This is a genomic window from Belliella buryatensis (genome assembly GCF_900188245.1).
GTDB lineage: Bacteria > Bacteroidota > Bacteroidia > Cytophagales > Cyclobacteriaceae > Belliella > Belliella buryatensis.
Genome location: NZ_FZOK01000002.1, coordinates 57672 through 288357 on the forward strand (window position 1 = coordinate 57672; position 230686 = coordinate 288357).

Annotated in this window: 208 protein-coding genes and 1 tRNA gene (2 of these 209 only partly in view); 141 read left to right on the plus strand and 68 right to left on the minus strand. The window is 39.3% G+C overall.

From position 1 onward, the window contains the following. The 4 genes from CHB66_RS02205 to CHB66_RS02220 form a co-directional block, all read left to right on the plus strand. Positions 1-1301, plus strand: the 3' portion of a protein-coding gene (locus CHB66_RS02205; protein ID WP_089237556.1) for a glycoside hydrolase family 3 N-terminal domain-containing protein. 1762 nt of this gene lie to the left of the window's left edge; the window shows 1301 of its 3063 coding nt (coding positions 1763-3063); the start codon falls outside the window, past its left edge; its stop codon occupies positions 1299-1301. 174 nt (positions 1302-1475) lie between these two features. After that, a complete protein-coding gene (gene bshA / locus CHB66_RS02210; protein ID WP_089237558.1) occupies positions 1476-2621 on the plus strand; it encodes an N-acetyl-alpha-D-glucosaminyl L-malate synthase BshA in 1146 nt (381 codons plus the stop codon). A 135-nt stretch (positions 2622-2756) separates the two neighbouring features. Then, on the plus strand, positions 2757-3398 hold the full coding sequence (locus tag CHB66_RS02215; protein ID WP_089237560.1) for a sterol desaturase family protein: 642 nt from the start codon (positions 2757-2759) through the stop codon (positions 3396-3398). A 47-nt stretch (positions 3399-3445) separates the two neighbouring features. Next, positions 3446-4261 (plus strand): NAD(P)-binding domain-containing protein, encoded by an 816-nt coding sequence (locus CHB66_RS02220; RefSeq protein ID WP_089237562.1) that lies wholly within the window; start codon positions 3446-3448, stop codon positions 4259-4261. Positions 4262-4431: 170 nt separating this feature from the next. Here CHB66_RS02220 and CHB66_RS02225 read toward each other — a convergent pair whose 3' ends face one another. After that, positions 4432-5589 carry a PQQ-dependent sugar dehydrogenase gene (locus CHB66_RS02225; protein WP_089238047.1) on the minus strand — a complete coding sequence of 386 codons (1158 nt, stop codon included), beginning with the start codon at positions 5587-5589 and terminating at the stop codon, positions 4432-4434. 145 nt (positions 5590-5734) lie between these two features. On the opposite strand from CHB66_RS02225, the gene CHB66_RS02230 reads away from it, so the two are divergent. Next, a complete protein-coding gene (locus tag CHB66_RS02230) occupies positions 5735-6859 on the plus strand; it encodes a sugar phosphate isomerase/epimerase family protein (RefSeq protein ID WP_089237564.1) in 1125 nt (374 codons plus the stop codon). A gap of 192 nt (positions 6860-7051) precedes the next feature. On the opposite strand, the gene CHB66_RS02235 is transcribed toward CHB66_RS02230, so the two are convergent. Together CHB66_RS02235 and CHB66_RS02240 are read right to left on the minus strand one after the other, a co-directional pair. Beyond that, positions 7052-9478: a M56 family metallopeptidase gene (locus CHB66_RS02235; protein WP_170932411.1), complete on the minus strand. Its 2427-nt coding sequence runs from the start codon at positions 9476-9478 to the stop codon at positions 7052-7054. Positions 9479-9486: 8 nt separating this feature from the next. Further along, on the minus strand, positions 9487-9861 hold the full coding sequence (locus CHB66_RS02240) for a BlaI/MecI/CopY family transcriptional regulator (protein ID WP_089237568.1): 375 nt from the start codon (positions 9859-9861) through the stop codon (positions 9487-9489). 205 nt (positions 9862-10066) lie between these two features. On the opposite strand from CHB66_RS02240, the gene CHB66_RS02245 reads away from it, so the two are divergent. From CHB66_RS02245 to CHB66_RS02255, 3 genes are all read left to right on the plus strand, one after another. Beyond that, the gene (locus CHB66_RS02245; protein WP_089237570.1) at positions 10067-11173 is read left to right on the plus strand and encodes an alkene reductase; all 1107 of its coding nucleotides are present in this window, start codon (positions 10067-10069) and stop codon (positions 11171-11173) included. 48 nt (positions 11174-11221) lie between these two features. Next, on the plus strand, positions 11222-11986 hold the full coding sequence (locus CHB66_RS02250; RefSeq protein WP_089237572.1) for an NRDE family protein: 765 nt from the start codon (positions 11222-11224) through the stop codon (positions 11984-11986). A 131-nt stretch (positions 11987-12117) separates the two neighbouring features. Next, complete coding sequence (locus CHB66_RS02255; RefSeq protein ID WP_170932412.1) at positions 12118-13086, plus strand: YpdA family putative bacillithiol disulfide reductase; 969 nt, start codon at positions 12118-12120, stop codon at positions 13084-13086. Positions 13087-13098: 12 nt separating this feature from the next. On the opposite strand, the gene CHB66_RS02260 is transcribed toward CHB66_RS02255, so the two are convergent. From CHB66_RS02260 to CHB66_RS02270, 3 genes are all read right to left on the minus strand, one after another. Further along, the gene (locus tag CHB66_RS02260) at positions 13099-14388 is read right to left on the minus strand and encodes an APC family permease (protein ID WP_245812652.1); all 1290 of its coding nucleotides are present in this window, start codon (positions 14386-14388) and stop codon (positions 13099-13101) included. Positions 14389-14476: 88 nt separating this feature from the next. After that, on the minus strand, positions 14477-15535 hold the full coding sequence (locus tag CHB66_RS02265) for an NAD(P)H-dependent glycerol-3-phosphate dehydrogenase (protein WP_089238049.1): 1059 nt from the start codon (positions 15533-15535) through the stop codon (positions 14477-14479). Then, positions 15513-17210 (minus strand): 1-acyl-sn-glycerol-3-phosphate acyltransferase, encoded by a 1698-nt coding sequence (locus CHB66_RS02270; protein ID WP_089237578.1) that lies wholly within the window; start codon positions 17208-17210, stop codon positions 15513-15515. Before CHB66_RS02270 ends, CHB66_RS02265 begins: the two co-directional genes overlap by 23 nt. 229 nt (positions 17211-17439) lie before the next feature. Here CHB66_RS02270 and CHB66_RS02275 point away from each other — a divergent pair, with 229 nt between their 5' ends. The 7 genes from CHB66_RS02275 to CHB66_RS02305 all read left to right on the plus strand — a co-directional run bounded on the left by CHB66_RS02275 (position 17440) and on the right by CHB66_RS02305 (position 23242). Then, a complete protein-coding gene (locus tag CHB66_RS02275; RefSeq protein WP_089237580.1) occupies positions 17440-18414 on the plus strand; it encodes a polyprenyl synthetase family protein in 975 nt (324 codons plus the stop codon). Between the two features lie 137 nt (positions 18415-18551). After that, positions 18552-19166 carry a hypothetical protein gene (locus tag CHB66_RS02280; RefSeq protein WP_089237582.1) on the plus strand — a complete coding sequence of 205 codons (615 nt, stop codon included), beginning with the start codon at positions 18552-18554 and terminating at the stop codon, positions 19164-19166. Position 19167: 1 nt separating this feature from the next. After that, on the plus strand, positions 19168-19461 hold the full coding sequence (locus CHB66_RS02285; protein WP_089237584.1) for a winged helix-turn-helix domain-containing protein: 294 nt from the start codon (positions 19168-19170) through the stop codon (positions 19459-19461). 211 nt (positions 19462-19672) lie between these two features. Then, positions 19673-19996, plus strand: a complete 324-nt coding sequence (locus CHB66_RS02290) for a hypothetical protein (RefSeq protein ID WP_089237586.1) — start codon at positions 19673-19675, stop codon at positions 19994-19996. 40 nt (positions 19997-20036) lie between these two features. Further along, the gene (locus CHB66_RS02295) at positions 20037-21275 is read left to right on the plus strand and encodes a hypothetical protein (RefSeq protein ID WP_317045570.1); all 1239 of its coding nucleotides are present in this window, start codon (positions 20037-20039) and stop codon (positions 21273-21275) included. Positions 21276-21772: 497 nt separating this feature from the next. Then, a complete protein-coding gene (locus CHB66_RS02300) occupies positions 21773-22069 on the plus strand; it encodes a hypothetical protein (RefSeq protein WP_089237590.1) in 297 nt (98 codons plus the stop codon). 12 nt (positions 22070-22081) lie between these two features. After that, complete coding sequence (locus CHB66_RS02305) at positions 22082-23242, plus strand: 6-bladed beta-propeller (RefSeq protein WP_089237592.1); 1161 nt, start codon at positions 22082-22084, stop codon at positions 23240-23242. A 227-nt stretch (positions 23243-23469) separates the two neighbouring features. On the opposite strand, the gene CHB66_RS02310 is transcribed toward CHB66_RS02305, so the two are convergent. The 3 genes from CHB66_RS02310 to aroQ are packed head-to-tail and all read right to left on the minus strand — an operon-like array spanning position 23470 to position 25540. Then, a complete protein-coding gene (locus CHB66_RS02310) occupies positions 23470-24057 on the minus strand; it encodes a MarC family protein (protein ID WP_076497355.1) in 588 nt (195 codons plus the stop codon). Continuing rightward, on the minus strand, positions 24057-25112 hold the full coding sequence (locus CHB66_RS02315; RefSeq protein WP_089237594.1) for an aminotransferase class V-fold PLP-dependent enzyme: 1056 nt from the start codon (positions 25110-25112) through the stop codon (positions 24057-24059). Before CHB66_RS02315 ends, CHB66_RS02310 begins: the two co-directional genes overlap by 1 nt. Then, on the minus strand, positions 25109-25540 hold the full coding sequence (gene aroQ, locus CHB66_RS02320) for a type II 3-dehydroquinate dehydratase (protein ID WP_089238051.1): 432 nt from the start codon (positions 25538-25540) through the stop codon (positions 25109-25111). Before aroQ ends, CHB66_RS02315 begins: the two co-directional genes overlap by 4 nt. Positions 25541-25872: 332 nt before the next feature. Between aroQ and CHB66_RS02330 the strand changes: the two genes are divergently transcribed. The 3 genes from CHB66_RS02330 (at position 25873) to xerD (ending at position 27550) form a co-directional block, all read left to right on the plus strand. After that, positions 25873-26112, plus strand: coding sequence for a hypothetical protein (locus CHB66_RS02330; RefSeq protein ID WP_089237598.1), 240 nt, complete (start codon positions 25873-25875; stop codon positions 26110-26112). A 3-nt stretch (positions 26113-26115) separates the two neighbouring features. Further along, a complete protein-coding gene (locus CHB66_RS02335; protein WP_089237600.1) occupies positions 26116-26520 on the plus strand; it encodes a PIN domain-containing protein in 405 nt (134 codons plus the stop codon). Positions 26521-26647: 127 nt separating this feature from the next. Then, the gene (gene xerD / locus CHB66_RS02340; RefSeq protein WP_089237602.1) at positions 26648-27550 is read left to right on the plus strand and encodes a site-specific tyrosine recombinase XerD; all 903 of its coding nucleotides are present in this window, start codon (positions 26648-26650) and stop codon (positions 27548-27550) included. Positions 27551-27628: 78 nt separating this feature from the next. Here the strand turns inward: xerD and CHB66_RS02345 are convergent, their stop codons facing one another. After that, positions 27629-28309, minus strand: a complete 681-nt coding sequence (locus tag CHB66_RS02345; protein ID WP_089237605.1) for a hypothetical protein — start codon at positions 28307-28309, stop codon at positions 27629-27631. Positions 28310-28467: 158 nt separating this feature from the next. On the opposite strand from CHB66_RS02345, the gene CHB66_RS02350 reads away from it, so the two are divergent. From CHB66_RS02350 to CHB66_RS02400, 11 genes are all read left to right on the plus strand, one after another. Beyond that, positions 28468-29511, plus strand: coding sequence for a quinone-dependent dihydroorotate dehydrogenase (locus CHB66_RS02350; RefSeq protein ID WP_089237607.1), 1044 nt, complete (start codon positions 28468-28470; stop codon positions 29509-29511). Between the two features lie 59 nt (positions 29512-29570). After that, positions 29571-32051: an FtsK/SpoIIIE family DNA translocase gene (locus CHB66_RS02355; RefSeq protein WP_089237609.1), complete on the plus strand. Its 2481-nt coding sequence runs from the start codon at positions 29571-29573 to the stop codon at positions 32049-32051. A 40-nt stretch (positions 32052-32091) separates the two neighbouring features. After that, positions 32092-32751 carry a LolA family protein gene (locus CHB66_RS02360; protein ID WP_089238053.1) on the plus strand — a complete coding sequence of 220 codons (660 nt, stop codon included), beginning with the start codon at positions 32092-32094 and terminating at the stop codon, positions 32749-32751. Between the two features lie 70 nt (positions 32752-32821). Next, complete coding sequence (pyrF, locus tag CHB66_RS02365) at positions 32822-33640, plus strand: orotidine-5'-phosphate decarboxylase (protein ID WP_089237611.1); 819 nt, start codon at positions 32822-32824, stop codon at positions 33638-33640. Between the two features lie 82 nt (positions 33641-33722). After that, on the plus strand, positions 33723-35018 hold the full coding sequence (locus CHB66_RS02370) for a DUF2851 family protein (protein ID WP_089237614.1): 1296 nt from the start codon (positions 33723-33725) through the stop codon (positions 35016-35018). A 56-nt stretch (positions 35019-35074) separates the two neighbouring features. After that, positions 35075-35713 (plus strand): acetyltransferase, encoded by a 639-nt coding sequence (locus CHB66_RS02375; protein WP_089237616.1) that lies wholly within the window; start codon positions 35075-35077, stop codon positions 35711-35713. Between the two features lie 86 nt (positions 35714-35799). Continuing rightward, entirely contained in the window at positions 35800-36795 is a 996-nt protein-coding gene (trhO, locus tag CHB66_RS02380; RefSeq protein WP_089237618.1) for an oxygen-dependent tRNA uridine(34) hydroxylase TrhO, read from the plus strand. Further along, a complete protein-coding gene (locus tag CHB66_RS02385) occupies positions 36776-37642 on the plus strand; it encodes a nucleoside phosphorylase (protein ID WP_089237620.1) in 867 nt (288 codons plus the stop codon). The genes trhO and CHB66_RS02385 overlap by 20 nt, the downstream gene beginning before the upstream one ends. A 376-nt stretch (positions 37643-38018) precedes the next feature. Further along, positions 38019-40454 carry an outer membrane beta-barrel family protein gene (locus CHB66_RS02390; RefSeq protein ID WP_089237622.1) on the plus strand — a complete coding sequence of 812 codons (2436 nt, stop codon included), beginning with the start codon at positions 38019-38021 and terminating at the stop codon, positions 40452-40454. An 84-nt stretch (positions 40455-40538) separates the two neighbouring features. Beyond that, on the plus strand, positions 40539-41012 hold the full coding sequence (gene rnhA, locus CHB66_RS02395; RefSeq protein ID WP_089237624.1) for a ribonuclease HI: 474 nt from the start codon (positions 40539-40541) through the stop codon (positions 41010-41012). Between the two features lie 8 nt (positions 41013-41020). Next, entirely contained in the window at positions 41021-41734 is a 714-nt protein-coding gene (locus CHB66_RS02400) for a tRNA1(Val) (adenine(37)-N6)-methyltransferase (RefSeq protein ID WP_089237626.1), read from the plus strand. On the opposite strand, the gene CHB66_RS02405 is transcribed toward CHB66_RS02400, so the two are convergent. Further along, positions 41724-43055, minus strand: a complete 1332-nt coding sequence (locus CHB66_RS02405) for a saccharopine dehydrogenase family protein (RefSeq protein WP_089237628.1) — start codon at positions 43053-43055, stop codon at positions 41724-41726. The two genes, CHB66_RS02400 and CHB66_RS02405, sit on opposite strands and share 11 nt — an antisense overlap. Positions 43056-43192: 137 nt before the next feature. Here CHB66_RS02405 and CHB66_RS02410 point away from each other — a divergent pair, with 137 nt between their 5' ends. The 3 genes from CHB66_RS02410 to CHB66_RS02420 all read left to right on the plus strand — a co-directional run bounded on the left by CHB66_RS02410 (position 43193) and on the right by CHB66_RS02420 (position 44834). Continuing rightward, on the plus strand, positions 43193-43675 hold the full coding sequence (locus CHB66_RS02410) for a cytidine deaminase (protein WP_089237630.1): 483 nt from the start codon (positions 43193-43195) through the stop codon (positions 43673-43675). Continuing rightward, the gene (locus tag CHB66_RS02415; RefSeq protein ID WP_089237632.1) at positions 43675-44313 is read left to right on the plus strand and encodes an alpha/beta hydrolase; all 639 of its coding nucleotides are present in this window, start codon (positions 43675-43677) and stop codon (positions 44311-44313) included. Before CHB66_RS02410 ends, CHB66_RS02415 begins: the two co-directional genes overlap by 1 nt. 83 nt (positions 44314-44396) lie before the next feature. Further along, positions 44397-44834 (plus strand): UPF0158 family protein, encoded by a 438-nt coding sequence (locus tag CHB66_RS02420; RefSeq protein WP_089237634.1) that lies wholly within the window; start codon positions 44397-44399, stop codon positions 44832-44834. Positions 44835-44906: 72 nt separating this feature from the next. On the opposite strand, the gene lipA is transcribed toward CHB66_RS02420, so the two are convergent. Both lipA and CHB66_RS02430 read right to left on the minus strand, forming a co-directional pair. Beyond that, on the minus strand, positions 44907-45785 hold the full coding sequence (gene lipA / locus CHB66_RS02425; RefSeq protein ID WP_089237636.1) for a lipoyl synthase: 879 nt from the start codon (positions 45783-45785) through the stop codon (positions 44907-44909). Between the two features lie 61 nt (positions 45786-45846). Next, complete coding sequence (locus CHB66_RS02430; RefSeq protein ID WP_170932413.1) at positions 45847-46578, minus strand: hypothetical protein; 732 nt, start codon at positions 46576-46578, stop codon at positions 45847-45849. 67 nt (positions 46579-46645) lie between these two features. On the opposite strand from CHB66_RS02430, the gene CHB66_RS02435 reads away from it, so the two are divergent. The 5 genes from CHB66_RS02435 (at position 46646) to sdaAA (ending at position 51031) form a co-directional block, all read left to right on the plus strand. Then, positions 46646-47050, plus strand: coding sequence for an OsmC family protein (locus CHB66_RS02435; protein ID WP_089237638.1), 405 nt, complete (start codon positions 46646-46648; stop codon positions 47048-47050). Positions 47051-47138: 88 nt separating this feature from the next. Continuing rightward, a complete protein-coding gene (locus CHB66_RS02440) occupies positions 47139-47687 on the plus strand; it encodes an RNA polymerase sigma factor (RefSeq protein ID WP_089237640.1) in 549 nt (182 codons plus the stop codon). After that, positions 47668-49059, plus strand: a complete 1392-nt coding sequence (locus CHB66_RS02445) for an outer membrane beta-barrel protein (RefSeq protein WP_089237642.1) — start codon at positions 47668-47670, stop codon at positions 49057-49059. Before CHB66_RS02440 ends, CHB66_RS02445 begins: the two co-directional genes overlap by 20 nt. 9 nt (positions 49060-49068) lie before the next feature. Next, entirely contained in the window at positions 49069-50019 is a 951-nt protein-coding gene (locus CHB66_RS02450) for an FKBP-type peptidyl-prolyl cis-trans isomerase (RefSeq protein ID WP_089237644.1), read from the plus strand. Between the two features lie 103 nt (positions 50020-50122). Next, complete coding sequence (sdaAA, locus tag CHB66_RS02455; RefSeq protein WP_089237646.1) at positions 50123-51031, plus strand: L-serine ammonia-lyase, iron-sulfur-dependent, subunit alpha; 909 nt, start codon at positions 50123-50125, stop codon at positions 51029-51031. Here sdaAA and CHB66_RS02460 read toward each other — a convergent pair. The 4 genes from CHB66_RS02460 to CHB66_RS02475 form a co-directional block, all read right to left on the minus strand. Beyond that, complete coding sequence (locus CHB66_RS02460) at positions 51020-51478, minus strand: hypothetical protein (protein ID WP_170932414.1); 459 nt, start codon at positions 51476-51478, stop codon at positions 51020-51022. The genes sdaAA and CHB66_RS02460 overlap by 12 nt on opposite strands. Further along, positions 51475-52398, minus strand: coding sequence for a calcium/sodium antiporter (locus CHB66_RS02465; protein ID WP_089237648.1), 924 nt, complete (start codon positions 52396-52398; stop codon positions 51475-51477). Before CHB66_RS02465 ends, CHB66_RS02460 begins: the two co-directional genes overlap by 4 nt. Before the next feature lie 3 nt (positions 52399-52401). Further along, positions 52402-53052 carry a uracil phosphoribosyltransferase gene (gene upp, locus CHB66_RS02470; RefSeq protein WP_089237650.1) on the minus strand — a complete coding sequence of 217 codons (651 nt, stop codon included), beginning with the start codon at positions 53050-53052 and terminating at the stop codon, positions 52402-52404. A 68-nt stretch (positions 53053-53120) separates the two neighbouring features. Further along, on the minus strand, positions 53121-54419 hold the full coding sequence (locus CHB66_RS02475; RefSeq protein ID WP_089238059.1) for an OmpA family protein: 1299 nt from the start codon (positions 54417-54419) through the stop codon (positions 53121-53123). A 173-nt stretch (positions 54420-54592) separates the two neighbouring features. Between CHB66_RS02475 and CHB66_RS02480 the strand changes: the two genes are divergently transcribed. The 7 genes from CHB66_RS02480 to CHB66_RS02510 all read left to right on the plus strand — a co-directional run bounded on the left by CHB66_RS02480 (position 54593) and on the right by CHB66_RS02510 (position 60640). Beyond that, entirely contained in the window at positions 54593-55501 is a 909-nt protein-coding gene (locus CHB66_RS02480) for an aminopeptidase (RefSeq protein WP_089238061.1), read from the plus strand. 88 nt (positions 55502-55589) lie between these two features. Further along, positions 55590-56117 (plus strand): hypoxanthine phosphoribosyltransferase, encoded by a 528-nt coding sequence (gene hpt, locus CHB66_RS02485; RefSeq protein WP_089237652.1) that lies wholly within the window; start codon positions 55590-55592, stop codon positions 56115-56117. Between the two features lie 65 nt (positions 56118-56182). Then, complete coding sequence (locus CHB66_RS02490) at positions 56183-56755, plus strand: adenylate kinase (protein WP_089237654.1); 573 nt, start codon at positions 56183-56185, stop codon at positions 56753-56755. Between the two features lie 85 nt (positions 56756-56840). After that, positions 56841-57833: a GTPase ObgE gene (gene obgE / locus CHB66_RS02495; protein ID WP_089237656.1), complete on the plus strand. Its 993-nt coding sequence runs from the start codon at positions 56841-56843 to the stop codon at positions 57831-57833. 71 nt (positions 57834-57904) lie between these two features. Beyond that, positions 57905-58501, plus strand: coding sequence for a nucleotide exchange factor GrpE (locus CHB66_RS02500; protein WP_245812658.1), 597 nt, complete (start codon positions 57905-57907; stop codon positions 58499-58501). A gap of 6 nt (positions 58502-58507) precedes the next feature. Then, the gene (gene dnaJ, locus CHB66_RS02505; protein WP_089237658.1) at positions 58508-59617 is read left to right on the plus strand and encodes a molecular chaperone DnaJ; all 1110 of its coding nucleotides are present in this window, start codon (positions 58508-58510) and stop codon (positions 59615-59617) included. A gap of 135 nt (positions 59618-59752) precedes the next feature. Then, positions 59753-60640 carry a hypothetical protein gene (locus CHB66_RS02510; protein ID WP_089237660.1) on the plus strand — a complete coding sequence of 296 codons (888 nt, stop codon included), beginning with the start codon at positions 59753-59755 and terminating at the stop codon, positions 60638-60640. Positions 60641-60699: 59 nt separating this feature from the next. Here the strand turns inward: CHB66_RS02510 and CHB66_RS02515 are convergent, their stop codons facing one another. Beyond that, entirely contained in the window at positions 60700-61170 is a 471-nt protein-coding gene (locus CHB66_RS02515) for a Dps family protein (RefSeq protein WP_089237662.1), read from the minus strand. 145 nt (positions 61171-61315) lie between these two features. Here CHB66_RS02515 and CHB66_RS02520 point away from each other — a divergent pair, with 145 nt between their 5' ends. Further along, positions 61316-62548 carry a sensor histidine kinase gene (locus CHB66_RS02520; protein ID WP_089237664.1) on the plus strand — a complete coding sequence of 411 codons (1233 nt, stop codon included), beginning with the start codon at positions 61316-61318 and terminating at the stop codon, positions 62546-62548. A 169-nt stretch (positions 62549-62717) separates the two neighbouring features. On the opposite strand, the gene CHB66_RS02525 is transcribed toward CHB66_RS02520, so the two are convergent. Continuing rightward, on the minus strand, positions 62718-65291 hold the full coding sequence (locus CHB66_RS02525; RefSeq protein WP_245812653.1) for a DUF5686 and carboxypeptidase regulatory-like domain-containing protein: 2574 nt from the start codon (positions 65289-65291) through the stop codon (positions 62718-62720). Positions 65292-66112: 821 nt separating this feature from the next. On the opposite strand from CHB66_RS02525, the gene CHB66_RS02530 reads away from it, so the two are divergent. The 8 genes from CHB66_RS02530 to rsmG all read left to right on the plus strand — a co-directional run bounded on the left by CHB66_RS02530 (position 66113) and on the right by rsmG (position 80398). Continuing rightward, complete coding sequence (locus tag CHB66_RS02530; protein ID WP_089237668.1) at positions 66113-69070, plus strand: SusC/RagA family TonB-linked outer membrane protein; 2958 nt, start codon at positions 66113-66115, stop codon at positions 69068-69070. A 23-nt stretch (positions 69071-69093) separates the two neighbouring features. Then, entirely contained in the window at positions 69094-70629 is a 1536-nt protein-coding gene (locus tag CHB66_RS02535) for a RagB/SusD family nutrient uptake outer membrane protein (RefSeq protein ID WP_170932415.1), read from the plus strand. 71 nt (positions 70630-70700) lie between these two features. After that, the gene (locus CHB66_RS02540; RefSeq protein ID WP_089237673.1) at positions 70701-73991 is read left to right on the plus strand and encodes a VCBS repeat-containing protein; all 3291 of its coding nucleotides are present in this window, start codon (positions 70701-70703) and stop codon (positions 73989-73991) included. Further along, positions 73972-77301 (plus strand): VCBS repeat-containing protein, encoded by a 3330-nt coding sequence (locus CHB66_RS02545; RefSeq protein WP_089237675.1) that lies wholly within the window; start codon positions 73972-73974, stop codon positions 77299-77301. Before CHB66_RS02540 ends, CHB66_RS02545 begins: the two co-directional genes overlap by 20 nt. A 46-nt stretch (positions 77302-77347) precedes the next feature. Next, entirely contained in the window at positions 77348-78685 is a 1338-nt protein-coding gene (locus CHB66_RS02550; protein WP_089238065.1) for a vanadium-dependent haloperoxidase, read from the plus strand. 189 nt (positions 78686-78874) lie between these two features. Next, entirely contained in the window at positions 78875-79090 is a 216-nt protein-coding gene (locus CHB66_RS02555) for a hypothetical protein (protein ID WP_009034614.1), read from the plus strand. After that, positions 79080-79487, plus strand: coding sequence for a putative toxin-antitoxin system toxin component, PIN family (locus tag CHB66_RS02560; protein WP_089237677.1), 408 nt, complete (start codon positions 79080-79082; stop codon positions 79485-79487). Before CHB66_RS02555 ends, CHB66_RS02560 begins: the two co-directional genes overlap by 11 nt. Before the next feature lie 278 nt (positions 79488-79765). Continuing rightward, positions 79766-80398 (plus strand): 16S rRNA (guanine(527)-N(7))-methyltransferase RsmG, encoded by a 633-nt coding sequence (gene rsmG, locus CHB66_RS02565; RefSeq protein ID WP_089237679.1) that lies wholly within the window; start codon positions 79766-79768, stop codon positions 80396-80398. An 81-nt stretch (positions 80399-80479) separates the two neighbouring features. Here rsmG and CHB66_RS02570 read toward each other — a convergent pair whose 3' ends face one another. Continuing rightward, positions 80480-81976: a M28 family peptidase gene (locus CHB66_RS02570; RefSeq protein ID WP_089237681.1), complete on the minus strand. Its 1497-nt coding sequence runs from the start codon at positions 81974-81976 to the stop codon at positions 80480-80482. A 360-nt stretch (positions 81977-82336) separates the two neighbouring features. Between CHB66_RS02570 and dnaE the strand changes: the two genes are divergently transcribed. Further along, the gene (gene dnaE, locus CHB66_RS02575; protein WP_089237683.1) at positions 82337-86626 is read left to right on the plus strand and encodes a DNA polymerase III subunit alpha; all 4290 of its coding nucleotides are present in this window, start codon (positions 82337-82339) and stop codon (positions 86624-86626) included. A 259-nt stretch (positions 86627-86885) separates the two neighbouring features. Further along, positions 86886-87224 carry a thioredoxin gene (trxA, locus tag CHB66_RS02580; protein ID WP_262484458.1) on the plus strand — a complete coding sequence of 113 codons (339 nt, stop codon included), beginning with the start codon at positions 86886-86888 and terminating at the stop codon, positions 87222-87224. A gap of 257 nt (positions 87225-87481) precedes the next feature. On the opposite strand, the gene CHB66_RS02585 is transcribed toward trxA, so the two are convergent. After that, positions 87482-88045 (minus strand): DUF502 domain-containing protein, encoded by a 564-nt coding sequence (locus tag CHB66_RS02585; protein ID WP_089237685.1) that lies wholly within the window; start codon positions 88043-88045, stop codon positions 87482-87484. Between the two features lie 164 nt (positions 88046-88209). Between CHB66_RS02585 and CHB66_RS02590 the strand changes: the two genes are divergently transcribed. Continuing rightward, entirely contained in the window at positions 88210-88416 is a 207-nt protein-coding gene (locus tag CHB66_RS02590; protein ID WP_089237687.1) for a hypothetical protein, read from the plus strand. A 62-nt stretch (positions 88417-88478) separates the two neighbouring features. Continuing rightward, positions 88479-89630 carry a DUF4221 family protein gene (locus tag CHB66_RS02595; RefSeq protein ID WP_089237689.1) on the plus strand — a complete coding sequence of 384 codons (1152 nt, stop codon included), beginning with the start codon at positions 88479-88481 and terminating at the stop codon, positions 89628-89630. A gap of 230 nt (positions 89631-89860) precedes the next feature. Here CHB66_RS02595 and CHB66_RS02600 read toward each other — a convergent pair whose 3' ends face one another. Then, on the minus strand, positions 89861-91096 hold the full coding sequence (locus CHB66_RS02600; RefSeq protein ID WP_089237691.1) for a TlpA disulfide reductase family protein: 1236 nt from the start codon (positions 91094-91096) through the stop codon (positions 89861-89863). Positions 91097-91479: 383 nt separating this feature from the next. Between CHB66_RS02600 and mraZ the strand changes: the two genes are divergently transcribed. The 13 genes from mraZ to ftsZ all read left to right on the plus strand — a co-directional run bounded on the left by mraZ (position 91480) and on the right by ftsZ (position 106882). Then, entirely contained in the window at positions 91480-91920 is a 441-nt protein-coding gene (gene mraZ, locus CHB66_RS02605; RefSeq protein ID WP_076500035.1) for a division/cell wall cluster transcriptional repressor MraZ, read from the plus strand. Positions 91921-91923: 3 nt separating this feature from the next. After that, a complete protein-coding gene (gene rsmH / locus CHB66_RS02610) occupies positions 91924-92829 on the plus strand; it encodes a 16S rRNA (cytosine(1402)-N(4))-methyltransferase RsmH (protein ID WP_089237693.1) in 906 nt (301 codons plus the stop codon). Between the two features lie 3 nt (positions 92830-92832). After that, positions 92833-93213 (plus strand): FtsL-like putative cell division protein, encoded by a 381-nt coding sequence (locus CHB66_RS02615; protein WP_076500039.1) that lies wholly within the window; start codon positions 92833-92835, stop codon positions 93211-93213. Beyond that, positions 93210-95321, plus strand: a complete 2112-nt coding sequence (locus CHB66_RS02620) for a penicillin-binding protein (RefSeq protein WP_089237695.1) — start codon at positions 93210-93212, stop codon at positions 95319-95321. The genes CHB66_RS02615 and CHB66_RS02620 overlap by 4 nt, the downstream gene beginning before the upstream one ends. Then, positions 95322-96785, plus strand: a complete 1464-nt coding sequence (locus CHB66_RS02625) for a UDP-N-acetylmuramoyl-L-alanyl-D-glutamate--2,6-diaminopimelate ligase (RefSeq protein WP_089237697.1) — start codon at positions 95322-95324, stop codon at positions 96783-96785. It abuts the gene before it with no gap. Between the two features lie 3 nt (positions 96786-96788). Further along, complete coding sequence (gene mraY / locus CHB66_RS02630) at positions 96789-98000, plus strand: phospho-N-acetylmuramoyl-pentapeptide-transferase (RefSeq protein WP_089237699.1); 1212 nt, start codon at positions 96789-96791, stop codon at positions 97998-98000. Between the two features lies 1 nt (position 98001). After that, the gene (gene murD / locus CHB66_RS02635) at positions 98002-99357 is read left to right on the plus strand and encodes a UDP-N-acetylmuramoyl-L-alanine--D-glutamate ligase (protein WP_089237701.1); all 1356 of its coding nucleotides are present in this window, start codon (positions 98002-98004) and stop codon (positions 99355-99357) included. Next, positions 99354-100526 carry an FtsW/RodA/SpoVE family cell cycle protein gene (locus CHB66_RS02640; RefSeq protein ID WP_089237703.1) on the plus strand — a complete coding sequence of 391 codons (1173 nt, stop codon included), beginning with the start codon at positions 99354-99356 and terminating at the stop codon, positions 100524-100526. Before murD ends, CHB66_RS02640 begins: the two co-directional genes overlap by 4 nt. Before the next feature lie 39 nt (positions 100527-100565). Then, on the plus strand, positions 100566-101648 hold the full coding sequence (murG, locus tag CHB66_RS02645) for an undecaprenyldiphospho-muramoylpentapeptide beta-N-acetylglucosaminyltransferase (protein WP_089237705.1): 1083 nt from the start codon (positions 100566-100568) through the stop codon (positions 101646-101648). After that, positions 101645-103039 (plus strand): UDP-N-acetylmuramate--L-alanine ligase, encoded by a 1395-nt coding sequence (gene murC / locus CHB66_RS02650; protein ID WP_089237707.1) that lies wholly within the window; start codon positions 101645-101647, stop codon positions 103037-103039. Before murG ends, murC begins: the two co-directional genes overlap by 4 nt. Then, positions 103029-103784 carry a cell division protein FtsQ/DivIB gene (locus CHB66_RS02655; RefSeq protein ID WP_089237709.1) on the plus strand — a complete coding sequence of 252 codons (756 nt, stop codon included), beginning with the start codon at positions 103029-103031 and terminating at the stop codon, positions 103782-103784. Before murC ends, CHB66_RS02655 begins: the two co-directional genes overlap by 11 nt. A gap of 10 nt (positions 103785-103794) precedes the next feature. Then, entirely contained in the window at positions 103795-105114 is a 1320-nt protein-coding gene (gene ftsA, locus CHB66_RS02660; RefSeq protein WP_089238067.1) for a cell division protein FtsA, read from the plus strand. A gap of 115 nt (positions 105115-105229) precedes the next feature. Next, a complete protein-coding gene (gene ftsZ, locus CHB66_RS02665; protein ID WP_089238069.1) occupies positions 105230-106882 on the plus strand; it encodes a cell division protein FtsZ in 1653 nt (550 codons plus the stop codon). A gap of 3 nt (positions 106883-106885) precedes the next feature. Here ftsZ and CHB66_RS02670 read toward each other — a convergent pair whose 3' ends face one another. After that, entirely contained in the window at positions 106886-107410 is a 525-nt protein-coding gene (locus tag CHB66_RS02670; protein ID WP_089237711.1) for an NADPH-dependent FMN reductase, read from the minus strand. 87 nt (positions 107411-107497) lie between these two features. On the opposite strand from CHB66_RS02670, the gene CHB66_RS02675 reads away from it, so the two are divergent. From CHB66_RS02675 to dnaN, 9 genes are all read left to right on the plus strand, one after another. Continuing rightward, positions 107498-108337, plus strand: coding sequence for a purine-nucleoside phosphorylase (locus tag CHB66_RS02675; protein ID WP_089237713.1), 840 nt, complete (start codon positions 107498-107500; stop codon positions 108335-108337). Positions 108338-108694: 357 nt separating this feature from the next. Beyond that, positions 108695-109519 (plus strand): purine-nucleoside phosphorylase, encoded by an 825-nt coding sequence (locus tag CHB66_RS02680; protein WP_089237715.1) that lies wholly within the window; start codon positions 108695-108697, stop codon positions 109517-109519. A gap of 166 nt (positions 109520-109685) precedes the next feature. Further along, on the plus strand, positions 109686-109904 hold the full coding sequence (locus CHB66_RS02685; RefSeq protein ID WP_089237717.1) for a hypothetical protein: 219 nt from the start codon (positions 109686-109688) through the stop codon (positions 109902-109904). A 70-nt stretch (positions 109905-109974) separates the two neighbouring features. Continuing rightward, complete coding sequence (locus CHB66_RS02690) at positions 109975-110685, plus strand: hypothetical protein (RefSeq protein ID WP_089237719.1); 711 nt, start codon at positions 109975-109977, stop codon at positions 110683-110685. Continuing rightward, positions 110678-111118 (plus strand): DUF4221 family protein, encoded by a 441-nt coding sequence (locus CHB66_RS02695; RefSeq protein WP_394335270.1) that lies wholly within the window; start codon positions 110678-110680, stop codon positions 111116-111118. The genes CHB66_RS02690 and CHB66_RS02695 overlap by 8 nt, the downstream gene beginning before the upstream one ends. Before the next feature lie 185 nt (positions 111119-111303). Next, positions 111304-112215: a gliding motility-associated ABC transporter ATP-binding subunit GldA gene (gldA, locus tag CHB66_RS02700; protein ID WP_089237722.1), complete on the plus strand. Its 912-nt coding sequence runs from the start codon at positions 111304-111306 to the stop codon at positions 112213-112215. Positions 112216-112219: 4 nt separating this feature from the next. After that, on the plus strand, positions 112220-112942 hold the full coding sequence (gene gldF / locus CHB66_RS02705) for a gliding motility-associated ABC transporter permease subunit GldF (RefSeq protein WP_089237725.1): 723 nt from the start codon (positions 112220-112222) through the stop codon (positions 112940-112942). Next, positions 112939-114612, plus strand: coding sequence for a gliding motility-associated ABC transporter substrate-binding protein GldG (gldG, locus tag CHB66_RS02710; RefSeq protein ID WP_089237727.1), 1674 nt, complete (start codon positions 112939-112941; stop codon positions 114610-114612). Before gldF ends, gldG begins: the two co-directional genes overlap by 4 nt. A gap of 756 nt (positions 114613-115368) precedes the next feature. Next, entirely contained in the window at positions 115369-116493 is a 1125-nt protein-coding gene (gene dnaN, locus CHB66_RS02715) for a DNA polymerase III subunit beta (protein ID WP_076500064.1), read from the plus strand. 82 nt (positions 116494-116575) lie between these two features. Here dnaN and CHB66_RS02720 read toward each other — a convergent pair whose 3' ends face one another. The 4 genes from CHB66_RS02720 to CHB66_RS02735 all read right to left on the minus strand — a co-directional run bounded on the left by CHB66_RS02720 (position 116576) and on the right by CHB66_RS02735 (position 122148). Continuing rightward, positions 116576-117772 (minus strand): ATP-binding protein, encoded by a 1197-nt coding sequence (locus CHB66_RS02720; RefSeq protein ID WP_089237729.1) that lies wholly within the window; start codon positions 117770-117772, stop codon positions 116576-116578. A 317-nt stretch (positions 117773-118089) separates the two neighbouring features. Continuing rightward, positions 118090-119973: an alpha-amylase family protein gene (locus tag CHB66_RS02725; RefSeq protein WP_089237731.1), complete on the minus strand. Its 1884-nt coding sequence runs from the start codon at positions 119971-119973 to the stop codon at positions 118090-118092. A gap of 118 nt (positions 119974-120091) precedes the next feature. Further along, on the minus strand, positions 120092-120688 hold the full coding sequence (locus CHB66_RS02730) for a hypothetical protein (protein WP_089237733.1): 597 nt from the start codon (positions 120686-120688) through the stop codon (positions 120092-120094). A gap of 170 nt (positions 120689-120858) precedes the next feature. Next, entirely contained in the window at positions 120859-122148 is a 1290-nt protein-coding gene (locus CHB66_RS02735; protein ID WP_089237735.1) for a M20/M25/M40 family metallo-hydrolase, read from the minus strand. A gap of 167 nt (positions 122149-122315) precedes the next feature. Between CHB66_RS02735 and CHB66_RS02740 the strand changes: the two genes are divergently transcribed. From CHB66_RS02740 to CHB66_RS02750, 3 genes are read left to right on the plus strand one after another with little or no spacing between them, the layout of a single operon-like run. Continuing rightward, on the plus strand, positions 122316-122816 hold the full coding sequence (locus tag CHB66_RS02740) for a hypothetical protein (RefSeq protein WP_089238071.1): 501 nt from the start codon (positions 122316-122318) through the stop codon (positions 122814-122816). 22 nt (positions 122817-122838) lie between these two features. Next, positions 122839-123282: a DUF2147 domain-containing protein gene (locus tag CHB66_RS02745; RefSeq protein WP_089237737.1), complete on the plus strand. Its 444-nt coding sequence runs from the start codon at positions 122839-122841 to the stop codon at positions 123280-123282. 12 nt (positions 123283-123294) lie between these two features. Beyond that, a complete protein-coding gene (locus tag CHB66_RS02750; protein WP_245812654.1) occupies positions 123295-124404 on the plus strand; it encodes a DUF6268 family outer membrane beta-barrel protein in 1110 nt (369 codons plus the stop codon). A gap of 253 nt (positions 124405-124657) precedes the next feature. On the opposite strand, the gene CHB66_RS02755 is transcribed toward CHB66_RS02750, so the two are convergent. The 4 genes from CHB66_RS02755 to CHB66_RS02770 all read right to left on the minus strand — a co-directional run bounded on the left by CHB66_RS02755 (position 124658) and on the right by CHB66_RS02770 (position 129748). Continuing rightward, positions 124658-125305 carry a hypothetical protein gene (locus tag CHB66_RS02755; protein ID WP_089237739.1) on the minus strand — a complete coding sequence of 216 codons (648 nt, stop codon included), beginning with the start codon at positions 125303-125305 and terminating at the stop codon, positions 124658-124660. A gap of 133 nt (positions 125306-125438) precedes the next feature. Continuing rightward, positions 125439-126746, minus strand: coding sequence for a UDP-N-acetylglucosamine 1-carboxyvinyltransferase (gene murA, locus CHB66_RS02760; RefSeq protein ID WP_089237741.1), 1308 nt, complete (start codon positions 126744-126746; stop codon positions 125439-125441). Next, the gene (locus CHB66_RS02765) at positions 126747-127412 is read right to left on the minus strand and encodes a DUF4290 domain-containing protein (RefSeq protein WP_089237743.1); all 666 of its coding nucleotides are present in this window, start codon (positions 127410-127412) and stop codon (positions 126747-126749) included. Positions 127413-127492: 80 nt separating this feature from the next. Then, positions 127493-129748 (minus strand): ATP-dependent helicase, encoded by a 2256-nt coding sequence (locus CHB66_RS02770; RefSeq protein ID WP_089238076.1) that lies wholly within the window; start codon positions 129746-129748, stop codon positions 127493-127495. 288 nt (positions 129749-130036) lie between these two features. Here CHB66_RS02770 and CHB66_RS02775 point away from each other — a divergent pair, with 288 nt between their 5' ends. Further along, on the plus strand, positions 130037-131158 hold the full coding sequence (locus CHB66_RS02775; protein ID WP_245812660.1) for a 6-bladed beta-propeller: 1122 nt from the start codon (positions 130037-130039) through the stop codon (positions 131156-131158). Positions 131159-131165: 7 nt separating this feature from the next. Next, the gene (locus tag CHB66_RS02780; RefSeq protein WP_089237747.1) at positions 131166-131708 is read left to right on the plus strand and encodes a hypothetical protein; all 543 of its coding nucleotides are present in this window, start codon (positions 131166-131168) and stop codon (positions 131706-131708) included. A gap of 35 nt (positions 131709-131743) precedes the next feature. Here CHB66_RS02780 and CHB66_RS02785 read toward each other — a convergent pair whose 3' ends face one another. After that, positions 131744-132586 (minus strand): lysophospholipid acyltransferase family protein, encoded by an 843-nt coding sequence (locus CHB66_RS02785; RefSeq protein WP_089237749.1) that lies wholly within the window; start codon positions 132584-132586, stop codon positions 131744-131746. A gap of 330 nt (positions 132587-132916) precedes the next feature. On the opposite strand from CHB66_RS02785, the gene CHB66_RS02790 reads away from it, so the two are divergent. From CHB66_RS02790 to nadD, 4 genes are read left to right on the plus strand one after another with little or no spacing between them, the layout of a single operon-like run. Then, positions 132917-133510: a sigma-70 family RNA polymerase sigma factor gene (locus CHB66_RS02790; RefSeq protein WP_076500088.1), complete on the plus strand. Its 594-nt coding sequence runs from the start codon at positions 132917-132919 to the stop codon at positions 133508-133510. Positions 133511-133559: 49 nt separating this feature from the next. Beyond that, positions 133560-133832, plus strand: a complete 273-nt coding sequence (locus CHB66_RS02795; RefSeq protein ID WP_089237751.1) for an anti-sigma factor — start codon at positions 133560-133562, stop codon at positions 133830-133832. Positions 133833-133837: 5 nt separating this feature from the next. Beyond that, positions 133838-134410: a guanylate kinase gene (gene gmk, locus CHB66_RS02800; RefSeq protein WP_089237753.1), complete on the plus strand. Its 573-nt coding sequence runs from the start codon at positions 133838-133840 to the stop codon at positions 134408-134410. Between the two features lie 2 nt (positions 134411-134412). Then, a complete protein-coding gene (nadD, locus tag CHB66_RS02805) occupies positions 134413-134979 on the plus strand; it encodes a nicotinate (nicotinamide) nucleotide adenylyltransferase (RefSeq protein ID WP_089237755.1) in 567 nt (188 codons plus the stop codon). 198 nt (positions 134980-135177) lie between these two features. Here nadD and CHB66_RS02810 read toward each other — a convergent pair whose 3' ends face one another. Together CHB66_RS02810 and CHB66_RS02815 are read right to left on the minus strand one after the other, a co-directional pair. Further along, positions 135178-135789: an RNA polymerase sigma factor gene (locus tag CHB66_RS02810; protein WP_089237757.1), complete on the minus strand. Its 612-nt coding sequence runs from the start codon at positions 135787-135789 to the stop codon at positions 135178-135180. Next, the gene (locus CHB66_RS02815) at positions 135780-136916 is read right to left on the minus strand and encodes a glycosyltransferase (protein ID WP_089237759.1); all 1137 of its coding nucleotides are present in this window, start codon (positions 136914-136916) and stop codon (positions 135780-135782) included. Before CHB66_RS02815 ends, CHB66_RS02810 begins: the two co-directional genes overlap by 10 nt. A gap of 134 nt (positions 136917-137050) precedes the next feature. On the opposite strand from CHB66_RS02815, the gene tgt reads away from it, so the two are divergent. Genes tgt through CHB66_RS02830 form a run of 3 tightly spaced genes read left to right on the plus strand, consistent with a single transcriptional unit; the run spans position 137051 to position 140178 of the window. Further along, on the plus strand, positions 137051-138181 hold the full coding sequence (tgt, locus tag CHB66_RS02820; RefSeq protein WP_089237761.1) for a tRNA guanosine(34) transglycosylase Tgt: 1131 nt from the start codon (positions 137051-137053) through the stop codon (positions 138179-138181). Beyond that, positions 138182-139255 (plus strand): LptF/LptG family permease, encoded by a 1074-nt coding sequence (locus tag CHB66_RS02825; RefSeq protein WP_089237763.1) that lies wholly within the window; start codon positions 138182-138184, stop codon positions 139253-139255. Positions 139256-139257: 2 nt separating this feature from the next. Further along, a complete protein-coding gene (locus CHB66_RS02830; RefSeq protein ID WP_089237766.1) occupies positions 139258-140178 on the plus strand; it encodes a DMT family transporter in 921 nt (306 codons plus the stop codon). 174 nt (positions 140179-140352) lie between these two features. On the opposite strand, the gene CHB66_RS02835 is transcribed toward CHB66_RS02830, so the two are convergent. From CHB66_RS02835 to ispE, 3 genes are all read right to left on the minus strand, one after another. Further along, a complete protein-coding gene (locus CHB66_RS02835) occupies positions 140353-140775 on the minus strand; it encodes a type II toxin-antitoxin system VapC family toxin (RefSeq protein ID WP_089237768.1) in 423 nt (140 codons plus the stop codon). Further along, a complete protein-coding gene (locus CHB66_RS02840) occupies positions 140756-141001 on the minus strand; it encodes a ribbon-helix-helix protein, CopG family (RefSeq protein WP_089237770.1) in 246 nt (81 codons plus the stop codon). Before CHB66_RS02840 ends, CHB66_RS02835 begins: the two co-directional genes overlap by 20 nt. 502 nt (positions 141002-141503) lie before the next feature. Then, positions 141504-142310: a 4-(cytidine 5'-diphospho)-2-C-methyl-D-erythritol kinase gene (gene ispE / locus CHB66_RS02850; protein WP_089237774.1), complete on the minus strand. Its 807-nt coding sequence runs from the start codon at positions 142308-142310 to the stop codon at positions 141504-141506. 570 nt (positions 142311-142880) lie between these two features. Between ispE and ilvD the strand changes: the two genes are divergently transcribed. From ilvD to truA, 13 genes are all read left to right on the plus strand, one after another. After that, positions 142881-144557, plus strand: a complete 1677-nt coding sequence (gene ilvD, locus CHB66_RS02855; RefSeq protein ID WP_089237776.1) for a dihydroxy-acid dehydratase — start codon at positions 142881-142883, stop codon at positions 144555-144557. Between the two features lie 14 nt (positions 144558-144571). Continuing rightward, positions 144572-146254, plus strand: coding sequence for a biosynthetic-type acetolactate synthase large subunit (gene ilvB, locus CHB66_RS02860; RefSeq protein ID WP_089237778.1), 1683 nt, complete (start codon positions 144572-144574; stop codon positions 146252-146254). Between the two features lie 11 nt (positions 146255-146265). Continuing rightward, positions 146266-146778, plus strand: coding sequence for an acetolactate synthase small subunit (gene ilvN, locus CHB66_RS02865; RefSeq protein ID WP_089237780.1), 513 nt, complete (start codon positions 146266-146268; stop codon positions 146776-146778). A gap of 11 nt (positions 146779-146789) precedes the next feature. After that, complete coding sequence (ilvC, locus tag CHB66_RS02870) at positions 146790-147833, plus strand: ketol-acid reductoisomerase (protein ID WP_089237782.1); 1044 nt, start codon at positions 146790-146792, stop codon at positions 147831-147833. A 4-nt stretch (positions 147834-147837) separates the two neighbouring features. Beyond that, positions 147838-149349: a 2-isopropylmalate synthase gene (locus CHB66_RS02875; protein ID WP_089237784.1), complete on the plus strand. Its 1512-nt coding sequence runs from the start codon at positions 147838-147840 to the stop codon at positions 149347-149349. Positions 149350-149351: 2 nt separating this feature from the next. Then, positions 149352-150752 carry a 3-isopropylmalate dehydratase large subunit gene (gene leuC, locus CHB66_RS02880; RefSeq protein ID WP_089237786.1) on the plus strand — a complete coding sequence of 467 codons (1401 nt, stop codon included), beginning with the start codon at positions 149352-149354 and terminating at the stop codon, positions 150750-150752. Between the two features lie 18 nt (positions 150753-150770). After that, positions 150771-151364, plus strand: a complete 594-nt coding sequence (leuD, locus tag CHB66_RS02885) for a 3-isopropylmalate dehydratase small subunit (RefSeq protein ID WP_089237788.1) — start codon at positions 150771-150773, stop codon at positions 151362-151364. Between the two features lie 366 nt (positions 151365-151730). Next, complete coding sequence (locus CHB66_RS02890; RefSeq protein WP_089237790.1) at positions 151731-153359, plus strand: alpha-isopropylmalate synthase regulatory domain-containing protein; 1629 nt, start codon at positions 151731-151733, stop codon at positions 153357-153359. Continuing rightward, positions 153328-154389 carry a 3-isopropylmalate dehydrogenase gene (gene leuB, locus CHB66_RS02895; RefSeq protein WP_089237792.1) on the plus strand — a complete coding sequence of 354 codons (1062 nt, stop codon included), beginning with the start codon at positions 153328-153330 and terminating at the stop codon, positions 154387-154389. Before CHB66_RS02890 ends, leuB begins: the two co-directional genes overlap by 32 nt. 328 nt (positions 154390-154717) lie before the next feature. Beyond that, the gene (locus CHB66_RS02900; RefSeq protein ID WP_089237794.1) at positions 154718-155887 is read left to right on the plus strand and encodes a hypothetical protein; all 1170 of its coding nucleotides are present in this window, start codon (positions 154718-154720) and stop codon (positions 155885-155887) included. Beyond that, positions 155884-157365, plus strand: coding sequence for a carboxypeptidase-like regulatory domain-containing protein (locus CHB66_RS02905; protein ID WP_089237796.1), 1482 nt, complete (start codon positions 155884-155886; stop codon positions 157363-157365). Before CHB66_RS02900 ends, CHB66_RS02905 begins: the two co-directional genes overlap by 4 nt. Positions 157366-157375: 10 nt before the next feature. After that, positions 157376-157732: a DUF1573 domain-containing protein gene (locus CHB66_RS02910; RefSeq protein ID WP_089237798.1), complete on the plus strand. Its 357-nt coding sequence runs from the start codon at positions 157376-157378 to the stop codon at positions 157730-157732. Between the two features lie 56 nt (positions 157733-157788). Beyond that, positions 157789-158571, plus strand: coding sequence for a tRNA pseudouridine(38-40) synthase TruA (truA, locus tag CHB66_RS02915; RefSeq protein WP_089237800.1), 783 nt, complete (start codon positions 157789-157791; stop codon positions 158569-158571). Here truA and CHB66_RS02920 read toward each other — a convergent pair. The 11 genes from CHB66_RS02920 to CHB66_RS02970 all read right to left on the minus strand — a co-directional run bounded on the left by CHB66_RS02920 (position 158568) and on the right by CHB66_RS02970 (position 169408). Beyond that, positions 158568-158852 carry a type II toxin-antitoxin system RelE/ParE family toxin gene (locus CHB66_RS02920; protein WP_089237802.1) on the minus strand — a complete coding sequence of 95 codons (285 nt, stop codon included), beginning with the start codon at positions 158850-158852 and terminating at the stop codon, positions 158568-158570. The genes truA and CHB66_RS02920 overlap by 4 nt on opposite strands. Further along, positions 158849-159040, minus strand: a complete 192-nt coding sequence (locus tag CHB66_RS02925; protein WP_141107357.1) for a hypothetical protein — start codon at positions 159038-159040, stop codon at positions 158849-158851. The genes CHB66_RS02920 and CHB66_RS02925 overlap by 4 nt, the downstream gene beginning before the upstream one ends. Positions 159041-159621: 581 nt before the next feature. Continuing rightward, complete coding sequence (locus CHB66_RS02930) at positions 159622-160263, minus strand: DUF2911 domain-containing protein (protein ID WP_089237806.1); 642 nt, start codon at positions 160261-160263, stop codon at positions 159622-159624. 523 nt (positions 160264-160786) lie between these two features. Further along, the gene (locus CHB66_RS02935; RefSeq protein WP_076500158.1) at positions 160787-161602 is read right to left on the minus strand and encodes an enoyl-ACP reductase FabI; all 816 of its coding nucleotides are present in this window, start codon (positions 161600-161602) and stop codon (positions 160787-160789) included. A gap of 107 nt (positions 161603-161709) precedes the next feature. Then, positions 161710-163362, minus strand: coding sequence for a DNA repair protein RecN (gene recN, locus CHB66_RS02940; RefSeq protein ID WP_089237808.1), 1653 nt, complete (start codon positions 163360-163362; stop codon positions 161710-161712). A 44-nt stretch (positions 163363-163406) separates the two neighbouring features. Then, the gene (gene porD / locus CHB66_RS02945; protein ID WP_076500162.1) at positions 163407-164309 is read right to left on the minus strand and encodes a type IX secretion system protein PorD; all 903 of its coding nucleotides are present in this window, start codon (positions 164307-164309) and stop codon (positions 163407-163409) included. A 36-nt stretch (positions 164310-164345) separates the two neighbouring features. Next, positions 164346-165554 (minus strand): bifunctional phosphopantothenoylcysteine decarboxylase/phosphopantothenate--cysteine ligase CoaBC, encoded by a 1209-nt coding sequence (gene coaBC / locus CHB66_RS02950; protein WP_089237810.1) that lies wholly within the window; start codon positions 165552-165554, stop codon positions 164346-164348. Continuing rightward, positions 165554-165868: a DNA-directed RNA polymerase subunit omega gene (locus tag CHB66_RS02955; protein ID WP_089237812.1), complete on the minus strand. Its 315-nt coding sequence runs from the start codon at positions 165866-165868 to the stop codon at positions 165554-165556. Before CHB66_RS02955 ends, coaBC begins: the two co-directional genes overlap by 1 nt. Positions 165869-165876: 8 nt before the next feature. Then, positions 165877-166818 (minus strand): outer membrane protein assembly factor BamD, encoded by a 942-nt coding sequence (locus tag CHB66_RS02960; RefSeq protein ID WP_089237814.1) that lies wholly within the window; start codon positions 166816-166818, stop codon positions 165877-165879. A gap of 72 nt (positions 166819-166890) precedes the next feature. Further along, a complete protein-coding gene (locus CHB66_RS02965; RefSeq protein ID WP_089237816.1) occupies positions 166891-167601 on the minus strand; it encodes a T9SS type A sorting domain-containing protein in 711 nt (236 codons plus the stop codon). Between the two features lie 175 nt (positions 167602-167776). Continuing rightward, on the minus strand, positions 167777-169408 hold the full coding sequence (locus tag CHB66_RS02970; RefSeq protein ID WP_089237818.1) for an OstA-like protein: 1632 nt from the start codon (positions 169406-169408) through the stop codon (positions 167777-167779). 50 nt (positions 169409-169458) lie between these two features. Here CHB66_RS02970 and tilS point away from each other — a divergent pair, with 50 nt between their 5' ends. From tilS to CHB66_RS02995, 5 genes are all read left to right on the plus strand, one after another. Next, the gene (tilS, locus tag CHB66_RS02975; RefSeq protein ID WP_089237820.1) at positions 169459-170775 is read left to right on the plus strand and encodes a tRNA lysidine(34) synthetase TilS; all 1317 of its coding nucleotides are present in this window, start codon (positions 169459-169461) and stop codon (positions 170773-170775) included. A 3-nt stretch (positions 170776-170778) separates the two neighbouring features. Beyond that, positions 170779-171303, plus strand: a complete 525-nt coding sequence (locus CHB66_RS02980; protein ID WP_089237822.1) for a Crp/Fnr family transcriptional regulator — start codon at positions 170779-170781, stop codon at positions 171301-171303. Positions 171304-171501: 198 nt separating this feature from the next. Then, positions 171502-172440 carry a malate dehydrogenase gene (gene mdh, locus CHB66_RS02985; RefSeq protein WP_089237824.1) on the plus strand — a complete coding sequence of 313 codons (939 nt, stop codon included), beginning with the start codon at positions 171502-171504 and terminating at the stop codon, positions 172438-172440. A gap of 140 nt (positions 172441-172580) precedes the next feature. After that, the gene (locus CHB66_RS02990; protein ID WP_089238078.1) at positions 172581-175304 is read left to right on the plus strand and encodes a hypothetical protein; all 2724 of its coding nucleotides are present in this window, start codon (positions 172581-172583) and stop codon (positions 175302-175304) included. Between the two features lie 42 nt (positions 175305-175346). Beyond that, positions 175347-177011, plus strand: a complete 1665-nt coding sequence (locus CHB66_RS02995) for a mechanosensitive ion channel family protein (protein WP_089237826.1) — start codon at positions 175347-175349, stop codon at positions 177009-177011. A gap of 1 nt (position 177012) precedes the next feature. On the opposite strand, the gene CHB66_RS03000 is transcribed toward CHB66_RS02995, so the two are convergent. From CHB66_RS03000 to CHB66_RS03020, 5 genes are all read right to left on the minus strand, one after another. Then, on the minus strand, positions 177013-178437 hold the full coding sequence (locus CHB66_RS03000; protein ID WP_089237828.1) for an SLC13 family permease: 1425 nt from the start codon (positions 178435-178437) through the stop codon (positions 177013-177015). Between the two features lie 49 nt (positions 178438-178486). Continuing rightward, positions 178487-179566 carry a PAS domain-containing sensor histidine kinase gene (locus CHB66_RS03005; protein WP_089237830.1) on the minus strand — a complete coding sequence of 360 codons (1080 nt, stop codon included), beginning with the start codon at positions 179564-179566 and terminating at the stop codon, positions 178487-178489. Positions 179567-179647: 81 nt separating this feature from the next. Next, entirely contained in the window at positions 179648-180196 is a 549-nt protein-coding gene (locus CHB66_RS03010) for a hypothetical protein (RefSeq protein ID WP_089237832.1), read from the minus strand. Positions 180197-180243: 47 nt separating this feature from the next. Then, entirely contained in the window at positions 180244-181668 is a 1425-nt protein-coding gene (locus CHB66_RS03015) for a site-specific DNA-methyltransferase (RefSeq protein ID WP_089237834.1), read from the minus strand. Positions 181669-181851: 183 nt separating this feature from the next. Beyond that, positions 181852-183039: an ATP-binding protein gene (locus CHB66_RS03020; protein WP_089238080.1), complete on the minus strand. Its 1188-nt coding sequence runs from the start codon at positions 183037-183039 to the stop codon at positions 181852-181854. Positions 183040-183218: 179 nt separating this feature from the next. Between CHB66_RS03020 and CHB66_RS17270 the strand changes: the two genes are divergently transcribed. The 12 genes from CHB66_RS17270 to CHB66_RS16795 all read left to right on the plus strand — a co-directional run bounded on the left by CHB66_RS17270 (position 183219) and on the right by CHB66_RS16795 (position 196927). Beyond that, entirely contained in the window at positions 183219-183446 is a 228-nt protein-coding gene (locus CHB66_RS17270) for an ORF6N domain-containing protein (RefSeq protein ID WP_089237836.1), read from the plus strand. Between the two features lie 9 nt (positions 183447-183455). Further along, on the plus strand, positions 183456-183647 hold the full coding sequence (locus CHB66_RS03030; protein ID WP_089237838.1) for a hypothetical protein: 192 nt from the start codon (positions 183456-183458) through the stop codon (positions 183645-183647). A 126-nt stretch (positions 183648-183773) separates the two neighbouring features. Then, complete coding sequence (locus CHB66_RS03035) at positions 183774-186224, plus strand: type I restriction-modification system subunit M (protein ID WP_089237840.1); 2451 nt, start codon at positions 183774-183776, stop codon at positions 186222-186224. Positions 186225-186386: 162 nt separating this feature from the next. After that, positions 186387-187280 carry an ORF6N domain-containing protein gene (locus tag CHB66_RS03040; RefSeq protein ID WP_089237842.1) on the plus strand — a complete coding sequence of 298 codons (894 nt, stop codon included), beginning with the start codon at positions 186387-186389 and terminating at the stop codon, positions 187278-187280. A gap of 314 nt (positions 187281-187594) precedes the next feature. Continuing rightward, the gene (locus CHB66_RS03045) at positions 187595-188572 is read left to right on the plus strand and encodes a restriction endonuclease subunit S (protein WP_089237844.1); all 978 of its coding nucleotides are present in this window, start codon (positions 187595-187597) and stop codon (positions 188570-188572) included. Further along, complete coding sequence (locus tag CHB66_RS03050; protein ID WP_089237846.1) at positions 188572-189231, plus strand: transposase; 660 nt, start codon at positions 188572-188574, stop codon at positions 189229-189231. Before CHB66_RS03045 ends, CHB66_RS03050 begins: the two co-directional genes overlap by 1 nt. Further along, the gene (locus CHB66_RS03055) at positions 189228-192257 is read left to right on the plus strand and encodes a type I restriction endonuclease subunit R (RefSeq protein WP_089237848.1); all 3030 of its coding nucleotides are present in this window, start codon (positions 189228-189230) and stop codon (positions 192255-192257) included. Before CHB66_RS03050 ends, CHB66_RS03055 begins: the two co-directional genes overlap by 4 nt. Further along, a complete protein-coding gene (locus CHB66_RS03060; RefSeq protein ID WP_089237850.1) occupies positions 192254-192961 on the plus strand; it encodes a M48 family metallopeptidase in 708 nt (235 codons plus the stop codon). The genes CHB66_RS03055 and CHB66_RS03060 overlap by 4 nt, the downstream gene beginning before the upstream one ends. A gap of 616 nt (positions 192962-193577) precedes the next feature. Continuing rightward, positions 193578-194966, plus strand: coding sequence for a reverse transcriptase domain-containing protein (locus CHB66_RS03065; protein WP_212668431.1), 1389 nt, complete (start codon positions 193578-193580; stop codon positions 194964-194966). A gap of 12 nt (positions 194967-194978) precedes the next feature. Further along, positions 194979-195275, plus strand: coding sequence for a hypothetical protein (locus tag CHB66_RS03070; RefSeq protein WP_089237852.1), 297 nt, complete (start codon positions 194979-194981; stop codon positions 195273-195275). 326 nt (positions 195276-195601) lie between these two features. Next, the gene (locus CHB66_RS03075) at positions 195602-196597 is read left to right on the plus strand and encodes a DnaJ domain-containing protein (protein WP_141107358.1); all 996 of its coding nucleotides are present in this window, start codon (positions 195602-195604) and stop codon (positions 196595-196597) included. 60 nt (positions 196598-196657) lie between these two features. Beyond that, positions 196658-196927 carry a hypothetical protein gene (locus tag CHB66_RS16795; protein WP_141107359.1) on the plus strand — a complete coding sequence of 90 codons (270 nt, stop codon included), beginning with the start codon at positions 196658-196660 and terminating at the stop codon, positions 196925-196927. Positions 196928-197272: 345 nt separating this feature from the next. Here the strand turns inward: CHB66_RS16795 and CHB66_RS03080 are convergent. From CHB66_RS03080 to CHB66_RS03090, 3 genes are all read right to left on the minus strand, one after another. Beyond that, positions 197273-197354 (minus strand) — tRNA-Leu (locus tag CHB66_RS03080). 69 nt (positions 197355-197423) lie between these two features. Next, the gene (locus CHB66_RS03085; protein ID WP_076500196.1) at positions 197424-197720 is read right to left on the minus strand and encodes a putative quinol monooxygenase; all 297 of its coding nucleotides are present in this window, start codon (positions 197718-197720) and stop codon (positions 197424-197426) included. Position 197721: 1 nt separating this feature from the next. Continuing rightward, complete coding sequence (locus CHB66_RS03090; RefSeq protein ID WP_089237856.1) at positions 197722-198498, minus strand: SAM hydrolase/SAM-dependent halogenase family protein; 777 nt, start codon at positions 198496-198498, stop codon at positions 197722-197724. A gap of 103 nt (positions 198499-198601) precedes the next feature. Between CHB66_RS03090 and CHB66_RS03095 the strand changes: the two genes are divergently transcribed. The 13 genes from CHB66_RS03095 (at position 198602) to CHB66_RS03155 (ending at position 210489) form a co-directional block, all read left to right on the plus strand. Beyond that, entirely contained in the window at positions 198602-199603 is a 1002-nt protein-coding gene (locus CHB66_RS03095) for a PhoH family protein (protein ID WP_089237858.1), read from the plus strand. Then, on the plus strand, positions 199560-199997 hold the full coding sequence (locus CHB66_RS03100) for a GNAT family N-acetyltransferase (protein ID WP_089237860.1): 438 nt from the start codon (positions 199560-199562) through the stop codon (positions 199995-199997). The genes CHB66_RS03095 and CHB66_RS03100 overlap by 44 nt, the downstream gene beginning before the upstream one ends. A gap of 39 nt (positions 199998-200036) precedes the next feature. Further along, positions 200037-200582: a DUF3575 domain-containing protein gene (locus CHB66_RS03105; protein WP_089237862.1), complete on the plus strand. Its 546-nt coding sequence runs from the start codon at positions 200037-200039 to the stop codon at positions 200580-200582. A gap of 92 nt (positions 200583-200674) precedes the next feature. Further along, a complete protein-coding gene (locus CHB66_RS03110; protein ID WP_170932417.1) occupies positions 200675-202624 on the plus strand; it encodes a ComEC/Rec2 family competence protein in 1950 nt (649 codons plus the stop codon). Positions 202625-202706: 82 nt separating this feature from the next. After that, on the plus strand, positions 202707-203483 hold the full coding sequence (locus CHB66_RS03115) for an enoyl-CoA hydratase/isomerase family protein (RefSeq protein ID WP_089237866.1): 777 nt from the start codon (positions 202707-202709) through the stop codon (positions 203481-203483). Next, positions 203484-205391, plus strand: a complete 1908-nt coding sequence (locus CHB66_RS03120; RefSeq protein ID WP_089237868.1) for a RecQ family ATP-dependent DNA helicase — start codon at positions 203484-203486, stop codon at positions 205389-205391. Then, positions 205391-205978, plus strand: coding sequence for a hypothetical protein (locus tag CHB66_RS03125; protein WP_089237870.1), 588 nt, complete (start codon positions 205391-205393; stop codon positions 205976-205978). The genes CHB66_RS03120 and CHB66_RS03125 overlap by 1 nt, the downstream gene beginning before the upstream one ends. Positions 205979-205984: 6 nt before the next feature. Further along, complete coding sequence (locus CHB66_RS03130) at positions 205985-206536, plus strand: NUDIX hydrolase (protein ID WP_089237872.1); 552 nt, start codon at positions 205985-205987, stop codon at positions 206534-206536. A gap of 5 nt (positions 206537-206541) precedes the next feature. Further along, positions 206542-206982: an acyl-CoA thioesterase gene (locus CHB66_RS03135; RefSeq protein ID WP_089237874.1), complete on the plus strand. Its 441-nt coding sequence runs from the start codon at positions 206542-206544 to the stop codon at positions 206980-206982. A 78-nt stretch (positions 206983-207060) separates the two neighbouring features. Further along, entirely contained in the window at positions 207061-207732 is a 672-nt protein-coding gene (locus CHB66_RS03140; protein ID WP_089237876.1) for a tetratricopeptide repeat protein, read from the plus strand. Continuing rightward, the gene (locus tag CHB66_RS03145; RefSeq protein ID WP_089237878.1) at positions 207732-208697 is read left to right on the plus strand and encodes an L-threonylcarbamoyladenylate synthase; all 966 of its coding nucleotides are present in this window, start codon (positions 207732-207734) and stop codon (positions 208695-208697) included. Before CHB66_RS03140 ends, CHB66_RS03145 begins: the two co-directional genes overlap by 1 nt. Before the next feature lie 37 nt (positions 208698-208734). Then, entirely contained in the window at positions 208735-209934 is a 1200-nt protein-coding gene (locus CHB66_RS03150; protein WP_089237880.1) for a phosphoglycerate kinase, read from the plus strand. 195 nt (positions 209935-210129) lie between these two features. After that, positions 210130-210489 (plus strand): membrane lipoprotein lipid attachment site-containing protein, encoded by a 360-nt coding sequence (locus CHB66_RS03155; protein ID WP_141107360.1) that lies wholly within the window; start codon positions 210130-210132, stop codon positions 210487-210489. A gap of 127 nt (positions 210490-210616) precedes the next feature. Here CHB66_RS03155 and CHB66_RS03160 read toward each other — a convergent pair whose 3' ends face one another. Continuing rightward, positions 210617-211660, minus strand: coding sequence for a proline iminopeptidase-family hydrolase (locus CHB66_RS03160; protein ID WP_089237884.1), 1044 nt, complete (start codon positions 211658-211660; stop codon positions 210617-210619). 67 nt (positions 211661-211727) lie between these two features. On the opposite strand from CHB66_RS03160, the gene CHB66_RS16865 reads away from it, so the two are divergent. Continuing rightward, the gene (locus CHB66_RS16865; RefSeq protein ID WP_170932410.1) at positions 211728-211865 is read left to right on the plus strand and encodes a hypothetical protein; all 138 of its coding nucleotides are present in this window, start codon (positions 211728-211730) and stop codon (positions 211863-211865) included. A gap of 88 nt (positions 211866-211953) precedes the next feature. Here the strand turns inward: CHB66_RS16865 and CHB66_RS03165 are convergent, their stop codons facing one another. The 3 genes from CHB66_RS03165 to pruA form a co-directional block, all read right to left on the minus strand. Next, the gene (locus CHB66_RS03165; RefSeq protein WP_089237886.1) at positions 211954-213066 is read right to left on the minus strand and encodes a DUF4221 family protein; all 1113 of its coding nucleotides are present in this window, start codon (positions 213064-213066) and stop codon (positions 211954-211956) included. Continuing rightward, positions 213063-214244 (minus strand): 6-bladed beta-propeller, encoded by a 1182-nt coding sequence (locus CHB66_RS03170; RefSeq protein ID WP_089237888.1) that lies wholly within the window; start codon positions 214242-214244, stop codon positions 213063-213065. The genes CHB66_RS03165 and CHB66_RS03170 overlap by 4 nt, the downstream gene beginning before the upstream one ends. Before the next feature lie 418 nt (positions 214245-214662). Continuing rightward, on the minus strand, positions 214663-216300 hold the full coding sequence (gene pruA, locus CHB66_RS03175; RefSeq protein WP_089237890.1) for an L-glutamate gamma-semialdehyde dehydrogenase: 1638 nt from the start codon (positions 216298-216300) through the stop codon (positions 214663-214665). Between the two features lie 200 nt (positions 216301-216500). On the opposite strand from pruA, the gene CHB66_RS03180 reads away from it, so the two are divergent. Continuing rightward, positions 216501-217001, plus strand: coding sequence for a hypothetical protein (locus tag CHB66_RS03180; protein ID WP_089237892.1), 501 nt, complete (start codon positions 216501-216503; stop codon positions 216999-217001). Here the strand turns inward: CHB66_RS03180 and CHB66_RS03185 are convergent. From CHB66_RS03185 to CHB66_RS03200, 4 genes are read right to left on the minus strand one after another with little or no spacing between them, the layout of a single operon-like run. Next, positions 216998-217606: a hypothetical protein gene (locus CHB66_RS03185; RefSeq protein ID WP_089237894.1), complete on the minus strand. Its 609-nt coding sequence runs from the start codon at positions 217604-217606 to the stop codon at positions 216998-217000. The genes CHB66_RS03180 and CHB66_RS03185 overlap by 4 nt on opposite strands. 12 nt (positions 217607-217618) lie before the next feature. Next, entirely contained in the window at positions 217619-218191 is a 573-nt protein-coding gene (locus CHB66_RS03190) for a hypothetical protein (protein WP_089237896.1), read from the minus strand. A gap of 44 nt (positions 218192-218235) precedes the next feature. After that, positions 218236-218931 (minus strand): YjjG family noncanonical pyrimidine nucleotidase, encoded by a 696-nt coding sequence (locus CHB66_RS03195; protein WP_089237898.1) that lies wholly within the window; start codon positions 218929-218931, stop codon positions 218236-218238. Positions 218932-218936: 5 nt separating this feature from the next. Then, positions 218937-219320 (minus strand): ArsR/SmtB family transcription factor, encoded by a 384-nt coding sequence (locus CHB66_RS03200; protein ID WP_089237900.1) that lies wholly within the window; start codon positions 219318-219320, stop codon positions 218937-218939. Between the two features lie 134 nt (positions 219321-219454). Here CHB66_RS03200 and CHB66_RS03205 point away from each other — a divergent pair, with 134 nt between their 5' ends. Then, a complete protein-coding gene (locus tag CHB66_RS03205; RefSeq protein ID WP_394335271.1) occupies positions 219455-220096 on the plus strand; it encodes a carboxypeptidase-like regulatory domain-containing protein in 642 nt (213 codons plus the stop codon). A gap of 218 nt (positions 220097-220314) precedes the next feature. On the opposite strand, the gene CHB66_RS03210 is transcribed toward CHB66_RS03205, so the two are convergent. Further along, positions 220315-221724 (minus strand): aminopeptidase P N-terminal domain-containing protein, encoded by a 1410-nt coding sequence (locus CHB66_RS03210; protein ID WP_089237905.1) that lies wholly within the window; start codon positions 221722-221724, stop codon positions 220315-220317. Between the two features lie 297 nt (positions 221725-222021). Here CHB66_RS03210 and pafA point away from each other — a divergent pair, with 297 nt between their 5' ends. Next, complete coding sequence (pafA, locus tag CHB66_RS03215) at positions 222022-223611, plus strand: alkaline phosphatase PafA (RefSeq protein ID WP_245812662.1); 1590 nt, start codon at positions 222022-222024, stop codon at positions 223609-223611. Positions 223612-224216: 605 nt separating this feature from the next. On the opposite strand, the gene CHB66_RS03220 is transcribed toward pafA, so the two are convergent. Together CHB66_RS03220 and CHB66_RS03225 are read right to left on the minus strand one after the other, a co-directional pair. Continuing rightward, a complete protein-coding gene (locus CHB66_RS03220) occupies positions 224217-225380 on the minus strand; it encodes a homogentisate 1,2-dioxygenase (RefSeq protein WP_089237909.1) in 1164 nt (387 codons plus the stop codon). Positions 225381-225590: 210 nt separating this feature from the next. Beyond that, complete coding sequence (locus CHB66_RS03225) at positions 225591-225818, minus strand: CsbD family protein (protein ID WP_089237911.1); 228 nt, start codon at positions 225816-225818, stop codon at positions 225591-225593. Positions 225819-225982: 164 nt separating this feature from the next. On the opposite strand from CHB66_RS03225, the gene recQ reads away from it, so the two are divergent. Continuing rightward, complete coding sequence (recQ, locus tag CHB66_RS03230) at positions 225983-228115, plus strand: DNA helicase RecQ (RefSeq protein ID WP_089237913.1); 2133 nt, start codon at positions 225983-225985, stop codon at positions 228113-228115. Between the two features lie 156 nt (positions 228116-228271). Then, entirely contained in the window at positions 228272-229129 is an 858-nt protein-coding gene (locus tag CHB66_RS03235; protein WP_089237915.1) for a geranylgeranylglycerol-phosphate geranylgeranyltransferase, read from the plus strand. Between the two features lie 124 nt (positions 229130-229253). Here the strand turns inward: CHB66_RS03235 and CHB66_RS03240 are convergent, their stop codons facing one another. Next, positions 229254-230030, minus strand: a complete 777-nt coding sequence (locus CHB66_RS03240) for a prohibitin family protein (RefSeq protein WP_089237917.1) — start codon at positions 230028-230030, stop codon at positions 229254-229256. Between the two features lie 129 nt (positions 230031-230159). Between CHB66_RS03240 and purN the strand changes: the two genes are divergently transcribed. Beyond that, a protein-coding gene (gene purN, locus CHB66_RS03245; protein WP_089237919.1) for a phosphoribosylglycinamide formyltransferase crosses the window boundary here: on the plus strand, positions 230160-230686 show its 5' portion. It continues 31 nt past the right edge of the window; only the first 527 of its 558 coding nucleotides appear in the window; it begins with the start codon at positions 230160-230162; the stop codon falls past the right edge of the window.

The following is a 230686-nucleotide window of genomic DNA, read 5'->3' on the forward strand; positions in this document are numbered from 1 at the left end:
TCAGTGAGGTAATCACTGTAGGAAGTGGAGGCTATCTGCCTGGATTAGGGAGATTGTCATATAGTATTCCAGAAAGTCAGGGCTTGGATAGCGAAGTCTTAAAGGAGATAGATAAAGTAATGGAAGCTAGTATTCGTAAAAAGGCAACCCCTGGAGGTGTTGTTTTGATTGCGAAAAGTGGGCAAGTCGTTTTTGAAAAAGCTTATGGTCATTATGATTACAGTAAGAAAAAGCCCGTGACGGCACAGACGGTTTATGATTTGGCCTCTATTACCAAAGTGTTATCCACTACGCAAGCTGTGATGTTTTTAGCAAGTAGGGATATTATTGATATGGATCAACCTATCTCTAGGTATCTTCCAGAACTGAAAAATACGAATAAGGGGAATCTAATCCTCAGCGATATCATGGCTCATGAAGCAGGATTGCCAGCATTCATTCCTTATTATGCTAGGACAGTTCAAGCAGGGGCTTGGAAACCGGAATTTTATAGTCATTCTCCTTCTAGTACTTATCCTGTAGCCGTGGCTAGCGAAATGTATGCTTCACAAAGCTTGAAGGACAGTATATGGCACTGGACCATTCACTCAGACCTTAGAAGGCAGGATGCAAGTAGAAAAAAGTATAGCTATGTTTATTCAGATTTGACGATGTATTTGATGCAAGCTCTAGTAGAACGTGTAGTCAATCAGCCTCTGGATGATTTTATGGAGCAAATGTTTTACACTCCTCTTGGCCTCAACACCCTGACCTTCAATCCTGTAAAAAAAATAGATTTGGATAGAATTGCCCCTACTGAGGATGATATTACTTTCAGAAAGAGATTGGTACATGGCTATGTGCATGATCCAGGTGCAGCCATGTATGGCGGGGTTGCTGGACATGCGGGATTGTTTGGGACAGCAAATGACCTTGCAGTCATGATGCAATTGATGCTCAATGGAGGACATTATGGTGATGTTCATCTTTTGGATGAAAAGACGATCAGGGAGTTTACCAAAAGGCAGTCAAGTCAAAGTCGGAGAGGCTGGGGCTGGGATAAGCCAGAGCCAGAAAGAGGTAAGGGAGGAAGTGCTGGCGCATTAGCTCCCAAAAGCACTTTCGGTCATACTGGCTTCACAGGTACTTGTGTTTGGGCTGATCCTGACAATGACTTGATTTATGTGTTTTTATCCAATAGAGTTCATCCTGATGCCAATAACAATACACTTTTGAAAGATGGTGTTCGTACTGAGATTCACGATATTATCTACAGGGCCTTTAGGAAATCAGATAAGTCCACAATCAAATGGGCAGAATAAAATTTATTTATTTGAACAATTAGCAGCAATTATGATGTTTATTGGCTATTGATTTCTATCCAAGATAATTTGTCATGAAATTGAGCAAAACTAAAGAATCAAATTATAGTCTATGCATAGATTTCATACCCTTTCTCGACCAGCCGAGAAAATCATTGAAAAAAATATAAACTGATGAAAATAGGTATTGTTTGTTACCCTACCTTTGGAGGTAGTGGAGTAGTTGCAACTGAGTTGGGAAAGGCCCTTGCAAAAGAAGGCCATCAAATCCATTTTATCACATACAGACAACCTACTCGTCTGGATTTTTTTAGTGAAAACCTCTTTTACCATGAAGTAGATATCAAAAGTTACCCTTTGTTTGAGCATGCTCCCTATGAACTTGCACTAGCCAGTAAAATGGTTAATGTAGTGAAATACGAGCAATTAGATCTCTTGCATGTCCACTATGCAATTCCTCACGCTTCTGCGGCATATATGGCTAAGCAGATTTTAAAGGAGCGCGGTATTTATATCCCTGTAGTGACCACATTGCACGGAACAGACATCACTTTAGTAGGTAAAGATCCTAGTTATGAGCCCGTGGTTACCTTCAGTATCAATCAATCAGATGGAGTGACTGCGGTATCCGAGGACCTCAGAAAGGCCACAATAGAGCATTTTGAAATCAAAAGAGACATTCGTGTAATCCCAAACTTTATAGATTTGGAGCGTTTCAAAAAACAGAAAAAAGAGCATTTCAAATTAGCCATTTGTCCACATGGTGAAAAATTAATTGTCCATACTTCTAATTTTAGAAAAGTAAAACGAGTAGAAGACGTAATTCGTGTTTTTTATGAGGTTAGAAAGCAAATACCAGTAAAGTTGCTTTTGGTAGGAGATGGTCCTGAGCGAGACAAAATGGAAAGACTGTGCAGAGACTTGGGGACTTGTGATGATATCAGGTTTCTTGGAAAGTTAGAAGCAGTAGAGGAAGTGCTTTCAGTAGCTGACTTGTTTATGATGCCTTCTGAAAAGGAAAGCTTTGGATTAGCAGCTTTAGAAGCTATGGCATGTGAAGTGCCGATTTTGACATCCAATGCTGGTGGAATTCCAGAATTGAACATAGATGGTCAAACAGGTTTTGTCTGCAATGTAGGTGATGTAACTACTATGACTGAGAAAGCTCTTGAAATTCTTAAGGATGAAAATTTGCCAGGATTCAAAGAGAGAGCTTTGAAAAGAGCTAAGGAATTTGATGTGGCAAACATTCTGCCATTATATGAGTCATATTACCTTGAAACAATAGAGTCGGCTAAGGTTTACTTTGAAAAAATCTAGTTTTATTTTTCCTAACAATTTTCGGATTCATTCGTAATTAAAACCATTCGGCTTAGATTTGCACCGAATTTGTAAACTATTGACTGTCTAGTCAAGTTATTATTTCTTCGTATATTGAGACTAAACCATATAGAAATGAGCGTTACTTTAAAAAAAATCGGAAGGTTGGACAGACCCGATAATAACGGCTCTGCCACGATGTTCAAGAATCCAGTTTTGGAAAGAATATCCAGAACGCATATCAGCATTCCTATCATTATGTTTTTGACAATAAGTTCGGTGTCATTTTATTATGCTTACACCACTACCGAAATTGGGATTGCGGTAGGTATTTCTGTACTTTTGCTCGGTTTTTTGGCATTTACTTTTGTGGAATATATGATGCATAAGCATTTTTTCCACATGGAGCCAGATACTCCAGCAAAGGATAAACTTCAGTACACTGTACATGGAGTCCACCATGACTATCCAAAAGATAAAGACAGGTTGGCAATGCCCCCATTTGTAAGTGCATTTTACGCATTGGTTTTCTACCTTGTGTTCACTTTAGTGATGGGTAGCTATGCGCTTTACTTCCTGCCTGGATTTTTGTTTGGATACGCGGCTTACTTAGGGGTTCATTACATTGTACATGCCTATCAGCCACCAAAAAATTTCTTAAAGGTATTATGGGTCAATCATGCAGTGCATCATTATAAAGATCCAGATGTGGCATTTGGGGTGAGCTCTCCATTGTGGGATTATATCCTAGGGACTATGCCAAAAAAAGATAAATAATACTTAAGCCCTCTTTGTGAGGGTTTTTGTTTTTAAAATTGAATTAGATGAAAATTTCAATCATTGGATTTGGGTGGCTTGGAAAGCCATTAGCAGAAAAGCTTCAAACAAAAGGGTATCGAGTAAGTGGGAGTGCTACTTCTGAAGAAAAAGTCGCCTTACTAAATAAAGAAGGGTTTGATACATCATTGTTTAAATTGATTCCACACCCCGAAGGTTTGGGTTTTCAATCTCTTTTTCACACCGATGTAATGATCATCAATGTGCCGCCCAGGACAAGGTCTGCTGCCCCCACGTATCATCCCGAGCAAATCAAATTTCTAAAAGAGTTAGCAAAACAAAACAATGTCCCAAGAATAATTTATGTCTCGGCTACATCTGTCTACCCTGATCAAAATCAGATAGCGAGAGAGTCTGATGAATTGACCAAAGAAAGCACTGGGAACGCTGCGCTATTTGAAGCAGAGCGAATTTTAGGTCAGGATAAAACTTATGATTTGACTATTGTAAGGTTTGGAGGCTTATTGGGAGTTGATCGTATACCTGGGAGATATTTTTCAGGCAAGGAACAAGTCGTAGGGGATTCACCTGTCAATTACATACACAGGGATGATGCTGTTGATCTTATGATCTGGATTATCGAAAAGAGACTTTGGAATGAGATATATAATGGCGTTGCTCCATTGCATCCAGAAAGGAAAGATGTGTATGAAAAGAATGCGTCAGATTTAGGTTTTGATCCTCCTGTTTCATACCAAGAGCTAGGTAGAAATCTATGGAAGGAGATCTCTGCTGATAAAATTTTAGCAACTGGTTTTAAGTTTACTATAGAGAATCCGCTCGATTTTTGGTATCAGAAGTGAAAAAAATCCCGCTTTTTCGAGCGGGATTTTTAAGTTTATTAATTTTCTTATCGGATCAAATGCTACTTTGCCACTAATACCAAGTCATCAGTAGCTACTAATCAATATTAATAATAAGCTAAATCAGTTGTTATATCATTTACTGGCAAAGTTCCGTATATCTAATTTTTTTAATTTCTTGGAATCAATTTCACCATCAGTCCAGTAGCTTCAGTGATGACATATATGAATCCATCAGGGCTTTGAGAGACTTGTCTCACTCTGCCGATACCATCTAGTAATTTCTCTTCCCCCACATAGGATGTCCCATCCAATTCAACTCTTGCTACTTGCTGACCTGCAAGACCTGCTACAAGAATATTTCCTTTCCAGGCTGGATATTTATCTGATGTGACCAAAGTCATTCCACAAGTCGCAATAGAAGGAACCCAGTAGGTTACGGGTTGTTCCATTCCTTCTTTTTCAGTATCCTCAGTGATGATTGATCCGTCATAGTCAATGCCATAGGTGATCTCTGGCCAACCATAATTTTTGCCTTTTTCTATAAGGTTTAGCTCATCACCGCCTTTTGGTCCATGTTCTACTGACCATAATCTATCATTTTCTGCATCATAGATGATTCCCTGTGGGTTTCTATTACCATAAGTCCAGATTGAAGTCACTGCACCTTCCACGTCTACAAAAGGATTGTCACTTGGGATGCTACCATCATCATGGATTCTATGGATTTTGCCATGTGCATTATCAAGTTCTTGTGCATTCTGTGGTCTACTTCCTTTGTCCCCATTAGAGTAGTAAAGGTAATTGTCTTTGTCAAAAACGATACGGGTTCCGAAGTGTCTTCCTCCTTTCCATTCAGGCATATTTACAATAAGTTCTTCCAAGTCTACCAAGGCATTGCCTTGAAGCTTTGCACGAGAAATTACCAAAACACCGCCTTCACGCATGTCTTTGGCATAAGCTAAATAAATCCATCCATTATTGGCATAATCAGGATGAATTGCAATATCCAAGAGACCTGCTTGATTGACTTCATGTACAGCTGGTACGCCTGTAAGCTTTTCGCCAGTGAATTTATCATCCTTGAAGACGAGAATTTCGCCTTTTCTCTCGGTGACAAGCATCCTTCCATCAGGAAGCCAAGTCATGCCCCAAGGATTTTCAAAATCCGTGAACAGTGTATCTACGGAGAAGGTCATTTTCTCTGATACTACTGCAAAAGGATCGTTTTCTTGGATAGCCCCGTTTTCATTAGGTTCTGAGCAAGATGCCAACCCAGATAGGATAAGAGCACCTAAAATAAAAGATAAGTTTTTACGAATTTTCATCATGTTTCAGTTGGTTTGAATACAAATTTAATCAATTCTTAGGTGAATTGTTTTTTGAATTCCGCAAATGGTATTCCATCAATCAAGTTTTCCTCAGAAAGCTTCTCTTTAAATACTACCTTAGGCTTTACTAAAATAATGACTTATGGATAATCAGATTTGGATCATGACCTCGGCATTTGATCAGCTTGGCTTGGAGGCTGTCATTGAGAAAGCGCATGAAATAGGCGTGCAAGGCTTGGATCTTTGTGTATTCAGGAAAGATGGAACCCGGGATGATTTTGTCGCTACCCATTTGGATTATGATCATTTTGGTCTGGAGGAATCAAAAAAGCTAATCGATCAATTCAATACCGCTAATCTTAGACTTTCTCTCGGTGCTTTTGATAATTTGATAGGTGGTGATGCTGCTCAGCGGAAGCTTAACCAAAATCATTTGCTCAAGCTGATTAGAATGGCCTATTTATTAGGGGGAGACGAAAATGATGTGATGGTAGGAACTTTTGTAGGTTATAATCATGAACTGGGCATTCAGGAAAATGGTTTTGAGAAAAACCTAGAGGAGTATCAAAGAGTCTTTACAACCATCATCAAGTATGCGGAAGATTTGGGTGTAACAGTACTCTATGAAAATTGCCCGATGGAAGGTTGGCGCTCTTCTGGATACACTTCTACTTTTAATAATCTTACAGGTGTTTTGGCGGCTAGAAAAATCATGTACGAGCTGATTCCAAGCCCTGCACATGGAGAAATCTACGACCCATCACATGATATTTGGCAAAATACCGATCCTGTTGAAGTCATCAAGCATACCGATTTATCAAGACTAAAAAGAATCCATGTCAAATCCACTAGGAATATTTCGGATCCATTTTGGGGGAATATGTATCCCATGCAAAAGGTAAAAGCTGAATGGGCTGAAAAGGCAGGTGTTCCATCTAGTACCAATGAATGGGACAGGCATCATTATGAAGCAACTTTACCCGGATTTGGATTAGGGGATTCGATGGATTGGAGAAGATTTGTTGTGGCATTGAGAGAAATGGGCTTTGATGGACCTTTCGAAATTGAAAACGAAGCCAAGCTGTCCAAGCAAACAGGTAATCTAGGAGCGATTGTGCAAGGCTGTAAGGCAGCAGTTCAGAACCTGGCGCCTTTACTTTGGACCTTGCAAGAAGATGGTTACACTTATCCACAGTCGGATGTCAAACCCTTGAAAAATTTGAAACGAAATGACATTCCGATCACGACGATGGATGACTTGTCTTAATTTTATTCACGGATGATGATAAAAATCGCTTAATTTGGCGCTAATGTTATTTATGATTTACAATAAATAGTCAAAAATGTTAAGTGTATTTAACAAATTTCCAAAACCGAGAATGCATTCCTTTTGAAGGATAACATTGAAATCGGTTTTGGAAATACTTTACCGCTATGGTAGTTTGGGTTTCTGTATTGATTAGTTTTTTGGTTTGGCTTCTAGCGCTTTCAATTTGATGGCATATTCCTTCTGTAATTCAGTCATTTTTTCTTGATATAGCTTGAATTTACCTTCATTTTCTTTCATCCATTCATTCATCTTTTGCTGATACTCTTCCATCATAGGTTTGGCTTCTTCCTGTAGTTTAGCCATTTTTTCTTGATATGCTTTCAAAAGTGGTTCTTGCTCCTTTTGCCAGGCATTGAGCTGAGTTTGGTATTCTTTCATAAATACCTCAAATTCTTTTCGGTACTTTTCAAACTCCTTTTTGTACGCTTCTTCTAGCTGTTTCTTTTCTTTTTGCTCGGCTTCTGTCAGTTTCCTTGATTCAGAATAATTTGGAGAAGTGGAATATACCGAACCAAGTAGCAAGCGATTGTAAGCTTCCGAACCGACTTCCATTGGAGGCTGAACCCTTCCTACATTGTATTCATCAAGGTAAACAGTGATTTCGGTAATTTTCTTGATCGCATCAGCCTTCTCTTCCTCTGAATTTGATTTTTGTAGTTTCTCTACTGCTAATCTCAATTGTTTGATCAAATCCGCAGAATCCTTCTGGACTCTTCCACTGACTTTAGCCAAATTATTTTGATTGACTCTAACTGATCTTGAATTAGCGGTAGCAAGATTGGTATTTTGCTTGGTGATCTCAGCATTCAATTTTGCTTCATTCATCCTCATCTCATTGTTGAGCTTTGCCTCGGCAATAGCCATTTCTTGTTTTAGCTTAGCTTCACTGACCATGATTTCCTGTTTGAGTTTAGCTTCAGCAATCATAGATTCTCTTTGAAGATTGACTGAGGCTAGGTTCATTTCTTGCTCAACCTTGGACTGTTGAAGTTCAGCTTCGCTTTGGTCTTTGGTGGCTGCAAATTGAATGGGCTGAAATTGATAAGCACTTACCCCTCTTGTGGACCTTACACCCATCCTAGCATTTGGTGCTACAGTAGATTGGCCTTCGTTAAATTTTAAAAGGAGATTTGGTGAGCCTAGAACCCTTCCTACTGTATTGATGCTCTTGGTGCTGTCTTGCCCCAATAAAGTATTTTCTTTTAATTTTTTGCTCACAGTTGTGTCGCTCAAAAAAATCTGACTTACCAGCTTGACTGAATCTTGTTTTTGAAATCCTTCATTTCCTTTCCGCAATCTTGGCATGGCAGCCAGAGAATTTTTCAAATGAACCAAAGCCTCTCCAACTGGAACTAGCATCTCTGCCATTTCCTTTTTTAAGGCTTCAGGTACTTGCTGCTCGTATTGCATTGCAAAATCTTCATTGATTTCGAAATTTTGCCAAAAATCATCAGAGAGTATGATTTCGCTTTGGACTTTGGTCAGCATTTTGGATGCGCCTAATTCAATCGGTTTGTCTGCATGCGCACCAAAAATCAAAGTGGCGCCTAATATTAATGTGATCATCATGGTATAGCTGGTTAAAGTTGATGTTTTATTAGAAGTGGGGTTGAGCCCCATGATCCTTCGGATGCGATTGAGTGTTGGGTTTTTGCCAGATGAAGCAGCGAGGGTGAGCTCGGGAGCTATTTCCATGCTGTAATTGGTACTGATGGCCAATGCATTGGCAAGGTCTTTAGGGTGTACCCCTAAGTCAATGGCGATGTCATCACAAGCATGTTCCCGTTCTGTTCTTATGACTCCATTGATCCACCAGAATGCAGGGTGAAAAAAGAAAATGACTTCTAAGGCAGATTGAATGAAATTCACCAAAAAATCTTGTCTTTTGATGTGAGCTAGCTCGTGGGTAATAATGGCCTCAAGCTGACTCGGGGTAAGCTGGAAAATCAATCCTACTGGGATCAAGACGACTGGCTTGATCAATCCAAATGTCAAAGGTGTGTTGATAAATCTGCTTTCAAATATGCCGATACTATATTTGATACCTAGTTTCTCAGAGCACCTGTTTAAAACCTTTTGCCATTCAGCAGCAATAGGATTTTTAGGGCTTTTATAGAGTTTGCCTAGATCGATTATTGAGCCTCCAAATTTGATCAGGAATAGAATGGCTCCTATCAACCAAAGATTGACCAAAATAGGAATTCTCTTTTCTATGGAGCTGTAAAATGAAGCCTGAGGCATACCAATTCCATCCTGCTCTACCGATTCAAGAAGTTCAACTGGAAGAGCCAAATCTTTTTGTGATGTTATATTTGATTCTATAATCTCCGAAGAGGGAGTATATTTCTCGAAAGATAGGACTGCTGTAGTTACACTCCCAGCTAATATTAAAAGCAGCGTAAATGTACCTAAGTGATATTTGAAAGCTGCTGAACGATTTTTAAAGAATTTTAGCAATAACCACAAAGTTAAACCTAGTCCAGCGATCTGCCATAGAGAATGCACAAGCATCCATCCTAATGCATATAGATAACCATCAGGTATCCATTGATTCATCCATTCCATTATTTTTCATTTTCTATTTGATCTAAAAAAGCGCGAATTTCATCCAACTCCTCTTTAGAAGGAGTCCCTTGGCCTAGGGCCTGCATTACTAAGTTTTTGGAAGAACCACCAAAGGCAGTGGCTACAAAGTTTTTCAATAAGCTGTTTTGGGTATCTTTTTCATCTATCCCTGCCGAATAGATATGAGTACGGCTGTCTTCATTTCTATTCAGGAGTCCTTTTGTATGCATGATTTGCATCTGCTTCAAGGTAGTGGTGTAGCCCGTATCCTTGCTGATGGATAGCGCTTCATGAACTTCTCTCACCGTAGCTTTTCCTTTTTGCCAAATGACCTGAAGGATTTCTAATTCTGACTCAGTCGGTTTTGCTTTCATATTGCTGATATACGATTATCTTCGTACAAAGTTATTAGAAGTAAATGCATAAGCAAGTTTTGATACGATTTTTTTCGTATTGAATTTAAAATTCACATAAATAAGTACTTAGATCTTGATTTCTATTTGAAAATCGGGCTCATGGAACGAAGCTTGCTCCATAATAGTTGTATAGACATTAAATCAAGCAAACCAACTATTGAGAATGAATAAGCAACCACTTTTAGAGAAATTACAATTAGGCCCAATCGAATTGAATAATCGTGTAGTCATGGCGCCTATGACCCGTAGTAGGGCAAATAATTCTGAAAAGGCTCCCTTTGATATCCATGAGGAGTATTATCGTCAAAGGGCTTCTGCAGGCTTGATTATTTCGGAGGGGTCACAGATATCCACAAAGGCAGTAGGATATATCAATACGCCAGGAATTCATACAGCGGCGCAAGTAGAAGGTTGGAAAAAGGTCACCCAAGCAGTTCATGAAGAAGGAGGGAAGATATTTATCCAGCTATGGCATGTAGGAAGAATGTCACATCCAGACTTTCATGGAGGTGAACTTCCGCACGCACCGTCAGCTATCAATCCACATTCGAAGTCATTTACGCCTCAAGGTTTTAAAGAGACAGTGACGCCTAAGGAAATGACAATTGAAGAGATCAAGCATACTATATTAGATTATCAAAACGCTGCAAAAAATGCTATGGAAGCGGGATTTGATGGTGTAGAAATCCATTCTTCAAACGGCTATCTCCTTCACCAATTCTTCAATAAGACGTCCAATATCAGAAAAAATGAGTATGGTGGGAGCATTGAGAATAGAGCTAAGATTTTATTTGAAGTGATCGATGCGATCAAGGAAGTCATGCCAGAGGATAGAATTGGAGTTAGGCTCAATCCATCCTTGCATGGGATATTTGGAATGATCATGGATGAAGAGACCATCCCGACATTTGATTATATTATCGAAAAGTTGAATGATTATAATTTAGCTTATCTCCACTTATCTGAGCCATTCAATGATGTGTCTGACATTCCGCATGCGGTTACTCAGATTGCACACAGGTATAGACCAGTTTACAAAGGTACAATGATCATCAATGCCAGTTTTGACCAAGAAAAAGGGAGTCAATATATCCTAGAGGGTTTGGCTGATGCGGTAGCCTATGGTAAACCATTTATTTCAAACCCTGATCTTGTTGAAAGGTTTGCTGAAAATGCCCCTTTGGCAGAGTGGGATACCAATACGTTTTATACCCCGGGAGAGAAAGGTTTTACTGATTACCCTAAATTATCAGTATCAAAATCAATATAATCTGTCACTAAAGGCCGGTATTACTGGCCTTTTTTTTATTTTGCGCTTATGTGTTTGATTGCATTTAGTTGGAAAAATCATCCAGCCTATAAACTCGTGTTGGTTGGAAACAGAGACGAATTCTTTGAGCGACCTTCTGCGCCCATCCAACAATGGGAGGCGGGCTTCTATGCTGGTAAAGATTTGAAAGCAGGGGGAACTTGGCTTGGCATTCATCCCAATGGGAGATTTGCTACCTTGACGAATTACCGAGACTTGAAAAATCCCAAGAAGGATCCGAAGACGAGGGGCGATTTAGTCAAAAATTTCCTCGAAGGAGACATACATCCTTATGAATACCTTCAAGCTATCAATAAAGAGAAAGACAGGTATGAAGGATTTAATCTGCTTGTCAGCGACGGAGATTCCATGTTTTACCTATCTAATTATAAGGAGGGAATTGAAGAGATTAGTCCTGGGGTTTATGGATTGAGTAATGCCCTTTTGGATACGCCATGGACAAAGCTGAATAGAGCCAAGGATAAGTTTTCGGAAATCATAGAAAATGGTGAATCGAGACTAGAGGCATATTTTGATGCCATTCACTCGAGGAAACAGGATCCAGAAGAGTTACTTCCAGACACAGGGGCTACTTTGTATCAGGAAAAGCACCTTTCAGCACAGTTTATAAGAATTGATGATTATTATGGTACTGTGAATTCTACTGTGTTGAGGTGGGAGTATTCAGGCAAAGTTGAAATTTTGGAACGATCTTTTGAGCAATTGAAAGATTTATACTTTGATACGCAAATAGACTTTCAAATTGAGAAATAAACAGTAAGTGAGTTGGGCTGTTTTATATTTGATAAAAAGTGAATGAGTAAGTTAATGTCTTGATGGTTAAGGTGTAATCAAGTCCATGGTTTTCAAAGGTATTCCATCTTATAGCAAAGAAAATTATTGTCATGAAAGTTATAGATGTATTCATTATTGGAGGAGGGCCTATAGGTTTGGCATGTGGAATTGAATGTGAAAAGTCCAATCTGAATTATGTCATTGTTGAAAAAGGTGTATTGACCAATTCACTATACAACTATCCTCTGAATATGACTTTTTTCTCCACTTCAGAGAAATTAGAAATGGGAGGTATCCCTTTTATGTCTGTATCCCACAAACCCACACGAACTGAGGCTTTAGAGTATTACAGGCGTGTTGCTGCCAAATGGCAACTCAAAGTCAACCTTTACGAACGCGTAGAGAGCATGAAAAAGGAGAAGGGTGTTTTTGAAATTAAGACATCTAAAGCTACATACCTTGCTCGCAATATCATTTTGGCAACAGGCTTTTATGATCTTCCCAACCTGATGAATGTGCCTGGAGAAGATCTTCCTAAGGTAAGTCATTATTACAAGGAGCCTTGGCCTTACATTGGTCAGAAAATCATCGTCGTCGGCGGTGGCAACTCAGCAGTAGATGTTGCGCTGGAGACTTGGAGAAAAGGAGCCGAAGTAACCATGGTACTCAAGGGAGAAGGTGTGGATCCCAATGTTAAATATTGGGTTAAGCCTGATATCGAAAACAGAATTAAAGAAGGCAGTATCAAGGCTTATACCAATTCGCTGGTCAAAAAAATCAAAGCGCATGAAGTGATCATACAGACGCCAGAGGGAGAAGAGAGGGTTGATAATGACTTTGTTTTGGCGATGACTGGTTACGTCCCCAATTTTGCCTTGCTGGATCAACTAGGTGTAGCACTAACCTTAGATGAAAAACGCCAACCTTGCTACGATCAGACCAATCAGGAATCAAATATTCCTGGTGTGTACTTGGCTGGAGTAGTTTGTGGAGGATTGAATACCAGAGAGTTTTTTATAGAGAATTCTATAGTCCATGCAGAGCAGATAGTTGGGCATATATTGGGAAAAGGTAGATAGTCAAGTTTGATATTAACCTAACTTATTTTTGGATATATGATGTAATCCAAAAATCAATAATCCACCACCAGTCCAGATTAGCGTATCTATAATTTCTTCTGACTGAGTTCCTGAAAGTAGCCATATCGTCAGTAGAATTCCAGCTATAGCAAAGTAATTGCCAAATGGAATTTTGAAGAAATTACTGTTTTTGGGCGCACTTTTTCTCAATTTGATCAAGGATGCACAGACCAACGCGTACAAAATCAAACGTGAAATCACCGAAACAGCCAATGAATTCATAAAGCCCCAAAATATCGCTACAAAAGCGACTAGACTTGCAAAGAAAAGTATAGAGACCCAAGGAGTGGAGAATTTTGGATGGATCTTACCGAAGAACCTTGGCAGTTGATTTTCTTCACTGAGTGCAAAGGGTAACCTTGAACCGCTTAAGATTTGAACATTCAAAGTTCCCATAATAGAAACTACCGCACCAATGGTGATGAACATACCTCCCCACCAACCCATGAATCCTGTTGCGGCATCAGCAAGGGGTTTATCAGAATTAGCCAAATCTGGCAAAGTACCAATTGAAACAAATTGTATCAAAATATAGAAGCCAGCAATTACCGCTGCGGCTGTCATCAAACCGAAAGGTAGATTCTTCTTTGGTTCTACAATCTCCCCACTATTAACCAGCCCCGCCTCAAATCCTCCAAATGCAAAAATCAATAACAGCGTAGAAGCGGAGAAGTCTTTTAGACTGGGTAATTCACCTGTTTGGAAATTATTGAAATCAATAAAAAATAAACCGACAAGAATAAAAACTGCCAAGGGAAATAGCTTTGCGATAGTGAGAAAATTACTTACCCTAGCTGTATTTTTTACCCCGATCCAATTGAAATAAGTAATCAAACCGGTGATAGATAAGATTATAAGAATGCGAATGACTGGCTCGTTAAATACTTCTGAGAAGAAGGAGAGGTACAGAACCATCAAGTTGATCAGTGTGGCATAGCTGAAGAGCCTTGTCAACATCAGAAGCCATCCAATAATAAAGGCTGGGAGTGGTCCAAATGCCTGATGTACATAAAGGTACGGACCTCCTGTTCGTTCAAACCTAGAGCTTACCTCTGCAAATACAAGGATTAAGACCATCATGACCAGTGCACAGACCAAAAATGCAGCAATGGAATACACGCCTGATAGGGCAAAAACTTTGGCTGGAAGTGCAAAGATGCCAGCGCCAATGACTGAGTTGATGATCAGGAAGACGAGGTCCCATCTCTGAATCCCTCTTTTGAGTGAGCGTTTATTTTCCAAAATGGGTTAAGCTAATTGGGTTTAACTTCCAATCAGCTTAAAAAATCTCCCATTTCCAAATCAAAATCCAATAATGGTTGATACGACATTATAAAAAGTCTACATCCACATTAAATGGATATTTCATCAAGTATTGTACTGCCTCTTCGATAGTCAAATCTTCGAAAAGTACCTTGTATAGGTTTTCTGTGATAGGTGCCCTATTTTTTGTGCTTTCCATAAAGTTCTTCATCAGTTTGACCGTATTGATTCCTTCCGCGACTTCTTCCATGGTTGCTTGAATTTGCTCTAGCGTTTCGCCTTTAGCAAGGCGATAGCCCACTGTGTAGTTTCTGGATAGGGTTGAGTTGCAGGTGGTCACTAAGTCTCCTATTCCGGCCAATCCAATAAAAGATTTCAAGCTCCCTCCAAGTGCATTGCCCATATAAATTAGTTCTACCATGCCTCTGGAGATTAGCAATCCTTTAGCATTTTCACCAAGTCCTAGACCTGCCAATGCACCAGCAGCAATGGCAATGATGTTTTTCAACACCCCACTTAACTCAACGCCAATAATGTCGGAATTGCCATAGACCTGAAACTTATCTGATCTAAGAAGATTTTGTCCTTGTAATATTACCTCATTGAACTTGCTAGCCACTACCGTGGCGGCTGGTAATCCTGCTGAAAGTTCTTTGGCGAGATTGGGGCCAGCGAGGCATCCCACTCTGACCACGACAGTTTCTTTGAGAATCACTTCAGACATGGTCAAGATATTTTCTCTTCTAATATCAGATAAGTCCTCTAATTTTTTACCTTTTGGAAGATTTAAGCACAAGCCCTTGGTTCCATGAATGATCATGTGATAAGGGTAGAGAAAGGGTGAAAACATTCTCGTCACATCCATAAAGGCGCTGGAAGGCACCATAAAAAAGATGACATCACAGGATTGACAAAGCAATTCAGGATCTTGTGTAGCGAGGATGTTTTCATTAATTAGATTCCCATCTACGCTATGCTTTTCGTTGATTTCAGTGACTAATTCGGCCCTTCTGGCATAAGCAATTACAGGGTTTTTGGCAGCAAGGATATTGGCTATGGCAGTTCCAAAGCTTCCCATGCCTACTACGCCTATCGATTTATTTTTAGAAGAGTTTTTCGAGGTCATATCCATCCAGTCTATTGTGGTAAAAATAAAGTAGGTTTAAGTCTTCTGTGATGATGTTCCCATCTTTGTCTTGCACTAGCGGTCTTTTTGCATGATACATACCTACATTATCGAGTCCATGGGCGATGATTTGGTCCATATCTTGGCGGAGGTGTGGAGCCACATGAACTTTTCCTTTTTCTCTAAGTTCAAAGATTTTATCAAGAACTCGCTGACAAGCTGATTTGAAGCTGTCATAAGGAATGACTATATCTTCTTCAGGAAGTCTCAGCAAATTGAACAAGTCCATTTTTTTATTTTCCCTCTTGATCAATTGAAATGCTGTAAACGCTACCAAGTGTGAACTAAAAACCCGGTTTATGATATGAAACTCCTGAACGATGCGTTCTCCAAGTCTATTGGTGTATTCTTCTTCCCTTTGAGTATCTATATTAATTTTCCCATCAGAAATAAAATAGTCCCTAGTATCAATGATTCTTCCATTTTTATCCAAACTGTTTCCTTCTTTGTCTACATAATGGCCGAGCACATCCATGGCTTTTCCTACTGAGACAGAAATATCGGATCCTTTCGTAAAGAATTTGACTAGAAATTTTGAGATTTTTAACGAAGTAGAGAATTCATCCGCTTCTTGATAATAGCGTTCTTGCCCTGTGATGCTCAGATGTTCTTTGATCAGGCTAGGTGCCTCCAATACAAAATGGTAATTGATCGTCACTGGGACGATAAAGACCTTGCCACCTATATCATTCATGCCTCTTTGATAATTTGCCCGCTGGGCTTCAATGGCTGTGCTGAGGAGGCCCAGCTTGAGTTTGGATTCAATTTTCCCGCTTCGAGACCTTGTTCCTCCTGGGAAAAACAAACTATGAACACCAAGTTGTATAGCTTCTGAACTGTATGTTTTGAGTGTTTCTATGTAGACAAGGTTCTTTTTTCTTCTATCTACTTTATAAGCACCCAGTGAATTCATAAAATAGGCAAAAATCTCAATATTGAAGAGGTTCAAACCTGCACCATAAATAAATGGTGGTAAGCCTAAGACTGAAATGATCCAACCAATCAGTATAGAGTCCAGATTAGAGAAGTGGGTAGGAACCATGATGATGGTACCTTTAGATGCTAAATCTCTCAATTGTTCTGTTTCACCGATAATCTGTATCTTGTCTTGAAGAGAGTATTGGTTGCTAAACAAACGCTTGAATCCCTTTACCCTAGCTGCATTCAAAAGTCTAGCAAAACCAGTGGTCACGATGGATCTGGTGAATTTGTAATGTGTATGTTTGAAATTACTAGCGATCTCTTCTGCATAGCGCATGGTGATGCTATCAAGAATTTCTATGTATTTTTTCTTTTTCTCTGTCCTGTTAAGAGTGCTGTCTGCACTAAGTTGCACCAGGGCTGATTTGACTTTGTTCCAAAACTCATAATCATCATCTGGGTCAACGGCCCATGGATTTTGCTTGATGCGGAGCTTTTCTCTGTAATGGGTGGTTTCTAGTTCTTCTTTCAAAACCTCCATTTTACCCCCAATTTGATCCAGAATTCTTTTTTTAGCAGCTTCCGCTACTTTTTTCACAAACTCCTTCCTGCTTTTGCTCAATTTTACCACAGGCCATTCATCCTTTTGCGGAAGGATGGGGTCGTATTTATGTTTGATATAGTCGTCAGTCAAGGGATTCGGGTTTAAGACAAAAACAAAGATAACAAAAATTGAAAGATTGAAGAGGCTAAGAAGAGATAGCCTTAGGAATGTTTTTTTATCTCTTGAAGTTGAACAAATTGATTTTAATAGACTTTATTAGGCAAACGTTTTTTCTCTAAACCTGTTTCAATAGGGAATTATTAGAACAACGGTTTTGTCTCAACTGGAATCCGTTGTATTATTGCACCTTCTAAGAGCCATGAAGCCCGACCTCAAGCAAATACAAGCACCTATAGCCACCGAAATGGTGGAGTTCGAGAAGAAATTCCGTGACTTTATGAAAAGTAAAGTCAAATTGCTCGATCATATCACCAATTACATTGTAAAGAGGAAAGGGAAGCAAATGCGTCCCATGTTTGTTTTTTTGACTGCTGGGGTTAGCGGACAGATTGAAGAGTCCACTTATAGAGGTGCTGCTTTGATCGAACTTTTGCATACTGCTACGCTTGTACATGATGATGTAGTAGATGATGCGAACTATCGCCGTGGATTTTTTTCTGTCAATGCGCTTTGGAAAAATAAAATCGCTGTTTTGGTAGGTGATTATCTTTTGTCTCGGGGTTTATTGCTTAGTGTGGATAATGGAGATTTTGAATTGCTCAGAATCGTCTCTCATGCAGTTAGAGAGATGTCCGAGGGGGAATTGCTACAAATCGCTAAAGCTAGGAAGCTTGATATCACGGAAGAAGTTTATTACACCATTATTCGTCAGAAAACTGCTAGTTTGATCGCTTCTTGTTGTGCTGTAGGTGCCGCTACCTCTGGTGCTGCTCCGGCTATGGTAGAGAAGATGCGAGACTTCGGAGAGAAAGTTGGGATGGCTTTCCAAATCAAAGATGACCTTTTTGATTATGGCGAAGATGAAATCGGCAAACCAGTAGGGATTGACATCAAAGAAAAGAAAATGACCCTGCCTCTTATCTATGCCCTGAACAATGCTTCTTGGCTGGACAAGAAAAGAATCATTTATATGATTCGAAATAAAAATGAAGACAAGAAGGCAGTGAATGAAGTGATTGATTTTGTGAAAAAATCTGGTGGCTTAGACTATGCCAATCAAGTCATGAACACTTATTTTGAAGAGGCTCTAGCATTGCTCAATGAATTCCCCGATTCAGAATACAAAACTTCGCTAGAAGGATTGGTGAGGTACACGATTGAGAGGAAGAAGTAGGTTATTTTGTCTAAGCGTAGATTGCATCTACGCTTTATTATCCATGGAATTTGAAATTCCAGAAAAAAAATAGCTAAAAAAAATCTTAATGTTTAAATTCTTTTCATTTACTTTGTATTTCAAAGTACTTTATATCTATGAGAAAACCAGAAAAAGAGTTAGCTGAAATCAAAGCTATGATGGAGCGAAGCAGTCGCTTTTTGTCATTGAGTGGCTTGTCGGGTGTATTGGCTGGAATCTATGCCTTGATCGGTGCTGGACTGGTATATTACTGGATTTATTTTCCATCATCCCCTTGGGGTGAAGGAGTGGAGTCATTAAAATCTAGCGTAATTTTTCAAAGACTCTTGATCGTAGCTTTTGTAGTATTGGTTTTGGCTATCGGAACAGCAGGTTTGTTAAGTCAAAAAAGAAGCTCCAAGACAGCTAATCAATTTTGGAGTCCTGCCAGCAAGCGCTTTATGAAAGCCTTATTTATTCCAGTGGTCAGTGGTGGATTATTTGCTTTTTCATTGATGCACGAAGGACAGTTTGAACTGATCGCTGCTGCAACTTTGGTGTTTTATGGATTAGGTTTGATCAATGCTTCGCATTTTACCTTAAACGATATCAAAAATCTTGGATTTGGTCAATTGATCTTGGGCTTAATTGCAGCTTTCTTTCCTGCTTATGGATTGCTTTGTTGGGCATTAGGTTTTGGAGTTCTTCATGTGATATATGGAGCGATGATGTATTACAAATACGAGCGATAAGGTGAAAGGAAACTACGACAAAGCTTTTGAGAATATCGTCAGACTGCGCGTGATGTCCGTCCTGATGGCCAATGAACAATATGATTTCAATGGCTTCAAGGAATTGATGGAAGTAACTGATGGCAATCTCTCTTCGCATCTGCGAACTTTGGAAAAACAAGGTTATGTGGAGGTCGAAAAGTCATTTGTCGGGCGAAAGCCTCAAAGTAACTACAGTGCGACAACAGCAGGAAAAGTAGCCTTTCAAAATCACCTTAATTATCTTGAAAATTTAATCAACCAAAATAAAATATGAGTATCCGCAATGCTTCAAGTCGATTTATTAAAGACCTTCTCGTGCTCGGATACTCGTCCACTGACAACAGCTATCAGTCCACAGAATCAAAAATTGTTGATCAAGTCATATACTGTTTGGTAGCGAGCAAGAAGATAATGGAGATCCGTTAATTAATAAAAAAATTTATTCACTCACTTTGAAAAACAAAGTACTTTAAATTAAGTAAAATATGGAAAATCAACAATTATCTAAAGGGATAAATCCCAAAAATCTTTTGCTATCAGGGCTATTGGGAGCTTTCTTACCATTCGCAGTTTTGGCAATTATCATTCTGACCAAAGAAGATGTATTTGAAACATGGATGCTATTTCCACTCACCATTATCCCCGCAGGTGGGGTTTTTGGTGGGCTGTTTTTCTACCTGATGGGTTTCCAATGGTTTTCTGAGGGCAATCGTAAACTGATTGCCGTTATTTTCAGTACGTTGTTCTATTTTATTGCCCTTTGGATCAGCTCAGTTTTGGCATTTTCGATTACAGGTCATTGGGATTAAGTAATATTAAATTGTAATTTAACAACAAGGCACAAAGCACATGATGAAGCAATCCATTATTTCACTTCAAGATCAGCCATCTGAATTGGAGAAATTGTACAGAAAAAATAAAGTTGCATTCCGACAAGAGTTCACAGCTAATTATGATCAAATCAAAGAGCAACCTTGGGCGGAATTTTGGCAAGAAAGATTGAGCTATGATGCGGAATCCATTACTTGGGGGAGTTTAAAAGAATGGAGATTTGTGGTTATCGCCGCATTGATCGCTGGCATTTATGCAAAATTCCCCGCCATCTTTGATTTGAAAGAAGACTATTTTTATCCGAGAAATATTGGCTTTCTGGTCTTTCCTTTTTTGACAGCCTACTTCGCTTGGAAAAATCAACTCAGTGAAAAAATCATAGCCACATTAGCTGTCATCTTGGGAATTTCGCTGCTGTATATCAATGTCCTTCCCGCGAATGAAACAAGTGATACATGGGTTTTGGTGTGTATGCATCTACCTATTTTATTGTGGGCTGTTTTGGGCTATGCCTTTGTAGGAAAATCGTCAATTTCGGGAAGGTTGGCCTTTTTGAGATGCAATGGAGACACGGTCATCATGGGTGGACTTCTGCTCTTGGGCGGAGGAATTTTGACAGGAGTAACTTTAGGGCTGTTTAGTTTGATAGGCTTGAATATTGGGGAGTTTTATATGAATTACATCGCTGTGTTTGGGTTGGCCGCAGCTCCGCTTGTCGCGACACAACTCACGCAAAGCAATCCACAGTTGATCAACAAAGTCTCCCCGGTAATCGCTAGAATTTTCAGTCCTTTGGTATTGGTGATGTTGGTGATTTACCTTGGTGCTATTGTCTTTTCTGGAAAAGACCCTTACAATGACAGAGAATTCCTCTTGTTATTCAACGTCTTGTTGATCGGAGTGATGGGTTTGATATTCTTCTCAGTAGCAGAAACTTCGGCAGGAGAAAAGAGTCGTTCAGCAATCTGGATTCTTACTTTGCTTTCATGGGTGACAGTCTTAGTCAATGTCGTGGCATTGTCAGCCATTGCATTTAGAATATCTACTTGGGGTTTCACGCCAAACAGAACTGCCGTGTTGGGAATCAATATCCTGATGCTGATTCATCTGCTTCGTGTTTCCAAGACCTTAATACAAGTGATTCGAGGTAAAGAACCCATATCCAAAATCGGTAAAAGTATTGTTGAATATTTACCTATCTATGTGATTTGGGTGATCTTGGTGGTGTTCACTTTCCCTTTGATCTTTGGATTCTGATAGGGAGATTTTTCCACGGATGAACACGGATAAACACAGTTTTTCTTTTACCACAGAAAAGCGTAAGAATAGGATTTAAATACAGCAAAATTAATTTCTATTAAAACGTTCCTCTGTGGTTTTCTTTTTTTCTCTAACCGCAAAGGAGCGCAAAGTGACGCAGGGAAAATTATTGTCTTTCAAATCCCCAAAAGTCCCTTCGGGACGGACGAAATAAATACCTAAATACTTCGATACCTGCCTTCATTCCAATTAAAAAATCACAAAACTTATAACTTTTCTTAAACTAAAGATATCTAGTATGAACAAATAGAATTGTGATTTAAACAGATTTAATGTGTAAATAACTGTAATTTTGTTATTTTTATAAACTTAAATTATTCAAAATATTTTAAACTAAAAATTTGCTTCTTTCTTTCTTTCTTGTAAACAGCTTTATTAGTAGTTAAACTTTTAGAGTCAATGAAAATCATATTTTAACCAAAACAATAAATGCTATGAGAAAAATTGCTTTCAAGTTTTCAATTATCCTTATTTGTTATTTAGGAGTTACACCATCATTTAATTCTGGGGATGGAATTGCTTTAAATGCCATTCCAGAAGCTGTTGCAGCCGCTTGCCCCGATCAAGAGATTTATTTTTTAGGTATTGAAACCAGAAGTAAATTAGTTGCAGCTGGTGGAAGTGGAGGAATGATTCCACATTTTAATAGAGTATATTATCAAGTATGTGTAGATAGAGATAATTCTTGCTGCCCAATGGATTTGCCTCACGATGATATCACTCCACAATAGAAAATCGTATCTATGCTTAAAGTAATATTTTATATTTCTTTGCTAGCAGTATTTGTTTCCTGTAAATCAGAAACTACTAGCAATGATCTTAATATCTTTAAAGTCGATTTCAATAAAGAAATTACCATCAAGTATTCCGAGCTTTTTGAATCTTTTGAAATCGTTCAGCTAAGGCCATTTACACCAATAGGAAGTCTGGACCAATTGATTTATAGTGAAGATCAAATTATTGTAGTCGATCAGACGGTCAACAAGATGATTCATATATTTTCTAAATCTGGAGATTTCATAGCTGAAATTAACAATAAAGGAAATGGTCCAAGTGAATTTATCAATCAAAGAGGAGTCAGGTTGTCTAAAAATAAAAAAGACTTGTACTTTTATTGCCCTATCAACAAGAAAATCCTTATTTATGGATTAGATGGTGTATTCAAAAAAGAGTTTTATCAAAAAGACTTTTTGTCAGTTGGAGATATGTTTGTGCTAGATGATGGGATTGTGCTTGTTGATTTTGTCCAAGATGATAAAGACAAGAAACTCATTTTTCTGGAAGATGATTTTGTCAATTATCATTACCTAAAATACCCAAAAGAAGGTGCTCGTGAATTTGAAATTGAGGGCGGAAAGTCAGATTATTTTTTCCAAGGAACTGAAGAGATTTATTATAAGGAGATGATGCAGAACAATGTTTTCCGTATTCTAAAAGATAAATCAATTGAGTGCATAAGCATTGACATTGGCGATAAGAGTTTAAAAATGGAAAAAAATCGAACATATTCATTCCAAGAGATTTTTCAGGAGCAGATATTTCAAGATGCTTTTATTATGGGTGATGGTTTGGTGGACCTAGGGGATTACATTTTGATGGGGTTGTGGCAAGCTGATAAAAATCAAATGATTATCTCTAATAAAGAAACTCAGAAAACAGTTTTGGTTCAAGCACTCGAAAATGATATGGATGGCATTTTGAAATGGGGACCTTTTACTAATTTTGATTCTCCTGGCTATTTTGTGTACCCCATTAATTATCATTTTTTGAATTCTATTTTTGATTTAGAGAATTTTTCTAATGATCATTATAAAAGTGAATTAGCCAAAGTAAAAGATGGGGATGCTGAAGATATTGTTCTAATGATTTATAAATTAAAGCCCAAAATTAGAATTGATTTTTAAGCCTAAAAGATACTCAGTCAAGATACTTTTAGAGGATTTTATTCTACGATCTGAATTGAGCTTGTTTTTTTTGTTGGATTTATGTCTTTACGAGATTAGGTTAGATTACTAATCAAAGCTTTAACCGCTACAACTTTAAAAGTAAATTCCCCGAAAATCATAGCTTTCTCGGGGAATTTAAGTTGTAGGTTTCGACTATTATGAATTTTCAAATGCCTTGGTACCTGTTACACCAGGTCTCCAGAAGTCAGTGCTGTCTTGAATATTTTTATCGCAATCGACAATAGGATAATTCCAAAGATCCTTCTGAGTACATCTAGGCCTGTTTTTCCTAATTTCCGCTCTAGCCATGTGGTACTTTTGAGCACTACATAGACGATGACAAGATTGATGATGATGCCTATCCCAATATTGATCTGATCAAACTCTGCCTTCAAAGTCAGGATCGTAGTCAAAGTACCGGCACCCGCGATCAGGGGAAAAGCTATCGGTACGATAGAAGCCCCACCACTTGCATCGGGATCTGGCTTGAAGAGTTCGATGCCTAATATCATCTCTGCACCCAAGGCAAATATGATCAATGCACCAGCTATGGCAAAATCCTCTACGCCAATTCCAAATAGGTTGAGAATAGATTTTCCCAAAAACAAGAAAAGAATCATCAATACGCCCGCAGCTAAGGTAGCTTTCTCAGACTCAATATGCCCTACTTTCTTCCTGAGGTTGATCACGATGGGGATTGATCCCAATATGTCTATCACAGAAAAGAGGATCAAGGTGACCGATAATACTTCTTTAAGATCGAATGTACCCATTAGTATTGTTTGATAAAGTTGATTAATTGTTGGAATTCTTCATCAGTGATGGCTGGAAAGTTGGCGATCCTAAAACTCGTAGCCTTCAATGGCCCATAGCCACCACCAAGCTGCAAACCTACTTGTTCGGCAGATTTCTTGATAGTTTTGATAAACTCCTCTTTCCCTGATACAGCCAAGACTGTTGAGCTCCTTGCAGCTTCATTGCTGATCAGCAGGCTCATCGGGGAAGTCATGGCCACAGCATACTCCAATTGCTGCATTCTAGTCCTGATCACCTCATCAATGTGCTGGATCTCTGGGATATCTTGCAGCACTCTATTGAGCAAGTAGATGCCAAATACATTTGGTGTATAATGTGTTTGGTAATTTTCAGCATTTTCGAGCATGAAGTTCAGACTATTGTATCGGCCTTTTTCATCCTTGTCTTTGGCTTTTTGGATGGCTTTTGGAGAGAGTATCAGCACACCTAGGCCTGCAGGAAGCCCAAAGCATTTCTGAACTGATGCATACCAAATATCTGCTACTGAAAAATCCAGCGCTATGCCCCCCATGGAGGAAGTCGTATCTACAGCGATCATTTTCTCGGGAAACTTCGAACCTATTGCCTTAATCGTGTCCATACTTACCTGAGTAGCATTGGAGGTTTCATTCTGCGTGATGGCGATCAGGTCACAGTGATTTGGCACTTGAAGGCTTTCTACGGAGATGGTATCGTTAGGATCTAGTTTTAGAAGGTCTGTTTTGGGCTCGATGTATTTGGCATATTCGTACCATTTCTTACCAAATGAGCCAGAGAAAATATGGAAACTGGCATCTTGTATGACAGACTGTGTGATGATTTCCCAGTTTTCTGTTGCAGAGGAGGTGAACAAGAGCTTGTAATCATCAGGCATGTGTAGCTTTTCCTTCATCAAGGTTTCAGTTTCCTTGTAAAGATTCATAAAAGCCGCGCTCCTATGGCTGGCGCTCAAAATACCAGCATCATAAGCATCCTGCAAATATCCCGGTAGGGTATCATAGACCTTGGAAGGTCCTGGAGAAAATGTAATCATAGGTTTGTAGAGGTTGTGAGAAAATATTGTAATCCAAGTTCGTATCCTTTGAGCCCTAAGCCCGAAATCATGCCTACGCACTCTTTGCTGATAATGCTTTTGTGTCTGAATTCTTCCCTTTTGTAAATATTCGAAATATGAACTTCCAGTACGGGAGTACTTACTCCTGCTATGGCATCAGAAATTGCGACAGAGGTATGCGTGTAGCCTCCTGCATTCAGTAGAATGGCATCACATTCAAAACCCACTTCGTGAATTTTATTGATAATTTCGCCTTCTACATTGCTTTGGAAGTATTCGAGTTGGATGGAGCTGTGTTTTTGCTTGAGTTGCTCAAAGTATTCTTCAAATGACTGGCTGCCATAGATTTCCGGCTCACGCTTGCCCAGTAAGTTGAGGTTGGGGCCATTGATGATGATGATTTTCAAAATGTCTTTGGTTAGTGGTTGTGTTTGAGCAAACAAAGTTATTCGATAAAAAAGAGATTACACAGAGAATGGTGGAATATTGCTGTTTGTTTGCCTACCAAGCCAAACTTGATTATTTCGATTTCTCTCTTATTCAATATATCAATTTTGTCATATTAGGAAATATCTTGGTGTTTAGACTAAAGAAGGAGTCTTTATGCCAAAATAAACTCAAATACCATTTCAAGTACCAAACTCCACTCTTGTTAATCAATTTGATGACAAAAAGAACCAAGTAATGTGGAAATCAGTTTTTATAGTGTATTTTCATATATCCATTAAGAAAAAAGATTATGTCACATGCAGAGCGCCATTTAGTTGAAACGTATTCCGATCTTTTTGAGAGTTTGAGTACTGTAAGCAAGTTAGAGTTGCTAGAAAGACTTGCGAAATCCTTAAGAAAAGAAAAAAAATCAAAGGAAAAGGATTTTTTTAATTCATTCGGAGGGTTTGTATCAGACAAGCCAATTGAAGAGATTATAAAGGAACTTAGGGAGGACAGGAAGTTTAGAGTAAAGGATTTAGACATTTAGGAGATGCAATATTTGCTTGATACGAGTATTTGTATTTTTTTTCTTCGAGGTAAGTTAGATCTTGATAAGATTATTAAGATGAAGGGACTTGAAAATTGTTTTATTTCAGAAGTAACAGTTTTTGAGTTAAAATATGGAGCTGAGAATAGTGATAATCCTCGAAAATCGCACAGAGCAGTAGACAACTTCGTAAAAGGACTTACGGTTATTCCGATTTTTGGTGTAGTTGACCAATATGCAATTTCTAAAGTTTTACTTCGAAAAAATGGCACTCCAATGCATGATGAATTTGATTTGATTATTGGGGTAACTGCACTTACAAACGAAATGATCCTAGTAACTGATAATATTAAAGATTTTCGTCATATCAAAAACCTTAAATTGGAAAACTGGCTTGAAATAAAATAAAGTAGCTTTTTTTTGAAAAAAAGAGTATTTGACTTGTCTGTTCCTTACCAACATTGCTTTTTGAACGGATATCCTTTTTTTATCACAGTAATTTTAATAATTACCTTCAAAAAATAATTAACGCGCTATGTCCACCTGGGTCTCCTATCAGAAGCAATTCCAACATTACCTCAAACTCGAAAGGTCTCTGAGCAAAAATTCCTTGTTGGCATACCAGCAGGATGTATCCAAGCTGAGTAATTATATGGAGAAGCAATTTCCGACAATATCTCCTTTGGAAGTTAAGCTTACACACTTGCGTGGATTTGTAAATGAGCTCGCTGACTTGGAGATTTCTGAATATACCCAAGCAAGGATCATCTCAGGGATCAAGGCATTTTATAGATTTCTAATGTACGAAGATTTGATTCAAGAAGACCCTGCTCAGCTACTGGAGTCGCCCAAGCTTGGCAGGAAGCTTCCTGATACCCTCAGCTATGAGGAGATTGCACAGATCTTGGAAAGCGTGCAACTAGGAGAGGCAGAAGGGCACAGAAATAGGGCGATGCTGGAGATGCTGTATAGTTCGGGCTTGCGGGTTTCAGAACTACTAGATTTGAAGCTGGGAAATGTCTATGCAGATATTGGTTTCCTCAGAGTGATTGGAAAAGGCAACAAAGAACGTTTGGTTCCTGTAGGCTCAGATGCATTGAAGTATCTCAAACTTTACCTTGATGAGGTTCGTGTCCACCAGACTATAGCCAAAGGCCATGAAGAGTTTGTTTTCTTGAATAGAAGAGGGAAAAAGCTCTCTAGAGTGATGGTTTTTTTGATTATAAAGAAGCAAGTGGAACTAGCGGGAATTCAGAAAAATGTAAGCCCGCATACTTTCAGGCATAGTTTTGCGACACACCTAATAGAGGGAGGGGCGGACCTCCGCGCCGTCCAAGAGATGCTCGGCCACGAAAGCATCACCACCACAGAGATCTATACACACCTAGATAGAGATTACCTAAGACAAGTGTTGAATGAATTTCATCCGAGGAAGTGAATAACCGCTATTGTAGGTTTATGTATGGATAATCGTCCACAGCCTCCGTAGTCCGTGGACAAGTTTTCAAAAAAAAAATCAAAACATAAACTTCACCCCAATACTTGGTTGGATCATTTGAAATGTGGCTGTTCTTGGGCTGAGTGTTACTTGACCTTGGTCATTGTAGCTAGCGTCTCTTTTATTTAGGAAATCCATTTCGCTAGTCTGGACATAATTTACCCTTAGCTCTAGGAAGGTCTCCTTACTTTTTTCCAAGGGAATCATCAAGCCTCCCCCCAGCTGATAGATCCATCCCCAATCATAGACTTCTGTGCCTGAGGAAAGCGGATCCGCTAATCTATTTTCCCTGACTTTGGATCTTGTATAGGTATGAATACCTCCAAACTGTCCTTCTACAAAGGGCCTAACCCAAAAGGGTGTCTCAGGCATGACCCTGACTACTCCTGTAAGGTTGATAGCATTATTATTCCTACGGATTCTGAACCTTTGGTCTGTACCATTGATGATGTCGCGACTTCTTGTCATAGCTGTACCATAGCGGCCATAACCCAACTCTCCTCCGACAAAAAATGGGGTTTTGGGCAATTGATAAAGTCCGCTAATACTAATGGAAGGAAATAAGATATTGCCTACTTCGGGTTGAAAGTCTCCAACGGGAATGCCTCCATTGAATTGAATCCCTCCTAAACCATCTTGAGCATTTGAAAAAAAAGAAAAAGCTAGAAAAAGAGACAGTACTGAAAGTAAATTTTTCATAAATAGGAAGTTTAAGAATGAAAGTCTGCTGATAGATACGAAGAACAAAGCTGTATGTTTAGTTTTTGAAATTGACTGAATCAAATAGATAAAGCATTATCTTCGCAAAAGACTTTTAATTCCTGTAATTTAGCACCCGAAAGAAAACCTCAAATTCTGTGTACAAGTCAATCATCAAACCCCTTCTTTTCAAAAAGAACCCAGAGTCTGCCCATCATTTTATATTTGCTTGGATCAAGAGAACTTTTAATCTCCCATTGGTCAAGGGCCTGATAGCGAACCAATTTAGCTTAGATGATCCGCGATTGGAAAGAGAAGTTTTTGGGTTGAAATTTAAAAACCCAGTGGGTTTGGCTGCGGGATTTGATAAGGATGCTAAGCTGATTGATGAGATGGCTTTATTGGGCTTTGGTTTTATAGAAATCGGAACGCTTACCCCAAAGCCACAAGAAGGCAATCCACTTCCTAGGCTTTTCAGACTACCAGAAGATGAAGCCTTGATCAATAGAATGGGCTTTAATAATGGGGGAGTAACAGCTGCAGTAGAAAGGCTAAAGAAAAGGAAATCGGATGTCATCATCGGTGGGAATATTGGCAAAAATAAGGTCACTCCAAATGAAAATGCGGTTGATGACTACTTGATTTGCTTAGAAGCATTGCATCCTTTTGTTGATTATTTTGTGGTAAATGTCAGTTCCCCCAACACACCAAATCTTAGAGATCTTCAGGAAAAAGAACCTTTGAAGAGACTCCTCTCAGCAGTCAAGACGGCGAATGATTCCAAGGAAAGCCCAAAACCAATATTGTTGAAAATAGCTCCAGATTTGACTGATGGGCAGTTAGATGATATTGTTGAAATCGTGCAAGAGACAAAGATCGACGGTGTCATCGCTACTAATACCACTATAGACAGGAGCCAACTGAAGACAGATTCCAATGAAGTGGAGGTAATCGGTGCTGGAGGAGTTAGCGGTAAGGTATTGGCTCAGCGTAGTACTGAGGTGATTCGATATTTGGCTGAGAAATCTAATCATTCATTTCCAATCATAGGTGTTGGTGGGATTTTCACAGCACAAGATGCAATAGAAAAACTGGAAGCTGGGGCTAGCTTGGTACAGGTCTACTCAGGCATGATTTATGAAGGTCCAGGGATGATCAAAGCAATCAAAAAAGGAGTTCTGTCACATTTCAAAAATCAATAAAATAGAAATCTGTATATTTCGATTAATTCGATTCTAATATTCAGTAGCAAAATATACATATGGCTTCAGAAGCACCCAGAACAAATACTTTTAGGAAGAAGAGCGAAACCAGAGCTAAGGCTGGAGAGAAGCGCAAGAAGAAGTTTTCTTTGACTTTTCTTCAGGATAAGAAGATCCCTATTACTATCGGGATAGTGCTGATTATTTTAGCGATTGTGATGTTTTTTGCCTTTGTCAGTTACCTATTTACTGGAGAGGCTGATCAGAGCACTTTGTCTGAATTAGAAAATAGCATCCGTGAAAATGCCTCACAGACCAAAAATTGGCAAGGATACTTTGGGGCTTATTTAGCAGAAGTTTTTATCAAAAGATGGTTTGGAATAGCAGCTTTTTTATTGCCACCTTTTTTGTTCTTACTAGGTGTCAAATTATCCTTTAAGGTTAGTCTTTTTTCCCTATCACGTTATAGCATCTTTGCGATTTTCTTCACCTTTTGGTTGGGTCTATTTACTGGCTACATCATTCAGTTGGTAGAGGGGTATTCAGCCTTTAATAACCTCAGTGGCGGATTTGGTTACGAATTAGGGCGATTAGCCAATGATTTCCTTGGATGGGGGACGTTTGTATTGATTGGTGGAGCTCTCTTGATATTTGTGGTTTTTTTCTTCAATATAGATCAACTTGATTGGCTTACTTCTACTCGCTCCGATCAAGATCAGCATGGTGTAAGTGAGGACGATTTAGACGATGATGCCAATGACTTATTCAAGAAAATGGTAGAAGAGCAGGAAGAAGATCTTGAAGATGAGGAATTTAGCGAGGAAGCTTTGGAGGATGATGGAAGTTCTTGGATGATCAACAAAGAAGAACAGCATAGCAAAACACCAGCACCAGACCCTGCCTTCAATATTGAAGGAATGGATGAGCTTCCAGATGAAGATGAATTAGTAGCATTGCCTACAGAGGAAGAAAAGAAATTTTCTGTCACTAATGTGGCAGTAGAGGAAAAAACAGCAGATCAGGTCAGTAACTTAGATCCATACGACCCTACCCTTGATCTTCCAAAATACCAGTATCCTACCCTTGATTTGCTCAATGAGTATGATGTCAAAAAGGTAACAGTGACAAGACAAGAGTTAGAAGAGAATAAAAACAAGATCGTAGAGACACTGGTCAATTTCAAGATAGGAATTCAAGAAATTAAGGCTACCATTGGGCCAACAGTGACACTTTATGAAATTGTACCCGACCCAGGAGTGAAGATTTCTAAGATCAAGAATCTGGAAGATGACATTGCCTTGAGTTTGGCAGCGCTAGGCATCAGGATCATTGCTCCGATTCCTGGTAAAGGAACCATAGGGATTGAAGTACCGAATAAAAATAGAGAGCTCGTGCCAGCAAGAGCAGTCTTGGGTACAGAGAAGTTTATGCATAGTGACAAGGACCTGCCTGTTGCCTTGGGGAAGACCATTTCCAACGAGGTATTCGTAATGGATCTAGCCAAAATGCCTCACTTGCTGATGGCTGGTGCCACTGGTCAAGGAAAATCAGTCGGCTTGAATATGATTTTGGCCTCTTTGGTTTACAAGAAGCACCCTTCTCAATTGAAGTTTGTCTTGGTCGATCCTAAGAAAGTGGAGTTGACACTTTTCAATAAGATAGAAAGACATTTTCTTGCCAAGCTGCCAGGAGCAGAAGAGGCGATTATCACTGATACTAAGAAGGTAATCTACACCTTGAACTCTCTCTGTATTGAGATGGACAATCGTTATGATTTGCTTAAAGATGCCGGCTGTAGAAATTTAAAAGAATACAACGCTAAGTTTGTAGCTAGAAAACTTAATCCTGAAAAAGGGCACAGGTTTATGCCTTACATTGTGTTGGTGATTGATGAATTGGCAGACTTGATGATGACAGCTGGTAAGGAGATCGAAGGCCCTATAGCCAGATTGGCTCAGCTGGCTAGAGCGATTGGTATACACTTGGTTGTGGCTACTCAGAGACCGTCTGTGAATGTTATTACAGGGATTATCAAGGCAAACTTCCCAGCTAGGTTGTCATTTAGAGTAACCTCTAAAATTGATAGTAGAACTATTCTAGATGCTGGAGGTGCTGATCAGTTGATAGGTATGGGGGATATGTTACTTTCTTCTGGATCAGAAATGACCCGATTGCAGTGTGCATTTTTGGATACTCCAGAAGTTGATGCCATTTGTGATTGGATTGGAGAGCAAAAAGGATATCCTGACGCCTATTTATTGCCAGAGTTTGAAGGAGAAGATGGGGATGGCAGTTCATTGGATGTGGACTTAGCAGATAGAGACCCACTTTTTGATGATGCGGCAAGACTAATAGTAATGCACCAACAGGGAAGTACATCCTTGATTCAACGGAAATTAAAATTGGGCTACAACAGAGCTGGTAGAATTGTAGATCAGTTGGAGGCAGCTGGAGTTGTGGGACCTTTTGAAGGAAGCAAAGCAAGAGAAGTATTGATTCAAGATGAGGCAACTTTGGAACGGTTGTTGAGTAGCCTCTGATACCCATAATATGGGGTATAATAATAGATTAGAAATGATCATGTATAAAAAATTTGCTTTTATAGTTTTATTAACTGCGGGGATAGCAGCAGGGGTTTTTGCTCAAAAAGATCCTAAAGCCAAAGAGGTATTGGATGCAGTTAGTCAAAAATATCAATCACTTTCTGGTATGAAGGCTACTTTTGAGTATGCTTACAGCATAGCTGGAGAATCTGCGCCCCAAGTACAGATAGGTGAGATTGCTATCAAAGGGGACAAGTATCATTTAGTCCTTCCAGAGCAAGGTCAAGAAATTTTCAATAATGGTAGGACAGTCTGGACTTTTATCAATTCAGGAACATACAAAGAAGTCACGATAAACAATGCTTCTGATATGGAGGATGAATTGAAACCTTCTTCTGTCTACACCATTTACAAAAAGGGTTATAATTACAAGTTGTTAGGTGAAAAGACAGTCAACGGGAACTTGATTCAAGAGATCGAATTGACGGCAGAGCGCTCTGGTGAACCATTCAAAAAAGTCATTCTAAAAGTAGATAAAAACAAGAAAGACTTATTGGGATGGGAAATCACAGATGACCAAGGAGGAGTATTAAAATATAGCTTCAAGTCTGTAGATACCAGTATTAAGTTAGCCGACGACTACTTTGTATTCAATCCACAGAAATACGGGAAAGTTGAAATTATAGACTTGCGTTGAGGAATCTCCTCAACGCTTTTTTATTTTTAAACTCAAAAAATCCCTACTTTTGCCCAAACCGAGCAAAAGCATGAACAAAGCAGCCCTATTTGAGCAGATTCAAAAGAAACAATCATTTTTATGTGTTGGATTAGACACTGATCTCAGTAAAATCCCAAGTCACCTATTAGTTTTAGATGATCCAATTTTTGAATTCAATAAGCAAATCATTGATGCTACAGCAGACCTTGCTGTTGCCTATAAGCCTAATATTGCCTTCTATGAAGCACTTGGAGCCAAGGGTTGGGAAAGCTTGAAGAAGACCTTGGACTACATTCCTCAAGAGATATTTACTATCGCAGATGCCAAAAGGGGGGATATAGGAAATACATCAGGCCTTTATGCTAAGGCGTTTTTTGAGCAAATGGACTTCGATTCTATTACAGTTGCGCCGTATATGGGCGTTGATAGTGTCAAGCCATTTCTAGCTTTTGAAGATAAGTGGGTGATACTATTAGCCTTGACTTCCAATGAGGGGAGTGCTGATTTTCAATTGATCGAATCCAAATATGGGAAGCCTTTATTCCAGGAAGTATTGGAGAAAAGTCTAGACTGGGGTAATACCGATAACATGATGTACGTAGTAGGAGCGACTCGAGGGGAAAAAATCGGAGAAGTCAGAGCGATAGTTCCTGATCATTTTTTCTTAGTCCCAGGTGTGGGAGCGCAAGGAGGAAGCTTAGAAGAAGTAGCCAAATATGGGATGAATGCAAGTTGTGGTTTGCTGGTGAATTCCTCACGAGGGATCATTTATGCTAGTAAAGGCCAAGATTTCGCAAGTGCAGCTCGCCAAGAGGCACAAAAACTACAAGAAGAAATGAAGGATTTGCTGACACGTTACTGTCACTAAGATTTCCTTCTTTAATTTTTTTAACTTAAATTTAACAAGGTTATCTATTGATAATGATTGTTTTACATAAATATTTTTCACTATGGATTTCAAAGAGGATTTTCTACAGTCTGTCTGGAAGTATCAATATTTTGACAAAAATGGACTGCATACCACAAATGGAGAGCCACTGATGATTAGAAAGATTGGGTTTCATAATTTTCATGAAGGCCCTGATTTTCTAGAGGCGCATGTTCAGCTGGGAGATGTGGCGTATTTTGGTCATGTGGAGGTACACAAAAAGTCCTCTGATTGGAAAAATCATGACCATGATGCTGACCCGCGATACAATAGTGTTATTCTTCACGTGGTGTATGAGGATGATAAAGCTATTTTGAGAAAAGATGGTACACCAATACCCACACTAGTCCTCAAAGGTAGAATTATCCTTGATGTAGTCAGGAATTATGAAAGGTTAATTGCTGGAAATGGAGATTTGCTTTGTGTCAATGGATTGCAAAACGTCCCTGATATTATTCGATTTTCTGCTTTGGAAAAAGCATTGGTTGAGCGTCTAGAAATTAAGTCTTCTAGGGTTTTGAAAATCTTAGAAGATACCAATACAGATTGGGAGGAAACTTGTTTTAGGTGGCTATTGATAGGTTTTGGGTTTAAGACCAATGCGGAGGCTATGGAGAGACTTGGGAAGTTACTTGACTTCAAGACACTCAAAAAACAAAGTGGAAACTCTCTCGTGATACAAGCAATCTTACTAGGGCAAGCTGGATTGATTCCAGAAAAGCCAAAAGATGAGTATGGGAAAATTTTGAAACGAGAGCATGATTTTTATCAGCAAAAGTATACTTGGCCGTTACCTATGCATGTGGCTGAATGGAAATTCATGGGTGTCAGACCTGCGAATTTTCCTACTGTTCGCTTGGTTCAATTGGCCGAGGTCATCAGCAAAAACCCCAATCTACTCGGAAGTTTGCTACATGATTCAGCAGATTTCAAAGAGCTGAAAAGGCTATTTTCAATTCAAGTTCCAGAATATTGGAGGCATCACTACCAAGTAGATAAAGTAGCAACTAGGCCCATGCCCTCCTCTTTAAGTTCGCTGACCTTCAATCTTTTATTGATCAATTTCGTAGTACCGATTTGGTTTGCATATGGCAAGTATATGCAAGATAGCTCTTGGCAAGAGCGCTGTTTTGACCTTTTGCAAGCAATGAACTCAGAAGAAAATTACATCATTAGAAAATTTAGAAACTCAAAATGGATGCCTCAAAATGCTTTTGATACACAAGGTATGCTGGGCTTGTATCATAATTATTGTCATCAGAAAAGATGCCTCGAATGCAAAGTAGGACAAAACCTCCTTAAGCCAGCTTTGAAATGATTTTTGTATAAAAGACCAATTAGCAGTACTTTTGCCATTCGAATAGAAAGAGAATCATGGAGAAACCTGTAATTATTTTAGGTGCAAAAGGAATCGCACATCCTGCATTAGAGATATTCAATAGCAATAATGTGGTTGTGTATGGATTTTTGGATGAAGACGAAAAGCTTCATGGCCAAGAGATCAATGTGGTGACTGTTCTTGGCAATCCCGAAGATGATGGCTTTTTGAAGCTGATTGGCAAAAAGTGTGAGGCCTTTATTGCAGTAGATGATAATAAATATCGTCAGTTTTTGGTCAAGATGCTCAATGAAAGAAGAAAAGTGCAGCCAATCAATGCAATCCATCAAACTGCATACATCTCTACTGATGCTATCATCGGTCATGGTAATTTTGTCAATGCCAATGTGACTATAGGTGCTGCGGCTACGGTTGGAAGCCATTGTATTTTCAACTCCGGCTCAATTGTAGATCACGGATCTAAAGTAGGTGACTTTGTTCAAATTGGAGCTGGCTCTATCGTCAACTCGAATGTGAACATAGAGGAGGGAGCATTTATAGGATCAGGAGTTGTGCTAGTATCGGGTATTACAATTGGGAAAAATGCCAGAGTGGGTGCAGGTTCGGTAGTGATATCAGATGTCAAAGCCAATGACACAGTCTTTGGAAATCCAGCTGCCCCAATTAAAAAATAAAAAAGTTAAAGCTATTAGAGCTTTATTAATAGTTGTCATATTTAAGTAAAAAACCAAAACACCTTGTCGGAAACAAGGCTTCAGTTATGGAAACACACACACACAGCATCCTGCTTTACTATTGCTATGCGGATATCGAGGATACCGAGGCATACAGAGAAGAGCATCACCTCTTTTGTATAGAGAACAACATCAGAGGTAGAATCATCATTTCATCGGAAGGGCTCAATGGCACAGTCTCAGGGTTGAAAGAAGACTGCGAGAAGTACATGGCCTACATCCACAGCGATCCTAGATTTGCCAAAACTGAATTCAAAGTAGAAGGGCATGATAAACATGCTTTTGCTAAGATTCACGTGCGAGTAAAACCTGAGATTGTTCACAGTAGTCTGAGGCATATCAACCCAAATATAAAAACGGGTAAACATCTTGAGCCAGAAGAGTTCAAAAAATTAAAAGACCAAGAAGATGTAGTAATCTTGGATGTAAGGTCCAATTACGAGCACGAGTTAGGTCATTTCAAAAATGCCATCACTTTAGATATTGATAACTTCAGAGATTTTCCTGAAAAGGTCAAAGAGTTGGAACACTTGAAAAACAAGAAAGTACTGACTTATTGCACAGGAGGAATCAAGTGTGAGAAGGCCTCTGCCTTCTTGCTTGAGCAGGGTTTTGAGGACGTCTATCAGCTTCATGGAGGTATCATTAAGTATGGTTTAGAAGCTGGAGGGGAAGATTTTGAGGGGAAATGCTATGTCTTTGACAATAGAATAGCGGTAGATGTCAATAAGGTAAATCCCAAAGTGATTTCAAAGTGCCATGTATGTGGCACTGCCTCAGATCGAATGGTCAATTGCGCTAATCCTACTTGCAATGAGCATTTGGCGATTTGTGAAAAATGCGGATGGGAATTAGAAGGCGCATGCTCTGATGAATGCAAAGAACATCCAGATAAGCGAATCTATGATGGGACTGGGTATTATCAAAAGCAAAGCAATGGCTACAATCCTTATAAGGGATTGCAGCGCAAGCCAAACAAGGAGAAAATTAAACAAGCTGTCCATGAGCAAGCGAATTCCTGAGTCTGAATTGATCATCAATTCAGATGGAAGTATATATCATCTCAACTTGAAGCCAGAACATCTGGCTTCAACTATTATTGCTGTCGGCGACCCAGATCGGGTGGAGAAAGTCTCTCAATATTTTGATACCATTGAGTTCAAGATGTCAAAAAGAGAATTCGTGACCCATACTGGTACCTACAAGGGTAAAAGAATCACCGCCATTAGTACTGGTATGGGAACTGATAATATAGAAATTTTTATGACTGAGCTAGATGCTTTGGTTAATATCGATCTGCACACAAGAATGCCTAAAGAAAACCATACCAGCTTGAATATCATCAGAGTAGGTACTTCAGGGAGTATGCAAGCGGACATTCCTGCAGGGTCTATGTTAGCATCTAAGTATGGTGTGGGTTTAGATACTTTGATGGCCTATTACACTACTGAATACTCAGATCTTGAAACCGATGTGGCTAAAGCTATTCAAAAAAAACTAGGGGTATCCTTTCTTCCGTATTGTATAGAAGGGTCAAAAGTATTACTAGAAAGACTTGGTAATGGACTTTTAATTGGAAATACCGCAACTTGTCCAGGCTTTTTTGCACCCCAAGGCAGAGAGGTGAGGTTGAAGCCTGCTATTCCAGATATCATAGAAAGACTGTCTTCAATCTCTGTGGGGGATTTCAAAATGACTAATTTTGAAATGGAAACCGCAGGATACTATGCAATGGGTAGACTACTCGGTCACGAGGTGCTGAGCCTCAATGCGATCGTAGCCAATAGGATCACCCATGAATTTGCAAAAGATTCATATGTGATTGTTGATCAATTGATTAAACATACCTTAGATAAGATAGCGGAATGAATTCCGCTATTTTTTTGCTTTTTTATGACTTGCTAGATTATTGAGATTGTTAGAGATTTTTTACGATTTCTATTGTCCCTTTATATAAGAATACTTCAGAACAGCATCGTATTTGACCATATATGTATATACATTGATTTTGAGAACAATGTCAGTTTCAGATCGTTTTCTATATTAGGATCATTTTACTTATTTCTTTATAAAGTAGTATAAAAAATATAGGAATGGTAATTGTACTGTTTACATAATCAAAATAAATAATTTTATTTTGATTAAAATTTTATTTGTATTAATTATTAGATTAATAAAATCATGAAAAACAAAATAAAATATTGATATAAGAAAATTTTAAGCCAACTATAAAAAATACCAAATCATGAGACTTATTTTACAATATTTATTAGTGCCATTGACTTTTTTGGGTTCAATCCAGCTTCAAGCACAAGAATTTGAAATAAAGGGAAAGGTGATAGAGGCCGAGAGTTCTGATCCTTTAGAGTTTGCCAATATAGCTTTATTGTCACCTACCGATTCTGCATTGGTCACAGGAGGAATGAGTGAGCTTGATGGTACTTTTTCCTTTGTTGCTCAGTCTGGTGAGTACCTACTTAGAGTTGGGTTTATAGGTTATGAAAGCAGATTTAGAGCAATTACCATAGGTGGTAAAGATGTTCTCAATGTCGGAAATGTAAGGCTAAGAAAAGATGCTCAGAATCTTGAAGAGGTAGTTGTAGAAGGAGTTACTTCAATGTTTGAAAGTGATATTGATAAGAGAAGATACAATGTTGAAAATAGCATTGTAGCAGAAGGTGCTACTGCTTCTGAATTACTTGGAACATTGCCTTCTATTCAAGTTGATGATGAAGGAGGAATTTCGATGCGAGGAAGTGGAAATATTCTGATCTACATCAATGGACGCCCATCTAACCTATCAGGTGATGATGCAGAAAGTGTGCTTTCTCAGTTTCCTGCTAATAGTATCAAATCCGTTGAACTGATTACTAATCCTTCTTCCAGATATGATGCTGCTGGGGTAGGCGGTATTATCAATATTGTCCTAAAGAAAAATGAAAGAACAGGTCTAAATGGACAAGTGAACGCCTCTGTAGGGACGAGAGATAAGTATAATGCGGGTATTAATATGAATTATGGTACAAAAAAAGCAAACTATTACTTGTCGTATAATTGGCAAGATAGAAGACTTTTTAGAGAAAGTGAAGGTTTTAGACAGAGCAATCTGACAGGAGTATCTCCAATTCTCGATCAGGATTCTTACCAATTGAATAGAGATATCAATCATTTGATCAGAGGCGGGGTGGATTGGAACTTGTCAGGAACAAAAGTCTTGGGAATATATGCTCAGGGTAACTTTAGAGATCGGACAGGTATGGAGACACTCAATCAAAGGAACCTTACCTTGACACAAGATTTGGATAGCTTATTTGTAAGAAATATCGAACAGGATCGTTCGAGTACCAACTTTGAGACGGGGATAAGTTATGCGGTGGATATAGATACTTTAGGACAACGGTTTTTCACCTCTGCTTCCTTTTCGAGAGACGAGCGCCTTCAAGATGAAATATTCAATCAATTGTTTTTTAATCAACAAAATCAAGAAGTGCCAAGCAATAGAATTCTTCAGCTGAATGAAAGACCACAAACGAGCAACCTTTATGTTTTGCAGGTTGATTATGAAAAACCTTTTCTGAATGGTGGAAAGATGGAAGCTGGTCTAAAAGGAACTTTTGGAGAATGGGATAGATCTCAGTTTTTTTCAGAAGGAAATGAAGACAATGGATTTATACCTCAATTGAATGATTTTTTCAGTGATTCATTTAATTTCAAAGAAGATGTGTACGCTAGTTACTTTAGCTATAGGAACAAACTTGGGAAGTTAGGCTATCAAGGAGGACTCAGAGCGGAGTACACAGAGACGATTTCGAGACTGGCCAGTACAGCAGATCCATTTGTGAATAATTACTTCAATCTTTTCCCAAGCGCTTATTTGAGCTATGAACTTGGTCAGGAAGAAGAGTTTACAGCCAATTATAGCAGAAGGATCAATAGACCTGGGATATGGTCTTTGGCACCAATCTACGGTGTGAGTGATTTATATAATTTGAGTATTGGTAATCCTGAACTTCAACCTGAATTCACAGATTCTTATGAATTAGGCTATATGAAAGGATGGGAGAAGTACTTGATGAATGCGACTGTCTATCACAGGTATTCTACTGATGTACAGACAAGAGTGGTGCGATTAAATGATGATAATGTAGCAATTCAATTGCGAGAAAATGCTAGCAGCAGAGCAAGCACTGGGTTTGAAGTAATCAATCAGTTCCAATTTACACAGTGGTTTGATGCTACTATTTCAGGTAATTTTTTCTACTCAGAGATTAGAGGAGATAATATAGAGGCTGGATTTAATAATTCTAACTTCTCTTGGACGGTAAATACCTTATTGAATATGGCTATACCTAAATTTGCGACCATTCAAATCCAAGGTGATTATAGAGGACCAATTGTTTTGCCACAGGGAGAGATAGAGCCGCTATGGGGTGTAAATTTGGGGATTAGAAAAGATGTCCTAGACAAAAAGGCAACTATAAGTCTCAATGTTAGCGATATCTTCAATACTAGAATATTCAGGATTCAGACGGCAGACCAGAGATTTACCCAAGAGCGTTGGTTCAACAGGGAAACAAGAATTGGGACTTTGGCTTTCACTTATAGATTTGGGGGATTCAAAGAGAAGAAGAATGGTAGAAATGGAGGAGGTAGAGATGATTTTGATGATGCTGATTTTTAATTTGAGTCATAAATCCGAAGGTTTAGCTTTCGGATTTTTTATTTAAAGGGCTGTTAATTGTCTCGAACTCCCTTTCTTTGTACCATGATTACTATCTACACTGATGGAGCTGCAAAAGGAAATCCTGGGCCAGGGGGATTTGGGACTGTTCTTTTGTATAAAGAACACAAAAAAGAACTTTCTGGAGGATATAGGCTTACTACAAATAACAGAATGGAACTCTTGGCAGTGATCAAAGGATTGGAAGAGCTCAAGGTAACTGGAATACCTGTTTCCATTTATTCTGATAGCAAATATGTGGTAGATGCTGTGGAGAAGGGCTGGGTTTGGTCTTGGCAGAAAAAAGGATTTAAAGACAAAAAGAATGTGGATCTCTGGAAAAGATATATTCCTCTTCACATGAAGTTCAAACCTAAATTCATTTGGGTCAAAGGGCATGCAGGAAATCCACTGAATGAAAGATGCGATCAACTGGCGGTAGCAGCTTCAGAGCAGTCAAAGCTGCAAATAGATGAGGCGTATGAAATAGAGAAGAAACAAAGTTCAGGACTTTTTTAAGTTGAAAAATGGGGAATACTGTTTTTAAATTCAAGCAGTTTGAAATGTATCAAGATCGCTGTGGGATGAAAATCAGTACTGATGCGGTGGTCTTAGGTGCCATAGCAGAAGAGACTTCAGTTAAATCTATACTAGATATTGGTGCTGGAACAGGAGTGATTAGTTTAATGCTTGCACAGCGTTTTACAGAGGCTTCGGTTCAAGCAGTGGAGTTGGATGAAGAAGCCTACCTTCAATCATTAGAAAATGTAAAAACTTCGCCTTTTTCCGATAGGGTCAAAGTCTATCATGCAAGCTTTCAGGATTTTGCTCTAGAAAAATCCGCGCAATATGACTTGATTGTGAGCAACCCACCTTATTTTCCAGATCATCTAAAGTCCCAGGATCTGCAAAGAAACCAAGCTCTACACAATGATAAACTTTCATTTGAAGATTTAGCTAAAGGAGTAGCAAGGTTATTAAATCAAAAAGGCTCTTTTTGGGTGATTTTGCCACCGAGACAAATGGAAGAGTTCAGCCATGTTTGCTCACAAAAAAAATTATTCCCTATATTCAATTTGAAGTTGAGAGATAAAGCAGCCTCTAAGGTTATCAGGGAGGTACAGGCTTTTTCTTTTGATCAAGTAGAAATAGAAAAAAGAGAGCTCTATATCAAAAATATTGATGGTAGTTTCGCTCTCAATTATAGGATCCTTTTGCAGGATTTCTTGACTATTTTCTAATTTCTTCTTCTTGAAAAATAATTCCTTCTTGTTCTAATGCATTGAGGATAGGCTGGTAGATTTCTGGATAGATAGGAATTTGTAGTCCTTTTGATTTGATCTTTCCCTCTAAGAATAAGTCGACTGCTATCGCCAAAGGAAGCCCAACAGTCTTAGCCATAGCAGTATACTTTTGATTTTCACCTTTACAGACTAAGCTTGATTTGATAGTTTTATACCCGTTTTCAGTTTTAATTTCAAATAAGTGCTGCATGACAATCATGTCTCTATCATTCGGTTTCAATTTCCACTTTTCCTCTAAGATCACTTGCAAAATTGCGGCAGGACTACCTTTAAGCATTGGTAATTCTTCATCGTCCAATAGACCTAGCCAGGCTATTTTCGAAATTATTTCATCTGTGACCCAAGGGAGAAGTTCTATGATTTTGATTTCGATTGATTTTTCATCATGGTAGGGTAGAAAAGAGTTGACAAACATCCGCTTTGTAAATCCATTTGGCAGATCCATTTCGAAGCTATCATCAGTCATTCCCAATTGTACAAAAACATCCCAACTTTGGCAGAATCCCACCCTTCGTAAAGTCCCTCTCAGCATCGTAGGAATGTCATCTAGTCCATAGATTTTTCTGTAGCTGAGCGAATCGCGATTAGGATATCCATCAAAATCCCCTACATCTTCAAAAGAGATAGTCTCCAGTCTTTTGAATAGCATATGGTAAGGCACATACTTATATTTCCCGTTTCTAATAAATCGTGATACACCTTGGCCTGCCAAGACAACATTCCTGGGGTTCCAGGTGAATTTATACTTCCAGGGGTTATCCTCACTTTCAGGCGCCAAAATTCCTCCAGTATATGATTTGAATCCAAGTATTTCATTGCCTTTGGCTTGTTCCTGATGGATAATTTTCATGGCGGACATGTGGTCCACTCCAGGATCTAATCCGCACTCATTGAGAAATAACAAATCTTTGTCATTGATTTGGCTTGATAGTTTTCTCAATTGATCTGATTCATAGGAGGCAGTAAAGAAATGTTTTCCCAACTCCAAACAATCATTGGCAATTACTGCGTGTAGAAATGCTGGCAGCATAGAGATTACTACGTTTGCCTTTTGGACTATTTTTTTTCTGTTCTCTTCATCATGTAAGTTTATTGCTACTGCCTGGACATGAGGGTTGTTTTTGGCCTTCTGAGCTGCAATTTCAGTATTTATATCGGCTAGGATGATGTATCGATTTTTCTTTAAAGCAGTATTTACCAAGTATTCAATCAAGTATGTGGAGGATTTTCCCGTACCTATGATCAATAAAGTGTGCATAGCAAAAAGGTGTTTGGCTTGTATATATCGAAGATGTGAAAAATGGGCGACTGTAAAAAATCCCAGCTAATATTTCCGCAAAAAATAACATTTGAGCATATTTTTTTGTTAATTCAATCCCTTTTTAGAAAATCAAAATGACAAAAAAAATAGAAATAAAAGTTTCTTTACAGGTTTTTCCAAAGCCTGAATGGACTAAGGAAGATGGAAATTTGATTGCTAGAGCCGAGCAAATTTTGGAAAATGCACATGCCCCTTATTCCAACTTCTTAGTAGGGGCTGCACTGCTTTTAGAGAATGGAGAAATTTTTGTAGCGAACAATCAAGAAAATGTGTCTTTTCCAGTGGGGGTTTGTGCGGAGCGAGCAGTATTGAGCTATGCTATGGGCAATAGGCCTCAGGTCCGACCAGTCAAATTAGCCATAGTAGCTAAGCGGCGTCAAGATGCAGAATTAGCCACAGTTACGCCTTGTGGTCTATGTAGGCAAACGATCAATGAATACGAGATGAAGTTTGGGCATCCAATAGAAATCCTTATGCTCAACCCTGCTCAAGAAATTCTGAAAGCTTCTGGTATAGATCAATTACTTCCTTTTAGATTCAATGACTTGAATAGCTAATGAAGCAGCAGATTTCGTATCAAGCTACAGCCTTTTATCACCTCTCTCAAGAGCCCACTGGAAAGGAGCAGGAGATTTGGATAGTTTTCCATGGTTATGGGCAATTAGCTGAATTTTTTCTTAGAAAATTCAAGGATTTTTTTGCTAAAGATCGCCTATTCATTGCTCCTGAAGGAACGAATTATTCTTATTTGCAAGGGTTCCAAGGTAGAGTTGGTGCCAATTGGATGACGAAGTATGAAAGAGAAACAGCCATTGAAAATAATCACAGGTATCTGAATGCATTGCTGAATGCCCATCTTAAAAACTACTTCTCTCTTCCCAAACTCAAAGTTTTGGGATTCTCCCAAGGTGCAGCCACAGCAAGCAGATGGGTAAGCCAGTTAGATTACCCTCTAGATTCTTTGATTTTATGGGGTGGAGGATTTGCACATGACTTGAAGTGGGATGGGTTTGAGGAGAAATTTCAAAAAACTAAAATACATGTTGTTCTTGGAAATCAAGATGACTTTATTACTCCAGAAAGTATTCAAAAACAAGAAGAACTGATTCGAGTTATCAACGTAGAAGTCGAGAAAGTTACCTATTCAGGAGGCCATGATTTGCATTTCCCTACTTTAGAAAAACTTATCAAATAGAAATTAATCAAAGGGTCATCTTAAATAGTTTGATTTTAAGCATCAGTTACTTAATTTTCTAAAAATTTTATATCCAACCCATAATGTTAACCCTGACCGGACAAGAAATTGAAAAAATTGCAGGCTTACTGCAAAAGGGCATGATCTGTTTTTACCAATTGAACAATAGAAAAATACATCATTTGCCCGATGATGAGGATTATTTCAATTATGACCTTACTCCAGAAGAGGAAGATGTCTTAGATGAAATAGACGATAATCCTGACAATTATGCTGAATTCACCAAGCTAGAACCAAATCAGGAGCATCAAATGATGGAAACTTTTGTTGATCGCGTAGTCAAAGAAAAAACCTTTCAAGACGAATTGGTCAATGCACTAAGCAAACCAAAAGCAGCTACAGCCTTCAAATTCTTGATAGACGATTCGAAGTATAAGGATAGATGGGCAGAATATAAGCTTGACAAGTATAAAGATTGGATCCTTGAGCAAGTTGATGCTTTCAACTATGCAGATGAATAAAAACAAAGGGCTGTGAAAATCACAGCCCTTTGTTCTTTATATTTTTTTCTCTCTTTTGAAATCGTGTGTTTATTAAACGTTTACATGTCTCTCAGCATGGTAAGAAGACCTTACCAATGGCCCTGACTCTACATACTTCAAGCCTCTCTTTAATCCTTCTTCTCTATACATAGAGAAAGTGTCTGGGTGAATGAATTCGGCAACTTCAATATGCATTTTAGTAGGTTGAAGATATTGGCCCAATGTAAGGATGTCACAGCCATGCGCCGCTAAATCATCCATCGCTTTGAATACTTCTTCTTGTTTTTCACCTAGTCCGAGCATGATGCCCGTTTTGGTTCTTTTGCCATACTCCTTGGTAAGTTTGATCTGTTCCAAAGATCTTACATATTTTGCTTGAGGCCTTACTCTTCTATAGAGGCTTTCTACGGTTTCCATATTATGAGATACCACTTCTTGTCCTCCACTGATCATCCTATACAATGCATCCCAATTGGATTTTACATCGGGAATTAAAGTTTCAATGGTAGTCTCAGGAGAAAGATTTTTTGTCTCCACCACTGTTTGATACCAGATTTCCGCACCTCTATCCTTTAGTTCATCTCTATTCACAGAAGTGATCACAGCATGCTTGACTCCCATCAGCTTGATCGCTTCTGCTACTCTCCTAGGTTCGTCTATATCATACTCAGGTGGACGACCTGTCGCTACTGCACAGAAAGAGCAAGAGCGGGTACAAACATTTCCCAAGATCATGAAAGTGGCAGTACCTGCGCCCCAGCATTCTCCCATATTGGGACAATTACCACTTTCACAGATGGTGTGTAATTTATGCTGATCTACAAGCTTTCTGACTTTGGCGTATTCTTTTCCTACAGGCAATTTCACCCTGAGCCAGTCAGGTTTTTTTCTTTTGGTTGCCTCTTCGGAAATTACTGGTAATTCGATCATCGCTTTTTCTTATTGATGGAGCAAAATTAAGGGTTAATGAAATAGAAACCCAATAGATTCCTTACTTCCTGTAGCCGTAGTATAAAGTGAAATAGGCAGATTGGAAAATCTGTCTATTCTCAGTTGTCGGCATCAGTTCGATTTCTTTGTTAAAACCCTCTAATTGGTAACCTAGTTCCAATCCAATGGCGCTAGATTTAAATGTACCGAACTCAAAGAAAAGAGCAGCCTTTGCATTGGCTCCAATAGCAAGCTCTGATTGACTCAGCCCTTCAAAAATTCTTCCTGGTCCCAGTATATTGAATCTACTCTGATGAACTTCTGGATTGTATTGTTCTCTGACAGTCTCAAGTCTGCTCACCGCATATTCTACATAATAGGGAGCAATCAAGCCTATCGAAGGCCCTACAGCGGCTAATGCAGATATTTGCACACCTTGTTGTGGTGCCTTTTTGAAAAACACAATCTCTCTTCCGTAATAGGGGCGTATGGAATATAGATAATTGGATTTTCCAAAAATATAGGAATTGCCTAAAACGGTATTGTACCGCACTTCTTTTGGGTTTTTGACATTGGCTAGGTCTAAACCAAAAAACTGATATTTATCTTCTTCAATTTGAAAACCTGCTTTGATTGAAAGCCCTCCGATCAATCCACCATTCGTGTTTTTATTGATGCCAAAAAATAACTCTCTTTCGTAGTCATAATTGCCAGCACCCTCTCTCTGGGCTAGACTGACAAGACTGATCATTGCCAAGATGCCTGTAAATAGATATTTTAATCCCTTTGTCATAGTTAGTCAGGAATTTAACGCTAATTTTGGTTCTAAGTTATTTAACCGATAATAAAAGTAAGAGTTTATGCCAACTATAAAAAGTTCATACTTAGGAAATCTCAGAACTGAAATGGAACATCTTCAGTCTACTACCAAAGTACTTACAGATGCCCCTGTAGATAATAATGGCAAAGGAGAGGCATTTTCCCCTACAGACCTCGTAGCGGCAGCCTTAGGGAGCTGTATGGTGACGATCATGGGTATCGTAGCAGAAAGAGAATCGGCTCCTTTGGATTCATTATCTTGGGAAGTCACTAAAGTAATGAGTGCTAATCCTAGAAAAATAGCTGAGATTATTGTTGATTTTTCGTGGGAAAGCCCTGTACAGGATGAGAAAATCCTTCAAAAATTGAAGAATGCTGCAAAAACGTGTCCAGTTGCCTTAAGCTTGGATCCTACGATTAAGCAGACGATTAATTTCAATTTCTGATTTTCTTTTCAGTATTTTTTTTCTCTTGTAGCACTTTGGCTGATTCTTGCGTCTCGTATTTGAAGCAGGAAATAATTAATTCTATTCCTTGGAACAGCACCTGATAGAAAAAGCAAAAAATGGCGATGAAAAGGCTATAGAAATGCTTTACAAGCAATTCTATGGCTATGCTATGAGTATTGCGCTCAGGTATTCTAACTCAAGAGATGAATCCTGTGAGATCGTCAATGATAGCTTTATGAAAATGTTTGACAAACTCCATCAATATAATGAGGAAAATTCCTTCAAGGGGTGGTTTAGAAGGATCTTAGTCAATACCTCAATTGATTATTATAGAAAAAATGTCAAGCACTTTGCCATAATGGATATAGATCAACTAGAAGTAGAAAGTTTAAACCCAGAAGTGATCGATCACCTTTCAAAAGAAGATATCCTATCCCTCCTTAGAGAACTGCCCGACATGCTCAGAATTGTATTCAATATGTACGAAATAGAAGGTTTTGCGCACAATGAAATCGGGGACCAACTAGGGATTCCCGCTAGCTCTTCGAGAGGCTACCTAGCTAGGGCTAAACAATGCTTAAGAGAAAAAATCAATGCTGTAAACCAAATCAACAATGAAGGAGCAGTTCGATAAAAAACTTTCAAATAAAATAAAAAGTACTTTTGAAGACCATCAAGAGCCTTTTGATCCGCAAGCTTGGAAAAGCTTCTCTGCTGCTTATTTCAAGACAGGTGCTTCTAGTGGTAGGTCCGTTTGGAAATGGTGGCTTTCAGGGATAGCTGCTTCGATTTCTTTGGCTTTCATAGTTTTTGCTTTGCTTCCTACTGGAGATTTTTTAGAAAATGGTCATCAAGTTAATGAAAATAAATTGCTTACTCAAGGTGATTTGACTGATACAATTAATGCGAAAAATGATGATATACCACAAGACAAAGAAATAAATAAGACAGTCCCTGCTGATAGTCCCAAGTTAGTGAACAAACAAAGATTGAGTGATTCAGATAAAAATATTGATCCTATTTCAAATAATTTAGCAAATGCATCAAGTAAAGCAGAACAACCTCATGGTTCGCTTATACAAAATAATAAAGATGACTTATTGGCGTCAAATCAAAAAATTGAAAAAGTCCCAGACTTTAAGTTTGTAAGCCCAGATGATTCATTGAAGCAAATTTCTTTGATAGGTTTAAAGTTAAATGCCTCAAACCCCGCAAAGCTAGACCTAATGAGCTCCAAATTGATGGCAGATGAAAGTCAGTTAGCTGAAAAAACTATTCAAAAATGGCTAGAAGAGGCAGCTAATGCCGATGACAGAATTGTTGATAATCAAAGTCAACAAAATTTCAGATTAGGACTTTTGTTGGCACCTCAATCCATTTCAAATGCCACCCAAAATTTAAATATTGGTGCAGGTCTTATGTCAGAGCTTTCTTTTTCCAATAGGTTGAAGCTCGATCTTGGACTATCTTATGCTCGACATAGCATGAATCCAGCTGTCAATTCTCAAGTTATTGCAGCAAATAGCGATTTTGTACAAGCTGCAGATAGTAGATTAGCAAACTTTAGCAATAATTTTGTCAATGCTTCCTATGAGCTTAGCTTTGGTCAACTTGAGCTCCCTATCAACTTGAAATACAAAATTATTGAAAGAGATAAAGCAGATATTTATTTGATTACAGGCGTATCCAATATGGTGTATTTGAATCAAAGAAATACAGGAACTTTTACGACGGCTAATTTCAGTGCTGTTGGGTTGATGACTGGAGATCAGACTATTCAGAGATTTACTGAGACAGCTACGCCTAGTGATGTAACGGATGGTACTGGATCCAGTGTGGGACAGCTGCTTAATTTGTCTTTTGGATATGAACACAATCTAAAAAATGGCACGTTTTTGTCATTAGAGCCTTTCTATAAAATGTCTTTAGGAGGACAGACTTTCATCAACCAACAATTCGGTATCGGAGGGCTTAATCTTAGAATGAATTTTCAATTTAAAAAGTAAGTATACTATATGAAAGTACTAAAACTGTCAGCCATGATATTGATGCTGGCGACAATGGTAGCCTGTTTGCCTGATAATGACTCCGATTACGAGAAGATTGTAGAAAGGGATAATCGACTTCTTAGGGATTATTTAGATAGAAATGGCATCAATGCTATTGAAAACCCATTAGGTTTTTTTTATCAAAAAGTAGAAACCAACGATATAGGGAATCAGATAGTAAACAATGATGTTATCGGGATTTATTATGAGATCAGAACTACTGACGGACAACTGATTGATTCCTATTTTGATGAAAATAAGAGGCCAAGGTTATATAAGCACAATGATGGTGGATTGGTCCCAAGAGTCATCAATTTTGCTTCGGGAATTGCAAAAGAAGGTGAGACTTTGATGATTTATTCCCCTTCATACTTAGCCTACCAGCAATATAGTTTTGAACAACTGATTGTCGAAAATTCAAATCTTGTCATCAAAGTGAAATACGCCCAAGTTTTTGATAATGATGAAGTCAAAGCCATGGAGCAAGAAGTCATTGAAGATTATTTGACAGATAATGAATTAGAAGACTTTGAAATCACAGACAACGGTATCTTTATCAAAATTATCGGTGAGGGAGATGGTGAAAAAACAGCTGCTTCTGGTGATATTGTGGCATTTGAATTTGAACTAAAACAACTTGGTGAGGATACAGCTATTTCCAAAACGAATAATAATTCGCCAATTACAGCCAGAGTAGGAGAGCAAGGAAACTTAGATTTTCTTAATCAGGTTTTGAAAGGGCTCAAGGCGGAGCAAGAAATTGAAGTTTATGTGCCTTCACACCTTGCTTTCGGAGGCTCCACACAAGTCTTTCCTTTTGCTATCAGAAGAGATTTGTTTCTTAGAGGAGCATTAGGAATTAGCGCAAGACCCTACGAACCAATTCATTTCAAAGCAAAGATTAAAGAAGTTAGATAAACTTTTAATCCCCTCGATTTGAGGGGATTTTTTTATTATTGACATCCTTTTTGTTTTATGCCTTACATTTTTGAATTTTGTTCCTATATAAACCCAAATGAATATGAGCTTTCTTTTTAATAGTTTCAAAGAGTGGAAACAATATTGTCTTGATCATGATATGAACTTGTACGAGGCTGTCATTGAATATGAAACAGCCCAAAGAGGAAAGGAGGAACAAGCGATATGGGATGGTCTTTTGTCAGCATATCAAGTAATGAAAGATGCTGTGGAGACGGGCTTGAGGGAGGAAATGACTTCTAGATCTGGTATGATCAATAATGGAGCGAAAAAAGTATACAAGCATCCGGTTGCAGTGCTGTCTCCAGAATTTCAAAAGTTAATTGCCAGAGCTTTAGCTGCAAAAGAAGTGAATTCTTGTATGGGAAGGGTAGTGGCAGCACCTACCGCTGGAGCTTCTGGAATTCTACCAGGTACTCTTTACACTTTGCAAGAAATCCATGAATTGCCAGATAGATCTATATTAGAAGGATTACTTATTGGAGCTGGAATAGCCTTGATTATCGAGGAGAAAGCCTCGCTAGCAGGAGCAGTAGGTGGTTGTCAAGCAGAAACAGGCTCAGCGGCAGCTATGGCGGCTGGGGCAATGGTTTACTGCTTAGGAGGAAATGTAGATCAGATCTTCAATGCTGTCGCGATTACAATTCAATGTATGCTTGGCTTGGTTTGTGACCCTGTAGCAGGCTTGGTAGAGGTTCCTTGTGTAGTGAGAAATGCCAGTGCGGCAGCCATTGCCAATAGTTCGGCCCAGATAGCCTTGGCAGATGTCAGTGCAGTAATTCCAGTAGATGAATGTGTAGATGCTATGGGTGAAATCGGTGCAAGCATGGAGAGCAAATACAAAGAAACTGCGATGGGAGGCCTTGCTGCCACCTTGACAGGTCAAAATATTTCGAAGCGGGTTTTGATCCAGGATATAGAAATGCTTCCCGATGAAGATCTACCTGAGTAAATCCCCAATCATAGGGATATTGAGAATTTGTCGAATGCTTGCCCCAAGTAAAGTTGCCCAAAATAGGCCGCTAATAAACATGTAAGTAAATACTTTTTTCTTCTCAACGCGAAAGGCTGTCATAACAATAGTACCACCTACTGGAGTGAGAAACATGGGAGTAATGGCTGCAATACCAATTGGACCAAATTTTTGCCAAATTTTAACGATTCTTCTTGAGCTTTTGGAGAATCGTTTTTTCTTTTTCTGAACATTGATTGTCCAGTTTTTATTGATCCACTCTCCTAAGTATGTTAGAGAAAACACAGTAGTCATCAAGCCTCCAACTGTGACTACAATAATTTCCCATAAGCTATAGCCTGCTGCAGAACCTAATATTGGCCCTGCTACAAACTTGAATAAACAAGAAATATAAATAACTAAAAATTTGATCAAATATTCTATCATAAAATTGTATAGATATAAACTAAATAAGCGAATAACAAGATTCCACCTTCTATCCTTGAAATATTAAGCTTCGTTTTGAGAATAGGGAAGAGTAGAAGCGTCAATCCAATCATCCAAAGAAAATCACTTTTTAAGAATAATTCGGAAACAGGGATAGGTTGCACTATTGCTGTGATACCAATAATACCTAATACATTCATAATATTGCTACCAAGAATATTACCGATAGCGATATCAGTTTTTTTATTGATTGCTGCAATGATAGAAGTTGTAAGCTCAGGTAAACTCGTTCCAATAGCAATGACAGTGATTCCTATGACCCTTTCACTCACACCAAACAGTCGTGAGATTTCTACTGCAGAATCTACAAATAAATCCGACCCAAAATATAGTCCTAAAATTCCAATAAGGATCAAGGAAATAGCTTTTATACTATTGCCTGCTATAGTGGTTTCTTCGAATGAATTTATAGTATTTGTTCCTTTAAGTTTTTTGTAGATGTAGAGGTTGACAGCAATCAATAGAACTGTAAGTATAACCCCTTCTAATCTAGAAATTTCTTGATTGAGAGCAATTAAATAAAATAAAATTGAGGAAGTGAGCGCAAAGAAATAGTCAAGTTTGATAACAGAAAGGTGTAGGACAATAGGATAAAGAATAGCACTTATTCCTAGGACTAAGGTGATATTAGCGATATTGGACCCTACGACATTCCCAATTGCGATGTCACTTGTCCCTTTAAGAGCGGCATTGACACTGACAAGCAACTCTGGAGCGGAAGTACCAAAGGCTACGACAGTCAGTCCAATCAAGCCTGCACTAAGCCCTAGCTTTACAGCTATTGCAGAAGCTCCATCTACCAAAAATTTACCTCCTAGTAAAAGGATAATTAGTCCTAAGATAAGAAATCCATATACCATCTCTTACAATTTTTGTCCGAAAGCCAAGTCTCCAGCATCTCCTAAGCCTGGTACAATGTAGGAATTGGGATTAAGCTTCTCATCTAAAGCACATGTCCATAATTTATAAGGAAGATTGATATTTTGTTTTAAAAAGTCCACACCTTCAGGAGCAGCGATTACTGAAGCAATATGGATCATTTTTGGAGTTCCATTTTTTTTGAGATTTTCAATGCTCTTTAAAAATGATTTGCCTGAAGCCAACATAGGGTCAATTAATATTACTTCTTTTCCCTCAATATTTGGAGCAGCTTGATATAGCAAACTGATTTCTATTTCCGCTCCGTCTTTGACCTCCTCTGTCCTATAAGCTCCGATAAAGCCAGAATCAGCTTGGTCATAAATATTTAAAAACCCTTGATAAAAAGGCATAGCTGCTCTCAGTACACTGATCAAAACAGGTTGATCAGAAATCAGATTTAAACTAGTTTCTTTCAAAGGGGTTGTAATTAATTCTTGTTTAAAGCTAAGGGATTTAGAGATTTCATAGGCTAATAATTCCCCGAGTCTTTCTAGATTCTTTCTAAATCGAAGTCTATCATTCTGCACTTTGATATTCCTAATCTCTGCCAAAAAGGTATTGGCTATACTGTTTTGCTGATTGAGTATAAACATAACTATGAAATTTGGGCATAAAAAAACCCGACCATAAAGATCGGGTTTTATATTGAAATATTAGAATCTTATTTTACTTCGAAGCTAGTTCTTCTTGCAAGTTGACGAGCATCAGCAGATCTCTTATCTACACTAGTGTCTTCGCCATATCCTTTGTAAGAAAGTCTAGAACCATCGATACCTGCAGCGATCAATAAATCATATACAGACTTAGCTCTTCTTTCAGACAACTTCATGTTGTAATCTTCTGGACCTAATTCATCAGCATATCCTTTGATTTCAAGGCTAACACCTGGATTTCTCTTCAAGAAGTTAGCTACATAGTTTACAGATGATGCAGAATAACCTAGCGGCTTAGCGCTATCAAAAGCAAAGTAAACGTTCACATATCCTTCGTTGATTGCTTTCTTGAAGTAATCAACTTCTTTAACTTCTTCGATTGGACAACCATCATTAGATGCAGGCCCTGGAGCGAATGGACACTTGTCTAAGTGATCAGGAATACCATCACCATCAGAATCCAAGGTTCTACCATGAGAATCAACTCTAGCACCAGCAGGAGTATTTGGTTCTTTATCTAGGTAATCTGGAACTCCATCACCATCAGAATCTTTCAACATATCCTTGATCTCACCAATCTGAGAAGCAAGTTCTTCTTTTGTTGCATACTTATCAGCTGCGATATACCAATCTGCATGAGTCCCTTTGCTTCCAAGATAGAAGCTAAGACCCAATGTACCTGTCCACCACTGAGCTCCCATTCCATAGAAACCATTGTTGGTTGATGGATTTACCATTGTAGCTCTTGTGATATTAGATGCTCCGTCGAATGCTGTAGTTTGTCTACCATTCAAGATTGTAGTGATGTCAGCATTCAAGGCAACTCTTTCAGATAATTTCACCTGACCAGTAAAACCAGCTATGAAATTGTAAACGTTGTCGTTGAAACCAGCATTTGCATTCTCCTGAGGATTAACTTGACCAATACCAGCACCAAAGTGGCCTAATAAGTTTACTCTTCTTGTGAATGATTCCCAACCCATAATTCTACCAAGGTTTGCAACACCTTGAAGGTTTGCTCTCCAATAGTTGGTTGAGAATGATGGGCTAGATGTATCTGAAGCCTCACTGAATGAACCGAAACCATAATCTAGTTTCGCACCGAATTTCTCGTTGAACATGTATCTAACCCCTAGGTCAGCATGTCCAATGTTTAACGTTGGAGACAAGAACCCTTGAGTCAAAGGAGCCATAGGCTTGTTAAATCCACCGTTTACTTCGAGAGACCACCTGTTGTAGTCAGTTTGGGCGTTTACTCCTAAAGTAAGCGCGCCTGCCATTAATGTAGATAGTAGTAATTTTTTCATGATAAAAAGTTTTTTTCCAAAATTTTGAGTGTTTAATTGATTTGATTGCAAATTTATAAACTTTTACTTTTACACAAATGTATATTTAATTTTTAATTCTTTAAACTTTATTCCAATTCTTTTAGAATTTTCACCCTAAATTCGCCGATAATTCTTCATAAACAATGCCAAAAATGAAATTTTTAAAAGATTTATTTGACATCAGAAGTGTATCAGGAGATGAATCTGAGGTGTCTCAATTCCTTCTCAATACCATCCTACAACGCAAAGACTCTTGGAAGGTTGCACCAATCATCTATTCTGGTGAAGAATTTCATGATTGCATTCTTTTGAAATTTGGTAGTCCTCGCACAGCCGTTTTTGCCCATATTGATACCATTGGATTTATGTCACGTTATGAAAATCAACTGGTTACAGTAGGCGGTCCCGAATTGGTTGATGGTATTTCCTTAGTAGGTGAAGACAATATGGGGCCCATTGCCTGCAAATTAAAAATTTACAACGGGGATCTCTTCCATGACTTTCCTCGCGCTATAGAGAGGGGTACTTACTTGTCATTTGAACAAAACCTTAAATTAGAGCAAGATTTTATCCAAGGAGCTTACCTTGACAATCGATTGGGTATATATAATGCTTTGGAATTATGTGAAGAATTAGAAAATGGGTGGGTGGTTTTTTCTACTTATGAAGAACATGGAGGAGGAAGTATGCCTTTTCTTTTGGATTTTATCATGAAAAATGATCCGATCAAGCAAGCTTTGATTTCAGACATTACCTGGGTCACAGAAGGTGTAGGACATGGAGGAGGTGTGGCTATTTCTATAAGGGACAAGTATATTCCAAGAAGAAAATTTCTAAATAAGCTCATAGCGCTTGCCATAGAGAGTGGCATAGATTATCAGCTTGAAGTGGAAGATGCAGGAGGTAGTGATGGAAGAGAAATACAATTTTCCAACTATGCTATAGATTGGTGTTTCATTGGTGCACCAGAAGATAATGTGCATTCTCCAAATGAAATAGTTGCCGTCCATGATTTACAATGCATGATCGCTATGTATAAATATTTAATGACTCATCTATAATGGATTAGCAATGTTATACATGATTCAGAATCATTTTTTTCTATATTTGTAATGCCCTTCCAATAAAGGGCATTTTTATTTAGTCAGAATGGTGAAAATTATAGACAAGGAATTCGTTCCATTTATAACAGCTGAAGCAATTGATTCAAGACTCCAAGAAATGGGGGAAATGATTTCTAAAGACTTCAAAGATGACAATCCAATCATTTTGGGTGTTTTAAATGGAGCCTTCATGTTTTTATCAGACTTAGCAAAATATATCAAAATTCCAGCTGAGATCTCTTTCATTAAAGTATCCTCCTACCAAGGGATCAGCTCTACTGGTGAAGTAAAAGATTTGATAGGTCTTGATGCTAAGCTACAGGGGAGAAAAGTAATAGTCGTGGAGGATATCATTGACACTGGTTTGAGCATGACTCATCTGCTCAAAAAACTAAAAATAAATCAGCCAAGTCAAATATCAGTAGTAACTTTGCTTTTCAAACCAGAGGCACTGAAACACCAACTGAAAATTGATTACATAGGATTTGAAATCCCAAATAAATTTGTTGTAGGTTATGGGCTTGATTATGATGGTTTTGGGAGGAATCTCCCAGCAATTTATCAACTGAAATAAAATATATTGTCAATTCAAAAAGGACAGTAAGTAACTATATTTACAAAATTCCAAAAGTATTCGTTATGCTTAACATCGTATTGTTCGGCCCTCCAGGTGCTGGTAAAGGAACCCAAAGTGAGAAGCTGATTGAAAAATATAACTTGACTCACCTGTCTACTGGTGATTTATTTAGGAAACATCTAGGAGAAGGTACGGACTTAGGAAAACTTGCTCAAAAGTTCATGAACGAAGGGCGCTTAGTGCCTGATGAAGTGGTCATTGGAATGGTTCAAGAAAAAATCAAAAGTACGCCTAATAGCAAAGGTTTTATTTTTGATGGTTTTCCAAGGACAGTAGCTCAAGCAGAGGCTTTGGATGTAATGTTAAAAGCTTTGGGGATGAAAATCTCTGGTATGATCGCTTTAGATGTGCCTGAAGAAGTGCTTAAAGAAAGAATTAGAGAGAGAGGGAAAACTTCTGGTAGGGTAGATGACCAAGATGAAGCAAAGATTGCAACCAGAATCAAAGTATATCTGGACGAAACTTTACCTGTAGCTGGATTCTACGAGAAACAAGGTAAACTGACCAAAGTATATGGTGTAGGTACAATCGATGAAATCTTTGAAAACATAGCTGAGGTAATTGATCAGTATTAATAATCAAATTATTGCTAACTTTGCAATCTCAATATTTTGGCTAAGCTTTCAGGCTTAGCCTTTTTTATTACCAATCAAGAAAAAAGTGGCAGATTCCAATTTTATAGATTATGTGAAGTTTTGCTCCCGTTCAGGAGCAGGAGGGGCAGGTTCTGTTCATTTCAGAAGGGAAAAGCACGTGCCCAAAGGTGGCCCTGATGGAGGGGACGGTGGTCGTGGCGGTCATATTATTTTGAGGGGTAGTTCTCAATTGTGGACATTGCTCCATTTGAAATATAAAAAGCACGTCATAGCAGAGGCGGGAAAGAATGGTGAAGGTGGTCGAAGAAAAGGAAGAGATGGACAAGATATCATTCTAGAGGTTCCATTGGGAACAGTCGCTAAAGATGCCGAAACAAGAGAGGTGCGATTTGAAATCACCGAGGACGGTCAAGAAGTCATCCTGACCTCTGGTGGAAGAGGTGGGCTAGGAAATGATCATTTCAAAACAGCAACGAATCAAGCTCCCCATTTTGCGCAGCCAGGAGAAGAGGGGATTGAAGAATGGATCATTCTTGAACTGAAATTATTAGCAGATATTGGATTAGTGGGTTTCCCGAATGCAGGAAAGTCAACCTTGCTTTCAAGTATCTCAGCTGCCAAGCCTGAGATTGGGGACTATCCATTTACAACTTTGGTTCCTAATCTTGGAGTGATTCCTTACAGAGATGATAAATCCTTTGTGATGGCTGATGTCCCCGGAATCATTGAAGGAGCAGCAGAAGGTAGAGGTCTAGGGATTCGTTTTCTAAGGCATATTGAAAGAAACTCCATACTCTTGTTCATGATACCTGCTGATGCAGACAGTATACAAGGGCAATATGATATCCTGCTTGGAGAACTCGAAAAGTATAATCCAGAATTGCTTGATAAAAAAAGGCTTTTGGCGATTACCAAGGCTGACATGCTAGACGAGGAGTTGATGGAGCAGATGCAAGCAGATGTACCTAAGGACATCCCATACATCTTCATATCTTCTGTGAGTCAGTACAATTTAGATAAATTGAAAGATATGCTTTGGCAAGCAATCAACGATTAAGCTGTGTCAGAATGTCAGTTTTCTCCTTATGGCAAGCATATTGATTCCTAGCGAAAGCGTATCATTGTATGATGATGGATCAAGTAGTAAAAAAAGAAAAGTATAGTATGGATAAGGAAAATATCACCTCTGAGGCTGAAGATTTAAAAAACTTGGAAGAAAATCAGCAGGAAGAAGTAGTAGAAGATAAAGTAGAGGATCAAGCTGATGAATTGTCAGTTGAAGAAAAATTGTCAGCAGAGGTTCAGGAATTGAAAGATAAATACCTGAGGCTTTATTCTGAATTTGATAATTTTAGAAGGAGGACTGCCAAAGAAAAATTGGAATTAATCAAAACAGCTTCAGAAGAAATGATGTCTGCGATTCTACCTGTGGTTGACGATTTTGAGCGGGCTTTCAAAGCAAACGAATCAGAAGAAGATGCAGCAAAGGTCAGAGAAGGCAATCAATTGGTCTTTAATAAATTCCAAAAGGTACTTGAAGGTAAAGGTCTGAAGGTAATGGAAGGTTTGATCGGCGAACCATTTGATGCAGATACACAGGAAGCAATCACTCAGATTCCTGCTCCATCTGAAGAGATGAAAGGAAAAGTGATAGATGTAGTAGAAAAAGGATACACACTTGGCGATAAAGTGATCAGATATGCCAAGGTGGTCATTGGAGCATAAGATACCATGGCAAAAAGAGATTATTATGAAATCCTTGGCATAGCCAAAAACGCTACCCAAGACGAAATCAAAAAAGCTTACAGAAAACTCGCGATACAATATCACCCAGATAAGAATCCCGACAATCCAGAAGCGGAAGAAAAATTCAAGGAAGCAGCGGAAGCTTATGAAGTCCTGAGCAATCAGGAAAAAAGGCAACGCTATGATCAGTTTGGTCACCAAGGCTTAGGTGGTAATGGCGGCTTTGGCGGTGGAGGGATGAATATGGATGACATTTTCTCCCAATTCGGTGATATCTTCGGTGGAGGAGGAGGCTTTGATTCTTTCTTTGGTGGAGGAAGTCGCGGAAGAAGAACCAAAAAAGGAACCAACCTGAGAGTCAAACTGAAACTCAATCTCAAAGAGGTTGCCAATGGCGTAGAGAAAAAAATCAAAGTAAAACGCCATGTTTTAGCAGATGGGGTGACTTTTACAACATGCTCTACTTGTCAAGGTACTGGTCAGATTAAGAAGGTAGTCAACACCATGCTTGGTCAGATGGTCTCGGCAAGTACTTGTCATGTATGTGGTGGAAATGGTCAGATTGTAGACAAAAAGCCAGCTGAAGCAGACGCTAGAGGCCTGATCCTCAAAGAAGAAGTAATTGCTATCAATATACCCGGAGGGGTTGCTGATGGCATGCAACTGAGTATGTCTGGCAAAGGGAACGAAACAGCTGGAGGAATTCCTGGTGATCTATTGATAGTCATTGAAGAAGTTGAAGATGATATCTTGCAAAGAGATGGCAATAATGTGGTCTATGACTTGTATGTGAACTTTGTAGATGCCGCTCTAGGAGCGCAAGTAGAGGTGCCAACCATAGATGGTAAAGTGAAGATCAAACTTGATCCAGGTACTCAAAGCGGTAAAATGCTTCGACTTAAAGGAAAAGGGATCAAGGATATCAATGGATATGGTAAAGGGGATCAATTGATCCATGTCAATGTTTGGACACCTAAGCAACTGAGCAAGGAGGAAAAACAAATATTAGAAGGTTTGAGAAATTCTGAAAATTTCAAACCAGACCCAGGAAACTCAGAGAAGAGTTTCTTTGATAAGATGAAAGAATTCTTTTAAGGAAATTGCATTCTGAAGATTGGTAGCGGGGTCTGCAATCTGTTTTTCAAATCAGAGATTTATAAAGCTGGAAAATTTTCCAGCTTTTTTTTGTCTTATATAAACCTTTTGCTTTCGAAAGCGTAATTTACCCGTATGTTGAGAGTATTGTGTTTATTGCTTTGCCTGTCATTCTGGAGCAAATCACCCTTAATTGCCCAGATAAGCAAAGAATTTGCAGTAGAAGAGCGCCATGGGTACAACCTTGTACATGTTGATTTCAATGTGTATAAAGGCATCACTGATGTCAAAAGAAAACATGGAGATAGACCCATATATATTCAATCCCATCTTTCCAAAGTAAATATTTTGCCATCTTTCTCTCACGAGATAAAAGATGGAGTGCTGAGGGCACAATTGCATCACAGAAATGTAGAGTCAGAAACACTAGGGAAAAGCCTATCCTACAAGCTCTTTTCCAGTGATAATGAGGATTTTGATCATAAATGGGATTTAGGACTCAGCTCTAACCATCTTTACGACCTAAACTTGTATTTTGGAGTCGGTAAAGCCAATTTAGATTTTTCCAATATCCCAGTATCCAACTGCACCATCAGGTCAGCAAGTGCTGATATCAAGCTTGATTATTCTAAGAGAATTGCTAATTCTGTCACCATGGATACCATGGTAGTAGCCATCAACATGGGCAACTTGGATGCTTATAATATCAATTATGCCAATGCAGAGAACATGTTTTTTGAAATCAACTATGGCACACTCAACTTGTCTTTTTCTGAGGGGGTGATTCACGATTTGAAAGTATCAGCTGTCATCGGTGCTGGCAAAGTCAACCTCACCCTTCCAGATCAAAATCAGCCTTATAGACTCAAAATTAAGTCTACACCTATGTGTAGAACAAGCCTTCCTGCTTATCTCAAAGACATCGGAGATAAAACATACGTGAGTAAAGCCTACAAAGCAGACGCCCCAGATTTGGTAGATATGGTGATTGATATTTCAGTGGGGTCTTTGGTTGTTAAATAAAAATTAAAAGGCGACCTCAAAAAGAGGTCGCCTTTCTTTATGGTATACTAACAGTTGGATTATTTCAAATAAGCGGAGAGCATCCACACTACTTTCTCTTTACCAGTAATGTATTCACTCATCATGGATACGGTACCCTCGTCATTTTGTTCAGCAGCGATTTCCAATACCTCTCTTTCTAGGCTTAATAGTGTATTGAGGTTGTCTCTGACGATTTCCACCATTTCCTTGGCTTCATGTATTTCCTTAGCCTCTTTGATTGCTGCATGGTTGATGTATTCTTCAAAAGAGGAAAGCGGCCTGATACCCAGTGTCAGAATCCTCTCTGCGACCTCATCTATCCCGAGATTAGCTGCATTGTACAATTCCTCAAATTTTGCATGAAGCTCAAAGAAGTTTGGTCCAGTTACATTCCAGTGGAAGTTCCTGAGGTTTTGATAGTAAATTTCATAATTAGCCAAAAGTTCGTTTAGTTTTTTGGCTAATACTTTACTGTCTTTTATTTCTAATCCTATATCGTTTGTGTTCATTTTATTATATTTTTGGTTTTAACATTTCCTATAGATCAAAATTGACGCCAAGTAACGCAAAAAGTATATTTTGTCTGTTTGATAATATCTATGGTCAAATTGAGTTCTCTATAGTGTTACGCCCAACCATCAGAATTGTTACAAAATGAAGTACACCCTTCAGGAAATTGCCACGCTGGATTTCTATCAAAATAAAAACAGGATCAAATGGCTGATCTTCATCTGTTCCGTTGTGATTAGCTTTGGCTCCATATACTATACCAATGATTTGGTGGAGGAGCTCAAAGACCGTGAAAAAAGACAAATTGAATTACTTGCCCGTGCTTTGGAGTATGCGGCCATTTATACTGACAACTTGACATTTATCAATCAGGAGATCATTCAGCAAAATAATTCTATTCCATTGATCATCATGGATGAATTTGGAAATCCAGGTGAGTTCAAGAATATCAATTTTGGTAAGAAAACATCTCAAGCTGATCAAGAGGAAATCCTAAGAGCCGAACTAATTAAGATGCGGGATCAATATGAGCCTATACAGATGGAAAACGGTTCTTTTATTTTTTATAGAAATTCTGAATTGCTAACCTCGCTCCGTTTTTATCCTTACGTGCAATTGGCTGTGATTTTGGTTTTTGGAATCTTAGCCTATGCTGTTTTTAATCAGTCCAAAATAGCTGAACAAAACCAGGTATGGGCAGGATTGACAAAGGAAACTGCGCATCAGCTAGGTACCCCTATTGCTTCATTGATGGCTTGGATAGATTACCTGAAGAATTCTCCCGTCTGGGATGAAAACAAAGAAGTCATCCAAGAGATGGATAAGGATGTAGTCAAGCTCAGGATGGTCACAGAAAGATTCAGCTCAATAGGGAGTAAGCCTGTGATCCAAACCGAGAATGTCTTTGGGGTGGTCGATGAGGCCATCGCTTACCTTCGTCCGAGGATAAGTAGTAAAGTAGAGATCAAAGTCAATGGCTATTCGAGAGATATTGAAGCCATGATCAATAAGCCACTATTTGAATGGGTAATAGAAAATATCTGTAAAAATGCGGTAGATGCTATGCGTGGTCAAGGCCAAATTTCAATTGAGATCATCAAGGAGAGTGAGCAATATGTGGTCGTAGATATTACCGATACAGGCAAGGGAATGGAGAAAAGCATGTATAAGAAGGTCTTTAATCCCGGTTTCTCTACTCGTAAAAGAGGCTGGGGGCTTGGACTAACGCTAGCCAAAAGGATCATAGAAGGCTATCACCAGGGGAAAGTATTTGTTAAAAATTCTGAAATAGGCAAAGGAACCACATTCCGAATCGTGCTCAATGGCGTTCCAGAACAAATGACGGAAGTCAAAAAAGATGATTTTTTCAAGTTCTAATAGATGATCTATAGTTACTTTGCTAGGCACTTTAGAAAAGACTAAAAAACAAAAAAGGCTTCAAAGAAGCCCAGATTAAAGATAAGACAGCCATGGGCCATCAAATCTTTCCAATTATTAAACCTTACTGCTACTAAGGTACTATTCTATACTGATTTATCAAAATCAATCAGTTAATGTTGATAAAACTTGCAATTCCAAATCGTACACCACCTCTTTTGTAACTGTCATTTTCAAAACCAGCACCCATTTCCAATCGGAAAATTCTAAATAAATTATCTAGTGAATACCCCACTTCCCAATAATGTGGAGAGTTGGCTGTCTTGAGATAGTTGAAGAATATATTTTCTCTTAATCCTGAGAACCTCAGCATAGGCAATTGCGTGAGTAGGAATTTTCTGAATTGATAATGAACAATTCCACTGAAATATTCACTTTGTGTGCTGTATTGGTAGTAGTCCAAGAATCGGTAATTAGAAGCCACACCCATATTGGCGAATATCGTTCTATTACCTCCAAAATGCATGAAGTCTTGGAAGTAGACCTGATTGCTGTTCAAAAAGCTTCCTGCTCTTACATTAAAATCTAGCTTGCCACTAACTCCAAAATTAAAGAAATGCTCCAAACCCAATTCAACTAAATCAAAATCCGGTTGATTACCTTCATAGCCATGCCTAATGCCCTTGGTATAGCCCAAGTTAATTACTGGAGCTGTTTCGTAGATGGGGATTTTTCGGCCATTACGAATTCTATATTTCAGCCCAGGCCTCCATCTGATGGTGTTGTTCCATATCATTGCTCTATGATTTTCAAAAGCGGGATCATCAGCCTCAAGATTATTTGGAATATTGGAGGTATAGGTTCTCTCTGGCCTATTGTAAAAGCTGAAATCGCTGTTGTTTTCCAAAGTTCTCCTGTCAGCATAAGTTAGATTGGATCGGTATGTGAAAGCATCACTCACTCGATGAGCAAAATACAAAGTGGCAAAATCTTGCTCGTAAAGCTTCATGTAATTTTGTCTGAAAAATAGAGAATACAAGGCATTCACCTGCTCATTAATTGGATTATCTCCATTGTATTGGAAGATGTAGGAGCCACCTCTCAATCCTAAAGTATAACCGGGTCTTCCTTTGTTGACAGATCTACGGATATCCATCACACTGTAAAGCTGATTGCTAGAGAATCCGTACCGCAATTCGGGCTCAAAATTCCATGATCTATTATAATAAGTGACTGAATCAGCCATTTTTTCAGATTTTTGAATTCTATAAAATCCACCAAGTCCAACTTTATAGCCTTCTACGGTGTTGAAAGAAAATTTGGTGAAATTTGTTTTGAACCCTGCGGACCTTCCTTTGCCGAAGAAATATCGACCTCCAGTGAGAATTTCTCCAGGTTTGAATTTTCTCTTTGCTCGCTGGGCGATGCTATCATCCTCACTCAATTTGGCCGCTTCTACTACCGCTAAGCTATCATCTCTTTGGTATCCTTTCAGCTCCGCGTCAGTAAGCTTCACGGGCCTGATGCTATCCCAATAACTCAAGTCTCTTTTCTTTGCCAAGGAATCTATTTTATAATTTCTCTCAGAGATTACTTCTACATTATCTCTTTCTTTGGTAGCTTCCTTTTCATAGGCGTTCACCAATTTCCTGAAATCTTTTCTGCTGAGTTCTTCTGACTGAGCCATCTGATCTAGAGCCGATAGATTTTTGTCTAAACTGATATTGATTTCTGGTGCTTCCTCTATTTTTTCGTCTATGATCTTGGTCTCTACGATCAAGTCGGGATTCAGCTTGACCTTGTGGTCACGTGCAGATGCGATGTACTTGTATTCTCCAGCAAACCCAAAGAATTTCCCTCCAAATACATAAGTATGCGTAGTGGGCATCCAGACATGCGTAGCTACTTCTGTGTACAATTGTCGCACTGCAATATCAAAACCCAACAAGGAAGTCTTTAAGTCTAGGCTGTGTATAGCCCAGTGATCCTCTATGATGAATATAAAACCCTCAAATACCCGCTCTCCTCTTGATCTTGGTGTGACACGGATTTTATTGATGGTGTAGCCGTTCTCTATAAATGATCCCTCAAACCTGAATCGATAATAAGCAAAAGCGGATGGGGCCAATGGAGAAATAGCTTCATTGATTTTTTCTTCATAAAAGCTGCTAACAATATAAGGAGCTGGGGAGGTTTGGTTATTGTCTCCGTTAGTTCGGATGCTGATGACTCGCTCCTCTACGGTATTGGGTTGCCTGAAGGTGATCTCAGAGACAGATTCAGTAGTGTAGGCTTCATTCAATTTGAGTCCTTCTTTTTCTAATTCTTTCTTGATAAAAAATGGTGCATTGGTCAGTTGTCCAGTGCCTTTTAGGTAGACCATCATTGAGTACTCATCTACTTGTAAGCGGTGATATTTGGCTTTTGAAATCGCTTTGCGCATCACTGTTAGTGCTGGGTCTTCAGCTTTGCTATTGATCGTCACTTCTTGCAAAGCGTATGTTTGTTGCTCCAGTACAAAATCCAAAGTCACCCAAGCATCTTTGATTTCTACTGTTTTGACCTGAGATGCATAACCCATAAATTGCACGACCACATCATATGCTCCGGGACTCAATTTGTATTCATATTCACCTTGCTGATTGGTAGGAATACCATCTCCTATATTTCTAATATAAACTGAGGCATAGGCCAACGCTTCTCCTGAGTCACCTTTGACAGTTCCCCTGATTCCTTGAGCCATTAGACTGAGTTGTGTAAGGCTAGATAATAGAGTGAGAAAAAAGATTGTTTTAGGAAAAAGCTGCTGCATAGAGATTTGTTAAGACAAATTGCTTGATTCTATTATTTAAACATAAAGCAATTCTACGGGAAATTGATGGAAGGGGCTGTTTTTTTAACAATAATTAGTTGTATTCTAAATTTAAGTTGAACGATTCCGAGTTGCTTTATTATTAGACTTCTTTTAGCAAAGCTAGTTACTATACCTAGTGCATAAGACTGCGTGGCTCCTTTTTCTTTGGTCTATAGGGTCTTCATTTATGATCTAAGAGGAACTCAAGTTCTTTCCTAGGATGAATTAAGATTTATTAAGATGAAGCTAATTATATTTTTTACTGATTCATAGAATCAAATTTAGTCATAGTGTCAATGTAAGTGATCATTATTCTATAAAATGAATCTGTTGATTTTTCAATCAAAAATTTCATAAAAAAGCATTCAATCAGATCATAAGTTTTGCTTATAGGCTATTGAACTTTGTTTTTGTTCTAAATGGTCTGAAAACTTCAGATTTGTGATTCAGGAATAAGCTATTTTTCACTTTTTTAATAAAACTCAAAAATTTTAACTATTCGAAAAGTTCAATCGTTTTCGGTTGCCGATATGTTAATATAATGACAAAATTTTAACAGATTAGGAAAAATACCTTTGTTCTATTAACACAACAATCCTCAAATGCCTTATAGTGACTTTGTTAAAAATTGCAAAATTCAATTTTATCAATCAACTTGGTTTAGAAATTAACTATTAAACCAAACCGTTTTTTTCAAAACAACAAACCCTATGAGAAATTATTTACAACAAGTAAAGGCGTTGTTGATGGTTACAATGTTGCTTTTTGCAACAGTACTATCAGCCAATGCACAAAGCAGGGAGGTGTCCGGTACAGTTCTGGACAAGACCATGGGCGAGCCCCTTCCTGGAGTAACAGTACTCGTCAAAGGTACAACCCGAGGCGTGACTACTGATCTAGATGGTAAATACACCATAAATCTTCAGTCTGGTGACCAGGTTCTAGTATTTTCTTTTGTAGGCTTTGCCGCTCAAGAAATCACTATAGGCAACCAAAGTACTATTAACATTGAACTTGACGAAGACATTCAGTCGCTTCAAGAAGCAGTGGTAATTGGATATGGTGAACAGAGAGCACAGGATGCTACTGGCGCAGTGGTAGCACTTGGAGAAAAAAAGTTCAACAAAGGTGTAATCAACTCTCCAGAGCAACTCCTACAAGGTAGAGCTGCGGGGGTACAGATTACCCCGAGTAGTGGTGAGCCTGGTGCAGCCATCAATATCAGGATTAGAGGTACTTCCTCTGTTAGATCCAATAACAACCCACTTTTTGTAGTTGATGGTGTTCCATTGGACGGAGGTGCTACTCAATCAGGTGGAGCTGATTATGGAGCAGGAGCTTCACAGCCTAGAAACCCTTTAAACTTTCTTAATCCAGATGACATAGAAAGCATCTCAGTATTGAAGGATGCCTCTGCTGCTGCTATCTATGGATCTAGAGGTTCTAATGGTGTAGTGCTTATCACAACCAAAAGAGGTAAAGCTGGTCAAGAGAGTTTGACGCTATCCGCAAGTACAAGTATCAGCACGAGAGCTAGAAAAATTGATCTATTAGACGCTTCAGATTATGTGGCACAGGCGCAGGCAGCAGGTGCAGATCCGAGTATTGTAGACTTTGGCTCGGCAACAGACTGGCAAGATGAGATTTTCCAGACAGCCTTAACACAAAATTACAACTTAGGATATGGTGGAGGAACTGAGAAAACCCAATACAGGGTATCTTTAAGTTACATGGATCAAAAAGGTATCATTAAAAATACTGGACTCGAAAGAATAACTGGAAGAGTAAATGCAACTCACAAGATGATCGATGACAAGCTTAAGTTTGATCTGCAACTTTCAGCTTCAAATATCAAAGATTCTTATGCTCCACTAGGTGAAGATGTAGGCTTTGAGGGTAATTTGATAGGAGCTGCTTTGCAAGCAAACCCAACTAGGCCTATCAGGAATGCAGATGGGACCTTTGCACAATCCCAAGATTTCAGGAATCCAGCTGCAATGTTAGCCTATATTGATGATCAGGGTGAGACTGTAAGGGTATTGGCAAATATGGGGCTAACCTGGAATATTACTAGCGACTTGTTCTATAAGTTTAACTATGGGTATGATTATTCTTCAGGAGTAAGAAGAACTAGTATTGATCAGAGGATATTGTTTCCTGGTATTCAGAATATAGGTAGAGGTATTATCAACAACAACTACTTGAATAGCCAGCTTATAGAACATACCTTGAATTACAATACAGAAATCAATGGCAACAGACTGTCTGCATTGTTGGGTTTCTCTTATCAGAATTTCGAAAATAGAGGTCACTTCCTTCAGTCTCAATTCTTCACACTACCAGGTGTGCCACCTGTAGACAATATGGGAGGGGTTGATAATGTTAATGCAAGAGCATTTTTAGGCGATTCTTTCAGAGGGAGAGATGAATTACAATCCTTTTTTGGAAGAGTAAACTACAATATTCAAGACAAATACTTATTCACTGGAACTGTGCGAGTAGATGGTTCTTCAAAGTTTGGGGCAGACAATAAGTACGGTGTATTTCCGTCCTTAGCAGCAGCATGGAGAATTTCAGAAGAAACATTTCTTAAAGGTAAGTTTTTCGATGATTTGAAAGTAAGAGCAGGTTTTGGGATTACTGGAAATCAGGAGTTTCCAAGAAATGCCGCCATTACAGTACAAAGGGCTGATAATCAAGGTGGTACATTCATTGCAAATGAATTCAATCCATTTTTGAGATGGGAGGAGACAATCCAGTACAACCTAGGATTTGATTTCTCCATATTGAGGTCAAAGTTAACGGGTCAAATCGATTACTTCAACAAGCAAACTCAAAACCTATTGATCTTGGTAGATGTGCCAGCACCAGCAAATGCTGTTTCAAGGTGGGAAAATTTGCCTGGAACTGTATATAACGAGGGTATAGAGATTACCTTAGATTATTTAGCGATGGAGAGAAATGACTTTAGTTGGAATGTTTTAGCTAATGCTACTTTTCTTAGAAATGATGTGCAAGGTGTAGGTACAACATTAAATACTGGTAATATCAACGGTCAAGGTTTGACAGGGGCTTATGCGCAAAGAATCACGGATGGTCAACCATTGTATTCTTTCTTTATGAGAGATTTTCAAGGATATACTGAGGATGGACTTGGAATTTATCGAAATAACGAAGAATTATTTTATTTAGGTTCACCATTTCCCACATTTACCTATGGTCTGACAAATAATTTTTCTTATGGCAAATGGGATGCTAGTATCTTCTTAAATGGTCAAAATGGAGGTTTAGTTTATAATAACACAGCAAACGCGATATTTTTAAGAGGAAACCTCGCTAATGGTAGAAATGTTACTAGAGAAATTGCTAACTCTGCTGAGAATCCATTGAATTTCGGAGAAGTCTCTTCAAGATTTTTGGAATCAAGCAATTTCCTTCGTTTGTCAAATCTTAACATTGGTTATAGCTTTGATGTAAATAATAGATATATAAAAACTCTTAGGATTGGATTCACTGGGCAAAATTTACTCTTGTTTACAAATTATACAGGTTATGATCCTGAGGTTAATACAAATAAAGCAAGAGATGGGGTGCCTTCTCTAGGTATTGATTATACCGCTTTTCCTATCCCAAGGGTATATACACTTAATTTGAACATAGGATTCTAATTGATTAAATTATGAAAAATATAATGAAACATTTATTCCTCTTTGTATCAGCTGTGACCTTTATGGTAGCTTGTACAGATTTGGTAGATGAGGCTTTAGATGCAGAGTCATTTGAAAGGCCAAGTGAAGCAGGTGAATCAGGCGATGTTGCGGGAGCATTGCAAGGTACCTATAATCAGCTTAATGCATTCTCGGATCAGGCAGGTGTCTACGCACTTCAAGAACACCCTTCTGACGAGATGATGGGGCCGACTAGAGGGACTGACTGGTCAGATTTTGGGATTTGGAGACAGCTACATTTGCACTCTTGGGATCCTTCACACGAGTTTGTATTTACAGCTTGGAACATACTGAACACTGGACAGCTTAGGGCTACTCAAGTAATAGAGTCATCTGGTGCTACGGAAGCACAACGTGCCGAAGCAAGTTTTCTAAGAGCATATTTTATTTACAACATTGTTGATCTCTATGGACAAGTTCCAATTAGGTTGGACATTGATGATTCAGAAGAAATACCTACGGTAATTTCAAGATCTGAAGCCACTGATAAAATTCTAAGTGATCTTGATTATGCGATAGAGCGCTTGCCAAGATTGGCAACATCTAATACAGGAAGAGCAACATATGAGGCAGCGCATTTCCTAAGAGCTAAGGTGTATCTGAATAAGGCGGTATTTACTGCTCAAAATCCAGAGGGACCATACACTTTTGAGAGCGCAGATATGCAAGAGGTCATCTCAAGTGTAAATGAAATCAGAAATAGTGCGCTAAGCTTATCAGAGAGCTACTGGGATAACTTTGTCCCTACCAATAGAACTGAGTCTCGAGAGATAATCTTTGCAAGAAGAAACGAGCCAGGAAATGCTGTTGCTTCTGTACAAAATAGATACAAGATGACTTTGCACTACAATCAAGTCCCTGGTAGTGGAGGTGGATGGAATGGCTTTACCACTGTGGCTGATTTCTATAATAAGTGGAATGATGATGCAGATGAAAGAAGAGGGAAAGCATTACCTGGGTTTACAGATAGACATGGCTTGAGGGTTGGGTTTTTGCAAGGCCAACAGTTCAATGCGCAAGGCCAGCCACTCACTGATCGAGGTGGTAATCCATTAATTTTCACAGCAGAAGCTAGTCTTTTATATTCTAATGAGCGAGCAGGTATTAGAGTCATCAAATACCCACCTGATCCAGACAATCTTAACGATGGTTTGATAGGTACTGATTATGTGTTTTTTAGATATGCAGATGCCTGGTTGATGCAAGCAGAAGCTTATTTTAGATCCAATAATGTCAGCGAGGCTCTAGGTATGGTCAATGGTCTTAGGGTAGCAAGGGGTGCTGCACCACTTACCACGTTGACAGAAGACTTGCTCTTAGATGAAAGAGGATTCGAATTATATTGGGAAGGATGGAGAAGAAATGACCAGATTAGATTTGGGAAGTTTCTAGAAGCTTGGCAGAATAAACCAGCCTCTTCTCCGCATGTTGTGCTGTTCCCTATTCCTCAAAGAGCAATGGATACTAACCCTAATTTTGTACAAAACGCAGGATATTAAAACTTAATTCTTGTGGGAAATAATTAAGAAGGCAAGTATATTACTTGCCTTCTTTAATTTGAAAAAATGATATGAGAATTAAACTAAGAGTCATCTTACCCTTACTATTCGTCTTATCTTGTGGACAGAAGAAAGTTCAGGAGCATTTTGATGGGGTTTTCCGAAAAGTACCCTCAAGCCATTCAGGTATAGATTTCAAAAATACCCTCGTCGAATCTGAAGATTTTGATGTGTTCAGGTATAGGAATTTTTATAATGGTGGGGGAGTTGCGATTGGGGATATAAACAATGATGGTCTTCCAGATATATACTTGACTTCTAATACTGGAGCAAATAAACTTTATTTAAACAAAGGAGGGTTTGAGTTTGAGGATATTACCGATTCTGCGGGGGTGGCTGGCTCTAAGCCATGGTCAACTGGAGTTTCCATGGCCGATCTCAATGGGGACGGACTTTTGGATATCTATGTCTGTAATTCAGGTGATGTCAACGGAAGGAATATGGAAAATGAACTTTTTATCAATAATGGTGATGGAACATTTACAGAGATGGCAAGCCAATTTGGGTTAGATGATCCAGGATATTCTACGCATGCCGTTTTTTTTGATTACGATAGTGATGGCGATTTGGACATGTACCTTTTGAACAATTCTTTTAGACCGATTTCTACACTTGGTTTTAGAAACCTAAGAAATCAAAGGGATGAAAAAGGAGGAGATAAATTATACAGAAATGATGGCGGTATTTTTATGGATGTCAGTGAGCAGGCAGGTATTTATGGAAGTGTGATTGGTTTTGGTTTAGGAATAAGTGTGGGGGATATTAATAACTCTGGGTATCCTGATATTTTTATTTCAAATGATTTTTACGAACGTGATTATCTTTACCTCAATCAAGGTGATGGTACTTTCAAAGAAGTCTTAGAAGATTACATGAACCACATCAGCATGTTCTCAATGGGAGCTGACATTGCAGATCTCAATAATGATGGGTTTCCTGAGATTTTTACCACTGATATGCTTCCCGAGTCTAATCAGAGATTGAAGAGGATGGCATCATTTGAGTCTTATGATGTGCATCAACTGAGACTGAATACAGGATACTTTTATCAGTATATGAGGAATACGCTTCAATTGAATAACGGGGGCAATAGCTTTAGCGAAATAGGATATTTGGCAGGGGTCGCAGCCACTGATTGGAGCTGGGGAGCCTTGATTGCTGATTTTAATAACAGTGGTAATAAGGAGATTTTTGTGTCAAATGGAATCTATAATGATCTCACTGATCAAGATTTTGTAGAGTATTTGAGTTCTAATGAAAACTTGAAGGCTGCAATTGAGGGAGAGAAGATTGATTTTAATGCTTTTATAGCTAAAATGACTTCTGAGAGGATTTCAAACTATCTCTTCGAACGTTCTTCAAATTTACAGTATAAAAATAGTGCAGTTTCTTGGGGACTTTCAGAACCTTCCTTTTCAAATGGTGCGGCGTATGGTGACTTGGACGGGGATGGTGATTTAGATTTGGTTGTCAATAACCTGAATCAAGAAGCTTTTATTTATGAGAATAGATCTGAGGAATTCTTTCCAGAACACAATTTTTTGAAGGTCAATTTTAAGGGTGAAGATTTGAATGTTTTTGGATTAGGGGCAAAGGTCTTTGTATACGTTGATAATCAGGTATTGTCTTTTGAGCATTTACCTATTAGAGGTTTTCAGTCTTCGATGGATTATGATATGGTCATTGGTTTAGGAAAAAATGAGCGCATTGATTCTTTGATTGTGAAATGGCCAAATCAAAAAGCAGAAAAAATCAAAGAAGTTAAATTAAACGCTACTTTAGAGCTGAGGCAAATTGATGCAAATCTCGCTTGGGAATTCAAGCAGCGAGGAGAAAGATGGCTGAGTGAATCAAGTGTAGAGATTGCCTATCATCATAAAGAAAATGAATACAGTGACTTTGATAAGGAGCGCTTGGTCTATGAAATGCTTTCTACAGAAGGCCCAGCATTTGCAAAGGCTGATTTGACTGCTAATGGCCTTGAGGACTTATACATCGGTGGTGCAAAAAATCAAGCTGGAAAGTTATTTTTTCAATTTGAAAAGGGAAAATTCAAGGAGGTTCTTGTCGAAGCATTTGTAAATGATCAAGCAAGTGAAGATGTAGATGCAGAATTTGTTGATGTTGATGGAGATGGTGTAAAGGACCTCGTCGTGATCTCAGGTGGAAGTGAATTTGTAGGGAATGCCGTGGAGCTTAAGGATAGGGTTTATTTGAATAAGAATGGGTCATTCATCAAGAAAGAAGATGCCTTGCCTGTAAGTTTTGAGATAGGATCTAAGGTCATCGCTTATGATTTTAATGGCGATGGTTTTGAAGATCTATTGATTTTTAACAGAAAAAACAAGAGTGGCTATGGCCTAATTCCAAAGCACCAAGTATTACTTAATGATCATAGGGGAAAATTTTCGGACCAGACCTCAGCGCTATTTGAGAAGTCTTCTCAATTGGGAATGGTCACTGACGCAGCGATATTTGACAACAAAGGCAAGACTTACCTGGTGATTGTTGGTGACTGGATGCCAATCACATTCTTTGAAATTCGAGATGGAAAAATGTTGGAGTCAGATTTAAAAATATCTGGGATATCCAAAACCAATGGTTGGTGGAGAAAAATCATGGTAGAAGATTTGAATAATGATGGAAAAGTAGATCTAATTATCGGGAACAGAGGACTTAATAGCAGGTTCAATGCATCAGCTGCCCATCCAGTCAAATTATATGTGGGGGATTTTGATAATAATGGTTCAACTGAGCAGGTGTACACTTTCCAAAAAGATGGGCTGGATATACCATATTCTACGAGGCATGAATTGGTTAAGCAATTACCATTTTTAAAAAAGAAATTCAATACTTATAGCTCCTATTCAAATGCCAGCATCACCGATTTGTTTGACCGAGAGGTCCTAGATAATTCCTTGGTCTTGGAATCCTATGTAGGAGAAACAATGATCCTGATCAATCAAGGTGAAGGATTCGAAAAAATAGACATTCCAATTGAAGCACAATTATCGTTTACCAAGGCCATTGAAGTGATAGACTTGAATGGAGATGGCCTACTTGATGTCATCCTAGGAGGAAATTTTGATGCCGTGAAGCCTGAATTGGGAAGGTATGATGCTTCTTATGGTACTATTCTACTTCAAGACCAAAATGGTAATTTCAATTTCATACCAAATACTATTGCTGGATATAGCGTTCGTGGGCAGATCAGGCATTTAGTTCATTTGGATCGTTCGAATTTATTGCTGTCAATAAGAAATAATGATAAAATAGTTATTCATGATGTTAACAAGAAATAAGGTAAGCAAAAAGAGAAGCGTCATCTTTTTGGTCGTAATGAGCCTTGCCTGTCAGCCTGTGCAAGAGAAAGAGACAATGTTTGAACTACTTTCAGGTACCAAAACGGGAGTCAATTTCAAAAATACCTTGGAAGAGACTGTAGACATGAATATTTTTAATTATATGTATTTTTACAATGGTGGTGGCGTAGCAGTAGGAGATATGAATGGGGATGGGCTGATGGATATTTTTTTTACTTCCAATCAAAATTCGAATAAACTGTATTTGAATCAAGGGGACTTTCAATTTAGAGATGTCACTACTATAGCTGAAGTTGAAGGATTCAATAGTTGGACCACAGGAGTGAGTATCGCAGATGTTAATGGAGATGGGTTGTTAGATATTTATGTCTGCTATTTAGGGGATTATTTGGGTGAAAGGAGTAGAAATCAGCTTTTGATCAATCAAGGAAATAATGAAAAGGGTATTCCTATTTTTAAAGATGAAGCACCAGAATATGGATTGGATTTTGTTGGATTCTCCACCCAAGCGGTTTTTTTTGACTATGATTTGGATGGAGATTTGGATCTTTTCTTATTGAATCATTCTGTTCATAATAATGGTACTTTTGGTCCTTCTTCTATGAGAAGTGAGCCTCACCCGACAAGTGGAGATAGGTTATTTAAAAATGAAAATGGATTTTTTATAGATGTGACATTCGAGGCAGGTATATTCTCAAGTGCTTTAGGTTATGGGCTTGGTGTTGCCATCAGCGATGTCAATTTGAATGGGTATCCAGATATATATGTAGGGAATGATTTTCATGAAAACGATTACTTATATATCAATAATGGGGACGGTACTTTTACCAACATGCTTGAATCAGCCATGCAACATACCAGTCATTTCACCATGGGAGTAGACTTTGGAGACATCAACAATGATGGTTTCCCAGAGTTGATCGCCCTAGACATGCTTCCTGCAAAGCCTGATATTCTGAAAGCTTCAGCTGCAGAAGATCCATATGATGTTTTTAATTTCAAATTGGACTTTGGGTACAGTCATCAATTTGCAAGAAACACCTTGCAGTTGAATAATAGAAATGAATCTTTTAGTGAAATAGGCTTGTTTTCTGGTATTTATGCCACAGATTGGAGCTGGTCTACATTCTTTGCTGATTTAGATTTGGATGGACAGAAGGACATCTTTATAGCCAATGGAATTTTGAGGAGATCCAATGACCTTGATTATATTAATTTCATTACAGATGAAAAAATTCAAAATGACATTCAAGGAGAGATTGGTCAGAAGGAATTGGAGCTTGTGAAGAAGATGCCAACTATAAAAATTCCTAATTATGTTTTCAGGAATAATGGCGATTTGACCTTTGAAGATGTATCACAGTTCTGGGGACTAGGATATGATTCATATTCCAATGGAGCTTCTTATGTTGACTTGAACAATGATGGAGCGCTAGATATTGTTGTGAATAATATCAATGATGAAGCTTTCATATTTCACAACAAAGTTTTGGAATCACAAGTGGGAAATTTTTTGAAAGTGAATCTGTCTGGCAAGCCTGGGAATAATTTTGGGATTGGTGCTAAGGTATTGGTTTATACAGGGAATCAAATGCAACTTCAGGAATGTATGCCAGTCAGAGGGTTTCAAAGTTCTTCCGACTATAGGTTAAATTTTGGTCTTGGAGAAAATGGTGCAGTAGATTCTTTGATTGTCATATGGCCAGATCGAACATTTCAAAAATTTAAAAAAGTCATTGGAAATCAGGTAATTATACTAAATCAAATAGAGGCAAAGGGAGAGTTTGATTATTCAATATTCCATCAAAAAGAAAGTCAGTTCATAACCAAAGAAGGAAAAGAAATAGGAATTAATTTCGTTCATAAAGAGAATAAATTTAATGAATTTAATAGAGAATTTCTCCTTCCAAAAATGCTATCCCAAGAGGGGCCTGCGGTGGCAGTTGGTGATATCAATGGTGATGGATTAGATGATATATTTTTTGGAGGTGCAAAGCATCAAGCCGCTGAGGTCTATGTACAAAATCAAAACGGTAAGTTTGATTTATTTAAGCAACCTCAAGTTTCACTAGATAGCTTAAGTGAAGATGTCCAAGCTTATTTTGGTGATTTTAATAATAACGGACACTTAGATCTCATCGTGACGAGTGGAGGCAACGAATTCTCTGGAAATCATCCCAATAATCAGCCTAGATTGTATTTGAATGATGGCAAAGGGAATTTTAAAAAGTCAATAGATGCGTTCAAAGGCATTTATCTTACCTCGGGATCACTGACGGTAGCAGATTATGATCTAGATGGAGACCTGGACGTCTTCATAGGTGGGAGGACGACACCATGGAAGTATGGTGAAATCCCGAGGAGTTATCTTTTGATCAATGACGGAGATGGAGTTTTTGAGGATAAAACCAAAGATTTAGCTCCAAATTTGGAATATGTAGGACTCGTTACTGATAGCAGGTGGGTTCATTTAACTGATACAAACTTACCTGACCTGATCATTGCTACAGAATGGGAGCCCATCAAAATTTTCAAAAATAATAAAGGAAGACTAGATCTGCTTGAAGACACGAAGTGGTCAAATATGAAAGGATGGTGGCAAGCTATTATACCTGGGGATATTGATGATAATGGGCTGCAAGATTTTATAGTAGGAAATTGGGGAGTCAATTCAAAATTGAAAGCTAGTACTGAGGAGCCTATCAGGATGTACTACAGTGATTTTGATGACAATGGGAATGCCGAACAAATATTAACTCACTATATGGATGGGGATGAATACCCATTTAACACTAAGGATGAATTGAGCAAGCAATTACCATCTTTAATAAGAAAATACGTGTCTTATAAGGAGTTTTCAAAACAAACCTTAGCCGACATCTTTGATATTCAAAAATTAAAGGCAGCTACCAAATTTGAAGTAAATCAGATGAATTCCTTGATTTTCAAAAATCAAGGGAACTATGATTTCAAAATAGACACTTTACCTAAGGAAGCTCAGTTTGCTCCCATCATCGCAGGTTCGGTTTTGGAAAGTGGCAAAGGAGTTCTTTTGGGGGGGAATTTTTTCCCTGTGAATGTTCAATTGGGGAGGTATGATGCATCTTATGGGGTATTATTGACGTACGATAAGGCAAGTGGAATGATGGAATATGCCACCCAAGATTATTCTGGACTGAAAATATTGGGACAAATCAAAAGCATTCATCCAATCAAGCTGAAAAATTCAAACGCCTTCTTGGTAGTTGGAAATAATATGAAACCTATAGTACTATTTTCTAATGAATAATTATTATTGTAGACTTATGGTATCAATAAACTGGAACGAAGCTCAAATGAAATTTAATCTTATTTTATCATATCTGTTTTTGGTTACTTTCCTATACTCCTGTCAGGAAAAAGACTATTCTCAGGTAATTAAGGATGGTCAATTCCAATTTGATGCTCAAAATAAGCTGACAGAGATTATCATTCATGATATTTTTTCTCCACCAGTGGCGAGTAGGATCTATGCTTATCCCTCGATAGCAGCCTACGAGGTAGCGGCCTTGTCAGGAGGAGATTACCAGTCGCTGATGGGACAGTTGAATGGTTTTGAAAAGAAAGACTTTCAAGCTTCTGATGATGTCTATTTCCCTTTAGCTGCTTTGGCTGCCTATTATAAGGTAGGGACGCTGCTTATTTTTTCAGAAGAAATGATGCAGGAACACAGAAATGAAGCTTTCAAGTCCATTAAAGCACAAGGTGTTCCTAGTCGCGTAATGGAGGCGTCGATTGCGTTTGGGGAAGAGGTCGCGGATCATGTGATTGCCTATTCCAAGCAAGACAATTACCACCAAAGTAGGTCATTTGAGAAATATACGATCAGCGCAGACCCAAACGCTTGGCAACCAACTCCACCGATGTACATGGAAGGCATAGAGCCACATTGGAACAAGATTAGACCATTTGTATTGGAGTCGGCAGATCAGTTCAAGTCTGTGCCACCTACGGCATTCAGTACAGAGGAAGACTCTGATTTTTATCGAGAAGCAGAGGAAGTTTTCAAAGTCACCAAGAATCTCACCAAGGAGCAAAGTGACATCGCTTACTTCTGGGATTGTAACCCTTATAAGGTCAATGTCAAAGGTCATGTGATGTTTGCAGAGAAGAAAATTACCCCAGGAGGGCACTGGATGGGTATAGCAGCGATATCCTCCAAGACTGCTCAGCAAGATTGGAGGGCAGCAGCAGAAACTTTGGCGATGACCAGTATAGCCCTATTTGATGGGTTTATCGCTTGCTGGGATGAGAAGTACCGCTCTGTGTTGATCAGACCTGAGACTTATATCAATAAGTATATCGACGAAGATTGGTTACCCTTATTGCAGACCCCGCCTTTCCCGGAGTACACTTCAGGGCATAGTGTGATCAGCAATGCGGCTGCTGAGACCCTTACCAAGCTTTTTGGAGATAATTTTCATTTTGTGGATTCTACAGAAGTAGCATATGGCCTTCCCGTCAGAGAATTCAAGTCATTCAGACTTGCAGCAGATGAGGCAGCGATCAGCAGACTCTATGGAGGGATTCACTATATGCCTGCCATTGTACATGGCTCCACCAAAGGTAAAAAGCTCGCAGACCATTTCCTCCAGACTGTTCAATCGAAAAGTGAAAACTTGGCTTCAAATTAAAAAGCAAGAGCTTGAGGTTAGAATTTTTTCAGTATTTTTAGTTGGTTGAAATAATGATATAAATGTTCGCTTATTTTCCAGCTAGTATGGTTGCTAAGCGAATGTTTGTAGCGCGTATATTGAAGTTGTGGTGCATGATAAAATGACCACCGATTTAAAAAATTCGTATCTTTAAGAAAGATTAAAAATATGGAAACTATTAGAGTTGATATATTGAATCCTAAGGCCAAAGCCCTTTTGAAAGATTTGGCAAATTTGGATTTGATAAGGATTAAGAAAGATAAATCTGAGAATGCTTTTTCTGAAGTATTGAAAAAATTCAGGAGTAAGTCAGATGAAGCCCCAAGTTTAGAAGAAATTACTAAAGAGGTTGAAGCAGTCCGCAAAGCCCGGTATGAAAAATAGAAGGGTAATTCTGGATACTAATCTGTGGATAAGTTTTTTGATCTCCAAAAGACAAAAGGAATTGGATATCCTTCTTGAATCTGGGGCAGTAACACTGATTTTTTCGCAAGAATTGCTTGAGGAGTTTTTAATGGTTTCAGAAAGGCCCAAATTCAAAAGATTTTTTAAAAAATCAGATATCAAAGCACTTCTGAACCAAATTGAAACTTTTGGAGAATTAATAAGGGTGGAATCAAAAATCAATGAATGTAGGGATCCAAAAGATAATTTCTTATTGAGTCTTTCGGTTGATGGTAAAGCAGATTTCTTAGTAACAGGAGATTCTGACTTATTAGTATTAGGGAAGATAGAGAAGACAAAAATAGTTTCTTGGGCTGAATTCATTTCTCAAGAATAAAAATCACAGCCTGTCCCGCTTAAGCGGGAATACCACAACATCACCTTGGATACAGCGGGCGGTTCAGAGTAAATAGAAAGTTAAGTATCTTAAAAAAGTTAGGAGTAGGCTGGAAGAGAACGGCTCCTCCATGCTGAATCACGTTGAAATCATAAATATATCCATTCTGAAACCTTTCAATAGCCAAATCTTTACAATCGAAAGACATTCATTTCTCCTCCAAGCAGGTATATTCTAATATTCACCCTATTTTTGTGAGAAATTAGATTTGAGCATACATGGACTTGATACTTCAATATTTCCCCAACCTGACTGAAAAGCAAATAGAGCAGTTTGCAAAACTTCAAACACTCTATGCCGAATGGAATGACAAAATCAATGTGATCAGCAGGAAGGATATGGATCATTTTTACGAGCGCCATGTCTTGCACTCTTTGGGTATAGCTAAGGTGATGCAGTTTCAGCCAGGTACCAAAGTATTGGATATCGGTACAGGTGGAGGTTTTCCAGGGATTCCATTGGCTATATTATTCCCTGATACACATTTTCACTTGGTAGATTCTATTGGCAAAAAAATCACTGTGGTCAAAGACGTGGCCAAGCAACTCAAGCTTTCAAATGTAGAAGCGCAGCAAGCAAGAGCAGAATCGCTCGTACGGAAGTATGATTTTGTGGTGAGTAGAGCAGTGACCAGATTTACCAACTTTTTTCCTTGGGTCAAAGGGAAGTTCAAAAAAGAAGATTTCAATGAATTTCAAAATGGCATGTTTTTGCTCAAAGGGGGAGATGTCGATGAAGAAATGGAAGAAAGAAATGTAGGGTATGTCAGTTATCACTTGGATGATTATTTCCAAGGAGAATTCTTCGAAACCAAGAAAGTGGTCTATGTTCCTTGGGAAGGGAAGAGATAAAAAATCAGTGGGTAACTTGCCCATTGAATAAATTCACGGATGATATTTTGATGTCCTATTCAAGTCAAACAACAAAGAATTCTATCTTTCTCCCCTATTATTGGAGCCATCTACTGGATTTCTTTCAGCTCTATTGACAAGATCCCAAGCCAAATGGAAGATCAATTTTGCCCTAGTGGTCATCAGAGGGAATTCAATTTTATCCACTGTGTCAGCAGGAGTATGATAGTCATTGTGTAGTCCTGAGAAGAAGAAGATTGATGGGATGTTGTACTTGGCAAAATTGTAGTGATCAGATCTGAAATAGAACCTATTTGGGTCATTAGGATCATCATACCTGTAGTCGAGATTGAGGTTGGTATATGTGATGTTGTTGTAATCCAAAATGATCTTCAAATGGCTAGACAACATCGCCGAACCAATCGCATAAAGGTAATCAGTATCTTCCTTGTCTTTATAGATATTATCAATTCTACCCAACATATCTATGTTCAGGTTGTTGACAGTGTTTTCCAAAGGGAAAATCGGATTCTCCACATAATATTGTGAACCTAATAAGCCTTTTTCTTCCGCAGTCAAAGCAACAAATAATACACTTCTGCTTGGACGAATACCGTCCTTAGCGGCCATACCGAAAGCTTCAGCAATTTCCATCAAAGCGACTGTTCCCGATCCGTTGTCATCCGCGCCATAGTTGACACTTCCATCTGCATTGGGAGCGACGTGGTCATAGTGCGCTGAAATCACCAATACTTCTTCTTTTTTGTCAGTTCCTTCCAAATAACCCAGGACGTTCTCGGTAGATACTATTCTTTTCTGCTTTTTTACTTGGAAGCTGGACGAAACGGGTTTCACTATGTTTGGATTAGATGTAGCAGCTTTCAAATCGTCAAGGCTTACGTTGAACATTTTTGCCATCTGCGTTGCACTCACCATGAAGGCGGGCTCTTGCTGTGTAGGTCTTTCGAAACCTAATCTTCCGCCTGACGAACCCATAGATGCATATCGACTTGCTAACCTATCAAATGCAGCCTGATCTTCCATGGTGGTGATGATAGCTCCTATAGCACCAGCTTCCATCACATCTCTGACCACATTTTGAGTCCTGCCGCCAATGGCCCAAACTGCTGCTAGTTTGCCTTTTACATTTACCTTTGCCAAGGATTCCTTTGAGCCATCGCCTACAAAGACTACATCTGCTTTTTGGCTTTTTTTCATATCTGCATCACCTACAAAAATAAAGTCTTTATTGGCCTGCAATTTTGATTTGTCTACTTGAAGTTGTACTTCTGGATAACTGTTGGAAACCAGTTCGAAAACTTGGTAATAATCTCCATTTACTGGGCCTTTAAGGCCATATTTTTGAAAATGCTCCTTGATGTAAGTAGCTGCCATTTTTTGACCTTCGGCTCCAGTATCTCTACCTTTGAGTTCCTCAGAAGCAATATACCTCAGATGAGTTTCTAGCTCTGAGGCGGTGATGGTAGAAGCGTACTTGATGGCTGTAGCATCCTGTGCCTGTGTGCCAGAGGCTAGCACAAAGGCCAATGCCCCAATTAACCAAAATCTTTTTTTCATTGCGATTAATATTTGAGTTTATAATTACTGATTCTAAACATAAGCATAAAAAAAACTACTTTAAAAAGAGTATATAGGTTTTATCGAAATAATTGCAATTTTGTTGCAAAAAAAAAAAGAAATCTATCTTCTAATCCCTAGAAAAGTCAGTCCTTCAATACATGTCAAGCTTAGAGAAAATACTCAGATTGAAATTCTATGCCTATATGAATATTCAATCTTCACTCTACCATTGCCAAGTTTTTTACGTGCAATAATCCCCACAATTTAAGTATAAGAAATACTGACAATTTCCGCCAATACATTGCCCACTTGCTAGGATGTTTGTTAATTTACAATGCCCAAATCGACAGCGTACATATGTATATAATTTTTGATACCGAGACCACTGGATTACCAAGGAGTTATGATGCGCCCATGGCAGCAGATGACAACTGGCCAAGATTAGTTCAACTTGCTTGGCAGCTTCATGATGCCAAAGGAAAGCTGATTTCGAATAATAATTTTATTGTAAAGCCAGAAGGGTTTACTATTCCTTACAATGCTGAGAAGGTACATGGTATATCTACAGATAGGGCATTGAAAGAAGGGCATGATCTGTCAGAGGTTTTGGAGATCTTTGATCAAGATGTAGCCAAAGCCCAATATTTGGTAGGTCATAATATCGGTTTTGATATCAATGTGGTTGGCTCGGAATTTTTGAGGAAGGCTGTGCCTATGCAGCTTCCTGAAAAAAAGGAGCTTGATACCAAAGATATCTCCACCGAATTCTGTGCTCTGCCGGGAGGAAGAGGGGGTAAATTCAAATGGCCTACGCTGACAGAACTGCATCAGAAGCTCTTTGGAGTTGGCTTTGAAGATGCGCACGATGCGGCCTACGATGTGGATGCGACAGCCAAGTGTTTCTTTGGCTTGATCACAGCTGGCGTACAGTCTACAGAAGGAGGTATCGCTGTCCAAGAAGTTATCTATGAAGCACCTAGGCTGGAAGAAGCTAATTTTGCAGCAGCTACCAAAGATGATAATAAGGAAGCTGCCAAAGATGTGCTTAGAGCTGCTGGAAGGGCTGATATTTCGGATTTGAAGGATGTTCCTTTTTCGCATTTGCATGTTCATACACAGTATTCTATACTTCAAGCTACCTCAGAGATCCCTGCGATGATCGCTCGTGCTAAGGAGTATAACATGCCAGCGATAGCCATGACAGACCACGGTAATATGATGGCAGCTTTTCACTTTGTTAGAGAGGCACTAGCCAAGGAGATCAAGCCCATAGTGGGTTGTGAATTTTATTTGGCTAGAGATAGGAGGAATAAAAGTCAAAAAGATGATGGTTTTCAGACTGTTTTGTTGGCAAAAAATAAAGCTGGTTACCACAATCTAGCCAAACTGGCTTCTTATGCCAATATCCAAGGATTCTATTATGTACCAAGGATAGACAAAGAGCTATTAGTCCAATATAAGTCTGATATCATTGCTACCACAGGTGGACTTTGGGGAGAGATTCCTTTTTTGATTTTGAATGTAGGGGAAACACAAGCTGAGGAGGCCTTTGTGTGGTGGAAAGAGCAATTTGGAGAGGACTTCTATGTAGAGCTCAATCGTCATGGAGTTCCTGAAGAAGAAAAAGTCAATGAAGTATTACTCCAATTTGCTCACAAGTATGGTGTCAAATACTTCGCAGCTAATAATACCTATTACAATACCAAAAATGATGCAAAGGCGCATGATATTTTGCTTTGTGTGAAGGATGGAGAACTTGTAGAGAAACCTAAGAAATACATAGGCAAGCGTGGGAGGGAATTTCGCTATGGATTCCCTAATGATGAGTTTTATATCAAGAGCCCAGAGGAGATGAAAAAGCTCTTCGCTGATCTTCCCGAAGCGATCTCCTGTACCAATGAAATTGTAGAAAAAATCGAGAGCTACAAGCTGGCTCGTGAAGTTTTACTACCGAAGTTTGATATTCCAGCTGAATTCATAGATCCACAAGATGAATTGGATGGAGGTAAAAGAGGGGAGAATGCTTACCTGAAGCACCTTACATACGAAGGGGCTAAAAGACGTTATCCTGTAATAACCGATGAAATCAAAGAGCGCTTGGACTTTGAGCTGAAGACCATTGAGATGACTGGGTATCCGGGTTACTTTTTGATTGTGCAGGATTTTATCGCCGCTGCGCGAAACCTGGGTGTTTCAGTGGGGCCGGGTAGGGGTTCAGCTGCAGGTTCAGCTGTAGCGTATTGCACAGGAATCACCAACGTAGACCCTATCGCTTATGATTTGCTATTTGAGAGGTTCCTCAATCCTGATAGGGTTTCACTTCCCGATATTGATATTGACTTTGATGATGAAGGTAGGCAGTTGGTGATTGATTATGTGATCAATAAATACGGCTCCAATCAAGTGGCGCAGATCATTACTTATGGCACTATGGCGGCTAAGTCAGCGATCAGAGATACTGCTAGGGTTTTGAATCTGCCACTATCTGATGCAGATCGATTGGCCAAGCTAGTACCTGACATCAAGCTCAAGGCGCTTTTTGACCTTTCCAAAGATAGGGCGAAGCTATCTGACAAGCTCAAGGGGAATAGTGAAGATATTGGCAAAGCCGATGAATTGATTCGCATTTCCAAAGGCAGTGATGAAAGCTCCAAAACCATCAATCAAGCGAAAGTATTGGAGGGCTCTGTAAGAAATACAGGTATTCACGCATGTGGTGTGATCATCACACCCGATGATATTACCAACTTTGTGCCTGTAGCCTTGGCCAAGGATTCTGATATGGTCTGCACACAGTTTGACAACTCAGTCGTGGAGAGTGCTGGATTGCTCAAAATGGACTTTTTGGGTCTGAAGACACTTACTCTGATCAAAGATGCAGTTAAGATTGTTAAGGAGCGTCATGGTATCACCTTGGATCCAGATACTTTTCCTATTGATGATGTCAAAACTTATGAGCTTTTCCAAAGAGGAGAAACTGTCGGGATATTCCAATATGAATCTCCCGGTATGCAGAAATACATGCGAGAGCTGAAGCCATCAGTTTTTGCAGATTTGATTGCCATGAATGCCCTTTATAGGCCAGGTCCTTTGGAATATATTCCTTCGTTTATCAAAAGGAAGCATGGTGTAGAACCGATCACTTATGATCTGGATGACATGCAGGAATACTTGGAGGAAACCTACGGTATCACCGTCTATCAAGAACAGGTTATGCTTTTGTCTCAGAAGCTAGCGGGTTTTACCAAGGGTGAGGCCGATGTCTTGAGGAAGGCCATGGGGAAAAAGCAACGGGATGTGTTGGATAAGATGAAGCCCAAGTTTGTCGAGCAGGCTTCTTCTAAAGGGCATGATGCTAAGAAATTAGAGAAAATATGGAAGGATTGGGAAGCATTTGCCTCCTATGCCTTCAATAAGTCCCATTCTACCTGCTATGCTTGGATTGCCTATCAGACAGCTTACCTCAAGGCACATTACCCAGCAGAATATATGGCATCCGTGTTGAGTAATAATATGAATGATATCACACAGGTGACATTCTTCATGGAAGAATGTAAACGAATGGGAATTCCTGTTTTGGGACCAGATGTGAATGAATCCAAGAATGGTTTTACAGTAAATCAAGAAGGGCAGATCCGATTTGGGATGGCTGCCATCAAGGGAGTAGGGAGTGCAGCAGTAGATGCCATCGTAGAAGAGCGAGAGAAGAGCGGGAAGTTCCCCAACATCTTTGAGTTTTGTAAAAGAGTCAGTGCAAAGGCACTCAATAAGAAAACGTTAGAATCTTTGGCCATGGCAGGGGGCTTTGACTGCTTCCCTCAGCATCATAGACGCCAATACCTAGAAGCAGCCGATGGGGATCATAATCTATTGGAAAAGGCAGTGAAATATGCTCAAAAAGTACAGCAGGAAGCTGATAGTTCGCAGGTAAGCCTCTTTGGTGGAAGTGGAGGAATGGAAGTGCCGCTCCCTACTATAGCACCCATCGAACCTTTCAGTCAGTTGCAGGCTCTGAATATTGAGAAGGATGTTGTAGGGCTTTATATATCAGGTCATCCATTGGATCAATTCAGGGTTGAGATGGAATCATTTACCAACACGCCCATGACTGATTTCAACAACATAGATGTGCTCAAGACCAAGGGCGATATCAAAGCGGCAGGAATGGTGACCTCCTTTGCACATAGAACCACAAAAACTGGAAAACCCTTTGGAACGCTGACCATAGAAGATTACCATGGTGGACATACTTTCTTCATCTTTGGCGAAGATTATATCAAATTCAAGGAATACTTCATGACAGGCTGGTTCCTTTACCTCACGGGCTCAGTGCATCCCAACAAGTGGAAGGAAGGAGAATCTGAATTCAAGATCAACAACATGTCCCTGCTCAGTGAAGTGAGAGGAAAAATGGTAAAAGGCTTGAGGGTCAACATTGACCTGGATGACCTTACATTGGACTTGATGGAGAAGTTGGAGAAAATTACAGAGCGGTACAAGGGCGATGCAAAGCTCTATATCAATATCATCGATAGAAAGGAAAATATCACCCTCGACCTGATGTCAAAAAAGTATCAAGTAGACCCATCCAATGAAATGATTCAGGAGCTGGGGCAATTGCCAGAGGTGGTGTATCAGATAGTTTAAGTGTTGATGTTTAGTTGATTAACAGATTAATCGATTAGGGAGAGCTAGCGTTTTGACATTGTAGTTCTATGAAGCGTCGCTAAGACTTCAAAGAAGCAAGAAGATCACAAAATAATCCAATAGTGCTCTTCGTGCCTCCTTAGTGTTCCTTGTGTTCCCAACCAAATAAACCCTAAACTTCAATAACCCCTAATTCTTCCCTTGAATGAACTTATTGGAGTAGAATTGAATTTAGTAGTATATTCGGCATTCGAAAAACATAAAACAGACATATAAAATGGCAAAAGCAATTGAAATTACTGATTCTAACTTTGAAGAAATCATGAAATCTGAGCAGCCTATCCTAGTGGATTTTTGGGCTGAGTGGTGTGGACCTTGTAAAATGATCGGCCCGGTAGTGGAAGAGCTAGCAGGTGATTACGAAGGTAAGGCTGTAGTTGGTAAAGTAGATGTAGACTCAAACCCCGCGGTAGCAGCTCAGTTTGGAATCAGAAGCATCCCAACCCTTTTGTTTTTCAAAGGTGGTCAGATTGTAGACAAGCAAGTAGGAGCAGTTCCAAAAGCTGTCCTGGCTCAAAAACTTGACGCGCAACTGTAATTCTAATTTACAAAAGCATAAAAAAACCGTTAGCTGGACGCTAGCGGTTTTTTTATGTGATTTGCTTTCTTAGAATCGGGCAATATTCTTGGTATCAATAATTAATCTATATGATTATCCACTTTCTTACCAGTGGAACATCAAGGTGTTATAAACCTCTGATTTCAAGCCAATATCAATGAGTATCCAATATCTATTAGTATCGGATTCATCTAGACTCTTATTTTTGGTTAGGAGAATAATTGCGGATATGCATATTAATCTACTTTGCTCAAGTTTGATACTCCGCCTGATACTATAAATTTCATCACGTCGGAGCTGCTTACATTTTTGAGTATGCGGACATTTTGCTTAGGTACCAAGTAGAGGTTGCCAGAGAAATTGTAGCTATGTGGGAAATAGATGGCCACAAGCTCGGTTTCCTCCAATACACTGAGGTCGTCTTGCGTGATGAAGCCCATTCTGGACATTCCTTCGGAGAGTTTGACGATTACAGGTGTATTGAATTTTTTCTTATCTCCCACAAAAGCCGACATCAAATCCTTGATACTCGTGTAGAGGATATTGACTAGAGGTATCTTGAATACCCAGCGCTCAAAAAGGTCAAATAGTGGCTTGGTGATGAATAAGCTGGCCAGATAGCCTACAAAAGTGATGAAGCCCAACATGATCAAAATCCCGAAACCAGGCACAGGGATTGGGATGATGCCATCCAAGAAATTCAAAATCAAAATGATCACATAGATGGTCAGCGCGATGGGAACCACAAAGAGTAAACCTCTTAGAAAAAAAGTAATAACCCGCTTGTATGTAAATGTCATGGTCTATAAGTTTTTGTTTTCACCCCAAATCTAGCTAAAGAATTTTTAAAATATTTTAAACTAAAAACTTGCTTCTTTCTTTCTTTCTTTCTTGTTACCAGCTTTATTAGTGGTCAAACTTTTAGAGTCATTTAAATCATATTTTAACCAAAACAAAAATTGTTATGAGAAAGAAATTGTTAAGTATTTGTTTGTCAGCACTCTTTGTAGTACCATTTATAGTAGTTGCAGAAGAGGAGCCATGTAAAATTATTCCAAAAGCAGGTAAGGTTTATGAAGCTGGATTTTGCATTGATACGGTAAATATGTGTTTAGAGCTCCCAGATGGTATATTGTATGGGGATTGTTTCAGAGAAGTAGTTATAGAGTAAGTTTAGAATAGTATGTTTACCCAGAGTTTTCCTAAACTCTGGGTTTATTAAAGATTTGAAATATGAAAAATGCTTTATGGTTAATTTTTGTTATAGTGATATTTTTTTCATGCAAACAAAGCCAAAATTCGGAATCTGGAGTAGTTAATGCCATTTCACTAGTTCCTGTCAAGGAAGTTTCAATAGACTTGGGGAGTACTTTTCCTAAACTTCATGGTAACCCAGTATTTCTAAATGATGGAGATCGTCCTTACTTTTTTATTCAAAGTATGAAAGGTATCGGGAAATTTGATCTTAGAAAAGGCGGGGAAGCTGTGGAAATATTGGAGTTAGGCAATATCAATGGTTATGTGACGCCTTATGAGTCTGGAAATACATTGATCACACCTTTAGAGAACAATAAGTATTTATCGTATCATAATAATCGAGCGGAACTCTATTTAATAGAGAATAACGAGATCAAATTCAACACTAAAATTTCTAAATATGACGCTGATGCATTTTTCTTGTCAGCAGGGTATTACAGGCAGATGGACTTTAGCGAGGAGGTGTTCTATGGGTTATTTCAACTTTCCTACATATATGGTAAACCACCATGGAAGTATGAAAGCTTGACTCAATTAGTGATGTCCTTGGATGTAAATCAGGAGAAAGTAGAAAAGCTATTTCAGTTACCCGAAGCTTACCTGATGAAAAATGTTAATGTTTTAGATATGTTAATTAGTTTTGTAAAGCGCCCTGATACTGGTGAATATCTAATTAATTTCCCAATTACTGATGAAATTTACATCACGAAAGATTTTAGAGAAGTTGAGCATTTTATCCTTTCACCAAAAAAAGACTTTGTCGACATGTCAAATAGAAAAGGCGAGAGACCAAATGAATGGAAGAAGGAGTATTACACAGGTAACGCTTTTCAAACCGTCTATTATGATCAATATAGAGAACTGATCATCAGACATTACAGAAAAGCCTTAACCGAAAATGAGTTTGATAGGATTAGCCAAGATTCCTTTAAAATGCTTGATGAAAAGCATGAGAACAGGCTTTTGTTTTCAGACATGAATGGAAATGTTCTAGCCGACGTTGATGTGTCCGCATTTAATTATTGGTACATTCATTTTGCCGAGGAAGGTATGTATATACTCAATGATACCGATATGATAGGAGAGGACAATATGACTTTTACACTTTTTGAGATTAACCTCAATTAATAAAATCAGACCTTTTCTCTGCGTTTCATTGCGCCCTCTGCGGTTTGACTAATATTTTGACTGAGTCGCCTAAGCGTAGATTGCATCTACGCTTTCATATCCATGGAATTTACTATTCCGCATTCAACAACGAGAGACCACCTAGTCTAGATATTTGAGGTGTAGTTATAAACTACACCCAGTAGTTTATTGGTTACAAACAACACCCAGTTGGTTTGTTGTGTGTTTTATCAGCCTTCCCCCAAAAGCCCATTCACCAAACTTTCATGTTCTTCAATCCATCGATCATATAATCCTCCTGTGCCAGGGCCATTGAAGCCGGTGTGGATGTGGCGGACTTTGCCTTTTTTGTCGATATAGATAAGAGTAGGGAAGGCTACTACGCTATTGAGGGCAGGGAGTGCTTCGGACGCTTTTTCTTTGTTGCTCACTCCAGCGATTAGGAAAGTATAATTTGCTCCTAGTCGCTCAGCAGCATTTTTTACCCGCTTACTTGCATAGTCAAAGTCAGGCTTGCTCTCAAAGGCCAAGCCGATGATTTCTATTCCTCGGTCTTTGTTTTGTTCATACCAAGGAGCAAGGTATTTGGTTTCATCCATACAGTTTGGACACCAAGTACCAAATAGTTGTACCAAAACCACTTTGTCTTTGAATTGCTCGTCTTTCATGCTCAACATTTTCCCATCGGTATCTGGAAAGGAAAATTCCAAAGTTTCATATCCCTCTTTCAAATAGGTCAAGCTTCCAGCATCTGGCAGCTCAAATTCCTCATCTCGGACAGCAATAAATGTCTCTTGATACCTTGGGCCACTTCTAAATCTACCCTGCATTGAACCATCTTCTAGCACATCTCCCTGGAAAAAGAATGCATGACTGCCATCAAAAGCACTCAAGTAAAAGGTGTCCCCACTGACATTGCCTTCCAGAAATCTGTAATCACCCAAAGCAGTGAGAAAAGTGCCCGTAATGCGATCGCCTGCTTGATCCAATACAGCAATGGCTTCATATGTTTTGCCTGAGTTGTCCTGAAAGATCGTCTTCCACCTCCCAGAGAAATCAGTACTTGGCGGTTCGCTGGTATTGAATCTTTTGCGTTCTGATGACTTGCTTGCAGAAAATGGCATAATATAGTCACTGGCATAATTCCTAATATAGCTTCCTTTTAGTTCACCAGTTTCGGTGATTACCGCCTTGATATCCGAATCAAAAATGCCCAGTGGTATCCAGACAGAATCCGAGCTCACTTGTATCCCTTCTATTTCTAGGCGTTCCTGAGCGTTGATCAATACTGCTCGCCACTTTTCCCCACTTTGGGTCAGCTCTAAGCCAAATGGCAGTACATCGGGAGACATGTCCAGCTCAGCATGCCAAATGCCAGCCAGGTCTGTGGTTGAATCGTTTTTTGAGGTATTGCATGCCGCTGTGATGATTATAGTGGCAAGGATCAGCAATCGTATATTTTTCATAAGGGTAATTTTCGCGGCACTAAATTAAGTCATTAATTACTTTATCCTACTAAGCCTATGGGAAAATTTAACGTCTAATGCTATGGGAAATTCCCCCACTTTTTTCCCAAATCAAATCATACTTTGCCTTAGATTCACTTACCTTTGAAAAAAATCCCTTTTAAATGCATTTTTAACCTTTTTTACGTGGATCAATTCACCGTCCTTGTTATTGTCAATACCTTGATCATCAAGCAAAAAAGTGATGAAATTTTCTCAAAAAAATTGTGATAATTCAAACTTTTAGATACTTTTAAGAAAAAGTGGTGAAAAGTGGGGAGAAGTGGTGGGATGTGTAAAAGCTTTTATTACTTTTGTATTTATAGAAAACTCAAGTGCAGCACATGGGAATGTTTAACAGTCGATACGAATGCAAGGTGGACGCCAAGGGTCGTCTGGCATTGCCTGCCAAAATCAAGGCGGCGATTCCAGAGTCCAATGGTAGCGAGCTGTATTTGCGTTTCGGTGATGACGGCTGTCTAGCATTATATCCAGAGCAGGAGTTTAAGAAGCTCTTCAATCAGATCAATGGGCTTTCTGATAGAGATCCGATCCACAGAAGGATCAAGAGAAGTTTTTTTGACAGCTTGGTCAATGTGGAGCTAGACAATGCGGGAAGATTTTTGATTCCCAAAAATTTCATGGCCTTTGCAGGGATCGATAAGGAAGCTTATGTGATCGGAGTGGGTTCCTATGTGGAAATATGGAGCCCAGAAAAATATGAAAAGAATATAGTATCAGATCAGACTGAGTTGTCCGAACTGATGGATAAATACCTCTCTTAAGGCATGACAGATCAAGTTTACCATATCCCCGTGATGCTACATGAGTGCATTGACGGATTGGCGATCAATCCGAATGGCATCTATGTAGACCTTACTTTCGGAGGTGGTGGTCATTCCAAGGAGATTCTCAAGCATCTGGACAAAGGTCATCTTTATGGCTTCGATCAAGATGCTGATGCGGAAGCAAATATTCCACAAAGCGACAAGTTCACTTTTGTGCCGGCAAATTTTAGAGATTTGAAGCGATATCTCAGGCTCTATGGGGTGACACAAGTGGATGGAATCTTGGCTGATTTGGGGATTTCTTCCCATCAGATAGATGAGCCCGGAAGAGGTTTTTCTACCAGATTTGACGGAGACTTGGATATGCGAATGAGTGATGCGATGAGCCTGACGGCAAAGGACGTGCTCAATACTTATGAAGAATCTAGACTTCACAAGATCTTTGGGATCTATGGGGAGATCAAAAATGCCAAGACTTTAGCGCAAGCAGTGGTGGCGCAGCGTGCTTTGACACCTTTCTCCACGATCGAGGGATTCAAGTTGGTATTGAAGAAGTTTGCGCCTAGAGGTAAGGAGTTCAAGTATTTCGCTCAAGTATTTCAGGCATTGCGAATTGAAGTCAATGACGAGATGAAGGCGCTAGAAGAGATGCTGCTTCAGACAGTCGAAGTACTGAAGCCTGAAGGCAGGCTCGTAGTCATGAGTTACCATTCCTTAGAAGATCGTTTGGTGAAGAATTTTATAGCCAAGGGGAAATTTCAAGGTGAGGTAGAGAAGGATTTCTATGGTAATTTGATCAGACCACTAGAGCCAGTGACCCGCAAGGCAGTGACAGCATCTGCGGAGGAGTTGGCTGCGAACAACAGGTCTCGAAGTGCCAAACTGAGAATAGCCAAAAAGATATAAGTCATGAGTCAAAATACATTCAAAAAGAAAATCAAGCAGGGTGCTGCTCCCAAAGGGAAGAGAAAGAATCTCTTTACCCTGATGGAAGAGAAGCTCGATGTGCGTGGGATTCTTGGTGAAGGTATTCCAGTGAAGTTTGGTCCTCCCTTTTTCTTCGCGGCATTTCTTGCCATGATTTATATCTGGTCCAATCACCGTGCAGACAACATGATCCGCAAGATCGAGCGCATGCAGCAAGAGGTGGAAGACCTCAGAGCAGACGTGACCACGCTCGAGGCTGAGTATATGCTCAGTAGCAAGCAATCTGAAGTAGCAAAAAAAATTCAGCCATTAGGCATATATGAAATAGACGAACCTCCTATAAAAATTAAATACAAAAAGTGAATATCAAACAATCCATAGTACTGAGAGTAAGAGTTGCCTTTATTGTGGTGACCTTATTTGCTGGGCTGATCTTTTACAGGGTCACCCATTTGCAGTTTGTGGAGGGGGAGAAGTGGCAAGCCAAATCCGAAAGCCTGAATTTCCAATACAGACAAGTCAGCGCTACTAGGGGCAATATCTATGCAGCAGATGGCAGCTTACTATCTACCAGTTTGCCTTTTTATAGAGTAGTTATTGATCCAGCAGTGGCCAAGCAAGAGGTGTTTGATAAAGGGATTGATTCTTTATCCTATTTACTTTCCTCTTTTTACAGAGACAAATCAGCAGATGCCTACAAGCGCAGCATCAAGGATGCGAGAGTCAGTGGCAAGCGTTATTTGATTTTGAATAGAAAGCAGATTGGTTACCAAGAAATGCAAGCGATGAGTAATTGGCCGATCTTCAGAAATGGCCGCTTGGGAGGTGGGGTGATTTTCGAAAAGGTAGAAAAGCGCTACCGTCCTTTCAATAACCTCGCTTCTCGTACTGTCGGTTTTCTTAATGAGGACAAATACGGTGTAGGCGTAGAGTATAGCTTCAATGAATACCTAGAAGGGAAAAATGGCAAGGCGCTTTTCCAAAGAATCGCTGGAGGTAGCTGGAAGCCAGTTTTCGATGCTGAAGATGTGAAGCCCGATGATGGATTTGATGTTTACACTACCTTGGATGTGAATATTCAAGATGTAGCTGAGTCTGCTCTTTTGCGTCAGCTGATGAATAAGGATGCAGAATATGGTGCTGTCATCGTCATGGAAGTAGCGACTGGCAAGATCAAAGCTATAGCCAATCTCCAGAAAAACAAGTCAGGATATGGCTATTCTGAAAACTACAATTTCGCAGTTGGAGACCAAGGGTTGACAGAACCGGGGTCTACGTTCAAGTTGCTTTCTATGCTAGCGCTACTTGAAGAAGGTAAGATCAATCTTAATGAAAAGATAGAGACAGGTGATGGTACATTCAGGTTTTTTGACCGCACCATGCGTGATGCTAAGCAGGGTGGTTACGGAGAAATCACCATCAAAGAAGCATTCGAAAAATCTTCCAATGTCGCAGTATCTAAACTGGTCAATGAGCATTTTGGTCATCAGCCGAAGAAATTCATGGGCTATGTTGAGAAAGCAGGTCTTAATCAACCCATCGGATTCCAGCTGAAAGGTGAAGGGGCTCCCTATTTCAAAAACCCTGACGAAAGGAATTGGTATGGCACTACGCTACCCTGGATGTCTATTGGTTACGAAACGAAACTGACCCCACTTCATACACTGATGCTCTATAATGCAGTAGCCAACGGGGGGAAAATGGTCAAGCCTATGATCGTAGAGGGTATTGCCAAGGGAAATAAAATCGAAAAAAGATTCGATACCGAAGTATTGAGAAAAAGCATTGCTTCTGCCAAGACTATCAAACAGTTGCAGGAGCTATTGGAGGGGGTAGTAGAGAGTGGTACTGCCAAAAACGTCTACAACAAGGATTATAAGATCGCTGGGAAGACAGGAACTGCACAGAAATTGGTAGATGGTCGCTATACACAGCGCTATTACACTTCTTTTGCCGGCTACTTTCCTGCTGATAAACCCAAGTATTCTGCCATTGTGGTCATAGACAGTCCAAAGGGCTTCAATGCATATGGAGGTGATATCTCAGCGCCAGTTTTCAAAGAGATAGCAGATAAGATTTATTCCCAAGATTTGGAGATCAATGTCAAATCTCAACCCAAGTTTCATTTTGCCGACTTGAAGACAGATGAGTTTCCTTTTATCCAAGCGGGTAAAGTTGACGAGTTACAGCTGCTTTGCAACAAATTTGGGATTTCTAACCACTACAATGACGGCGGAGAGACTTGGGTCAAATCCACCGTAGTCAATAAATCCATCCAATGGAAAGCTAATAAAGTCGAGGCTCCTACAGTGCCAGATGTCAGCGGATTATCCTTGAGAGATGCTTTGTATGTATTGGAAAATAAAGGATTGAGAGTGGTCTACCAAGGTAAAGGCAGGGTCAAAAACCAGTCAATTAACCCAGGTGCTACATTCAGTCAAAATAGCGTAATCAGTTTAGTATTAGGATAAATGAAGGATTTAAAGGACATATTATACAAAGTATCGCTGACTGCTACCATAGGAAATATGGATAGAAAAATCAGCAAGCTTGCTTTCGACAGCCGCAAGGTTAGCGAAAATGATGTGTTTGTAGCCATCTCTGGAACACAAGTAGATGGGCATTCCTTCATCCCGACAGCCATTGAAAAAGGTGCGCATGTAATCGTCTGCGAACACCTTCCAGAAGCCATTCAGGAAGGGATCACTTATGTGACTGTAGATCATTCCACCAAAGCACTCGGCATCATGGCTGCCAATTATTATGAAAATCCATCTGAAAAGTTGAAGATCGTGGCGGTGACGGGTACCAATGGTAAAACCACAACCGCCACTCTTCTCTATCAGCTGTATATAGAAATGGGCTATCAAGTAGGCTTGATCTCTACTGTAGAAAACAGAATTTCGGATCAAGTTGTACCAGCCACACACACGACTCCTGACGCATTGAGCCTTCAGGAGTTACTTAAAAAAATGGTTGCAGCAGGTTGTACCCATTGCTTTATGGAAGCTAGTTCTCATGCCATCGTGCAGGAGCGTTTGTCAGGGTTGAAGCTGATTGGGGCAGTGTTCACCAATATATCTCATGATCATTTGGATTACCATGGGACTTTTGATGAATACATCAAAGCTAAGAAGTTGCTTTTCGACAGATTGCCGAAGGATGCATTCGCATTGAGCAATGCTGACGATAAGCGTGGGATGGTGATGTTACAGAACACTCAAGCGGCCAAGCAAACTTTTGGATTGCGATTCCCAGCAGACTTCAAAGCTAAGATCATGACCAATTCCATAGAAGGCTTAGAACTGGACATTCAAGGCAAGCAAGTATGGTTTCGAATGATCGGAGAATTCAATGCCTACAATATCTTAGCAGTTTTTGGGGTGGCAGTTTTGCTGGGAGAAGAAGAAGAAGAGGTATTGATGCAGCTATCCAAAGTACCAGGTGCACAAGGGAGGTTTGATAAGATTACCATTGCGGGAGTGACAGCGATTGTGGATTATGCACATACGCCGGATGCTTTAGAAAATGTCCTCAAGACTATCCAAGGAGTAAGGACTGGTGGTGAGCAGGTCATCACAGTAGTTGGTTGTGGTGGAAATAGAGACAAAACTAAGCGCCCTGTCATGGCAAAAATTGCAACTAACCTCAGTGATAAGGTCATCTTGACCTCGGACAATCCACGTGATGAAGAACCTATGGCGATCCTTCGGGAGATGGAAGCGGGCGTAAATCCCGTGGACTTCAAAAAGACTTTGATTATAGAAGATCGCAGAGAGGCTATCAAGACTGCTTGTGTTATGTCTAATCCTGGTGATATCATTTTAGTTGCTGGCAAAGGGCATGAAACTTATCAGGAAATTAAAGGAGTGAAACATCCTTTTGATGACCGAGCTATAGTGAAAGATTTACTCAACTTATTGAACAAAAGCTAAAAGATGTTATACCCGATTTTTGAATATTTCGACAAAGTAATGGATATCCCTGGCACAGGGGTGTTTCGCTATATCTCTTTCAGAGCAGGGATGGCAGCACTCTTGTCATTGATCATCACCATTACTTTTGGGAAAAACATCATTGATTGGATTCGCAATAAGCAGATTGGCGAGACTGTTAGAGACTTAGGATTAGAAGGCCAAAATGAAAAGAAAGGCACGCCAACTATGGGCGGCTTGATGATCATGGCTGGTATCATTATTCCTACTTTACTTTTTGCCAATGTCAATAATGTGTACATCATCTTATTGCTGATCACTACTGTTTGGTTGGGAGGAATTGGCTTTTTGGATGACTATATCAAAGTATTCAGAAAAAATAAAGATGGACTTGCTGGAAGATTCAAGATTGTAGGTCAGATTGTCATTGGGATCGTTGTCGGGGCTACACTTTACTTCCATGATGGAGTAGTGGTAAGAGAGTTTACCAACCCTGTTTCTATTGAGGAGGGTGTGGTCGAGACACCTGCTTTCAAAGATGTCAAGACGATGAAAACTACCATCCCGTTTATGAAAAACAATGAGCTCAATTACGAGCGCATATTTGGATTCTTGGGTGAGGCTGCTACACCGATTTTCTACATCCTGATCGTGATCTTCATTGTGACAGCGGTATCCAATGGAGCCAATATCACGGATGGAATAGATGGACTCGCTGCGGGGACCTCAGCCATTATTGGATTGACGATCGCCATTTTCGCCTACATTTCTGGCAACGCCATTTTCTCCCAATACCTGAATGTTTTCTTCATTCCAAATTCTGGTGAGTTGGTGATTTTCTGTGCTGCTTTTGTCGGCGCTTGTGTGGGTTTCTTATGGTACAATTCCTATCCAGCACAGGTTTTTATGGGAGATACCGGAAGTTTGATGTTAGGTGGAGTGATTGCAGTTTTGTCTTTTGCTTTAAGAAAAGAACTGTTGATTCCAGTATTATGTGGGATTTTCGTAATTGAGAATGCCTCAGTGATCATTCAGGTGTCCTATTTCAAATACACCAAAAAGAAATATGGTGAAGGTAGAAGGGTCTTTTTGATGTCCCCACTTCATCATCATTATCAAAAGAAAAATATTCATGAAGCTAAGATTGTGACCAGATTTTGGATCATCGGGATCCTATTGGCCATCATCACCTTAGCAACTTTGAAATTGAGATAATATGAACAAGAAGATAGTCATATTAGGCGCAGGCGAAAGCGGATTGGGAGCAGCATTGCTCGCCAAGCAGCAGGGCTATGCCGTGTGGGTATCTGATATGGGTAGCATCTCTGAAGCTCGCAAAGTTCAGCTCCATGCTGCCAATATTTCCTTTGAAGAAGGAAAGCATACAGAAGAGGAAATCCTCAGCGCAGATGAAATCATCAAAAGTCCGGGAATTCCCAATAAAGCTCCTATCGTCAAACTGGCCTTAGAAAAAGAAATTCCGGTGATTGATGAGTTGGAGTTTGCTTTTAGATTTTCCAAGGGAAAAGTGATTGCCATCACCGGTACCAATGGAAAGACCACTACTACGCTCTTGACCTATCACCTGCTTCAGAAGGCAGGCATGGATGTAGGGCTTGCAGGAAATGTAGGGCAGAGCTGGGCAGGGCAATTGGTAAATGGAGACAAAGCTTGGTGGGTATTGGAGGTAAGCAGTTTCCAAATTGATGGATTTGTCACTTTCAAACCAAACGTGGCCATCTTGACCAATATTACGGCAGATCATTTGGATAGGTATGATTACCAATTGGACAAATACATTGCTTCCAAAGTATCGCTATTCAAAAATATGGATGCCAATGATTTGGCGATTGTGAATGGTGACGACTTAAATGTCCACAATGGATTACTCAAAGCACCAATAAAAGCTCAGTTGGCCAAATTTTCAATAGAGCAAGAGCCAAGTGTCGGAGCATTCTATGATGGAGACGTTATCGCTATTCATCATATGGACAGCTTCAATCTAGTCGTTGATCAAATTAATCTAAAGGGTGCCCACAACATGCAAAATACCATGTGCGCGACCTTAGCAGCTATAGCAGCGGGAGTTAATTCAAATGCGATCAAACAGGCTTTGGCTGATTTTCAAAATGCCCCACACCGCATGGAATGGGTAGCAGAGATCAATCAAGTGGCATTTGTAAATGATAGCAAAGGAACCAATGTAGATGCGACAATTTATGCATTGGAGAGCTTCGGAAGCAAATTGGTCTGGATCGCTGGTGGTGTTGACAAGGGCAATGATTACTCCGTGCTTTATCCATTAGTTGAAGAGAATGTAAAAGCTTTGATCTGTTTGGGTACGGACAATGAGAAATTGAAAGCAGCTTTTGCTGGAAGAATCCAAACGATAAGAGAAACTGAAGATATCGCACAAGCAGTTGCTTGGGGCTTGGAGCTTGGGGAAAGAGGATCAGTGGTTTTGCTTTCACCCGCATGTGCCAGTTTCGATCTTTTCAAAAATTATGAAGATCGTGGAGAGCAGTTCAAAGCGGCAGTGATTGCGCTAACAAAAGAAAAAGTCAAATCATGAATAAGGCCAAGGAATTTATAGATAGAAATCTCAAGGGTGACCCAATTATTTGGGCTATTGTGATCCTATTGTCTATCATCAGTATTCTGGTGGTCTATTCAGCGACAGGCACTTTGGCTTACAAATACAAGGGAGGTAATACCGAGACCTATATCGTCAAGCATGCCTTTTTGGTATTCTTGAGCTTGGGAGTGATGTGGGCTGTACATAAGATTCCATATAAGACCTTCGGTATTATTGGGAAGCTCTTGTTATTCATTTCTGTGCCATTATTGTTGTTCACTTATTTCTTCGGTTCCAATATCAACGATGCAAATAGATGGTTGACAATCCCTGTGATTGATCAGGCTTTTCAGCCTTCAGATCTTGCCAAACTTGCGCTGATCGCCACTTTGGCAAGTTTTCTTGCAGGAAAGCAACGCAATATTCGAGACTTCAAAAACACTTTCATTCCGGTAATGATCGCAGTTGGTGTCATCTGCGGATTAATTGGTATTGCCAATATGTCTACAGCAGTTTTGCTTTTGGTGACTTGTTTGCTCTTGATGTTTATTGGAAGAGTACCGATGCGATATACATTTCTAATTGTGATGGTTGGGATGTTGGCCTTGACTGCAGCAGTGTTCTTTGGCCAGCGTGGAGGTACATTTGTGTCCAGGATAGAGAATTTCATTTCTGGTGATGAGATTCCTTATCAAGCAGAACAATCATATATCGCTATTTCCACAGGAGGAATCACTGGGAAAGGTCCTGGGAATTCAGAACAGCGCAATTCATTGCCTCACCCATACTCTGATTTTATCTATGCGATCATTATTGAAGAATATGGATTAGTAGGCGGTGGTGGCGTATTGCTACTCTATCTAGCCTTGTTATACAGAGGCATGCGTATCGTCGCTTCCTCGACCAAGCCATTTGGCGGATTGTTATCTGCTGGATTGAGCTTCGCCCTCGTCTTGCAAGCCATGGTCAACATGGCAGTAGCGGTAGGACTGGGTCCAATCACAGGTTTACCACTTCCCTTACTCAGTATGGGAGGGACTTCCTTGATATTTACAGGTTTCTCCTTGGGGATTATCCTCAGCGTGAGCAGAGGTGATCATGAAGACGCAGAGGACCCTATTGTAGAAGGCAGTAACAAACCAAGAAGAGCATTTCAAACAGCATAAACCCGAAGCACTATCAAGAAGAAAAGCACATATAGAATCATGATCAGCGGTGGCGGAACCGGAGGGCATATTTACCCTGCGATTGCTATAGCCAATGCCTGGAAAGCCAAATATCCAGACAGTGATTTTTTATTTGTGGGTGCCGAAGGTAAAATGGAAATGCAGAAAGTGCCAGAGGCTGGCTACCGCATAGAGGGATTGAAAGTAGCTGGACTTCAAAGAAGTCTTAGTTTATCCAACTTGAGTTTTCCATTCAAACTGCTAAGAAGCCTAAGTAGGGCAAAGCAACTGCTCAAAGATTTTCAGCCTAATGTAGTCGTAGGCGTTGGAGGTTATGCAAGCGGACCCCTATTGTTTGTAGCACAGAACAAAGGAATACCAACTTTGATACAAGAGCAAAATTCCTATGCAGGCTTGACCAATAAGCTATTGTCCAAGCGTGCAAAGAAAATCTGTGTGGCTTATCCGAATATGGAGCAGTTTTTCCCAGCGGATAGATTGATCTACACTGGCAACCCTGTGAGAAAAGATATCATGGAGTTGGATGGGAAAAAGGAGCAGGCCTTGGCGTATTTTGGACTCAATGATGATAGAAAGACACTTTTGGTGCTAGGAGGAAGCCTTGGCGCTCGTACAATCAATCAAGCCATATTGGCTGAGATGGCAGCTTTTGAGCATGGTGACTATCAAGTTTTATGGCAATGTGGGAAATTTTATTTTGCTGAGATGACAGCTCAAGTAGCAGCTTCAGGGCTGAAGCATATCCAAGTTAGAGAATTCATCCGAGAGATGGATTTGGCTTATGCAACTGCAGATTTAGTGGTGTCCAGAGCTGGAGCTCTTTCAGTATCCGAGTTGAGCTTGGTAGGCAAGCCAGTGGTGTTTATTCCATCACCCAATGTAGCGGAAGACCATCAGACCAAGAATGCCATGGCTTATGTATCTCAGGATGCAGCCATCTTACTCAAAGATGCAGATGCAATCGGAAACTTGAAGGCCACCGTAGACAGCATCACCAATGATGAACAAAAAGCCAATGATTTGGCTCAAAACATAAAAAAATTAGCAAAACCAGACGCTGCCACGGCAATAGTGGAAGCCATAGCAGCATTGATCCCATGAAGCTGAGTCACCTACATAGCGTCCATTTTCTAGGAATCGGTGGCATAGGTATGAGTGCCCTAGCTAGGTATTTCAATCACATGGGGCTACCTGTTTCTGGCTATGACAAGACACCTTCACCGCTAACAGAAAAGTTAGCATCAGAAGGGATGCAAATCAGCTTTGTGGATAGCATAGCTGAAATTCCAGATCCAGTCAAAGTCAATAAGGAAAATGCACTGATTGTGTGGACTCCAGCCATGCCAAAGGATTCTGAACAGTTGAATTTCTTCAGAAATGAAGGCTATGCGCTGCATAAGCGTGCAGCAGTTCTTGGGATGATCACAGCTGATATGCCGACCATCGCAGTGGCTGGGACTCACGGTAAGACGACGACTTCGTCAATGGTGGCGCATTTGCTGAAATCTGGTGGCGAAAATATCGCAGCATTCCTAGGAGGGATCACACAAAACTATCAAAGTAACCTGATTCTCCATGACGAGCAGGTAGGAGACTCTACAGTAGTGGTAGAGGCGGATGAGTTTGATCGTTCTTTCCTTCATCTTCATCCCAATACAGCAGTACTGACTAGTGCAGATGCTGATCATTTGGATATTTATGGAGATGACCAAGTGATGATGGATGGATTTAGAGCTTTCTTAGACTTGATTGCTCCTGACGGGAAATTATACATTCAAATCAAGGCCTTCGAAAAATTAGGCAAGTCTGACTTTGGAACAATAAAGGTCACCCAGTACGGCGTCAAAGCTGGAGAAATACAAGCTGAGAACGTCAAGGCTTTGCCGGGGTATTTCAGTTTTGATTTTGTCAAAGGAACTAAAAGAATTAATAACCTAAAGCTGAGAATGCCAGGCTTTCACAATGTGGAGAATGCTTTGCCAGCGATAGCGATTGCTTTGGACTATGGCTTGACTGAGGAGAAAATTACAGCTGGCTTGCAGTCATTCAGAGGAGTGAAGCGCAGGTTTGAAATACATGTGCAAGAGGATAGCAAAGTCTATATTGATGACTATGCACATCACCCAGAGGAAATTTCAGCCTTTTTGGAATCGGTCAAGGCCATGTATCCTTCAAAGCGACTGACAGCCATCTTTCAACCGCACTTGTTCACGAGGACAAGGGACTTTGCAGCAGGATTTTCAGAAAGCTTGTCCTTAGCGGATGAAGTGATTCTCTTGGATATCTATCCTGCAAGGGAATTGCCAATCGCAGGAGTGACTTCAGAAATGCTGCTAACTGATATCAGTGCTGATAAGAAATCCTTGCAAAGTAAAGAAGCAATCTTGAATTACCTGAATGCCAATAGACCAGAAGTTTTGGTCACCATAGGCGCAGGAGATATTGACAGATTAGTAGAACCGATAGCTAAATGGATGAGAGATGAAAAATAGAACGAAAAAAACGATCGTTTTTAGCCTCTTGGTCATGGTGCTGGCAGGCTTTATCGGGTTTGTAGAGAAGCAAAGTGCAGACAAACGACTCAATCAGGTTCATGTCAAAGTGAATCCTATTGCAGATGTATACTTTGTAGATGAAAAGGATTTGCTTCAAAGATTGGAGACTGAGTTCCCGCTTCTGAAAACAGGAGTGTTGGTTAGTGAATTGAATCTCAACCAAATTGAAAAAAAGGTGAAGAGTCATCCATTTGTAAAAAATGCAGAAGTCTTTAGTGATTTGAAAGGCAATATATGGGTAGAGATCGATCAGCATAAACCCATGGCTAGGATTATCAGACCTATGGCAGCTGACGGTTACATTTCTACGGAAGGCGTCATATTACCTACTTCACCGAAGTATACGACGAGGGTATTGACTATAGAGGGAAGCTATGCTGAGCGATTGCTTCAAGAAGAAAAGCTTGGAGCTGAGTACCAAGGTTTGCTAGACTTGATCAAGTTTATCGAAAAGGATGACTTTTGGAAAGCTCAAATCACAGGTCTAGAACTCAATAGGAAAAATGATATCCGCATGTATCAGCAAGTAGGTAAGCAGGTGATAGAGTTCGGTGCAGCGGAGCAGATTGAAGAGAAATTCAAGAAGATAATACTCTTCTACGATGAGATTCTACCTGCCAAAGGTTGGAATACATACAGCAGAGTGAATGTAAAATATAAGGATCAAATCATTTGTGAATAATAGAATGGCTATGGAAAATGACAAATTAATCGTCGGTTTAGACATCGGGACCACCAAAATCTGCGCAATTATCGGGCGCAAGAACGAGTTTGGGAAATTAGAAGTGCTAGGTATGGGTAAAGCGGTCTCTGATGGAGTCATTAGGGGTATCGTGACCAATATCGACAAGACTGTCAATGCTATCCAAAAGGCAGTGCAAGATGCTTCTGATATGGCTGATGTAGATATCGCAGAGGTGATTGTCGGTATAGCAGGTCAACATATCAAAAGCACAGTACACCATGGTGTGACTTTTCGCAAAGCCAATGAAGATGAGATTACTGTTGAAGATGTCAGAAGACTATCCAATGACATGGAGAACATCGTCGTTCCTCCTGGTAATTCTATCATTCATGTGATGCCTCAGGACTATACTGTAGATTATGAAGATGGAATCAAAGATCCTGTAGGTATGTCTGGTTCTAGACTTGAAGCTGATTTCCATATCATCACAGCACAGACCACCGCGATTAACAACATCAATAGATGTGTAAAGAGAGCAAGTTTGATTTCCAAAGACCTGATCCTTGAACCTTTGGCAAGCTCACTTTCTGTATTGAGTGATATCGATAAGGAAGCTGGAGTATGCTTGGTAGATATCGGTGGTGGGACTACGGATATAGCCATTTTCTATGATAATATCATCAGACATACTGCTGTGATTCCTTTGGGAGGTAATATCATCACTACAGATATCAAAGAGGGATGTATGGTCCTGCATCACCAAGCAGAATTATTAAAGACAAAATTTGGAAAAGCCATAGCCGAAGAAGCCAACCCAAATGAAATTGTCTCTATTCCAGGCTTGAGGAATAGACCTCCAAAAGAGATCTCAATCAAAAACCTTGCAGCCATCATTCAAGCCAGAATGGAAGAAATTATAGAGTACGTGCAAAACGAGCTTGTAGCTAGTGGGCATTACAAAAAGCTGGCAGGAGGAATTGTCTTGACGGGTGGTGGTTCGCAGCTACAAGGTGTAGCTCAGCTCTTTGAATATATGACTGGACTAGATACCAGAATAGGTTATCCAAATGAGCACCTTGGTAAGTGTAAGATTGAAGAAGTAAAGAGTCCAATGTACGCTACTACGGTAGGATTGGTATTGGCTGGCTTCAAGTCTATCGATGATAGGGATACGCAATATAACGAAAGAACCAAGCAGGTAAAGGAGCATGAAATGAATGTCAGAACAACAAAAACCATGGCATCAGGAGATAACCTCTTTTCCAATATTCGTAACAGACTCAAAGATATGATCGGTAGTGATATCGATGAAGATAGTAATTACTAGGGCTTATCGAATTGTGGGGAGTTGAGCGGTCTTACTGCTCAATTCCCCCTTGATCAAGCGCTGAAACATATGAAAAACAAGTTCACCAACAAATAATTTCAAAATGTCAGATAACATGAAAGATTACAAGTTTGATCTTCCAAAAAATCACAAATCTATCATCAAGGTGATAGGTGTTGGAGGAGGTGGTTCCAATGCGGTGAACCACATGTACAATCAAGGTATCAAAGATGTGGAATTCGTAGTAGTCAATACGGATGCGCAGGCTTTGAAAAGTAGCCCAGTGCCCTTGCGCTTGCAGTTAGGTGCCAACCTAACCGAAGGTCTTGGAGCGGGTGCCAATCCAGAGAGAGGTAGGAATGCCGCTTTGGAAAGCAAAGAAGAGATCAGAGAGTTGCTGTCTGATAATACCAAGATGGTGTTTATCACCGCTGGTATGGGTGGTGGTACTGGGACTGGTGCTGCTCCAGTGATCGCCAAGATTGCCAAGGATTTGGATATCCTCACGGTAGGGATCGTGACGGCTCCGTTCATGTTTGAGGGAAGAAAGAAAATGTCTTCCGCACAAGCAGGGATTGAAGCTTTGAGAGAAAACTGTGATACCGTTCTCGTGATCCTCAATGACAAATTGAGAGAAGTCTACGGTAATTTGGCTATCCGTTCTGCTTTTGCTAAAGCTGATAATGTCCTTACCACGGCAGCCAAGTCAATTGCTGAAATCATCACTGTTCATCAAGACGTCAATGTGGATTTTGAAGATGTGAAGACAGTCATGAAGGATGCTGGGGCTGCGGTAATGGGTTCTGCGGTAGAAGAAGGCGAAGGCAGAGCGATCAAAGCTGCTGAGAAAGCAATCGCCTCTCCACTTTTGAACAATGTGGATATCAAGGGTGCTCAGAAAATATTGCTTTCCATCATGTCTGGTGAGGAAGAGGAATTGTCTATGGACGAATTGAGCGAAATCACGGAATACATCCAAGAGCGTGCAGGTGCTGATGCAGAGTTGATCTTCGGTCAAGGTATTGATCAAGATTTAGCTAAAGCCATCCGTGTAACTGTAATTGCTACAGGTTTTGAGATGGATAGCTTGACGACCCCTACAGCAGCTAAGGCTGTAGAAACTAAAGAGGAGAAAAAAGTAGAAGTATCAGAAGCTATTGAAGAAGAGAATGTCAAAAAAGTAATTCACCTCGAGTCTGGCAAAACGTCAAGCGTAGAGGAAAATGCTACAGCTCAGTCTGGACAGACGTTTACCTTCACTTTCCAAAAGCCTCTTTTTCCAACTCCTGCAGAGAATAATTTCAACCTAGAGCAACCAAAAGCTGTTGAATCAGCGCAATCTGTAACGCCTAAGCAAATAGAGGTGGAGCAAGAAGAGGAACCGGAATTTGAGTTTGTCAAAGCCAATGCAGCAGAGCCTGAGAAGAAGGTCTTTGCATTGGAAGAGGAAGAGCCAGAGCTACAAGCTTCACAAAAAGAAGAAACGCCAACTGAAAGCCCTGCTTACAGCAATGACTATTACGAGCAATTGAAGCAGAAGGCCATACAAAGAGCACATGAGCGTTTTGAGAAGTTGAAAAGCTTAAAAAACAATGCGCACAACCCAGAGGAATTCAAGGATAAGTTGGAAACTCCAGCTTATGTGAGAAGACAAGTGAAGCTGAATGATGTGCAGCACAGTTCTGAGAGAAGCATCTCAAGATTCAATCTGACTGATGACAATGAATTCTTGAAGAACAATAGATTTCTACATGACAATGTTGATTAAGTCTTAGTACTTAATCAACATTTCAGCCTGGGAACGAAGCAATTCCATGTACAGCCTGTTGGTGAGCAGGTTATCTGACATATTTTCCTCGATCTTCGCAAATTTGAGTTTGAGGGGAAGTACATGCATCCCTAGGTAATGGAAGATGTCGGTGAGGTGGCTCAATGCGATGCCACCCCCGCCTATTCCTGAAGATATCCCCATCAGGGCACATTTTTTATCTCTAAAAGTGTTGGGATATGTCATCCCATCAATAAAAGCTTTCAATATTCCTGGGAAGGAACCATTGTACTCTGGGACAATAAACACAAATTTTTCTCCTGTCCTGACTTGATCATGAAAAGCATTGTAGCCAGGATTTTTTCCATTGTTTTCGTAGAGTGCTGAAAAAATAAAATCCGCTGGCAGATCTCGCATATCTAAAATTTCCGATGCTACTTCCATGGAAGCTAAGGTTTCTTGATATATACCAGCGAGTTGTCGCGAAAGTGAATTCTTGCGGTTGGTGCCTACAATAATTTTGATCATAATTTTTTCTTTAGGAACAAATACAAAGTAAAGGCGGAATAGTTTAAACAAAAATGAATTCCTTATTTTAGACCAAAATTTAAAGTAATGCGACAGGAACCTCAAATAGACTATACAACCCAAGTACAACATGCCGTAGATCATATTCACCAAGTATTTGTAGATCCAATTTCCATTGGAATTATCTTGGGGACTGGCTTGGGGCAGTTGATACAACAGATCGAAATCGAGCATGAGATTCCGTATCAGGAAATTCCATTTTTTCCTGTTTCTACAGTGGAGAGTCATAGCGGGAAGTTGATCATTGGGAAGCTTTCGGGTAAGCGAGTATTGGCTATGCAAGGGAGATTTCACTATTATGAAGGCTACTCTATGAAAGAGGTGACTTTTCCAGTGCGCGTGATGAAGCGATTGGGTGTCAAGCAGCTGATTGTTTCCAATGCAGCAGGTGGTTTACATCCCGACTATCAGGTTGGTGGGCTGATGATACTCAATGACCATATTGATCTTTTTCCTGAAAATCCACTGAGGGGGAAGAATTTGGATGCATTCGGCGTGAGATTCCCAGATATGAGTGAGCCATATAGCAGGAAGCTGATCAACAGCGCTTTGGAGATTGCTCAGGAAAATAAATTGGAAATCAATCAGGGTATTTATGCTGGCGTACAGGGGCCTAACTTAGAAACCAAAGCGGAATATAAATATCTGAGGACCATCGGAGCAGATGCGGTAGGGATGAGTACGATTCCAGAGGTCATCGTGGCAAGGCACATGGATATGGAAGTCTTTGCAATATCAGCCATCACAGACTTGTGTTCTCCAGGGAATATCAAGAAAGTGAGCATCGCAGAGGTACTAGCTGCTGCCGCCATCGCCGAACCCAAAATGTCCTTGATCATTAAAGAGCTGGTAAAGCGGGAAGGGTAGTTTTATTGTACCAAGTACCAAGTAAGAGGTGTTGATGAGTGAATATGGTCGGTAGAGGTGAGAGAATTGAGATTTGAGAAGCAAGAGAAAAGAGTTTAGAGAAAGAAGTAAGAATAACGATACTAGATACAGATGATATGGGACTTGAGATATGAAATTTTTTGTCTTGCGCACTAGTGATGATTTTGATTGAAAAGGGAAACTATTTATCACATTCTCTGCTACTTTATTACAATTACACCAACCAGAAAAAATATAATAAAATCAAAAAATGCACAACCTCACCCCAATAACCCAATCAACTAATAATCAACAACCTTCAAACCTTCCAACTTTATAACCTTTCAACTATTCCCCATGACCTATTTCGAAAAAGCAAAATCAGCTGCTGCATACATCCAATCTCGAGTTGCTAAAGAAGCAGACACTTTGGTGATTTTGGGTTCTGGTTTGGGTGGGTTTGTGGAGGTTTTGGAAGAAGCTGTTTCCATTCCTTATGGCCAGATTCCATATTTCCCTGTCTCTACAGTTGCTGGTCACTCAGGTGAGTTGATGCTGGGTAAGGTTGGAGACAAATGGATCTGGGTAATGAATGGGCGGTTTCATTACTATGAAGGCTATGAATTGGGTGAGACAGTATTTCCTTTAAGAGTTTTGAGTTTGCTGGGAGTAAAGAACTTGGTCGTATCCAATGCTGCGGGTGGCTTAAATCCTGATTTCAAAGTGGGTGATTTGATGCTGATCACAGATCATATCGACAAGTTTCCATCTAATTCACTCAGAGGCAAAGATGCCACAGATTTTGGAGTAAGGTTTCCCGATATGAGTGAGCCTTATGATCTAGAGTGGAGAAACCTAGCTAAGGAAAAGGCAAAATCTTTACAAATCAACCTAAGAGAGGGAACATATACAGGAGTGACTGGTCCAAGTCTAGAAACAAAAGCAGAAATCCAGTATTACAGAACTCTGGGTGGTGATGCCGTAGGGATGAGTACTGTCCCAGAAGTGATCGCTGCCAATCAAATGGGGATGAAAGTTCTCGGCATCTCCGTGATTACCAATGAATGCAATCCAACTGACAACAAGCTCTTTGCACATGATGATGTAGTAGAAGTGGCCACCAAATCTGGTAAAGCTATGCAGGAATTGGTAAAATTAGTTTTGGAAACTAAAATTTTTTAAATTGACTATCAATAAGTTATGCTTTGTCTTGAATAATTTTCAACTAAATATTATTGGGGGGTAAAATTTACTAGTTTACCAAAGAATTAAATAGAGCGCTTGATTTTTAGTTCAACCCATCCAATGGTTGGTTTGGGTAATTGTTAAAATAATAAATTATTTAATTATGAAAAAAGTAATTTTATTTACTGTAGTGATGTTTTCCAGCTTTTTTTTAAGTCAAAACATTGCTCAAGACGCTAATATTGAGCCAATACTCGATGGCGGTGGCGAAAAAGTAAATTGGTATTATTTTGATTGCCCTTATAATAGTGGTAAAGAATGCAAGACAAATTCAAGCTCTCAGTTTTGTGCAAAATCAAAAACGAAACCTATCGGAGCTTGATAATATTTATTTGAGTAAGATTCTGTTCGGAGTTGACTTCGAACAGAATCTCAGTAATTAATTTTAAATTATGAAATTGATAAATTCTTTAGTAGTTGTTGCACTCTTACTTATTTCATGTAATCGATCTGATGATTCAACAATCGGACTGCAAGAGGTTGAATTTAGTGTCCGAGAGTATTTTATTAATACTGAGGATAAACTTTCTCAGTTCTATTATTTTAATCAAGTAAAAAACGATTCTTTGTTTGTTTTTAATGTTTTCAGTCATAGTTTAGAAATAATTGATATTAAAATGAAAGAAAGACTGAGTCCTATTAAATTTGAATTCAATGGTCTAAATGCAGTAAATGGAATAAGATCTTTTTATTACCATAATAAAGATTCGATATTTTTTTCAGAAGACAATCTGAGTATTGCTTTGTTGAGTTCAGAGGGGGAATTGATAGACAGATACTCGAATCTAGAAAATAGCCTTTCATTTTTAGATTCTGAAAAAGTTTATAGAAATATGCCCTCGATGGAATTCTCTTCTCAGTTATTATATAACTCAATAAATAAAGAGATCATTATCTATCATCAAACTTTTAATCAGAAGGATAAGAAAAGTATTTTTAGTAAATACTCTATAAAATCTCGAAAAAGTAAGATTCTACCCACTTACTACCCAGAAGAATATTTAAATCAGAGATTAGATCTAAATAAACTGTTTTTGACATCTGCCATTTTGAATCAGGGTTATTTAGTTTATATTTTTTTCAGGAAGTCCAAAAATTACTAGCTATGATTTTAATTCTGATAAAGTAACAATTAAAAGTCATTTACAATACGGGAATAATAAACTTGTTTCCGAAATGGTTCCTTTTGGAGAGGTTTCTCATGAAGAGAAACAAAGGTTTATGATGGATAATCCTTTTTATTTTAAGATTTATTTTGACGAAACTCGGAAATTGTATTTAACATTAAGTAGTCCTCCAAGACCAGGGTCAACAGAAGAAGATTTTCATTATGTGAATTACAATACCATTCATGTGACTATTTTTGATAAAGAATTAAACCAGTTAGCTAGAATCACATTACCAAAAAAGGATATTTACAATGTGGGATTTTCATTTGTTTTTTCAGAAGGACTGTGGATTTCCTATAATTCAAAAAATCAAGATGACGAATCATATATTAAGGGGGATTTGATAAGATTTAATGTTATTGATTGATGGGACGATAAGGTTTTGGTCTTGTCTTAATTATTATTATTCCGAACCAATTCCGGTATCCAAAAACTAATGAATTTGATATTTTCTCCCAATTCACATAGTCCTTTTTACCCAGACCAAAACATTTTTTTGCTACTTCCCTACATCTGCTTAACTTCGTCGGAGAATTTCCTTATCAATCGACTATGTCCCTGATCGTTCAGAATCTCACCAAAATCTATGCGCAGCAAAAGGCCCTTGACCAAGTTTCCTTTGAAGCTGAAAAAGGGCAGGTTTTGGGTTTTTTAGGACCTAATGGCGCGGGGAAATCTACCACCATGAAAATTGCCACAGGTTTCCTTCTCCCAGATGAAGGAGATGTGCTGATCAATGGCATTTCGGTTTTACAATCTCCCAAGGAAGTTTCTAAGCTGATTGGCTACCTTCCAGAGCACAATCCATTGTATTTGGAGATGTATGTAAAGGAGTTTTTGGGATTTATAGCAGGACTTTATGGAATAAAGGGGCAGCAAGCAAAAAAGCGAATCGATGAATTGATTCCGCTTTGTGGTTTGGAGGTAGAAGCACACAAAAAGATCCATCAACTTTCTAAAGGATACAGACAGCGTGTTGGTTTAGCCAAAGCACTGATCCATGATCCTGAAGTAATCATCTTGGATGAGCCGACCACAGGTCTAGACCCTAATCAATTGGTGGAAATACGTGCTTTGATTAAGAAAATCAGCAAGGAAAAAACCCTGATCCTCAGTACCCACATCATGCAGGAAGTGGAAGCCATCTGCGAGAAAGTAGTGATTATCAACAAAGGAAAGATCGTAGCCTCTGACCTTTTATCCAATCTAAAGTCTGAAGCGGGTAAAGTAGCGCTGACTTTAGAAACAGAAGAGTCTTTAGAATTGGATTGGTTTGAGGGGATTGGAAAAGTTGAATTTGTGCCTAACAAGCAATCTGCTGTTTCGATTCTCGTTGAAGATGGAAGTGTCGGAAGAAAAGCTTTACTTCAAATTGTACAAGAAAAAGAGTTGAATTTGATTAGTATTCAGCAAAAGGAAAAGAATTTGGAATCTATTTTTCAACAAATCACCCAAAGTAAATAATTTGATGCGCGCATTATATTGGAAAGAAATCAACACATTTTTTGGAAACCTATCTGGGTTTCTGATTTTGGCTGTTTTCTTGATTTCCATTGGTTTGATGGTCTGGGTTTTTCCTGACTCGTCAGTATTGGCTTATGGTTTCGCGGATTTGGAGCCACTTTTTGTCTATACACCTTATGTTTTCACTTTTCTGATTCCTGCGATCACGATGAAGATGATTGCGGAAGAAAGGAAATCAGGGACTTGGGAAATTTTGAGAACTTCACCACTAGGAGATTTGGCAATTATACTGGCAAAATTTCTAGCTGCTTTTACACTGGTTTTTATCGCCGTGTTACCCACTTTAGTCTATTATTACAGCATTGTGCAGCTAGGTGAACCTGTAGGGAATATTGATCATGCTGGATTCTTTGGATCTTGGATTGGACTTTTGCTGATTGGGGCGGTCTTCGCTTCCATTGGGATTTTTGCCAGCGCATTGACAAGCCATCAGATCATCGCGTTTATTTGGGGAGTTTTTATGATTTTCCTGCTTTACTTCGGATTGACGGCATTGGTTCAGCTGCAAGTGATGTCTTCCTTTGCACTTTTGCTGGAGGAGTTGAGTTTGAGTTACCACTATGAAAGTATGAGTAGGGGAGTGATCGAAGCGCAAAATGTAGCTTACTTTCTCTCCATCATGATATTGATGTTAGGTTTGACTGTTATTTTGATTCGAAGAAAATGAAAAATAAGAGCAGCAAGCAAATCCTCAAAATACTCGGTGTCATCCTCCTGACCATCGTTGTCATCAATGTGCTTTTCAGTCTGATTGATTTTAGAATTGACTTGACAGAAGAAAAAAGATATTCGCTACATCCTGCAACAATTGAGGTTTTGGAGAACTTGGAAGATCCTCTCGAAGTGGAAATTTTACTCTCAGGTAACCTGCCTGGAGGGATGCGAAGATTGCAAAGATCGATCGAGCAAACAGTTAGAACATTCAATGCTTACAGTTCTCAGAAAATCAGTTTTTACTATTTAGATCCTTTGACTTTGCCTCAGGAAGAACAAGAGGATTTTGTAGTGGCATTGACAGAATATGGAATACAACCCACCAATTTGTTTGTCACAGAAGATGGGGGTCAAAAGACAAAAATGATTTTTCCTGGCGTGCTTGTCAAGGATCCTGAGTACGAAGCTGGAGCGTTGATTCTGAAAGGTGAAAAAGGGATGTCGCCTGACGAGATATTAAATAACTCTGTCGAAAATCTTGAATTTGAATTGATCAATGCTATCCGTAAACTTGTCAGTAAGCAACAATATGCAGTCGGCATGTTGATGGGCAATGGTGAGTTGGAGGGGGATGATGGGTTTGGGATCGTAGAAGCATTGGTGGAGGATTTTGAAGTTTTCAAGATTCCATTGGAGCAAGCAAAAAAGGTAGAAGATTTGGATCCCTTCGATGTGCTGATCATAGCTGGTCCGAAGGAGACTTATTCAGAGAGAGAAATTTACATTGTCGATCAATACTTGATGAGAGGCGGGAATCTTGTCATTTTGCCCAATGCTTTGGCTTATGATATGGATGAAGCTGGTGGAGATGGAACAGTGGCTATGCCCTTCGATAATGGGCTGGATCAGCTGCTCTTTAGGTATGGTATTCGGGTCAACAAGGATTTTGTTCAAGACATGAATTTTGGATACCACCCTGTGATGGCAGGTAATTTTGGGGATCAGCAGCAGTTGGTTCCTTTGCCTTGGCCATTTTACATTGCCGCAGGGAGGATGGCAAAGCATCCTGTTTCCAAAGGCCTAGATCAGATCGTTTTTAGATTTACTTCAAGCTTAGATACAGTCAAAGCTGATGGTGTGAAGAAAACGCCCTTGATCTTTGGATCTGATTTTGGAAAGAAACTAGCAGCACCTGTTCGGGTTGCTTTTCAGGATATGGAGGATGGACCTGACTTGGAATCCTATGCCTTACAAAACCTCCCGCTACTTTATTTACTGGAGGGAGACTTCACATCTTTGTTCAAAAACAGATTTTTGCCTGATGGGATGCCAAAGGAAGGTTTTTTGGAATCAAGTAGGCAAGGAAAAGTATTTGTAGCAGGTACTGGAAGGCTATTTGAAAGTTCTTTTGATCCGAGGTCAGGCGAACCTTTGCCAATAGGCTTGGATCCTTACAGTGATATGCAGTATGGCAATCGGTTATTGCTTCAAAACATGATCAATTATTTGGTCGAGCCAGAAGGTATCATCGCCAGCAGGACCAAGCAATTCCAAATCCGTCCGCTCAACAAAGTAAAGGTCAGTCAAGAGAAAGTAAAATGGCAAGTGATCAATGTGGTGCTGCCAGTGGTATTGTTGGGTTTACTTTCATTGGTTTGGATGTTTGCTCGCAAAGGCAGATAAGGTGCAAAGGAATGTAATTGAAATGAATATGTTGATTTTCAGACTTTAAAAACTTGCCCGTCGAGGCGGATTTAAATATTGAGAAAACTGACAGACCCCCGTCGTTAGATACATCTATTTTTATGCGATTCACCGGCCACGAAGTGGTCAAACCTCTCAATAGCCTCGGGTGAAACCCGTGGGAAAAAATGACAAAGTCACTACCAACTTCCGACCCTAGAAGGGTCGAATTCTCATTCACAAAAAGGTTAATCATTTTAGAGCTATTGATCTCTCCTTCGTGTTACGTTCTGAAAATAGTTGATACTTTTTTCAATTAAAGGAGTTCAACCCCTTTCGGGGTTGTGGATTGTCGATAATTTTTTTTCCGTGGGTTTAAAACCCACGGCTATTGAAAAGTTTAACTACTTCGTAGTTTGTTCATTTAGGATTTGAATGGCTTTATATCAAAAACCTGATGAATTAATAAGCTTTTAAGCTGCAGGTTCATTGTTCTAAAATTTTTTTGTTTTACATTTTTGATATTGGGATGTTTTCTTTCGCATTTTAGTAGACTATTTTCTACCACTCCTAAAATTTCTCAGCATTTCTTTGCTCCTTTGAAATCTTTGCGAGAAGCTTTCCTCCATCATCCTTTTGAATTCCTCGTTTCCATCACTTTTTTTCAATCAAAATTCCCGTCATTGACTGTCTTTATGATTTTATTTATAAATTTACCCTGTTATAATATTTCGACATTAAATAAGCCTTATCGATATGAAATTCATTGTTTCTTCTTCTGCCTTATTAAAGCAGCTTTCAGCGATCAACGGGGTAGTGACTACCAATCCGGTTGTGCCTATTTTGGAAAACTTTCTTTTTGAAATCAAAGAAGGAAAATTGACCATTACAGCATCAGATCTGCAAACTTCCATGATGACAGAAATTGACGTGGAAGCGAAAGAAGATGGAAACATTGCTGTGCCTGCGAAGATTCTGATCGAAACACTCAAGAACCTTCCTGAACAGCCAGTGACTTTTAGCATTGATCATGATACTTACAGCATTGAGATCAGCTCTGATAATGGTCGCTACAAATTAGCAGGGGAGAATGCCACGGATTTCCCAAAAATTGCCGCAGTAACCAATGCTTCCTCTGTGGATATGTCTACTGAAGTTTTGAGTAGCGCAATTAGCAATACCATTTTTGCAACTAGCAACGATGAATTGAGACCTGCCATGACGGGGGTGTACATCAACTTGAGCAGCACCAATACTACTTTTGTTGCTACAGATGGACATAGATTGATCAGGTACAGAAGAGTGGATGTGGCTTCGCAGGATGCTGCCAGCATCATCATTCCAAGAAAAGCGCTTAACTTATTGAAGTCTACTTTGCCATCTGAGAATATCCCTGTGACTGTAGAATTCAATAGCTCTAATGCATATTTCAATTTTGGGAGCATCAAAATGATCTGTAGATTGATCGACGAGCGTTTCCCGGATTATGAAAATGTCATCCCAGTTGACAATCCAAACCACATGACGATTGATAGACTTGAGTTTTTGGGTTCTCTAAGAAGAATCGCGATCTATGCAAACAAGACTACCCACCAGGTGAGGTTGAAGCTAGCGGGTAGCGAATTGCAAATCTCAGCTGAAGATTTGGATTTCTCTAATGAAGCCAATGAAAGACTATCTTGCGAGCATGATGGGGAAGACATTGAGATCGGATTCAATGCAAAATTCTTGGTAGAGATGCTGAATAATATTTCTTCCAAAGAGGTAACACTTCAGTTTTCAGCACCAAACAGAGCTGGTCTCATCGTGCCTTCTGACAAATCTGACAATGAAGACATCTTGATGTTGGTGATGCCAGTGATGTTGAATAATTATGTATAAAAAATGGTTTTAGATACTTTTCTGCTCTCGTAGAATTGATATATGTAAATATTCAAAAAAGCCCCTTTAGATTGGGGCTTTTTTAGTATAAAAATCCAAAAAGATACAATGGGATTTTGTTACCAATACCATGGAGCATTTCATCAGCAGCTACAAAAGAATCTGGAATATTGGCTATCTGATTGAAATTTTTGTTTTTTCCTCCAATCTCAAATTCGAATTTATTGTCAATTAAAAAATCACCATTTTTTGCTGTTGTGAGAGATGCACCACTGTTTTCAAGTTGATTATAGAAAAAAGTCTCTCTGATATTTCCTTGGTTTTGGTTTTCCAATGCGAGGGCATAAATAAGGTTGGTATTTGAGAGATAAATCTTGTCTGGTTTATTCATCATGCTTATTCCTTTAGAAGAGCTCCTCAGATTTTTGATTAGTTTGGACACTTCCAACATATGAAGCATTTCAAGTAGCCTTGGTCTTGTCGTTTCTGTTTTTTCTGCAAGTTTTGTAATGTTTGGACTGAAAGGAACAGAAGTAGAAAGAAGATAAAGAAGCTTTTTCAATTTTGCCTGAGTACTTGTAGATATGTCTTTTCCTTCTGGTAGATCATAATCAATGATGACGTTTATCAGTTGATTGATTTTAGAAGTATAATCTCTTTCACCCTCCAAGAAAAAGGGATAAGCGCCAGTTTTTTTATAAGATTCAAATTCCAACATCAAATTGGGTATCAACTCTTGAATCTGATATGTGATTTTCTGATGGTCATTTAAGAGCGTATCGAAAGAATAGATTTCCAGATTTATTTTCAATTTTAGACTAAGGTATTCTCTAAATGATAATTCAGATAATTCAAAATAGACCAGTCTTCTACTCAAATCTGCTTGAGATTTTTGCAGTTCCAAAATTGAAGACCCAGATATGATAAGCTTCAGATCAGGATAGAAATCATAAATATTCTTTACTGCAGTTTGCCAATCCTCATATTTATGAACTTCATCCAATAGTAGATTTCTACCTCCCAAATGATAAAACCTTTCTGCTAGTTCAACCAAGTTATTTTGTTTGAAATATAAGTCATCCAAACTCAGGTAGAGAGATTTGTCAAGTGGCAAGTTTTCTTTGAGATATTGCAGCATCAATGTTGATTTGCCTGTTCCTCTAGCGCCCAAAATACAAATTCCTCTGCCACTCCAGTTGATCTTCTGGTAATGACTTCTCTTAAAGTCTGTCTTCACAGACTGTAATAAGTTTCTATATCTATTTAATAATGCTTCCATTGTATCTTCAAAGATACACAATAAATTTAAAAACGCATCTTGGAAGATGCGATTAAATTGTAAAAATGTATTTTTGGAAATACAGTTTGTTTGTATCAATTGTATCTTTAGATCTTGGTATTTGAAGGTTAAGGTAAAGCTAATTCAAATAGCCCTCCGTTCTAAGGGAGGGCAAAAGCAACATTCCAATTGAAAAGAATCGCAACTTCGATTGACACCTGCTTTAGCTGGAGTCAAACAAATCAATGATTCAGTTTAGGCTTTAACCAAATCAATAACCAGTCTCTAATCCCTCAATAACTTAATAAACTTAATTTCTAATCAACTTCTTTAACCTCCAAAATCCAACTTTCCAGCGCTTTCAAATCTACCCTGACTGTTCCTTGACCAGCATGGACATGTAGTTTCGCCTTGGCTGACTGGTATAGCTTTTCCTCCAATTCATATTCTCCATCTTCCAATCCCCAAGCGGTGATGATGCTGGCAGGGATTTGTAAGTCAAAACCAAAGGTGTCATTATGATCAAAATTGGTAATGATGATGAGTTTTTGATCATGCGACCACCTGACATAAGAGAATACTCGGTCATTGTACCATGCTGTATTGGTTCTGTTGAAAGCATGTATTTCGGCATAATTGCCCGCTAGCGCAGGACTTTTGATCGTGAAATTCAATAATCTTTTATAGAAATCTCTGAGCTCTTTTTCAGAAGTACTGAGTTGACCTCCATCAAATTTCCCATCATTCATCCATCTTTGATGGTGGGGAACGCCAATGTAATCGAAGATAGACGTCCTACTCGCACTTCCAAACCCTGCATGCTCTACCGCTGGCTCGCCAACTTCCTGTCCAAAATAAATCATCATTGGTGCTTGATCGACGGTGGCCGAAAGCACTGCAGCAGGTTTGGCGATTTCCGCTTTTCCTGCAAATTCTGGACTGGCAATTCTTTGCTCGTCATGATTTTCTAAGAAATGCAACATGTGCTGACTGATATCAGAAAGCCCCTGCTGAATCTGGATAAGATTGTCAGTGGAGCCTCTGCCTTGCATGATGTTTTTCAGCGTATCATAGAGCTCTACCTTATCGTAGAGATAGTCCATTTTGCCCAATTGGATGTAGTTTCTGTATTCTCTTGGATTGTAAATTTCAGCCAAGAGAAAAGCATCAGGATTAGCCATCTTAATAGCGGAGTTCATGTAACTCCAAAATTCCACAGGAACCATTTCCGCCATGTCAAATCGAAAGCCATCCACACCTTTTGCTGTCCAGAATAGGGCAATATCTCTGAATTTCTTCCATGAGTCTGGTACATTTTTATCCTGCCAAAATTCAAAATGTGCTTCAAAATCAGCTTCTCTGAAATAGTCTGGCAGCTCAGGGAAGTCCTTGCTCCCATCTGGCTTGATACCATAATTTATCTTCACTGTCTCATACCAATCATTGAAATCAGGTCTAGCTTCTCGTGAGCCATTTCCAGTCCATTTGGCAGGGTTTTCATCAAAACTTCCATCAGCTAAGGGGTGATTTTCCCCTCCGAGCGGACGATAGTCACCTTGTGGCAATGGAACTTCAAATACTTTCTCTGAAATGTAATAGAAGTTATTATCTCTTTTGTATGCTACACTAGTATCATCATCGGCTCCAAAGTCTTTGACTCCTTCAGGATTGTTTTTGCCTTCGTACTTTCTTGCCACATGATTGGGGACGATGTCTATCAGAACTTTCAATCCTTGGGCATGGGTTCGCTTGATCAAGGCTTCGAATTCCTCAAGCCGCTTGCTTGGATCATCAGCCAGATCTGGATTGACTTGGTAATAGTCCTTGACCGCGTATGGCGATCCAGCTCGACCTTTGACCACATCTGGATCGTCATTGGATATGCCATAAGCTGTATAATCCCTAATCACGGCATGATGGGGCACACCTGTATACCAAATATGCGTGACTCCTAAGTCTTTGATCTCTTGAAGTGCTTTTTCAGTGAAATCTGAAAACTTTCCAACACCATTTTCTTCTAAGGTACCCCATGATTTATTGGTAGTATTGGTATTTCCAAAAAGCCGTGTAAAAACCTGATAAACGACTACTTTGTGATTTTCTTCCATTTCGGATGTTGGTTCAATAGATTTACTGTCGCATGCCCAAAAGCCTAATGCTAAACTTCCAGCCAGAGACATAGAGGTAAGTAATTTCTTCATAGGCTTAAAGATAAAAAATGTTAGCAGGCTTTAGCAATGAATCAGAGAATTCCCTTTAAACAAAAATCCTGTATGCTATTTTTTGCATACAGGATTTTGATTTTCGATCTTCTCAAGTTTACCTACCAAAAAAATACTTAGCTCCCAGATTAATCTGCCCAAGCCTAGCTTCAAAATTTCTTTCCTCTGAGAAAGGGTTTCTATAGTTAGCTCCATATCTAAAGGTTCCAATATTTGCATCAAAGCCCCATTTTTCATTTGGTAAAAACATAAATGCTGGAAATATAGAGAAATTATAAATGGTGCTTTTTGATTCAGTATGTTGTGACATAGAGTCTCTATTGATCTGTCCAACTATAGCGCTTCCTTCTAAACTGAAAAGAAATACTTCTGAAATGGGAAAGAACTTTCTGACAAAAATTCCACCTGCCAAACTATTACTTCTCCTGTCTTCAAATAGATTGGTAGCAGGATTAATAGTTGGGATTTTGGTTCTGTTAAAATTAATTGTTGGGCCAATGGCAATGGACTCATTCAAAAACACCCCTAAATGAGCTTGTGATGAAAAAAATAAGTTGTATGGTGTCATTCGAGCACCAGTATCATACTTATAAGACTCGAGAGAAAAGGACCCTCCCAGATATTTTGTTCCTTTGGAAAATTGGCCAAAAGAAAGTAAGGGTAAAAAGAATAGAATAAAGAAAAGCTTTTTCATAGCATATAAATATTAGCCTGAAAGGTAAGCTTTAGTTTTGAATTTTAAATTAATTATTTTTTGGGTTAACGTTAAAGTATTAATCTTTAAGCTAGATTTTTAATCCAGCATATCTAAAGATTGAGTTCATGGTTTTTTGAGGACAAATCTTTTATGTCAAAACCCAACCTTTATTTCAATAATCGATACACAAACAAAGTACTTCTCTTGATCAAGTCAGGGTATTGCTTCATATTGATCGTTTCGCTAGGAGAGTGAGCGCCTGAGCCAGACGCCCCAATTCCATCAATACAGTCCAAATATTCAGCGACATAAGAAATATCTCCTGCACCTCTCGACCCCGGATCACCAGCCTTTACTTCTCCGTAACCCATATCTATACTCACTTGACTGAGGATATCTACCAAAGCCATATTGCCATCGGTAGGGGGCATGGAGGGAATCCCATCTTCAAATTCGATTTCTGCTTTGGTTTGATTTAGATTTTTTGAAACTATGGCTCTCATCTTTTCCCTAGCAGCTTCTTTTTGAGGTTCACCCAAAAATCTCAAATCACCCGTAACCAAAGTTTCTCTAGCTACGATATTGGTTTTGCCCAAAGCCTCACCTTTGCCACTAATCGGATTATATGCTACATCTGAACCACCGATGATTTGTCCAGGGTTGAAAGAGAGGTATTGCTCGTCTGCTAACGCTACCCTGAAATCATTGAGGATTCTTGCAGCTTCATAGATTGCGCCGAAGCCAGCATTCTGCTTGAAAACACCAGAAGAATGTACTTGTCTACCCGTAGTTTTGAGTGTCCATCCCGATGCCCCTCTCCGGGCAACGGTAGCAATGTTGAATCCTTGGGCAGTTTCATATCCTAATGCGACATCATGCTGCTTGGCTCGTTCTACAAAATCTAATCGACTGACCCAGCTAGGTTTGCCTGCATTTTCTTCATCTCCAGTGAAGTACACCGTGATAGTTCTATCGTCTAGAAGGCCCAATTCATACAAAGCTTTTAAACTTGCAAAGATCATGGCATTTCCACCTTTCATGTCATTGGCACCTTGACCTTTGGCTGTATTTTCATCCACCATTGTAAACGGGTAAAAAGGCATATCCTTTTCAAAAACAGTATCCAAATGACCAATGAAAAATAATTTTTTACCTTTTGTTCCTTTGCGAGAAGCAACAAAATGTCCAGCTCTCCTCAGTGAATCTGGAAGTGTAACCCATTCAGTTTGGAAACCGATTTTAGCAAACTCTCTTTCATATACTTTAGCTACTGCTCTGACACCTTCTAAATTGAAAGTGCCTGAGTTGATGTTGACAGTTTCTTCCAGAAGTTTGACCGTCTCTTCATAATGCTTTTCTATCTGCGTGATAAGCTTTTGCTCAATTTCATCAAGTTGCTGAGCAGAAATTAAAAAAGGAGAAAAGAAGAAGAAAATTTGGAGGAGTTTGGTCTTCATGTTGTGATTGTAAGGATTCTGTATTTCTTTTGTCTACACAAGATATCCAAATAATCAGATTTATAGAACAAGTCTTCTTGTGAGTGGTTAAAAATTTGATTTTCCATGTTTTTGAATCACTTTATGATTTGATCCGTAAACTTAACATGTCACTTATGCAAAATCGAATGAAGAAAATCCTGTACAGCTTACTATTGATGCTATTTTTGGGGGCATGTTCCGCCAATCTTGAGACCAAGGAAATAGAAACGCCTACCATGGAACTACTAGCTGAAGGCCCACTTTTTGAGGGAGCCAATACCACTACAGCTACTTGGGAATTTGACCTGAGTGAATTATTGGGAGGTGAGGAGTCTAAAATCAGCAAAGCCAAAGTCACTTCTATAGAAGTGATGCTGCAGGAATCTGATGACTTACCTGCGCTAGAAAAGATGGTCTTGGAGATGACTTCCAAAAACACCTCAATGATCAGACTCGGCCTTCATGAAGGTGAATTTCAAGCAAAGGAATGGATCGGCCTGAATGTTGCTGACAAGCAAGAGAATTTGGCCAAGGCTTTTGAAGATGGGAGAATCACTTTTGTTGGAGATTTCGACCTTTTGGATGATGAGTTTTGGGGAAATGTACAATTTCAACTGAGAGTGAAATTCGAATTAGGAATCAAATAATTACCTTAAACACAAAATAACTATGAAAAGATTAATCGCAATAATTGCTTTCTTATTTACAGGTACCTTTGCTATGGCACAGGATGCTGATGCAATCGTAGGTGTATGGGAACCGGGAAATGGTAAGGCGAGAGTAAAAATCGATAATATCGATGGAAAGTTTTATGGAAGAATTGTATGGTTAAAAGAGCCCAATGACCCTGAGACTGGCAAGCCAAAGACAGATGTGAACAATTCTGATGAAAGCATGAAGAATGTGCCTTTGAGAGGATATAGAATGTTGAAGGATTTTGAATACAAAGGTAAGGGGGTTTGGGAAGAAGGAACCATCTATGATCCAGAAACAGGCAATACATACAGTTCTGTGATCACCATGAAGGACGAAAATACTTTAGATATTAGAGGATATGTAGGCGTGAAGACTTTCGGTAGATCGGATACCTGGAGAAGACTAAAAGTAAATTGATCTATGCCAAGTATGAAATTAAAACTCTTATTGGCAAGCATTGCCCTGTTGATGACAGGGCTTTGTCCATTGTTGGCACAGGATGATGACGATGATGATTGGGATATTTATGGAGATTTGGAGTTGGTAGATGATACTAAGGTCAAGCGCTTTGCTAAGCCTACCATCGTGGGCTTGAGTCCTACTCGTTTCTTGAGTTTATCATACGACAGACAATTGCCCTACAATATGAATTTGTCTGCTACGAGATTTCCAGCTAGTGGCAATTCTGGATGGGGAGTAGATGAAGATGCACCAGTATCAGAGACCGGGAGAGTGAATTTCACTGGAGGAATTCGCTTCAATTCTAACATTCCTGTAATATCTAAAAGTAATCTTGTTTGGCAGACGGGGATCAACTACATGCGCACAGGCTACAATATTTCTGATATAGACAATCAAGGAAATGGTACTGGCTTAGCGACGATATTAGACGAAAGAGGTTTGAACAATTTGAATTGGACTAATACCTTCTTTGTCCCTATTAGCGAGCAGAATTTCTTTATCTTTCAAGGATCTTTTGATATGAGTGGAGATTATGGCTGGAATCTACAGCCTTTCAATACAGTCAGGTGGAGTTTGGCGGCTGTATATGCCAAGCGTGTGAGTGAGAATAAGCGATGGGGACTCGGTCTAGCGAGAACTTACAGAGTGGGTAATCTCAACTATGTTCCAGTAGTGATGTATGATGTGACGAGTGCGGATAGAAAATGGGGCACAGAGATTCTATTTCCTGCAAGAGCACATGGAAGATACAATTTTAGCAAGACTTCCCTTTTGTTGTTCGGTTACGAGCTCGAAGGACAATCTTACAGAATCGATCAGTTTTCAGTAGGGAATAATAGTTATGAAATCAGAAGAGGTGAATTAAGACCTAGAATTGAATATCAAAAGCAACTATCGGGACCTTTTTGGATGAATTTTCAGGCAGGTTATAGGATAGACTACACCTTCAATGCAGATGAATTGGAAGGAAGCCGAGAGTTTTTCAGAGGTTTCTTTGGACAGCAGCAATATGGCATGATCAACAGTCTGGGTAATGCAGTGTATTTCAACATAGGAATCAGCTTTGTGACCTTGTAATTCCTTATTCAGGTCAACATTCAAAAGACCATAGACCTCAGAAGTCCTAACTTTATTCGTACAATATTGTGGAAGCTGATTTAAGTGTGGACAAAATTTGAAGCTAAACTTCCCCAAAGCTATGATCAATATGATAGCGTTTTGGGGAAGTTTTTTTTGGCGATTTTTTCTTTTTTAGGACTTTAAAAATAACTCTTGGTTTTGTCAATGGGTGAAATGGTGAAGATTGATTCAATTGTGCTATCGAAATCGATTAATCCACTTTGATATCGGTAAACCAAATAAACTTCACTCCATCTGCATTGAAATGTTCTGTGGCGAAAGTGACTCCATTAAATACTCGCTCAGCTTCCCAAGTAAAGGCTCGCCCTTCTGCACCATTTCCTTTTCTGAAAACCCACTCTTTGATCATGAATTTTTCGTCTAAGTATAAGTCATAAGCATCTCCAGGAGTATAGCCATCTTCATTGTTGTAGATGATGGTGAGTTTGGTGCTGCTTTCTCCAGAAATGGGGGCTGAGACTTCAGTCTCTTCTTCAAAAGTATAACCTGTATCCCAAATCAGTTGGAAAGGGTACATCAACCAGTATTTATCATTGATAAATGCTGCATCCGCTCTTGGAAGCTCGTCTTTTGGTAAATCTAAGCTATAAGTGTAACTCGTGTCAGCATCAGCAAAGTAGACTGTTCTATCCTTGATATTCCATTTCCAGTCTCGGGTACGGACCACGTCTCCAGCTTGGACATTCCAAGTATAGGCGATGGAGTTGAGGTTTTCGAATTTGTCAAATCCATATGCTGCAGCTACTTTTTGTGGAGTAGTCAGTTCTGATTCCGAGGAAGCACAAGAGATCAGTAGCGCAAAACTGATTAAGCTTAATATTTGAGATATTTTTTTCATTGGGGAAATGTTTGATGTTGAACAAGGTACAATTTAAGCTTTTCCTCAGGTAAAAAAATAACCACCAACAAATTTATGCTGGTGGTTTCACTGATATCTTAATATCAATATATCAAACTATATCACTTTAATCTTAATCAATCCTCACAATATCTGCTCCTAATGCATTCAAACGCTGATCGATATATTGATAACCTCGGTCGATCTGTTCAATATTATCGATGATTGAAGTACCTTCAGCTGAGAGCGCAGCAATCAATAGTGCAACTCCTGCTCTGATATCAGGCGAAGTCATTCGGATACCTCTCAGTGGATATTTTCTGTCCAACCCAATTACAGTTGCTCTATGTGGATCACAAAGAATGATCTGTGCGCCCATATCGATCAGCTTATCCACGAAAAACAAGCGACTTTCAAACATCTTTTGATGTACCAAAACTGTCCCTTTGGCTTGTGTTGCCGTCACCAAAACAATGCTCAATAAATCTGGCGTAAATCCAGGCCAAATCGCATCCGCAATGGTCAGAATTGAGCCATCGATGAAAGTTTCTATTTCGAAATGCTTCTGTGCTGGAATATGGATGTCATCACCTCTAAATTCTAAGTTGATGCCCATTCTTCGGAAAGTATCAGGAATAATTCCCAATCTGTGGATTTGAGCATTTTTAATGGTGATTTCAGACTGGGTCATCGCTGCTAAGCCGATAAAAGATCCAATCTCGATCATGTCAGGAAGTAACGTGTGCTCTGTTCCTTTGAGCGATTTCACCCCTTCTATATTCAATAAGTTAGAGCCGATTCCAGTGATTTTTGCTCCCATGCGGTTGAGCATGTCACACAATTGTTGCAGATAGGGTTCGCAAGCAGCATTGTAGATGGTGGTCTTGCCTTTGGCTAGTACTGCGGCCATCACGATATTTGCTGTACCTGTTACAGAAGCTTCATCGAGCAGCATGTATGCACCTTGTAGGTTTTTGCCATCGATGTGATAGATTTCACGCTTCTTATCGTAGTGAAACTCTGCTCCAAGTTTTTGAAAACCAGTGAAGTGGGTGTCCATCCTTCTGCGTCCGATTTTATCTCCTCCTGGTTTTGATAATTTCCCAGTGCCAAACCTAGCCAAAAGAGGTCCCAAGATCATCACTGAGCCTCTAAGAGAAGATGCTTTCTTTAAGAAGTCTTCCGTATCCAAGTACTTCAAGTCGATTTTGTCAGCTTGGAAAGTGTAAGATTCTGGACCAATTTTTTCCACCTTCACACCCATGTCAGCCAATAATTCTATCAGTTTATTAACATCTCGGATATTAGGGATTTTATTGATGGTGATTTTTTCGGAAGTCAACAAGACAGCGCAAAGAATCTGTAGCGCTTCGTTTTTTGCTCCCTGAGGGGTGATTTCTCCTTTAAGCTTTAACCCTCCTTTTACTCTGAATGAAGCCATTTACCGTCTTTTTTTGGAGAAGCCCCCGTTATTAGTTCTTCTTCTGTTGCTGCTAAAGTTTCTTCTGTTGTTGCCACTGTTCTCAGCCTCTACCGGAATTTTGAAATCCCTTCTTGTATTAGTTTCGAAGAGACCCATTTCCTTCACTTTTTCTAAATCAATGTGCAATTTGCCTTTGGAAAGGGTTTTGATATCATCCAAAATGATCTGATCGTCAAAATTATCTCTGTTCCAAGTAGAATGGAAACTTCTCATTAGCTGACCGATATAAATTATGGCAGCCTCCTGCTCTTCATCATTTTCTATTTCAACAGCCTTTTCGATTAGTTTTTCAATATTTCTGCCATAATGCTTGAATTTCACCTCTCCTATTGGATATCCAATGGAAAGTGGTTTTTTTCCTAAAAGTTCCTTTTCAGGCATAGGGTAGGGGCCATCTACATCTAAGGCAAAGTCTGACATAATATAGAGGTCATCCCAGATTTTTTGATCACTTTCTTGTTTGAGACTTGGATTGAGTTGTTTTACAATTTCGACCAAAGTGTAAGCACTCTGTGTGCGCCTCTCTCTATCCTCAATTCCGGCTATGTGAATGGCCAGTCTTTGGATATTCTTTCCGTATTCTTTCAAAATGACTGTGTTTTTGTTGTCTTCAATTTGTTTCATAACCAAACCTTTTTGCTTCGCCTCCTTGAAGGTACAAAAAATATGGTTTCAGTTTGGGGTATTTTTTAATCCTGAGTAAGTCAGTCTATTATCCGAAGCTTCGCAAAGCTAAGTAATAAAGTTTTTTCTCCAAAATTCTCAAATTGTATCGTCGCTTTTTTATTGATTCCCTCGACTTCAATTTTGGAAACTTTTCCAAAACCAAACTTCGGATGCTCTACCAGCATATCCACGGCCAAGTTGTTGGTGTTGGAAGGTTTGAAGTCTGGACTTGGTGTATGTATCTTGGCGGTAGATTGAGGGCGCATGGCTGGGTTTTTTTTGATCCCGATAAATCCATTTCTGCCTTCGCTTCCTTCATGACGCAAGGCTCCAGCGGGTGATGCAGTCATGCGCTTGTTGACTTTGATACAGCTAGGGTCGATTTCCTCCAAGAATCTGCTAGGTTCACAGTTCAATAATCGCCCATACCTGTACCTGCTGAGCGCATATGTGAGGTAGAGCTTGTCCATGGCACGTGTTGAAGCGACGTAAAAAAGCCTCCTTTCTTCTTCTAAATCCTCTCTGCTTTGCATCATCATCTGTGATGGAAAAAGATCTTCTTCCATGCCGACTACAAATACCTGCTTGAACTCCAAGCCTTTGGATGAGTGGATCGTCATTAAGGTCACCGCATCCGTGGTGTCCTTGTCTCGATCATTGTCAGTCAAAAGTGCGATTTCTTGCAAGAATGCTCCCAAGGATTTATCCTCATTTTCAGGATTGTCCACATATTCTTTGATGGCATTGAGCAATTCTTGAACGTTTTCGTAGCGGTTGAGTCCTTCAATGGTTTTATCTTCATAAAGATCTCGCAGTAATCCTGATTGCTTCGAGATGGATGTTGCTGCTTCAAATGCATCCTTACGCTCCACTTCGATACTGAAACTCTTGATCATCGTAGTAAAATCTTCCACAGCATTGGAAGCTCTTCCTGATAGGAAGCTATTCGCATTGGTCATCACTTCCCAAAGTGGGATATCGTGTTCGTAGGCAGCCACCAGCATTTTCTCTACTGTGGTGTCACCTATGCCTCTTTTTGGGTAGTTGATGATTCTTTTGAAAGCTTCTTCGTCATCTCTATTGACTATAAAGCGCATGTACGCCATCAGGTCCTTGATTTCCTTCCTTTGGTAAAATGAAAGACCACCGACAATTTTGTAGGTGATATTCATTTTTCGCAAAGCTTCCTCCATCGATCTTGATTGTGAGTTGGTGCGATAGAGAATGGCGAAATCACTGTTATTGAGCTTTTTGTTGTTCTTTTCTTCAAAAATTGTAGTTGCTACCACACGTCCTTCTTCATTGTCAGAACTCGCTTTGATCAGTTCGATCATGTCGCCTTCGTCGTTTTGAGTCCAGACATTTTTTTGAAGTTGAGCTTTATTTTTGGCAATGATGCTGTTGGCAGCTTGGACGATGTTTTTGGTAGAGCGATAGTTCTGCTCTAGTTTGACTACAAAAAGATCAGGATAATCTTTTTCAAAATTCAAGATGTTTTGAATATCTGCACCCCTGAAAGCGTAAATACTTTGTGCATCATCACCCACCACACAGATGTTTTGATGGACAGCTGCAAGTTTTTTGGTGATCAGATATTGGGAGAGGTTTGTATCCTGAAACTCATCTACCATTACATATTTGAAGCGCTGTTGGTATTTGTTAAGTACGTCGAGGTGATCTCTGAAAAGAATGTTGGTATTGAAAAGCAAATCATCAAAATCCATTGCTGAGGATTTGAAAAGACGCTTTTGGTATGTTTTGTAAATCTCACCCATCCGAGGCTTCATCGCTGCATCGTCATCTGCTTTGATATAAGGGTCGGTAAGATATGTCTCCCAAGAAATCAACCTATTTTTCGCTCCTGAGATCCTCGAAAGAACCGTATTCGCCTTATAGACTTTGTCGTCCAGCTTCATTTCTTTGACGATGGAGCGAATCAGTGATTTACTGTCATCTGTATCGTAGATGGTGAAGTTAGATGGATAGCCTAGTTTTTCTGCTTCTACTCTGAGGATTTTGGCAAAGGTAGAGTGAAAAGTTCCCATCCAGGTATTGCGAGCTTCTAGACCAATCAATCGTTCAATCCTGTTTTTCATTTCGGCAGCAGCCTTATTGGTAAAAGTTAGGGAAAGTATATGGAAAGGGTCAACACCTTTGGCATGGATCAGGTGGGCAATGCGGTAAGTCAGTACCCGGGTTTTGCCCGATCCGGCACCTGCGATGATCATCACAGGTCCATCAGTATGTTCTACAGCTTCTTTTTGTGGGGGGTTCAGTCCTTTGAGGTAATCCATTCTTAATCTATCCATTCAACAAGCTTCAAAGTTAATGGATTTTTTGGCTTTAATGGAACGCGGATGACGCAGATTTGAGGAATAGAAGCGGATAAAAATCATAGTATAATTGTTTACCCAATCGAACTTTCTAATAGTTTATTGAAGTTTGATTTTTGAAAGAAGTTTTTAATATTAGACCTTTGATATAGTTAGTTTAGTGGTTAAGACTAAATCATCTATATTGAATAAGCTTTTTAGTTTATAGCAATGTTTCAAATAAGATTTTAATCAAAATAAATTTTCATGATGAAAAGAATATGTTTTGTATCCGTTTTATTGATTGTATTTTCTTGTAATACTGAAAATGGCTTCTATGATGAAAGCGGTGTGTTACAGTTGAAACTCGATGACGCAAAGTTGATAGACAATTCTTATTTTGAAATTATTGATCTAATTCCACTCGAGACAAATTCGCAGAATCTGATGAGTATGGAACTAAGAATTAGAGAGCATAAGGATGGTTTTTTCGTAATGGATGCTGAAAAATTTGATGCTGTTCATCATTTTGATCAGAGCGGAAAATACCTTGGTAAAATGGCAGAAGTTGGTGAGGGTCCGAATCAATTGTTAGGACTTCAAGATTTTCAGGTTTCAGAAAATGGAGATTTACTTCTTTTATCTTCTATCGGAGATCAAACCTCGATCTATATGAAATCAAAGTCTGGCGAATTGTCAAAAATTTCAGATGTAGACTATTTAGCTAACTCATTTATTAAACTTGAAGACGGAGGATATCTATTGGCTGGTGGATACAATTCACCTTTTGTCTCTAACCGAGTTGTAAAAATAGATTTAGAGGGAATTATTCAAGAATCTTTTTTACCAAATGATTATACAAATATGATGATTCCTTTGTCAGAAAGGAACTTTTATGAGTCTATTGATGGGGTTAACTACACAGAAATTTTCAACAATAAAGTTTATGAATATTCAAATGGTAAATTTTCTATTGTATTAGAAATAGATTTTGGAAAATATTCGATTCCAAGTGAGTTTTGGGATGTAGATATAAATGAAGGTTTTGAAATCCTAATGGAAAATGGTTTTGCGACCTACAAGTCGCTTTTTTCTAACTCAAATTTTTATTTGACAAACATCCATATTCAGAGCAAATCAGGTTTTTACAAAAAAGTAGTTCTGATTAACAAAGAAAGCGGAAGGTCATACTTTTGGGAAGCGACTACTCAAGATGAAGATTTATTTAGTGACCCAATTGGTTTTAAAAATGACGAAGTGATGTTTTTATCTTATCATTCTGTGCTTAAAGAAAAGCTTGGGAATCAAGTGCCAATAGCTTTTGAAAATAAACTTGAAGAGACTGAATTTGATTATCCTGTGCTTGTGCAAGCTAAGATTAATGTTAAATAGATAGAAAATGATAGCAAGAATTCATCAGCTTATGAAATCTCTTTTTCTTGTAATGATTTTGATATTCATGCTTAGTTCCTGTTCAGATGGGCCTCCCAAAACGATAGAATTTCCTGAGGGTTTAGAGCAGATTTATGTTGGTGAGGAAAGTAAAGATCTTTGTCTTGAATGTGAAAAGAAATTAGTGGCTTATTTTAGTTTGGAATCAGGTAGATCTATCAGTTATTTTCAAATGACTTCAAAGAACTGGAAAAGTTTAAAGGAAAATTATAATGACCTTCCCGTTATTTTTGTTTTTGGTGGTGAAGACCCAAATGGAAAATGGGATAAGAGCTATTTATTAAGACTTCTAAAAAGTGTGGATTTCCCTTATCCTGTGCTATATGATCCAAAAGATGAATTTTATGAAACCAATAATCTTCAAAACTCAACAGAGGAATTGAAAGACATTCATGTTTTTTTTGTTGAAAATAACATGATCCATTCTAAACCAGAGCCAGGTGTTCCAGAATTGTTCTCGAAGCAAGTAAAGGGTTTCTTGGATAATTAATCTAAAATAGAACGCGGACTGCGTGTCATAGAATATCAGCGACTGACTTTCCAGCGGTTGTGACTCCAAAGATAAAGATCTGGACTTTTGCGGATACTTTGCTCTGTTCGGCGGATAAATTCATCTGTGATGCTATGTTCCGCTGCATGATCATAAGGAGGACTGTCCATTAGGCTGTAAGTGAAGATATAATGGCCGCGTTTGGGTTTGCGCACTTCAGAATAAATGACCGTATGCCCAAAGCGCTTGGCAAGCTTCTCTGCACCTTCAAAGAAAATCGTTTCTCTATTCATAAAAGGTGACCAATAACGGATTTCAGCTTTTGTTGGTCTTTGGTCTGCAGCTAGGACAATCAAACGTGGGGTATTCCTGTTTCTCAAGTATTCCCGCTGAAAAGTTGCCCGTTCTACCAGCATTCCACCAAATCTACTTCGGATGGTTTTCATCAGTTTTTCGAAAAAAGGACTGTTTACTTTGAGGTACACTACCTCGCATTGCGTACTGACATTGGCCATCATGTGGAGCAAATGCATCTCCCAGTTGAAGAAATGCCCTGTCATACCTACCACAATTTCACCTTTTGCGACTAAATCTAATGGGATGTGAGCATTTTCGATTTGAACTCTTCTCGCCAACTCCTCTTTTGATATGGTGTACATCTTGATGATTTCAGCAAAAGAATCTGTCAGATTTCTGAAAAATTTCCGCTCAATTTCCAATCGCTCAGCTACTGATTTTTCTGGAAAAGCATGTAGCAGATTTTCCCTGATCACCTTTTTCCTATACCAAATCCCATAATATCCTATCAGGTATAACAAATCTGAAAACAAGTAAAGGATGCTTAAAGGAAGGTAAGAAATAAGTTTGATTATGAACATTACATGTTTGATCTAGAGGGTGAAGGTTAAAGTTAGGCTTTACAAATGACAAACGAAATCATGCTTATTATATGTCAACTGACGACGGTCCACAGTACTTTGGAAGTAACAAAGAGGGTTAGCTTTAATCGTTATTTGAGTAGAAAATGAACTCAGTGTAGAACTAGTCTTTTTTCATTTACAAATATCTAAAATAGTAGCAATGTAAAAACTTTTACTACCTGATTTCTCAATTCTGTGGGTCTTTGACTGTCGACTGTGGACAGAGTGAAAATCACTTTTTTCAAAAAAATTAGCTATAATTTACCCCATTGCTTACTTTTGAGTCTTATGTCTGAAGTGCAGCGAAAAAAATATACCGAGCAGGAAAAAAATAGGATCTTCGATGAGGAGTTTATGCCTCATATAGATTCCATGTACAATTTTGGCTACAGGCTTACCTTTGATGAGGATGATGCCAAAGACCTTGTGCAGGACACCTACCTAAAAGCCTACCGCTTCATCAATTCCTTTGAGCAGGGTACCAATGCCAAGGCTTGGTTGTTCAGGATTTTGAAAAATAGCTTTATCAACGATTACCGCAAGAAGAGTAAGCAGCCCGCCAAGGTAGATTATCAAGAGGTGGAAACTTATTACAACTCTGAGGATGTTGACTATAAGATGACCTCAGATCTTCGCGTAGATTCCTTGAAGGATATGCTAGGGGACGAGATTTCCAATGCACTGAATAGCCTAGCGGTAGATTTTCGTACAGTGATTATTTTATGTGATTTGGAAGGCTTCACTTATGAGGAAATGGCCAAGATTCTTGATATCCCAATTGGGACTGTGAGATCTAGGTTACACAGAGCAAGGAACTTATTGAAAGACAAGTTGCGTTCTTATGCGCAAAATATGGGATATAAAACAGACGAGGAAGAATAGATTTTCCTTTATAAAAATATTAGTAAAGATTACCCTAGATTAAATTACAATGGAAAATAATTTGGAAGGTTCAGGAGAAAGGAAGCTGCAATGCTCTGATGTGAGTAAGTGCTTTCAATTGCTGGAAAGCATCCTAGATGGAGCAAATATTCCGGACTCACAGGAAATTCTTAAATCAAAATTGGCAAAATGTCAACCTTGTTTTGAGCATTTTCATCTCGAACAGGCGATCAAAGAAGTGCTTAAGAATAAATGCACCAAGCACGAGGTTCCCTCCGAACTGGTAGCGAATATCCGCCAAAAGATCGAAGAGATAAAGTAAGCAATATGTCATCAGGAAAAGCAATTATTTTTTCAGCTCCTTCAGGTTCAGGTAAGACGACCATCGTCCGACATTTAATCAGCAAATTTCCAAATTTGGGGTTTTCTATTTCTGCTTGTACTAGGGACAAGCGGGGGAGAGCCGAGCAAAACGGGAAAGATTATTACTTCCTCAGCCCCGAGGAATTCAAAAGTAAAATAGATCAAGACGCATTTATAGAGTGGGAAGAAGTCTATGAGGGCAACTTCTACGGCACATTGAAAGAAGAAATCCAACGTATCTGGGACTCCGGCAGACATGTGATATTCGATGTGGATGTCAAAGGTGGACTCAATCTTAAAAAATATTTCGGCGATCAGGCTTTAGCCATATTTGTCAAAGTTCCTTCCATGGATGTGTTGACAGAGAGATTGAAGGATAGAGGGACTGAGTCCGAGGAGAGTCTATCACGTAGGCTATACAAAGCAAAATTCGAGATGGGCTTTGAGAATAAATTTGATGTGACCATTGTCAATGATGACATGCAAAAGTCTTTTGCAGAAGCAGAGAAAATGGTGGGTGAATTCTTAGCAAAATAACTTTGAAAATCGGGCTTTTTTTCGGATCTTATAATCCTATTCACATTGGGCACTTGATTATCGCCAATGTGATGCAGGATCAGACTGATTTGGATGAGGTGTGGTTTGTGGTCAGTCCTCAGAATCCTTTCAAAGCTAGAAAAACATTACTTCATGAACATGATCGGCTAAAGATGGTAGAGCTCGCCATCGCCGATCATTTCTTTTTTCGGGCTAGCGATGTGGAGTTCCACATGCCCAAGCCAAGTTATACGATCGACACACTCACTTATCTCTCTGCTCAACATCCACAGCACGACTTCAAATTGATTGTAGGAGGTGATAATCTGACACATTTTCATAAGTGGAAAAATCACGAACAGATACTGGAGCACTATGGGCTCTATGTGTATCCTAGGCCTGGGGAATCTCCTAGTATTGAGCATCCCAATGTGAGGTTTGTAGCAGCGCCATTGATGGATATCTCGGCGACATTTATCCGTGACTCTATCAAGTCAAACCAATCCGTTCGCTACCTGCTTCATGAAAAAGTGGAGGAGTATATTAGGGATAAGAAGCTTTATTTTTGAAATTACAGTTTTGTGATAGAACAGGGAACTTGTAGCGATCCCTTTCGGGATGATGCGGGTTCAACGGATAGTCGCACGTAATAAAATCAGTTTAAATTATCCCAATCAGCATTTTCTTTATTCAATCAAGAAAATCCAAAAAGCCTTAATTCAAGCAGAAAGCGCTAAAATACCCAAGCTTTCTAATTTTCCAACTTCCTAAATATGCTTCTCCTTACCAGATGCAATCTCAAAAAGCAATTCTCTAGACCTGTGCAATTGGGCTTTTACAGTACCTAGGGGTTTGTCAAGTTCTTGCGCAATCTCGTCATAGGATAACTCTTGAAAGTAGCGAAGCTCTACCAATTTGCGGTATTTGGCAGGTAACTTATCGACGAATACACGCACCATCTCGATTCTTTGTGACTTGATAAACTCGTCCTGTGGATTATTCTCATCATCCTCCACATCAATAGTCACAGAGTTGCCACCATCATCACTGAGTGTAGTATTCAGACTCATGGTTTTGAGCTTCTTCTTTCTGATAAAATCAATGGTATTGTTCGTGGCGATTCTAAAAAGCCAGGTGCTGAAAGTATAGTCTTTCTTGAATTTATGGAGGTTTTTGAAAGCTTTGGCAAAGGCTTCCATCGTGAGGTCTTCTGCATCGTCTGCATCGCGAATCATTTTCAGGATCATGAAGTACACCGCTTTTTTATAGCGCTTCATCAATGCAGCATAGGCTTGCTGATCTTTCTGATCTACGGCTTGATCGATCAGATCAAAGTCCTCTAATGCCTTGTTTGAAAAACCTCTTGAATTTACTTCCATCTAACTGTTTTTGAACGGTACCCTAATGTGCCTATGATCCAAAAATACCCCAGATATATGACATCAGAAAATATTGGCCAATACACTTTGCCTATTCCTTGCAATTTTCTCCTTGCCGATGTAAATATCCAAGTGAGCATCAATGATCTCACGGTAATTATACCAATAATCCCTCCAAAATGTTCCCATTTTTCTGCTAGACCTAAAAAAATCAATAAACATAATCCAGTGATCCAAAATAAGAGATGGGAAAGGGTGTAAAGTCCGATTTTTTGTTTGTCTTTTTCGCGATAATATTTACCAGCATGAAAATGCCTCTTTTTCTGCACAAAGTAATTCTTCCAAGTGCTTTTTGGTTTGGATAGGGTGATGCTTTCTGGTGCGATGACCACTGCTGTGTTTTTGCCGTTCGCATATTTATTGATAAAAAGGTCATCATCTCCACAGTCAATTTGCCAAAGATCTTTAAAAGCTTTTTTTTCCATAAAGAATCCCCGTCTATAACAAAGGTTTCTCCCTACTCCCATAAAAGGCGCTTTCCATAGTGCAAAGGAAAAATAAAGTAGCGCTGTCCAAAGGGTCTCGAACTGAATCCATTGATTCAAGATCCCTCTGTCCTTCTCGTATGGCGCATAACCCAGCGCAAAGGTTTTGCCCTCTTCCCTTACAGGGGCTGTCATCAATTTGATCCACTGATCAGTTTGCGGAATACAGTCTGCATCAGTGAGGAGAAGTACATCATTTTTGGCTACTTTGATACCCAATGTAAGCGCATATTTCTTCGAAGTCACATGATCTGGCGTGTACTTGATAGTCACCGTACGCAACTGAGGATACTGTGCCATCATCTTTTCCAAAAGTACCCTTGTCCCGTCGAAAGAACGATCATTGATCACCATGACATCGTAGTTAGGGTAATCCTGTGAGCAGAGTATGGGGATCAGTTTTTTGAGGTTTTCTTTTTCATTATGTGCAGCTACTACTACTGTGACACCTTCCGCTTTTGTAATCGGTGCGGATACATTTTTGTATTTGTAAAGTGCTAATCTGCTAAAAATAAAGAGGATATAGATCAATTGAACTGCTAAGGCAGCTAAAAATATTATCCACAAAATCTCGTTGACCATTCTGAAAGGTTTTGAAGGGCAAATATAAAAGCAAAATCAGCATTCAATTCAAGAATAAGCTTATATTTTTGTGGGCGGATTGATCAAGTGATAACAATATCCGTATATTGAATTCTGAGTGCTGAAAATTAAAGATGAAATTTATACTTGAACATACAGACCCTCAATCTAAGGCGAGGGCTGGAGTCGTGAAAACTGATCATGGGGATATTGAAACCCCTATTTTTATGCCTGTAGGGACTGCTGGGTCAGTCAAAGCTGTACATCAGCGGGAATTGACCTATGATGTGAAAGCACAGATTATATTAGGTAATACCTATCACCTTTATCTCCGTCCAGGATTGGATGTGTTAGAAAAGGCTGGTGGCTTGCACAAGTTCAATGGCTGGTCTAAGCCAATCTTGACAGATAGTGGGGGCTATCAGGTTTTTTCTTTAGCAGGAACTAGAAAGATCACAGAAGAAGGGGTGTTGTTCAAGTCACATATTGATGGATCTAAACATATTTTTTCTCCTGAAGGAGTGATGGACATTCAGCGAACTATTGGTGCGGATATCATCATGGCTTTTGATGAATGTACGCCCTATCCTTGCGAGTTTGGCTACGCCAGAAATTCCATGGAAATGACACATCGCTGGTTGAAGCGCTGCATTGAGAGATTTGATAGTACTGAGGGCAAGTATGGATACAGTCAAACTTTGTTTCCAATTGTTCAGGGGTCGGTTTACAAAGACCTGAGAAAACAATCAGCAGAGTTCATTGCCTCTTGTGAAAGAGAAGGAAACGCCATAGGAGGACTTTCAGTAGGTGAGCCTGCAGAGATGATGTATGAAATGACTGAAATGGTTACAGATATCCTTCCCAAAGACAAGCCGAGATATTTGATGGGTGTGGGGACACCTGCCAATATTTTGGAATGCATCGCATTAGGAGTCGATATGTTTGACTGCGTCATGCCCACCCGTAATGCTCGAAATGGCATGCTTTTCACTTCTGAGGGTATCATCAACATCAGAAATGAGAAATGGAAGGATGATTTCAGCCCTATAGACCTAGGTATCAATTCTTATGTCAGCAGTTTTTATTCTAAAGCATATTTGAGACATTTGACTATTTCTAAGGAGATTCTTGCCGCACAGATTGCCAGTATTCATAACTTAGCCTTTTACCTTTGGCTAGTAGGTCAGGCGAGGGAAAAAATCAAAAGTGGTGAATTTGCCGCTTGGAAAGATCAGATGGTCAAAAAAGTAAGTACAAGGCTGTAAATGAAACTATTGGATAAACTCATCATCAAGGACTTTCTCAAAACCTATTTCTTTGTGGTTTTGATGCTGATTCTTATTGTCTTGGTCTTGGACTTTACTGAGAAAAATGATGCTTTTATCCGAAACAAAGTACCAGCCTCTCAAATACTGAAGTACATGGCCAATTATGGACTGTACCTCAACAACCTACTTACTCCCATTACAGTATTTATCTCGGTAATCTTCATCACCTCTAAGATGGCAGGTAGAACGGAAATCGTTGCGATACTGAGTTCTGGAACATCCTTTATCAGAATGCTTTTGCCGTTTTTTGTAGGAGCCACATTGATCGGGGCAGCTTCTTTCTTACTCAATGGTTGGGTACTCCCAGGAGCAACAGCTGGAGTAACCGAGTTTAAGACTCGCTATTTAGAAGAGACAAAATTTTACAATGAATCCAATATCCATATCAAAGTAGCTCCAGATGTTTACGCATATATTTCTAGATACTATCCTTCTGGAAATATGGGGTACAATTTCACGCTTGAGCAAATCAGAGATGGAGAATTGGTAGCCAAGCTTTCTGCTGACAGGATTGTATGGGATACTGCAATCAATTCGTGGACAGCCAAAAATTGGAAGATGCGTGTGCTTCATGAGAGAGGGGAGCACTACACCACAGGGGATAATTTAGACACACTGTTGTCTATTAGGCCAGATGATTTTGACTTACCTTCCAATCATCACGAGACACTGACCTTACCAGAGTTAGGGAAGCAAATTCGCATCTTGGAAGATAGGGGTGCTGATAATGTGAATTATTATAGAATCGAGCGCTATGTCCGGTATATGTCTCCATTTGCTGCTGTAATTCTGACGTTTATAGGAGTGATTCTTTCATCCAAAAAGACCAGAGGTGGCTCTGGTTTTCAGATTGCACTAGGTTTTATGTTGGCCTTTGTATACATCATTTTGTTTTTGCTGTCTCGTACTTTTGCAGAAGCCGGTACGACTTATCCGATTTTAGCGATTTGGTTGCCTAATGTCATTTTTGCAGTCACCGGTTTGGTTTTATATAAAACAGTACCTCGATAGACATGCTAGAAAATTCCACAATCAAGGATTATCTGATGCTTCATTTCATCGTGGTGATTTGGGGGTTTACGGCCATTTTGGGATTGCTGATCAGTATGCCATCAGTAGAAATCGTCTTTTATAGAACTTTGCTGGCAAGTGGATTTCTAGGCTTGGTTTTTTTAGTAAAAAAGCAAAAAATCAAGCTCTCCAATCAAGAACTTGTTAAAGTCATCGGAACAGGCTTTTTGATCAGCTTGCATTGGATTTTGTTTTTCTGGGCAGCTCAGGTTTCGACCGCTTCGGTATGTCTTGCAGGTATGGCAACCACCTCGCTTTGGACAGCTTTTATAGAGCCGATGGTCAATAAATCCAAAATCAAGTGGTTCGAAATTCTGCTTGGCTTGATGGTGATATCAGGGCTATATGTGGTATTCAGCTTTGAGGGTGGTTACTGGCTAGGACTAAGTATGGCGGTGGCTTCGGCATTGATTGCAGCGATCTTTACAGTGATCAATGGCAGGCTGACCAAGAGGCATTCGCCTTATGTTTTGACATTTTACGAAATGCTGGGAGCTTGCATATTTTCAGTTTTATTTATGCCCTTTTATGCTGCTTTTTTCACAGAAGGAGCGGGGCTGCAGTTGATTCCACAAGGTTGGGATTGGTTTTGGCTGTTTCTTTTGGGTGGTGTTTGTACAGTTTATGCTTTTTCAGTTTCTGTAGAATTGATGCGTCGATTGACAGCTTTTGCCATTAACCTTACCGTAAACCTAGAGCCTGTTTATGGCATTGTGCTAGCAGTTTTGATTTTTGGAGAAAAGGAACAGATGACTCCAGGGTTTTATCTGGGGACATTGATTATTTTGATTTCAGTTTTATTGTATCCAGTTTTCAATTATTTCAATAGGATAAGACATGTGAAAAGGGTTTTGGGGGTGTGAATTAAAAATTAGGATAGCACATAGGGCCTGTCCCGATCAATTTTTGGGATGACGCAGATGACTCGGATTTATTTTAAAGCTTTTGCCAGTTTCTTCTTTGTCCAGAAATATAATTGTAGGAGAAATAAGAAATCAGGAGGGATTCATTTTTTTAAAGCTTGGTAATATTAAAGTTTAAGTCAAATTTTCAAAAAATATATTTTGTAAATATTTATTTCGGATATCTTTATAAATGTAAAAATCAGAATCGATACTAATGATTTTATCTACCGAGAGAGATTCTGCAGCTACCATTAAACTAGCATCAGCCAAGTCCATGGGAACATCTGAGTATTTCTTTGTAAATGTTATAATCTGTTCTATACTCTCAGAGGTAAGTGAAACTAAATTCAGCCCTCCTCTTTTGATCCATTCTAATAAATTTAACTGTGCTTTTATGCTAAAATCCAACATGTGACTTGCTTCGGTAATGACAGGCCAAGTTGTCCAAAGGTTACAATTTTGCTTTTCTAAAAATTTAAGGATCTGAATATGGTATTGATCTCTTTTGTTGAATAGTGCAATAAGTGGTCCTGCGTCAATGAGAATGCTTTGCATTTAGTTTTTGTTTTAACTTCTCTTTGTAATTGTTTGAAAGATCAATATCGCCCGCACCAACACCAAATAAGTCTTTGCCCAATTCATAAGACGATAAAGTGGCAGCATGTTTTTCCAAATACATGGCCAAAGCATCTTTGACTATCCTCGATTTGGATAGTCCTTGTTTCTTGCTTTCAAACTCAAGTTTCTCCTCAAGTTCTTTATCAATCCGTACGTTCAACATTGCTTAAATCATTTTGTAATACTAATGTAATACAAATTTACATTAATGTCAACATATTATATATCTAGGAACGCTGACGAGCTGAACCTATTCAAATCGAGATTAAGCCGATTTTCACAGATTGAAAAATTAAATGGGGTTTGACGAGTATTCTACGCTTCAACTTTCGGCTTGATTTTAAAATCATCCTTTGGAGTTAATTCATAGATTACTCAAGTTTGAACTTAATTAGATTAGGCTCTCTATCAGCTGTGACTCCATATAGGATTTTATTGGTTTCATCGACCGTTATACCTTTTAGTTCATAGTCTAATTGATATTGTTTCATGATTTTTCCATTAAAATCAAACTCAAACACTTTATTCAAATTGGTTTCTTCATGTCTTTTACTATACGGTTTTCCAAAATAGAGCAAGAAAAATGAGTCTGACCCCACATAAAAATACAAATTATATTTATAAAACATAAATATAGATTTGTCATGAATTATTGATGAACTTTTCTACATCACTCCCTCAAACACAAAATAACCTTCCTTCCAATTTCCCTTTTCAGGCTTTTCCTCAAACAATCCAAACACAGTCGAGCCTGAGCCTGACATCGCAGCATAAAATGCACCCATTTCATACAGTTGTGATTTGATCGAATCTATTTCTGGGTATCGGGGGAAGACGCTAGCTTCAAAGTCGTTGATCAATTCATCCTTCCATCGACTTCGGTCTGTAAGTGCTGCTTTCAGATCCACGGCGGGGGCGGTTGGGGTTACGCCTGCATAAGCTTCTTTGGTTCCAATATGGATTTGTGGATTGATCAATAGCAGGTACGTACCTTTGAGGTCAAGGTCTATAGGTTCTAGGATCTCTCCTCTTCCAGTCGCGATTTTTGGAGTATTCTCTATAAAAAATGGACAATCACTCCCCAACTGCGCAGCGTAATCTTCCAAGAACCAATCTTCTAAATGAAGGTCAAAGAGATTGTTCATCAGTTTCAGTGCAAAAGCGGCGTCAGCTGATCCTCCTCCAAGTCCGGCGCCCATTGGGATATTTTTATGAAGGTGAATGTTGATATGAGGTAGTTCATTGAAGTCTTTTCGAAAAAGCTTCAAGGCCTTCATGATCAAATTGTCCTTATCAGAGCCAGGAATTGGTAGCCCGGTACTCGTAAAAATAGTTTTTTTATCCAAGATGATTTCAAGTGCATCATAAAGCGGAATAGGAACCATACAGGTCTCAATATCGTGATAACCATCTTTTCTTTTGGCTGTGATATGCAAGCCAAGATTGATTTTAGCATTTGGGAAACTGATCATGGGCCGAAATTAAAAATTCCTGATCAAAATTAACTCATTCTGAAAAAAACCATTGTTTTTGAATCCCAAACAATATAAAATTCTGAAAACGCTTATTTTTTCTTTTTAATAAAACATGCATTTTATTGATTAATAGCTGCTTAATAAATTTTATCATTATAAAAAAATCAACAATATGATCCTTTTATTACTGATTATGAAAAATCAGAATTTATTTAAAAATTTTTAAACATTTTCAATAATTTGAAAATTATATTTTGAATTTTATTATAAAATATTGCTAAAATTTTTATAAAATAATTAATTACAGCGCTAAACGATTGTGTTTATCATAAAAAAACGATTAAAATATTGTAAGTATCGAAAATGGGCTTTAATATTGTATCGTTGATTGAAATTAAAAATAACCACATGTCACGTCTAGTCATCTTTATTGGATTCCTAATTCTCATTATTGGAAAGCAATGAGGCGCTAGACTATATCATTCACACAACCATATAAATCTAGGTGCCTCATCCAAGTGAGGCACTTTTTTTATAACCACCTATAAAGATAAACCTATTATACCCATGAGTTTGAAAAAATACAGTTGGGAAATCAGCCAAAATGAAGAGCATCCAGCAGGCAAGGCCATGTTGTATGCCACAGGAATGACTGATAAACAAATGAACCAACCCTTTGTGGGTGTTGCCAGTTGCGGCTATGAAAGTAATCCCTGCAATATGCACCTCAATAACTTCGCCGGTCTGATCAAAGATGCCACCAAGGCAGATGGTCTGACCGGTTTGGTTTTTAATACCATCGGGGTTTCTGATGGGATTTCTATGGGGACCTCTGGGATGCGTTACTCTCTGGTTTCTAGGGAGATTATTGCTGATTCTATCGAATCATTTATCCTTGGACATTCTTTTGATGCGTGTGTGGCAGTAGCTGGATGTGATAAGAATATGCCCGGGGCTGTGATGGGAATGTTACGTATCGACAGACCATCTATCATGGTCTATGGTGGCACCATTCGTTCAGGAAATTATAAAGGAGAGAAATTAAATATAGTCTCAGCATTTGAAGCTTACGGTAAGCGTGTCAAAGGTGAAATGAATGATGTCGATTATCAAGGTGTGATTCAAAATGCCTGCCCAGGTGCGGGTGCTTGTGGTGGTATGTACACTGCCAATACCATGTCTTCGGCTATTGAAGCCATGGGAATGTCTTTACCCTATTCCTCTTCTAGTCCTGCGGATAGCCCAGAAAAACTGAATGAATGCAAAGAGGCTTCGAAATACATCAAGATACTTTTAGAAAAAAACATCACTCCAAAAGATATTGTCACCCGAAAAAGCCTTGAGAATGCAGTAAGGGTTGTCATTGCTTTGGGTGGGAGTACAAATGCAACCTTACACCTCTTGGCAATCGCGAAAACTGCTGGGATTGATTTTACGCTGGATGATTTTAAGAAAATCAATGACGAAACACCTTTGCTTGGAGATTTCAAGCCATCAGGTAAATTTTTGATGGAGGATCTTTACGAGCAAGGAGGCCTTCCTGCATTTATGAAATACTTTTTGAACAATGGCCTTCTGCATGGAGACTGCATGACAGTTACAGGGAAAACTCTCGCAGAGAATCTAGCAGATATTGATCCAGTCGTTCCTTCTTTGGTCAATGTCATCCATCCGATCGAACAGCCGCTCAAAGCTTCAGGGCATTTGTGTGTTTTAAAGGGAAATTTAGCACCTGAGGGTTCTGTAGCCAAGATTTCTGGCAAGGAAGGTAAATCATTTACAGGTCCAGCAAGATGCTTTGATTCTGAGTTGGATGCGAATGAAGCTATTAAAAATAAGCAAGTTCAAAAAGGAGAAGTGATTGTGATCAGATTCATTGGTCCAAAAGGTGGTCCGGGCATGCCTGAAATGCTCAAGCCCACATCGATGATCATTGGTGCAGGACTTGGGTCTGACGTAGCCTTGATTACGGACGGTAGATTTTCTGGAGGGACACACGGCTTTGTCGTCGGCCATGTCACCCCAGAAGCCTACTTGGGTGGACCTATTGGTTTGCTGAAAGATGGCGATTTGATCACCATTGATGCTGATTCCTTGGAATTAAGCTGTAAGGTGTCTGAGGAAGAATTTACCGAAAGGAAAAAGTCTTGGAAAAACAAAGACTTGAGTGACTTACAAGGTACTTTGAAGAAATACAATCTATTGGTGTCAACAGCTTCAGAGGGCTGCGTGACAGATAAATAATCAATTCCAACACCATGATAAGAGGAGCAGATATTGTAGTGAGATCATTGATAGCAGAGAGTGTGCAGCACATATTTGGCTATCCAGGTGGTGCAATCATGCCAGTGTATGATGCACTATATGACTACCATGATCAGATCAAGCATGTACTGACACGTCACGAGCAAGGAGCGATCCACGCCGCACAGGGTTATGCTCGTGTATCAGGTAAAGTGGGTGTAGCCTTAGCTACATCAGGACCAGGAGCGACCAATCTGATCACAGGACTAGCAGATGCGATGATCGATAGTACTCCTTTAGTATGTATTACGGGTCAGGTAGCAGCACATCTTTTGGGTTCAGATGCATTTCAAGAGACTGATGTGGTAGGGATTTCTATGCCTGTCACCAAATGGAATATCCAAGTCCGAAGAGCTGAAGAAATTGCGCCTGCTATTGCTAAAGGCTTTCATATTGCAAGATCTGGTCGTCCAGGACCAGTATTAATTGATATCACAAAAAATGCCCAAATAGAGGCAGGGTTATTCAATTATGTACCATGTTTGAGTATTCGATCTTACAGACCACATTTCCCAGTAGATCCAAATGCGATAGCTCAAGCTGCTGCATTGATCAACCAAGCACAAAGACCTTATGTCCTTTTTGGTCAAGGGGTAATTATTGGGAAAGCCGAATTGGAGTTGAAAGCATTTTTGGACAAAACAGGTATTCCTGCAGCATCTACTTTACTAGGCTCGGGGGCATTGTCAGAAGATCATCCAGCATATGTTGGGAAGCTGGGTATGCATGGTAATTATGCACCTAATCTATTGACTAACCAATGCGATATCTTGATCGCCATAGGGATGAGGTTTGATGACCGGGTGACGGGTGATTTGAATAGGTACGCCAAGCAAGCTAAAGTAGTCCATCTAGAACTAGACCCTGCAGAGATCAATAAGAATGTCAAATGTGAAGTGCCTGTTTTGGGTGATTGTAGAGAAAGTTTGTCTCTTTTGATAGATGCTGTCCAAGATAATAACCACCCTGAGTGGTTGGGCAGATTCAGAGAGCTGGAGCTCTTAGAGCAAGAATCTGTAATCAATCATGACCTAGCACCGACCAAGACAGGCTTGACTATGGGTGAAGTCATTCGCTACATCAATCAATATAAAGCAGATGATGCAATCTTGGTGACGGATGTTGGCCAGCATCAGATGATCGCATGGAGATATTTTAATTATAAAAAAAGTAAGACACAAGTTACCTCAGGTGGATTGGGTACCATGGGATTCGCTTTGCCAGCAGCACTGGGCGCTCAGATGGCAGACTACAGCAAGCAGGTGATCTGTGTGGTTGGTGATGGTGGAATTCAAATGACCATCCAAGAGCTAGGTACTATCATGCAGACTAAAGCACCTGTTAAAGTTGTCTTGCTAAATAACAACTTCTTAGGTATGGTGAGACAATGGCAGCAGATGTTTTTTGATCGAAGGTATTCCTTCACCGAACTGGATAATCCGGACTTTATTAAGCTGGCTGATGCTTATGGAATCAAGGCTGTCAAGGTAGAAGAGCGAGGGGATTTAAGTGAGGCTGTGGCAGAGATGCTTTTACATAAAGGCCCATTTTTCTTAGAGGTAGTAGTAGAGAAAGAAGATAATGTGTTTCCAATGATTGCTACGGGTTGCTCTGTAGAAGAAGTGAGACTTAGTTAAATCCAGAATTTATGAATCGCTATACCATACTAATTTATACAGAGAATTTTATCGGTATCCTCAACAGGATCACGATAATTTTCACCAGAAGGGGGATCAATATTGATGCACTTACAGCTTCTGAAAGCCGCTTGGATGGAATCCATAAGATCACGATTGAGTGTGCTGTCACAGAAGAACAAATCATTCAATTGGTCAAGCAAATTGAGAAAATCACAGACGTGATCAAAGCGTATTATTTCATGGATACCGAAGTGGTCTATCAGGAAATAGCGCTATACAAACTTCCAATAGACAGCTTAGATGCGAGTTTGGAAAAAGTAATCAGACAATATAATGCCCATATTATCGCAGCTGAGAAGGAATTTGTGGTCATAGAATTTACAGGGCACAAAGAAGATACGCAGGCTTTGTTGGAAACACTCAAGCCTTACAATCTTCTTGAATTTTCTAGGTCAGGCCGTGTTGCCATTGCCAAGCCTAGATTTTCTGTATCGGAGTATTTAAATAATCAAACCTTATAAAACCAAAAACTATGAAACTGAAATTTGGATCAGTAGAAGAAAATGTAGTAACCAGAGAGGAATTTCCACTGGAGAAAGCTAGAGAAGTATTGAAGGATGAAGTGATCGCCGTATTGGGTTACGGAGTACAAGGTCCTGGTCAAGCATTGAACTTGAAAGATAATGGCTTCAATGTTATTGTAGGTCAAAGAAAAGATTCCAAGACTTGGGACAAAGCAGTCGCTGATGGTTGGGTTCCTGGAGAGACACTTTTCGAATTGGAAGAAGCTTGTGAAAAAGGTACAATTCTTCAATTCTTACTATCTGATGCAGGACAAATTGCACTTTGGCCTACAGTGAAAAAACACCTTACTCCTGGAAAAGCATTGTATTTTTCTCATGGTTTCGGCGTGACTTACAAAGAGAAAACAGGCATCGTTCCGCCAGCTGATGTTGATGTGATCTTGGTAGCTCCAAAAGGTTCTGGAACATCTTTGAGAAGAATGTTTGTAGAAGGTAGAGGGTTGAATTCTTCCTATGCAATCTTCCAAGATGGAACAGGAAAAGCAAAAGATAGAGTCGTAGCACTTGGAATCGGTGTTGGATCAGGGTACTTGTTTGAGACTGATTTTTACAGAGAAGTTACATCTGATTTGACAGGTGAAAGAGGGACTTTGATGGGGGCGATCCAAGGGATTTTTGCTGCACAATATGAAGTATTGAGAGCTAATGGACATACTCCTTCGGAGGCATTCAATGAAACTGTTGAAGAATTGACGCAGAGTTTGATGCCATTGGTGGCAGAAAATGGCATGGACTGGATGTATGCCAACTGCTCTACTACAGCACAAAGAGGAGCCTTGGATTGGTGGAAGCCTTTCAGAGATGCAACTAAGCCGGTATTTGAAGAGCTGTATGATTCTGTGAAAACAGGAAAAGAAGCACAAAAATCAATTGATTCAAATAGTAAATCTGATTACAGAGTAAAATTAGAAGCTGAATTGAAAGAATTGAGAGATTCTGAAATGTGGCAAGCTGGCGCAACCGTCAGAAAATTAAGACCCGAAAATAACTGATATTATGAGTGAAAAGCTATGGATATTCGATACCACCCTTCGTGATGGGGAACAGGTACCGGGTTGTCAATTGAACACCCGAGAAAAGATCGTGGTCGCTAAGGCATTAGAAGAACTGGGAGTTGATGTAATTGAAGCTGGATTTCCAATATCCAGTCCAGGTGACTTCAATTCAGTTGTAGAAATTTCCAAAGCTGTATCAAATCCCATTATCTGCGCCCTTTCCAGAGCAGTGGAAAAGGATATTGATGTAGCTGCTGAAGCACTGAAATACGCCAAAAAAGGAAGGATTCACACTGGAATCGGTGTGTCTCCTTTTCACATACAATACAAACTCAGATCTACGCCAGATGAAATCATTGAGCGGGCGGTCAGGGCGGTAAAATATGCCAAACGCTATGTAGAAGATGTGGAATTTTATGCAGAAGATGCAGGTCGTGCCGAAAAAGATTTTTTAGCCAGAATATTGGAACAAGTCATCAAAGCCGGTGCTACTGTAGTCAATATTCCAGATACCACAGGTTATTGTCTTCCGGAACAATACGGAGCAATCATCAGGCATCTAAAAGAAAATGTTTCCAACATTGACAAAGCAATCATTGCTACCCATTGCCACAATGATCTTGGTATGGCGACAGCCAACACCATTTCTGGTGTTCAGAATGGAGCAAGACAAGTGGAGGTAACGATCAATGGGATAGGCGAAAGAGCTGGAAATACTTCCATGGAAGAAGTAGTTATGGCAATCAAATGTCACCATGATATTCCAATCCACACCAACATCGTCACTCCGAAGATTTACGAGACCAGCAGGTTGATCTCCAAATTGATGAATATGCCTGTTCAGCCAAACAAGGCCATTGTAGGAAGAAATGCCTTTGCTCATTCATCAGGAATCCATCAGGATGGTGTGTTGAAGCACCGAGAGAATTATGAAATCATCGATCCTAAGGATGTTGGAGTTCATGAATCCTCTATCGTTTTGACAGCAAGAAGTGGAAGAGCTGCATTGAAACATCATTTGGATGCTTTGGGAGTGGTGTTGGAAGGTGAGGCCTTGAACGAAGTGTATGAAGAGTTTTTGGTTCTAGCGGATTCAAAAAGAGATATCACTCCAAAAGATCTACTTTCTTTGGTTGGAAAATATGTGGATGAATCTACTTTTATCGAATTGGAAAAAGTAAGTTACGAGTCTAATGGATCTATTAAAGCAAGTGTTACTCTGAAAGTCGGTGACAAAACTGAGCAAGCTTCTTCAAGTGGAAATGGCCCTGTAGATGCAGTGCTTAAATCTATCGAGAAAATCGTAAAGCCGGATATTGAGTTGGAAGAGTTTCTTATACAAGCTATTACGGCAGGAAGTGATGATGTAGCAAAAGTCCACATGAGAATCATGCAAGGAAAAATCCCTTACTATGGTTTTTCTTCCAATACAGATATCGTTGTCGCATCTGCGCAGGCATTTGTAGATGCTTTGAATAAAATACCCGTCAAAAATAAAGTGACAGTAGCTTAATTATGGAAAAGAAAACATTATTCGATAAAATTTGGGATGCACATGTGGTGAAATCTGTTCCTTCGGGACCTGATGTATTCTTCATTGATAAACATTTTATCCATGAAGTAACTAGCCCTGTTGCATTTTTGAATTTGGAAAAACGTGGCGTAGGTGTTCTTCATCCTCAAAGAACTGTGGGCACACCAGATCACAATGTGCCAACGGTGGATCAAGATAAGACCATCAAAGACAAGCTTTCAAGAATGCAAGTTGAAAAGCTTCGTGAAAACTGTAAGAAGCATGGCATTGAATTGCATGATTTAGGTTCTGCCCATCATGGAATTGTTCATGTGATTGGTCCAGAATTGGGGATTACGCAGCCTGGGATGACGATTGTTTGTGGTGATAGCCATACTTCTACCCATGGAGCTTTTGGAGCGATTGCTTTTGGTATTGGTACATCAGAAGTTGAAATGGTCTTGGCTACGCAATGTATCATGCAAAGCAAAGCCAAGAAAATGCGCATCACAGTTGATGGTGAATTGGGTGCAGGAGTGACTTCAAAAGATATAATTTTATACATCATCGCTAAAATCTCAGCGGCGGGCGCAACGGGTTATTTCGTGGAATATGCTGGCTCGGCAATCGAAAGCCTTAGCATGGAAGCAAGGATGACTATCTGTAATATGAGTATAGAAATGGGTGCGAGAGGTGGTCTAATTGCCCCTGACGAAACCACTTTTAATTACCTAAAAGGAAAGCAATATGCTCCAAAAGGAGAAGAATGGGAAAAGACAGTTGCTTATTGGAAGTCGCTGAAAACGGACGATGAAGCTGTTTTTGATAAAGAATATCATTTTGATGCCGCCGATATTGAACCCATGATTACTTATGGTACCAATCCTGGGATGGGTATCAAAGTCAAAGGAAATATACCAAGCACTGAAGGTATGGAAGGAAGCAACAAATCTTCCTACTTGAAGTCATTGGATTACATGGGTTTTGTGCCAGGTGAGGCGATCCAAGGGAAGAAGGTTGACTTTGTTTTTGTAGGAAGCTGTACCAATGGCCGAATCGAAGATATCCGATCAGTTGCCAATTATGTGAAGGGTAAGAAAAAGGCGGATAACATCACCGCTTGGATTGTACCGGGTTCGAGAGAAGTTGAAAAAATGGCACATGAAGAAGGCTTAGTGAAAATCTTAGAAGAAGCAGGATTTGAGTTGAGACAACCAGGATGCTCTGCTTGTTTGGCGATGAATGATGATAAGATTCCTTCTGGAAAATACGCTGTCTCCACTTCAAACAGAAACTTTGAAGGCAGACAAGGGCCAGGAGCCAGAACTATGCTCGCGAGTCCATTGACTGTGGCAGCTGTGGCTGTCAAAGGTGAGATATGTGACCCTAGAGAGATCTTTTAATTCTTAAAAAAGAAAAAAATGGCTTACGATAAATTTAATGTATTGACTTCAACAGTCGTCCCGCTTCCAAACGAAAACGTGGATACAGATCAAATCATCCCTGCAAGATTCTTGAAAGCAACTGAGCGGGAAGGTTTCGGAGACAATCTTTTCAGAGATTGGAGATATGATGTAGAGGGCAATCCAAAAAAGGATTTTGTATTGAATGACTCCACCTATTCTGGAAAAATTCTCCTCGCAGGTAGAAATTTTGGTTCTGGCTCGAGTAGGGAGCATGCCGTTTGGGCATTGTATGATTATGGGTTCAGATGTGTGGTATCTAGCTTCTTTGCTGATATCTTCAAAAACAACTGTCTGAACATCGGAGTACTTCCAGTGACTATCAGCCCAGAGTTTGCAGACGTATTGTTTGCAGCAGTTGAAGCTGATCCAAGGACAGAAGTAGAAGTGGATATAGATACACAAAAAATAACTCTATTGAGCACAGGTCAATCAGAATCTTTTGATATCAATGCCTACAAAAAAGAGAACATGAAAAATGGCTTTGATGACATAGACTACCTTTTGAATTTAAAAGAAGAGATAGAGGAGTTTGAGAAAGGAAGAAAATAAATTGAAAGGATGAAGGCTGAGGGATCAAGGATGAAAGATTCAAGAACCAAGACAGAGGATATCAATGGAGGAAGGGAAAAGGAAAAAGAGGTGAATTCAAATCTTTTATCATATTTCGATATGATATTTCGATTAGAAAAAAACAACCCCGAAGGGGTTAAACTATGATTAACCCCGGGTTGCAACCCGGGGATTAAGATGATTTCATCGGACAACAACCCCGAAGTGGGTTGAATTTGAAATGCTTGTAAATAGAAAAAAATAACATCAATCAATTCAAAATATCTAAAATCAAAATTTCATCCCTCAAACTTCATCCTTCCTCCTTTCAAAATCTAAAATCTACCCTCTACAATCTAAAATCACATGGGAACACACCGTAAAATAGAAATCATGGATACCACACTGAGGGATGGAGAACAGACCTCGGGCGTGTCCTTTTTACCTTCTGAAAAGCTTCAGATAGCCAAGTTGCTATTGGAGGAAATGAAGGTGGATAGGATCGAAGTGGCGTCGGCAAGGGTTTCTCAGGGTGAGATGGAAGGTGTCAAGAAAATCACCCAATGGGCTGCCGAAAAAGGCTATTCCGACAGGGTTGAAGTACTTGGTTTTGTGGATACACCAGCTTCTGTAGATTGGTTGGTGGAGGCTGGAGCAAAAGTCATGAATTTATTGACCAAAGGTTCTCTCAATCACCTGACCCATCAACTCAAAAAGACTCCCGAACAACATTTTGAGGATATCCATACTTGTGTAAAATATGCTAGAAGCAAAGGGATCACAGTCAATGTTTACTTAGAAGATTGGAGTAATGGGATGCGTAATTCTATGGATTACACCATGGAACTGATCGGATTTTTGAATGAAATCCGAGTGCGAAGAATTATGCTTCCAGATACCTTGGGACTTTTGCATCCCAGAGAAGTTTCCCATTTTGTGAAATTAATCACAACCGAATTTCCGGATTGCCATTTTGATTTTCATGCACACAATGACTATGACCTTTCTATTGCGAATGTGCTTGAGGCGATTTATAATGGCATTGCAGGAATTCATACTACTGTCAATGGACTTGGAGAGCGAGCTGGAAATGCGCCTTTGGAGTCAGTGACAGCTGTGCTTAAAGATTTCACGGATTACAAAATCAGTCTCAATGAAAGCAAAATCTACCGTGTCAGCAAGTTGGTGGAGCAGTTTTCTGGACAACATATTCCTGCCAATAAGCCCGTGGTCGGGGAAAATGTATTTACACAAACTGCAGGAATTCATGCGGATGGGGACAACAAAAAGAACCTTTATTTCAATGACTTGCTTCCAGAGAGATTTGGGAGACAAAGAAAATATGCGCTTGGAAAAACTTCCGGGAAAGCCAATATTCTCAAAAACCTACAAGAATTGGGGATATCGCTTGAGCAGGATGAATTAACCAAAGTGACGCAAAAGATCATCGAGCTTGGCGACAAAAAAGAACGGGTGACCACAGAGGATTTGCCTTATATTATTTCCGATGTATTGCAGAATAATTCGATTACGAAGAATATCTTTATCGAAGGCTACCACATGACCCACTCAAAGGGATTGAAACCAACCGTGCAACTGAAACTCAGCATCCATGGAAAATCCTTCGAAGAATCTTCTTCTGGAGATGGTCAATATGATGCGTTTATGCGCGCTTTGGTGAAAATTTACAAGTCGCAGGGATTCCAGCTTCCCAAATTGACGGACTACCATGTCTCCATTCCTCCAGGAGGAAAAACAGACGCTTTTGTGGAAACAGTCATCACTTGGGATTTTGGGAAAATCTTCAAAACCAAAGGATTGGATTCCGATCAGACTGTAGCTGCGATGATGGCGACCGAAAAAATGTTGAATATTATAGATAAAATGGATGCAAGGGCTTCTGATAAAGTGAAATTTCAGGAGCTGAAAAATCAAAACCCAGAACAAGACAAAGAGAATTTCTATGGAAATGAATATAGCACTACTGCCAGGTGATGGCATAGGACCTGAGGTAATTGCTCAGGCAGTAAAAGTGGTCAAAGCTGTTGGAAAGAAGTTTGGCCATACGATCAATTTCGAAGAAGCGGCTGTTGGGGCTGCTGCAATAGACTTGACAGGAAATCCTTACCCGGACGCAACCCATGAAGTTTGCTTAAGAGCAGATGCGGTGCTTTTTGGAGCTATCGGAGATCCTAAATATGACAATGATCCCAAAGCTAAAGTAAGACCAGAACAAGGTCTTTTGGAAATGAGGAAAAAATTGGGACTCTTTGCCAATATCCGACCGACATTTACTTTTCCTTCCCTGATTCACAAATCTCCTTTGAAGCTAGAAAGAGTCGAAGGAGTAGATTTTGTTTTCTTCAGAGAACTGACTGGCGGAATTTATTTTGGTGAGCCAAGAGGAAGAAACGAGCAAGGAACAAAGGCATTTGATACCAATGTCTACACCAAAGAAGAAATCACGAGACTGGCTCGAATGGGTTTCGAAGCTGCACAAAAAAGAAGAAAATTGCTTACATGTGTGGACAAAGCCAACGTCTTGGCTACTTCTAGATTGTGGAGGGAAACGGTGCAAGAACTTGCTCCAGAATACCCTGATGTCAAAGTAGAATATGAATTTGTGGATGCGGTGGCGATGCGCTTGATCCAATGGCCAAAAGCTTACGATGTTTTGATCACAGAGAATCTTTTTGGAGATATTTTGACTGACGAAGCTTCTGTGATTTCAGGATCTATGGGCTTGATGCCATCAGCCTCTGTTGGGATAGAAAATAAATTGTTTGAGCCAATTCACGGTTCCTATCCACAAGCAGCAGGCAAAGACATCGCCAATCCATTGGCTACGGTGCTATCAGCAGCGATGATGTTTGAGTACGCTTTTGATATGAAAGCAGAAGCCCAAGCCATTTCAGATGTAGTGAATAAATCTCTTTCAGAAGGAATCGTAACCGAAGATATCGCCGAAGGTGCCAAAGCCTACAAGACCTCCGAAGTTGGAGATTGGTTGGCGGAGAATGTTTGAGACACGCTCTTACATAAATTAGTGAAGTAAGCTTTCCCAAAATTTTAAAATTTTGGGAAAGCTTTTTTTAAATAACATACTTTTTTCATGTAAATTATTGTTTTTAGATAAAAATTTTTTTTCTCTTCAAAATGTCGATCAACTTTTTTTATTTGAGTTTGAATGGTGATAAATCATAAAGATTCTATATAAATCATGTTTTAATCTAGATAATTCCTTGAAAAATTTATAACTAAAAATTTGCTTCTTTCTTTAAAACGACTTTTTTGGCAGCCAAAACTATAAAGGCTTAAATTTATCTTTAACTTAAATCATTAAAATAATAAAGATGATTAATTCTCTAATAAAAAAAACATTTTCTAAAAATCTATTTGTTTTTGTAATCCTACTTATTGCTATAGTTTTCTCTTCTTGTTCAGGTTCTAATTCCAAAGAAGATAGCTTATTTCAAAATGAATTTGAAAAAGAAATACAAATTGATACGCTTTTTTTCTCAGTCCCTCAAAGCTCTCAATTGGGTAGTTTTTTTATAAATGACAAGAATCTTTATTATGTCGATCAACTATTTGGTATCATAGAACAGTTCGATGAAAATGGAAATCAAATTCGTCGTTGTCTTCAAGTAATGAATGGACCAGAAGAACTGATGTCGATTACAGAAGTAATTCCTTATCCATCTGGGTTTATCGTCCGCAGTGATTGGCAATTTTATTTTTATGATAAAGACTGGAACTACCAACGAAAATTTATGATGGATACTGATGATGGAGTTCCATTTGATGATTTGGTAAATAATCCAAAACCATCATATACAGCAATGTATGAATTGCAGAATTATGATCAGAAGACTACATACTTTGATGGACAACTTTTGGTCAAATTAGATGTAGAACATCCAAAGTTCAATGCATTCTCGACGAGAGCGTACTACAAAGAAGCTTCGATTTTTGGATTTATTAATATAAATACTGGAAAACTAAAATTGATCGATCTTGCAAGACCCGATTCTTATGATGCCTATTCATTTATTCCATTTCATATCTTTTTTGATTACCATATCGGACAACGAGAGATTTTCACAACCTTCGAATCTGATCCTTTGATTTACAAATATGATTTGAATTTTGAATTACAAGATTCATTTGGGGAGACTGGGAAGGAGATGTTGACATCCTACCCACAAACTGATAGAATTGAAGCTGCTTTTGACAATAGTTTGTTTTCGGATAGTAGAAACAAAGATGGTTTCTACAAAAACATCTTTGTTGATAAAGACTTCATTTTTAGAACTTACAGGCAAGGAACCAAAGGTGAAAGTTATTCTGAATTAAAAAATCCTTTAAGGCTTCAGATTTATTCTCAGAAGCAGTTGGTTCAAGATATTGCTTTGCCAAACAGGTTTAAAATTTTGGGTAAAATAGGAGATACTTATTTTGCTGATGGTTATTTCAACGAGCAGGAGGAAAAACAAGGGCTATTTACTATTAAGATGGAATGAAAAAATCTATTCAAATTTATTTTATTGCGATATTTTTTGGCCTTCAATTTCATCATTTAGATGCGCAAGTAGTTCGTGGTAAGGTCGTCGATTCCAAAACAGGGGATGCTGTCCCTTATGTGAATATATTTTTGGAAAATTATGCTAAGGGAACAGTCACCAATGCGGAAGGTGAATTTAATTTTCGGTTGCCGGAAAATATTTCTAAAACAGACACTTTAGCTTTTTCACATGTAGGATATAGTCGGTATAGACTATCTGTTAGAGAAGCTATTTCGAAAGAGAAATTAATGGTTACTCTTCAATTTGGTGATCAAGAACTGATGGAGGCTTTAGTAACTACGCTTGATCCAAAGAAAATCATGAAAAAGATGCAGGATAATCTAACTTCCAATATGTATTCTGACGCTTATGAAGTAGAGATTTTTGGGAGAGAATATATTCAAGATCAAAATGATTATCAGGGAATAGCTAGGGCAAGGGGATTCTTACATGTAGAGCCATTTGACTTGAAACAATCAAAAAAGAATGCAAATAGTTATCATTTTTTAGCTTTTGATCATGTCCAAAAGTCAGATTATGGAATTATAAATAATAGGACTGGTCGCATTAGAAGTAGTCAATTTTTAGTGTCTTATTCAAATATGATTTTTGAAATTTGGGATTTTAAGTTGTCCTGGTTTGATTTTGAACTGCTTGGTCAAAAGATCATTGACGACCGGAAAGTGTATATTATTAAATCAATAACTCGGGGTTCTGGTATTTCAAATAAAGGTAGTAGATGGTTGCTTAGCCATTATGGCCTTCTTGAAGATGCTACTTTTTATATTGATCAAGAAGATTATGGTGTTCATATGATGGAACTGGGTCAAAAATATACTGGAAATATCGAAACCAATAAATATATACTACATCAGTGGAAGAGGGATGAGAGAAATGCCATTGTGAAATTTAGAAGGAATGATGCTGGTTATTATTTTTTTTCATATGCTAATCAAAGTCAAAGGTATACATCCTTAGGCTATAAAACTGAAAAAAATCCTGGGACCAGAGAGGTTTATGAATTTGGAGAAGTTTATGCCATGGATTATGAATTTGTAGATCTTACCAATGAAGCATTAGCAATAAAATATAAAGCACCTGTGTTTGGAGAGAAGCCTATGAGACGAATTAGATATCCAGTTCCTTCATTAAATGGCTGGATGTTTTTAATGGGCGATCCTCGCTATAATCAAGATTTTTGGAAAACATATGAGTACCCACCGATGGCGAAGGAAAATGAAATTGAAAAAGCATTATCTAAAAATAAATCACTAGAGGAGCAATATAAAAGTTTCTCCAATGATCAAAGGTACTTGTTGCCGATAATTAGGAGAAAGTATAATTTGGAGGGGGTTGATTATTGGTCGGTGGAAAGAGTGCAAAATCAGTTTCAACAATCAGCTGCGACTTTAAATAAATATGGATATTTTAAATAATTGATTGGTTATGAAAAGTGTGGTATTACTTCTTTTTTTAGGGTTTGTATTTGTAACATCAGAATTTGAATTCAAAGATGGGAAGATCCATGATTTTGGAAAGGTGAAAGTGAATTCAGAGGTCACATATGATTTCGAATTTAAAAATACTTCCAAAGAGACGATAAGAATTTTGAATTTGACGACAACCTGCGGCTGCACGGTAGCTGATTATCCGAAAGAAGTAAAAGCAGGAGAAGTGGCCAAAATAAAAGCGAAATATAATTCAGGAGGTAGTCCTGGAGTTTTTAAAAAATATATTACAGTGTTTACAACTGGCAAGGAGGAGTTTATCAAGCTTACTATTCACGGCGAAGTTATTCTTTGAAATTCTAGATTATAGTTTTCTATTTTTTAACCTTACTTTTGTTTAGCTAAATTCCAATGCAATCAAGACCCTTCACCTACCTTTTTTATATCCAATACCTAGGCCTTCGCTATCACGGCTGGCAGAAGCAGCCTGGTTTGAAAACGATCCAAGGGAAATTGGAAAAGGTTTTTAGGTATGTTTTGGGACATGAAGATTTCACCATTCTGAGTGCAGGTAGGACAGACTCAGGTGTTTCTTGTCACCGAGGAGCTTTTGAGCTTTTTCACATAGCAGAGATTGACTTAGAGGATTTTATTAATCAAGTCAATGAAAATCTTCCAGATGATATCAGGTTGTTGGAGGGAAAGCGAGTGTCCTTAGATTTCAATATCATCCAAGATGTTATTGCGAAAGAATATCGATACTACTTTACAACAGGGGAAAAGTTTCATCCCTTTGCAGCTGGGAATTTGACATACTTTATAGGGCAACTTGATATTGATTCGATGAAAGCTGCTGCTGATATTTTTGTTGGTGAGCATGATTTCAGAAGATTCTGTGCCAAGCAAAAGCAATCTGATAACTATCGCAGACAGATTTTTGAGTCAGAGATATTAGAAGACAAACTGATTTTGGCGGATGGAACACAGCTAAAGAGATATTGCTATCGGGTAAAAGGAAAAGGTTTTCTGATGCATCAAGTCAGACTGATAATGGGGAGTTTACTGGAAATAGGAAAAGGAATTATTACCAAAGGGGATATTCAAGAAGCCTTAAAAAGCCAAGAGAAAAGTCCTTTGAGTGGGAAAGTTCCTGCGAACGGATTGGTGCTTTATGGGGTGGAGTTTGGATCTTAAAATCTTGGACTTCTTTTATTGTCTCTTACACTGAGTATTATTATATCGTCTTTTTCAATTTTAAAAAATAGACTTGTCTGTTTGTTAATTAAAGCTCGTCGAACTTTTAACGGGCCGAATTCTGGATAAATCAAGGGTGTTTCTCTTACAATTGAAATTGTTTTATCTAATTTTTCTAAAAATCTTAGAACCTGTTTTTGATACCACTTTTTATCTAAGTAATCAATAACTTCTGATAAGCTAATTTCTGCTTCCTCTGTCCAGACTACTTTGTAATTCATTTTTTATATTTTGCTTTAAGTTCTTCCATGACTACATCATGGGGTCTTACCCTTTCTTGTTCGTAATCATTTACTCCTCGTTCGATGGAGGTTTTGGTTTCATCATCTAAAGAGTACCAAAAATCTTCTTCATCTTCAAAAAGTAGGTCTCTAATCTGACTTAAAACTTGTTCATTATCAGTTGACATGATTTTTTCTATAAGAGTATATTTCAGTAATTTATCCATGTTGAAATTTACGATTATTTCTCCAAATAAGAAAAGCTACACAAAAGGGGCTTTAGCTCTACAATCTTCGTAGAAAATCGAATGTAATTTAATTCATTGAAGGGGCGTAGCCCTGACATCTTTTTGGCCCATCAAAGAATGGTTTTTTAGCAAAGAATAGATTACAGGGCTACGCCCCTTGTTTCACCAGAATTCAAATTTTCTACGAAGATATATGGGCTATGCCCCTAGTTCTAAATAGAAATGGTTTCTTATTAAAGCCCAAATAATAAAAGCTACCCAAAAGGGGCTTTAGCTCTGCAATCTTCCTAGAAAAACAAATGAAATTTATTCATTGTAGGGGCGTAGCCCTGACATCTATTTGGTCCATCAAAGAATGATTTTTTAGCAAAGAATAGATTACAGGGCTACGCCCCTTGTTTCACCAGAATTCAAATTTTCTACGAAGATATATGGGCTACGTCCCTAGTTTTAGATAGAAATGATTTATAAAGATTTTACTCCAAAAAAATAAAAGCTGCCCTTTTGGACAGCTTTCTGATTTATTTGATGCTGAATGGCATACTTACTTTGACCTGATCCCAGCTGAGAGAGATGGCTCCTTCAGTGTCTGAGACTTTTTCCACTTCGTAGGTTAGTCGCTGCACTTCATCGTCTAGATCGATTGGCTTGACGCTTACCCTTACCAAATCATCTGCTTCATCATATTCGTCTGCTAGATGCTGGTCATAATGCTTATTGATAATCAATGTCCATTCCTCTCTTCCAGGGATGGTAAAGAATCCATACATCCCAGCAGGTACCTCGACTTCATTGATTACTACATCTTCTGAAAATGTTACTGCTGTAGCCCAATGCGAACCACTGACCCATACTTGATCATAAGAAACCAAGCCATTCCAGATTACACGTCCCCTTTTTCCTGGAGAACCATAATTGATCGTGACAGTAGCATCACCAATGGAGCCAATAGCTTCTCTTCTTGCACTGCCTTTGAAGGTATCTTCTATCAAGCCAGCATTGACGCTGTCGGCATAAGCTACTTTCTCCAAGAGATGCTCTTTCTCCAAGTTAGAAAGCTCTTCAGTTTCTGCTTCAAGGGTGACTTCAGTAGTTTCCTTATTTTCACCACCACAAGAGAATAGTAAAGTGGCGGAAAGTATGGTAATGAGTGTTTTTTTCATGTTACTTTAAATGATATATGCTTCGCGATATATGGTAGAAATATGCCTTCGGCGATATATTTGGTATAAGTGTGAATTGAAATCCAATTGCAAGGACTTTTCCCAAGTGTAGGAATTAGACTTTTCTGATAGGCTTTCATCTCAGGTACTTACCGCAATCTCGACTAATTTTACGCAACCTTTTAACTTTCCTACTTTAAAACCTTCCAACTCTAACCCCCACTGACTTTCGGGACTAATCTTTCAATCTTCCATTCCGCCACGGCGGACAAGTTCTTTCAATCTTCTATGGAAGGAATGTTAATTCAATATGTATATCCTCTTTCGCACCAGTAACCATATTTTATTACGCACACACCTTAAATTCAGATGTTGTCGACTGTCGACCGTCGTCCGTTGACGATTATCCGCTTGATCCTTTCGTTTTATTGAATTACTGGTGTCATTGCGAATAATCATATAATTCAATTTAAAAGCTGCTATGCGCAACTTTTTAACCTTCCAACCTTTCAACGATTCCACCTCACTCCCCTGTCAATCCTTCCATCAAATCCTCAGAGATTCCGGTGAAGGAGTAACCCCCATCATGGAATAGGTTCTGCATGGTCACATATCTAGTCAAATCGGAGAACATGGTGATGATGTAATCAGCACAAGCTTCTGCTGAGGCATTGCCCAGTGGAGACATCTTGTCTGCAAAGTTGTAGAAGGTATCAAAACCTCCGATTCCTGTTCCAGCTGTTGTTTTGGTTGGAGATTGAGAGATGGTGTTGACTCTTACTTTTTTCAACTTGCCATATCTGTAGCCATATCCTCTAGCGATGCTTTCCAATAGTGCCTTGGCATCTGCCATATCTGTATAGAAAGGATATACTCTCTGTGCTGCGATATAAGAAAGCCCCATGATAGAACCCCACTCATTCATGATGTCCATCTTCTCAGCTACGTGCATCATCTTGTGAAAAGAAATAGCTGACACATCATAAGACTTCATGGCCCAATCATAATTTAGGTCGCCATAAGATCTGCCTTTTCGGATATTAGGAGACATCCCGATAGAATGTAATAAAAAGTCAAAATTTCCGCCCAAGTATTCCTTGGCTTCAGTATAAAGTTTCTCTAAGTCTTCCAAAGAAGTGGCATCAGCAGGAATAACGATGGTGTTGCATTCTTGTGCAAGCTCATTGATGGCACCCATTCTCATGGCTATGGGAGCGTTGGTCAGGACAAACTTAGCGCCTTGTTCTTTGGCTTTGAGGGCTGTTTTCCAGGCGATTGAGTTTTCGTCTAAAGCTCCAGTGATGATACCGACTTTTCCTTTTAGTAAGTTCTCAGGCATAGTATAGATGTGTTTTAGTTCAATTTTGATGGGTAAAAATACAGAAAAAATTTAGATCATTGTGGATTTAGCCTTGCAAGCCCTTTTTCTATGACCTCGTTGAATTCTTAGATTTTCAATAAATCCTTTGCACTTTCGATCGCACTGTTGCTTGGATTGGCGCCAGCGATCATTTTGGCAATTTCTTGAATTCTTTCTTCTGCCGTTAGCGGCTTCACTTTGGAGATGGTTCTCGCAGTACTATTGTCTTTGTAGACAAAGTAATGTTGCTCTCCTTTGGCAGCTACTTGCGGGAGGTGGCTGATACAGATGACTTGGTGTTTTTGGGAAATTTCCTGCATCATACGTACCATTTGCAAGGCTACTTCTCCTGATACACCTGTATCGATTTCGTCAAAAATCAACGTTGGCAAGGCCATTTTGTCCGCCATGATGTATTTGATGGCGAAGATCAATCTTGAGAATTCTCCTCCTGAGGCGACTTGCTTGAGGGCTTGGGGTTTTACGCCCTTATTTGCTGAGAATAGTAAGTCCACCTGATCCATGCCGCTTGGAGTAGGTGTGCTGCTCAGCTGAGATAATACGATGCTGGCGTTCTCCATGCCCAATTGCTGGAGAAGGCCACTCAACTCTTTGGCGAATGGATCAAAAGCAGATTGCCTCTTGGCGCTAAGTACCTTCCCTGCTGCCAATACTTCTTGGTATAGTTGCGCTGATGTAGTGCGGAGTCTTTCTAATTCCTCGTCCAGGTGATCTAATTGGAAGGCCTTATCGGCCAGTGTTTTCTCCAGCTTCATCAATGCTTCCACTGAATCTAAGGCATGCTTTTGTTGGAGTTGGTAGATTTTGCTGAGACGCTCTCTAGTGGTTTCAAGTTTTTCGAAGTCAACTTCTATTTTGCTGTATTCGTCCTCAAGTCCATCAGCGATATCTTTGAGCTCGATCAAGGCTGTTTGGAATCGCTCTCTATAAGTATCAAATTTTTGTGCAAGTCTACCTAGTTGTTGCAGAGCGCTATTGGCTTGGCTCAGTATATTGATCCCGCCAAACTGATCGTCTTGCAGTTGGTGGAGGATTTCATGGATTTTGCTTTTGATTTCCTCAGCATTTTCCAATATTTCTTGTTCAGACTCTAAGTCTGCTTGCTCTCCTGCTTGCAGGCCAAGGTTGGAGAGCTCCTCCAATTGAAACTGATTGAAGTCTGCTTCTTTTTTTAAGTCTTGTGCTTCGAGCAGGAGCTTTTCATAAGCCTTTTTGGCTTGCTGATGGGATTTGAATGCTTGGTGATACTGGGCAAGTTCTACTTGGGTGCCAGCATATGCATCTATCAAGTTCAATTGATAGCCACCATCACCTAGCTGTAAGCTGTCATGCTGCGAATGCACATCCATCAAGGCTTTACCTAGCTCTTTGAGGTTTTCCAGCCTAACAGGGGTGTCATTGATAAATGCCCGGGATTTGCCATTGGGGCTGATTTCTCTTCGGATGATGCAATTTTCCTCGTAGTCTAAGTCTTCGGCTTCAAAAAACTGCTGCAAGCCGTAAGATTTGATGTTGAATTCCCCTTCGACGATGCATTTTTTCTCTTCATCGAAGAGGGCTTTGGTGTCAGCTCGATTTCCCAGTAGCAACCCTACCGCCCCCAGCATGATTGACTTCCCTGCGCCAGTTTCCCCTGTGATCATATTGAGGGAGGCACAAGGCTTCATTTCCAAGCTTTGGATCAAGGCATAATTGTTAATGCTAAGGGATTTGAGCATAGAAGTTGGTCTTTATTGAATCAGACAAATCTAAGAAAATGATCTTAACCTTTGAGCAGGTCATTGTACTTTCTGGCGTTGTTGGGGTCTACTTTGAGGAGTAGTTCCACAGCCTCGGTCCTGATCTCTAGTGGTGCTTTTTTGAAGATTTTACTGATCTCGTCTCCTTTGGCATCCATAAAAGAAATGGTGAAAATTCCGTTTGGTTGTGCTGTATTGGCATCTTCCACCTTTCTGATCGCTTCAAGCATATTTTTGAAAGCTTCTTCTGGATCTCTATTGAGTAGGTCCATGCCTTTTCTATGATAGAGGTATAGCGCTTCTCTGATGGGAGCAAAGACTGATGAAGTATAGATGTCATTGATCAGCCAGTACCTATTTCTCCTATCGCTAGGGTTTTGATTCCATCCAGGTCTTTGCGATTGTTGCGCATTATTGACTATAGCATTGGCGATCTCAAAATAAGGATCTCCTCCTCTCAAAGAGAAAGAATCATAATCTAAACCTAAAGCCATGTAGGCGTAGTAAGCAAGGAGTGAGGAGATGTTGTTCAAAAATGAAAAACGATTGAATTCTAATGGCTGATTCTGAATGAATTCGAATGACCAGTTACGATCAATGAAATTGAAAACCATAGACTCGTAGTTGGTCCCGTAGATAGGGCGCACTACCTGTACTTGAACGGTTGCATTGTAGAGTCCTACTTGGGGCATGTCATTGATGGTGATCAGCATATTGCCCTTGATACGCTCCATGGGTTTGAATTCCTCATTTGTCCAATTTCTGCCGTTGAGAAACTGTTCAAAGGTATTTTTCATATTCTCAAAAACTTCCTTCTCTTGGGTTCGTGCTCTGTCAGAGTTGATGATCACTTGGAAATTCAATTCTTGACTGAAACCGATCAGCGGGAGGAGGATGAGGGTGAATGCTGAAATAACTTTTTTCATGGAAGGATGAAATTCATTTCATTAAAGGTAAAAAAATCAAACGGTTTTTGGGAGTTTTTTAATAGCCTTTAAGATCATTTTGGCAATGTCAGTCTTTGGTAATACTTCCGAACTTTCTACGGCTCCATTTTGATCAAAAATGGTCACTTTATTGGTGTCATGCTGAAATCCTGCTCCCGATTCTTTCATGGAATTGAGTACGATCAAGTCGAAATTCTTTTTAGCGAGTTTTTCCTGAGCATGTACAACTTCATTTTCTGTTTCTAAAGCAAAGCCCACATGGATTTGATGTGAATTTTTGAGTGCGGCCAGACTCTGGGCGATGTCTACATTTTTGATCAATTCAATGGTCATAGACTCTCCTGCTTTTTTGATCTTCTGTGAAGCCACATTTTTCGGAGCATAGTCGGCTACAGCTGCGGCAAAAATAGCGATGTCGACTTTTGGATGTATTAACTTGGATGTTTCATACATCTCTTGCGCACTGACTACTGAATAGATTTTTATATTTGGGTGAGAAGGTTCCATAGCGCCCTTGCCGAGAACCAAATGTACCTCTGCTCCTCTCTTAGCAAATCCCACAGCTAGTGCTGCGCCCATTTTGCCACTGGAATGATTGCTGATGAATCTGACAGGGTCAATGGCTTCTTGCGTAGGTCCAGAGGTCAGCAGTACTTTTTTTCCTTTAAAGTCCTGCTTGCTTGCAAAGTGATGAAAAACTTCCTCCAAGATATGCTCGGGTTCCATCATTCTTCCTTGTCCTGAAAGTCCAGAAGCAAGTTCTCCAGCTTCTGCATCTAGGATGATGTTACCGTATTGACTTATTTTCTTGAGATTTTCCCTTACACTTGGGTGCTGATACATATCTAGATCCATCGCTGGAGCTACCATGACAGGACATCTAGCTGAAAGGTAGGTTGCTGTGAGTAAGTTATCACATATTCCATTGGCAAATTTGGCCAAGGTATTAGCAGATATTGGAGCTACTAAAAATAAATCTGCCCATAAGCCCAGTTCCACATGATTGTTCCATTCACCAGTTTCATTTTTATAAAATTGGTGGTAAACAGGCTTTTTGGAAAGGGTAGCTAAAGTAAGCGGGGTAATAAAGTCAAGAGCAGAAGTACTGGCTATCACCTGTACTTCTGCTCCTTCTTTAATTAATAAACGTATCAAATGGGCACTTTTATAGGCAGCAATGCTGCCAGTTACACCCAAAAGGATTCGTTTACCTTGAAGTTTCATTATCCTTCAATGTCAGTTTCTGGATGGCGGAAATAAACTTTCCCTTCCATAAACTCTTCCATTGCCAAAGTAGATGGTTTTGGCATTCTTTCGTAAAACTTAGAGATTTCGATTTGCTCTTTGTTTTCGAATACTTCTTCCAAGTTATCCACAGTAGAAGCAAATTCTGAAAGTTTGCTGTTCAACTCTTCTTTTTGTGTAGAAGAGATTTGCTTTGCTCTCTGTCCGATGATGTGGATAGATTCGTAGATGTTTTCAGTCGGTTCAGCGACTTTATCCAAATCTCTAGTGATGATGGATGGATTGATTGCCATATCTTTGATTAATTATTGTTTTCAGTAATTGGGATTGTTCTTACTTCTTCACCTTCAGGTGAGATAGCTTTGTTAGCGTCTTGTTCAGCCTTCAATTTGGCCAAGCGCTCCTCATAATCCTTCTTCATGACTATGAAGTTATCATACTCTTTGGTTGTCTTGATCGCGTAGGTTTCTACTTGTCCAAGGTATTTACTCTGAGGGTATTTTCTCTTGAATTGCTCCGCAAATCGCGCAGAGTCTTTAAGCCTATCTTCTTTTTTGTCGAAGACACTTCGCTCAGCATAATTGTAAGCTACTTCAACGAGTCTAAAGGATAATTCCTCGTTATGCTTGCTATCGGGATAGTTTTTGGCAAAGTTCTGGAAGTTGATGATACAAGCTTTGTAAAACTCTCCTGGGAAAAGGCCTTCTGTCAATCTATGGTACATCATGGATTCTTGGTAGGCTTTTTCTTCAAATCTCCTTTGGAGGTCATCGATCATCCCCATGGCCCTCTCGTAAGAGTCCGATTCTGGGAATTTGTTGATGAAAATTTGAATGGCGTTGACGGCGTCTCTACTACTCTTTTGATCCAAATTAAAATCGGGTGCATCTAGATAGAGCGAATAGGCATTCATAAACATTGCTTCTTCAGCCATTGGGCTTCTATTGTATGTTTGATAGAATGTATTGAAATAGCCGGCAGCTTCTATGTACCTCTTGGTTCTGAAGTGGCTGTAAGCGTAATTAAAATCTGCTAATTCAGCCCTTTCACTTCCTCTGATTACTGGTAAAACTCTATCATATAAGATAATGGCTTTATTGTATTCACCTTTTTCATAATAGCTATTGGCAGCATCATACAATTCTTCCCAATTAGTACTTTTTTCAAGTTTGTAAAACTTGCCACAAGCGCTAATGGATAGGATCAAAGAAAGCGTGAATATATAAAGGAGGGATTTTTTCATAATTTTCAAGGTGCAAATATAGGGGAATATTAATTTGTATCAAACTTAGTGTGATAGGCTAAGCAGGAAGATCTATTCGACAACGAGTTTCTTGGTGACTATATTTTTGTTGTCTACAAATAATGTATAAAAGTAAACGCCAGGCCTAAGGTCTTCTACATTCATGACTAATGTCCTTTGTCTTGGATCTAATCTGTATTCAGCAATTGGGTTTCCAATAAAACTATTGATACTGATTTTGGCATTGGCATTCGGGTTTTTGAAATTATAATCAATTTGGGCTATTCGATTGCTTGGGTTAGGATAGACGCTTCCAATAGAGATGTCTTTGTGGTCAGTTTGGTCTGCGTCTTTGGCTGGATTGGAGACATTGTAAATGGCGTCAATGACAAATAAATCCCTATTGTTGTCAGGATTGATGAAATGTAATTCAAAGTTACCTTTGGTCTCTACGATTCCAAAATCAAACTCGAGGTAAAGGTCTGTCACAATTTCTCCAGGCTTCAAACTCAAGCGGATTTTAGCTAAATCCTTTCTGGGATCAAAACAATTATCTCCGATGCAAATTTTAATATTTTGTGAAGTACCGATGTTTCCTCTAAGAAAACGCAAATTGTACTCTTTTCGAGTATTGCTTTCGTTTTGAATGATGAGGGATTTTCTTTGTGCAGTTCCTATCTTACCATTAAACTCTATATTTTCTGACAATACGCGCACTTGCGCTTCCGAGTACAACGGAAAAAGCAAGATTAGACATGCACATATCAATAGAAAAGATTTCATGTAGAGTTTTTATTCAATAAGCCCGACTAATTATCTGATTTACTTATACTAATACGTATAAAAATACCTAATTGGTTTCAGGTTAAAAAGATTTAGGGGTTAATTTTTGTTAACCTGTTATAAAATTTTTTTCAAGGTTCTGCGTTTCTGCCGACTTTCAAAATCAGCAATGCTATTAATTATTGTTTTGGTCTCCTGATTTGACCCTTTCATCTATCAAAATCTGTATTTCTTCCTCTGTTGGTAGGGGGATATTTATCTCAGGGATATCAAATAAATTTTCCTGATTTTTTCTTCTATTGATAGGATCTCTCCATGCTCGTATGATTTCCATACTCGGTTTTTCATCTTCTCTCCACTTGAAGCCATCCAGGATTTTCTGATCTTCCTTGAGCATGTGAGGAGGGGTAAATTGACCTTCAGGTTTGACTAAATAGTTAATTTTACTCACATTCCCTTCTTTGAAAAACATGATGATATTGGCACAAATATTTTTATTGACTCCTCGGAGTGTACTGTCATTGAGCAAGTCAAAGTACAAAGACTCTCCATTGCCTGTGACGTCGAGTCTTTGGATTTGGGATTCACTAAATAATCCCACCATCTTTCTGCCTTTGAGTTGATTGAAGTTGCCCAAAGTGTCCTTACTTACGGAGAATGCTTTTTGGGTAAGAAAGACTTTCTCGATTTCTTCATTGGCGATCAAAAACCTGATACTATCAGCTGTAATTTGCGTTTTGTCATTCCAGATCACGGGATCATTGTACAAGTGAATGGTCGAGTCTGAATAAATATAAGCTAATGAGTCTGATCTGCCTGCCAGTTCTGATTTGATCATACGGACATTGTGGAAGGCCTGCAAGAATCGCTCAGTTTCATCCTCGCTATCCTGAGAAATCAAGGTGTCGGCAATCATGTACATGGTATCTTGTTCAAAATATTTCTTGACCAAGGCATTTCCATAGACTTTTGAATATTTTCTATCTTCCCAGTATTTTCCTTCTTCCCCAAAAATCTCAATATCTCTTTCCTTATTATAAACGGCTACATCTCCTCTTCCCTCGTAATAGAATTGGTTTTCATCGTAATACAAATTGTCAGCATATACCCAAGAGGTCTCTGTTTCAACATCGCCTTCATAGAATCTGAAAATCTTGTTCTCAGTGTCATAATAACTGCCCTTTTGAGCATTCAATCTGTTTCCTTCTGCTGAGACGACATTGGTAAGTCCTACTGTTTCGGCAGTTTTCGGGATTGTTCTGTAGATAAGGAAATTGGTTTTTAGCGTGTAATCTGGATTCACTAAAATCACATCATCTGTAAAGGTGATTTTTTCTATGGTGGTCTCGTAAACACCATTTTTGCTAGTTAGCACATTGGTAGAGTCTACGACTTTTCCATCATTGAAGTAATTGGCCACGCCTGTCTCTCTATTGTAATCCAAAAATTCAGTGTAGAGTGTGGTGGATTCATTTTTGAAAACTACGTTAGTTCTGAGCTTGGCGATCTTGGTGTTGCCATCATACTCTGCATACCTACTTCTGGTGGTGACAGGATCTTTCTGATCTACAATTCTCACATTCCCGAATAACTTGGCTTTGTTTTCTGTCTCGAAAAAATGTGCTGAGTCGCAATAGATCAGCGAGTTTTGGTGCCTCATCACAGCATTACCAAGAAGCCTCTGGAATCCTCCGCTTCCAACCAGACGATCTGCTTTTCTGATTTCCAGAAGATTGTCATTTTGAGCAAGGGCCAAAAAGGATATAAATAAGAAAAATATGGAGGGAAAGAGTTTCTTTTTGATCATTTCATTCTTAGGTCGGCAACAAAATTAAGCAAAAATGATATTTTTGGTCTATGGTTGAACATTTTATCCAGCATATACGCACAAAAAATCTTTTTGATTTAGAAAAACGCTACTTATTAGCAATCAGTGGTGGTTTAGATAGTACTTGTCTTGGACATCTGCTTAAGGCATCTGGTGTAAAGTTTGCATTGGTTCATTATAATTTTGGTTTGAGAGGTGGAGAAAGTGATGAGGATGAAGCTTTTGTCAAACAAATGGCGGACTTATGGGAGGTTTCTATCTACACTCAAAAGGCAACCCCGAGAGAATTTGATCAGACAGGGAAATCAATTCAGATGATTGCTAGAGAGCTGAGGTATGCTTGGTTTGAAAGTATTTTGGAGACTAAAACTTATGCTGGGGTGGTGGTAGCGCATCATCTCGAGGATCAGTTGGAGACTATTTTCCTCAACTTACTCAGAGGCACAGGTATAGAAGGGATGTATGGCATGGCTGAGAAAAGAGATTATCTGATCCGACCATTGTTGCCTTTCAAAAAATCAGATTTACAAAACTATATGGTCAGTCAAAGATTACCTTGGCGAATCGATAGTAGCAACGAAAAAAATATCTATAAGCGAAATTTTATTAGGAATGAGGTGTTTCCACTCATTCAATCAGCCTTTCCAGATGCGGTGACTACTTTAGAAGGGAGTTTTCAAAGGATCAAAGATACAGGCAAAGCATTTTTTCACCTTTACACACTATGGCGTCTTGAGCATGTCGTGGAAGATGGGGGCTTCCAATATCTACCCATCAAAGCATTGGAGAATCTCCCAGGCAAGCATTCCATGTTGTATTACTGGTTGAGAGATAGTGGATTTGGGATGGCTGAAGTGGAAGAGGTATTTGTTGCATTGGATCAAGGTGAATCTGGGAAGGTATTTTTCTCAGGAAAGTATGTTCTCAATGTGGATCGAGAGTATTTGATCTTAGGGGAGCAGGATTTTGCCCAGCCTGAAATCAAGATTGATAAGACTGCAATTTCCCTGGTGCTCAATACCTCGAAATATGATATCTTGCATCTGCAAGCTCCTTCAGAATTAGACAAGAGTACTGACAATGCCATGCTGGATCTTGGCAAGCTAGAGTTTCCTCTTTCAGTCAGGAACTGGCAAATTGGGGATAGATTGATGCCTTTGGGGATGAAACAAAATAAAAAAGTTTCAGACCTGCTGATTGACCTGAAAGTCCCCGTCATTCATAAAAAAGGAGTTAAAGTATTGTGTTCTGGAGAGGAAATTGTGTGGGTGATAGGATATAGAGTGAGTGAATTATTCAAAGTTGACGTAAATACAAAGGCTATCCTGTATTTCAAAAAAAGATAAGATATGATAAATCCATTTTCTAAAACCTTCACTGCAACCGAACACGCAGTATTTGACTTTCTTTCTCAGGTTAAGTTTTTTGAGCGACTGAAGCATGGGGAGATGGCTAGGTTTTTACCCACTATCCACAATAGAAAGTATCAAAAGGACGAGGTGGTGTTTTTCAGAAATGACCCCAGCCAAGCTCTGTATATTGTAAGAAGAGGTGCGATCAGATTGACCGTTGATATCAAAGAAAGCTTTGAGACTATACTGGAAGTTGGAAAAGGCGGGGCATTTGGTGAAAATTCACTTCTGGAGAATACCAAGCGAATCTATACGGCTATCGTAGATTCGGAGGAAGCTGAATTGATGGTGATTCCGCATTTTTCGGTTCAGGAAATATTTGAAGCACACCCGAAAATCAAAGCCAAGATGATGACTTCGCTTTCTGAATTTTACAATCAGAATAATCAAAAGCTCTTCAAGTCCTATCAGAATTCCTTTGGCTTTTTCAATTTGGCGCAGATGTTTGACCATGAACAATAATTAGTCAGGGGGTAACAGGGGTTAGACTTAGTAGATTCTTTGACATTAACCATCAATTGCTTATCTATACCGATTAGCAAAACATTTTTTTCATTTTTGAAGTATTCCAAGCTGTGGCTTTATTAAATGTGCTTTGTTTAATAACTTAGCGACACTTTTGAGAAAAATCATTTAAACTTAAATACAAACATATAAATCATGGCAAAAGTAACCGTAGTTGGAGCTGGGAATGTAGGAGCAACCTGTGCTGATGTATTGGCATACAGAGAGATTGCTGAAGAGATCGTATTGGTAGATATCAAAGAAGGTGTAGCCGAAGGCAAAGCCCTAGATATCTGGCAAAAAGCTCCAATCAATCAATATGATAGCAGAACTGTAGGAAGCACCAATGACTACTCTAAGACTGCTAACTCTGATGTAGTAGTGATCACATCAGGTCTTCCAAGAAAACCAGGGATGACTAGAGATGATCTGATCGAAACCAACGCAGGTATCGTAAAGTCTGTGACTGAAAATGTGATCAAACATTCTCCAGATGCTATCATCATCGTGGTATCCAATCCACTAGATGTAATGACTTACCAAGCCCACATCACATCCAAATTGCCAAGAACCAAAGTTATGGGTATGGCTGGAATCTTGGATACTGCTAGATATAGAGCATTTATCGCTGAAGAATTGAATATTTCTCCAAAAGAAATCCAAGCAATTCTAATGGGGGGGCATGGTGATACCATGGTGCCACTTCCAAGATATACTACAGTAGCTGGTATTCCAGTGACTGAATTGATCGACAAAGATACCCTAGATGCGATCATTGAAAGAACGAAGTTCGGTGGTGGTGAATTGGTGAAATTGATGGGTACTTCCGCTTGGTATGCACCAGGTTCTGCTGCTGCACAAATGGTAGAAGCGATCTTGAAAAACCAAAGAAGAGTATTCCCAGTTTGTATTAAGCTAGATGGCGAGTACGGTATCGATGATTGCTACTTAGGTGTACCAGTGATTTTGGGCAAAAATGGTATCGAAAAAGTGATTGAACTAGATCTAAATGAAGAAGAAAAAGCGCTCCTAGAAGTATCTAGAGGTCACGTAAAAGAAGTGATGACTGTGTTGGATAAAATCACTAATAAGTAAGTTTACTATGTAAAACCTAAAAATCCCGACAAACCATCGGGATTTTTAGGTTTTTATTTTTTTGAATAAGCTTCACAAGAATAATTTGTATTTTAAATTCGTTGCCAAAAGAAACTCACAGGACCTTACCCCACTATAGCGTGCAGATTTTCAAAAAAGCCCTTATCTTTTTACTAATAAGTACACTTGCCATAGCAGGATACTTCTTTTATAATAGTAGTTACTGGAAAGGGAGAATCAATGCGCTTGAGTTAGTCGCTGCTGATGCAGTTTTTGTGTTCGAGACTAAGGAACCTGTGATGGCTTGGAATCAATTGGTGACACAACCATTATGGGCGCGAATTTCTGAATTGCCCTCAGTAAAACATGCTGAATCACAGCTGTTAGGCTTAGATAGTCTAGTGGGTAGATCAGGCAATTTAGATCGCTCACTCAAAGGAAACCAGCTGGTAGTTTCCCTGCATAATGTAGGAAAGGAAGAGTTTGACTTTTTGTTTACACTTTCCTTCGCGGCCAATGCAGACCGCTCTTTTGTCCAGTCTCTAGAGGATAATCTTCCAGAATTGTCTCAAATCAATACGAGGAATTACAGTCAAATACCTATTTACGAGTTTCAGAGTGTTAATCTTGAGCGTAATCTTAGTTATGCTAAGATTAACAATGTTTTGGTGGCAAGTTATTCATCGTTTTTGGTGGAGGAGGCAATCAGGCTACATCAAAACTCCAGTGTGCCAAATTTTAAGACGGCTCACCCTGAGTTATTGAAATCCTTAGAGTCTCCTACTGGCTTAGGGGTATTTAGATTGACAAGTGAAGGCTTGGCTAAGTTGCTATTAGGAATTAGCCGAAATGAGCAGCTTGGCTTGGTACAACAGTTTGCAGTCAATCAAATGTCAGGAAATTTTGAATTGAAGTTTGCAGAAGGAAAATTTCAGTTAGAAGGTGAGACGTTTTTTAAAAAAGATTCAAGACCTGATTTTTCTAAAGGAATTGGAGACTTTAAAGTTTCGGCCAACCTTATTCCTAATAGAACGGCGGCTTTATTCCGTTATAATTTTAGAACACCTGCTCAGTTTGGGCAACTAAAGAACTTAAATTTTCAGCCCAAAAGTACTTACAGAGGTGAAATTGAAAAGAAACTGATAGAAAAGGATTTTCTTAGAAAATTGACAGGCAATGCTTTTCTTATCTTGATGGAGACGCCTGTCAATCAGCAACAAGATAAGGTGTTATTATTGAAGACCGCCCAGATTGAAGACCAACTGGAATTATTGAAATCCTTTGTGTTAGAGACTGAAAATGTGGGTTTAGATAATTTACCAACCGATTTATATCTTAATCAAGAGATTTTTGTGATCAGTACAGAAGAGTTTCCTGGGCACTTGATGGAGGGGAAATTTGTAGGCTTTGAGGATACTTACATCACGAGTTTGGGAGAATATTTGGTTTTTGCCAATAGCAGTAAATCGATGAAGGTGTTTTTGGATGACTATAGGGCAGACAATACTTGGGGTAAAAACTTACAGCAAAAAAGGTTTGTTGGAAGTTTGGATACGGACTCTGGTTTCAGTTTTGTTTTGAATATACCAAGAGTTTGGAATGCACTCCTAGATGTGAGTTCGCCAAACTGGAAGGTGTTTTTTGAAAAATACGGGCCTCAGTTACGCACTTTTGACCTTCTCGGTCTCAGCGTCAAGGATACTGAAAGAGACTTGCGCGCAAAAATGGACTTATTATATGCTCTGGGTCCAATCAAAACTGTACAAGGAATTACTTTGACTGAGAATAGAAGTATCAATTTTAGCAATCGCTTAGTCTATGGTCCTAAGACTATAGAAAATTTTAATGATGGGAGTACTGATTTTGTGGTTCAAGATGAACTTCATCAGTTTCATTTGATTACTGGAGAGGGGGAGTTGGTTTTTACACTTCCTTTAGAGTCTCCTATTGTATCTGAAATTTACCAAATTGATTATTTCAAAAATGGTAAGCTTCAAATATTGTTTGCTACTGAAAATAGACTGTATTTGGTAGATCGATTAGGGAATATGATAGGAGGCTATCCATTGGAGGTACCAGGCAGGAAGCTTACACATTTAAATGTAGTTGATTATGACAATACTAGAGATTACAGATTTTTTATAGCAACTGATCAAGCTGAGCTTTTTCTTTTCAATAAATCAGGGGATGCCTTGGAAGCTTGGGATCCAAAAGAAGTCAGTGCAAACTTGGCGGTGAAGCCAGCTCATAGGAGAATAGCAGGTGTAGGTGATCAAATGCTCGCGCTTACTTTGAGAGGTGATTTATACTTTTTCAATAGAAGAGGAGAAGTGATGCTAGATTCACCCGTTAATCTAGGAGCAGCAGTCAATTCAGATTATATAGTATTGGAAAGAGGGAATGCTGTATCGAGTAGGATAGTGACAGTGACAGAGGATGGGGAAGTAGTAAGTGTCAATTTTCAGGGAGAAATAGCCTATAGAAATCAATTGCCTAGACCAGATAGGGAGAGTAAGTTTTTCTTGGTCAGGGATCAGAAGGAGGATAATTATATTTTTGCGATACATGAATTCAATAAAGTGACTATCATGGATGCAGCTTATAAGCCACTTTTCTCTCATAATCTTATTTCTGAGGAGATTGAGTTGCAGTTATTTTCTTTTGGCCTAGAAAGGCAGATTTTGGTACTTATTGACAAAACACAGGAGTTTACCTACCTTTTTGATCTTTCAGGACAAATGCTCAATACACTTCCTATTAGCTCTAAAATCCCAATCGATATTAGGTACTCCAGTAGTCAAAATGAATATAGAATCTTTGCCTCATCGGGTAATTCTCTTGTAGAATACAGGTTGCCGCTTTAGAATTTCTATCTTTGCAGGCTGAAATCAAATAATTCTATTCCAATGAAATTTAGATTCCTGCTTTTATACGCATTTTTATTTGTTCATTCAGTATTCGCCCAAGTGATTTTGGATGAAAATCAGCTTCCCATTGATCCCGAGCAATACCATAGTCTGACTTCACCTTATTCCACTACCCTTACATTTTTTTATAATCTTAGAGAGGATAATTTTGAACCTGAAGAAGCTCTCAAAACCTTGCGACTCACTGATCAATCTGAGATAGAGGCTAGAAGATTAGTAGTCAAATTGAAGCAGGTATTTGACGGGAATGGCGTATATGTCAGGATCAACGAGATTCCTAATGACCCAAACTACATCGATACGCTTCATAATAATCAACCTAGATTTTTCTTTGACACCAAAAGGCTGCCTGGGGTTTATTTGGAAAAAGTAGGAGATGATTGGAAATTCAGTGCATTTACAGTTTCTCAAATCAATGAACTCCATCAAGATACTTATCCATATGGAACAGATAAGTTATTGAATGTATTGCCAAAACTGGGGAATGAAGTTTATCTAGGATTGCATTTTTGGCAATTGGCAGGTTTGTTTTTATTGATTTTGATATTATTCATTTCGCATAAAATCATTACAATTATTTTGGATAAAGGTCTTCTCTATGCCCTTGACCGATTTGGATATGGCTATATTGGAGAAAAGTACCTCCTTCCGGTAGCTAAAGTGATTAGTATTTTTGTGATAGTGCAGCTTTCTTCCCTATTTATTCGTGTTTTACAATTGCCAATTGAGGCTGTTTCTTGGATTCTGTTGTTATTGAATGCAGCTAAGCCTTTTATAGTGACTATTGTATTCTACAAGATTGTGGACATCGTAGCGATGTACTTTGCCAAACTTGCAGAGAAAACGGAATCGACTCTTGATGATCAATTGGTGCCTTTACTGAGAAAAACGCTAAAAGCTTTTGTGGTAATTGTAGGTACTTTGTACATTCTTAAAGAAGGGCTTCAAGTTGATATCGTTCCATTTCTGACGGGTCTATCAATTGGTGGTTTGGCTTTTGCCCTGGCCGCACAGGACACGATCAAAAACTTCTTTGGCTCCATTATGATATTTATAGATAAGCCTTTTCAAGTAGGGGATTGGATCACTTCAGGCGATGTAGATGGCACTGTGGAGGAGGTGGGTTTCCGATCCACGAGAGTCAGGACTTTTAGAAATTCCGTCATGTATATTCCCAATGGGAAAATTGCCGATGCTACTATTGATAATCATGGTTTGAGGCAGTATAGAAGGTTCTTTACTACCTTGACGATCACTTATGACACACCCCCGCATTTGATTCAGGCTTTTGTAGATGGCTTGAGAAAGATAGTAGAGTCACACCCTGATACACGCAAAGATTATTATAATATCTATTTCAATAACCTATCTGCCTACAGCCAAGATGTGATGTTTTATGTGTTTTTTGAGGTGCCAAATTGGACAGAGGAATTGAGGGCACGTCATGAAATCTTGATTTCAATCATTACACTGGCAAATCAGTTGGGGGTTCGTTTTGCATTTCCTACACAGACTTTGCATATGGAGAGCTTCCCCGAAAAAAAGACTTTGGTTCCTGAATATAATCCAGATGCAAAAGCTTACCAAGCTAAATTGCAGGATTTTGTATCTCGGGAACTGAAGAAGAAGCAGGATTTGAATTGATTTAAGCTCCAAAAATCAAGGCATAAATCATCACAGCAACAAAGGCTAATATGGGACCTAAGACAATCATCAAAAGGCCACCACTTCTAAAACTTTTTTGTTCAATCATACCAGTGGAAAAGGAGATGGCATTGGATGGGGTAGAAACTGGCAGGAGCAATGCGCAGGAGCAACTCAAAGCTACAATTAAAGGCACTGCAAAACCCCAAATACCAGGAAGCGCAAGTCCTAAGGGGACTAGAATTGAGGAGGCGGCCGTATTGCTCATGATGTTGGATATCAGGACCGCAATAATCGCAAATACGACACCAACGCCAAAAAGGGGAATAGGAAGTAGTTCGATTTTTTCCATGATGATATCTGTCAATCCTACATCCACCATCGCAATACCAAGAGCTAAACCTCCAGCTACCAACATCAGTGTGTCCCAAGGTAATCTTCTGACATCTTCGGCTTTGATTACCTGAAATAGAGTAAGCAAAACTATAGGGATAGCAGAAGTCGCTGCTATGGGGATGTGATGAATGGGTTCAGTAAGCCAAGCAGAGATGGTAATAATTAAAGTGAAAATCACTGCATTTTTCTCAAATTTTATTGATGGTGAAGGTTCTTGGCTAAGCTTATCAAAGTCTAAAGTCAAGGTTTTTAATTTCAATTTTCGGATCAAAAATTTCCAAAAAATATAAGTGGCCAATAAGGCAGTAGGCAAACCAAATATCATCCATTCTATAAAGGTGATATTGATTCCTTTCTCTTGTAAAGCACCTACAGCGATGGCGTTTGGAGTACTGCCGATAATGGTCCCCATTCCGCCCAATGTTGCGGCAGCAGGAATTCCAATTAAAAGTGCTTTGGTATAAGCAGAATTTTTACCCATCATGTGAGCCAAAGGAAGCACGGAGGAAATCATCATTGCTGTGGTGGCTGTATTTGACATGACCATACTTCCAATAGCTGTTGTAAGCATCAGTCCCATGAGTAACCTTTCTGGTTGTGTGCCAAATTTTTTCAGCGTATATCTGAATAGAGCCTTGTCAAGTCCGACTTGAGACATGGCTTCTGCAAGGAAAAATCCTCCCAAGAGTAGCCATATTACATTGCTAGTCCAGGTGCCTAGGTACATTTCTACTGGAGTTTTGTGTTCCTCTAAGATGAAGTCAGTACCAAATCCTAATAGTAATCCTGCTATAATAAAAATCCCTACGGCAAATGGTGGTATGGCTTCAGTCACCCAAAGGCCAATGGCTAAAACAGAAAGAAAAAAGACATAATTGACATCATCCTGATACCCAAGCTCTCTAAAAAAATATCCAATAAGCATTGCCAAAAGGAAATTACCTGCGAAAGTAGATGTGTTAAAAATCCAACCAAGTCTTAGTTTTCTGTATAGCCGGATGGCAGCTTGTCTTGAGTCATTATAAGCCATTCAAGTTTTATTAGATTTAAAGATAGTTGATGTTTGATAGAACCTAGGTTCAGTTTGGGAAATGAATAGTAAACTTGGTACCTTGACCTACCTTGCTTTCTACATCTATATTTCCGTTCATTCTTGTGATTTGGTGATAGATTAAATAGAGTCCAATGCCTTTGCTGTCTTCTAGGTTATGAAATTTTTGATTAAGTCCAAAAATTTTACCTTTTACTTTTTCCATATCAAAGCCCATCCCATTGTCTTCTACTGTAAGCTGTGTTCCATTCTTTAATTCTTCGGACACAATACGAATGATAGGTGATCGGCCAGGCTGTGCATATTTAATAGAATTGGTAATTAAATTGAGAAATATACTTTCCAAAAAATCCTTTTTGTAATAGACAGTATTGACCTTGGAGAAGTCTACCTTGATATTTGTATTTGATGTTTTGATCAAAGAATTAATGGAAGATATCACCGAATTCAGGACATCTGTAAAATTAAGTTGCTCGGGAATACTATCCGAATTTTTCTGAGAACTAAAAAGATCAACATAATTATCAAGTGTTTTTTTGAGGTTTTCGCTCGAGATCCTCAGGAGTTCAAGAAGGTTTAAAGTTTCCTCATCATTGATTTTTGACAGGTCAATTAACCTGTAAATCGAAATTAGATTATTGACAGGAGATCTTAAATCATGTGTGGTGCGGTAGGTGAGGTTTTCTAGATCTTTATTGATTGTTGTCAAGTTTGCGATTAAAAGCTTCCTTTCGTTTTCAAGTTTTTTCTTGTATGTAATATCCTTGGCAATGGCAAAGATTAGTTCTTCATTTTCCATAAACATGGAAGTCCAAGATAGCCACACTACCTTCCCGTCCTTTGTCAGATACCGGTTTTCAAAATTAAGCAAGGGATTGCTTTTCGTAAGTTCTTTTCTTGCTTTTGCTGTCAAAGCTTGGTCCTCTGGATGAACAAACTCATTAATTGGAGTATTGTAAAGTTTTTTTTCATCATAACCTAAGAGGGTGCTTACAGCAGGATTTATTCTTTTGAAATATCCATCGTAACCAGCTATGCAGAAAAGGTCAGGTGTAATATCAAAAAATAACTCTAACTTTTTTAAAACTTCTGTATTCAGTGTTTTCATAGGTGGGATAATTCAATGTTTTAATCTTACAGGACGATCAAGTAAACATATGATTTTGTCATTTTATAAAGTTACCCTCTGTCAAAATAATTTTAAAAAAGCCTCAAAATCTTTATTTAGAATTCCCCACTTGAATTCATGGTTTGGGGTCATATATGGATAGCCTTTGAAGGTATTGACTTTGACTATGGGTTTTTTAGCTATTTGGGCTCCTGATATCCAGCCGTAGAAACCTATTTCCTTTCGAGTTTGATCGATCCATCCGACTACGATGTAATCTTTCTTTGAAGGCACTTGTTCTTGAGGATAGCCATAGGCCCAGCGATCATTGGGGGCGTTTCTTGTGCTTTTCAGAGCAATCTTGACATCGATTACTTTGCCTGAAATCAAGAAGTCATAATCATCAGTATTTCTTTCTAGGAATGAGCGTTCATCTTTTTGATATTTTACCCCGCGCTGATCTAGCCAGTGGGCAAAAGCCAATTCTCCTAGACATCCCCACAGTGCTTTTTCTACACGCTTTCCTATATGCAAACTGAACCTAGAGTACAGTCCATTTTTGACCATTTCATTGGCCAATTCTAAAGCTATTGTTTTGCCTTTGTCATAGTTAAAATCTTGTACTATCATATCTAAAAAAGTTTATGTTGTTGATAAATAGAAATGATTCTCCGCACTTACTTTAATTCGTAATAAAGTAAGCCAGCGTCATTTACCCTCCCTTCAAATATTTGGCTCACTAATGCCACCCTTTTGTAGGTGATTTCAGATATTTTTCTAAAACCTGCTGAGTAAGCAGGGCTATTTTTTTTGATCTCTTCAGGCAGTTGTACACAGATGTAATTTCTGTTGCCTCTATCTTTTTCATTCATTTCCAAAACCGCCTGTGCTGTGGCTCCTGAGCCAGCAAAAAAGTCCATGAAAACACCATTTGGATCATCTGAAAATCCAAATAGGTATTTGATTAAACTCGGTGGCTTGGGGAAATCAAATACCTTAGCTCCCAATAATTTTTCTAGAGCCTTACTTGCTGATTCGTTGGTTTCAACAGCAACTTTTCCATTAATTAGGTTTGGTGGCACTTCCTCATCATAAGCTATTTTTTCATAAGATGGGCTTAGTTTAATGGTTGGGATTTGTATCAAGGTTCCATTTTGGATTTCAGTATCTAGCTTGGGCTGTGTCCATTTGAATTTTCCTCTCAGTATGACCTCTTTGACAAAAACGCCATCGCGTACTTCGGTATCTTCAAGTAGTTCAAGCGTGTATTTATCTGTCTTATACATTCCCTTTGGAATGACCCTATTTGAAATTTTAGTTCTTACCAGATTTTTGGGAAAAATCAAGGTGTTGATTGCATTGCTTTGGTTGAGAAGTCCATTGCTACTAGGACTGGTTTTTTTGATTCCCTTGAATTTTACCTTGTCTTTTACTTTCTGATAGCACAGTACATATTCGAGTATTTTTTTGCTTTTCCGAGACAAATTGGCGGGCGTTTCTGTTTTCGCCCATGAGAAGATTTCGATGAAATTTTCTTCTCCAAAGATTTCATCTAGGAGGACTTTGAGGTTAGCTAGTTCATTTTCATCAATGCTGACAAAAATCACCCCGTCATCTCGGAGAAGTTCTCTACTCAAAATCAATCTGGGGTAGATCATTGATAGCCAATTGCCATGTAAAGTATCGAATGGGTTGTTGACCTTTTGGTTTTTTTGAGCAGCAAACTTATCCGCATAGACAAAACTCTCTGATCCAGTATTATAAGGAGGGTCAATATAGATGGCTTTTATGCTTTTGGAATAATTTTCTAGAAGCAATTTAAGGGCGTCTAAGTTATCTCCTTCAATGAAAATATTCTTGGATATGTCAGCATCAATTGATTTTTTAGTATTCAAAAGAAATTTAAATTCAGATCGGGTGTATGCCTGTTTTTTGGAGTTTTCTTTTCCCGTCCAATGTAATCCTGATTTTTCTTGGTTTTTGGTCTCTAAAATCTGATTTAACTTTTTTAGATCTATTTCATTATTTAAAAATACCTCAGGATGATATTTTCTAATGATTTCCAAAAGGCTTTCCATGTTTTCAAAAGTATACTGGATCATTTTGATGCTTAAGTTTTTTTAGAAATGAGCAATTTGAAAATGTAGTTTAAAATTGCGGGAAATGAAATAATATGTTTTTTTAAGTAGGAATCAATTAAGATGATATCTAGGTATTTTTTAGCTAAAGTCTGAATCCCAAAAGCAACTAAATAATATGCGTAAAGGAACAAGGCTTTAGCTAATTTATAAATTTTGTATCATCTTCAAAAAGGCAATCAAACCAATTACTTCAGTACCTCCCTTTATTGGAAACTGATCGGTGCCAGAGTATACTACAAATTTCTTTTTGGCTTTTATATCTTCAGCAGCTGTTTGAAAGCCTGAACTGATACTTGGAGCAAGTGATTTTTTGATTTCTATTGCCCATACCGCATCTTCCGGCCCTTCCAATACCAGATCAATTTCATTTTTATTGCTTGAGCGATAGTAGGATGCTTTCCATGTTGATGGCAGCTGATTGAGGATGTTTTCTATCACAAAACCTTCCCAGCTTGAACCGACGACAGGATTTCCAAGAAGTTGATCGAAGTTCGAAATATTCAGCAAACTATGCAGCAGCTCCGAGTCACGGATATAGACTTTAGGGGATTTGACCAATCTCTTTTTTGTATTTCCTGACCATGGCTGGAGTTGACGAATCATAAAAAAATCTTGCAGTGTATCAAGATATGTTCTGATGGTAGTGTGACTCACTTCAAGACTTTTTCCTATTTCGCTTAGCACGGCTTGCTGACCATGATAATGTGCCAGCATTGTCCAAAACCGCTTCATTCTTGCGGCAGGGACTTGTGGGCCGAATAGTGGGATGTCTTTTTCTACATAAGTAGTAATAAAGTCATAGCGCCAATCCCAGCTGTTACTGTCACTTTTAGCCAAATAGCTATCAGGGAATCCTCCTCTAAACCATAATTTTTCAAAATTGAACCCCAAAGAATCATCTTGATACAATTCCCAAGCGGTGAAAGGAGTAAGTTCTAAATACCTGATTCTACCAGCCAAAGTTTCTGAGGATTGCTGTAGGAGATCTTTTGATGCAGAACCAAGCAGGAGAAAATGCCCTACTTTCTCGCCAGCTCTTTTGCGAATATCAATTAATCCTCGTAGTGTTTTAAATAACTCTGGTTTTCTTTGAACTTCATCGATAATCAAAAGCTGATTTTCAAATCGTCTTAAATAACTTTCAGCGTCATCCAGTTTGGCCAAGTCAGAATCTAGTTCTAAATCTAAATAATGAATCGGCTTGTCAATTGACTCACGTGAAAGCTCCAGTGCCAAAGTAGTTTTCCCGACTTGCCTTGGCCCAAGAATCACAGTAACTGGCATAGATATTAAGGCATGTTTTAGCTTGTTTTCAAGATCTCTCTTTTTCATTTTGGCTTTCAATTTGCATAAATTATAGCTTATAATTATGTGATTTGAAAGTAATTTTATTTTAGGATTATGGGTTTTTATTATTGAAATATAGACTTAATTATAAAAATCAATCAGTGAGACTTTTATATAAGGTAAATATTGAAAGCTACATTTATACAGCCAGGGAAGTCTAGGTAATGCTTGACTATCATTTGGCTATGATGTATCATGTTGAAACGAAAAGGTTGAATGAACAGCTTAAGAGAAACATGAAGCGGTTTCCAGGTACGTTTATGTTTCAGCTTACTCAAAAAGAATGGGTTACACTACAGCTTCATCTTTCTAAAATGATATCTTCGGATAGTTTGCAGTCGCAATTTGCGACCGCAAAGCGAAGGACACTACCCTATGCTTTTACAGAATAAGGCGTTTCGATGCTCTCAGCCGTAATTAATAGTGATACTGAAATTGAAGTCAGCATCCAAATCATGCAGGCGTTTGTCACCATGCGCAAGACATTGGGTAATCTACATGGAGTAATTCAGCGATTGGAAGGAGTGGAGCTGAGGCAGCTGCAAACAGACGGTAAACTGGAACAGATCTTCCAAGCTTTGGATATTGTTTAAATTCCCTGATTCATTTATATACATTTCCTCAATATTTTGCTGTTCCCCTTCTTCCTATTATCTTAAGCCATCAATTTTAACTTTCTTATTTCATTTTTCGGGACCTGGTCCCGGTAGGAATATTTTATGGCCATTAAAAAATCTGAATTATACAGCAGCCTATGGGCTGGCGCTGATGCTCTTAGGGGAGGAATGGATGCCTCACAATACAAGGATTATGTACTGATTTTGCTTTTCCTGAAGTATGTCAGCGATAAGGCGGAGGCGGATCCAAATGCGCTGATCGAAGTACCGGAAGGTTGTTCCTTCAGGGAATTGGCAGAGCTGAAAGGAAACAAAGATATCGGAGAAAAAATCGATATTGCCATCGGTCAAATCGCCAAAGCCAATGACCTGCAAAATGTCATTGACGTGGTTTCTTTTAATGATGAAGAGAAGCTGGGCAAGGGTAAGGAAATGGTGGACAGGCTGAGTGACCTGATTGCCATCTTTGAGAACAAGGCTTTGAATTTCAGTAAAAACAAAGCAGGAGGGGATGATATCCTAGGTGATGCCTACGAATACCTCATGAGGCACTTTGCTACGGAATCGGGAAAAGCAAAAGGACAATTTTACACACCTTCTGAGGTCAGCCGAGTAATGGCCATGGTCATCGGCATCAACAAGAATACGCAACGCAGCCAGTCCTTCTATGACCCAACATCGGGATCGGGATCGCTGCTTTTGAAAGTGGCAGACGAATGTGAAGGCCCTGCTTCGCTTTTTGGTCAGGAAAAAGATGTGGCCACAGCCGCCTTGGCCAAAATGAACATGATCCTGCACAATAACCCAACAGCAGAAATCAAGAAAGGGCAAAGTACCTTGTCCAATCCATTGTTTCTAAACAATCAGGGATATTTGATGACTTTTGATTATGCAGTGGCCAATCCTCCTTTTTCTGTCAAAAACTGGATTCAGGGATTTAATCCTCAGGAAGATGAATATGGAAGATTTACAGGTTTCGGTATCCCTCCGGAAAAGAACGGAGATTATGCCTTTTTGCTGCACATCATTGCTTCACTGAAAAGTACGGGTAAAGGAGCGGTTATTCTTCCGCATGGGGTTTTGTTCCGTGGGAATGCAGAAGCAGAAATCCGTAAGAACATCATCAAAAAGGGCCTGATCAAGGGCATCATCGGATTGCCTGCCAACCTGTTTTATGGCACAGGTATTCCTGCATGTATCATCATAATTGACAAGGAAGATGCGGAAGAACGCAAAGGAATCTTTATGATCGATGCCAGCAAAGGTTACATGAAGGATGGTAATAAGAACAGGCTGCGTTCACAGGATATCCATAAGATTGTGGATGTGTTCAACAAACAACTGGAAGTCCCCAAATACAGCAGATTCGTCAGCCTGGAAGAGATTGCAGATCCCAAAAACGATTATAACCTGAATATCCCACGATACATTGACAGTCAGGAAGCAGAGGACATACAGGATATTGAAGCACATTTGTTGGGTGGTATTCCTGCCAGGGATGTGGAAGCGCTTTCTCCATATTGGGAGGCTTATCCAAGTTTATGGGATGCATTGTTTAGTGGAGGAGATAGACTAGGATATTATAAATCTAAAGTTGTGAAAGAACACATCAAACAGACGATTTTTGAGCATCCCGATTTCAAGGGATTTTCACAGCGCATGCATGAAGTGTTTGAAGCATGGGCGACTGATGCCGTCCGTCTGCTGATAGGCCTTGAAAAGGGGTTCAATCCCAAGCAGGTGATTTTTCAGATTTCGGAGGATCTGTTGCAGGCTTATCGTGGTAAGCCATTGATCAGCAAATACGATGTGTACCAAAGCCTGATGGACTATTACAGCGAAACCATGCAGGATGATCTTTACCTGATTGCAGAAGATGGTTGGATTGCCAAACCTTACAGGATTATAGAGAAAAACAAGAAGACAGGCAAGGAAACAGATAAAGGCTGGACCTGCGATCTGATTCCTCCATCGCTGATGATTGCACAGTATTTTCAGGCTGAACAGGAAGCCTTGGCGGCCATGGAAGCAGAGAAGGAATCCATTGCAGCACAGCTGTCAGAACTGGAAGAAGAACACAGTGGAGAAGATGGTATTTTTGCGGATTTTGACAAGGTAAACAAAGCATCGGTCAGTAAGCGCTTGAAAGAACTTTCCAAGGAGGTTCCTGTAGCTACAAACATGGCTGCTGAACCCCAAGCATTGTATGGAGAATCAGTCATTCTTGATCAATACCTGGAATGGACGGAACAACAAAGCAGGCTGAATGCACGAATCAAAAAGGCCGCTGAAGAGCTGGACAAAAAAGCCCTGGCCCAATACCAGCGTTTAAATACGGATGATGTCAAAAGGATTGTGGTGGAGGCCAAGTGGATGGCAGCCATGACCACGGCCATTGAGGGAGAAATGGAACGTATCTCCCAGCGCTTGACGGGACGTATCAAAGAACTAATGGAACGCTATGAAACTCCACTACCGGAAATTGATAAAGAATTGGAAGTGTTGGAAGCAAAAGTGAATGCGCATTTAAGGAAAATGGGGTTTAACTATTGATATTGGTTGGCAAAGTAAGTAGCAAAGGGATATTTGTAGATATTGGATATTGAGATAGTAGACTTATTACCACAATTTAGTAAGATCACAAATTGTGACCGGTTTGGGAATAAAATGGTGGTTTCTTATTTGGTATGCAGTAATCAGTTATAGAAGACTTTTATGGAGCTGGTAAAAGAAAATATTGAGAATAAAATATTCACTATCAGGGGAGTTCAAGTGATGTTGGACGCTGATTTGGCTGAAATGTATCAAGTGGAAACCAAAGTTTTAAATCAAGCTGTAAAGAGAAACATTGATAGATTTCCGGAGTCATTTAGATTTCAACTGACGAATGAAGAGGCTTGGGAGGTTAAATTAAGTTCAATGGTTTCAAGTTCAAGGTCACAAATTGTGACCTTGAAGACTAAACGAGGTCATAACATTAAATATTTGCCCTATGCTTTCACCGAACAAGGGGTGGCCATGCTTTCTGCTGTGCTGCGTAGTGAGATCGCTGTCAAAGTCAGCATCCAAATCATGCAGGCGTTTGTCGCCATGCGCAAGACATTGGGGAATCTGCATGGGGTGATCCAAAGACTGGAAGGAGTGGAGCTGAGGCAGCTGCAAACAGACAGTAAACTGGAACAGATTTTCCAAGCTTTGGAAAAAGATACCAAACCTACACAGGGTATTTTTTTTGAAGGACAGTTGTTTGATGCCCATGTTTTTGCATCCGATTTAGTCAAAAAGGCCAAAAAATCCATTGTGCTTTTGGATAACTATGTAGATGAAACAACCCTGCTATTGCTTAGCAAGCGGAAGAAGGGTGTCAGCGGTACCGTGCATACACGCATCAAGCCTGTCTTGCAAAAGGACTTGGAGAAGCACAACAAACAATACGAACCCATCACCTTGATAGAAAATAAAGGTAGCCATGACCGTTTTTTGATCCTGGATAATCAAGAACTGTATCATATCGGAGCATCCCTGAAAGACCTTGGAAACAAATGTTTCGCTTTTTCGAGAATGGATGATCTTTTGGAAACCATCAAACTCAATTTACTGAATGATTGATAAAGAAGTTGAAAATTGGAAATCACAGATTGTGATCTCCAATAAAGGAAAACTAAATCACTGATATGGATACACAGAACAAACAAGGCTATAAGCAGACAGAAGTAGGGCTGATTCCTGAGGAGTGGGAGATTGTAACTATAGGAGATTTATTTAGGTTTTAAGGTGGGTCTCAACCAGATAGATCTAATTTTATTTTTGAACCTAAAACGGGATTTGTTCGCCTTCTCCAAATTCGTGATTACAAAACAGAGAAGTATATCACTTTCATACCAGAGATTTTAGCTAGAAGATTTTGTAAAGAAGATGATATCATGATTGGAAGATATGGACCACCAATCTTTCAAATATTAAATGGATTAGCTGGAGCCTATAATGTTGCTCTGATAAAAGCTATACCATCGGCTATAATTTTAAAAAAATTTGGATGGTTTGTACTCAAACAGGAAACACTATTCGATTTTGTGGAAAAGCTTTCTCAAAGATCTTCTGGTCAAACTGGGGTAGATTTGGGGCAATTGAAAAACTATCCAATCCCCCTTCCCCCTCTCCCCGAACAAACCGCCATCGCCTCCGCCTTATCGGATATGGATGCGCTGATTGCCCAAACCGAGAAGCTGATCGAAAAAAAGAAAGCCATCAAACAAGGGGTGATGCAGGAGTTGTTGAATCCTAAGGAGGGGTGGGTGACGAGGAAATTGGGTGACGTTGGAAAATGCTTGAGGGGTGTCAGTTATAATCCTGAACTAGATTTGCATCCATTTTCCAATGAATTCAATTATACCTTGCTAAGGTCAAACAATATTTTTGAGGGGTTACTTGATTTTAATAACCTTCAATTTGTTGATAAAACTCGTGTTAAAAATCACCAGGTCATTAAAGAAATGGATATTGTTATTTGTATGGCAAATGGGAGTAAACAGTTGGTTGGTAAATCAGCATTAGCTGAAAATGTCGAGATGGGAAAATTTACTTTTGGGGCATTTATGGGATGTTTTAGGTCATTTGAAAACGTAAATCCGAAATTTATTTTTTCCTTAATGGAATCCAAAAAATATAGGGATTACATTGATGTTTTATTGTCAGGGTCAAGTATAAATAACCTGAATCCTGTCAATATTGAATCCATTGAATTTGAATTTCCACCTTTGGAGACTCAAGATGAAATAACTAGGATAATTGATAGTTTAAGAATTGAACTTTCTTTGCTTACTTCTAAACTCCAAAAACTCAAACTCCAAAAGCAAGGTATAATGCAGGCTTTGTTGACTGGAAAGATACGGTTGGCCTGATGGAGAGATATAAGAACAAATATCGTGTAGCCTCCGCACGTGCCTCTTGGTGGGATTACAGCTGGGCTGGTGCCTATTTCATTACCATCTGCACACAAAACAGGTTTCATTATTTTGGTGAAATCAATCATCAAAAAATGGTTTTGTCCCCTGTCGGGGTTTTGGCAGACGTATTTTGGCACGAAATACCCAAACACGCCCCAAACGTGGAATTGGGTTCATTTGTCATCATGCCCAACCATATGCACGGAATATTGGTCATAAACCCACCCAAATTATCGGATTTATCGAAATCGGGTGGTGGTGACGTTGACGGGGGCGTTGACGGTGGCGTTGACGACGTAGAGACAAGGCATGCCTTGTCTCTACAAACCGAACCACAACCACAATCCCGACCGTCGCAACCGCCCCAATCCGAACCCAATATCGGAACCAAACGATTTCAAAATCCGGGGAAAAATACGGTTTCATCCATTGTTGGGTCCTATAAATCCGCCGTCACCCGCCATGCCAACCGGTTGGGTTTTGAATTTGGTTGGCAATCCAGGTTTCATGATCATATTATCCGCAACGATGCCGAATACCAACAAATCAATGATTATATTGAAACCAATCCCATCAAATGGGCATCGGATAAATTTAATACAAACGAACGATGAGAAAGGAACGGATCACACAAAACAGGGTTATCAAACTGCTGCAAGAGCAGTTGGGATATTTTTACCTGGGAAACCTGGAAGATCAGGAAAACAGCAATATCCGGGAAGAAAGCCTCAAACCTTGGCTGCGGGAGAATGGCTATTCGGAATCAGTGATCAGCCGTGCGATTTTTGAACTGAAGAAAACCGCTGCACTCAATCCCAGTGATGACCTGTATCCCATCAATCGGGAGGTGTACACCAAGCTGCGCTATGGAGTGAAGGTGCGTGACGAGGCATCGGATCTGGTGCAGACGGTCCGCCTGATCGATTGGGAGGATCCATACAATAATGCATTTGCAATAGCGGAAGAAGTCACTGTCCGTGGGGAAAATTCCAAACGCCCTGATATTGTCCTGTATGTGAATGGGATTGGCTTGGGTGTATTGGAACTCAAGCGGGCCAGTGTTTCCGTATCTGAAGGTATCCGACAGAACCTCGACAATCAGCAGCACCGTTTTATCAAGCCTTTTTTCTCCACCGTGCAGACTGTATTGGCGGGGAACGACAGCCAAGGCCTCTACTATGGCACCATCAAGACTCCCGAGAAGTTTTTCCTGAAATGGAAGGAAGATAATTTCACCTATGATCCCGACAAGAACATCTTGGATCAGCATCTCCTTCAGTTTTGTGAGAAATCCCGCTTCCTGGAGTTTATCCATGATTTTGTGGTTTTTGACTCCGGTATCAAGAAAACCTGTAGGCCCAATCAGTTCTTTGGGGTAAAGGCTGCCCAAGCGTTTATCAAGCGAAAAGAAGGAGGCATTATCTGGCATACCCAAGGATCCGGCAAGAGTCTAACCATGGTGTGGCTGGCCAAGTGGATACGGGAAAACCAAACCGATGCCCGTCTGCTGATCATTACCGACCGAACAGAATTGGACGAGCAGATTGAGAAGGTATTCAAAGGGGTAGATGAACAGATCTACCGCACCAAAAGCAGCAGCGATCTCCTTCAGCGCTTGAATGACTCCACACCATGGTTGCTCTGCTCCCTGATCCACAAGTTTGGAGGCAGGGAGAATGAAGAGGATATGAAGGATTTTATCCGTGAACTGAAAAAGCCAGCGGATTTCAAGCCCAAAGGAAACCTGTTTGTCTTTATCGATGAATGTCACCGTACCCAGAGCGGGGAGCTGCATACAGCCATGAAGGAATTGTTGCCCGATGCTTTGTTTATTGGTTTTACAGGTACGCCCTTGTTGAAAACGGACAAGAAGAAGTCCATTGAGGTCTTTGGCAGGTATATCCATACCTACAAGTTTGATGAAGCTGTAAAGGATGGGGTAGTCCTAGATCTCTTGTATGAAGCCCGTGATGTGGACCAGAAAATCACCGATCAGAAAGGGATCGATGAATGGTTTGATACCGTCACCCGAGGGATGAACGACCTGCCCAAGGCAGAACTTAAACAGAAATGGGGCACCATGCAGAAAATCCTGAGTACCAAAGACCGCTTGCAGAAAGTGGCATTTGACATCATAAAAGATTTCAGGGTGAAGCCCAGGTTGAAAGATGGAAGGGGCAATGCCATATTGGTATCCCGAAGCATTTATGAAGCATGCCGTTATTATGAGATTTTTCAGCAGTTTGGCTTTAAGAAGTGTGCCATAGTTACCAGTTTTGAGCCTACCACTTCGAGCATCAAGGGAGAAAGTACAGGGGATGGAGAAACCGAGAAGTTGGAGCAGTACGAGATTTACCAAAAGATGCTCAACGGCAAAGACCGGGAGCAGTTTGAGAAAGATATTAAAAAGCAGTTTATCGATGAACCTGCCAATATGCAGCTGCTGATTGTGGTGGATAAGTTGCTGACAGGTTTTGATGCGCCTTCCTGCACCTATCTGTATATCGACAAGGAAATGCGTGACCACGGCCTGTTTCAGGCCATTTGCAGGGTAAACAGGACAGAAAAGGAGGACAAAGAGTTTGGATACATTGTGGATTACAAAAATCTGTTCAATAGCCTGAATCAGTCCATTACCGATTACACCTCCGATGCCTTTGATGATTTCGAGGAAGAGGATGTCAAGGGTTTGTTGGTGGACCGCTTGGTGAAGGCCAAAGAAAGACTGGACGATGCCCTGGAAACCCTGTATGAATTGACCAAGCAGGTTGAGTCTCCCAAGGAAATCGAACAGTATCTGAAATACTTTGTTGGGAATACCGAGGATAAGGATGCTTTGAAGGAAAACGAGGAAAAGCGATTGACCTTTTACAAGGCTGTGGTTTCCCTGATCCGTGCCTACAACAACGTTGCTCCCGAAATGAAGGAAGCAGGTTACAGTGATGCAGAAGCCGAGCGCATCAAGTACAAGGTGGATAGCTACACCGAATTGAGGAACGCCATTAAAACTGCCAGTGGGGAATACATAGATCTCAAACAATACGAGCCCGATATGCGGCAATTGTTGGACATGTACCTAAGTGCAGATCCGAGCAGGACTATATCCAATTTCGAGGATGCTTCTTTGTTGCAGTTGGTGGTGGAGATTGGCATAGGAGCGGCCACCGACCGATTACCCAATATGGTCAAGAAAAGCCAGCAAGCTGTAGCCGAAACCTTGGAGGCCAATATGCGGAAAGTAATCACCCAAGAAATGCCCATCAACCCTGTGTATTATGAGCGTATGAGTGTGCTCTTGCAGGAATTGATCCATCAGCGGAAAAGTGGGGCTGTTGCTTATGAGGAGTTTTTGAAGAAGATAGAAGAACTGGCCAAAAACCTGCAACCTGAAAACAAGCAAAGCCAATATCCGGAAGGGATCGATACACCAGCCAAACAAGCGCTCTACGAGGTTTTGAAAGATGTGGAGGCCACGATAGCCATGGAAGCAGATGTGGCTTACAATGTGGAGGAAAATTGGATTGGCAATACTCTGAAAGAACGGAAGGTCAAACGGGCCATCAGCAGGCATATCACAAATGAAGAGGATGCCAACAGGATATTGGAGATCGTAAAAAATCAGAAAGAGTACAGAAGATGAATGTAGCAGGAATAGAAGTAGAGTTGGTACAGAAAGAAATCAAAAACCTGCATTTGGCTGTTTATCCTCCCGATGGCAGGGTGCGATTGGCTGCACCTGTGGAGGTGAATGAAAAGACTTTGGAATTGTATGTGATATCCAAAATTCCATGGATCCGCAAGCAGCAACGCAAGTTTGCCAATCAGAACAGACAGTCTCCCAGAAAATATGTGGATCGGGAATCCCATTATTTCTTGGGTAAGCGCTATTTGTTGCGGGTGCATGAAACAGGACATTCCTACCGATTTGCCAAAGTGGAGGTAAAGACCAAAACCTATTTGGAAATGTATGTGAAGCCTGGTTACACCACTGAACAGAAAGCTGAATTATTGAAAGAATGGTATCGTTCTGAGTTGAAGAAAGTATTGGCCGAGTTGCTTCCCAAGTGGGAAAAAATCCTAGGCGTTAAGGCGAATGAGATGAAAGTTCAGACAATGCGCACTAAATGGGGCAGCTGCAATACCGATAAAGGCAATCTGCTCTTCAATATCGAACTGGCCAAAAAACCTTATGACTGCATCGAGTATGTGGTGGTCCACGAACTCGCCCATCTACTCGAACGCACCCACAATGACAACTTTATCGCCTACCTGGATAAGTATCTGCCCAATTGGAAGCACTTGAAGGAGGAGTTGAATAGTCTGCCGGTGGGGGAGGTAGGGTGATATTGATCAGTGAACTATCTCTAAATTATTTCTATATTTAAAGTTATAAGCAGAGGGAGAGCTGATGTATACGTTTTATGGTATAGAGGAGTGATTCTCTTGTAACGCCCAACTTGATCGAAAGAAAAACGGTTGGTGTCAAGGTATTCCAGAAATGCAAACCACCGAAGGATTATTTCCAATAGGAGGCGAGCAACGATGTGAACCAGTAGTCTCCTGACTATTCGGTAAACCTTGTGACTTGTGTGTTTCTTCTTGAGCATATTGTTCCTGTAAGTAAAGATACAAAATCTATTTAGCTACCCAGCTTGAGTCGGAGCGGCATATGTTGAGTATTTGCATGTGTCGAAAAAGCATGTATATGTCCGGAATTCATTTATTTGATTTCTGTAAAAGCAAAAAGCTTCGCATGGGTCTCCCCTGCTTATTTTTTTCCATTATGAAAAAGAAAAAGGATTGGTTCAAGATTAAACGTTACCCCCACATAGGGCTTCCGTTGGACGTGCGGGATAGATATAAATGGATTGAGCCTTATATTACAAACCCTGAAAAGATAGCTAAGCATCGATTTTTACCCTTCATTCATAAATCACTTACATTTCGAAAATTTCGCAAAGTGTATTGTGAAAAAGATGGCAAGCTTGATCCAAATTACATAAAGGAAAGGAAAGCTTCGAGAAAGGCTGATAAAAAGGGTAGAGAGCTTTTTTATGCCAGTCATTTGGACACTTTAATTTTTAGCTATTATGCTTATATTTTGACTGATGCCTATGAAAAGAAGATCAAGGAGCCAATTTACGACCTATCAGAGGTAGTAAATGCTTATCGGTCTATTCCGGTAAATCCATTAATCATCGATGGACCAAATAAGTGCAATATTGACTTTGCCAATGATGCATTTGAATTTATCAGATCATATGAAGAGGAGGAATTTGTGGTCATTGCCTTTGATATTTCTAGTTTCTTTGACAACCTAAACCACAGGCTTCTTAGAGAAAGATGGGTACAAGTTTGGGGGAATGTTGATGGGTTGAAAAATGGCGAACTCCCCTCAGATCATTTTAATGTTTTCAAGAATATCACTAGATTTAGTTACATTGATATCGTAGATATATTTGAGGAATTTAAAGATAGAATTATTACCAGGAAAACCAGAAAAGATGGTTCATTTGGTCCTGTCAAGGAAAAGCCTGTAAAGAAGATTAAATACCTCAGGAATCAAAATGCTTTGGCTTTTTGCAATCTAAAGGATTTTTTAAAAGTAAAGGGTAAGTTGCTTCAACCTTCAAAGACTAAAAAGCTGAAAGATGGAAGAGTTGTGCCAAGAAATTTTGGAATTCCTCAAGGATCACCCATCAGCTCAGTACTTGCAAATATCTATCTCTTGAATTTTGATAAGGCTATCAATGAATTTGTGAGATCAAATGGATTATATAGAAGATATTCAGATGATATCATAGTCGTCTGCCCGAAGTCAATGAAATCCGACTTAGAAAATCTGGTTTACTCGGAAATAAAAAAAGTTTGTTTGAAAATACAGCCCAAGAAAACACAGGTTTTTCATTTCAAAAGAGATGAGTCCAATCAGCTTATATGTGGGCAAGAGTTTGAAAATGGGATTAATTGGAATAAAAACCTTCTTTATCTCGGTTTTGAGTTTGATGGTCAGTATTCCTTTTTGAAATCTGCCAGTCTTTCTGGATATTATCGGAAAATGAAGAAAAATGTCAAAAGAGCAAAGCATTTTGCTTCAAAGCGATATTCAAAAACCAAAGGAGAACTTTTTAAAAGGAGGATCTTCAAGAAGTTTTCTTATAAAGGAGCAAAAAGGTTTAGGAAATGGGTGTGGAATGACAAAATATCCAAATTCGAAAAGTCCGATTATTATAACTATGGCAACTTCCTTACATATGCTAAAAAAGCTGCTGAAAACATGAATAACAACAAAATCAGAGGGCAGATAAAAAGACACTGGAATATTTTGAATGATTTGATCAAAAATTAAAACTTATAAGATATGGCCATAAAAGGAGAAAAATACCATATGATAGAAGTAGAAAGTTATTTACCAACGAGTACATCCGGATTGCACGGGAAAGTGCATATACGGCCTGTTCCAGGTCAGGCAGGATTTCCTCCGGATTTGCATGTGCAATGTTCAAAAGATTTGAGCAAGGAATATCCCGTAGGTACTAGATTCCTAATAAAAGGGAAATTGAATGATTTACAGGGTGGAGGCAAATTTATCTATAGTTCCTATCAATGGGCTTATGAGGTTATATCAATTGGAAGCGGACCAGTAATTAAATATTAATGGAACGGATAGACTTTAATCAGGAAGAAATTGAAAAAATTTTTAAAGAGGCTGAAACTAAGCTCTTTTCAGAAAGTATAATCCATTGGTTTTCTTACGAAAAGCCTTTTGTTTGCTCGAATGGTACAGAAGTGAATTTATACTAAAATTGATGTTATTTTTCTCTTAAGCGGATATTATTGACTTTGTAAAGGATTTGTTTATTATTATTGACAGTTAGATGATTATAAACTAGATGATTATTTAAGTTTGAAACCTGCTAAAAATTTCTTTTTTTGTAGTCCCAGAATCAATCTCCTGTTAGGATTAAAGTAGTTTGAAGTACAATGATCTTAATGGATTTTCCCAGCATAGAAAAAAACAAAATGACAAATTATTACGAGATTCTTGGTTTATCCCGAGATGCATCACAATCTGAAATTAGAGAAGCATATAGAAAGCTTGCCTTTAAGTTTCATCCAGATAAAAATAATGGTGATATATATATTGAAAACTTGTTTAAAAAAATCCAAAGGGCTTTTATTGTTCTAAGTAATCCTGAGGAAAGGTATAACTATGATATTTCATTTTTCGGATCTAGTCAATCAATCAAAAAACCGGAGATTATATTTTTTAATTCAGATTCAATTGAAGTTGGGGAGAATAAAAAAGAGATTACATTTTATTGGGATGTAAAAAATGCTACTACAATTGAATTGAAGCCATTTGGGAATGTTGATTCTTTTGGGAAAAAGACAATAAAATTCAATAAAATGAATAGGCCTAGCTTTGAAGTATTCCTTAACGCAACAAATTCATCAGGTACGGTAAATCAGGTCATTCAATTAAAAAATGAGAGGTTAAAAAACGTGGATGTTTCGAGAGGCAACATTTATTCAACAACTTATTCTAGTACAGGATATCGATCATTTGATTCTGAAAAAAAGAATCAAAATTCTCAACCCGATAACTTAGCTTCTATAGGTAAAAGGGTTGGGGCTTTATTTATCGATGCTTTAATTCTATCCGTTTTTTTTAATGTTATTTTTGGTTTGTCTAGGGATGAAAATCTCAAAGCACTGTTGCCGATTTTTGCGGTTATTTACTTCACATTTTTTGAAAGCTCAAAGCACCAGGCGACACTTGGAAAGATGCTTTTTAGAATCAAGGTTATAGATCTTAATGGTAATAGACTTTCTCAATTAAACTCCCTAGGTAGATCATTAGGCAGGGTTCTATCAGGAATGACCTTATTAATAGGATATATTATGGCAATTTTTCGAGATGATAATAAAACCCTTCATGATATCATAGCTGAGACTTTTGTAGTGGAGGCTCGATGAAGTATTTTAAACGAATTGATTTCAAACTCGCAATAAGCAACCTAAACAAACAAATAGATTATGAATATCGATAAATTTATTCTTCCAAGATTTAAAAGATTTAGAACAGTACATATTGGTATAAAACGATTATTGTTTGTACTAACTTTTCCAATTTTTATTACATCTATTCTTGCCTTTATTTATTGTTTATTTGAGATGTATATTGGACCAAGTTATTTAGATGCTGATGTAGGTGCAGGGATTTCGTTTGTTTTAGCATTATCTTATCTTGTATTTTGGACTTTGGTTCGTATTGTTATATGGGTTTATGATGGATTTGTTTCATAATAAATTCCTTGGATGTATAAGTCTTAGGGATATTTTTCTTTCTCTTTGAGTGCTTTGAACTGATTGCTTAGACACTACTTATAAAGAGAAATATCAGATGTTTTTGGTTAGCTTGGGATTCCAGAAGTTCTCCCAAATTTAAAAGAGACAATCAGCTATGCATGCAAAGAGAAAAACAGAATGGTTGTCCCTGTGCCTAAAGCTAGCAAAAATTAAATTTCCATATATGGTTTGCCAATAATAAATGCTTCTTCATGTTTATACTCTGATAAAATTGAATTTTTGTAAATAGTTTCTCAAAAAACACAAAAACCCCTCCAAAATTGCTTTTGAAGGGGTTTGTTGTACCCAGGGCCGGAGTCGAACCGGCACGCCCGAGGGCATTGGTGTTTGAGACCAACGCGTCTACCAATTCCGCCACCTGGGCAGGTGAATTATCCATTCCTTGCTGAATGGGATGCAAATATGATTACTATTTTTTTTCTGTGCAAGCCACTCAAGGGAGTTCCACCATTTTTTTTGCACTAAAAGCACTCGGTTTCTCTGCAAAAAGAGGCTTCGTTACAGCCCATACGGACTTAAATAATTCAGAATCACGATATTGATTTAAGGCGGCTTCGTCGTCCCAAAAGCTATATGTCATGAAAATATTTTTAAAATTTTCATCTTGCCACAATTCCAAATGATGACAGCCAGGGAAATTGCGTATCTTTTCTTTGTTCGCATGAAAATTTTCTAAAAATTCTTCCACTTTATCCTCCTGAAAAGTCATTCTTACAACTCTTGTCAGCATTTTATTCAGCAGTTTCAAAATTGATGTAAATAGGCGTATCTAGTCTCAAACCTAGCAATTCTGAACCATTGCCATGATTGATTCCAATTTCTAGTAATTCTAGACTATTGAAGAAAGCGAAGCAATCGCCAGCCTCGACATTATCATAGGACTTATTGATGCGGGTCAGGACTTCCCTGCTGAATTCTATCGTAAATTTCCCTGGGTTAAGTTTTTCGAATACCTCTTTGGTAATGTTGGTGATCAAATTACCGTAATTATCTACCCTTACCACATGTCCAACAATTTGTTTTTTTGTCGCCTTGAATTGTCGTGACATCATTTTTTTCATCTGCATCAATGGCCCTCCAAAGTCATGAATAGCTGCTCCAGATGCTACTTTTGCTGCAATAGGCGCTAGGATATCTTTGGCTGGAAAAGTGCTGTCTTTGAGATGGATGTCAGCAAACTGTACGATGATTCCAGGGTCATAATCAGCTAAAAGACTTAAGACTCCATTATTTGGCCCAATGAAGATGTGTTCCTCTAATTTGATACCTATGAATCCATCAGTCATATTACTAGTGCCATTGATAGCAACTAAGTGTACGGTACCTTTTGGGAAATCCCGAAATACTGCTCTCAGGATAAATCCTGCATGGGCTATATCATAGGTGTTGATTTGATGCGAAATATCTACAATGTTCAGTTGGGGGTTGATGGATAACATTTTCGCCTTCACCGCCGGAACATAATAGTCCCCTTCTCCGAAATCTGAAATGAATGTTACCAGTGCCATATAAGCAAGTCTATTAAAATTTTATATTTTTGTAGTAGGTGTGAACAAAAATAGGGATTTTATCCTTACACCTTAAACAAACTCTAAAATCAAATTCAATAGATTGGTAGAAAAAGTAATTACTTTAGAAAATATCTCACTGCTGGACTTTTTGGGATCTGGAAATGAGAATATACGCCAGATTGCAGCAGCATTCCCGCAAAGTAAAATTGTTTCCCGAGGAAATGAAATAAGGATTCAAGGTCGTGCTCCAGAGATCCTCAGAATCAATGACGTCATCAATATGCTTTTACAGCATTTCAATAGATTTGGTCACATTACTCCCGACCATGTCAAAGAATACATTTCCCTTGAGGGTGTTCCCTTTGAGGAAAATCAAAAGAACGATGTCATCGTTTATGGTAACAAAGGGCTTGTCGTCAAACCTAAATCTGCAAATCAGAGGAAATTAGTCGAAGCTTCTTTCAAAAATGATCTTGTGTTTGCTCTTGGTCCTGCAGGTACAGGAAAGACTTACATAGCAGTAGCATTAGCAGTCAGAGCGCTCAAAAATAGAGAGGTAAAAAGAATTATAATTACCAGACCTGCGGTAGAAGCTGGAGAGAATTTAGGTTTTCTTCCTGGAGATTTACAAGAGAAGCTTGATCCTTATTTGAGACCAATCTATGACGCACTCAGTGATATGGTTCCTTCTGAGAAACTGAAGTTTTATCAGGAAACCAGAGTGATAGAAATAGCTCCTTTAGCTTATATGAGAGGTAGGACTTTGCATGATGCTTTTGTACTTTTAGACGAGGCGCAGAACACTACCAGTGAGCAAATTAAAATGTTTCTCACTAGGATGGGGCCAAATTCAAAAGTGATCATAACGGGTGATCAATCTCAAGTAGATTTGCCAAAAAGACAGAAGTCTGGCCTTTCAGAGTCACTCAAAGTTTTAAAAGATGTCAAAGGAATAGGTGTGGTGAATTTGAGCGGCAAAGATGTGATTAGACATAAATTAGTCAAGTCTATCATAGAAGCTTATGAAAAATCAGAAGCAGATAAAAAGTATGAAAGTGATGAATATCTCCGTAGAAAAGGTAAAGACGAAGGAACAGCTTGATACGATTTTCAAAATAAGGGAAATCGTCTTTGTAATAGAGCAGGAAGTCGATCCTGCAGAAGAATACGATGAATTTGAAGCGAGTTCTACACATTTCTTAGCTACAGTCGAAGGTGAGCCTGCTGGGACAGCTAGATGGAGATTTACCAAAAACGGCGTCAAACTTGAGCGCTTCGCAGTATTGAAAGAAATGCGCGGCAAGGGTGTAGGTCAAGCTTTGGTTCAGGCAGTATTAGATGATATTACTGTGTCTGAGCAAGCAAAAGGCAAGTTGCTATACATGCATGCCCAACTGCCAGCCATCCCTCTTTATTCAAAATTTGGATTTGAAAAAGTTGGCGAGATGTTTGAAGAATGTAACATCTTGCATTATCAAATGGAAAGATATTTGTAGTTTTGAATCGTTTTCGCACAATACATAAATTTTAAGATCATGAAAAAAATATTACTTACAGTTTTTGCACTTTCTTTTTTTGCTTCTATATCTTTTGCACAGGAAGAAAGAGCACACAGTATTGGTGAAGTGAAATTGAACTTCCTGAATACCATCCTTCTTGGTTCGGTAGAATTGGGTTACGAACATTTTCTTGGGAAAGATCAATCCATAGCCATAGAGGCACATTTCAATGATAGGTTTGCTTATATCTCGACTCCTGATGGAAGAGATTTCAACGCTACATCACTTCAAGTTTCTTACAATTTTTACTTTGATAGTGAAACTGACGGCCAGGTATATATATTCCCTTATTTCAAATATAGATTTGGAGATTTCTCAGAATCAGTAGATCAATCTCAACCGCTCATCACGAGTATGAATAGTGCGATTCTAGGTCTGGGCGCAGGATACAAGTGGGTATTCAATGATCAGTTTGCAATGGGGCCATACGTATCCATTGCAAGGGGATTCAGTGAAGAGGTAAATGATCGTTTCTCAGCGATTGAATTCAAGGCAGGATTCTCTATCGGCTATCGGTTCTAAGGATCAAATTAGTCGACTAAAAATACATGAAAGGGAGCTTCAGGCTCCCTTTTTTTATTTTATTGCTTAATTTAAAGCAAAGCTTTAGTCGGATGATTTTTAGTGAGTTTCCTTTTTTACGACACACCCTTTTTTTGATTTTAGGGATATTACTCTACCAAGTTTTGGGGAGTCAATACTTCATATTGTCTGTTGCTTTTTTGGTTTTTATCTACTTTATATATGCTATTTTAATCATTTGGAATAGGTTGAAAAAGCAATATAACTTTCGAATACTGATTCCTCTTTTTGCTTACTTACAATTGATTTTGTTAGGCTATGTGATTACTTATTTGAAGGATTTTAAAAACGATGCCGATCACTTGATCCATCAAAAACAAGAAATCAAAGGTTATATAGCGGTTGTACTTGGAAATGATGAAGTCAAACCAAATTCCATTGCCAATAGACTTCGGATGATTGAGCTCATTGATGAAAGTTTCAATCCAATCGCTGTTACAGGAGAGGTTTTGATTTATCATCGATTAGAGCATGGCTTGAAATCAGGCGATTTGGTTTTTGTGGTGGGGGAACCTGAGTTGCTAACTCCCCCAACCAATCCAGCTGAATTTCATTATCAAAGATTCATGCAAAGGCAGCAGATTGCGCACAGGCATTTTGTTGGAAATAGAATTCTCAAAATCGGCTACCGAAGTACACAGCCAGTGGAAGACTTCTTTTTGGATATAAGGTCTGCCATTATAGCCAGTATTGATGCTAAATTTCGAGACACCCAGGCCAAACAAGTCGCTCAAGCCCTTTTGCTAGGGCAAAAGAAGAACTTAGAAAAAGAAGTTAGTGAGGCCTATGTGACAGCAGGTGCCATGCATGTGTTAGCAGTATCCGGATTACATGTAGGGATCATTTATGGATTCTTTTTCCTTTTTTTCAAACCTTACCGAATGAAGCAGGGAGCGAGGATTGTCTATCTCAGTATCATCATTCTTATCATCTGGGCTTATGCAATGTTGACCGGAATGTCACCTTCAGTGATGCGGGCAGCGACCATGTTTTCTCTGATGGCACTGGCTCAGATGAAATCTAGAAGCCCCTCTATTTTCAATGCGATTGCACTATCAGCATTGCTTTTGCTGATTTTTGATCCTTTTTTAATCTATTCAGTGGGTTTCCAGCTGTCCTACCTGGCATTGATTGGAATTATTTTGATCCAGCCCATTTTGGTTTCTATTTGGATACCAAAGTGGAGGGTAGTGGAATATATTTGGCAAATCAGCATGGTGGGATTAGCGGCTCAGTTGATGACATTTCCCATTTCGACTTATTATTTTCATGTGTTTCCTACTTATTTTCTAATATCCAATCTGGTGGCAATTCCAGGCGCATTCTTGATCATGTCTGTCGGTATTCCGATGATGTTATGTTTTCAGGTTCCGGTTTTAGGACAATCACTTGCTTGGATGACAGAGCATCTCATCTCTTTTGTCAATTTTCTGATTTTTGGAATTCAATCCGTTCCTTATGCGAGAATTTCTCATATTAACCTCAGCTCGGAATTCATGATCTTCTATTGGTTGATACTTGCTTTACTAATTTCGCTCTTCTTGAATAGAAAAAAATGGATGCTCTATGTAGGTTTCGTAGCTATGTTTATTTTTGGAGGGTATCAAGTGATTCATGCTTTAGTAAAAAATGAAAAGACCTTGATCTTTTACGAAGTAAGCGATGGGATTGCTTTGGACTATGGTCAAAGCTATTATCTTGATTTTGGTGTGCCTGAGGCTGAATTATCCTTCAAGGTTTTTCCCAATCGGTCATCAAGCCTAAAATCATTAGAACCATTAACTGTTTTTTTGAAAGGAGATTCTTTGGTAATTCCTCTTCCAAAACTGAAGCAGCCAATGTACTTTTATCAAGGAGATTGGTTGAATCAATCAGATTTCTCCATGAATCAATATGCTTGGACTGGGGATGCATGGCGGGAATCAAACAAGAATGAATTACAACCTAAAATTCCAACTGCAAGGAAATTGGTATTTAAATAGGTCTTACTTTGGACATGCAAAAGTTCTGATCTATATTTCCAATAAGTGCATTTTGATATAAACCCAAAAGAATATATACACCATGAATCAACCTATACATCAAATTGTCAAAGAAAGGGTAGGGTACCTGATCCTCAATCGACCAGATAAGCGAAATGCCCTCAATGCAGAGATGGTCACAGCAATGAAAGCAGTTTTGACAGATCTTGAAAATAATCCCGAAGTAAAAGTGATTGTGATCAAAGCAGCGGGGAAGGTGTTTTGTTCTGGTGCTGACCTCGCTTCTTTACAACAACTCCAAACCAATACTTTTGAGGAGAATCTTCAGGATAGTAGGCATCTCAAAGATTTGTTTTATCGGATTTATACTTCCCCAAAAGTGGTTATAGCGCAAGTTCAAGGACATGCTTTGGCGGGAGGTTGTGGTCTAGCTACTGTTTGTGATTTTTCATTTGCCGTACCTGAAGCCAAGTTTGGTTATACAGAAGTGAAAATCGGTTTTGTCCCAGCAATTGTTAAGGTATTTTTGATCAGAAAAATTGGAGAGGGGAAAGCCAAGCAGCTTTTGTTGGATGCTGACTTGATTACGGCAGATGAGGCACAGGCTTTTGGGTTGATCAATTGGGTGGTGGCAGCAGAAGACTTGGAAGATCAAGTTTTTGCCTATGCGCAGAAGCTTGCCAATCAAAACTCTGGAATGGCCATGGGACTTACAAAAGAGATGATTAGTCGTGTGCAGGAAAAGACCCTCGAAGATGGCTTGGAATATGCTGCAAGCATGAATGCCAAAGCGCGCGGGTCTGCTGATTGCAAAAAGGGGATTGCTGCATTTTTGAACAAGGAGCCTTTGAGCTGGTAAATGAAAACTAAAGCGATACAGACACTTCAGAAATTTTTTGGCTATCAGGATTTTCGTCCTGCGCAGCTAGATATTGTTTTGACAGCAATGTCAGGGAAAGACTGTGTTGCATTGTTGCCTACAGGTGGTGGTAAATCTATTTGTTTTCAAGTGCCTGCTTTGGCACAGGAAGGAGTCTGTCTAGTAGTAAGTCCTCTTGTCGCACTCATGAAAGATCAAGTGGATAATCTCCGAAAAAGAGGAGTATTGGCTGCTGCGGTATACTCCGGTATGAGTAAACGAGAAATCGATACAACCCTGGATAATTGTGTCTATGGGAATTATAAATTTTTGTATGTATCTCCAGAGCGCTTAAAAACTGAGATTTTTATTGAGCGATTCAAGCGAATGAATGTGTGCTTGATAGCCATAGATGAAGCTCATTGTATCTCGCAGTGGGGCTATGATTTCAGACCTCCATATCTTGAAATTGCAAAAATCCGTGCTTTTCACCCTGAAGTGCCCTGTCTAGCACTTACTGCGTCAGCAACACTCAAAGTAAAGCAAGATATCATCGATAAGCTGGAGCTGAAGGATCCGGCAGTTTTTGTAAGGTCTTTTTCTAGGAAAAACTTAAGCTATGCTGTTCGGATGGTGGAAAATAAAATAGAAAAGGCCATTGAAATATTGAATAGAATTCCTGGGTCTGCCATTTTTTACACTAGAAATAGAAAGGGGACTAAACAAATCGCTCAGGAGTTGTATAGACTAGGCCATTCAGCCACTTTTTACCATGCGGGATTAGATGTTGCTACGAGAGAGCTTAGGCAGCAAGAGTGGAAGAATAACCACATACGAATTATGGTCGCTACCAATGCTTTTGGGATGGGGATTGACAAACCTGATGTCAGGCTGGTGATTCACCTTGATCTACCGGAGAATTTGGAAAACTATTACCAAGAAGCAGGCCGTGCAGGAAGAGATGAACTTAAGGCTTATGGGGTTTTATTGACCAATGAGCAAGATATCGAAACATTGATTCAACGAGCAGAGATTGCTTATCCTCCTCTTGATTTTCTCAAAAGAGTCTATCAATCCCTAGCCAACCAATATAGAATAGCAGTAGGCAGTAGCTTGTTCGTTAGTTATGATTTTGATTTGGGGGATTTTTGCAGCACTTATCAATTGGATTTGCTGATGACCTACAATGCATTGAAAGTCTTACAAGAAGAGGGTTTTATTGAGCTCAATGAAAGTTTTTTTGCTCCATCTAGCATTCACTTCTTGGTAGATCAATCCAAATTGTATGAATTTCAGATAGCAAATGCCAAGCTTGATCCTCTAGTCAAAGCCTTACTCAGGACTTATGGAGGTGAATTATTTATGGAATACATTAAGATTCAAGAAGTGAGATTGGCAAAGCAACTTCAGCTCTCTGAATCAGATTTGGTTAGGCAACTTGAGCTACTTGACCAATTCAATATTTTGGCCTACAATAAGCGCAAGGATAGTCCACAGGTCACTTTTCTGACGCCACGCTACGATGCTGGTAAATTACCATTGAACACCAAAAGAATTGCCGAGCGTAGAGATAATGCAAAGTCCAAAGCAGCTTCAATGATTGCATATATTGAAAATACGCAACTTTGCCGAGCCAATCAGATTTCTACATATTTTGGAGAAGAAACTGATCATTTTTGTGGTATTTGTGATGTCTGTATAGAGCGTCGCAAGGCTACATCAGATAGAGATGATCAGCTCAAATCCAAGATTATCCAAACTTTAAAGGATGGAAAGGAGTTTTCTTTACAATCACTACCACATGTTGGGCTCAAAGATGATCAAGAGACGGTGGACTTACTCAGAAATTTGGAAGATGAGGGGAGGATCGTGTCAGAGCCTAATGGAATATACAAATTGAAAAAATAATGGCTTCATTTATAGATGATTTGCTGGGGAAGTTGTTTCCCAAAAAAAGCACTTCGATCAAGCATAAGGAGAATTTTACCCAGACGGAAGAAGCAATCGCTGATGTCACAGCTTGGGCTCAATCTACTGAGGGAAAGAATTTACTCAACTTGGTGAAGAAAAATTACCACTTCAAAACATCTGGTATGAATGCGAGCCCAGAGGTTCATATCCTCAAATCTCCTTATGCCAATGGTTTTGCGGTAAGCTTTGAAAGACCATTTGATGAGAAAAGTTTTTCAAAAGTTTTCTTTGCTTTTGGCCAACGAATGTTAGATTTGGGATATCAAAAAATCAGTCTGGACCGCAAATTCGAAGAGATTAATGAAGCGGTGAAGATGACTGAGAAACAATATTTCAAGCCTCCCCTCAGCAATGCTGATTTCAATGAAAAAATAGATCAGCTTTTCGGAAATGTAAGTATAGAGAAAATCAGTGTCAACGATAAACCTAGCTATTTGAAAGTTCTCGTCACGGTCTATTCGGATTCCCTCTATAAGGACGCGACACCTTTTGAGGATTTTATAGACGACTTATTTGAAAATTAATATCCAATGGATAGAATATTACTGAGACAAAGTCTCGAAAATTACAGAACACCCTTTGAAGAAGAGTCTGCTTTTGTTTCAGAGTTTATAGCATTGACTTTCGAGCAAGATGCCTTCCTTCGATCCAGGTTGAGTGGACATTTTACTGCTTCTGCTTGGGTAGTGAATAAAAGAAGAACACATACACTGCTCACCCTTCACCGAAAGCTTAATCGCTGGCTTCAGTTAGGAGGCCATGCAGATGGAGAAGAAAATCTTCTGGAAGTAGCCATGAAAGAAGCTCAGGAAGAAAGTGGATTGACTTCTCTAAGATTTGTTGGAAATGGGATTTTTGATATTGATAAGCATATTATTCCTCAAAAGGGAGACGTTCCAGAACACTACCATTACGATGTGCGCTACCTGATTGAGGCAGAGCTCAACGAGCCCTTAACCTTGAGTAGCGAGAGTATGGATTTGGCTTGGGTACCATTTGATACAGTAGAGGATGTAATAGGTTACAATCCATCCATTTTAAGGATGTTGGAAAAAACTAGTCGATCTGAATACGTAATTTAAAGTTGATGCACATAACTAATTTTGGGGAGGTTAAGGCCTCCTTTGCTTTTTCGGAGCTCATACAAATCCGTTTTTCGGACATTGATGGATACCTGCATGTAAATAATGGCATTTATTTCAATTACTTTGAGCATGCCAGAGCGATGTATCTTTACAAGGCCTGCAATTGGGACATCATGACCATCGGTACCGTGGTAGCTAATGTGAATATTGATTATAAGCGACCCATACATTTTGGAGATCAAGTAGAAGCCTTTGTACGTTGTATCAAAGTGGGTAAATCGTCATTCGCTTTGGAGCAGGTGATAGGAGGAATTACGCTTCAAGGGGAGGAAGTTATTTTTGCAACTGCACTTACGACAATGGTTGCGGTGGACATGAAGACGATGAAGCCAGTACCCATACCACAAGACTATGCTTCAAAGTTGAAAAATACCTCTGCCTAGCAGGATAATTCCTTATCTTTGCCAAAAAATTCTAAAGACGTGAAGCATTTATTAATAGGATTGGTAATTCTGACCTTTATGGGAGCGTGTGGTGCAAATGAGCAGGAGTTGTTTGATCAGGGTGTAACGCAGCTGGAAGCCAGTGAGTATAACAAAGCAATTGGTTATTTTGATAGAGTGATCGAGAAAAACGAGTCTAATACCTCTGCGCATAACGCCAAGGGAGTGGCATATTTCCAGCAAGGAAAATTTGATGAAGCTATAGTTGCTTTCACTACCTCCATTAGATTAGACTCTAGTTCTTATAAGCCATTTTTCAACAGGGGTAATGCTTACTTAGAGAAAAAAGCATACAAAGAAGCGATCAGAGATTACAATTTCGCCAACGGCCTAGATCCTCAGCAATTGGATATCTACTATAATCGTGGTTTGGCACTTTTGGCATTGGAGGAGTATGAAGATGCTATCATGGATTTTGATATAGCCTTACAAGCCAATCCAAACCAAGCATTGGTGCAATTCAATAGGGCAAAAGCGCAGCTTGGGAATAATGACCCGCTGGGTGGAATGGAGTCTTTGATTAATGCCATCAATTTAGACAGTAATAATGGTCCAGCCTACTACTTGCTGGGTGTCACACAAATGAGTGCATTGGGTCAAAAGGAAGAAGGCTGTGCCAATTTAAAAATGGCCCTAAGTCTTGGATATAAAGAAGCTCAAACTTGGGTAGATGACTTTTGTCAAGACTAATGGCTGAGATTGGTAAAGATATCATCAAAGCCAAGGCAATTTTAGATGCAGGTGAACTGGTGGGGATTCCTACTGAGACAGTTTATGGCTTGGCAGGTAATGCCCTTCAAGCAGATGCAGTAGCCAAAATCTTTGAAACCAAAAATAGACCAAGCTTTGATCCATTGATTCTTCACACATCTTGTTTGGATAAAGTCTATGATTTTGTGAAAGAAATCCCCGAAGTTCTGAAGGATCTAGCAGAGGCTTTTTGGCCAGGCCCTTTGACCTTATTGCTACCAAGAAAGCCCAATGTGCCTGATTTGGTAACTAGTGGTTTGGAGACTGTAGCTGTTCGGATTCCTTCTCATCCATTGACTAGGTCCTTATTGACTTCTTTAAATTATCCGCTTGCAGCCCCTAGTGCCAATCCATTTGGCTACATCAGTCCTACCCAAGCTTCACATGTCAATGATCAATTAGGTGATAAGATTAAATACATCCTGGATGGAGGGTTTTGTGAAGTAGGTTTAGAAAGTACCATTGTGGGTTTAGAGGCTGGAGAAGTTACTGTCTATAGATTGGGGGGATTAGATTTGACGTTGATTGAGGATATTGTGGGTCCAGTGCAAGTCATGTCCCACTCTTCTAGTAATCCCAAAGCACCAGGCTTATTGAAAAGTCATTACGCTCCAAGTAAACCTTTCATCATAGGAGATATAAATGACTTGGTTGAGAGATATCATAAAGAAGGACTAGATTTTGCAGTAATGACATTCAAGAAAGATTTCTACCAAGTTGCGGAAAGGAATAAAATTATCCTCAGTCCACAAGGAGATATGAAAGAAGCTGCCAAAAATCTATTTGCAGCCATGCGGATTTTGGATAGCATGGATGTTTCCGTAATTTTATCAGAGCTTTTGCCCAACGAAGGTTTGGGTAAAGCCATCAATGACCGGCTCAAAAGGGCTTCGATACAAGTGTAGAACTCAAATTCTAAAAAACCTTATAAAACCATTAATCATGAACAAAAGAATAAAAAGCGTCGATAACCTAGATTTTTCAGGAAAGAGAGCCTTGATCAGAGTAGATTTTAATGTCCCATTGGATGAGCATCAGAATGTGTCAGATGCAACGAGGATCTCAGCAGCTATTCCTACCATTCAAAAGATCCTAAAGGATGGTGGATCGGTGATTTTGATGTCGCACTTAGGTAGACCTAAAGATGGTCCAACAGATAAGTATTCACTTCGCCACGTAATTTCTGAATTACAAAAGCTATCTGGAACTTCCGTGAAATTTGCTCCAGACTGTATCGGACAAGAAGCAAAGCAACTTGCGGCTGGTTTGAAGCCAGGCGAGATTTTGTTGTTAGAAAACCTTAGATTCTACAAGGAAGAAGAAAAGGGAGATGAGGATTTTGCTAAAACGTTGGCTTCTCTAGGTGATGTATATGTCAATGACGCATTTGGAACAGCACATAGAGCCCACGCTTCTACCGCAGTGATTGCCAAGTTTTTTGACACCAAAGCAAGTGGGTACTTGTTGAAGTCTGAGTTGGAAAATGCGGACAAAGTGATGGAAGAGCCGCAAAGACCTTACACAGCCATCATGGGTGGAGCGAAGATTTCTGACAAGATTTTGATCATAGAAAGACTTTTGGACAAAGTAGATAACCTGATCATAGGAGGAGGCATGTCCTACACTTTTGCCAAGGCACAAGGCGGACAAATCGGGGACTCCTTATGTGAAGCTGATAAGCTTGACTATGTTTTAGAGTTGATGAATAAGGCTAAATCTAAAGGGGTCAATCTAATTCTTCCTGTAGATACAGTTACTTCTAAGGCCTTTGCCAACGATGCTGAGCAAGGACTGGCTGTAAGTGGTGAAATTCCAGATGGCTGGATGGGCCTAGATATTGGTCCTGAGACAAGAAAGCAATTTGCAGAAGTTGTCAAGAAATCTAAGACTATTCTGTGGAATGGTCCAATGGGGGTATTTGAAATGAGCAGTTTTGTTCATGGTACTGTGGCTATTGCAGAAGCAGTCGCTGAGGCTACACAAAGCGGTGCTTTCTCTTTGATCGGAGGTGGAGACTCTGCTGCGGCTGTGAATAAGTTTGGGTTTACAGATAAGGTATCTTATGTATCTACTGGAGGAGGAGCCTTATTGGAGCATATGGAAGGAAAGGTGCTACCTGGCGTGGCGGCTTTGGAGCCATGAAATAAAAGTGAACAAAAAACTATCTGATTGTAGCTTATAGTAAAAAGTCTAATCAGGAATTAGAAATATCAAACATAAAACACCGTCTAGCGATCACGTTAGACGGTGTTTTATGTTTTAAAAGGGAAGAAAATCCAAATTCTAATTGATTTTCAAGGCAATTTTTTAATTTTGAAAGAGTTAAGCATGGGGAAAATGAAAAGACTAATAGTTTTTGCTTTATTAATTTTAACGGTGAGCGCTTGTACTGAATATGAGAGTTTGGATGGGCCTTGCACTGTTTTTTTGAAGGAGACCGATGAATTCGGTAATCAGCTTTCCTATGTGATTGATCAAGATGTAAGGAGAAATAAGAAAACAGGAGTATTCACATACAGAGAGTTGCTTGAAGATGGCAGAACTAGACTTTGGTCTATCATGCGAGAGGCCGAACCAGATGATGATGGTTTCTATCGGTATTTTTCAAAAAGTCAGGAAGGTGGTGTCAAGGAAGTTGACTTTGTACAATGTGGAGATATATTTTATTTACTTCCGGAGGAAGATGATGAAGATTGATTTTGAGATATAGACCTAAAAAAATCAAAAAAACGAAGAAATTGAATTTTCTGTGATTAGGCATGATTACAAAACTATTTAACCTTTGGGGTTTCAAAAACCCCAAAGGTTTGTTGCTTTTTGAGATTTACTTACCTCTAGAGTCTACATCTTTAATGAACTTGATTAGCCCCTCGAAGAATACTTTTTGATCATCATACTGAGCTAAGTGACTACCATCTGGACAAAACAAGTATTTCCCATCTTTAACTTCTGTAGCCATCCATTCCATGTGTTTGGGGTCCATGGTGTCATGGCCTGCACCTATGACTAGGGTAGGTACTGAGATGTTTTTGAGATCTGCTCTTCTATCCCAGCCCTTGAGCGTAGCACCTGCCGTAATACCAAATTCAGAGTGCCCCTGCATGTACACATAGATATTTGGATTGACATGGGTGAGTGATCTGATCACTGCTTCTGGCCATTCATCAAGTGGCATGCGCAATACATGGTATTGATAATGATGCTCCATCAGAAGAGCTTCATAGCTTGGATTGTCAAAATCTTCTTCTTCTTCTATTCTCAAAATCTCCTTGAAAACTTCCTCTGGCATTTGTGGACCAAGCACTTCTTTGGCATATTTTTCATATTCATCCAGACTAGCCATCATATTGGAAATGATCAGCCCTTTGAGTTTGTCTTGGTGCTTGAGTGCATATTCCATAGCGAGCATACCTCCCCAAGATTGACCAAAAAGGTAGAAATTATCCTGGTCCAATCCCAGCGCGGCTCTTACTTGATCGACTTCATCCACAAATCGGTCTATGGTCCATAATTCTTGGTCTTCAGGTTGATCAGAATAATAAGAGCCTAGTTGGTCGTAATAGATGAATTCTATTCCCTCAGCAGGGAAATACCCATCGAAGCAGGAGTACAATTCATGCGTCATACCAGGGCCTCCATGAAGTAAGAGCACCTTCATTTTTGGATTATTTCCTACCCGTTTTGTCCATACTTTGAATTCACCCTTGGGTGTGGTGATAGGGATCATTTTTATTCCTCCTTCAAACTGATCGTCACGATTGGAGAAGTCTAGGTAAGCATCGGTTGATATCCTTTCATTTTGCGTAGGAGTTGTGCATTGCAAAAGGGAAATGGACAGAACTAGAAGTGTAATCGATGATTTTTTCATAAGGATTGTTGGTAGGGTGGAGAATTGTATAGGTATTCAATAATAAGAACTGAATGTACTCAAAATCGTGCTTTTATCCAATGTCAAAATCTGGCCAGCAGGAATTCAGTTGTTGGGGCGTATGTTTGACGAGCCAACCATGATCAAAGCCAGTTTTGCTTATGAACAAGCTACCAAGCATAGGAAATCACCAGAATTTAAATAATCATTCTAAAGAGAATTATGGATAAGAAGAAAATTTTAGCTTACTACTTTGATAGAATAGGAGATAAAAACTTCGAATTGGATCAAGTTTAAAAAGTAAGCCTTACGTATGCTTCTCTGTCATCTGACTCTTGGTTTTGGAGCTTGAGGTAGAAGCCTGAAGGTGTAGCGAATCCCCTTGGAGCAAAATCAGCAGTAGAAAAATCTAGTTCTCCCAAGTATTCCAAGTCGAGATTCATCAGGATAAAACTATTTTTGGAATTGAATTGCTTCTCGACGACTTCCTGAGAGATGATCAGGTGGCGTAAAATCAGTTTTTGGTAATTATCCACCATCAGCGACTTGTATCGGCTAGTTTCATTGGATGGTTGGAATACTGTATATTCTCCTCTGCTTTCAGTTTTTCCTTTCTGAAAGATCAATGGGTGCCTGCTTCCTGAATAGACCCAAGTCTGCTTTCCTCCTTTGGATACTAGGAGTGAATCTGTGACAGGAAAACCTATCAAATGTTGATCAGAGCTTGAATCGTAAGTATGAAAGTATACCCCTAACTCTGGGTCATCCAAATGATCTTGGTATGTTTTAGGGAAGTTGAACTGCAGAATAGGCTTAGCGCTTTTTTCCTTAAAATCAAACGCCCAAACCCAATCTTTGTAGGGGAGTAAAGGTTCTTTTAAAACAAATGGGACATCTGTCACGATCAATCTTTTATTTGCTTCATTCCAATGCATCAGGTTAGAGAAAGCATTGAAGTTAGCTGCCATTCTATCACTAGGAAGATCTGGAAGTGGGATTTTTTGAATCATTTTTCCACTCAAGTCGGTTTGAATGATTTGCTTCTGATCTGAAATAAAAAATATACCATCTTTTGTGATCAAGTTGCCTGCGATAAATCCACCTATCCCATCAGGACCTTCTTTTTCAAAAGTAACTTTCTCTACCAATACTCCTGAGCTGTAGTCATATTTCAGCAAGCTACTGCCCACAAACCCCAATAAAAATTCAGCAGCACCACTTTTTTGGTAGGTGAATAGTTGGGGTAAGGATTTGGTTTCAAGGTCCTTTTCCAAATACAGCGTGTCTTGGATGTAAGCCTTCAGTTCTCCTTGGTAAGACATGGTCATGTCTGTACTATTTTGAGTACAAGAGAAAGCAACTGCGCCTATCAATACAAGCCGAAAGGATAGAAGACTGTATTTCATGGTTTGATCTTGTATTTCAATAGGATAGGGTCTTCCTCATCATTGAGTTGTTCAATTGCAGCTTCGAGTTTATCGTTATATTTCCCAAATATTTTCGACTTTACGGCAGCTTCAACAGCTTCAGGATAGAGTACTTCGTAATAGTAGCCATCTTTGCTATACCCTTTTCCATTGATTGAGGAACCGAAGGCACTGGCCAAGTGGTATTTCATACTAGGGTAATGGATGTATAAATTATAAATCGGGAAGCTTGATAAATCATCTTCATCAATAGCTTCATTCTTTTTGATGCCAAAAATCAAAATTCTAATCATGTCTCCTGCGGTCGTAAGTGCCCCTACGTTGAAGCTAAATTTTTGATTGGTGATCACAGTTTCAAAAAATTCATCAGCGTCTGATCGCATGGAGATGGGGAGGTTATTGTCAGCTAGATTGATCGCAACCAAAGGCCTGATACTGTCTTGAAAGTGGTATAAAGTATCTGATGCTCCGAAATTTAGCGCGAAGGAGTTATCAGATAGCGCTCCTATTTGTCCCTCAACCAAGTTGGAAGTCACCTCCCAGGCTTTTGGGTAAAGCGCCTCTTTTTCTTTGGTGGCCTCGTTGAACAGGTAGAATGGATGATACTGATTGTTTTCATCGTTTTCATACCCTAGATCTGAGACAATCAGCCATCGATCTTGATCGATTTTTTTGAAGTCAGGGATAAAGGGGATTTCTAAGCCCTCCATTGTTTTGGTTCCCATAAACTCAAAAGTCTCTTTGTCATACAGCTTGGCAGATCCTCTTTGGTCCCAAATGGCAATTTTGCCATCATACCAATCCAAGCCATTGAGAAATGGATACTCTTCAGGTCCATTGCCTTGCTTTTTGAATGTTTTGAGGTACTTGCCACTCTTATCAAATACGTGAATAGAAGCATCCTGATAGTCACCCGTAGAAAAGTAAAGGTGCTCATCTTCTAGTATGAATGCTTGATTATAGGAAAGTTTCAGTGGGTTTTCATCTGGAATGATAAAGGGGATAAACTCTATAGCTTCAATGATTTCATCCATGGGTTTGATTTCCGCAGCTGTGATATTGAGAGTTTGGAAAGTCGTAGTGGCGTCTTTGTCACTGCTACATGCTGCTAGGATGGTCAAAGTAATCACCCACGCGAAAGTTAAATTCTGATTCATCTTGATTAAAAGTAAGTTGAGAAAACTAAAAATACTTACCTAGATGGTTTAAGCAAAATTTTTCCTTGTTTTTTTATTATTTAAAAAAACACCCTGAGAAATTAAGCTCAGGGTGTTTTGTTTTTATTGATATAGCGATTGGTTACTAACCGATATTTAGTTCAACCCCATTCGGGGTTGTCCTATCCATCTCTCACTTTGATTCCCGGGTAGCAACCCGGGGTTCCGCCACGGCGGACAAGATAATTAAAGTTTAACCACTTCGTGGTTGTTATTCTTAGATTCAAGATAACCTGTTTTTAAGATTAAGCTTTATTTTTACCTGCACCCAAATATATCGCCGAAGGCTTATATCTATGTATATCGCGCAGTATATATCACTCTCTACCTCTCTCGATGACAAAAACTTATCAGCTATCTATTTATCTTCTCCAAGAAATGGATATCTGTAATCCACTGGAGAGACGAAAGTTTCCTTGATTGTTCTTGGAGAAACCCATCTGAGTAAGTTGATCATAGATCCGGCTTTGTCATTGGTTCCTGAGGCTCTCGCTCCACCAAATGGCTGCTGACCTACTACTGCACCTGTTGGCTTGTCGTTGATGTAGAAGTTGCCCGCTGCATTTCTCAATTTTTGAGTAGCCAATTCGATGGCATACCTGTCTGTTGAGAAGATTGCGCCAGTCAAGGCATAAGGAGAAGTTTGATCTACCAACTCCAATGCTTCTTCGAAATGCTCTGCATTGTACACATAGATCGTCAATACTGGACCGAAGATTTCTTCTTGCATGGTCGTGTACATCGGGTCTGTGACTACCAAGACAGTAGGCTCGATGAAATAGCCTTTAGATTTGTCGAAATTCCCACCTGCGATCACTTCTACACCATCCGCTGATTTGGCATCAGTGATGTATTTGGAGATCTTATCAAAAGCTTTCTCGTCAATGACTGCATTGATGAAGTTGGTAAAGTCTTCTGTTGGCCCCATTTTCATGGAAGCGAGGTCTTCAAGCAAGTATTTTTTTACATCACCCCATAGGTTGCTTGGAATGTAAGCTCTTGAAGCTGCCGAACACTTCTGTCCTTGGAACTCGAAGGCTCCTCTGGAAAGTCCCACGGCTACAGCTTTTGGATTGGCGGACTTGTGTGCGATTACAAAGTCTTTTCCACCTGTTTCTCCGACGATTCTTGGGTATGATTTGTATTTATAGATATTGTTACCGATGGTTTTCCAGATATTTTGGAATACGCCAGTAGAGCCTGTAAAGTGGATTCCTGCAAAATCAGGATGATTGAATATCACCTCCCCAGTTGTAGGTCCATCTACATAGATCAAGTTGATCACACCATCAGGCACACCAGCTTCCTTGAATACATCCATCAAGACTTTGGCTGAGTAGATTTGCGTGTAGGCAGGTTTCCAAACTACGGTATTGCCCATCATGGCAGCTGAAGTAGGTAGATTACCTGCGATTGCAGTAAAATTGAATGGAGTCAATGCGAACACAAAACCTTCTAAAGGTCTTTGTTCTACTCTGTTCCATACACCATCACCAGATACAGGTGGTTGCTGCCCATAGATCTCTGTCATGTATTTGACGTTGAATCTAAGGAAGTCGATAAACTCACAAGCTGAATCAATTTCTGCCTGGAAGGCATTTTTTGACTGCCCAAGCATGGTTGCTGCATTGATTTTTGCTCTGTAAGGACCAGCTAGTAGGTCAGCAGCTTTTAAGAAGATGGCCGCTCTTTGTTCCCATTCCATGGATTCCCAAGCTTCTTTTGCTCCCAAAGCAGCATTGATCGCTTGTTCTACATGAGATCTGTCACCTTCGTGAAAGTAACCCAGTACGTGCTGATGGTCGTGTGGGGGAGACATGGGCTTCTTTTTGCCTGTTCTCACTTCCTCCGAACCGATATACATCGGAACATCTACTTCCTGAGCTCTGAATTCTTTGAGTGTTTTTTGAAGTTCTATTCTTTCCGGTGAGCCCGGAGCATAAGATTTTACCGGTTCATTTTTAGGTTCCGGTACATTGAAAAAACCTTTAAGCATATCATTTGAGTTTATGTGATTTCTGAATGTGACAAATATAAGCAATGTGGCTTGGAATGCCTTTTTTATAGGGTTCTTTTATCTCGCTTGTAAATTCTATGAAATAGACGGTTATGTTTTATAATTAACTCTTTGACATAAAACATGAATTTATCAGAAATAGGAGGGAGTTTGTAGAATATTTATTTAGTTTTACTCCCATGTATTTAAGGAAGGTTTTATTGTTAGTCTCGGTTTTTATTTTTTCATGGCCATTGTCTGGAATCAGTCAAAATGACTCGAAAAGAGAGGCGATTTATCTAGAAGGGTTGGGGTCTGGAATTATTTACTCTTTCAACTATGATTGGAGATTCAAAGATCAAGCTAATGGATTAGGAGCTAAAGTTGGCTTGGGATATACCGCGATAGATGGTGTAAGGGTTACTACAATTCCTTTTGCGGCCAATTATTTACTAGGAAAGCGAAAGGGCTTTTTGGAACTTGGCTTAGGTGCCACTGTGGTTTTATTGGCACAAACCAATGCATCTGCCGCAAGTTCAGACCCTCGATTTTCAGGCAGTGGACTGATATTCAATGGGATTTTCGGTTACAGACGAGTAAGTTCCTCTGGGTTTTTGTGGAGAGCAGGTTTTACTCCGTTTTTTACTGGGGATCCTGCTGAACTTTTCGCTCCGCAGCTTTCGATTGGATATGCTTTTTAGAGAAAAATACCAGCTTTCGGACCAATGAAAATACCTCTTGTATTGAGCTTGCTATCTAAAAAGATACCACCCTCTATGCCTAGATGGACTTTGTTGGATAAGATCTTCTTTATACTGTAGGTTACTGGGAAATGAAGACCTACTTTGGTATCTCTTACCCAAGATAATCCAGTGTAAAGCCCCCTTTCTTCATCAAAATTTTGTGCTGCATAATATTCGTCTTTTTCTACAAACCCACCAAGTCCAAGTCCAACACTTCCTTCTAATTTTAAAGGGAGCTTTACTTTTCTTCTAAATGTAAAATATAGATGGTCAGTAATCACTGTTGCAGAGGTGATAAAGCTTCCAAAGGAAAGTGGTGTATTAGCTAAAGATACTCTTTCATAGTTGAAAACAGAATGATTGATGGCTGTGCCCATTTCCCAATTGTCATTTATTTGAAATAGCATACCAAAATTCATATTGAAGCCCATTCTTGGTAGTTCATATTCAACTTGGTTTGGTACTCTGTAACTCCCAAAACCAAGACTCAAATCTAAATTTTGAGCTGAACTACTTATTATCACGGCCTGGAATAAAAGGAAAGACAAAAGATATTTTTTCATAGGAGGTAAAATTTAAAATCTAAAGCTAAACTCTGGGCCTACATGAAACCCTCCAAAAGTATAAAAAGGTGTAAGAAATGCGCCTGCTTTTACCCCAATGATGATTTGGTTATTCAAAGGTTTGTTAATATTAAATCCCAGAGGCATGGTGAAATCTCTTTTGAAATCTTTTTTTCCAGATAAATAATTCTTTTCTCCTTCCCAGTGCTCTAAGAAGTAACCGATACCGGTTCCAGCATGAAACTCCCAGTTATTTTTCAATTTGAATTTCCTTAGAAAAATAAAAGAGACGGCATTGAAGCTCACTCGAGACCTTTCCTTTCCGAAGCGTTGTCCATTGATTCTTCCCTCTGCTCCAGCTGGTGAAAAGTGAAATTTACCATGGAGATAATTTGAGGATAAGGAAAGTTTTTCGTTGAAATGGTAATTGAATTTGATTCCAGTACTAGCACCTACCTCTCCATCTACATAATACCAAAAATCTATTGGTGTAAAAACACCCCCATGGATCCCGATATCGTAGTGTTGGCTATAAACTGAAAAGGAGCACGTTAAAAAAGCAAAAGCTATTAAATATTTTTTCATGAAATTTAATAAGGAAGCTAAAACTAATGAAATATTAGTTTTAATCACAATAATTTCTCCAATTCCTTCAAGTGCTTGATTGTATGTGTTGGCTTCATGTCAATTCCTTTGCTATGTGGATCAAAGAATACTTGATCAATGTTTGCGTTAATGGCACCGAGTATATCTGAATTAGGGTTGTCGCCGATCATGATGACATCCTGATTGGTAATTCCTAGGTTATCAAGTGCATATTGGAATATTCTTGGGTCAGGCTTCTTGTGACCCGTAGTCTCAGAAGTGACGATCAAATCAAAGTATGGACTCAATCCTGAGGCATTGAGCTTTTTTGCCTGACTTTCGTTGAACCCATTGGTGATGATGTGCATGGGATACTTGGGCTTGAGGTAGTCCAAAATCTCCAAGGTATAGGGGAAAAGATATTGCTTAGTGGACGTCCTATGCATAAAGTCAGGCTCGAGTCCATGGGGCACTGATTCAGGATCTATGCCAGCATTCTCGAAGACCAACTTGAATCTCGTGGCTCTAAGTCCTTCTTTGTCAATCTTACCGACATCATAGAGTGCCCATAGTTTGAAATTCACATTATAGAAGGCTTGAATAAAATCTTGCGGAGCAGTGATGCCCAACTTTGCCAATTGGAAAACATCATACAGTTCTGAAAGTGACTCTTGGACATTGCGGTCATAATCCCAGAGCGTATGGTCTAGGTCGAAGAAGATGTGTTGGTATTTTTTCACTGGATTTACTTGCGGTAGGGATTGTTTTGGATCTTGTTGATGGCTAACTCCCGGTTTGAAAATAGAATCTGATAGACTTCCTGATCTTTGATCAGGTTGATGTCTTTTTGTATAAACTTAAAAACTTGCTGAATGATTTCTATTGCTTCGTCTAAGATGTAATAAAAAGTCCATTGATCTACTCTTCGGCTGCCAACTAGGCCTGCGTTTTTGAGGTAAATCAAGTGTCGGCTGGTTTTGGTTTGGGTGAAATCGAGAATGTGCTCTAAATCAGAGATCGAAAGCTCTTTGTTTTGCATCAGCAAATGGAGAATTCTCACCCTAGGCTCCTCAGAGAGGGCCTTGAAAATCCGCATCCCATAGCTCAAGCTGATATTCTTAAGTCTCATTAATAACTTTTAACAGAGAAATTCGGTTTGAAATTAAGTAAATCAGCCGAAAATAGGCTAATATTATACCGTGGTTTAAACTTAGCCTATTTCAGGCCGTAAATAAAATAAAACAATAAAATTTGGACTCAATTATAAAAAATATAGCCTCTTTTCTGATTTTGTTTTGTTTGGTCTTAGTATTCAAGCCTGCACAAGCCCAAGACCAACAGGAGAGAAAAGTCATCCAACTATCTGGAATCATCCTCAATGCGGATAGTACAGATGCAGTACCCGGTGTAAATGTCTACGTGCCCAAAAAGGGTAGAGGAACAAGTTCTGGTCGATTTGGGTATTTCTCCATGCCAGTATTGGAAGGAGATTCAGTGGTTTTTAGTTTTATAGGTTTGAAAAGACAGGTTTTCAGTGTGCCAGACAATGTGGCAGATGACAAAATCAGTTTGATCGTCACCATGCAAGAAGACGAAATTGCCCTTGCAGAAATCGAAGTCATGCCTTATCCATCCGAGGATGAATTCAAGAGAGCGATTTTGGCGATGAACTATGATGCGCCGATGGCTGTAGATACTAGAGGAAGCTTGAGTCCAGAGACCTTGCTACGCTACGCCGAAAATATGCCAGCATCTGGAAATGAAAACTTCCGAGGATTCCAACAAGGTCAAATCATGCAAATCCAAGACCGATACGGACCAAGACCATTCAGACTACTTGATCCATTCGCCTGGTCACAATTCATCCAATCTATCAAAAGAGGGGATCTGAAGAAGAAAGATTGATAAGGTGCACGCGGATTACACGGATAACGCAGATTTTCTTTTGAATTATTAAAGATTGTGAAAAGGATTAAATCACCTCTTTAGCTGAAAAACAAAAACCGCTGATTCATTTAGATTCAGCGGTTTTTGTTTTTATGCAGGGTAGCAACTAACACTTGACTCAGCTGGAAGATTTTATCCAAACTAAATCTGGGTAATCTGCGAAATCTGTAAGCTATTTACTCCATTGACTTCATCAGCTTCTGCAAAACCCCTTCTTCTTGCATAACCTTCTCTATATCTGCTACAGATCTTGGCACAAAAGCACTTAAATTTTCATGGCCATTCTCAGTGATTAGGATATTGTCTTCGATTCGAATACCTATTCCCCACCATTTTGGATCACAATCAGAACCATTTGGAATATAGATGCCTGGCTCAATCGTGAATACCATGCCCGGTTCTAGTGGGCCATAGCCACCACGGTCGTGCACATCTAGCCCCAAATGATGACTTACCCCATGCGGGAGATATCTGTGGTTTTGTCCTTTTTTGATGATACCCAATTCAGCCAAACCTTCATCGATAATTTCTTTGGAGATTTGTCCTAATGTTCTGAAATCAGCACCTGGCTTGCTGGCCTTAGTGGATTCTTCTAATGCTCTGAGGACGATTTCATAGATGGCTTTTTCTTCAGGAGAGAATTTGCCTTTTACTGGGACTGTTCGGGTGATATCTCCTGAATAGCCTCTGTACTCAGCTCCGATATCCATAAGCATCACACCTTCTTGCAAGTCTCTTACGCTATTGTATACATAATGGAGGATAGTAGAATTATTGCCGGCTCCAGCGATGGAACCGTAGCCAACGTATTCTGCACCCATGGCTTTATGCACAAATTCATGCACACCTTGAATAGCCCTTTCGGAAACTCCCGGCTTGATGGATTTAAAGGATTCGATGTGGCCATGGCCTGAGATGGCTACTGCTTTCCTTAAGATTTCAATTTCTTCGGCAGTTTTGATGCCGCGCATTTGATTCATGATTTGACTCAAAATCTGGTCTGCTGGTCTTGCAGGGCTTGGGTTTACTGCTTTGAAAGCATCCACCATAGCCCTTAGCGTAGCATTGTGTCTACCGCCTTCTATCTCAGGTAGATTGAACGAAAGTGTCTGAGAAAACTTGTCAAAATCTACTGCTGGGTTTTTCAAAAAGTCCGTATTCAAATAGGTGTGTTTGATTTTGAGTTTGTCTTTTACACCTTCGATACCCAAGCGCTCTCCGTCCCATTGCTCTCTACTAGGATCTCTTGGTTGTACAAAGATCATTTCAGAAACCATTTCCCCAGCGATGTTTTGTGGTGTTTTGAAAATGATCAAAGCAGCATTTGGCTCTCTGAAACCTGTCAAGTAATAGAAGTCAGAATTGGGTCTGTACTCAAATTCAGTGTCGTTTGACCTGTTCTTGACAGGATTGTTGAAAAATACTGCTACAGCATTTTCAGGCATCTTTTCACGAAGTAGGTCTCTTCGACCTTGATGGAACTCAGGACTCAGCCCATCATCAAACCAAGATTGCGCGAAGCTTGGTATAGAGAAAGCCAGAGAAATCAGGATGCAAAATGATAAATAAAGCGTATTTCGTTTCATTTTTTGGTTTTTAGCTATAATGGAAATGAAATATACGCTTGATTTATCAAAAAGAGGAAGCCACTGGTCAAAAATTGAGTTTAGGCTCCGAATCTTTGAAAATATTTACACTTATTTTTTCTTCATTTCTTTTTAGTTCAAGACTTATATTAATACCAATAATCCAGTATTTCCTTTACTTAATAAAATGGTGACTTTGTCTTCACATTGAATCCTTATCTTTGTAACTGAAATAATCAAAATCAAATCATCATGATAAAGAATTTGCTCGTAGCGATCCTAGGTGTTCTGTTTTTAATGCCTGTACAGGCTCAAGTATCCTCCAAAGAGAATAAGCCAAAGCTGGTTGTAGGTATTGTAGTGGATCAGATGCGTCAGGAGTATTTTTATAAATTCCAAGAAAGGTACACTGAGGGAGGATTTAAGCGCTTGATGAATGATGGTTTCATGATGACCAATGGTCATTATAATTATATTCCTACTTACACTGGCCCTGGGCATGCGTCTGTTTATACAGGAGCAACTCCAGCAACACATGGCATCATCGCAAACAATTGGTATGTGAGGAGCTTGGGGAGAAGTATCTATTGTGCGGAGGATAGCACTGTCACTGCGGTTGGTGGTACGGAGGGTAATGGCAAGATCTCTCCTAGAAACATGTACTCCACTACCATTACAGATGAGCTCAGATTTGCCACTAATAAAAGATCTAAGGTAGTGGGTATTGCTATCAAGGATAGAGGTGCTTCGCTTCCAGCGGGACATTTGGGCGATGCTTATTGGTTTGATAGTAAAGTTGGGGAGTTTATGACATCTAGTTATTATTATGAAGAACTCCCAGCTTGGGTCAAGGCTTTCAATGCTAAAAAATTGGCAGAGAAGTATCTTTCAGGTACTTGGGAGCCACTTTTCCCAATAGAGACATATGTGCAGAGTATAGCAGATGACAATGATTTTGAAGGTCCTTTTATTGGCAAGGATAATACGGCTTTTCCTTATGACCTAAAGGCGTTGATGGAGAATAATGGGGAGTATGGCCTGATTTCTACTACTCCATTTGGCAACACGCTCACATTAGACATGGCTTATGCGGCCATTGAGGGAGAACAGTTGGGCAAAAGAGGAGAGACAGACTTCTTGGCTGTGAGTTTTTCATCTCCAGATTACATTGGCCATAGATTTGGCCCTACAGCTGTAGAGTTGGAAGATAACTACCTCAGATTGGATAGAGAGTTGGAGGCTTTCTTCAAATATTTGGATCAGGAATATGGAATTGGTGAATATTTAGTGTTTTTGACAGCGGATCATGCGGTGGCTGATATCGTTGATTATATGAAATCTGAGAATGTTCCAGCGGGAAATTTCAACAACAGATTTATCTTAACGCAAATGCGAGGTTTTACTTCACAGAAGTTTGGAGAGGGCAATTGGATCTCTAACTTTTCCAACGAGCAAGTATTTATCAACCATGAATTGGCCAAAGAGAAGGGAGTAAGTATAGAAGTGATCCAAAGAGCATTGGCTGACTTCCTACTTGGTTTTGAAGGAATCAAGGAAGTGTATACCGCTACAGATATGAGGATTCAGGAATACACCCAAGGCAAAAAGTCACTTCTCCAGATGGGCTACAATCATAAGGCTTCGGGAGATTTGCTTTTGATCTTGGAGCCTGCTTGGTTGAGCAGTTCCTACAAAGGAACCACCCATGGTACAGGCTACACTTATGATACCCATGTGCCAATTGTGTTTATGGGCTGGAATATCAAGCCAGGCAAGAGTTCAAGATATGCCACCGTCACAGATATCGCGCCTACACTCTCTATCATGCTTGGTACTAGACTACCAAATGGCGCCACAGGTCAGCCGATAGGGGAGATTTTGGAATAAGAAGTTAGTTGTTGTTGATTGAGTTAATTGGGGAATAAGGGAGAGAAGAAATAGGAGATTTGAGACAAGAGATTATAGATTTGAGATGTGTGACACATATGTCAACCCTGAAGGGGTTGAACTTTAAATAGCCCCGGGTCGCAACCCGGGGAATATAGATGATCCAGGAGACAACAACCCCGAAGTGCCTGTCCGATAATTTCGGGAGGTTGAACTTCATCAATCAATAGAAAAAGTGTCAAATTAAATCAGGGTGACATACAAAAATCAGAAACCGTTTTTCCTTAGGGATTAGCGGTTTTTTGTTGGGGATGGTTTTTGCAATTTTAATGCAACACCATAAGGCTGTATAGATTGCATGGGATCTTTTCAAAATACCTGAAGTATTAAGCTAGTCAAGGCTTACGTTTACATAAGCAATTATTTATTCCGTATTTGGTATGGGTTTGATATGTGGATGACACGGGTTAGATACGGGGATGATATGCTTTTATAAGCACAGTATATTATCCAATCTGTAATATTCGATCTGTTTTTGCATTTTTTTAAAACAAAAAATTGAGCCGATTAATTCTTTTAATCGGCTCAAATGCATTGTTGAAATTTTACTCTGTCCAGCTCATTGGGTAATTAGGATCGACGAATTCTAGACCTTGGGTTGTGACAAACATAGGCTTGAATGTGTCGAGCATCACAGCGAGTTCTTCTGTCGCTTTGGCACCGATTGACTTTTCTACAGTTCCTGGATGTGGGCCATGAGGTAAGCCTCCCATGTGTAAGGTAAATGAGCCTCGATCGATTCCTTTTCTACTCATAAATTCACCCTCAGCATAATATAAGATCTCGTCAGAGTCTATATTGCTGTGATTGTAGGGTGCTGGAATGGCCAATGGATGGTAATCAAATAATCTAGGTACAAAAGAGCAGATTACAAATCCCCAAGCTTGGAAGGTTTGATGCACTGGTGGCGGCTGATGAATTCTTCCAGTAATCGGTTCGAAGTCATGTATCGAAAGTGCATAAGGATAAAGATAACCATCCCAGCCTACAATGTCCAATGGACTGTGGCCATAAGTGTATGGATGGAGCATCCCTTGCTTTTTTATTTGGACTAGGTACTCGCCTTTTTCACTTTCTGTGTACATTTCATGAGGAGGACGGATGTCTCGCTCGCAATATGGAGAATGTTCTAAAAGCTGCCCCACTTCATTTCTGTATCTTTTGACAGTCTCTATCGGACCTTTGGACTCTATGACCAAGAGTCTTAATGGGCCTTCTTCTTTGAATTCAAATCTATAGATAGTCGTCCTAGGGATGACAATATAATCTCCTTGGCGAACTTCCAATTTTCCAAATTGGGAATACATCACGCCTTCGCCATCATGGATGTAGAGTAATTCATCTCCATCGGCATTTTTGAAAAAGTAATCCATCTTTCTTTGTTCCGGAGAACAAATGCCCATCATGACATCATTGTTCATCATCAGCATTTTTCGCGCACTGAGGTAATCTTTACCTGTTGTGCCTACTCCAGCTGTCTTGAGATGGGTTTGGTTGAGTCCATGTTCTTTGGCGATTTCCCAGTCAAATGGAGTGGGCTTGCCGATCTTCTGAACATTGTTGGGATTGTGGATGTGGTATAAATTGGAGTAGATTCCTGAAAAACCCTTCGAGCTGACCAATTCTTCTTTGTAGAGGCTACCGTCTGGCTGCCTGAATTGTGTATGCCTTTTAGGAGGGATATTTCCAAGTCTATGATAATAAGCCATTTTTTCTTGGGTTTACATTTGTATTCAAATTTAAGAAAATATGCTTAGGAGAAGTTATGGTGCTAAAGGAAATTTCTTTGGGGATAAAGTTAAGAGGTAGTAAAGTTGGGAAAGTTGAAAAGTTGTTGGACACTGAGGCTTTTTTTATTAGATAACTTGAAATTGATGTATCAGTCGGAATAAAATAAGCCCAGTTTTACTGGGCTTATTTTATTGTTTTATATGATCCTTTTCGGTTTTTTTTTCTTTTTCTTCGCCAAAGAGCATTTTGGTAAGCTCCTCTTTGGCTGCACCAGTTTTTTTCTGGATTTTCCCTAATAATTGATCCTCCTGACCTTCGGCATAAGCCAAATCATCATCCGTCAATTCCCCAAATTTCTCTTTGAGTTTACCTTTCAACTCATTCCAGTTTCCTTTGATTTTCAATTCTAAAGACATAACAATTTATTGGTTTTAGTTTAAAATATATTTCAAGTATATAGGAGCAAGGACCATTCCAAAGACCCTATGATTAGGACTTAATTACTTAAAAAGTCGATTAACTGTGTTTGGCAGACATCATTTAGTAAATTTGTTTTCATTTTTATTATCAATCAAAAGCCATGAATAATACCACTTTCACTAACCCTTCTCAGGTTTTAAAGCAGTTTTTTGGTTACTCAGATTTCAGAGGAAATCAGCAGGCCATCATTGACTCGGTACTCAATAAGAAAGATACCATCGTCTTGATGCCTACAGGTGGAGGGAAGTCTGTTTGTTATCAAGTCCCAGCCATGATTTTCCAAGGCTTGACTTTGGTGATTTCTCCTTTGATCTCCTTGATGAAAGATCAAGTGGATGCATTGAATGCAAACGGGATTCCTGCAGCATTTCTCAACTCGTCTCAAAGCCAAAGTGAGCAGCGGTTTATTTCTTCCCAAATTGAATCTGGTAAAATCAAGCTCTTGTATATTGCTCCCGAGCGCTTGTATAGAGGAGATTATCCATTGATAGACTTTCTGAAAACCGTGAATTTGTCTTTCGTCGCTATCGATGAAGCGCATTGTGTTTCTCAATGGGGACATGATTTCAGGCCTGAGTATTTGAAAATTGGAGAATTGAGAAAATCATTTCCTCAGATACCTTTTATTGCCTTGACTGCTACAGCAGATAAGTTGACTAGGATAGACATCGCTGATAAATTAGGTTTGAAGTTGCCTCAGTGGTTTATTTCTTCATTTGACAGAAGTAATATAACCTATCGCGTTACCGCAAAAAGAGATGCCATGGGCAAATTATTGGAGTTTTTAGATTTTCACAAAAAGGACTCAGGTGTGGTCTACTGCCTTTCTAGAAAAAATGTAGAGGAAACAGCCGCCGAATTGCAGGCGAGGGGTTTGTCAGCATTGCCCTATCATGCTGGATTGCCCAGGGAAGAGCGGGAGAAAAATCAAGAGTTTTTTATCAAAGATGAAGTCAAAATCATGGTGGCAACGATAGCATTTGGGATGGGAATAGACAAGTCCAATGTACGCTTTGTGGTTCACATGAATATGCCTCAGAATATCGAAGGCTACTACCAAGAGACTGGTAGGGCAGGTCGTGATGGATTGCCTAGCGATGCATTGTTATTTTATTCTGCACAGGATGCCATTACATTGGGTAGAATGCTCGATCAAGCCGAAAACCAACAGTTTGTAGATGTGATGCAAGACAAGCTGGAAAAAATGAAGGCTTTTTGTCAGACAAGAATCTGCAGAAGGAAATATCTACTCAATTATTTTGGAGAAAACCATGCTGGGGATTGTGGCAATTGTGATATATGCTTTCAAAAAGGCAAGCGTCAGGATATGACAATTCCAGCGCAAATGTTGCTATCAGCTATTGTAAGACTGAGAGAGAATTATGGTATCGGTCATGTATTATTGGTACTCCGAGGCTCAAAGTCTAGTAAGCTGTCAGAGGAGCATCAAGCGCTCAGTGTATATGGGATAGGCAAGGATAGACCAGAGGCGTTTTGGAAAAACCTTTGCGACAAGCTGATTCAAGAAGAATATCTGGCTGAAGCAGGTGCACATTTCCCTACGCTCAAATTGACTGAATTTGCTTGGCAGAAGCTTAAGTCAAAGGAGAAAATCCTATTACCTATGGAAGAGTCTTTGTCTGATGTATCCAATAAGCCAAAAGAACATCATGAAGGCTTGCTGGATGAATTGAAAGCCTTGAGATTTTCGATAGCTCAGAAAAGTGGGGTGCCTCCTTATGTGGTTTTTGCAGATAATGCTCTGCTGGAGATGGCGACCTATCTTCCAGTGGACGAGCCATCATTTTTAAGTATATCAGGAGTAGGTCAAGTCAAGGCGCAGAGTTATGGGAATGATTTCATGAAGGTTGTCAAAGCCTATGTAGCGGAGCATAGGCTGACGCCACAGAAAAAAAAACAAACAAGCCGGGTCAAACCTGCAAGAAGTTCTGCATCGGAATCCATGACACTGAAACTGTTTCAAGAAGGGAAAAATATTTTCCAAATCGCCAATGAAAGAGGGATGACTCCTCATACCGTGGAGGAGCACTTGGTCAATATGGTGAAGAAAAAGCATGTTGAACCAGAAGCGTTTTTGTCTAAGGATGATGTGCTTAATATCCGCTTGGCCTATAGACGCCAAGACTCACATTTTCTCAAGCCTTTGAAAGAACATTTTGGAGAGCGATATTCTTATTTCCAATTGAAGGTAGCTTTAGCTGAGGAGAGGTAGGGGGAAGACGCTAAGGAAGCAAAGGTGCAAAGCTTCGCGAAAGTTGGGGCTTTGTGATTATAACTTTATATTGAGTAAATCTGAAATCTAAAATTCTCTTCCTCCTTCCAATGCCAAATTCTTGTCGTATTTTTACGTTGTAATCCAACCACATACATGGCTCAATCATTTTCTTTTTGGAGTTTGTTCAAAATCAGCCGTCCTGCCAATTTGATCATTGTTGCTTTTGCACAATTGATGACGGCTTATTTTTTAGTGGAGACAAGTCGGCAGGGTCTTCCAGTACTACAGGATGTCAACTTGTATTTATTGGTTTTGTCTACGGTGATCATTACCGCTTCTGGCTATATGATCAATGATTACTATGACGTGAAGATCGACTATATCAATAAGCCTAATGAGGTGATTATCGGAAAGGGTATGAAGCGGCGGATGGTGATTTTTTTTCACACGGTATTGAATTTTACAGGAATTGGAATTGCATGGTATGTGAGTCCGAGGGTGGGGGTAATTACATTTATTTCGGCTTTTTTACTTTGGCTTTACAGCAATCAGCTGAAGCGTTTGCCATTTATAGGCAATTTTGTAGTGGCTTTATTGACAGGTGCGGCGATTTGGATTGTGGGGTATTACTATCAGCAATCAGAATTACTTGTGTTGACCTATGCGATTTTTGCGTTTTTTATCAACTTGATTCGTGAGATTATCAAGGATATAGAGGATAGGCAAGGGGATAGGAAGCATGGTTGTAAGACATTGCCTATTGTGCTAGGATTTCGTAATACCAAAAGAGTGATTTTTGTGATCGCTATAGCTTTTGTTTGCGCTATACTCACTGTCACTTTCAAGATCAATAATGCCTCCCTATTCTATTATTTTGGAGGGTTAAGTTTCTTATTCTTTTTGTTTATGTACAAGATTTACATTGCGGATCGCAAGGAGCACTTTACACAGTTGAGCATTTTATCCAAGCTGCTGATGCTGACGGGGATTATCAGCATGGGGCTTTTATAGTACGCTTATTCATGTGATGCAACACAGATGACGCGGATTGGGCGGATAGCCACAGATTTAAAAATCAATCTCAATCTGCGACCATCCTCCCAATCCGTGTCCTCCGCGTTCTATCAGAAAAGCCTTAATCCTTCTGAGAATTGATCAGATAAGGAGTCTTTCCATCTGTGATGATAATTTTGGTATTGGGTGAGTTGGCAAGTTCACGGAAAGCCTCAATACTTCTGAGTTCGATGATTTCTCTCACTAGTCCTTCTGCCAAGATCATTTGGGCATTACGTGTTCCTTCTGCTTCTATGCGTCTTCTTTCGGCCTCCTGTCTTTCCCTGTCTAGCACATATTGCATTTGTTGTGCCTCTTGCTCAGCTTGTAGCTTTCGCTCAATGGCACGACTCAATTCCAGCGGGAGTTTGATGCTTTTCATCAGTACCCTTTCGATCACAAAACCTCTTTCTAGTAGAGATTCGTCCATGCGGTCTTTGATTTCATTTTCGATCTTACTACGCATACCTGAGTGCATGTCTTTGGCCATGTATTGGGCAGTGACATCTGCTGCGGCCGACCTGAACACGTTCATGATCAAGACTCTTTCATAGTTCTCGCCTATATCTTCAAGGATGAATGGTACTTTATTTTTCTGAATGTTATAAAGAATGGAAATCTCAGACTCTATGGTCAATCCCTCTTTGCTCGGGAGATTGAGTTTGACTTCTTGATTGACAGTTTGAATTGGGATTTTGATGACTCTGGTAGTAAATGGATTGAAGCCAACAAGGCCTGCATCGGCGATATTTTCGTTGAGTTTACCAAATTTTCGTTTGACCCCTACTTCACCTTGACGTACAACGGTACAAGAGCTGATTAGGATGGCTAGGATGGACAAAAACAGAATATTTCTCATATATTTTTGGATTAGTTTCAGCTAAGTTAACGAGAGAATACTTACCTAAGGTTGTCTATTCAATCAGTATAATTTAAATTCTTCTCAATAAATCTGTAATTTTGAATTCTTAAATAAACAGCACCTCAATTGAAGAATATAGCCATACTTGCATCAGGAAGTGGTAGCAATGCCGAGAAAATCATAGAGTACTTTAAAGGTTCGACTAAAGCCCGAGTGGTTTTGGTAGCCTCCAACAAAACAGATGCTTTTGTACTAGAAAGAGCTAGTAAGTTTGGTGTTCCTTCTTTTACTTTTTCAAAATCCGACTTGATAGCAGGTGTTCTGACAGAAAAATTAAAAGGATTACATGTTGATTTGGTGGTTCTTGCAGGATTTCTGTTGAAGGTTCCAGACAATTTGATTCATGCTTTTCCTGAGCGGATTGTAAATATTCACCCCGCTTTGCTTCCAAAGTATGGAGGTAAAGGGATGTATGGGATGCATGTGCATCAGGCCGTGAAGGATGCTGGAGATCAAGAAACTGGGATCACCATCCACTTGGTCAACGAGAATTATGACGAGGGCAAGATTATTTTTCAAGCCGCAGTAGCAGTAGCTTCGACGGATAGTCCTGAAGCAATTGCGCAAAAAGTCCATGCACTAGAGCATAAATA

Bases quoted from the DNA above. Each gene is read 5' to 3' on its own strand.
- bshA (WP_089237558.1), top strand. From the start codon at position 1,476: ATGAAAATAGGTATTGTTTGTTACCCTACCTTTGGAGGTAGTGGAGTA.
- CHB66_RS02215 (WP_089237560.1), top strand. From the start codon at position 2,757: ATGAGCGTTACTTTAAAAAAAATCGGAAGGTTGGACAGACCCGATAAT.
- CHB66_RS02220 (WP_089237562.1), top strand. From the start codon at position 3,446: ATGAAAATTTCAATCATTGGATTTGGGTGGCTTGGAAAGCCATTAGCA.
- CHB66_RS02225 (WP_089238047.1), bottom strand. From the start codon at position 5,589: ATGAAAATTCGTAAAAACTTATCTTTTATTTTAGGTGCTCTTATCCTA.
- CHB66_RS02230 (WP_089237564.1), top strand. From the start codon at position 5,735: ATGGATAATCAGATTTGGATCATGACCTCGGCATTTGATCAGCTTGGC.
- CHB66_RS02235 (WP_170932411.1), bottom strand. From the start codon at position 9,478: ATGAATCAATGGATACCTGATGGTTATCTATATGCATTAGGATGGATG.
- CHB66_RS02240 (WP_089237568.1), bottom strand. From the start codon at position 9,861: ATGAAAGCAAAACCGACTGAGTCAGAATTAGAAATCCTTCAGGTCATT.
- CHB66_RS02245 (WP_089237570.1), top strand. From the start codon at position 10,067: ATGAATAAGCAACCACTTTTAGAGAAATTACAATTAGGCCCAATCGAA.
- CHB66_RS02250 (WP_089237572.1), top strand. From the start codon at position 11,222: ATGTGTTTGATTGCATTTAGTTGGAAAAATCATCCAGCCTATAAACTC.
- CHB66_RS02255 (WP_170932412.1), top strand. From the start codon at position 12,118: ATGAAAGTTATAGATGTATTCATTATTGGAGGAGGGCCTATAGGTTTG.
- CHB66_RS02265 (WP_089238049.1), bottom strand. From the start codon at position 15,535: ATGACCTCGAAAAACTCTTCTAAAAATAAATCGATAGGCGTAGTAGGC.
- CHB66_RS02275 (WP_089237580.1), top strand. From the start codon at position 17,440: ATGAAGCCCGACCTCAAGCAAATACAAGCACCTATAGCCACCGAAATG.
- CHB66_RS02280 (WP_089237582.1), top strand. From the start codon at position 18,552: ATGAGAAAACCAGAAAAAGAGTTAGCTGAAATCAAAGCTATGATGGAG.
- CHB66_RS02290 (WP_089237586.1), top strand. From the start codon at position 19,673: ATGGAAAATCAACAATTATCTAAAGGGATAAATCCCAAAAATCTTTTG.
- CHB66_RS02295 (WP_317045570.1), top strand. From the start codon at position 20,037: ATGATGAAGCAATCCATTATTTCACTTCAAGATCAGCCATCTGAATTG.
- CHB66_RS02300 (WP_089237590.1), top strand. From the start codon at position 21,773: ATGAGAAAAATTGCTTTCAAGTTTTCAATTATCCTTATTTGTTATTTA.
- CHB66_RS02305 (WP_089237592.1), top strand. From the start codon at position 22,082: ATGCTTAAAGTAATATTTTATATTTCTTTGCTAGCAGTATTTGTTTCC.
- CHB66_RS02310 (WP_076497355.1), bottom strand. From the start codon at position 24,057: ATGGGTACATTCGATCTTAAAGAAGTATTATCGGTCACCTTGATCCTC.
- CHB66_RS02315 (WP_089237594.1), bottom strand. From the start codon at position 25,112: ATGATTACATTTTCTCCAGGACCTTCCAAGGTCTATGATACCCTACCG.
- CHB66_RS02330 (WP_089237598.1), top strand. From the start codon at position 25,873: ATGTCACATGCAGAGCGCCATTTAGTTGAAACGTATTCCGATCTTTTT.
- CHB66_RS02335 (WP_089237600.1), top strand. From the start codon at position 26,116: ATGCAATATTTGCTTGATACGAGTATTTGTATTTTTTTTCTTCGAGGT.
- xerD (WP_089237602.1), top strand. From the start codon at position 26,648: ATGTCCACCTGGGTCTCCTATCAGAAGCAATTCCAACATTACCTCAAA.
- CHB66_RS02345 (WP_089237605.1), bottom strand. From the start codon at position 28,309: ATGAAAAATTTACTTTCAGTACTGTCTCTTTTTCTAGCTTTTTCTTTT.
- CHB66_RS02355 (WP_089237609.1), top strand. From the start codon at position 29,571: ATGGCTTCAGAAGCACCCAGAACAAATACTTTTAGGAAGAAGAGCGAA.
- CHB66_RS02360 (WP_089238053.1), top strand. From the start codon at position 32,092: ATGTATAAAAAATTTGCTTTTATAGTTTTATTAACTGCGGGGATAGCA.
- pyrF (WP_089237611.1), top strand. From the start codon at position 32,822: ATGAACAAAGCAGCCCTATTTGAGCAGATTCAAAAGAAACAATCATTT.
- CHB66_RS02370 (WP_089237614.1), top strand. From the start codon at position 33,723: ATGGATTTCAAAGAGGATTTTCTACAGTCTGTCTGGAAGTATCAATAT.
- CHB66_RS02375 (WP_089237616.1), top strand. From the start codon at position 35,075: ATGGAGAAACCTGTAATTATTTTAGGTGCAAAAGGAATCGCACATCCT.
- trhO (WP_089237618.1), top strand. From the start codon at position 35,800: ATGGAAACACACACACACAGCATCCTGCTTTACTATTGCTATGCGGAT.
- CHB66_RS02385 (WP_089237620.1), top strand. From the start codon at position 36,776: ATGAGCAAGCGAATTCCTGAGTCTGAATTGATCATCAATTCAGATGGA.
- CHB66_RS02390 (WP_089237622.1), top strand. From the start codon at position 38,019: ATGAGACTTATTTTACAATATTTATTAGTGCCATTGACTTTTTTGGGT.
- rnhA (WP_089237624.1), top strand. From the start codon at position 40,539: ATGATTACTATCTACACTGATGGAGCTGCAAAAGGAAATCCTGGGCCA.
- CHB66_RS02400 (WP_089237626.1), top strand. From the start codon at position 41,021: ATGGGGAATACTGTTTTTAAATTCAAGCAGTTTGAAATGTATCAAGAT.
- CHB66_RS02405 (WP_089237628.1), bottom strand. From the start codon at position 43,055: ATGCACACTTTATTGATCATAGGTACGGGAAAATCCTCCACATACTTG.
- CHB66_RS02410 (WP_089237630.1), top strand. From the start codon at position 43,193: ATGACAAAAAAAATAGAAATAAAAGTTTCTTTACAGGTTTTTCCAAAG.
- CHB66_RS02415 (WP_089237632.1), top strand. From the start codon at position 43,675: ATGAAGCAGCAGATTTCGTATCAAGCTACAGCCTTTTATCACCTCTCT.
- CHB66_RS02420 (WP_089237634.1), top strand. From the start codon at position 44,397: ATGTTAACCCTGACCGGACAAGAAATTGAAAAAATTGCAGGCTTACTG.
- lipA (WP_089237636.1), bottom strand. From the start codon at position 45,785: ATGATCGAATTACCAGTAATTTCCGAAGAGGCAACCAAAAGAAAAAAA.
- CHB66_RS02430 (WP_170932413.1), bottom strand. From the start codon at position 46,578: ATGACAAAGGGATTAAAATATCTATTTACAGGCATCTTGGCAATGATC.
- CHB66_RS02435 (WP_089237638.1), top strand. From the start codon at position 46,646: ATGCCAACTATAAAAAGTTCATACTTAGGAAATCTCAGAACTGAAATG.
- CHB66_RS02445 (WP_089237642.1), top strand. From the start codon at position 47,668: ATGAAGGAGCAGTTCGATAAAAAACTTTCAAATAAAATAAAAAGTACT.
- CHB66_RS02450 (WP_089237644.1), top strand. From the start codon at position 49,069: ATGAAAGTACTAAAACTGTCAGCCATGATATTGATGCTGGCGACAATG.
- sdaAA (WP_089237646.1), top strand. From the start codon at position 50,123: ATGAGCTTTCTTTTTAATAGTTTCAAAGAGTGGAAACAATATTGTCTT.
- CHB66_RS02460 (WP_170932414.1), bottom strand. From the start codon at position 51,478: ATGATAGAATATTTGATCAAATTTTTAGTTATTTATATTTCTTGTTTA.
- CHB66_RS02465 (WP_089237648.1), bottom strand. From the start codon at position 52,398: ATGGTATATGGATTTCTTATCTTAGGACTAATTATCCTTTTACTAGGA.
- upp (WP_089237650.1), bottom strand. From the start codon at position 53,052: ATGTTTATACTCAATCAGCAAAACAGTATAGCCAATACCTTTTTGGCA.
- CHB66_RS02475 (WP_089238059.1), bottom strand. From the start codon at position 54,419: ATGAAAAAATTACTACTATCTACATTAATGGCAGGCGCGCTTACTTTA.
- CHB66_RS02480 (WP_089238061.1), top strand. From the start codon at position 54,593: ATGAAATTTTTAAAAGATTTATTTGACATCAGAAGTGTATCAGGAGAT.
- hpt (WP_089237652.1), top strand. From the start codon at position 55,590: ATGGTGAAAATTATAGACAAGGAATTCGTTCCATTTATAACAGCTGAA.
- CHB66_RS02490 (WP_089237654.1), top strand. From the start codon at position 56,183: ATGCTTAACATCGTATTGTTCGGCCCTCCAGGTGCTGGTAAAGGAACC.
- CHB66_RS02500 (WP_245812658.1), top strand. From the start codon at position 57,905: ATGATGGATCAAGTAGTAAAAAAAGAAAAGTATAGTATGGATAAGGAA.
- dnaJ (WP_089237658.1), top strand. From the start codon at position 58,508: ATGGCAAAAAGAGATTATTATGAAATCCTTGGCATAGCCAAAAACGCT.
- CHB66_RS02510 (WP_089237660.1), top strand. From the start codon at position 59,753: ATGTTGAGAGTATTGTGTTTATTGCTTTGCCTGTCATTCTGGAGCAAA.
- CHB66_RS02515 (WP_089237662.1), bottom strand. From the start codon at position 61,170: ATGAACACAAACGATATAGGATTAGAAATAAAAGACAGTAAAGTATTA.
- CHB66_RS02520 (WP_089237664.1), top strand. From the start codon at position 61,316: ATGAAGTACACCCTTCAGGAAATTGCCACGCTGGATTTCTATCAAAAT.
- CHB66_RS02525 (WP_245812653.1), bottom strand. From the start codon at position 65,291: ATGGCTCAAGGAATCAGGGGAACTGTCAAAGGTGACTCAGGAGAAGCG.
- CHB66_RS02530 (WP_089237668.1), top strand. From the start codon at position 66,113: ATGAGAAATTATTTACAACAAGTAAAGGCGTTGTTGATGGTTACAATG.
- CHB66_RS02535 (WP_170932415.1), top strand. From the start codon at position 69,094: ATGAAACATTTATTCCTCTTTGTATCAGCTGTGACCTTTATGGTAGCT.
- CHB66_RS02540 (WP_089237673.1), top strand. From the start codon at position 70,701: ATGAGAATTAAACTAAGAGTCATCTTACCCTTACTATTCGTCTTATCT.
- CHB66_RS02545 (WP_089237675.1), top strand. From the start codon at position 73,972: ATGATGTTAACAAGAAATAAGGTAAGCAAAAAGAGAAGCGTCATCTTT.
- CHB66_RS02550 (WP_089238065.1), top strand. From the start codon at position 77,348: ATGAAATTTAATCTTATTTTATCATATCTGTTTTTGGTTACTTTCCTA.
- CHB66_RS02555 (WP_009034614.1), top strand. From the start codon at position 78,875: ATGGAAACTATTAGAGTTGATATATTGAATCCTAAGGCCAAAGCCCTT.
- CHB66_RS02560 (WP_089237677.1), top strand. From the start codon at position 79,080: ATGAAAAATAGAAGGGTAATTCTGGATACTAATCTGTGGATAAGTTTT.
- rsmG (WP_089237679.1), top strand. From the start codon at position 79,766: ATGGACTTGATACTTCAATATTTCCCCAACCTGACTGAAAAGCAAATA.
- CHB66_RS02570 (WP_089237681.1), bottom strand. From the start codon at position 81,976: ATGAAAAAAAGATTTTGGTTAATTGGGGCATTGGCCTTTGTGCTAGCC.
- dnaE (WP_089237683.1), top strand. From the start codon at position 82,337: ATGTATATAATTTTTGATACCGAGACCACTGGATTACCAAGGAGTTAT.
- CHB66_RS02585 (WP_089237685.1), bottom strand. From the start codon at position 88,045: ATGACATTTACATACAAGCGGGTTATTACTTTTTTTCTAAGAGGTTTA.
- CHB66_RS02590 (WP_089237687.1), top strand. From the start codon at position 88,210: ATGAGAAAGAAATTGTTAAGTATTTGTTTGTCAGCACTCTTTGTAGTA.
- CHB66_RS02595 (WP_089237689.1), top strand. From the start codon at position 88,479: ATGAAAAATGCTTTATGGTTAATTTTTGTTATAGTGATATTTTTTTCA.
- CHB66_RS02600 (WP_089237691.1), bottom strand. From the start codon at position 91,096: ATGAAAAATATACGATTGCTGATCCTTGCCACTATAATCATCACAGCG.
- mraZ (WP_076500035.1), top strand. From the start codon at position 91,480: ATGGGAATGTTTAACAGTCGATACGAATGCAAGGTGGACGCCAAGGGT.
- rsmH (WP_089237693.1), top strand. From the start codon at position 91,924: ATGACAGATCAAGTTTACCATATCCCCGTGATGCTACATGAGTGCATT.
- CHB66_RS02615 (WP_076500039.1), top strand. From the start codon at position 92,833: ATGAGTCAAAATACATTCAAAAAGAAAATCAAGCAGGGTGCTGCTCCC.
- CHB66_RS02625 (WP_089237697.1), top strand. From the start codon at position 95,322: ATGAAGGATTTAAAGGACATATTATACAAAGTATCGCTGACTGCTACC.
- mraY (WP_089237699.1), top strand. From the start codon at position 96,789: ATGTTATACCCGATTTTTGAATATTTCGACAAAGTAATGGATATCCCT.
- murD (WP_089237701.1), top strand. From the start codon at position 98,002: ATGAACAAGAAGATAGTCATATTAGGCGCAGGCGAAAGCGGATTGGGA.
- CHB66_RS02640 (WP_089237703.1), top strand. From the start codon at position 99,354: ATGAATAAGGCCAAGGAATTTATAGATAGAAATCTCAAGGGTGACCCA.
- murG (WP_089237705.1), top strand. From the start codon at position 100,566: ATGATCAGCGGTGGCGGAACCGGAGGGCATATTTACCCTGCGATTGCT.
- murC (WP_089237707.1), top strand. From the start codon at position 101,645: ATGAAGCTGAGTCACCTACATAGCGTCCATTTTCTAGGAATCGGTGGC.
- CHB66_RS02655 (WP_089237709.1), top strand. From the start codon at position 103,029: ATGAAAAATAGAACGAAAAAAACGATCGTTTTTAGCCTCTTGGTCATG.
- ftsA (WP_089238067.1), top strand. From the start codon at position 103,795: ATGGAAAATGACAAATTAATCGTCGGTTTAGACATCGGGACCACCAAA.
- ftsZ (WP_089238069.1), top strand. From the start codon at position 105,230: ATGAAAGATTACAAGTTTGATCTTCCAAAAAATCACAAATCTATCATC.
- CHB66_RS02670 (WP_089237711.1), bottom strand. From the start codon at position 107,410: ATGATCAAAATTATTGTAGGCACCAACCGCAAGAATTCACTTTCGCGA.
- CHB66_RS02675 (WP_089237713.1), top strand. From the start codon at position 107,498: ATGCGACAGGAACCTCAAATAGACTATACAACCCAAGTACAACATGCC.
- CHB66_RS02680 (WP_089237715.1), top strand. From the start codon at position 108,695: ATGACCTATTTCGAAAAAGCAAAATCAGCTGCTGCATACATCCAATCT.
- CHB66_RS02685 (WP_089237717.1), top strand. From the start codon at position 109,686: ATGAAAAAAGTAATTTTATTTACTGTAGTGATGTTTTCCAGCTTTTTT.
- CHB66_RS02690 (WP_089237719.1), top strand. From the start codon at position 109,975: ATGAAATTGATAAATTCTTTAGTAGTTGTTGCACTCTTACTTATTTCA.
- gldA (WP_089237722.1), top strand. From the start codon at position 111,304: ATGTCCCTGATCGTTCAGAATCTCACCAAAATCTATGCGCAGCAAAAG.
- gldF (WP_089237725.1), top strand. From the start codon at position 112,220: ATGCGCGCATTATATTGGAAAGAAATCAACACATTTTTTGGAAACCTA.
- gldG (WP_089237727.1), top strand. From the start codon at position 112,939: ATGAAAAATAAGAGCAGCAAGCAAATCCTCAAAATACTCGGTGTCATC.
- dnaN (WP_076500064.1), top strand. From the start codon at position 115,369: ATGAAATTCATTGTTTCTTCTTCTGCCTTATTAAAGCAGCTTTCAGCG.
- CHB66_RS02720 (WP_089237729.1), bottom strand. From the start codon at position 117,772: ATGGAAGCATTATTAAATAGATATAGAAACTTATTACAGTCTGTGAAG.
- CHB66_RS02725 (WP_089237731.1), bottom strand. From the start codon at position 119,973: ATGAAGAAATTACTTACCTCTATGTCTCTGGCTGGAAGTTTAGCATTA.
- CHB66_RS02730 (WP_089237733.1), bottom strand. From the start codon at position 120,688: ATGAAAAAGCTTTTCTTTATTCTATTCTTTTTACCCTTACTTTCTTTT.
- CHB66_RS02735 (WP_089237735.1), bottom strand. From the start codon at position 122,148: ATGAAGACCAAACTCCTCCAAATTTTCTTCTTCTTTTCTCCTTTTTTA.
- CHB66_RS02740 (WP_089238071.1), top strand. From the start codon at position 122,316: ATGAAGAAAATCCTGTACAGCTTACTATTGATGCTATTTTTGGGGGCA.
- CHB66_RS02745 (WP_089237737.1), top strand. From the start codon at position 122,839: ATGAAAAGATTAATCGCAATAATTGCTTTCTTATTTACAGGTACCTTT.
- CHB66_RS02750 (WP_245812654.1), top strand. From the start codon at position 123,295: ATGAAATTAAAACTCTTATTGGCAAGCATTGCCCTGTTGATGACAGGG.
- CHB66_RS02755 (WP_089237739.1), bottom strand. From the start codon at position 125,305: ATGAAAAAAATATCTCAAATATTAAGCTTAATCAGTTTTGCGCTACTG.
- murA (WP_089237741.1), bottom strand. From the start codon at position 126,746: ATGGCTTCATTCAGAGTAAAAGGAGGGTTAAAGCTTAAAGGAGAAATC.
- CHB66_RS02765 (WP_089237743.1), bottom strand. From the start codon at position 127,412: ATGAAACAAATTGAAGACAACAAAAACACAGTCATTTTGAAAGAATAC.
- CHB66_RS02770 (WP_089238076.1), bottom strand. From the start codon at position 129,748: ATGGATTACCTCAAAGGACTGAACCCCCCACAAAAAGAAGCTGTAGAA.
- CHB66_RS02775 (WP_245812660.1), top strand. From the start codon at position 130,037: ATGAAAAGAATATGTTTTGTATCCGTTTTATTGATTGTATTTTCTTGT.
- CHB66_RS02780 (WP_089237747.1), top strand. From the start codon at position 131,166: ATGATAGCAAGAATTCATCAGCTTATGAAATCTCTTTTTCTTGTAATG.
- CHB66_RS02785 (WP_089237749.1), bottom strand. From the start codon at position 132,586: ATGTTCATAATCAAACTTATTTCTTACCTTCCTTTAAGCATCCTTTAC.
- CHB66_RS02790 (WP_076500088.1), top strand. From the start codon at position 132,917: ATGTCTGAAGTGCAGCGAAAAAAATATACCGAGCAGGAAAAAAATAGG.
- CHB66_RS02795 (WP_089237751.1), top strand. From the start codon at position 133,560: ATGGAAAATAATTTGGAAGGTTCAGGAGAAAGGAAGCTGCAATGCTCT.
- gmk (WP_089237753.1), top strand. From the start codon at position 133,838: ATGTCATCAGGAAAAGCAATTATTTTTTCAGCTCCTTCAGGTTCAGGT.
- CHB66_RS02810 (WP_089237757.1), bottom strand. From the start codon at position 135,789: ATGGAAGTAAATTCAAGAGGTTTTTCAAACAAGGCATTAGAGGACTTT.
- CHB66_RS02815 (WP_089237759.1), bottom strand. From the start codon at position 136,916: ATGGTCAACGAGATTTTGTGGATAATATTTTTAGCTGCCTTAGCAGTT.
- tgt (WP_089237761.1), top strand. From the start codon at position 137,051: ATGAAATTTATACTTGAACATACAGACCCTCAATCTAAGGCGAGGGCT.
- CHB66_RS02825 (WP_089237763.1), top strand. From the start codon at position 138,182: ATGAAACTATTGGATAAACTCATCATCAAGGACTTTCTCAAAACCTAT.
- CHB66_RS02830 (WP_089237766.1), top strand. From the start codon at position 139,258: ATGCTAGAAAATTCCACAATCAAGGATTATCTGATGCTTCATTTCATC.
- CHB66_RS02835 (WP_089237768.1), bottom strand. From the start codon at position 140,775: ATGCAAAGCATTCTCATTGACGCAGGACCACTTATTGCACTATTCAAC.
- CHB66_RS02840 (WP_089237770.1), bottom strand. From the start codon at position 141,001: ATGTTGAACGTACGGATTGATAAAGAACTTGAGGAGAAACTTGAGTTT.
- ispE (WP_089237774.1), bottom strand. From the start codon at position 142,310: ATGATCAGTTTCCCAAATGCTAAAATCAATCTTGGCTTGCATATCACA.
- ilvD (WP_089237776.1), top strand. From the start codon at position 142,881: ATGAGTTTGAAAAAATACAGTTGGGAAATCAGCCAAAATGAAGAGCAT.
- ilvB (WP_089237778.1), top strand. From the start codon at position 144,572: ATGATAAGAGGAGCAGATATTGTAGTGAGATCATTGATAGCAGAGAGT.
- ilvN (WP_089237780.1), top strand. From the start codon at position 146,266: ATGAATCGCTATACCATACTAATTTATACAGAGAATTTTATCGGTATC.
- ilvC (WP_089237782.1), top strand. From the start codon at position 146,790: ATGAAACTGAAATTTGGATCAGTAGAAGAAAATGTAGTAACCAGAGAG.
- CHB66_RS02875 (WP_089237784.1), top strand. From the start codon at position 147,838: ATGAGTGAAAAGCTATGGATATTCGATACCACCCTTCGTGATGGGGAA.
- leuC (WP_089237786.1), top strand. From the start codon at position 149,352: ATGGAAAAGAAAACATTATTCGATAAAATTTGGGATGCACATGTGGTG.
- leuD (WP_089237788.1), top strand. From the start codon at position 150,771: ATGGCTTACGATAAATTTAATGTATTGACTTCAACAGTCGTCCCGCTT.
- CHB66_RS02890 (WP_089237790.1), top strand. From the start codon at position 151,731: ATGGGAACACACCGTAAAATAGAAATCATGGATACCACACTGAGGGAT.
- leuB (WP_089237792.1), top strand. From the start codon at position 153,328: ATGGAAATGAATATAGCACTACTGCCAGGTGATGGCATAGGACCTGAG.
- CHB66_RS02900 (WP_089237794.1), top strand. From the start codon at position 154,718: ATGATTAATTCTCTAATAAAAAAAACATTTTCTAAAAATCTATTTGTT.
- CHB66_RS02905 (WP_089237796.1), top strand. From the start codon at position 155,884: ATGAAAAAATCTATTCAAATTTATTTTATTGCGATATTTTTTGGCCTT.
- CHB66_RS02910 (WP_089237798.1), top strand. From the start codon at position 157,376: ATGAAAAGTGTGGTATTACTTCTTTTTTTAGGGTTTGTATTTGTAACA.
- truA (WP_089237800.1), top strand. From the start codon at position 157,789: ATGCAATCAAGACCCTTCACCTACCTTTTTTATATCCAATACCTAGGC.
- CHB66_RS02920 (WP_089237802.1), bottom strand. From the start codon at position 158,852: ATGAATTACAAAGTAGTCTGGACAGAGGAAGCAGAAATTAGCTTATCA.
- CHB66_RS02925 (WP_141107357.1), bottom strand. From the start codon at position 159,040: ATGTCAACTGATAATGAACAAGTTTTAAGTCAGATTAGAGACCTACTT.
- CHB66_RS02930 (WP_089237806.1), bottom strand. From the start codon at position 160,263: ATGAAAAAAACACTCATTACCATACTTTCCGCCACTTTACTATTCTCT.
- CHB66_RS02935 (WP_076500158.1), bottom strand. From the start codon at position 161,602: ATGCCTGAGAACTTACTAAAAGGAAAAGTCGGTATCATCACTGGAGCT.
- recN (WP_089237808.1), bottom strand. From the start codon at position 163,362: ATGCTCAAATCCCTTAGCATTAACAATTATGCCTTGATCCAAAGCTTG.
- porD (WP_076500162.1), bottom strand. From the start codon at position 164,309: ATGAAAAAAGTTATTTCAGCATTCACCCTCATCCTCCTCCCGCTGATC.
- coaBC (WP_089237810.1), bottom strand. From the start codon at position 165,554: ATGAAACTTCAAGGTAAACGAATCCTTTTGGGTGTAACTGGCAGCATT.
- CHB66_RS02955 (WP_089237812.1), bottom strand. From the start codon at position 165,868: ATGGCAATCAATCCATCCATCATCACTAGAGATTTGGATAAAGTCGCT.
- CHB66_RS02960 (WP_089237814.1), bottom strand. From the start codon at position 166,818: ATGAAAAAATCCCTCCTTTATATATTCACGCTTTCTTTGATCCTATCC.
- CHB66_RS02965 (WP_089237816.1), bottom strand. From the start codon at position 167,601: ATGAAATCTTTTCTATTGATATGTGCATGTCTAATCTTGCTTTTTCCG.
- CHB66_RS02970 (WP_089237818.1), bottom strand. From the start codon at position 169,408: ATGATCAAAAAGAAACTCTTTCCCTCCATATTTTTCTTATTTATATCC.
- tilS (WP_089237820.1), top strand. From the start codon at position 169,459: ATGGTTGAACATTTTATCCAGCATATACGCACAAAAAATCTTTTTGAT.
- CHB66_RS02980 (WP_089237822.1), top strand. From the start codon at position 170,779: ATGATAAATCCATTTTCTAAAACCTTCACTGCAACCGAACACGCAGTA.
- mdh (WP_089237824.1), top strand. From the start codon at position 171,502: ATGGCAAAAGTAACCGTAGTTGGAGCTGGGAATGTAGGAGCAACCTGT.
- CHB66_RS02995 (WP_089237826.1), top strand. From the start codon at position 175,347: ATGAAATTTAGATTCCTGCTTTTATACGCATTTTTATTTGTTCATTCA.
- CHB66_RS03000 (WP_089237828.1), bottom strand. From the start codon at position 178,437: ATGGCTTATAATGACTCAAGACAAGCTGCCATCCGGCTATACAGAAAA.
- CHB66_RS03005 (WP_089237830.1), bottom strand. From the start codon at position 179,566: ATGAAAACACTGAATACAGAAGTTTTAAAAAAGTTAGAGTTATTTTTT.
- CHB66_RS03010 (WP_089237832.1), bottom strand. From the start codon at position 180,196: ATGATAGTACAAGATTTTAACTATGACAAAGGCAAAACAATAGCTTTA.
- CHB66_RS03015 (WP_089237834.1), bottom strand. From the start codon at position 181,668: ATGATCCAGTATACTTTTGAAAACATGGAAAGCCTTTTGGAAATCATT.
- CHB66_RS03020 (WP_089238080.1), bottom strand. From the start codon at position 183,039: ATGAAAAAGAGAGATCTTGAAAACAAGCTAAAACATGCCTTAATATCT.
- CHB66_RS17270 (WP_089237836.1), top strand. From the start codon at position 183,219: ATGCTTGACTATCATTTGGCTATGATGTATCATGTTGAAACGAAAAGG.
- CHB66_RS03030 (WP_089237838.1), top strand. From the start codon at position 183,456: ATGCTCTCAGCCGTAATTAATAGTGATACTGAAATTGAAGTCAGCATC.
- CHB66_RS03035 (WP_089237840.1), top strand. From the start codon at position 183,774: ATGGCCATTAAAAAATCTGAATTATACAGCAGCCTATGGGCTGGCGCT.
- CHB66_RS03040 (WP_089237842.1), top strand. From the start codon at position 186,387: ATGGAGCTGGTAAAAGAAAATATTGAGAATAAAATATTCACTATCAGG.
- CHB66_RS03045 (WP_089237844.1), top strand. From the start codon at position 187,595: ATGATTGGAAGATATGGACCACCAATCTTTCAAATATTAAATGGATTA.
- CHB66_RS03050 (WP_089237846.1), top strand. From the start codon at position 188,572: ATGGAGAGATATAAGAACAAATATCGTGTAGCCTCCGCACGTGCCTCT.
- CHB66_RS03055 (WP_089237848.1), top strand. From the start codon at position 189,228: ATGAGAAAGGAACGGATCACACAAAACAGGGTTATCAAACTGCTGCAA.
- CHB66_RS03060 (WP_089237850.1), top strand. From the start codon at position 192,254: ATGAATGTAGCAGGAATAGAAGTAGAGTTGGTACAGAAAGAAATCAAA.
- CHB66_RS03070 (WP_089237852.1), top strand. From the start codon at position 194,979: ATGGCCATAAAAGGAGAAAAATACCATATGATAGAAGTAGAAAGTTAT.
- CHB66_RS03075 (WP_141107358.1), top strand. From the start codon at position 195,602: ATGATCTTAATGGATTTTCCCAGCATAGAAAAAAACAAAATGACAAAT.
- CHB66_RS16795 (WP_141107359.1), top strand. From the start codon at position 196,658: ATGAATATCGATAAATTTATTCTTCCAAGATTTAAAAGATTTAGAACA.
- CHB66_RS03085 (WP_076500196.1), bottom strand. From the start codon at position 197,720: ATGCTGACAAGAGTTGTAAGAATGACTTTTCAGGAGGATAAAGTGGAA.
- CHB66_RS03090 (WP_089237856.1), bottom strand. From the start codon at position 198,498: ATGGCACTGGTAACATTCATTTCAGATTTCGGAGAAGGGGACTATTAT.
- CHB66_RS03100 (WP_089237860.1), top strand. From the start codon at position 199,560: ATGAATATCTCCGTAGAAAAGGTAAAGACGAAGGAACAGCTTGATACG.
- CHB66_RS03105 (WP_089237862.1), top strand. From the start codon at position 200,037: ATGAAAAAAATATTACTTACAGTTTTTGCACTTTCTTTTTTTGCTTCT.
- CHB66_RS03110 (WP_170932417.1), top strand. From the start codon at position 200,675: ATGATTTTTAGTGAGTTTCCTTTTTTACGACACACCCTTTTTTTGATT.
- CHB66_RS03115 (WP_089237866.1), top strand. From the start codon at position 202,707: ATGAATCAACCTATACATCAAATTGTCAAAGAAAGGGTAGGGTACCTG.
- CHB66_RS03120 (WP_089237868.1), top strand. From the start codon at position 203,484: ATGAAAACTAAAGCGATACAGACACTTCAGAAATTTTTTGGCTATCAG.
- CHB66_RS03125 (WP_089237870.1), top strand. From the start codon at position 205,391: ATGGCTTCATTTATAGATGATTTGCTGGGGAAGTTGTTTCCCAAAAAA.
- CHB66_RS03130 (WP_089237872.1), top strand. From the start codon at position 205,985: ATGGATAGAATATTACTGAGACAAAGTCTCGAAAATTACAGAACACCC.
- CHB66_RS03135 (WP_089237874.1), top strand. From the start codon at position 206,542: ATGCACATAACTAATTTTGGGGAGGTTAAGGCCTCCTTTGCTTTTTCG.
- CHB66_RS03140 (WP_089237876.1), top strand. From the start codon at position 207,061: ATGGGAGCGTGTGGTGCAAATGAGCAGGAGTTGTTTGATCAGGGTGTA.
- CHB66_RS03145 (WP_089237878.1), top strand. From the start codon at position 207,732: ATGGCTGAGATTGGTAAAGATATCATCAAAGCCAAGGCAATTTTAGAT.
- CHB66_RS03150 (WP_089237880.1), top strand. From the start codon at position 208,735: ATGAACAAAAGAATAAAAAGCGTCGATAACCTAGATTTTTCAGGAAAG.
- CHB66_RS03155 (WP_141107360.1), top strand. From the start codon at position 210,130: ATGAAAAGACTAATAGTTTTTGCTTTATTAATTTTAACGGTGAGCGCT.
- CHB66_RS03160 (WP_089237884.1), bottom strand. From the start codon at position 211,660: ATGAAAAAATCATCGATTACACTTCTAGTTCTGTCCATTTCCCTTTTG.
- CHB66_RS03165 (WP_089237886.1), bottom strand. From the start codon at position 213,066: ATGAAATACAGTCTTCTATCCTTTCGGCTTGTATTGATAGGCGCAGTT.
- CHB66_RS03170 (WP_089237888.1), bottom strand. From the start codon at position 214,244: ATGAATCAGAATTTAACTTTCGCGTGGGTGATTACTTTGACCATCCTA.
- pruA (WP_089237890.1), bottom strand. From the start codon at position 216,300: ATGCTTAAAGGTTTTTTCAATGTACCGGAACCTAAAAATGAACCGGTA.
- CHB66_RS03180 (WP_089237892.1), top strand. From the start codon at position 216,501: ATGTATTTAAGGAAGGTTTTATTGTTAGTCTCGGTTTTTATTTTTTCA.
- CHB66_RS03185 (WP_089237894.1), bottom strand. From the start codon at position 217,606: ATGAAAAAATATCTTTTGTCTTTCCTTTTATTCCAGGCCGTGATAATA.
- CHB66_RS03190 (WP_089237896.1), bottom strand. From the start codon at position 218,191: ATGAAAAAATATTTAATAGCTTTTGCTTTTTTAACGTGCTCCTTTTCA.
- CHB66_RS03200 (WP_089237900.1), bottom strand. From the start codon at position 219,320: ATGAGACTTAAGAATATCAGCTTGAGCTATGGGATGCGGATTTTCAAG.
- CHB66_RS03210 (WP_089237905.1), bottom strand. From the start codon at position 221,724: ATGAAACGAAATACGCTTTATTTATCATTTTGCATCCTGATTTCTCTG.
- pafA (WP_245812662.1), top strand. From the start codon at position 222,022: ATGCCTGTACAGGCTCAAGTATCCTCCAAAGAGAATAAGCCAAAGCTG.
- CHB66_RS03220 (WP_089237909.1), bottom strand. From the start codon at position 225,380: ATGGCTTATTATCATAGACTTGGAAATATCCCTCCTAAAAGGCATACA.
- CHB66_RS03225 (WP_089237911.1), bottom strand. From the start codon at position 225,818: ATGTCTTTAGAATTGAAAATCAAAGGAAACTGGAATGAGTTGAAAGGT.
- recQ (WP_089237913.1), top strand. From the start codon at position 225,983: ATGAATAATACCACTTTCACTAACCCTTCTCAGGTTTTAAAGCAGTTT.
- CHB66_RS03235 (WP_089237915.1), top strand. From the start codon at position 228,272: ATGGCTCAATCATTTTCTTTTTGGAGTTTGTTCAAAATCAGCCGTCCT.
- CHB66_RS03240 (WP_089237917.1), bottom strand. From the start codon at position 230,030: ATGAGAAATATTCTGTTTTTGTCCATCCTAGCCATCCTAATCAGCTCT.